The following is a 225,531-nucleotide window of genomic DNA, read 5'->3' as shown; positions in this document are numbered from 1 at the left end:
AAGAATTCATCCCGCTGCCCGAGAGCTAGAGCCGGGCGCCTACGGCCTAAACCCGACCGCGTCACCGCTACGCATTTACTTTCCGGGCCTGCGGACGTATCTGCCGAGGGTCAATAGATGTTAGTGCTGTTTGATGAACGCAAAACCTGAAACTCCCCTTCTCGACAAGGTTCGGCTCCCGTCCGAGCTGCGCGCGCTCGACGAGGCACAGTTGCCGCAGCTGGCCAGTGAGCTGCGGGCCGAGCTGATCGACGCTGTCTCGCAGACGGGCGGACATCTCGGCGCCGGTCTTGGCGTCGTCGAGCTCACGGTGGCGCTGCATTACGTCTTTGATACGCCCGACGACCGCATCATCTGGGACGTCGGCCACCAGGCTTATCCGCACAAGATCCTGACCGGCCGCCGCGACCGCATCCGCACGTTGCGGCAGGAGAACGGGCTTTCCGGTTTCACCAAGCGTGCCGAGAGCGAATACGATCCTTTTGGCGCGGCCCACTCGTCGACCTCGATTTCGGCCGGACTCGGCATGGCCGTGGCGCGCGATCTCAATGGCGGCCGAAACAACGTCATCGCCGTCATCGGCGATGGCGCCATGTCGGCTGGCATGGCGTATGAGGCGATGAACAACGCCGGTGCGCTGGACGCCCGGCTGATCGTCATCCTCAACGATAACGACATGTCGATCGCACCGCCGGCGGGCGCGATGAGCGCCTATCTGGCGCGTCTCGCCTCCGGTCGCACCTATGCCGGCGTGCGCGAACTCGGCAAGAAGCTGACCTCTTATCTCGGCCGCCGCGTCGACCGCGCGATTACCCGCGCCGTCGAGCATGCACGCGGCTTCGTCACCGGCGGAACGCTGTTCGAGGAGATGGGCTTCTTCCATATCGGCCCGATCGACGGCCACAATCTCGAGCACCTGATCCCGGTGCTGAAGAATGTCCGCGACAACGGAACCGGCCCCGTGCTGATCCACGTCGTGACCCAGAAGGGCAAGGGCTACGCCCCGGCGGAAGCTGCCGCGGACAAGTATCACGGCGTCAACAAATTCGACGTCATCACCGGCGCCCAGGCCAAGGCGCCGGCCAATGCGCCAAGCTACACCAAGGTGTTCGCCGAGAGCCTGGTCCAGGAGGCACGCGAGGACGACAGGATCGTCGCCGTCACCGCGGCCATGCCGTCGGGCACCGGCCTCGACCTGTTCGGCGAGGCATTCCCCTCGCGCACCTTCGACGTCGGCATCGCCGAGCAGCATGCGGTGACCTTTGCCGCCGGTCTTGCGACAGAAGGCATGCGGCCCTTCGTGGCGATCTACTCGACCTTCCTGCAACGCGCCTACGACCAGGTCGTGCACGACGTTGCCATCCAGAAGCTGCCGGTGCGCTTTCCGATCGATCGCGCCGGTTTCGTTGGCGCCGACGGCCCGACCCATTGCGGCGCCTTCGACACCGCCTATCTTGCGTCGCTGCCCGATTTCGTCGTCATGGCGGCGGCCGACGAGGCCGAGCTGCGCCACATGGTGCGCACTGCAGCCGAGTTTGACGAGGGCCCGATCTCGTTCCGCTATCCCCGCGGCAACGGTGTCGGCGTCGACATGCCCGAGCGCGGGCAGGTGCTGGAGATCGGCAAGGGCCGGATCGTCAGGGAAGGCACCAAGGTGGCGCTGCTGTCGTTCGGCACGCGTCTCAAGGATTGCCTGCTCGCCGCCGAGGAACTGGGCGCTGCCGGCCTGTCCACCACGGTTGCCGATGCGCGCTTTGCCAAGCCGCTCGACGAGGATCTGATCCGCCGGCTGGCGCGTTCGCACGAGGTGCTGGTTATGGTCGAGGAGGGCTCGGTCGGTGGCTTCTCCAGCCAGGTGCTCGATTTCCTCGCCCGCAACGGCCTGCTCGACAACGGTCTCAAGGTGCGTCCGCTGACGTTGCCGGACAGCTTCGTCGACCACGCTAACCCCGACAAGATGTATGTCGACGCTGGTCTCGATTCGGCTGGCATCGTGCGCGCCGTCTTTGCAGCGCTCGGCAAGTCTGCCCAAGCAGCGCGCGCCTGATCGGGGCGCGCTTGCCTTCCGGGCGCGCATTCGCCATTGAAAGCCATGGAAATCTCAAGGCAAGCTCGCGCATCGGCCCGGAAATCGAAATCGATTTTCGGAAAGCACGATGCGCAGATTCAAGCTGGAGCGCCTTTGCGCGTCCAATCGGACGCGGGGCGCTCCGGAGCCAGCCTGCGGCTCGACGAATTGCTCGTCAGTCGCGGTTTCTTTGCCAGCCGATCGCGTGCCCGCGACGCGGTGGCGCGCGGGGCTGTGACCGTCGATGGCCAGCCGGCGAAGAAGCCCGGCCAGTCTGTTGCGGGCGACGTTGCCATTAAGGTCGACGACCCGGCGCAGACCTATGTCTCGCGCGCAGCACTGAAGCTGATCGCCGGGCTCGATCATTTCGGCTTCGACCCGGCAGAGCGGCAGGCGCTCGACATCGGTGCCTCGACCGGCGGCTTCACGCAGGTGCTTTTGGAACGCGGTGCGACCCATGTCGTGGCGATCGACGTCGGCCACGGCCAGATGGATGGGAAGCTGAAGGGCGATCCGCGTGTGACCTGCCTGGAAGGGCTCAACGCCCGCAACCTGGCGCGCGATGATCTCGGCGGAAGTCTGCCGGACTTTCTGGTCTCGGACGTGAGTTTCATCTCGCTGCGGCTGGCGCTGCCCAACGCGCTTGCACTTGCAGTGCCAGGCGCCAACGGCGTTTTCCTGGTCAAGCCGCAGTTCGAGGCCGGGCGCGAGGCGATCGGTAAGGGCGGCCTGCTCAGGAATGCTGACGACGGGCCGAAGATTGCCGAGGAACTGCGCCTTTGGCTCGATACCATTCCGGGCTGGCGGGCGCTCGGCATCTGCCCGTCGCCGCTCGAAGGCGGTGACGGCAACCGCGAATACTTGCTCGCTGGAGTGAAAGATCGATGACTGCACGGTTCGAGATTGCGCGGCTGGGCGCGCATGGCGACGGCGTCGTCGATGCCAATGGCGGGCATATCTTCATCCCCTTCGCTCTGCCCGGCGAGACGGTGACCGCCGCGCGCGAGAAGGATCGCGCACAGTTGCTAGCCGTGATCGAGGCTTCGCCGCAACGGGTCGAACCTGCCTGCCGCCATTTCACCGAATGCGGCGGCTGCGCCATCCAGCATCTTGAAGATGGCGCCTATCGCGACTGGAAACGTAGCCTGGTGGTGCACGCGTTGAAGGCGAGGGGCATCGAAGCTTCGGTCGGCGATCTTGTCGCCTGCCCGCCGCACAGCCGCCGCCGTGCCGCTTTTACCGCCCGCAACACCGAGACCGGCATTCATCTCGGCTACAACAAGGCTTTTTCCCACACCCTCGTCGATATCGAGGAATGTCCGGTGCTCCTGCCTGGTATCGTCGAGGCGGCCGGTATCCTGCGTCATCTCGCCGGGATCATCGCCAACACGTCGAAGCCTTTCAGGTTCCTGGTCACCTCGACGGAGACCGGTTTCGACGTGGCGGCCAGCGATTGCGGCAAGCCGACCGAGGCGATCCGCCGTGCGGCCACCGATTTCGTCATCAAGTCGAAGATCGCAAGGCTTTCCATCGACGGCGAGATCATCGTTGAGCCGGTCAAGCCGATGCTGACGTTCGGCACCGCGACGGTGACGCCGCCGACCGGCGGTTTCGTCCAGGCGGTAGCCGATGCCGAACAGGCGATGGCGTCGCTCGTGATCGGCCATCTGCGCAAGGCCAAGAGGGTCGCCGATCTGTTCTCCGGCAGCGGCACGTTTTCTCTGCAGCTGGCGACAAATTCGGAAGTGCACGCGGTCGAGGGCGATGCGTCGGCGCTGGCCGCGCTCGACAGGGGCTTCCGTTTTGCCTCCGGCCTGAAGCGCGTCACGGTAGAGCGGCGTGACCTCGATCGGCGCCCGCTGACCTTCAAGGAACTGAATGCCTTCGACGGCATCGCCTTCGATCCGCCGCGCGCCGGCGCCGAGGATCAGTGCAAGCAGATCGCCCGTTCGGACGTGCCCTATGTGGCTGCGGTGTCGTGCAATCCGGCGACACTGGCGCGGGATCTACGCATCCTCATCGACGGCGGGTACGCGCTGAAGAGCGTGACGCCGATCGACCAGTTCCTCTGGTCCCACCACGTCGAGGCGGTGGCGCTGCTGGAGAAGCCCAAGAAGCGGCGGTGAAGGCGCTCGTGGCCGAGCGCCTCGCCATAGTCAGACGCGCGTGCCGCCGACGGTCATCTGGTTCATCCTGAGATGCGGCTGGCCGACGCCGACCGGCACGCCCTGTCCGGCCTTGCCGCACATGCCGATGCCGGTGTCGAGCTTCATGTCGTTGCCGACCATCGTCACCCGATGCATCGCATCGGGGCCGTTGCCGATCAGCATGGCGCCCTTGATCGGCTGGGTCACCTTGCCGTCCTCGATCATGTAAGCCTCGGTGCAGCCGAACACGAACTTGCCTGAGGTGATGTCGACCTGGCCGCCGCCGAAGGAAACGGCGTAGATGCCGTTCTTGACCGAGGCGATGATCTCTTCCGGCGTCTTGTCGCCAGACGTCATGTAGGTGTTGGTCATGCGCGGCATCGGCTGGTGCGCATAGGATTCGCGGCGGCCGTTGCCGGTGGCGTTCATGCCCATCAGCCGCGCGTTCTGGCGGTCCTGCATGTAGCCGACGAGCTTGCCGTCTTCGATCAGCACGTTGCGGCCGCTCGGTGTGCCTTCGTCGTCGACGGTGATCGAACCGCGGCGTTCGGAAATGGTGCCGTCGTCGACGACGGTGACGCCCTTGGCCGCGACCTGCTGGCCCAACAGGCCGGCGAAGGCAGAGGTCTTCTTGCGGTTGAAGTCGCCTTCGAGGCCGTGGCCGACGGCTTCATGCAGCATGACGCCCGGCCAGCCGGAGGACAGCACGATGTCGAAGGTGCCGGCAGGGGCGGGGATCGCCTCGAGATTGACCAGCGCCTGGCGCAATGCCTCGGTCGCCGCATTCTTCCAGCTCTCGTCGGTCAGGAACTCGTCGAAGCTCTTGCGCCCGCCCATGCCATAGGAGCCGCTCTCCTGGCGGTCGCCATCGCCGACCACCACGGCGACGTTCATGCGCACCAGCGGGCGGATGTCGCGCACGACCTGGCCGTCGCCGCGCAGTATCTCGACATGCTGCCACGACGAGGCGAGCGATGCCGTCACCTGGCGGACGCGCGGGTCCTTGTCGCGCAGCCAGGCGTCGATTTGCTGCAGCAGCTTGGCCTTGGCCTCGAAAGAGGGCGACGAGATCGGGTTCTCTTCGCCGTAAAGATGACGGTTGGTGCGGGCCGGCGCTGCAGCCAATGTACCGGAATAGCCGCCCTTGACGGCCGAGACCGCGTCGGAGGCGCGCAGCAGGGCGGCTTCGGACAACTCGCTGGAATGGGCATAGCCGCTGGCTTCGCCGGCGACCGCGCGCAGGCCGAAACCCTGGTCGGTGTTGAAGCTGGCCGTCTTCAGCCGGCCATTGTCGAACATCAGCGCCTCACCTTCGCGATATTCGAGGAACAATTCGCCGTCGTCGGCGCCTTCGATCGTCTCGGCGACGATCTTGCGCACGCGGTCTTCAGTGATGTCGAACTGGCTGACGAGGTTCATGGCAGGGATCCCGGAGAGGTTTGAACCTGATGTAGGGCGGCTTGGACGTCATCGCAATCGTTAGCCTGGTCGGAGAGGCGAGGGATGCCGTATTCGCTGCTTTTGAAATACAATCCAGAGGTGTATAAATTGATGAGAGCAACCAAAAGGAGTATTGTGGTCGCTGCACTCAATCAGATCGGGCAGAATTGGGGGAGCAGATGGAAGAGTATGTTTTTATTCCGGATCATCGGTCCAGTGGCGAACAGTTGGTGGCTACGCTTCAGGCGGTAGTGGCCATCGATACGGAGTTGGATTTTCTGGCTGCGCCGGCCGGAGGGGCGTGGGGCGCCCTGCCCGTGGCGGTCAGGCCCATGGCTGAAGAAGCAATGACCCGCGGCCTGGAGATTCTGGAGGTCGTTCCGCAAAGCGGGGTCGCGCTGGTCAGGACCTCGATTGCGGGGCCAGCCCCAGCGGCAGTGGGTGGAACATTCCATCCCGTCGTGAACTACACGATGGCCGTGGCTGATGTTCGTGTCGGTCGACTTCGCCTGACCGGAAGCCTCGGTCCGTCCGGCGCCGAATTCTTTAGCATCGCCCTGCAGTCAGCCGGTACCAACAAACCCATCGGCAATGCGATTGCGACATTGGGACTGAAGAACGGCAGCCAGCAACTCACGGCAGTATCGGACAGCGCCGGGATTGTGCGGTTCGGACTGCGGGCAAAAGCGGTGATGGACGCGATGCTTGCCATCGAGCCTGGCTTTGCTGGCCATTGGGGATATCTCCAGCGGAAGGCAGACCTCGTCTCAGGCAGTGTGATTATGCTCGATCCGATCGATCTGGCTGGCTCGGCCGACAGTCTGAGGCATCTTCTTCCACCGGGACCTGCGGGCAGCGGCAGAGGAGTGGTTGTTGGGGTCGTGGACAGCGGCGTCGGGCCGCACAACCATCTCACCAACGTGGAAGGGGATGACGATTCGTCGATCGGCCACGGCACTCATGTCGCGGGCATCATCGCCGGCAATGGCGGAAACGGGTACGCAGGCGTGGCGCCGGGCGCAAGTATTCGCAGCTACAGGGTGTTCGACGATCCAGCCACGGGTATCGCGAGGAACTTCGAGATTCACCGGGCGATCGAGCAGGCGGTCGACGACGGATGCCATATCATCAACCTCAGCCTGAAGGCCGAACGGGAAGCCAGTCCGAGCCACGATGACAGGGTGCTGTCGCAGGCAATAGAGGATGCCGCCGAGCAGGGCGTTCTCGTCGTCGCCGCGGCTGGAAACGACTTTCGGCGCTTTGTGGCGTTTCCGGCCCGGCATCGGGATGCCATTGCGGTTTCGGCACTTGGCTGGGAACCTGGCCTGCCTGCCAACGCATACGACCGCTGGACGGTATCAAGCGACCGCGGCGACCCCGATCGTGACGTCTTCTTCGCCACCTTTTCCAATGAGGGGCATGCGCCCACCAGAATAGATCTCATCGGTCCGGGGGCAGGCGTAGTATCCACCGTGCCGGGCGACCAATATGCGCCGATGAGCGGTACATCGATGGCATGTCCGGCAATGACGGGTGCGATTGCACGGATATTGTCAGCCAATCCTGCCGTCCTGACGATGCCGCCCACCAGGGCGCGTTATCAGGCCATGAGGCAACTGGCCTTCGCAAGCCTGCGCAAGCATGGCTTCGGTGCAATCCGCGAGGGTGGCGGCATGATCATCTGACGGCCGGCGTCCGCGGGTTGCGCTGCCGGAGCGGCGCCCTATATCCTCAGGCAACGACGCGAGATTGATCGTGGCGCTGGAGTGCTGACGCGTGGAAAAGCTGGTTTTGATCATTGGCAAGGTTGCGAGGGATGCGGCGCAGGTGGCGAGCGAGATCGACAGCCTGCCCGGCATCTCGGTGACGTCCCGGTCGCGGTCGATGATCGATGTGGAGGTCTCGGAACCTTCCGCAGCCGAGGCACTGCGCAGCTATGCAGGCCGGCACGGCTTCGAAGTCGAACCGATGTCCGAAGCCCAGCTCATAGAGCCGATCTCGCCGTTCAAGGCGCGTTGAGGCGCTGGATCTAGAGCGTCGTAACGCGCGAGATTACGGCAGCGCGGCGAAACCTTCACCGAAACCGTTGAGATCGACCGGAATGCCGATGCCTTCCTCGGGCGTCTGGAAGACGATGAAGGTGGCCGCCTTGCCGGTCTTCAGCGTGTCGAGCAGCGGCTTGTCGAGGATCACTTCGGCATAGCAGCCGTCCTGGAAGCAGCGCACGAAATAGGCGCGGCCGATATCCTTCTGGTCGACGTTGAGGCCAAGGCCGTTGGGCAGGAGCACGCCGAGCGGCGCGAGCACGCGCAGGATTTCGGCCTTGTTGTCGGCGGTGCGCAGGATGACCACCGAGAGCCCCATCTCGGGGCGGTCTTCGGCGATGACGTTCTGCATCATCACGCATTGTTCGTTGGTGGCGCCCGCAGGCGTGTCGCAGATGATCGACCACGCGCCATGGGTGGACTTGACCGTGCCGCTCTGCTGCGCGCCGGCCTGCATGGGAGCCAGGCAGACAGCGGCGACCAACACCTTGGCCAAGGTTTTCAAAAGCCCAGACTTCATGACGGCTCCATTGCGAATCACGACAATTTAGGTCGTGCCGGCAGCAAGTAAATAACAAGAGGGCGCCTTCGCCATCCCGCAATCTTAGGTTTTCCAGACATTCGAGTTCAATTTTGCTCGAATTGCGACGACTTTTGAGCGCATGCCAGCACCCTGCGGACGACTGCCCCGCCTCGATGCATTCATCAACTAGCGCCAAACGGGCCCAAGCGCCAGCCTTGCCGCCTGCGCGCAAAAATGCCGCATGAGTTCCGCCTCTGCTTCCTTGCGGTTACAAAGAGAGTATGGTTTGAACCTCCGAACGTCTCTGGGATTCCCGTCCCGGAGCGGCACGATGTCCTTGCGGCCAAGACCGCATGGAAATGGGAGATACTGAGGGTGATGAGAAAGATCCTTGCTAGCGCCGTCGCGGCGACTGCTTCCTTTGCCAGCGCCGCGGCCTATGCGGCGCAGCCGGTAGAATGGCAGACCACATTCCAGCCGGCCGCGACCGGCATCATGGAACAGATCACCTGGTTCGAGCGCTACACGCTGTGGTTCATCGTTCCGATCACGCTCTTCGTTCTGTTCCTGCTGGCCTATTGCATCTGGCGGTTCCGGGCGAGCGCCAATCCTGTGCCTTCGCGCACCAGCCACAACACGCTGATCGAGGTCGTCTGGACCGTCGGTCCGGTTGTGATCCTGCTGTTCCTGGCCATTCCGTCCTTCCAGCTTCTGACCGCGCAGTATTCGCCTGTCGAGGAGCCGAAGCTGACGATCAAGGCGACCGGCAACCAGTGGAACTGGGATTACGAATACCAGACGGAAGAGCCGCTTTCGTTCAATGCGGCGATGCTTTCGGAAAAGCCCGAAGAGCGTAAGGCTGCCGGCAAGGAAGACAGGGGTGCCTATCCGCGCCTTCTCGCCGTCGACAACGAAGTGGTCGTGCCTGTCGGTCAGGTCGTCCGCGTGCTGGTCACCGCATCGGACGTGATTCACGCCTTCGCCATGCCGGCCTTCGGTATCAAGGTCGACGCCGTTCCAGGCCGTATCAACGAGACCTGGTTCAAGGCTGACAAGGAAGGCCTGTATTATGGCCAGTGTTCCGAGCTTTGCGGCAAGGACCACGCCTACATGCCGATCGCAATCCGCGTCGTCAGCGACGCACAGTATACGACGTGGCTGGCTGCCGCGAGGACCGACTTGCCGGGTGCCAACAAGGCGCTGATGGCCGAGACGGACGGTGCGGCCAAGGTCGCGGCCGCCGGCAACTGAGCCGCGGCGAATTAGGGATCAGGGAACGGAGCGGAACATGGCAGGCGCTGCAGCTCACGACCATCACGACCACAAGCCGAAGGGCTGGGTCCGGTGGGTGTACTCGACCAACCACAAAGATATCGGAACGCTTTACCTGATCTTCGCGATCATGGCAGGCTGCGTCGGCGGCTTCCTGTCCGTCATGATGCGCTGGGAACTGGCCGAGCCAGGCATCCAGATTTTCCACGGCTTGGCCTCGATGGTCTACGGCGTCGAAGGCGATGCCGCGATCGACGCCGGCAAGAGCATGTTCAACGCGTTCACCACCGCGCATGGCCTGGTCATGATCTTCTTCATGGTCATGCCGGCGCTGATCGGCGGCTTTGCCAACTGGATGGTGCCGATCATGATCGGTGCGCCTGACATGGCGTTCCCGCGCATGAACAACATCTCGTTCTGGCTGCTTCCGCCTGCCTTCATCCTGCTCGTCATCTCGGCCTTCATGCCGAGCGCGCCGGGTGCGCATGGCGTGGGTGGCGGCTGGACGATCTACCCGCCGCTGTCGACCTCGGGCCAGCCCGGGCCTGCGATGGATCTCGCGATCTTGTCGCTGCACATCGCCGGCGCCTCGTCGATCCTCGGTGCGATCAACTTCATCACCACGATCTTCAACATGCGCGCTCCGGGCATGACGCTGCACAAGATGCCGCTGTTTGCCTGGTCGGTGCTGATCACCGCCTTCCTGCTGCTGCTGTCGCTGCCGGTTCTGGCTGGTGGCATCACCATGCTGCTGACCGATCGCAACTTCGGCACGGCCTTCTTCGCACCTGAAGGCGGCGGCGACCCGATCCTGTTCCAGCACCTGTTCTGGTTCTTCGGTCACCCCGAGGTGTACATCCTGATCCTGCCGGGCTTCGGCATCGTCAGCCACATCGTCTCGACCTTCTCGCGCAAGCCGATCTTCGGTTACCTGGGCATGGCCTACGCCATGGTCGCCATCGGTGCCGTTGGCTTCGTCGTGTGGGCCCACCACATGTACACCACCGGCATCTCGCTCGACACGCAGCGCTACTTCGTCTTCGCCACGATGGTCATCGCGGTTCCGACAGGCGTGAAGATCTTCTCGTGGGTTGCCACCATGTGGGGCGGCTCCATTTCGATGAAGCCGCCGATGCTGTGGGCGATCGGCTTCATCTTCCTGTTCACCGTCGGTGGCGTCACCGGCGTGCAACTGGCCAATGCCGGCCTCGATCGTTCGCTCCACGACACCTACTACGTCGTCGCGCACTTCCATTACGTGCTGTCGCTGGGTGCGGTGTTCGCGATCTTTGCGGCCTGGTACTACTGGTTCCCGAAGATGACCGGCTACATGTACTCGTCGGCCATCGCCAACACCCACTTCTGGGTGACGTTCGTCGGCGTGAACCTGGTCTTCTTCCCGCAGCACTTCCTCGGTCTCGCCGGCATGCCGCGCCGCTACATCGACTATCCCGATGCATATGCCGGCTGGAACATGGTGTCGTCATACGGCTCCTATATCTCCGCCGTCGGCGTGCTGATCTTCCTGTTCGGCGTCTTCGAAGCCTTCTCCAAGAAGCGCGTCGCCGGTGCCAGCCCATGGGGCGAGGGTGCGACCACGCTCGAATGGCAGCTGCCTTCGCCGCCGCCCTTCCACCAGTGGGAACAGCTGCCGAAGATCAAGTAAGGCACTGACTGAACCACGAAGCCGCCGGCCCGACCGGCGGTTTCGGCCAAACGGAACGACTGGACGTAAGTACGCATGGCCCTTGTCCACAACCGGTTTGAAGACCAGACCTTCCGCATGTCGGAGGCAACTGCGGGCGATTTCTTCGCCCTGCTGAAGCCCCGCGTCATGTCGCTGGTCGTCTTCACGGCCTTTGTCGGCATGGTTGCCGCGCCCGTCACCATCAACCCGTTCCTCGCCGTCGTGGCGATCCTTGCGATCGCCATCGGCGCCGGCGCCTCGGGCGCGCTCAACATGTGGTACGACGCCGATATCGACGCTGTCATGACACGCACCGTCAACCGGCCGGTTCCTTCCGGCAAGGTGACGCCGCACGAGGCGCTGACCTTCGGCCTGGTGCTGTCGGTCCTGTCGGTGATGACGCTGGGCGTCCTCGTCAACTGGCTGTCGGCGGCGCTGCTCGCCTTCACCATCTTCTTCTACGCCGTCGTCTACACGATGTGGCTCAAGCGCTGGACGCCGCAGAACATCGTTATCGGTGGCGCGGCCGGCGCGCTGCCACCGATGATCGGCTGGGCTGCCGTGACCGGCGCCATAAGCTTCGAGAGCGTCGTGCTCTTCCTCATCACCTTCCTGTGGACGCCGCCTCACTTCTGGGCGCTGGCCCTGTTCAAGTCGCAGGACTATGAGCGCGCCGGCATCCCGATGATGCCGAACGTCGCCGGCGAGGCCTCGACCCGCCGCCAGATCTTTGCCTACTCTTTGCTGCTCGCGCCAGTCGGCGTGGCGCCATGGCTGCTCGGCTACACCACAATCGGCTACGGCGTCGTTTCGCTGGCGCTCGGCATCGGCTTTGTCTGGTACGCCTGGAAGGTGCTGCGCATGTCCGACAGCGACCGGGTGATGAAGCCGGCCAAGGCGCTGTTCGGCTATTCGCTACTTTACCTGTTCGTGATCTTTGCGGCTTATCTGGCCGACAGCGTCATCGAGCGTGTGTTTGCGCTTGGAGGTGCATGATGTCGGATGACAATCTGGTAACGCTCACGGACAAGCAGAAGAAGGCGCGCCGCAGCCGCAACATCGCCATCGGCCTGGCACTGGCGGCACTCGTTATCATCTTCTATCTCGCGACGATCGCGAAGTTCGGCCCGGCAATCCTGGATCGGCCGCTATGAGCGAAAGCATGCCCACCGAAACGCAGCCCGTAGACCCGAAGAAGCAGCGCTCCAACCGGATGGTTGCGGGCATGTGCATCGCCTTTGTCGGCGGCATGGTCGGCATGGCCTATGCGGCGGTGCCGCTCTACGCCATGTTCTGCCAGATCACCGGTTACGGCGGCACGACGCAGCGCGTCGAGCAGTATTCCGACAAGATCCTGGACCGGACGATCACCGTCCGTTTCGACGCCAACACTTCAGGCGGGTTGCCTTGGGATTTCAAGCCGGTGGCGCGCGACGTCCAGATCAAGATCGGCGAGACGACGCAGATCCACTACGAGGCAAAGAACACCTTCGATGTGCCGACCCAGGGCCGCGCGACGTTCAATGTCACGCCCGATCTCGCCGGCGCATACTTCAACAAGGTCGAGTGCTTCTGCTTCACCGATACCACGCTGAAGCCGGGCGAGACGCTCGACATGCCGGTCGTCTTCTTTGTCGATCCGGAAATCGTCAATGTGCCTGAACTCAAGGACATCAAGACGATCACCTTGTCCTATACCTTTTTCCCGATTGAGGGGGAAAAGCCCGTAGCTGCCGCGCCCAAGGTCGACGGCGAAACGAAAATTATTAATTCCGACGGAAAAGCCGGGGGCTGATATGGCAGACGCGCACGCCAAACATCACGATTACCACATCATTGATCCAAGTCCGTGGCCGTTCCTCGGCTCGCTGGGCGCGCTCATCATGGCGTTCGGCGGTGTCGCCTGGATGCAGCACATGAAGGGCGCCGAGTTCCCGATCTTCGGCTTCAACGTCGCGAACGCCAATTACTGGATCTTCGCGATCGGCCTGCTGGTCGTGCTCTACACGATGTACGGCTGGTGGTCGGACACGATCAAGGAAGGCAACGAAGGCCATCACACGCGCGTCGTGTCGCTGCACCTGCGCTACGGCATGATCATGTTCATCGCCTCCGAGGTGATGTTCTTCGTCGCCTGGTTCTGGGCCTTCTTCGACGCCAGCCTGTTCCCGGGCGAGGCCACTCAGCAGGTCATGCGCGCAGAGTTTACCGGTGGCGTGTGGCCGCCCAAGGGGATCGAGATCCTCGATCCGTTCCACCTGCCGCTCTACAACACCATCATCCTGCTCCTGTCGGGTACGGCTGTGACCTGGGCACACCACGCCCTGCTGCACGGTGACCGCAAGGGCCTGGTCAACGGCCTTGCCATCACGGTTGCGCTCGGCATCCTGTTCTCGTTCGTCCAAGCCTACGAGTACATTCACGCTCCGTTCGCGTTCAAGGACTCGATCTACGGCGCGACCTTCTTCATGGCGACGGGCTTCCACGGCTTCCACGTCATCATCGGCACGATCTTCCTGCTGGTGTGCCTGTTCCGTGCGATGGGCGGTGCCTTCACGCCGAAGCAGCATTTCGGCTTCGAGGCTGCTGCCTGGTACTGGCACTTCGTCGACGTGGTATGGCTGTTCCTGTTCGCCTCGATCTACATCTGGGGTTCGGTAGGCGGCACCATCGCTCACTGATATCCTGATTTTTCGAACAAGGCGGTCGCGGCAACGCGGCCGCCTTCTCTTTTTGGGCGCTTTCTTGCGCCAAGCATCCGGCATGTTGATCAGCCGCTTCGCTTTTCCTTGGATCGTCTTGATCGCCTCGGTGACCTCGGCCCGCGCCGATGCCGTAGATCTGGTCCGGGTCGACAAGTCGGACCGCTTGATGGAACTGATGTCCGGCGAGAAGATCGTGCGCAGCTATGCGGTGGCGCTCGGTGCCAATCCGGTTGGCCACAAGCGCCAGGAGGGCGACGAACGCACGCCTGAAGGGCGCTACGTTCTTGACTGGCGCAATCCCGAAAGCGCCTTCACCAAGTCGATCCACATTTCCTATCCCAACGCCAACGACAAGGCTGCGGCAATGAGGGCAGGTGTCGATCCCGGCGGAATGATTATGATCCACGGCCAGTCCAAGGGTTTCGGCTGGTGGTCCTGGCTGATGCAGATGTTCGACTGGACGAATGGCTGTATCGCCGTTACCGACGAGGACATGGCGGAGATTTGGCAGATGGTCGAAAACGGCACTCCCATCGAGATAAATCCATGAGCGAAGACAAGGCGATCTGGCCGCCGGTCGAGCCGATAGCTGCCGGGCTCAAGGGGCGTTGTCCGCGCTGCGGCGAAGGCAAGCTGTTTTCCAGCTTCCTGACGGTCGGCAAGCAATGCGGCGTGTGCCGGCTAGACTATTCCTTTGCCGATGCGGGCGACGGGCCCGCAGTCTTCGTCATTCTGATCATTGGCTTCGTCGTTGTCGGCCTGGCGTTGTGGATGGAGGTTTCGCTGGCGCCGCCGCTGTGGCTCCACCTGCTGCTCTGGATACCGCTGACCCTCATACTCAGCCTCGGCTCGCTCCGCTTGATCAAGGGTGTGCTGATCACCTTGCAGTACAGCAACAAGGCCGCTGAAGGGCGCCTGGACAAAGACCAATGACCGAACAGAATACCTTGCCTGCCCCGGCGCGCCGCTCCGGGTATGTGTTGATGCTGGTACTTGGCACCATGTCGTTCGCGTTGCTGATCGCGCTTGGCAGCTGGCAGGTGCAGCGGCTGTACTGGAAAGAGGAACTGCTCGCCCAGATAACCGAACGGACGCAATCGCCGCCGCTGCCACTGGCGGAGATGGAAGTTAAGTACCGCGCTACAGGCGATGTCGACTACTGGCCGGTGACGCTTTCGGGAACGTTCGAGCATTCCGGCGAGCGGCATTTCCTTGCTACCTGGCAAGGCCAGTCGGGCTTTCATGTCTATGCCCCGCTCAAGCTGGACGATGGACGCTACGTCCTGGTGAACCGTGGCTTCGTTCCGTACGACTTCAAGGATGCGGCCAAGCGGCCGGTGGGTCAGGTTACTGGCCCCGTCAGCATTGCCGGCCTTGCGCGCAATCCGCTCGAGGGCAAGCCGGGTTCGCTGGTGCCCGACAACGACCTCAAGAAGAACGTCTTCTACTGGAAGGACCTCGGTGTCATGGCGAAAACGGCGGGGCTGCCAGCGGACGCGGTGGTGCTGCCCTTCTTCGTCGATGCCGACAAGACGGCCAACCCGGGTGGCTTGCCGGTGGGCGGCGTTACCATGGTCGAGATGCCGAACAATCATCTGCAATATGCGGTCACCTGGTACGGGCTGGCGGCGGCACTGCTGGGCGTCATGGGCTTCTGGTTGCTGCGGCGGCCGGAAGGCAAATGACCACCAGTGCATGACCCCGAAAATCGAAATCGATTTTCGGAAAGGATCATGCACAACTTCATAGTGCTACAGCGTCTCTTGCGCGTCCAAGGCGGCGCGCGGCGCTGTAGTCGCCCTTGACAGCATAGGGGCGCAGACATCATTTCGGCACTGAACAAAGAACCGGATCACATGCCCCAGACTTCCGCAAAACCGCCCCTGACCATCAGGCTTTGCCAGCCGCGCGGCTTTTGCGCAGGCGTCGACCGCGCCATCCAGATCGTCGTGCTGGCGCTCAAGAAATACGGGGCGCCTGTCTATGTGCGCCACGAGATCGTGCACAATCGCTACGTCGTCGAAGGGTTGCAGAACCTGGGTGCCGTCTTCATCGAAGAACTGAGCGAAATCCCCGACGACCACCACGATGCGCCTGTCGTGTTCTCAGCCCATGGCGTGCCGAAGTCGGTGCCGGCGGACGCGGTGGCGCGCAACCTGTTCTATCTCGATGCGACCTGCCCGCTGGTCTCCAAGGTGCACAAGCAGGCCATGCGCCACCAGCGCAAGGGACGTCACGTGCTGCTGATCGGTCATGCCGGGCACCCGGAGGTGATCGGTACCATGGGGCAACTGCACGAAGACGCCGTGACACTGATCGAGACCGAGGCAGACGTCCGGAACTTCACGCCAGCTGATCCAGCGGCACTCGGCTTTGTCACCCAGACGACGCTCTCGGTGGAAGACACCGCAGGTATCCTCAAGGCACTGCAGGAGAAGTTTCCGGAGATGCAGGCGCCTGCCGCCGAATCGATCTGCTATGCCACCACAAACCGCCAGGAAGCGGTGAAGGAAACGGCTCCCGGCGCCGACCTCTATCTCGTCGTCGGTGCGCCGAACTCGTCCAATTCGCGCCGCCTCGTCGAAGTTGCCGAGCGGGCAGGGGCCAGGATGTCGCTGCTGGTTCAGCGCGCGTCGGAGATCCCGTGGAACGACATCGGCGGCATCGCTACGCTGGGCCTCTCGGCGGGCGCTTCGGCGCCGGAGATCATCGTCGACGAAATCATCAATGCGTTCCGCGAACGCTTCGAGGTGAACGTGGAACTCGCCGTCACGGCGACCGAGACGGAGGACTTTCCTGTGATGCGGGTATTGCGCGACGTCGAGCTGACGCCGGCCGACATGGCCTTCGTCAACGGAAACGCCTGATGGCTGTCTATACCGATGTCGGCGAGGGTGAGCTCGAGGCGTTCCTACGCAACTATCCGGTTGGCGAACTGCTGTCCTACAAGGGCATCGCCGAGGGTACCGAAAACACCAACTTCCTGCTGCATACGACGACAGGTTCGTACATCCTGACGCTCTATGAAAAGCGGGTCGAGAAGTCCGACCTGCCGTTTTTCCTCGGCCTGATGCAGCATCTCGCCCACAAGGGCCTGTCCTGCCCGCTGCCCGTTGATGGCAAGGACGGCAATGTCATCGGCACGCTCGCCGGCCGGCCGGCCGTCATCATCACTTTCCTCGAAGGCATGTGGCTGCGCCGACCTCAGGTCGTGCATTGCCGCGAGGTCGGCAGGGCGTTGGCCGAACTGCACATCGCCGGCCAGGACTTTGCCATGACGCGGCCGAACGCGCTCGCCATCGACGGCTGGCGCAAGCTCTGGGACGCAGCACATCCGCGCGCCGACGAGGTTGAGCCCGGCCTTGCCAGGGAGGTCGATGCGGACTTTGCCGAGCTCGAGAAGAACTGGCCGAAAGATCTGCCCTCCGGCGTCATCCACGCCGATTTGTTCCCCGACAACGTCTTCTTCCTTGGCGACAGGCTGTCGGGCCTGATCGATTTCTATTTTGCCTGCAACGACCTCTACGCCTACGACCTCGCCACCTGCCTCAATGCCTGGTGCTTCGAGAAGGACTTTTCCTTCAACCTGACCAAGGGCACGGCACTTCTCGACGGTTACCAGAGCGTCCGGCCGTTGAGCGAAGCCGAGAAGGCGGCACTGCCCATCCTGGCGCGTGGCTCGGCCCTGCGCTTCATGCTGACGAGGCTGTACGACTGGCTGACGGTGCCGGATGGCGGGTTGGTCATGAAGCGCGACCCTTCGGAATACATACGCCGCATGCGTTTCCACAGGACGATCAAGTCTGCGCAGGAATACGGACTGAAATGAAGCAAGTTGAAATTTTCACCGATGGCGCCTGCTCGGGCAATCCGGGTCCGGGCGGTTGGGGCGCGATCATGCGCTACAAGGCCAAGGTCAAGGAGCTGTCGGGCGGCGAGGCCGAGACCACCAACAACCGCATGGAACTGCTGGCTGCCATCTCCGCCTTGAACTCTCTCAAGGAGCCGTGCGAGATCGACCTGCACACGGACAGCAAATACGTCATGGACGGGATCTCGAAGTGGATCCACGGCTGGAAGAAGAACGGCTGGAAGACCGCCGACAAGAAGCCGGTGAAGAACGGCGAGCTGTGGCAGGCGCTGGACGAGGCCAACAGGCGCCACAAGGTGACCTGGCACTGGGTCAAGGGCCATGCCGGCCATCCCGAGAACGAACGCGCCGACGAACTGGCGCGCGAGGGCATGGCGCCGTTCAAGAACGGCCGCAAGGCATAGGCCTGGGCTGCTGCCAGGCCTGAGTGGGGCGCGCCGCCTGAAGGCAGCGCGCCATTTTCATTTCAGAGCTGTTCGAGAATGCGGGCCGCGCCGGAATCGATCGCCTGACCGGCCGTGCCTTCGACGTTGAGCTGGGCGACCTTGCCGTCCTCGACAACCATCGAGAATCGCTTCGAGCGCAGGCCCATGCCGGCGGCCGACAGGTCGAGGTCGAGGCCGGTCGCGCGGGCGAAATCGCCGCTGCCGTCGGCGAGGAACAGGACCTTGCCTTCACCGCCGCTGAATCGCGCCCAGGCGCCCATGACGTGCACGTCGTTGACCGAGACCACCGCGATGGTGTCGACTCCGCGCGCGACGATGGCGTCATGGTTCTCGACATAGCCGGGCAGGTGGTTGTTGCTGCAGGTGGGCGTGAAGGCGCCCGGTACTGCAAACAGCACGACCTTCTTGCCCGCGAAGATTTCTTCAGTGGTAAGGTTCTTGGCGCCGTCGGCGGTCATCGTCTTGAAGGTTGCGCTGGGCAGCTTGTCGCCAATCGAAATGGTCATGTTGGTCCTCGTGGCAGTGGATTGAAATCGGGTGGCCGCAGCGATCCACTAGCGCAGATGCATCGGTAATCCAATGGCTGGCGGTTTGGCGGAGGGATCAGGGGTAGGGCAGAAAGCCTTCGACTGCGCCGGCCGAACTGATCAGGGTGTAGGGAATGCCCTTGCCGGCAGGCTTTGCCGTGGGCCGTTCGAGCACTTTGAGCAAGAAGCTGATCTTGCCGGCCGCCTCGTGGCGCTGAGGCGTACCGAACTGATAGCCATCCACGCCGGCGACGAAAATATCGATACCTTCGGGATCTCCGGGTGCGGCTGCCGTAATCGACATCGTCTCGCCCTCTGCTGGCGCCAGCGTGGCGCCGAAGTCCGGCTCGGCGGCTGAGGGAAGGGCGCCGAGCGCTGCCGCTACCAGCGCCGCATCATTCGCATTGCCGGGATCGGCGGCGGGGTCGACTTCCAGCCGCGCCTGCACCGGCACGCAGATGGTTTCGCAGATGCCGAGGAACACGTCGGCCACGATTGCCGCAGGCTCGCCCGGGGCAGGAACCGCGAAGCCGACGGGCAGACGGACGGGGAAGTCGTATCCTGCCCACTTGGCGTAGCCGTCGTCGTGGCGCTGGGGGGCGGGATACGAGATTTCGGCCGCCGAGACATTGCGGCTGGCCGAAAGGTCGATCTGCGGCGGCACGCCGGAATTGCCGGGATCGCGCCAATAGGTTTTCCAGCCGGGCTTGAGCTCGATGTCGAGCACGCCCTGGAGCTTGCCAGAGGCATCGGGCTGGCCGGTGGTCACCAGGCGGAAGCGGCCGCCGTCGGTTTCGAACCAGGCAGACGATGACGCGTGCGCGGATCCAGCGGCCAAAATGGCGGTGCCGAGGCAGAGGGCGATTGGGAGCGTGAATTTCATGGCGGTGATTTGATAGTCTCCGGCTGAGAGCGCAACATGCCTTTACGTCACGTCGCCATCATTTTTGCGTGACGCCATGGGCCAAAGGTGAACCGCAGTCCCCTTGAGCTATCTTTCAAGACGGCGGGAAACGCGTTACCTTTGGCTATGGACCTCTTACGCCAGAAAAAGGGCGCCTCGCAGCGCGGTTTTCTCGACGACCAGTTCCTCATCGCCATGCCGGGGATGAAGGACGACAGGTTTTCGCGCGCCGTCATCTACATTTGCGCCCATAGCGACGAAGGTGCCATGGGCCTGATCATCAACCAGGTCCAGCCGCTGCTCTTTCCCGATCTGCTGGTGCAACTCGGCATCCTCGACGAGCAGGAAGCGATTCGGCTGCCGATGAAGGCCAAGGACTTCATCGTACGCAATGGCGGGCCGGTCGACCGCAGCCGCGGCTTCGTGCTGCACACAGACGACTACAAGGTCGAATCTTCGCTGCCGGTCTCGGACGAGATTTGCCTGACCGCAACCGTCGACATCCTGCGCGCGATTTCGGCCGGTCGTGGGCCGCGCCATGCCCTGATGGCGCTGGGCTATTCAGGCTGGGGTGCCGGCCAGCTCGAAAGCGAGATCGCCGAGAACGGCTGGCTGACCTGCCCGGCGACGTCGGAATTGTTGTTCGACGCCGACATTGACCGCAAATACGACCGCATCCTCGCTACGCTGGGCATCGACCTTGCGCGATTGAGCACAGCCGCCGGTCACGCCTGAGCGAGCGGGTACTGTTCCTTCAGCATCTTGAGAGCCTGGTCGCCGGGGATCGGCGCGCCGAACATGAAGCTCTGCACGTACTCACAGCCCATCTGGCGCAGTTCGAGGGCGTCGCTCTCGTCCGAGATGCCTTCGGCGACCACCGACAGCCCCAGTTCGTGAGCCATGTTGACCATCGACTTGATCAGCACCGCGCGCTTGGGCGAGGTGTCGTCGACGAAGCTCTTGTCGATCTTGATGGTGTCGAAGGGGAAGCGGGTCAGGTAGGACAGCGACGAATAGCCGGTGCCGAAATCGTCGAGCGACAGGCCGATGCCAAGCTGCTTCAGCTTGGTCAGCACATGGTTGGTCTGCTCGGGATTGTCCATGACCAGCGATTCGGTGAGCTCTAGGCGGAAGCAACGCGGCTTGAGATTGGCCCGGGCGATGACCGAACGGACGTCGCTGACGAGGTCTCGGCGGATCAGCTGGCGGCTCGACAGGTTGACCGACACTGACAGTGGGGCGTCGTTGATCTGCTTTTGCCATTCGGCCAGGTCGTCGGCCGCGCGTTGCATGGCAAACAGGCCAAGCTGAACGATCAGGCCGCAGCTTTCGGCAACGGGAATGAAGTCGCCCGGCGGGATCATGCCGCGGCGCGGGTGATCCCATCTGAGCAACGCTTCGAAGCCGGCGACAGTGCCATCCTCAAGCCGCACGATCGGCTGGTAGGCAAGCGTGAACTCCTTGCGCTCGATGGCGCGTCTGAGATCCGACTCAAGCTGCAGGCGGTCGGTGCCCACGGTGCGGAAGGCCGGGCGGAACGGTTCGATGCGGTCGCCGCCGAAACGCTTGGCCTGGTGCATGGCAAGCTCGGCGTCCTTGACCATGTCTTCGGCCGAGGCCTGGGCTGTGGTCCAGGTGATCAGGCCGACAGATGCGGTGAGCACGATCTCGCGCTTGGCGAAGGTGATCGGTGCCTTGATCGCCTGCTTGATGGCGTCGGCCACTGCCGCGATGCGGGTGGGATCCTGCTCCGACAGAAGCATCAGGGCGAACTGGTCGCCGGCAAAGCGCGACAGCGAGTCTTTCGGCTTGAGCAGGCGGTGCAGGCGCCGCGCGATGGTCAACAGAATCGTGTCGCCGGCGGAAATGCCGAGTCCGTCGTTGACCAGCTTGAAGCGGTCGATGTCGATGACGAACACCGACGGCCGCACTTTCTCCTCCGTGCGGGCAATCGAGATGATCGCCTCCAGCCGATTCATGTACAGTTCGCGATTGGGCAGGCCGGTCAGATTGTCGTGCACGGCGTCGTGCAAGAGGCGTTCTTCCGACTTCTTCTGCTCGGTGACGTCGACCATCGTGCCGACGCAGCGGATCACTTCGCCGTCGGAGCCGATCACCGGCCGCGCCCTGAGCGAGAACCAGTGATAGTGGCCATCGGCTCCGCGCAGGCGGAAACTCTGCGACACCCGGCCACGGCGATGCTCCAGCACGACGTCGAGCGTCGTGCGGAACGTGTCGCGGTCGTCGGAATGCAGCACGGGCAGCCAGTTGCGTGCGGCTCCGCCAAGGCTATTGGGCGCAAGACCCAGCTGGATCGAAACGTCGGGACGGGTGACGACGCGGTCGCGCAGTACATCCCAGTCCCAGACGATGTCGCCGGAGCCGGAAATCGCCAGTGCCTGCCGCTCCATGTCGCTGAACAGGCCCTGATGGGCCCCGCCGCCTGCGAAGGCATGCTGCATGACGGTGAAGCCGATGAGCAGGATGATGAGGATCAGCCCGCCGCCGAGGGCAGGCTGGACGATGTCGTTGTCGAGCACGCCGGTGATCGCCATCCACGAACCGCTCAGCCAGATCAGCACCATCGCCCAACTGGGAACCAGCATGATCGCGCGGTCATAGCCGCGTATGCTGAGATAGACGATAAGCCCAAGGCCGGTGAGGGCGGTCGCGGCAAACGAAATACGCGCAATGCCGGCGGCAACGGCCGGATCGATGATGGCGACGCCGGCGATCAGCAGCAGGCCGATGATCCAGACGAAGGCGCCATAGCTGAAATGGCCGTGCCATCGGTTGAGGTTGAGATAGGCAAACAGGAAGACGACGAACGTTCCTGCCAGCGCCACCTCAGTCCCGGCCCGCCATATCTGCTCGTTGCCGGGCGAGACCTCGATGACCTTGTTGAGGAAGCCGAAGTCGACGCAGATATAGGCGAGCACCGCCCATGCCAGCGCTGCTGTCGCTGGGAACATCGAGGTTCCCTTGACCACGAACAGGATGGTCAGGAAGAGCGCCAAAAGGCCGGCGATGCCAATGACGATGCCGCGGAACAGCGTGTAGGAATTGACCGTGTCCTTGTAGGCTTCCGGCTCCCACAGATAGACCTGCGGCAGCTTGGGGGAGGCCAGTTCGGCGATGAAGGTCACCACCGAGTTCGGGTTGAGGGTTACCAGGAACACGTCGGCGTCGGGGCTGGCCTGGCGATCGAGGGCGAAACCCTCGCTCGGCGTGATGGCGGCGATGCGGCTTGAGCCGAGGTCGGGCCAGAACAGGCCTGAGCCGACCAGCCGGAAATGCGGCGCAACGATCAGGCGGTCAATCACCTGGTCGGTGGTGTTGGCGAGCGCGAACACCGCCCAGTCGCCGGACGAGCGCTTGTCGTTGGCCTCGACCTCGATGCGGCGAACGATGCCGTCGAGGCCCGGCGCTGTCGAAACCTGGAAGTTCTCGCCCTGATTCCGGTAGATTTCGACGGCGCCCGAGAGGTTGAGCGCGACGTCGTCACGGGAGATCTTGATCGGTTCCACGGCGAGTGCCGGCGACACCGCGCAGACACTGGCGATCATGGAAACGATGAGCGCAAACAGGGGCGCCAGCAGGAAATGCTTCGACAAGTTCAGGCCTTCATGGTGACAGCTTGCGGGTCGTCCGCGATCAGTGCGTAAAGATAGTGGTCGTGCCATTCGCCGTTGATCCTGAGGTAGGATCGCAAAAGTCCTTCGCGCCGGAATCCGGCTTTTTCAAGCACGCGGACAGAGCGCGCATTGTCGGGGATACAGGCAGCCTCGATCCGGTGCAACCGAAGCGTATCGAAAGCATGGCGCACCACCAGCCTGACGGCATCGACCATGAAGCCCTGGCCGGCGTAACGTTCGCCGATCCAGTAGCCGATATGTCCGGTCTGGGCGACGCCGTAGCGAATGTTGCCGAGCGTGATGCCGCCGACAAGCTTGCCGCTCGAATTCTCGTAGATGAAGAAGGCGACCGCCGTACCCTGGATGAACTCGTCCTTGTAGCGCGAGAGGCGGATGCGCCAGGCAGAGCGATCCAGCTCGTCGGGTGCCCAGCGCGGCTCCCAGGGCTCCAGGAACGAACGGCTTTCAGCCCGGAGTGCCACCCACTCGTGGTAGTCGCGCCAGTTCGGCAGCCGCAGGCTGACGCGTTCGCCCTTCAGTGCCGGGGTGTCGCGGCGAAAGAGCGAGAACGAAAACATGCGTGTGTAGTCTGGTCAGACGGCGAGCTTGCGCGCGGTCGACTGTGCGCCCGGCAGCGCGTCGAGGATCGATTCGTAAGGCGCCAGGGTGCCGACCGGGCCAACCGCCGTGATCGTCGGTCGGGTAGAGAACAGGCGTGCCGACAAATCGGTCAGGCGCTCGACAGTCAGGGCCGACAGCCGCTCCATCAGCTCTTCCTTGGCGATCGGGCGGCCGAACAGCAGGAGCTGGCGGGCAATCTGCGAAGCACGGCTGGAGCAGCTCTCGGCCGACATGATCAGGCCGGCGCGATACTGGGCGCGGGCGCGATCGAGTTCTTCCAGCAGGATGCTGTCGCCGGCCTTCTGCAATTCGCCGATGATGACGGGCAGCAGTTCGGCGATGTCGCTCTGCCCCGTCGCGGCGTGGACGCCGAAGATGCCGGTGTCGGAAAAGCCCCAGTGGAAGGCATAGACCGAGTAGCAAAGACCGCGCTTTTCGCGCACTTCCTGGAACAGGCGCGACGACATGCCGCCGCCGAGGATCATCGACAGGACCTGCGAGGCGTAGAAGTCGCGGACGTGATAGGCGCGGCCTTCGAAACCGAGCACGATCTGCGCGTCCATCAGGTCGCGATCTTCGCGGAAATCGCCGCCGACATATTGCGCATACTGCGGAATGGCGCTTTCGGCCTTGGAGCGGAAATTGCCGAGCCGCTTTTCGACATGGCGGACGAAATCGTCATGCTTGACGTCGCCGGCAGCCACCACGACCATGCGCTCGGCGCCGTACTGGCGATTCATGAAATCGTGAAGCTGAGCCGAGGTGAAGGACTGTACCGTCTCGGGCGTGCCGAGGATCGAACGGCCGATCGTCTGGTGGCGAAACGCGGTTTCGGTGAAGCGGTCGAAGACGATGTCGTCGGGCGTGTCGTGCGCAGCGCCGATTTCCTGCAGGATGACGTGCTGCTCGCGCTCGAGCTCGTTGGGATCGAATTCGGAATCTTGGAGGATGTCGGACAGGATGTCGACCGCCAGCGGCACGTCGTCGGCCAGGACGCGGGCGTAGAAGGACGTCGTCTCGACCGATGTGGCGGCGTTGATTTCGCCGCCGACATTTTCGATCTGCGAGGCGATCTCGAAGGCGGTGCGGTTTTTGGTGCCCTTGAACGCCATGTGTTCGAGCAGGTGAGCCATGCCGTGCTCGTCGTCGCGCTCGTTGCGCGCACCCGACTTGACCCATGTGCCGAGAGCTACGGTCTCTACGCTTGGAAGTGTTTCAGTGGCCACTGTCAGGCCGTTCGACAGACGGCTTACCTCAACACCCATATTAAGCGTACTCCCTAACCCGCCGCTCGTGTGCGGCGGCTAATGTAATCTTCCACCATTTTTATCTCTGATGGAAGTACCGTGAACTTTTCCTTACGTTCCATCAGCCCCGACAGCCATTTTGGCAGGGCGGGCTCGATGCCGCATGCAGCATTCACCGCAGCCGGGAATTTTGCCGGGTGAGCGGTGGCAAGCACCACCATCGGCACGTCGCTCTCGGGGAGCCCTGCGGCCACGTGGACAGCGGTCGCAGTGTGCGGATCGAGCAGGTAGCCGCTACCTTCGAGCGTCGAGCGGATGGTCGCAGCCGTCTCGTCCATGCTGGCCCGACCTGCGCCGAATTCGCTGCGGATGCCGGCCAGGGCCTTTGCCTCGATGGTGAAGGCGCCGGACTGCTTGAGGCTGGCCATATAGCGCCGGACCACGGCCGGGTCGCGGTCTGAGGCCTCGAACAGCAGCCGTTCGAAGTTCGACGAGACCTGGATGTCCATCGACGGCGAGGTCGTGGCAACCACGCCGGTCTGGCGGTATTCGCCGCTCTTCAGCGTGCGGGCCAGGATGTCGTTGTCGTTGGTCGCGATGACCAGCTGGTCGATCGGCAGGCCCATGCGCTTGGCTGCGTAACCGGCGAAGATATCGCCGAAATTGCCGGTCGGCACGGTGAAGGACACCGGCCGGTCAGGCGCGCCGAGCGAGATGGCGGATGAGAAATAGTAGACGATCTGGGCCATGATCCGCGCCCAGTTGATCGAGTTCACGCCCGACAGCTGCACCCGGTCGCGGAAGCCGTGGTCGTTGAACATGTCCTTCACCAGGCCCTGGCAGTCGTCGAAGTTTCCTTCGATCGACAGGGCATGCACATTGGCTGCATCAGACGTTGTCATCTGGCGCTGCTGCACCGGCGAGACGCGGTCGTGCGGGAACAGGATGAAGATGTCCGTACGCTCGCGTCCGGCAAAGGCGTCGATTGCAGCACCGCCGGTATCGCCCGAGGTTGCGCCGACGATGGTCGCGCGCTGGCCGCGTTCGGCAAGCACGTGGTCCATCAGCCGCGCCAGCAACTGCATGGCGACGTCCTTGAAGGCGAGCGTCGGGCCGTGGAACAGCTCGAGCACGAAGCTGTTGGCGCCGGTCTGGACAAGCGGGCACACGGCGTCGTGCCGGAAGGTGGCATAGGCCTCGCGTACCAGACGCTCGAAGACGTCCTGCTTGATCTCGCCGCCAAGAAATGGCGTCAGGATACGGATCGCCAAGTCGGCGTAGCCGAGGCCGCGCATGGCGCGGATTTCGGCGGCGCTGAAGGTCGGCCATTGCGCCGGGAGATAGAGGCCGCCGTCGCGGGCCAGTCCGGCCAGAACTGCATCGGAAAATCCGAGCGTGGGCGCTTCCCCACGGGTACTCACATAGTGCATATCTATCCGTTCCAACGCGCAGCGACCTGCCGGTGATCGGCGGGGCGGGGAAAACTGCGCTCCATCAGTCGCATTTTTGCCGCGCGGTTGATATAGAACGACTGCTTTGCGAGAGGGAAGTGCAGTTCATGGTGTTTCGTTTGATCGACGGCCGTTTTCTGACGGCTTTGGCGACCGCAGGCTTTATGCTCGCCGTCACGGGCTGCCAATCAGGCGGCAGCGGCGGCTTTTTTAGCCCTCCCGCGCCGAAAGACCCCAAGGTGATTGCGGCCGAAGAGGGCAAGATCCTGGCCAGCGAGTTGCTTGCCTACTGCCCGAATGTCACGCTGCGCGACGGCACGGCCTTCTTCAACAGCTATGCCAAGGGCGGCCAGGACGATCCGGCCAAGCTGGTCCACCAGTCGGCGATCACCGACGTCACCCGCAGTTGCACGCGCGCCGACGGCCAGATGATGATCAAGGTCGGCGTTGCCGGCAAGGTCGTGGTCGGTCCGGCCGGCGGTGCCGGCACGGTCAACATGCCGATCCGCATCGCGGTGATCCGCGGCGAAGACGTGCTCTATTCGCAGCTGCACAAGAACGCGGTGCAGGTTTCCGACCCGTCGACGGCGACGCAGTTCGTCTTCACCGACGCCAATGTCGTGATCCCGGTTCCGACCGCGCGCGACATCCAGATCTATGCCGGTTTCGACGAGGGCCCGGCCAAGAAGAAGGCCCAGTAGGCAGGTTCTTCCTGCATGCATTCAAGCGCCGGCGTCTCGCCGGCGCTTTTGCGTTCAGGCGTGTTCGGACCACATGCTAAGTGCCTGGAGCACGCCGCCGAGGTCGGCCCAGCGGCGAATCACCGTCTCGGCGCCTGCCTCGGTCAGCATGTCGGCATGGCCGGGATAGCTGTGCGCCCCGCCGGTGAAGCCGATGACGCGCATGCCGGCCGAAACTGCGCCTGAAATGCCGTGCACCGAATCCTCGATCACGAAGGTCTTGGCCGGATCGGCGCCATAAGTGCTTGCGGCGTGCAGGAAGACGTCCGGCGAAGGTTTGGGCTTCTTGCTCGGCGTTTCCAGCGCCGAGAAGATGCGGCCCTTGAACAGCGGCAGGATGCGCGTGCGCTCGAGCATCATTTCGATGCGCTCGGTTGTCGAGTTGGAGCAGATGCAGCGCGGTGCGATCACCGCAGCGACCGCCTCGTGCACGCCGTCGATGGCGCGCACATCTGTCTTCAGCTTGCGGTCGACCAGTTCCTCGGCCTGGGTGATGAGCGAGGCCTGGAAGGGGATGGCCGCCTTCTCCTCGATCTTCAGCATGATGTCCTTGAAGGTCAACCCGGCATAGGCCTCGGCGATCTCCTCGGCGCTGATTTCGAAGCCGGCTGCGGTCAGCAGTTCGGCCTCGATGCGGGCGGCGATGATTTCGGAATCGACGAGTACGCCGTCGCAATCGAATATCACTAGTTCTGGCTGGGTCATGACGGTCCGGGAAACTGGGGCGGCGCCGGGGCGCAGGCCGAAAAGCTCAAGGCGCGGCGATTACACCATTCCGCCCCGATCCGCAAATTGCGAGGGCCGCTTCACCAATTGTTTACGCTGATCGGTAACCATAACGGTGAGTAAACAGTAACGCGTCATCCCGGGTATCAGAATGTCAGCAGTGCGTCCTCTCGACCAGCTTTCCCGCACTCCCAAGCAGTCGGAATGGCTCGATACCATCATCAAGGGCGATTGCGTCGCGGCGCTCGACAAGCTGCCGGCCAACTCCGTCGACATCATCTTTGCCGACCCGCCCTACAACCTACAGCTCGACGGCGACCTGCATCGCCCCGACCAGTCGAAGGTCGACGCGGTCGACGATCACTGGGACCAATTCGAGAGCTTCGCTGCCTATGATGCCTTCACCCGCGCCTGGCTGCTTGCCGCGCGCCGAGTGCTCAAGCCGAACGGCACCATCTGGGTCATCGGCTCCTATCACAACATCTTCCGCGTCGGCGCGACGATGCAGGATCTCGGCTTCTGGATCCTCAACGATGTCGTCTGGCGCAAGACCAACCCGATGCCGAATTTCCGCGGCCGCCGTTTCCAGAACGCCCATGAGACGATGATCTGGGCCTCGCGCGACCAGAAGGGCAAGAACTACACCTTCAACTACGATGCGCTGAAGGCGTCGAACGACGACGTCCAGATGCGCTCGGACTGGCTGTTCCCGATCTGCACCGGCGGCGAGCGCTTGAAGGACGAGGACGGCAACAAGCTGCATCCGACGCAGAAGCCGGAAGCGCTGCTGGCCCGCATCATGATGGCCTCAACCAAGCCGGGTGACGTGGTCCTCGACCCGTTCTTCGGCTCGGGCACGACGGGTGCCGTTGCCAAGCGTCTCGGCCGCCATTTTGTCGGCATCGAACGCGAACAGGCCTACATCGACGCCGCCAATGAGCGCATCGCATCGGTGCGTCCGCTCGATGGCCCGGCACTCACGGTATTGACCGGCAAGCGCGCCGAACCGCGGGTCGCCTTCGGCAGCCTGCTCGACATGGGCCTGCTGGCACCAGGGGCGACACTGTATGATGCGAAGAAGCGCTGGGCTGCAAAGGTCCGCGCCGACGGCACGCTGGCGATCGGCGACACCGCCGGTTCGATCCACCGCGTTGGCGCCTCGGTCCAGGGGCTCGACGCCTGCAATGGCTGGACCTTCTGGCACTACGAGCGTGCCGGCGGCCTGACCCAGATCGACGAACTGCGCCGCATCGTCCGCGTCGGCATGGAAAAGGCAGGCGCCTGAAGGATCAGCCGTCCCGCCGGACTGTCCGGCGCGACGGCACAGGCTTCATCGATAACCCGTTCTGGACCTTCAGAGCCCGTTTCGAGCCTGCGATAGAGATCGAATTCCGGCAGCCAATCTAGCCAGTCCGGATTCGTCGATCGGCCGGTTTCCAGTCACCGTCCGATCCCGAGACGCTCGAGGTCCGCCTCGAGCGTTTTCGCATTTGTGAACAGCACCGCCTGCCAGCCGGCCTCGATGGCGGCGTTCACGTTCTTCTGGCTGTCGTCGATGAACAGCGCAGCCTTCGGGTCGAGACCGAAGGAGGCGACGTGGAGGTCGTAGATGCGGCGGTCAGGCTTGATCAGTCCGACATCGCCGGAAACGGTGACGCCGCGCGGCCGTTCGAGGAACGGGAAGCGTCCGCGCGCCTCGCGGAACGTGTCGGACGCCCAGTTGGTCAGCATGGTGACGTCATGGCCGGCATCGACCAGCCCCTCCATCAGGGCGACGGAGTCGTCATAGGCATGCGGCACCATTTCGTGCCAATGCTGGCGGAAGGCGCGGATTTTGCTTTCGTGCTCGGGGAATTCGGCGACCAGCAGCGCCTCGGCTTCCTGCCAGGTGCGGCCGCGATCCTGCTCGATGTTCCATTCGCTGGTGCAGACGGTGTCGAAAAACCAGCGCCGTTCGACCGGATCGGGAATGATGCGGCTGAACGGGATATCCGGGTCGTAATGGATCAGCACCTTGCCGATGTCGTAGACGATGTGGCGGATTTCGCTCATGATTTCGCTAACGTCCTCGTTTCGTTGCGCCCGGTATGGCAGCTTCGATGACTTTTTTCATGACGCTTGGCAAGGCTTCGCCGGCGAGGTCAGCGGGGAGCGACCAGAAGTGGCCGTCAGGCGCCTTGTCTATCGTGACGTCGGCGCGAAACACGTCCAGATCGAGCGCGAAATGGGTGAAAACGTGGGTGATCGTACCCGCGCGCGCCCAATTCGCGGCAAAGGGCGCGCTGTCGGGTCCGGTCGCGCCATCGACGCGGGAGGTCCAGTCGGTCGTCGGCACTTCCGTCATGCCGCCGAGCAGGCCCTTGCCGGGCCGCTTGCGCAACAGCACCGCGCCATCGCCCCTGACCGCCACGAACGCTGCGCCGCGCCGTTGCGGTCGTTCCGCCTTGGCCGGCTTGACGGGATAGAATTCGGGATCGCCTGAGACGACCGCGCTGCAATCGCCGCGTAGCGGGCACAGCATGCAGCGCGGGCGCCGCGGCGTGCAGATCGTGGCGCCGAGATCCATCATCGCCTGGGCGAAATCACCGGGTCTGGCCGCGGCAAGCATGCGCTCGACATGCGCGCGGATTTCGACCTTGGCCTGGGGCAGGGGCGTTGCGATGGAAAACAGCCGCGTGACGACGCGCTCGACATTGCCGTCGACGACGGCGGCTGGCTGGTTGAAAGCGATAGAAGCGATCGCTGCCGCCGTATAGGGGCCGATGCCGGGCAAGTCGCGCAGGCCGTCTTCGCTGTCCGGAAACAGCCCGCCCGGCAGGCACGCCACCGTTTCTGCGCAGGCCTTGAGGTTCCTGGCGCGAGAGTAGTAGCCGAGCCCGGCCCAGGCCTTCATCACGTCCTCGGCCTCGGCGCTCGCGAGAGACTGGACGGTGGGCCACTTCTCGAGGAAGGCGCGGAAATAGGGCTTCACCGCCTCGACGGTGGTCTGCTGCAGCATGATCTCCGACAGCCAGACGCGGTACGGATCCGGGCGGATGCCTCGCTTCAGGTCGGCGGGGGGCGTGCGCCAGGGCAACTCGCGATGGTGGACGTCGTACCATTCGAGCAGCAGGTCAGCGATCCTGCCGTCCACTTCGGTCATGTGCTTGCGGCTATCGGTGCGGAATGCCATTGATGGTCTGGACTGCCTTCGGCGTTGCGTGTCGACAGGGGTATTCTGGAGAACGACATGGCAGGGAAAAGGTGGACGGGCAATCCCGTCCCGGTCAGCGATCTGGCAAGCGCCATCCTCGATCCCGTCCTGCGCAAGCGCACCGGCATCTCGGTCGGGCTTGTCCAGTCATGGGAAGAGATCGTTGGGCCGCGCCTTGCCCATAACACCCGGCCCGAAAAGATCCAGTGGCCCCGGCGCATGCACGAGGACGATCCGTTCGAGCCGGCGGTGCTGATCGTTGCCTGCTCGGGGCCGGCAGCGCTCCATCTCCAGCATGAGACCGGCGAGATTATCGGCCGGGTCAATTCCTATCTCGGCTTCAACGCCATCGGCCGCATCCGCATCGTCCAGAAACCGGTGTCGGGGGCGGCAACCAGGCCGCGGCCGCGCCTGCGCAAGCTCACCGACGCTGAACAGGGCAAGGTGGCGGGCGCGGTGCGCTTCATCGAGGACGAGGGCCTGAAGGCAGCGCTGGAGAAGCTTGGCACCAACATATTGGGCAGTCGCAAGTAGAATTGGCCGACTTTCTCGCGCATTCGTGATCGGAAGTGCGGCAAATCGCGATTGGTTTGGGGACAGCCATGCCTTAATTCGCGCCAACTCTCGCTTTCACGTAACCGCACATTGCAAAATCCAACCATCGTCAGGTGATTCGTATGCTTCGTTCGATTTCTCGCAGGACCGCACTTACCGGGCTCGCAGCCGTTTCGGCAGCGGCGCTGCTTTCAGCTTGTAGCGATTCCGGCGAGCAGGCCAACGCGGCAACGCCCAAGCCTGCCGAACCGGCAACGCCGGCGACCCCGGCTGCTCCGGCCACCCCGGTCCAGGCGGTGAAGGCGCCCGAAGCGCAGGGCACGGTCGACATGGCCAAGCTGCTCGAGGCCGGCAGCCTGCCCGACATGGTTCTGGGCAAAGCGGACGCCCCGGTTACCATCGTTGAATACGCCTCCATGACCTGCCCGCATTGCGCGCGCTTCCACGAAGACACGCTGCCGACGATCAAGACCAAGTACATCGACACGGGCAAGGTGCGCCTGATCTACCGCGAGTTCCCCTTCGACCCGCTGGCCGAGGCAGGCTTCATGCTTGCGCGCTGCTCGAAGGATAACTACTTCCCGATGGTCGACGTGCTGTTCAAGCAGCAGTCGAACTGGGCGGCATCGCGGACCCCGAAGGACGCGCTGCTGCAGATTTCCAAGCTCGCCGGCTTTTCACAGGAGTCGTTCGAGGCCTGCTTGACTGACCAGAAGCTTCTGGACGATATCAGGGCGGTGCGCGCCCGTGGTGAGAAGGATTTCAAGGTCGACTCCACGCCGACCTTCTTCATCAACGGGAATGTCTACAAAGGGGCGATGTCCATTGAGGAAATGTCGGCGGTTATCGACGGCATGCTCTGACAGGTTCGTAGCGCCGAAGCCACGCAGCTTCGGCGCACCCTTGCGTGCGGATTGGCGCGAATGAAGTTTTCGCGCCTCCGCCTTCTCGGTTTCAAGTCCTTCGTCGAGCCGGGCGAGTTCGTCATCGAACGCGGCCTCACCGGTATCGTCGGGCCGAATGGCTGCGGCAAATCCAATCTGGTCGAAGCGTTGCGCTGGGTGATGGGCGAAAGCTCGTACAAGAATATGCGCGCTTCCGGCATGGACGACGTCATCTTCTCTGGCTCCGGCACCAGGCCGGCACGCAACACCGCAGAAGTGACGCTGTTCCTCGACAACAGCGATCGTACCGCACCGCCTTCCTTCAATGACGCCGACGAGTTGCAGGTGTCGCGCCGTATCGAGCGCGAGGCAGGTTCCGTCTATCGCATCAACGGCAAGGAAGCGCGCGCCAAGGACGTGCAGCTTCTGTTCGCCGACCAGTCGACCGGTGCCCGTTCGCCGTCGATGGTGGGGCAGGGGCGCATCGGCGAACTGATCCAGGCAAAGCCGCAGGCGCGCCGCGCATTGCTGGAAGAAGCGGCGGGCATTTCCGGCTTGCATACGCGCCGGCACGAGGCTGAACTGCGCCTGCGCGCCGCCGAGCAGAACCTCGAACGCCTCGACGATGTCGTCGGCGAACTTGAGAGCCAGATCGAGAGCCTGAAGCGCCAGGCGCGCCAGGCTTCGCGCTTCAAGAACCTGTCCGCTGACATCCGCAAGGCGGAAGCCACGTTGCTGCATCTGCGCTGGACGCTGGCCAAGACGCAGGAAGGCGAAGCGCAGTCGGCATTGGCGACGGCGACGGCACTGGTCGGCGACCGGGCGGCTGCCCAGATGGCGGCGGCGAGGGACCAGGCGGTCGGCGCGCACAAATTGCCTGAGATGCGCGATGCCGCTGCGGCGGCGGCCGCGACCTTCCAACGGCTCTCCATTGCCCGTTCGCAGCTCGAGGAAGAGGCCGGGCGCATCAATTCGCGCCAGAGCGAACTCGACCGGCGGCTGCAGCAGCTCGACGCCGACATTGCCCGCGAACAGCGGATGATCGGCGACAATGCGGCGATCCTGTCGCGCCTCGACGCCGAGGAGAAGTCGCTCAACGACGAGAATGCCGGTGCGACCGATCGGGAAACCAGCACCCGCGCGGCCTTCGAAGAGGCGAGGGCGACGCTGGCGCTGACCGAGGCCGAACTGGGCCGGGTGACTGCCGAGCGCGCCGATGCCGCTGCCGGGCGCACCCAGGCCGAGCGCGCCATGCGCGATGCTGCCGAACGCCGCGACCGTTTCGCCCGCCAGCTTGCCGAACTCGACCGCGAGGCGAGCGAGATTGCCGCCCGCATCTCGGCGCTCGCCGATCCGGCGGAAAAGCAGATGCTTGCGGAAGCAGCACAGGAAGCTCTCGAGGAGGCAGAATACGCCGCCACCGAGGCCGAACGTGCCGTCACCGAGGCGCGGCAGGCGGAAGCTTCGTCGCGTTCGCCGCTGCAGGAGGTGAAGGCCGAACTGGCGCGCATCGAGACTGAGGCACGCACGCTGGCCAAGATCATCAACGCTGCCTCGGGCGATCTTTTCCCGGCGGTGCTGGAGCAGATCGGCGTCGAACGCGGGTTCGAGACGGCGCTGGGCGCCGCCCTTGGCGACGATCTCGAAGCAGCGCTCGACCGTGCTGCACCCGTGCATTGGGGCGATGCCGAACCGGCGCCGGGCGATCCGAAGCTGCCCGATGGCGTGCGCAGCCTTGCCGAAGTTGTCCGCGCGCCGCGCCAACTGGCGCGACGCCTCGCACAGGTCGGCGTGGTCGATGCCGCCGAGGGCGCAAAGCTGCAGCGGCTGCTGATGCCCGGCCAGCGCCTGGTGAGCCGCGAAGGCGCGCTGTGGCGTTGGGATGGACTGACCGCCAGCGCGGATGCCCCGACTGCGGCAGCACAACGGCTTGCCCAGAAGAACCGGCTTGCCGAACTCGATGCCGAGGCCGTCGAGGCAACGCTTGCCGTGCGCAAGGCCGAAGAAGCGCTGGCACGTGCCGAAAACGCGGTACGTGAAAGCACCGAAGCCGAGCGTCAGGCCCGGCAGGCCTGGCGCGAAGCCCAGCACCAGGTGGGGGCGGCCCGCGATGCGCTGGCCCAGGCCGAAAAGGCTGCGGGCGAATTGACCAGCCGTCGTGCTGCGCTCGACGAGGCGCGGGCGCGGGTCGCCGATGCGCATGAAGAGGCGCAGGAGACCTATATCGAGGCGGAGGACCTGCTCGGCTCGGCACCTGACCTCGCCGACCTGCAGATGCGCCTCGAACAGCTTTCAGGCGCGGTTGCGCGCGATCGCTCTGCGGTGGCCGACGCACGCGCCGTGCATGACGGTCTCAGCCGCGAGGCCGAGGCCAGGGCGCGCCGGCTTGCGGCGATCGCCGCCGAGCGCCAGAGCTGGGTGCTGCGTGCCGAAAGCGCTGCCGAGCAGATCGAGGCGCTCGCCGAGCGGCGCGAGGAAGCGGCTGCGGAGCGCGAAACGCTGGCAGAAGCGCCAGACGAACTCGACGCGCGCCGTAGGGCGCTGATGTCGGAACTCAGCCGTGCCGAGGTCTTGCGCAAGGAAGTCTCGGATCGCCTCCAGGAGGCCGAGACCAGGCAGGCTGTTCTCGACAAGGCGGCGACCGCCGCGATCCAGGGCCTTGCCGAGGCCCGGGAGGCCCGCGCGCGCGCCGAGGAGCGCCTGACCGCAGCCGACGAACGCCGCCGCGAGGTCGAGGCGCGCATCCAGGAAGTGCTTGCGACATCGCCCCACCTGGTTCTTCGCCATACGGGTCTCGAAGTCGACAGCCCGATGCCGGATCCGGTTGAAGTCGAGCGCACGCTGGAGCGCCTCAAGATCGAGCGTGAGCGGCTCGGTGCGGTCAACCTGCGCGCCGAGGAAGAGCAAAAGGAGCTGTCCGAACGGCTCGAGGCGATCGTCTCCGAGCGCGAGGACATCATCGAGGCCATCCGCAAGCTGCGCCAGGGTATCCAGGGGCTGAACCGGGAAGGGCGCGAGCGCTTGCTGGCCGCTTTCGACCTCGTCAACGGCCACTTCAAGCGCCTGTTCACCCACCTGTTCGGCGGCGGCACGGCGGAGCTTCAGCTCATCGAGTCCGAGGATCCACTCGAAGCCGGCCTGGAGATCCTTGCCCGCCCGCCCGGCAAGAAGCCGCAGACGATGACGCTGTTGTCCGGCGGCGAGCAGGCGCTGACCGCGATGGCCCTGATCTTCGCTGTGTTCCTGACCAATCCGGCGCCGATCTGCGTCCTCGACGAGGTCGACGCGCCGCTCGACGACCACAATGTCGAGCGTTTCTGCAACCTGATGGACGAGATGGCGGCGTCGACCGAGACACGTTTCGTGGTCATCACCCACAACCCGATCACCATGGCGCGGATGAACCGGCTGTTTGGCGTCACCATGGCCGAGCAGGGCATCAGCCAGCTGGTCTCGGTCGACCTGCAAGCTGCCGAGTCCTTGCGCGAAGCGAGCTGATCAGCGGTTCGCGGCCTTCCGCACGCAAGGTCCCACCCCAGCAAGTGAGGATTGCTTCGGCATCGGTGGCGCGCGTCTATTGCGCCGCGGCCTGATCGAGCAAATACGCAATCGCCACGTTGCGTTCATCCTCGTGGAGTATGTCCATGTCGAAGAGCTTCATGCTGCGCAGCCCTTCGATGACGAGGAAGGCCACGATCAGCTTGGCCGTGTCGGGATTTTCGGCCTTGAGCCGGTCGAGCAGATGGCGTTTGAAGTCCCTGACCGGATTGAGGAAATCGGGGTCTTCGGCAAGCGCGGCGAGGACACCGGCTGCAGATGGCTGCTTTTGGCTGCACTCCTGGGCGGACAGCTCGATGTAGGCTGCGAGGCTATTGGCCTCGTCGCCGGTCGATTTGGCGGAGAGGGCGTCTTCGAAGGTCTTGAGATAATCCTGGACCAGCGCCTGCATCAGCTTGGCCTTGGTCGGGAAGTTGTATAGGAGCCCGCCTTTCGACACCCCGGCGCGCTGGGCCACGGCATCGAGCGACAGGTTGCCCGGCCCGACAATGTCCGCGAGTTCGGCGGCTGCTGCGAGAATTTTGTCGCGAGAGCTAGGTCTGTGGCCCGACATGGGTGATGTCTCCGTGAAACTTCACATTATCGCCGATTGACAATACCGTCCAGACGGTACAGTAAGCGCTCCACACTTGGGTTTTTGTATAAACAGGTTCAATGTGCATCGCGGCCCGCCCGGATGCCGATTCCTTACCGATTGGGGATCTCCTTTGATCAAGCGTCTCATCATCGCTCTCGTTCTGCTCGTTCTCGTCTGCGGCGGCATCGTTGGATTCAACGTCTTCCGCGATAACGCGATCCAGCAATTCTTCGCCAACATGCCGGTTGCGTCGGTGACCGTGGCCACTGCCAAGGTCGAGCCCGCTCCATGGACGCCGGGCATTGAAACCATCGGAACGGTCAACGCCTCCCAGGGCGTCGATCTGACCGTCGAACAGGCCGGCATCATCAAGGATATCAAGTTCTCGGCCAACCAGCACGTCAATCAGGGCGACGTGCTGATCCAGCTCGACGACACTGTGCAGCAGGCGGACCTGGCGGCAGCCAAGACCCAGGCGGCGCTCGACCAGCAGTCGCTCGACCGCGCCATCCAGCTGCAGCGTCGCGGCGTCGGCTCCGAAGTCGCCCTCGATGCTGCGAGGGCAGCGGCCTCGACATCGGCATCGCAGGTGCAGAAGCTGCAGGCAGTGGTCGACCAGAAGCAGCTGCGCGCGCCGTTTTCCGGCACCATCGGCATTCCGAAGGTGGATGACGGCCAGTATCTGGCGCCCGGCACGATCGTCGCCACGCTCCAGGATCTCGAAACGATGCGCGCCGATTTCTCCGTTCCCGAGCAGCAGCTTGGCCTGTTGAAGATCGGCCAGCCGGTTGGCTTCGGCATCGCCGCCGACGACATGCCGTTCAAGGGCACGGTGGTTGGCATCGATCCCAAGGTCGATCCTCAGAGCCGCCTGGTCTCTGTCCGCGCCAAGATCACCAATCCGGAAGGCAATCTGAGCCCCGGCCAGTTCGTGCGCGTTCGCGTCGAGCTGCCCGAGGAGGACGGCGTGCTGGCGGTGCCGCAGACGGCGCTGACCACCAGCCTCTATGGCGACTATGTCTATGTCGTTCGCCCGGCTGAGGCCAAGGCTGCGGCCGCAGGCGCTGCGGCTCCCGCCGCTGCAGCTGCCGCACCCGCCCAGCCAGCGGCGGCTGAGCCGGCTCTTGCCGTCAAGCAGGTGTTCGTCAAGGTTGGTCGTCGCTCCGAAGGCCGCGTCGAGATCATCGAAGGCGTTTCGGCGGGCGACGAACTGGTCATTGCCGGGCAGAACAGGCTGACCAATGGCACGCCGGTAAAGATCGACAACACCGTTTCGCCCACCACTTCGGCCAACGCGCAGGCAACCGCGAAATGAGTTTTTCCGACATCTTCATTCGCCGCCCCGTCCTGTCGACGGTGGTTGCCCTCATGATCCTGCTCCTGGGTTTCCAGGGGCTTTTCAACCTTTCGGTCCGGCAATATCCGGAGGTCGAGGAGACGGTGATCACCATCACCACCGTCTATCCCGGCGCCAGTGCCGACCTCATCCAGGGCTTCATCACCGCGCCGATCTCGGCTGCTGTGGCGACCACCGAAAACATCGACTACGTGACGTCGCAGAGCCGTCCGTCGACCAGCATCGTGACGGTGCAGATGGAGCTTGGCTCCAATCCGGATACGGCGCTGACGGAGGTCATGTCCAAGGTCCAGCAGGTGCGCGGCCAGTTGCCGAGCGACGCCAAGGATCCGACCATCGTCAAGGGCACGGGCATGCAGTTCGCCATCATGTATCTGGCGATGCAGAACCCGAACATGAGCTCGGAAGAGCTGACCGAATACATCGAGCGCGTCATCCGTCCGCGCATGTCGACCATCGAGGGCGTCGCCGAAGTCCAAGTCCTGGGCGCTGCAAACTATTCGATGCGCGTCTGGGTAGATCCGGTGAAGCTCGCCGCGCGCGGGCTGACCGCCGCCGAAGTGTTGCAAGCCATCAACGCCTCCAACTTCCTGTCGGCGCCGGGCAAGACCAAGAACGAATACGTCGCCTACTCGATCACCATGAAGTCGACGCTGCAGACACCCGAGTCGTTTGCAGAACTGCCGCTCAAGTCGGCGAACGGCAATGTCGTCCGGCTGCGCGATGTCGCGCATGTCGAGCTCGCTGCCGAAAGCACCGACACGGTCGTCAATTTCAACGGCGAGCCGGGCACCTTCATCGGTATCTTCCCGACGCCTTCGGCCAACCCGCTGAACACCGCAGCAGCCGTCATCGACGAACTGCCGGCCATCAGCGCCAGCCTGCCCGAAGGCATGACCATCACCATGGTCTATGATTCGACCGAGACCATCAGCGCCTCGATCGAAGAGGTCTTCAAGACCATTGCCGAAGCCGTCGCCATCGTCATCGTCGTCATCCTGCTGTTCCTCGGCTCGTTCCGTTCGGTGCTGATGCCGGTGGTGACCATCCCGCTGTCGCTGATCGGGGTCTGCTTCATCCTTCTGATGATGGGCTATTCGATCAACCTTCTGTCGCTCCTGGCCATGGTGCTGGCGATCGGACTGGTCGTCGACGATGCCATCGTGGTGGTCGAGAATATCCATCGCCACATGGAAGAGGGCATGACGCCGATGCAGGCGGCGTTCAAGGGCATGCGCGAGATCTTCGCGCCGGTGGTCGCCATGACCATCACGCTCGCCGCCGTCTTTGCCCCGCTCGCCTTCACGGGCGGTCTCACCGGTTCGCTGTTCCGCGAATTCGCGCTGACGCTCGCAGGTGCAGTCGTCATCTCCGGCTTCATCGCGGTGACCATCACCCCGATGATGTCGGCGCGCCTGCTGAAGGCCGGCAACCACAGCCGCTTCGCGCAGTTCGTCGACCGCACCTTCGAACGCGTCGCCAACCGCTACGAGCGGCTGGTCGCCGGCTCGCTCAAGTATCGGCCGGTGACGCTGCTGATCGTCATCGCACTGGTTTCGGTGACGGGCTTCATGTTCTTCAAGACGTCGAGCGAACTGGCGCCTGAAGAGGATTCAGGCGCGCTGTTCTCGCTGATCACCGCACCTCGCTATGCGACGACGGAGTACACCAGCCTCTACGCCGACCAGATCCGCGACCTGACCAAGGACCTGCCGGAGCTCAAGGCCAACTTCTCCATCGTTGGCATGGGCGGCGAGACCAATTCGGGCTTCTCGGTCTGGGCGTTCAAGGACTGGGCCGACCGCGACCGGTCGCAGGCCGAGCTGCAGGCTGATATCCAGGGTCGGCTGTCAAAGGTCAGCGGCGTGCAGGCGCTGGTCTTCGCACCGCCGTCGCTGCCGGGCGCCGGCGGCGGGCTGCCAATCTCGATGGTCATCCAGTCGACCGGCGATCCGAGCCAGGTCTACGAGGTGGCCGAGCAGATCAAGGAAAAGGCGCAGGCCTCGGGACGCTTCATCGTCGTGCAGAACTCGCTGTCCTTCGACGCACCGCAGGTTACCGTGACCATCGACCGCGATCGTGCCGCAGCGCTCAACCTGTCCGTCAGCGATGTCGGCTCGACGCTGAGCCTTCTCGTCGGCGGCGGCGCCATCGCCGAGTTCGACCGCGATTCCAACAGCTACGACATCATCATGCAGGTGCCGGAGGAGTACCGGAACAATCCCGAGAAGCTCGGCGAATTCTTCGTCCGCAGCGTCAACGGCCAGATGGTGCCGCTGTCGGCCGTCGTGACGATCAAGACCAACTCGTCGCCGGCCTCGATCGAGCAGTTCAACCAGCTCAATTCGGCGACGATCTCGGCACTGCCGGTGCCCGGTGTGACCACCGGCGACGGCCTGAAGACGATCGAGGACATCGCGCGGCCGTTGCTGCCGGGCGGCTTCTTTGTCGACTACTCCGGCCAGTCGCGCCTGGAAAGCGAGCAGGGCAGCACGATCCTGATTGCCTTCGCACTTGCCATCGTGGTGATCTATCTGGTGCTGGCGGCACAGTTCGAAAGCTTCCGCGACCCGTTCATCATCATGATGTCGGTGCCACTTTCGATCTTCGGCGCCATCGTGCCGCTCAATCTCGGGCTCGGTTCGCTCAACATCTACACTCAGGTCGGCCTGATCACGCTGATAGGCCTGATCACCAAGCACGGTATTCTGCTGGTCGAATTCGCCAACCAGCAACGCGAGGAGCATGGCCTGTCGCGCAGCGAGGCGATCATCGCCTCGGCCAAGGTTCGCCTGCGGCCGATCCTGATGACCACGGCTGCGATGGCGCTCGGCGTCGTACCTCTGATCACCGCCTCGGGTGCGGGTGCCGCTGCGCGCTACTCGATGGGCCTGGTGATCTTCTCGGGTGTGATCGTCGGCACGGTGTTCACGCTGTTCGTGGTGCCGATGTTCTACACCTTCATCTCGCGCAAGGACCTGGCCGCTCATGCCGAGGTGCCTGACGCCAAGCAGATGGCCGAACCGGCTCATCACTGAGGTGATGGATAAGAAATGAGAAAGGCCCCGGAGCGATCCGGGGCCTTTTCTTATTGGCCATCGCGATACACGGCGCGGACCAGGTCAACGCGCTCGCCATGCGGGTTCTGCTGTGGGGTGCCGCGCGGGCGGAGGCAAACGGTTACGACACGAAACTGGCGGAAGGCGGTGCGGGCGGTGTCACGGAGGTTGTCTTCACCAGGCTTCGGATCATCTGTCTCGACGGCGGGTCATGACAGACAAACAGCGGATGGGCAGTTGGGCCAATTCGTCGACACCATGTTGGATTGTCGCGTCGAAGAACAGGCTATCCCCGGGCGTCATCCGATAGGTGTCAGCCCCGTGACGATATACGATTTCGCCTTGCAGCAGGTATAGGAAGACCGTTCCCTGATGGCCGGCTGCCGGAAAGACGTCTGTCTGGCAGGTGAGGGAGATCAGCTGGGGCTCGACGACAAGTCCATCGGCGTTGCGGTCTGTATGGCCGAGGGGCTCGCATTGCTGTCTGGCTGCGCTGCTGTTCGGAGCAACCTCGCTACCGGCTTTGACGAAGACGGCAGTACGTTCGGATTCGAAGCGGCTCACCAGCCAGGTAATGGGCACAGCCAAGCCGCGAGATATCGCCTGCAGCGTTGTAAGGGAAGGCGAAATGTCCCCGTTCTCGATCTTTGAGAGCATTCCAACCGACAGTTTCGTGGCTGCGGCCAGGTCGGTCACCTTCATGCCGTGCCTGGTTCGAAAGGCGCGGACCTCCCGACCGATTGCGCTATGCAACAGTGGTTCCCTGGCTCGCTTCACTTTGGGATCTGGATCGATGGTTGGGGTTGCGTGAAGCGGGTGATCCGTCATGTGAGCGGATCACCCGATCCCGAGATCAATATCCTCCGCGCCGTGCCGGCATCACCAATGCCTTGGTCAGAGCGTAGTGAAGGATCGCTGCCACGAGACAGGCAGGTACAGACGCACTGATCCAGACGAATGGACCATGCGCGGCAAGCGACTGGGGATCGAACAACGCGTAGTAGACGATGCCCCCACCTGCCAGGGCCAGGAACGAAGCCGGATTGATGCCGCGCCAGAAGGCGTAGTCGGAATCGGCACCGTCGTTGAAGACGTCGCACTGCTTGATCCGGCCTCTGCGCAGGACCAGGTAGTCCATCGCCGTCACGCCGGAGAGCGGTGCAAATCCGAGTGCGGTCCAGGCGAGGAACTTGAAGAAGTTGTCGTAGATCTGGCCCGGGAAGAAGGCGATGACGATCACCGGAACAAACAATGCGCCGGTCAGCAGGCCCCAGGGCAGGGCTTCGAAGTAGCGTCCGCCTGCCTGCCGCATCGCCAGGCACATGCCGTAGAAGATGCTGACGATGGCGGTGATGTTTGCCAGTCCGACGAACAGCAGCGCGGTCACGCCGACAAAGGCTCCCCCCAGCGGGATCATCCAGGCCGTCGGGTCATGCGATCCCAGGCTCAGGGCGGCAAACAAGCCGACTAGTTCACCGAGAACGGCGGCCGCGAAGATACCGATGAGATTGGGCCACAGCGCGGCGCGCGGCGTGCGGGTGAAGCGCGAAATGTTGCCCAGTACCGGCCACCATCCGAAGCCGGCGGCAAGATTGAACTCGACGGCGATCATGAAATTGAGCCGGCGGTCGTCGAACGGCGCGAGCGGAGCTGCGTTTGCGATGTCGCTCCAGCTCTTGTGGCTGAAGATGAGGAACAGAATGCCGAAGCAGAGGATGAGCTTGCCCGGCCCGACGAAGCGGTTGAGCCATTTGACGGCAGTTGGCCCTTTCCAGAGCAGAAGCCATGAGATGGTGATTGCCAGGATGGCAAGGAACGTCACGCCGAGATCGTTTTCGCCGATTTGCGTGCCGCCGACCTGGTTCATGACGCCGCTGATCGCGCGCCCGAACATGATCGACAGGATTGCCGACCAGCCGACGCCGTAGATGGCAAGGAAAAATCCGACCAAGATCAGGATGCCGACAGGTCCGAAGACGCTGCGCATCAGCGTGAATTGCTCGATGCCGAACTTCCCGGTCGAGATGCAGACGCTGACGGCCATGATCGAAACGCCGATGACGTTGCCGATGATGATGGCGTAGATGCCGTCGCGGGCTCCGACGACAAGGGCCGTGCTGCCGCCGAGCAGGAACGCCCATGTGGCGATGGCAAGGCCGATATTGATCCAGGAATGATCTAGGAAGCCGAGTTCCCGCTCTTCCTTGAGCACGGGGAGCGTGCCGAAGGCAGCACTCGCGCCGGTGAATTTTGGTGCGGCGGCCATCAGTTGCCTCCGCTCCACATGGCGAGCGCGACAATCAAGATGGCTGCCGTCGTGGCGAACCAGATTCCGAGATCCCGGCCCGATATATCCGCACGCGCTGGATCCCCGTAACTCGGATCCGCAACGATGTTCAGTCGCCGGTTTAGTTCCCGACGCATTTCATTGTCTGGATTTTCTGAAGCGATAGTCATTTCATCCTCCTCCAAAGATTAAATGAACACCTATCCGGGCGTTGATTGTCCTCCAAAGTCCCGGTTCGGCATCGTCTTGTTGTCCTGGCAGTCCGGAATCGCCGCGGCACCCATGCGAGCGAGGGCGCGCCCGATCGATCTGTTCGTTTGAGGCTGGGTGGCGTGCAAGCGGGGTTCTCCTGTCTGATCGACCCCCAAGGTTCCGTCGGATGCGCGGCGCGCCTCTCACCGTGTTTGAGGCCGCCACCCATCACGCTGTTACGTTGCGGCAGTTTGATTGTTGTGTCAAACAATTTTCCTGACAGGCATGTAAAAACATTAGGGAATTTGCATGTATATGAGCAAAAACAATGTGCCGTCGACCACACTCAGGCGAGCCGACGAAATACAGGAATCAAAATCAACAATGCAATTAAATTAGATATTTCAGTGCGTTAATCGTTGTCGGCAGGTGCTTGTGTTTCTCCCGATGAGGTTGCTGATGACCGCGTATGGCACGAACCATTTTCTCGCGAAGTCGCCAAGGGAGTTCAAAATGCGTGTTGACAGCGGTGTCAAAGCTACGTAGCGTCAAGCTCGAAAGTGCAGTCGAGTACCCAGTGCCCTCGACATCTGAAGCGGCAGCCTGGCCGTACTTCAGGTGCTGAACCGACGCAGTCGCGTCGCGCTTCTCCGGCAATGCTCAAAGTCAGGAAGTCATCGATGGAATCCGCCGCTCTCATTCACCTTGAAGATCGCGTGAAATCGGTCAAACGGGCCAAAAATCGCCTCTACCGCAATCCTGGGGTTCGGGCGGAGTCGTTGTTGGAAGCGGCGCTCGAATGCTTTGCCGAAGAAGATTTTGAGAGTGTAACAATTCCGCTTATTGCCAAGAAGCTTGGCGTCGCTCATTCGCTTATCTATTATTACTTCAAGAACAAAGACTCGCTCTACCAGTCCTCCGTGCTTCACGCGCTTGATCGACTGATGACCAACTATGGCGAGGTGGTCGCGCGGCATGAGAGCCCGGCCGCGTTGCTGAGCGCCTATCTGGACCTCAATGTCGAGATGTCGGAGACGCTGCGCAGCCTCGTGCGCATCATGTTCGTCAATGCCGGAGGCGCCAAGGACGCAGGCCCCAAGTTCATCGATAGCTTCGTCGAGGACTTCTACGAGTCCGAAAAGAGGGTTCTCGCCGATTGCATCCGCAAGGGCGTCGAGGTGGGCATGTTTGCCTGCCCGGACCCCGATGAGATGGCGGCATTCATCTCGCGCAACATCGACGGCATCTACTTCGGCAGTTTCATGCCGCATGGCGCGCCGATCCCCGCAGCGATGCGGTACCTCAAGGAGGTGGTCTGGGGACTGCTGCACTATGCCGGCGATCCTTCAGCCAAAAGCCCTTCCACAACCAAGAGCGGGAGATAGCCATGTGCCAGGTATGCGGCTGCGGGCCTGAGAACATTCGTATTGATGGCAAGAGCGGTGGGGATGGCCACGAGCACCTGCATGCCCATCACCATCATGGCGATCATCATCATCACCATGATGGGCACCATCACCACGACCACGATGACGGACATCATCACCGCGGCGCCCACGGTCACGTTCATGGCGACGACGGCATGCATGAGCACCAGCATTCCGTTGCTGGTGGCGCCGGCGGTGATCTGCATTTCGGCAAGGATGCCGCCAAGACCCATGTTCCGGGCATGAGCCAGAAGCGGCTGGTGCAGATCGAGCAGGAGATCCTGGCCAAGAACGGCATGTTTGCCGACGGCGTCCGCGACGAACTGTGCGGGCATGGCGTGCTTGCGCTCAACCTGATCGCCAGCCCCGGGGCGGGCAAGACCACTTTGCTGGTCGAGACCTTGCAGCGGTTGAAGGGCACCTTCCCGACCTGGGTGATCGAGGGCGATCAGGAGACGACCAACGATGCCGATCGCATTCGTGCGACGGACACCCAGGCGGTGCAGATCAATACCGGCAAGGGCTGCCACTTGGACGCAGACATGATCAAGCGTGCGCTTGAATCGCTCTCGCTGCAGCAGGGCGGCGTCCTGTTCATCGAAAACGTCGGCAACCTTGCCTGCCCGGCCGGCTTCGACCTTGGCGAAGCCCACAAGGTGGTCATTCTGTCTGTCACCGAAGGCGACGACAAGCCGGTCAAATATCCCGAGGCGTTCGCCGCGGCCGACCTTCTGGTCATCTCGAAGTCGGACCTGGCACCCTACTGCGATTTCGACATCGAGGCCTGCGTTGCCCGTGCCCGCGAAGTCAACCCGGCGATCGAAAGCATCGTCGTGTCGGCGCGCGATGGCACCGGGATGACGGCATGGCTGGAGTGGATCGTCCGGGCCCGCCAGCAGCAGCTGCAGGACCTCGCGCGAGACCTGCAGGCGCGGGTGGAGTCCATCCGCAACACGCTCCACGCCTGAGGTGGCGCCATGCACGAACTCACCATCGCCTCAAGCCTGATCGACCTTGCCAGCGATCACGCCGCGCGCAACGGCCGCGCCCGGGTCACCGGAATGCATGTGCGTCTCGGCGTCATGTGCGGCATCGCCCGCTCGCTGTATTTCTGCTTCGGCCCGGCAACGCGCGGCACGCTCTGCGAAGGCGCCAAGCTGCACATCGAGGAAGTGCCGCTGACCATATTCTGCGAGCACTGCGCCGAGGCGCGTTCGCCGCTCTCTCTTTCCAATCTTCGCTGCACGGACTGCGGGAGGCCTTCGCGCAAGGTGCTGTCCGGACGCGAGATGGAACTGACCCACATCGAGCTTGAGGAAGAAGCTCCACATCCGGCGTTGGCCCCGGTTGGGCAAACACTTCAGTAGTTATCTGTTGGGAGGAACAGCATGCTTGATCGAAAAGCAGACATAGCCAAGTGGCAATTCACGCCACATCAACATCGTGGCCCCGCCGAGCAGTTCGGCGAGAATGACCACATCTACTCTCCGAAGCTGCATAACGGCTCGTTCAAATCCAGGGGGCTCGCCACCTTCATGGGCGCGCCCTATTGCCCGCCGGACCGTCACAAGATTCGCGAAATGGGTGCAAAGATCTGCTTCCTGGCCGTTCCATGGGACCAGGGCCAGATCGTGCGCGCCGGCGCCTCGCAAGGCGCTTCGGGGCTGCGCGAGGCGACGACGCAGTATTTTCCCTACATGTTCGAATACGACGTCGACCTGTTGAGCTTTTTCCGTGTCGTCGACTGCGGCGACGTGCCGACGGTGCCGGGCAACAACATCAAGTCGCAGGAATACACCACCGACTACGTCACCGAGTGCCTCGAAGGCGGCGCCAAGGTGATCCTGTTCGGCGGCGATCACTCCCTGCCGATCCCCGGCGCCAAGGCGCTGTCGAAATTTACCGGCAGCGGCAAGATGGGCTACCTGCATGTCGACAGCCACCTCGACGCCGGACCCGACTGGGCCGGCAACCTGATCACCAACTGCTCGGGCACGCCGCGCGCGCTTGACCTGCCCAACTGCAACGCCAGGAACATGGCGCATATGGGCTCGCGCAACGGCCTCAATCCCAAGGACTGGTGGGATTTCTACGTCGACAACGAGATCCGTGTCGTCACCATGCCCGAGATGATCGAGCGCGGACTGGAAGTGTGCGCCAACGAGATCTTCGAACGGGTGAAGAAGGACGCAGATACGCTCTACTTCACCTGGGATACGGACTCGATCGACATGAGCTGCATGCCCGGCTCTACCTCGCCGGAATGCTATGGCCTCAAGGGGCGGGAAGCGATCCAGTTCGCGCGCATCGCCGGCCGCCACGGCTGCGACATCCTCGATGTGGTCGAGCTCTGCCCGTACTTCGACTCCAGCCAGATCAGCGCCAAGATGACGGTCAACATGATCTACCACTATCTCGGCTCGCGTGCCCAGACCCTGCGCCAGCAGGGCAAGCAACCGTAAGAATTCTCAGGGAGGAGATTAAGTCATGAACCCAGCAAAATCCTACGCCCACCTGTTCTCGCCGCTTGGCGGCGACGCCGGAGACAACTACCGCGCGCCAGGCCTGATCACGTTCCTGCGGTCTGCCCACGTGCCGCTGAATGCCGAAGCGCTTAGGGCCTGCGGTGCCAAATACGCCTTTGTCGGCGTGCCTTTCGACGAAGGCAATGTCGGCAAGCCCGGATCGGAAGACGGCCCGCGCGAGTTCCGCCTCGTTTCGCAGGAGTATTTCTCCTACTGGTTCGAATACAATGTCGACCTGCATGGCAAGGCTGTCGATTGCGGCGACGTCTCGATGCCGAAGGTCAGCCCCGAGGTGGCTCATGAGCGCATCTATCGTGCGGTCCGCGAAGTCCTGAAGTCTGGCCTCACGCCGATCATCTGCGGCGGTGACCGCTCGATTTCGATTGCGGCGGCACGCGCTCTTTCCGATCATATCGGTGCCTCCAAGAAGATGGGCTACATGCATTTCAGCGCCCAGCTCGATATGGCCGACAGCTGGGCCGGCGAGCGCAATCTCGCCCCGTGCGCCATGGCGCGCATCACCGAACTGCCCAATCTCGACATCAGAAATGTCGCGCATCTGGGCGCCCGCAACGCCATGAACCCCAAGGACCATGTCGACCTGTCGAAGGAGCGGGGTCTGCACTACGACTCGATGTTCGACCTGTTCGACGGCGGCATCTACCCGCTGGTCGAGCGCTCGATCGAGCGGGTCTGGGGCGATACCGACGCGCAGTATCTCAGCTTCAATTTCAACGTCATGGATTCGTCGGCTGCACCCGGCGTCACCTCGACGGAGCCAGGCGGCATCGAGTCGCGTGAGATGATGCGCATCGCCGACATGATCGCAAAGCGCGGCAGTGTCAGCGTCATCGATCTCACCGAGCTATGCCCGATCTTCGACATCAGCGGCACGGCGGCCCGCCTGGCGGCGTGCGTCATCATGCGCCTGATGGCGTCATTGGCGGCGCAAAATGGCGACGTCATCGATGCCAGCCTGCGCCGCACCGATCTGGTCGCCGCAGAGTAAAAGACAACCATTTGGACAAGGCCGGCTGCGGCCGGCCACAGGAGTTGATGGTGAACACGACAACGAACACAACAAAGGTCACGCGGTTGGCTGCAGCGGTTGCCGTTGCATATGCCGCGTCGACGATGCCGAGCTACGCGCATTTTCTACCCGAGGCCGGTGGTCTCGGCGCTGGGTTATCTCACCCGCTCTCCGGGCTTGATCACATCCTGGCCATGGCCGGGGTCGGCATCTGGGCCGGTCAGAATGCAGACAATGAGCCGGTGTTTCGCTGGCTACCGCTCGGCTTCGTCATCGGAATGATCGCCGGCGCGGTCTTTGGCATGACCGGACTGTCGCTTCCCTTTGTCGAACTGGGTATTGCCGGCTCGGTGGTGTTGCTGGGCGCGATCGTGGCGCTGGGCAGCCGCGTGCCGTTCGGCGCGGCCTTTGCGATGACGGTTGCCTTCGGCGGGCTGCACGGTTTCGCCCACGGCCAGGAATTGCCGATTGCCAGCAATGCCTTCCTCTATGGGCTGGGGTTTGTCGCTTCGACAGTTGTGCTGCATGCGCTGGGCTTCTCGCTTGCCAGCTTCGTCGCCCGCTTGTCCTGGCGCAACGCGCTCAAGGTGGGCGGTGGCGGCATCGCCGCCGCAGGCGTTGTGCTGGCAGCCGGCCTGGCCGGCTGATCGGGTCGAACCAGGCGATTGGCGGAGTCGGCGCCCAGCCGCCTCCGCCCGGCCTGAGCGTTGGAGGGCGCTCAGGCCCATCTCTTCGGCCACACGGCTGAAACCTCCGTATCCTGATCTGTCGCATTCTCTGCGAAGCGACGAACGAATGAGCTCCCTGGCGCGCGAAGCGACGCCGGCACGAAACCTGTTTGCCAAAATGACCGGAGGAACAAGATGACTTTGAGCTGGCGCTTTACCGCCCTCGGCGACCGCCATCGCGCACTGGGCTCCAATCTCGAGGATTGGAGCGGCATGGGAACTGCCTGGACCTACGACGCCGATCCGTTTGACCAGCACGTCGCGATCCGCACCAAGGCCGGGCTGATGGACGTCTCGGGATTGCGGAAGATGCACCTGATCGGGCCGCACGCGATTGCGATCCTCGAGTACATCACGACGCGCAGCGTGGCCAAGATCCAGCCGGGCCGTTCGGTCTATGCCGCGATCCTCAACGAGCGCGGCCACCTGACCGATGATTGCGTGCTCTATCGCAATGGACCCAATTCCTGGATGCTGGTCAGCGGAACCGGCACCGCGCATGAAGAGATCATCAAGCAGGCGGCCGGGCGCAATTGTGCCGTGCTGTTCGACGACGATCTTCACGATCTATCGCTGCAGGGGCCGGTGGCGGTCGATTTCCTGGCCAAGCATGTGCCCGGAATCCGCGACCTCAATTATTTCCACCACATCCACACGACACTGTTCGGCGCCCCGGTGACGATCTCGCGAACGGGCTACACCGGCGAGCGCGGCTACGAGATCTTCGTGCGCGGCCAGGATGCGCGGCTGGTCTGGGACACGATCCTTTCCGAAGGCAAGGATATGGGCATCATCCCATGCTGCTTCAGCACGCTCGACCTGCTGCGCGTCGAGAGCTACCTGCTGTTTTATCCCTACGACAATTCGCAGATGTACCCGATCCCGGGCCAGCCCGTCGGTGACAGCCTGTGGGAACTCGGCCTCGACTTCACGGTATCGCCTGGCAAGACCGGCTTCCGGGGTGCGGAAGAGCATTATCGCCAGAAGGGCAACGAGCGCTTCAAGATCTTCGGCATGCTGATTGAAGGCGACAAGATGGCCGATCTCGGCGACGAGGTCTGGGCCGACGGCAAGAAGGTCGGCGTCATCACCTGCCCGTCCTATTCGAAGCTGACCAGGCGATCGATGGCGATCGCCCGTCTCGATGTGCCTTATGCCAGGCAAGGCGTCAAGCTGGAAGTCCGCGGCAAGTCGCTGCGGGCCAACGCAGTTGCCCACACGCTGACCTTTGACGATCCGGAAAAGAAAAAGCGGACCGCAAAGGGGTAATATCCGAAGTAGCGGGGGATCGATCAGCCTGATGCCGGCAACGCTGGCAATCTCGGGCGGGTCTCCCCTGCGGACGGAGTGACGGTCCTGATACGTAATGCTGTTCAGGCGCGTTGCCTTTCTTCGGCCGGCAGGATATTTCTATGGCACCGGAAACAGTGGCGTTTCCCAAATCTCCCCAAGCAGAATCTGTCCGGCTCACGCTGATGACCGGAGTACTTTGTTTCGACCTGCTCAATAGGTGGCATAGATCGCATGGCAAATGTCGACTGGCGTATTGGCGTCTTGTTTTCCAGCAGCGGGGTCACTGCTGCGGCCGAGATGGCGGAAGCGAACGCGACACGCCTGGCAACAGAAGAGATCAACGCAGCAGGCGGCGTTCGGGGGCGACTGATCAAGCCTGTTTTTTATGACCCGGAATGTTCTGCCAAGAAGTACCAGGAACTCGCCGTTCGCCTTCTCGCCGAGGATGGCATCAAGATCATTTTCGGATGCTATATGTCATCGGCAAGAAAAGCCGTCCTTCCGGAAATAGAATCCTACCGGGGAATGCTGTTCTACCCAACTTTCTACGAGGGGTTCGAGTACTCGACACGCTGTTTCTATACGGGTTCGTCGTCGAACCAGAATGCGGTCCAGCTCGCGCGGTATCTGATAGAGAATTACGGCAAGCGCTTCCTCCTGGTCGGCTCGAATTATGTGTTCCCCTACGAGTACAATCGTGTCGTCATGGATCTTGTGACGAGAGCCAACGGGACCATTCTCGATGAGATCTACGTCCCTGTCGAAGCCAACCGCAAGGATTTCGACCGGGTCATCAAGCAGATCAAGAAGCTGAAGCCGGACATCGTGGTGTCGACGGTCGTCGGCACCGGCGCGGTTATGCTCTACGAGGCCTACAAGGACGCCGGCTTCGACGCCGAAACCATGCCGATCGCCAGCCTGACGACAACCGAAGCTGAAGTTGCCGAGATGGCGCCCGAGGTTGCAGCCGGGCATCTGACTTCGGCGTCGTTCTTCGAAACTCTGGACACGCCACAGGCGCAGCGGTTTGTTTCCGCCTACAAGAAACGTTTTGGCCCCAATGCTCCTGTCACGGCAGGTGCCGAGGCCGCCTATTTCCAGGTACATCTCTACGCCAAGGCTCTGGAACTGGCCGGCACGGATGAGCCGGAGGCTTTGGCCAAACACTTGGCCGGGCTGGAATTCGATGCACCGCAAGGCCGCATACGGATTGACCCCGACAATCATCATACGGAACTCTGGTCGCGGATTGGGCGGGTCAATTCGGAAGGCAAGTTCGACGTCATCTGGCAATCCGAAACGAGAGTCAGGCCGGATCCTTACTTTGTCACCGCGTCATTTGATGATTGGATGAACAAGCCACATCAACTGAAACGCAAAGCATAGCGGATCGTTTTCGGTGCCAACCAGGATACTCCAGGACCTGAAAGGCTTGCGCGTTCAAGTCATCCATCCGCCAGATCCGGAGGGATTGGCGTTGGTCGAGCACCTACGGCGTATTGGCTGCAGCTGTGAAACAACGTGGCCGCTGCCGGATGCGATAAGCCCGACCGCGGTGGTGGTCCTGGTCTCGATCGAGCAGGAGAACCGGGAAAAGATCCTGCGCCTGTTTCGCCCGGTGCAGCCGTCCGACCCCGCCCTTGTGGCGGTGGTCACTTACGAAGACCCAAGTACACTTCAGGTGGTCCTGGAGTGCGGTGCGCTGGCAGTCATCGAGCGGCCGATCCGCCCATTTGGTTTGCTGACCAATCTGACGATCGCGCGCGCTCTCTGGCTCGAACGGCAGAATGCGGGCAAGCGAATCCGCAAGCTCGAGCGAAAGCTGGCCGGAAACAACCGGATCCTGCGGGCCAAGAGTATTTTGATGGAAACACAAGGGCTTACCGAGCATGACGCCTACGAAAACATTCGTCGGCAGGCGATGGCAAAGCGCGTTCCGATGGACGATCTGGCGAGCGCGATCATCAATGCACATGAGCTATTGACCTTCAAAGAGATGCGTGACTAGAATGAAAAATAATTGACGCCGGGTGAAGCCTGAGCGTCGATACGGTGCGAGACAAGGTCGTCAGCACCGACAGGCTGTGTAGCCCGCAAAACTCCTAACGGAGTTGGCGGGTTTTTTTGTTTTCGGCTGTTCCCGACAGGGCTGTTGGCAGCCGTTGGTCCAGATTGCAGCGATTACCGACGCTCATTGGCTAGCGCGTGCGAACGCGTGCGCGGGATTGCTTTGGCCAAATTTAGGCTGTCCAAAAAGGGGAGGGCATCTGCGTTTTGATCGTAACGTCAAATAATAAAAACGAAGAAGCTAAGTACACTCCTCCAAAGTTTGAGTGAAATTGTTAAATGTATTTTTGCAGAAAAAGGAGAGCGAAAAAGGATACTGAATAAAAGTTTATGGTCACATCGTTCTAGTACACGTTCTGCACGGCCGCGAATGGGGCGGCTTCCTAAAAATAAATCGCACATAGAGGCGAACAGGAGGAACAATGAAGAACCAAGATCGACGTACGTTTCTTAAAGCATCGGGTCTTGCGGCTGTCGGACTGGCAGCTCCGGCAATCCTGCGACTCGGGGGCAAAGCCTGGGCGGCAAATGAGATTCCTGTCGGCATCATGTATTCGCTGACGGGCACCACGGCGATCGTCGAGAAATCGATGAACCAGTGCGCCCAGATGGCGATTGCCGAAATCAACGCCAGGGGTGGCGTTCTTGGCCGCCAGCTGCGTGCAATCATCGAAGACCCTGCATCCGAGCCGCGCATATACAGCGAAAAGGCGCGCAAGCTCACGATCGAGGACCAGGTTCCGGTGATCTTCGGCTGTTACACCACAGCCAGCCGCAAGGCTGTCCTGCCGGTGGTGGAGCGGCGCAAGGGACTGCTGGTCTGGCCGACCTGGTACGAGGGCGAGGAGTGTTCCAAAAACGTGCTCTACGCCGGCTCGGCAGTGCCCAACCAGCAGCTGGAAAATTCCCTGCCGTGGCTGAAAAAGAGCCTCGGCAAGAACAAGGTCTTCATCGTCGGCTCCGACTATGCCTTTCCCCGCGGGATGGCAAAGACCTCGAAGACGATCTGCGAAAGGATCGGCATGGAGGTTGTCGGCGACGAGTACCTCCCGCTCGGGCATACCGAATGGGCGTCGATGGTATCAAAGATCGGCTCGAGCGGCGCAGACGTCATCTTCTCCAACGTCGTGGGCGACTCCATCGTTGCCTTCTACCGGGAACTGCGCAACCAGGGCTACGATTTCGACAAGCTCCCCTTGTGTTCTTCGACGACAACCGAAGTCGAGATCAAGGCGATGGGTCCTGAATACGCGCTGGGAAGCTACGTTTCGCTACCCTATTTCCAGACCGTCGACACGCCGCAGAACAAGGTTTTCGTCGAGGCATTCAAGGCCTATGCCGGAGCTGACGCTGTGACCCACGCGGCGATGGAGGCGGTGTATATCGGCGTCAACATGTGGGCAATGGCAGCAGAAAAAGCCGGCGATCTCGCGCCGGAGGCCATTGTTGCCAGTGTTGGCGGCCTGTCCTTCGACGCGCCGCAGGGCAAGGTCACGGTCGATCCCGACAACCTGCACAGCTACCTGACGCCGCGCATCGGCAAGACCCGTGCCGACGGCCTGCTCGACGTTGTCGATCAGTACGCCGAGCCGCTTGTGCCGCTGCCTTACTCGAGCGTCGGCGAGACGGCAGAGAAGCGGGTCTGCGCGACAAGCGGGGCGACGCTCTAGTCCCCGATCAGCCAGCTTTGCCGGCGCGGATGCTCGCGCCGGCACGATCCCTCGACAGACGCGGATGAAAGCGGCATGGAAACATTTGTCATTGGCTTGAGTATCGCATCGATACTTTTCATGGTCGCCCTTGGCCTGGCGATTATCTACGGCACCATGAACGTCATCAATCTGGCCCATGGCGAGATGGTGATGATCGGGGCCTACACCACGGTCCTGGCGACCAAGCACCTTGGCTTCAACATCTATCTCTGCCTGCCGCTGGCGTTTCTGGTGACGGCGACCTTTGGGCTGATCATCGAGCGAACTGTCGTTCGCAGGCTCTACGGGCGGCTGCTCGATACCTTGCTGGCGACATGGGGCATCGCGCTCATACTGCAGCAGCTCATCCGCATTCACTTTGGGCTCGGGCTCTTCGGCATCGAGATCGACGGCCTCGGCTCGGACCTTCAGAACGTCCCGGTTCCCGCGGAACTGCAGCAGGCCATACGTGTTTTCGGCGCTAACATACCGGTCTATCGGGCCTTCGTGTTCGTGGCCGCCCTGGCACTGGGCGCCATCAGTTGGTTGCTGATCTTCAAGACGCGTTTCGGCAGCCAGCTTCGAGCCGTTTCGGTTGCCAGGAATACAGCGGCCGCCTGCGGTATCAACGACAAGCGCGTCAATATGCTGGCGTTCGCCTATGGGTCCGGACTTGCGGGCATTGCGGGCGTGCTGGTGTCGGGTTTCAAGACCGTGTCACCCGACATGGGAACGCCTTATGTCGTCGATGCCTTTCTCGTCGTCGTCGCCGGCGGCGTTGGCCATCTGCTCGGCACCATGGCCTCGGCAGGCATTCTCGGCGAAGTCCAGAGCTTCGTCGCCACCTGGGCAAACGACGTCTACGGGCGAACGGTCCTGTTCACTGTCGTGATCCTTATTCTCCTCTTCAAGCCTCAGGGCCTCTTCGTCACCAAGAGCCGCTGAGCTTGGCTGCAACATGGACGAGCGCATGACATACCGCACCGCTTCCATAGTCGCATACGTAGTGTTCTTCGCCGTTGTGCTTGCGCTTCCGCTCGTGCTCAACAGCTTCTGGACCAACCGCGTCGCGATCTACCTTGTCTATTCGATCTGCGCGATCGGCATCAGCATGTCGTGGGGTTATGCCGGCATCCTGAGCCTCGGCCAGGGACTTTTTTTCGGCATGGGCTCTTACATGCTGGCGATGTCGCTGACCCTGGCCGTGCCGGAAAACAATCCGGTACCGCAACTCATGCTTCTCAACATGGAGCCGGATGCTGTCCGAGATCTGTGTTGCGTCACCACCGGTTCGTTCCTGTGGATCCCATTTCGATCCATCACGGTCGGCATGATTGCTGGGATCGTCGTGCCGTGCATTTTGGCTGCCGCGATCGGCTATGTTATGTTCAAGCGACGGACGACCGGCGTCTACGTCAGCATCATCACGCTGGCCTTCGCCTTGATCGGGCAGTTGCTGATCATCAACAACCAGCCGCTCACCGGCGGCTTCAACGGCCTCGCCAACCTTGCGCTGCTGAACATTGGCGGCTTTGAATTCGACCCTTATGGCCCCAGTGCCTACTACACCGTCGCGCTCACGCTCCTCGCGGTGATCCTCCTGGCACGCTACATGCTGTCAGGGCGGATAGGTCAGATACTCAAGGCCATTCGCGAGGACGAAGCGCGCGCCCGCTACCTCGGCTACGACGTCGAGAACTACAAGCTCTTCATCTTCTGCGTTTCGGCCGGTGTCGCCGGCCTGGCGGGAATGCTGTTCACCCTGACTTCCGAGTTCGCCACGCCGTCGCTGATGGCGACGTCATTGAGCATCTCGATGGTGATCTGGGCTGCGACAGGTGGCCGCGCATCGCTGCTCGGCGCCTGTATCGGGGCTCTGATCGTCAATTTCGTCGGCTCCCTGGCCAGCGAAAGCGCGACCTTCCAGCCGGTCTGGCCGATCATTTTGGGTCTGCTTTTTGTCTTCGTCGTCCTGTTCATGCCGAACGGGATTGCCGGGATATTCAAGGCCTTGGTCGAACGCTCCGGCAAGGCCGAGCGCTTCGCCGAGGCCGAACTGTCCGCAAGGGAGGCATGATCGATGAATGCCCTTCACAGGCCATCTCAATCTGCGGCACTGGCATCGGCTGCGCCCATTCTGCGGACGCAGAATCTGACGGTGAGGTTCGACGAATTTCCGGCGGTACGAGACGTCGATCTGTCGATCGCCGACGGCGAGCTCAGGGTGATCATCGGCGCCAACGGTGCAGGCAAGTCGACCTTGCTGGACCTCCTTTGCGGCAAGACGCTGCCGTCCGAGGGCGAGATCTGGCTGCATGACCGCAACATTACAGGCATCGGCGAGGCAGCCATTGCAAGGAGCGGCGTTGGTCGCAAATTCCAGACGCCAACGGTTTTCAAGGACATGACCGTGCTGGAAAACCTGCAGGTTGCCAGCAACCGCCGCGTCCGCGTCTTCCAGAACCTGTTCGATCGGGTGAAATCAGGTCCAAGCGACAAGGAGATCGCCGTCGCAGAAAGGACCGGCTTGCTCGGTTCGATGAAGCGCAAGGCATCGGAACTGTCGCACGGCCAACTGCAATGGCTCGAACTGGCAATGGTCCTGAGCCAGGACCCCAAGATCATCCTCCTCGACGAGCCCGCCGCAGGGATGACCTCGGCCGAAACCGACAAGACGGCCGAGTTGCTGCTCGACCTTGCAGGCCAACACACGGTGCTGGTCATCGAACACGACATGGCATTCGTCCGCCGCATCTGCCGGACCATTACCGTGATGCACCAGGGATCAGTGCTTGCCGAGGGAACCGCGGAGGAGATCGAACGCAACCCCGCAGTGATCGAGGCGTATCTTGGATCGGCGACGCTCAGCCATGCTTAAATTCAAAGACCTCAACGTGTTCTACGGAACCAGCCACATCATCCACGATCTCAACCTTGAAATCCGCAAGGGCGAGGTCTTCTGCATCATGGGGCGCAACGGCGTAGGCAAGACGACCCTGTTGCGCAGCCTGCTCGGCATCACCGTGCAGACCAAGGGCGCGATCGAGTTCGAAGGCACCGAGATCAGCCGGGACCTTACCTATGAACGTGCGCGGCGCGGCATCGGTTATGTGCCCCAGGGGCGTGAAATCGTGCCAGGGCTCAGCGTGCTCGACAATATCCTGCTTGGCTGCAACGCGCGGACGGATCGCCAGATGTCGGTCCCTCCGTTGGTCTGGACCCTGTTTCCCTTCTTGAAAGATCATCTGAACCGACGTGGCACCAATCTTTCCGGCGGCCAGCAGCAGCAACTGGCGATTGCACGGGCACTCGCTACGGATCCAAGCATTCTTGTCCTCGATGAACCGACTGAGGGCATCCAGCCGAACATCGTCGAGCACATCGAAAAAGCGATTATTTCGCTCAACCGGGATCATGGGCTGACCATCATCCTCGTCGAGCAGAAGATACGCTTTGCGCGCACTGCTGCGCATCGATTTGCCATCCTCGAAAAGGGACAAGTCGCTGCAGCTGGCGAAACCGCCGACCTCAGCAACGAGCTGATCCACAAGCATATGAGCCTTTAGAGCCGCCGTGGCTTTTTTGGCAGTCGGGATATCCGATGACACCGACGAATGGTCTAGAGCAGAGAGGATTTTGAGATGCTGCGAGTTGAAAGTGTTCTAGGCAGCCGAAGCGATCCGGCCTTGCACGAGGCCATCCACCATCTCGAACATCACCATGCGGTCGAGTTCGTGACGGTCGCGGCCGGCGATCTCGACCGGCGGCGGCTGATGGCGCGGACGGACAAGGGCGAAGAGGTGGCGATCACCCTGCCGCGCGACCAGAAGCTGCACGACGGTGCTGTCCTAGTGCTCGACGACCATCGCGCGGTGATCGTCAGGGCCGGCGAGCAGCGCTGGCTGAGGATCACGCCGCACTCGGCCAGCGATGCGCTGGAACTCGGCTATCACGCCGGCAATCTCCACTGGCGGGTGCGTTTCGACGGCGAGGATCTTCTGGTGGCGCAGGATGGGCCGGCCTCGGCCTATGCCGCGCGCATCGAAGCCCTGGTCTCGGGCGGTCGGGTCAAGCTGACGGAGGAGGCCGAATGAGCCTTTCGGCAACAAATCTGCTCGTCGCCCTGCAGCATGCCGACGGGCAATTCCCGTCAGGCGGCTTTGCTTTTTCGCAAGGGCTGGAGGCATCGTCATCGCTGGCCGACCGGTTGGGTGCATTCGATTTCGCCGATTTCGTAGACATCCAGATCCGCCACCGCTGGGCGGACGCGGACCGTGTCGCGCTGGTGCGGGCGTTTCGGCTTGCCGGCGATCTCGACGCACTTGCCGAACTGGACAGCGAGGTCGAGGCCTCGACCTTCGTCGAGGGGCTGCGGTTGGGCTCGCGCCGCAACGGCACGGCCCTCCTGACTACCCACGGGCGTCTGGGAACCAAGGGAGCAACTGCCTATCGCGGAATGGTCCGCAATGGCAGCGCCTGCGGCCACCTCGCCGTCGTCCAGGGCCTTGTGTGGCAGGCGCTCGGCCTCGACGAGGCGACTGCCGTTGCGATCGGCGGCTACCAGATGGTCGCCTCGTTGGCGACGGCTGCGGTGCGGCTCGGCCTGATCGGGGCCATCGACGCCCAGGCTTCGATGGCCCGGGCGCTGCCCGCGATCGAAGCCGCGGGCAGCAGGCCGGTCGCCGATGGCGAGGCGTTGCGTTCGTTCACGCCGCTTTGCGAGATCGCGGTCGCCATGCACGGCGTGTCCGGCCAGCGCCTGTTTTCGAATTGATGAGGAGCGCACGCCATGTTGCTGACCCCGACCGAACTTGAACGCCTGACCATCTACACGGCGGCCGAACTTGCGCGCAAACGACGGGCAAAGGGGTTGTTGCTCAACTATCCCGAAGCGGTCGCGCTCATTTCCGACGAGATCCTCGAAGGCGCCAGGGAAGGGCGCTCGGTCGCCGAGATGATGTCGATCGGCTCCGCTATCCTGACCCAGGCTGACGTCATGCCCGGCGTGGCGGCGATGCTGCCGATGCTGCAGATCGAGGCGACGTTCCGCGACGGCACCAAGCTGGTCACCGTGCATGAGCCGCTGCGACCGGCCGCCGGTGCTGTTGCCGACGACCTCGAGCCAGGCGCCATCATCACCGAAGAGGGCGAGATCGAGCTGAACGCCGGGCGCCGCAAGCTCACTCTGAAGGTGGTCAACACTGGCGACCGTCCGGTGCAGATCGGCAGCCATTACCATTTCTTCGAGGTCAACAAGGCGCTCGACTTCGACCGCGCAGCCGCCTTCGGCATGCGCCTGGACATTGCCGCCGGCACGGCGGTGCGTTTCGAGCCCGGACAGGAGAAGGACGTGCCGCTCACCACTTTCGGCGGGCAGCAACAGCTCTCCGGCCTCAACGGGCTGTCGAACGGCTCGGCCGACGATGCGGCGGTGAAGGCCGCTGCCCTTGATAACGCCCGCGCCCGCGGCTTCCGCGGCGCCTGAGGGGAGGAACGATCATGGCAACCCTGTCACGCCGCGATTATGCGGCAATGTATGGCCCGACCACCGGCGACGGCTTCCGTCTCGGCGACACCTCGCTCGTCGCTGTCGTCGAAAAGGACTATGCCGTCTATGGCGACGAATGCCTGCATGGCGGCGGCAAGACCTTGCGTGACGGAGCCGGCCTTGCCGCCGGCGTCACCAGTGCCGAGGGCGCGCTCGACTTCCTGTTGTGCAACGTCACCGTGATCGATGCCGTGGTCGGCATCGTCAAGGGCGATCTCGGCATCCGGGACGGCAAGATCGTCGGCATCGGCAAGGCCGGCAATCCGGCAATCATGGACGGTGTCGACCCGCGACTGATCGTGTCGGCGGCAACCACGGTGCGCGACTGCGAAGGCCTGATCGCCACCGCCGGCGCGCTCGACGTGCACGTGCATTTCGACAGCGCGCAATTGTGCGATCATGCCATTGCCTCGGGCATCACCACCATGCTCGGCGGTTCGCTCGGGCCGATCACCGTCGGCATCGATTGCGGCGGACCGTTCAATGTCGGCAAGATGCTGCAGGCGGCGGAAGAGTGGCCGATCAATTTTGGCTTCCTCGGCCGCGGCAATTCGCACAAGCCGGCCTCTCTGGTCGAGCAGATCGAGACCGGTTGCCTTGGCCTCAAGCTCCATGAGGACTGGGGCACCATGCCAGCGTCGATCGACACCTGCCTGACGGTGGCCGACCAGCTCGATTTCCCGGTCCAGATCCACACCGATACGCTGAACGAATCCGGCTTCCTCGAAGATACGCTCGCCGCCATCAACGGCCGCACCATCCACATGTACCACACCGAAGGTGCCGGCGGTGGCCACGCGCCGGACATCATCAGTGTCGCCGGCGTGCCGTGGTGCCTGCCGTCCTCGACCAACCCGACCAACCCCTACACCGTCAACACCTTCGACGAACACCTCGACATGACGATGGTGTGCCATCACCTCAACCCGGCGATCCCCGAGGATGTCGCCTTTGCCGAAAGCCGCATCCGCGCCCAGACCATCGCTGCCGAGGATATCCTGCACGATATCGGCGCGATCTCGATGCTCGGCTCCGACAGCCAGGGCATGGGCCGCATCAACGAGGTGATCTGCCGCACTTGGCAACTTGCCGACAAGATGAAGAAGCAGCGTGGCCGCCTGCCTGAGGAGGCGACGCGCTTTGGCGACAACGAACGCATCAAGCGCTACGTCGCCAAATACACCATCAATGCAGCCCGCACCTTCGGCATCGCCGAGCATGTCGGTTCGCTCGAAGACGGCAAGATGGCCGACATCGTGATCTGGCGGCCTGCCTTCTTCGGCATCAAGCCGGAACTGGTGATCAAGGGCGGTTTCATCGCCTGGGGTGCCATGGGCGACAGCGCCGCGTCGCTGATGACCTGCGAGCCGCTGTTGCTGCGCCCGCAATGGGGCGCCTTCGGACGCGCCAAGCAGGCGCTCTCGGCCTGCTTCGTCAATCCGCTTGCCATCGACCGGGGCCTTGCCGCGACGCTCGACCTGAAGAAGGCGCTGCTGCCGTCGCGCGGCAATCGCGGCCTCACGAAGAAGGACATGCTGCGCAACGATGCCTGTCCCAACATTCGCGTCGATCCGCAGACCTTCGATGTCTTTGTCGACGGCGAACTCGCCACCTGCGAGCCGGCGCATGAGCTGCCGCTGACCCAACGCTACATGCTGAGGTAATATCATGGACGCCAGGACTTCTTCCGCTACATCGTCAGCCTCGCGCGTGGGGGCTGCCCGCATCGGCATCGGCGGGCCCGTCGGTTCCGGCAAGACGGCACTGATCGAACGGCTGATCCCGGCCTTTGCCGCGCGCGGCGTGTCGCTGGCGATCGTCACCAACGATCTGGTGACGGCCGAGGATGCCGAACGCATCCGCCGCTCGGGCCTGATCGACCCGGCTCGCGTCGCAGCCGTCGAGGCGGGCGCCTGCCCGCACACCGTCATCCGCGAGGATCCGACGCTCAACATCGCCGCCGCCGACGATCTGGAAGTGCTGTTTCCCGATGTCGAGCTGATCCTCATCGAGAGCGGCGGCGACAATCTCGCCTCTACCTTCTCGCTCGATCTTGTCGACTGGTGGATGTTCGTCATCGACGTTGCCGGCGGCGACGACATTCCGCGCAAGAAGGGTCCCGGCGTCCTCAAATGCGACCTGCTGGTGGTCAACAAGACCGATCTCGCCCCCTATGTCGGCGTCGATCTCGAGGCGATGGCAGCGCAAGCCGCAACCGCGCGGGCTGGCCGGCCGATGGCGCTCACCAATTGCCGCAGCAATAACGGGATCGACGCGATCGCCGACCGCATCGTTTCGGACGTGTTGTTCAGATGACGAGCCATTGGCCCCAACCGCCTGCTACCTACGCTCTGGTACAGCCGCGCCAGGCCGAGGCACGCTGTGGCCGTTTCGAGCTCGCCTTCTCCCGCCACGGCGCGCGCACCCATCTGGGCCGCCAGTTCGTTTGCTACCCGTTCCACATGACACGGCCGTTCGCGCTCGATAGAGCCATTCCCTCGCTGCTGACGGTCTATCAGCAGTCTTCCTCGGGCGGGCTTTATCGTGACGACAGGCTGACGAGCCGCTACGAGCTCGGTGCCGGTGCGGCAGCCCATATCACCACCCAGGCGGCAACTGTCGTTCATGACTGCCATGGCCAGCCGGCGCACCAAGTGACCGAGATTGTCCTGGAAGAGAATGCATTCCTGGCCGTGACGCCCGATCCGCTGGTGCTGTTTCCCGGTGCATCCAGTTCAAGCACACTCCGGGCCCGGCTCGCGCCCGGCGCCGTGCTGTTATTGTCCGATGCCTTTACCTGCCACGATCCGGAGGGGCGCTTGCGTTCCTTCGACCGGCTTGGCTCCGATGTCTCGATCCGCGACGCGGCAGGCCGGCTGCTCGTGCGCGACAATCTCGAAGTGAGCGGCGCAGATATCGCAGGGCCGGCTTCGCCCATCGGCGGCTGGAAGGTCGTGTCCAACTTCATGCTGTTGGGCGATCCCACCCGGCTTCCGGCAGCCGAAGCACTTGTCGCGCTGAACGATATGGCCTCGGCGATCGTAGGGGTGAGCGCACTTGCCAATGGGGCGGGCTTTGGCCTGCGCTGCCTGGCGGCCGATGCGATCGCTGCCCGCAGCATCGGCGAAAGCCTTTTCGAGCTCGCCGTGGCCGCGGCCTTCGGTATCCAGCCAGTGCCACGACGCAAATGACAACCGCACTCACATCGCAACCGTGAAGGAAAGCCGATCATGAACACCAAGTCTCTCGCCAGGTCCGCCGCGCTGGCCGCCTTCGCCCTGGCGCCAAGCCTCGCCAACGCTCATACAGGTGTCGGTCATGTCGATGGTTTCGCCCACGGCTTTGCTCATCCGCTGGGCGGGCTCGACCACGTCCTTGCCATGGTCATGGTCGGCCTGTTCGCGTCCCAACTTGGCGGCCGGGCCCGCTGGCTGGTGCCGGCGAGCTTCGTTGCGGTGATGGTGCTGGGTGGGGTGCTTGGCCTTGCCGGCATCGCCGTGCCCTTCGTCGAGCTCGGCATCGGCCTGTCCATCGTCGTTCTCGGCGGCGTTGTCGCCTTCAACCTGCGGGCCGGAGTAGCTGCCGCCATGGCGCTGGTCGGTTTCTTTGCGGTCTTCCACGGTTATGCCCACGGCGCCGAGATGCCGGAGAGCGCCAGCGGCCTGGTCTATGGCCTGGGCTTTGTGCTGGCGACCGCAACGCTGCATGCGGCGGGCCTCGGCTTCGGCTTGCTGCTCGACGGCAAGGGCGGGGCGAGGGGCGCGCTGCTTGTCCGTTCGCTCGGCGCAGTGGCGGCTGTCGCCGGTGTCGGCGTGGTGACCGGTCTCGTCTGAGAAGCCATCTGCCGCTGCGCGAGCGCAGCACAACGCGTATGCCCGACAGGAGGTGCCAGGATGAGTATTTCAGTCCCCCTACATCAGGCCCGCCCTGTCGGGTTCCCCCGGGTCGGAGCTGGTGCCGGCAGGAAAGCCGTATCGCTGCCGCTGCAGCAGGACCCGCACGCCGTTCGCGCACCTGGGGAGAACGAACTGCAGGCGGCGATCGGCCGGGAGGTGCGGGCCTGCCGCAAACGCCACGGCATGACCGCCACCGAGCTCGCCAGCGCCGCAAGCATCTCGGTCGGCATGATGTCGAAGATCGAAAACGGCGTCATCTCGGCGTCGCTGACCACGCTGCAGGCCCTGTCCCAGGCACTCGGCGTGCCGATGACCGCGCTGCTCAGGAGCTTCGAGGAAGAGCGCAGCGCCGTGTTCGTCAAGGCGGGGGCAGGCGTCGGGGTCGAGCGGCGCGGCACGCGGGCGGGCCATCAATACAACCTCCTCGGCTATATCGGGTCCGGCTCCAGCGCAGTGTCGGTCGAGCCCTACCTCATCACCCTGGCCAGCGACACCGACACCTTCCCGCTGTTCCAGCACCCGGGAATGGAGTTCCTCTACCTGCTCGAAGGCGAGATCACCTACCGGCACGGCGCGAACCTCTACCATATGGCTCCCGGCGACAGCCTTTTCTTCGAAGCCGACACCCCGCACGGCCCCGAACAGCTGACCCGGTTGCCGATCCGCTTCCTGTCGATCATTTCTTATCCGCAGGGCGGAGAGGATTGATCAGGGTCTTGGTTGGCGAATACGAAAGCTTGTCAACCGAACTGCAGGCGCCTACCCGCGCTCTGGTAAGGCCCGTCATTCAGCGGCATTGCCTGCGAGGACCACCATCGTAAGGCTGGTAGGAGTTGTCTTCGGATCGATATGAACGATACCTGCTGAAGCAGGACTCTGCATGATCGGCGCTGACGTAATCAGCCTTCTCGTTTACGTAGGCCAGTTCGACTCGCCCTGCCGATGGCCGGTATGTGGTTTCCTCGTAACCGTACCCGTCCGTTGAATCGTTGCCCGCACCGGAATATGGCGAGACGCATTCGCGCCGCCCGCCACTATAGGCAGTGTAGCTGTTGTCGTCGGCGCGATAAGAACGGTATCGCTCCGAACACCACTCCAAATGGGCTGCAATCGTCTCGGCCTGTAGACCGTCCTGAGATTGGTTGCTGGCCTCGATCGAGGGGGACGCTCCTTCCATATTCGCGACGTCGGCCACAACGCTGGTCGCGTCGACCTGGGTTGGGGCTTTGGCGGGCAATTGTTGCAAGGCAGACCGGGCTGCCAGGCGATCAAATGCTTGCGCTGCTGGATTCACCTTCACAGGGTGGTCGGTCCAAACGCCGTGTGTGTCCGTGGTCAGGGCGAGTTGTCGTTCCGGCTCGGCCGTGAAGAACGCAGTGGCAGCAATCAGCCCACTCAAGAACATGACCAGCGCCAAACCAAGGCCGCTCACGGCTATCAGCAGGGGTCTCATATCGCGCTCCTGTGGATCTCTCCTGGCACAAATGCGCGACGTCCATGGTGGTTCCGTCGGAATAGATTCGCCGCCAAGACGGAAGGAGGCGGCACCGGTCGCAGTGGAGGGCGGGCAACGGCCCGACCGGGAGCATCTCAACTGGGTCGGGTGCGACGGGGGCGACGTCCTCGGCCCTTTCCGGAGCCGGTCCAGCGACGTCGGAGCTAGTTGTCGATCGAGCCTGCATATCGCGTGGCGCGACCGTTGATTTCGGCGCCTTCAGCAGTGCTGGGCCGCCTCTCAAATAATATCGGCTCCCCGGTGCACTGCGCGATATCCAAGACACAACTCAAGATGTCCTCGAACGCCACGTTCTCGTGCGGGTTCCGGTTTTGGATCTCCTCCGCGATCGCAACGACATTGATAGGTCTCGCGGATCTGGCGGCTGCGACGGCCGCCGATATCTTGTTTCTCAGGTCCTGGGACAGTGCGCGCATCTGGGTGTCTCCTTGATACCGCATCATCGCTCCAGAATGAGGTTTTGGCAAACAAAATCTTCAAATTAAATAACAAAATCATATAGTTAGTCAAATAATGCAAGTGCTTGGAGAGGCCATAGTTAGGCTTGGCCGCCGAATGAAAATGCGACAGCGGTTTAGACCATGACAGTCTTGACTAGGTTTGGGATAAGCTACATATTTTAGCCACTTACTCATTCAGCACATTTATGCCGAAAAAGGTGGTGTCGATGCCTGAGCTTGAGAGAGGCGAACGCCTGCAGATAATGCTCAATGCCGATGAACTGGCGGCTGTCGAGGATTTCCGTTTCCAAAGCAGGATGCCGAGCCGGGCTTCCGCAGTGCGCGAGTTGTTGCGTCGAGGATTGGCAGCGGAAGGTTTCCTGGAAGCGGGCGTGGGGGCGAAGTCGCAAGATTTCGGCGTTCTCAATCCCGATGGAAGCGGCGATCCAGGTTCCGCCTGAAAACGCCCGTAGGTCCTGCCAGGAGGGTCCAACCCAGCGGCAGGGGCGCGCCAGATTGGCGGTGGCGGGTGAAACAGGAAGGCCAAGCTAGACCAACTGCGAGTTCGTGCAGCAGCTGCCGCATGACACGAGTATTCGGCGAAATCTCATGCGCCCAAGGTCAGTCGTCCTCGCCGAGAATACTTCCCGGAATCTCGTTTCCACTGCGACAGAGTCTGCCGGCGGGGCAGCCGCAGGCCTTTAAAGCGTCGCTAGCCGGGCATTCGATATGGTCATTCCGTAGGCTCGGCGTAGCGCCAGCTTCTCTTCCAGAACGGCGATGACAGTTGCGGCAAAATCCGCCTTGTACATTGCGGATAGCCTTGTCAGCCCTCCGGGCGTGAAGACATTGATCTCAAGGAGTTTGTCACCGACGATGTCGAGCCCGACGAGGAACATGCCGTCGCTCACCAGCTTCGGGCGCACAATCTCGGCGAGTGCCAGCATCTTGTCCGTTACCTTGACCTTGCGCGCGGTTCCGGCGGCATGGATGTTGGACCGAACGTCACCCTTGGCTGGCACCCGGCGAAAGGCGGCGTAACTACCATCCCGCTCAAGCGGCCGGCCGTTCAGCAGGAACAAGCGCACGTCACCCGCTTTGGCCTCGGGAATGTAGGCCTGCGCGATCAGATAGCCGTCACCGCTCGCCGCCTCGAAGATCTGGTTCAGGTTGGAATCGTCGGGGGTCGCGATATGGAAGACATTCTTGCCGCCCGATCCCTGGAGCGGCTTGACGATACAGCCCTTTGGCTGATTGTCGATGAAGGCGCGGATCTCGGCAATGCTGCGCGATATCAACGTCGCCGGCCTGACCACCTCGGGGAAGGCCTGGAGGTAGAGCTTGTTTTGTGCCTGGGCTAGCCCATCCGGATCGTTGACCACCATCACCCCGCGTTCCGCGGCAAGCCTCCCGAACATGATGCCCGCATTGGCGGCCCATGGTCGGTCGGTCGCGTCGAGCGACGGGTCGTTGCGCAGGAACAATATGTCGATGTCGCTTATCGAAAAGGTCTTTTTCTCATTCTTCGCGTCCTGCAAGGCAATGTGCAGCTTTTCGGCGGTCTTGTAGGGAGTGGCCGGCAGGACCACGCCATTGACAGCCAGGCTGTCATCCGGCCGTAGAATGAAGTCGCCTGGCTCTAGATAGACAACCGAATGTCCGCGCTGAACTGCTGTCAGCGCAAGCGTGGTCGTCGTGTAGCCGGCAGTTTCTTTCTCGACGGAATTGACGAAGAGGGCAATGCGCATCGGGGCTCCAGTCATGTTGCAATCATGTCGATCGGATCCATCCCGGCCATCGCCTTCTTGAGGCGCGGCTTTGCCACCTCGGATGACAGGAACGCAGGTTCGAGCCGCGGCGCCCGCAGCAGACCGCGCGCGCTCAACTCCTCGATGACGCCGAAATGGGCGGCGGAGATCTTGCCGATCCAGAACGGCGTCAGGCTGCCGCCGTTCCTCAGATGATCGAGCACCTGCATCACGCCGCGCAAATAGATGGCGTCTTTGGCAAAACCACCACCCCGGAAGACACGCAACACCACGTTAAAGGCGCTGCGGCGGTCGAGCCCGAGATCCTCGTGGAGCAACCGGAAGGTTTCTTCGAACGCCGTGCCACCGAGCATCGCCTGGCAAGCTAGAACCCTTGCCGCGATCAGCCTCAACCGTGCCGGTGTCATGCCGCCGACGAGATATTCCGCCAATACGGCCAGTCCCTCTTGCATGCCCTCATAACCGGCGAGGCCGCTGCGCAGGATGGCAAGCCCCTGCATGTCACCGTTGAAGTAGGTCAGCAGGTGAACGCCGATCTCGTGACTAAGCAGCGCCATCAGGCGCTCCGGTGCGAGCTTGGTATCGCGCGACACAAGCAGCCGGTTCCGAGAGACGAGGAGACCGGCTGGCAGATCCGCGCGGATTTCCACCGACGCTTCGAAGTCGGGATAGGCAGTGCGGTATCGGGAGATCATGTCTCGCGCTGCTGTGGCAACGGTGTCGGCGCCGAGGCATTTCTGCCTGATCGACGGCTTGGGGGCAGGCGCCTTTTCGAGAATGCGTCGCGCTCTTGCGGCCAAGTCCGGCTCGACGCTTCCGTAGAGTGCACGCCCGAGCTCAGCGAAGCGAGGGGTTTCGCGCGCCGCCAGCATCGACAGTTGGAGGTCGAGTTCCTGCTGTTTTTCGGAGAGCAGCCCGGCAAGAAGCGGATCTTCGAGATGATCGAGCGAGACCGAGTAGAGTTTCCGCTTCTCTGCGGTGACCTCGAACTCAAGTGGCCTGTACAGCAGCGTTGGCGCCCGCTTGAATCCACCTGCCTCGAATTCCAGCCAGGCCTGCTCGGCATTGATCGGTGTGACCGCGAGCAGGAAATCGAAAGCCGAAGCAACCTTGTCTATGTCCCGGTCGGCGCGGGCGACCGCGTCAATGAAGACACGCCGCCCCAGTGAACGATGTGTTATCGGCGGATCCAGCTTCGACGCCTTGAGGAAAGCGCTGACCGCCTGCAGCGCGGAATCGACCATGTTGGCCACCACAAGATCGCGCAAGGCGGGGTAGATACGCTTGTCGCCAGGCATCCGATAGATCGGCGCAAAGCGCACGGTCAGGCATGCAATGTCGCCGAGAACATCCGAAAGCCACGGTTCTTCGCATGCGACGGGATTGAGGTCGCCGACGCGTGGGGTCCGATATTTTGCCTCTCGTTCGGAGGCAGCCGCAGTGAAGCGCTTGAGTGCAGCCTTTTCCGCCACGGTGTCGCCGCTGGCCAGCGCAATTTCGAAAGGCGGCAGGAACGGTGCATCGTGGGTGAGGTATCGGTCTTCGGCCAACTCTCCCATGTCGATGACCAGGAACGCGCCGCAGCGGCCACGCATCCTTGTCGCCACCAGCCGGGCTACTTCGCCGGCAAGGCTTGAATCGCCTGTGACCAAGTAGGAGGCGTTGGCGGAGGCGGCATCAAATGCTGCGGTGTGATCGGGTCCTATGTAGACGCAGAGAAAGGGTAGCGGCCGGTCTATGTGCAAACGGCTGCCATCGGCGAAATCATGGCGTATGGGTTTTCCCGCATTCAGCAGCGCGTCCAGGTCAGCTTCGATGTGCGCTAGCACAGATGCCGGTTCGACGAGCTTAGGCTTCATCCCATGCCTCGCAGCACCGCCTCTAGGACCGGCACTGTCGACGCCAGCATGGCGCGCAACTGGTCGATCGCGGCCTGGTCGGGCTCACCGCTCCATTCGTCCATGAAAACCTTCTTGAACTCGACCGCGATGGCGCATCCGGTGTTGGGAAAGTTGGCATGGACGAAGCGCGTTTGTTCACCCTTGCCCTGGAAAGACACATTTTCACGCACGTCGATAGGCTTGCCATTGAAGGGGTGGCTGCGCAGGGTCTCGATGAAGGCGTCGACGACCGGCGCCCAGCGCTCCCGGTCCATGGAAAACGTGCCGATGTTGATATCGGGTGCCTCTCTTTGCGATGCGGCCATTGCCTCGGGACCATCGCGCCGGTGATTGTAGCTGTGGACGTCGACAAGCACGAACCTGCCGTAGCGCTTCTCTATTTCCCCGAGCACACGCTTCAACTCGCCGTAGTAGGCATCGTGAAAGGCGCGGGCCTCCGTCACGATCTCCTCGGACGGCTGCTCTCGCCAGACTCTCAGACCCCAGGATTGTTCCGGCGCCAGATAGACCGCAGCCTCACGCGCACGGTTCAAGTCGACTTGAAAGCGCGATCGATGAACGATGATCTGGGTTGGGAAATCAGCGATGAAGCGCTCGGTAAACGGATCTTCCTCTCGCCGCCGGTCGGCGTCGGCAAGACATATGAGCGGCTGGCAAGCCCGACCCAAATCATTGCCACTATGGATAGCTGTCCCGACAACGGGAGATTCTCCCGGCTTGATGGTCCAGCCTGTCGGCGATCCGTCCGAATCTGTCGTAAGCGTGTCCATGCGATCAAAATGCGCGGAGACGGTGGACGGTTCCGGTTCCTCGCGAGCCAAAAAATGTCAGGGCCGGACCTGGCCTCACCTGATGCGCTGTTTCCCATGTCCCAGCGGTCTTCCAGAGGCGTTTTCGAGTGTCGTTGCGGCAATGTGCGGCGGCCCGGCGCTCGGAGGGTCGCTCGAGGCTGTTTGCTGGCTGCGACCGCGCAGGGCATCGGCCAAACTGCCTGGCCAATTGAAGCTCAACTACTCAACGATTTTCCAGTAGGAGTCCTTGCGGAACACCTTGCCGTTGCGAAACGTGTAGAAGTCACAGCCTTGGACCTCTATTCCCGTTCCCTCGCGGGTGGTGCCGGTGAGGGTCCATTTTGAGATGCCGGTATCTGCCGTCGCATCTACGAAATGCTCCACGTTGCCGTAGTGGACATCAGGCAAGCCTTCGAAGCGTGTTGCCAGCGCGTTTCGCACAGTCGGCTTGCCCTCGAAGCGGGAGCCCCAACGCTTGCTTCCCCTCGGCATCTCCAGGATGCAGTCGTCGGAAAAGAACTCCATGATGCGGTCAAGATCGTGCGCATTGAAGGCCTCAGATAGCCCCGTCAGTGTCGACCGAATGTCCATCGCCCGTCTCCGTCCAGTGAGAAAAGCCCGAGGATTTGCTCGCGTGGGTTCTGTGCCCAGGCTTTGAGCCTGTGGGTGCTGTCGGGATGCTATCCTACAACTGTCAGGGCACAATGCGAACAGCATGCCTGCTTCGGCTTCGGGGATCCCGATGCGCGCCATGTTTGGCGGGTTGACCGCCATTGGGATTGTGCAGGCCGGAGGCGATTGCCGTGGGGTTCGCTATCAAACGTGCCTCGGCCCGGCGCCTCAGTTTCGTGCACCTTCTCGAACGGACGTCGGAGTAAGGATTCGCAAGTATCTGATCTGCGGTTGATTCAATGGCTTGTGGATAGGATGGCTGGGGCGCCAGGATTCGAACCTGGGAATGTCGGTACCAAAAACCGATGCCTTACCGCTTGGCGACGCCCCAACAGGCCGCAGGCTTGCAATTATCGAGCCGCAGGCGAGTCAATCGACCGCCGCCTTATATTCAGTGCGCGGCAAAAGCACAATCGCGCCTTTGCCGCTTTTCCTCTGCCAAAAGTGCCTGTTATTCGCCCCACACGGCGAGCTCGTTGCCTGCCGGATCGACGAAGTGGAAGCGCCGGCCGCCCGGGAACGAGAAGATCGGCTTGACGACCGTGCCGCCGGCGTCTTCGACCGCGGCCAGCGTTTGTTCCAGCGACTCGGAATAGAGGATCGGCAGCGGCTTGGCCGCCACTTCGGCCTGGAAACCCCCGTCGAGGCCTTCGGCAAAGGCCGAATAGCCCGGGCCGTAGTCGGTGAAGGTCCAGCCGAAGGCCGCGCTGTAGAAGGATTTGACATGGTCGAGCGTGCCGCCGACCGCTGCCATTTCGATGTAGTCGAGCTTGCCGGTTTTTCTCATTGTCGTCTCCAGAATATGTTCTTGATATGTTCTATACGAGGTGAATGGCTGCCGCAAGCTTCTGGCTACGCCGGTTCATTAATCGATTGTAGGACATCAGGTGGCGGAACTGCGCCTTGCCTTTCGCAGCGCAGCATCATATCGCTCGGCCCAGAAGCGGGCGGCGGCCACCGCCCTGTTCCACACTCAGTCGGCGAGGAGAAGGCATGACCAAGTGGGTTTACAGGTTTGGCGACGGTGCGGCGGAGGGGCGTTCGAGCGATCGCGACCTGCTCGGCGGCAAAGGGGCGAATCTCGCCGAGATGTGCAGTCTCGGCCTGCCGGTTCCGCCCGGCTTCACCATCACCACTGCCGCCTGCAATTGGTTTTATGCCAATGGCCGCAGCTATCCCGAGACACTGGAAGCAGATGTCCGCACGGCACTCGACCATGTCGGTGCGATCACCGGCCGTCGTTTCGGCGATCCCGAAAGCCTGCTGCTCGTCTCGGTGCGCTCGGGCGCCCGCGCCTCGATGCCGGGCATGATGGACACCGTGCTGAACCTTGGCCTCAACGACGTCACCGTCGAGGCGCTGGCTGTCGATGCCGGCGACGCGCGCTTTGCCTATGACAGCTACCGCCGCTTCATCACCATGTATTCCGACGTGGTGCTGGGCCTAGACCACGAGGTTTTCGAGGAGTTGCTCGAAGAAGAAAAGGCGCGTCTCGGCTACGAGCTCGACACCGAGTTCACAGCGGTCCAGTGGCAGGACGTCATCGTGCTCTACAAGGCCAAGGTCGAGGAAGAGCTAGGCCGCTCCTTCCCGCAGGATCCGCATGAGCAGCTATGGGGTGCCATCGGTGCGGTGTTCCAGAGCTGGATGAACCATCGCGCCATCACCTATCGCCGCCTGCACGACATCCCCGAGAGCTGGGGCACGGCAGTCAACGTCCAGGCCATGGTGTTCGGCAACATGGGCGACACCTCGGCGACGGGCGTTGCCTTCACGCGCAACCCCTCGACCGGCGAGAAGATGCTCTATGGCGAGTTCCTGGTGAACGCGCAGGGTGAGGACGTGGTGGCCGGCATCCGCACGCCGCAGAATATCACCGAAGCCGCGCGCATCGCCGCCGGCTCCGACAAGCCCTCGCTGCAGAAGCTGATGCCGGAAGCGTTCAACACTTTCGTGGCGATCTCCAATCGCCTCGAACAGCACTACCGCGACATGCAGGATCTCGAATTCACCATCGAGCGCGGCAAGCTGTGGATGCTGCAGACCCGTTCGGGCAAGCGCACCGCCAAGGCAGCGCTCAAGATCGCCGCCGAGATGGCTGGCGAGGGGCTGATCACCAAGGATGAGGCGATCTGCAGGATCGACCCGTCGTCGCTCGACCAGTTGCTGCACCCGACCATCGACCCCAAGGCGCAGCGCGAGGTCATCGCGGTCGGCTTGCCGGCGTCGCCTGGTGCCGCCACCGGCGAGATCGTGTTCTCGTCCGACGAGGCCGAGGAACTGAAGTCGGCCGGGCGCAAGGTCATCCTCGTGCGCATCGAGACCAGCCCCGAGGACATCCACGGCATGCATGCCTCCGAAGGCATCCTGACGACGCGCGGCGGCATGACCAGCCACGCGGCGGTGGTTGCCCGCGGCATGGGCAAACCTTGCGTCTCCGGTGCCGGTTCGCTGCGCGTCGACTATCGCGCCGGCACGCTGATGGCCATGGGCCACACCTTCCGCAAGGGCGACATCATCACCATCGACGGCTCCAGCGGCCAGGTGCTGAAGGGCTCGGTGCCGATGCTGCAGCCGGAACTTTCCGGCGACTTTGCCGCGATCATGGAATGGGCGGATGTTGCGCGCCGCATGAAGGTGCGCACCAATGCCGAGACGCCGGCGGATGCGCGCATGGCGCGCTCCTTCGGCGCAGAGGGCATCGGCCTTTGCCGCACCGAGCACATGTTCTTTGACGGCGACCGCATCGTTGCCATGCGCGAGATGATCCTCGCCGACACCGAAAAGGACAGGCGCACGGCCCTTGCCAAGCTGTTGCCGATGCAGCGCTCGGACTTCATCGAGCTGTTCGAGATCATGGCCGGCCTGCCGGTGACGATCCGTCTGCTCGATCCGCCGCTGCACGAGTTCCTGCCCAAGACCGAGGAAGAAATCGCCGAAGTCGCCGGAGCGATGAACGTCTCGGCCGACAAGCTGCGCCAGCGCACCGAGGCGCTGCACGAGTTCAACCCGATGCTCGGCCATCGCGGCTGCCGTCTCGCCGTTTCCTATCCCGAGATCGCCGAGATGCAGGCGCGCGCCATCTTCGAGGCGGCTGTCGAGGCCGGCAAGAAGACCGGCAGCCCTGTGGTTCCCGAGGTCATGGTGCCACTGGTCGGCCTGATGAAGGAACTCGACTACGTCAAGGCGCGCATCGATGCGGTTGCCAAGAGCGTCATGCAGGAAACTGGCGTCAACATCGATTATCTCGTCGGCACGATGATCGAGCTGCCGCGCGCCGCCATCCGCGCCCATGTCATTGCCGAGGCGGCCGAATTCTTCTCCTTCGGCACCAACGATCTGACGCAGACGACCTTCGGCATCTCGCGCGACGATGCGGCCTCGTTCCTCGAGACCTACCGCCAGAAGGGCATCATCGAGCAGGACCCGTTCGTTTCGCTGGACATCGAGGGCGTCGGCGAACTGGTGAAGATCGCAGCCGAGAAGGGCAGGGCGACCCGTCCCGATATCAAGCTCGGCATCTGCGGCGAGCATGGCGGCGACCCGGCGTCGATCCGGTTCTGCGAAAGCGTCGGGCTGGACTATGTATCGTGCTCGCCATTCCGCGTGCCGATCGCACGGCTGGCGGCAGCGCAGGCCGCGGTGAAGGCGAAAAGGTAAGAACTGCCAACTGATTGAATCAATTCGGCTATACCCAATCCGCAAATTGGGCATAGCCGGCTGGATCAGGTGATCTCGGCAGCTCGCTGTGCGATGCGGCCTCAGGCTGCGGCGCGGAATGCCTCGACCACGCCGACATAGGCTTCAGCGAGCTTTGCCAGCGGGCTAGTGCTGCGCGATGCCGACTCGACCTTCAGCCTGCCGCCACTGACGGGAAGCGAAAGCAGCAGGAACTGGCGGCGCGCACCGTCGCCGATCGAGGCGGCCGCGACATGCCTGTCTTCGCCGTCGTCGTCGATGCGCATCTTGAAGAGCAGGATACCGCCAACAGCCTCGAGGGCGTCGTCCACGAGCTGCGTGAATTCTTCCTCCGTCACGCTGGTGGCAGCGATTTCCAGGCCTTCGGCAGGTGTTGGTTCGATCGCCTCGTCGTCCGCGTTGCCGGGTTCGGGCGCGAGGTCTTCGGGCGACAGCGCGACAGTTTCAAGTTCAGTGGAACCCTCTGCCATCGGCTCCTGCACCTCGGTCGCTGTCGTCTCCGGCGATTGCTCGGCTTCGAATACCTCGGCTTCGAAGATCTCGGGTTCGATCATGCCGGGCGTTTCTTCCGCCGACAGTTCGAGAGGTTCCGTCGCTTCCATGGCTGGTTCGCCGACTTCCGGCTGGGAATCAGCTTCGACCTCTGCCTCTTCGACCGGGGCAACCGTCTCGCCGGCGGCCACTTGCACACTGGCATCCGGCTGTTCAGGCGCTACTGTCTGTTCAGATTGTGTGTCGGTCTGCGGCAGGACTTCGTCCTCCGCGCGCGGCTGCGTATCCATGTGATCCCTCACATTACTCTACCCACCACACCAGCCGGTAATAAAGGTTAACCGGGACCGTGGCCGCAATGTGGCCGCCGGCATTTTGCCGGCTCGGCTTGGCGGTGGTCAGGCTGGACAATCGCGCCATTGCGACCAGAATGGCCGCATACGATCTGGGAGGATCCGCATGCTTGGACTGATGCAGGAATGGCCGCTGCTGTGCCACAAGATCATTGACCATGCCGCACGGCAGCACCCGCACCGGGAGATCGTGTCGCGGTCGATCGAGGGGCCTATCGTCCGCACCAACTATGCCGAGCTGCGCACGCGGTCCCTGAAGGTTGCGCAACGGCTGGAGCGCGATGGCTACAAGACAGGCGACCGCATCGCTACGCTGGCGTGGAACTCCGCGCGGCACATGGAGGCGTGGTACGGCATCATGGGCATGGGCGCGGTCTACCACACGCTCAACCCGCGCCTTTTTCCCGAGCAACTGGTTTGGATCATGAACCATGCCCAGGACCAGGCGCTGTTCGTCGACCTGACCTTCGTGCCACTGGTCGAAAAGATCGCGTCACAGGTGCCTTCGCTCAAGCGCATCATCGTCCTGACCGACGCCGCCCACCTGCCGCAGACGACGTTGCCGAATGTCACGGCCTACGAGGAGTGGCTGGCAGAGGCCGATGGCGACTATGCCTGGAAGGCGCTCGACGAGCATGCGGCAGCCGGCATGTGCTATACCTCGGGCACGACCGGCGATCCCAAGGGCGTCGTCTACAGCCACCGTTCCAACGTGCTCCACGCCATGATCGCGGTGATGCCGGACGCGATGGGCATTTCGGTGCGCGACGTGGTCATGCCTGTGGTGCCGATGTTCCATGCCAATGCCTGGGGCCTTGCCCAGAGCACGCCGATGGTCGGCGCGAAATTCGTCATGCCCGGTGGCAAGATGGACGGCGCCTCGATCTACGAAATGCTCGACACCGAACGCGTGACTTTCACCGCTGCCGTGCCGACGGTGTGGCTGATGCTGCTGCAGCATCTCGAAGAGACCGGCAAGAAACTACCGCATCTCAACAAGGTGGTGATCGGCGGCTCGGCCTGCCCACGCACGGTCACCGAGAAGTTCGAGCGCAACTACGGCGTCGAGGTCATCCACGCCTGGGGCATGACCGAGATGTCGCCGCTGGGCACCTTGTGCACGATCAAGCCGGAATATGACGATCTTGAAGGCAACGACCGGCTGAACCTCCAGCAGAAGCAGGGCTATACGCCTTTCGGCGTCGAGATGAAGATCACCGACGACGACAACAATGAACTGCCCTGGGACGGCAAGACGTTCGGCAGGCTCAAGGTGCGCGGCCCGGCGGTCTCCGGCTCTTATTTCGGTGGCGCCAGCGCCGAGCAGTTCGATGCCGACGATTGGTTCGACACCGGCGACGTCGCCCATATCGACATCAACGGCTACATGCAGATCACCGATCGCTCCAAGGATGTGATCAAGTCCGGTGGCGAGTGGATTTCCTCGATCGAACTCGAAAATCTCGCCCTCGGGCATCCCGATGTCCAGGAAGCGGCGGTCATCGGGGTCAAGCATTCGCGCTGGGACGAGCGTCCGCTGATGGTTGTCGTGCGCAAGCCGGGCAGGGAGCCTGAGAAGGCCGACATATTGGCTTTCCTCAACGGCAAGGTCGCCAAATGGTGGATGCCGGACGATGTCGCTTTCGTCGACGAGATCCCGCACACGGCAACCGGCAAGATCCAGAAGATGGCGTTGCGCGAGAGGTTCAAGGACTATCGGCTGCCATCCGACACCGCCGGATGAGCAGGTTCATGTGCGGGACGGCGGCAAGCGTCGCCTTTCCGCTTCAACCGGGGCATGAAACCCTCTAGTTTGCACCAGCAGCAATTTTCGCCGTGGGGACGGCAATGCTGTGACATTGCAGGTGGGTACGGGGTTCCATGGTCGAGTTCCAGTCGAGATATCATGAGCAGCGCACCACGCGTTCGGCCGGGCTTTCGCGCGGCATGGCGTCCTTCGCCGCGGTGCTGCTGATCACCGCCGTGCTTGGCCATCGCCGCGGCCTGGTAGAAACCACGGCGTTCTTCTGGGTGCTTGGCATCGTCGCACTGCTTGCGGCCTTCGCGCTGCTGCTATCCGGCTTTGCCTTTTCGCGGCTGTGGAAGTTTGGCGATCGCGGCGGCCACGACCTGACCGCCGGCGCCTTGCTGGGGCTTGCAGTTCTCGCGCCGTTTGGCTTCGTCGCTTATCAGATCGCCACCTTGCCGATGTTGCGCGACATCTCGACAGATGCCGAGGTTCCGCCGGCGCTGACTGCGGCTGTGTCGTTGCGAACGCCTGTGATGAACAGTCTGGAATTGCCCTCAGCCGGTGAGCGCGCCTTGCAGGCCCAGGCCTATCCGCTGGTCGCAGGGCGGCGTTACGACCTGTCGCTCGACCGGGTCCTGGAGAGCGTCGCGGTCATCCTGGGTCGACAGGGCTGGGAGGTCGTCGTGCCGCCGCCGGCTACCGAGCAGGCCAGCGGCGAGGTCGATATCGAGGCCGTGGCGCGGACCTTCGTTCTGGCCCTGCCGTCGGACGTGGCGATTCGGCTGGTGGATGACGGCGATTCGACCTTCGTCGACATGCGCTCCGCCTCGCGCTACGGCCGTCACGATCTCGGTGACAATGCCGAGCGCATAACGGCGTTCCTGGCCGAGCTCGACCAGGAGATTGCCGCCCAGGCAGGCACGGCTACCACCGCAATCCCCGCAAACCCCACGCAGTAACCTATCTGGCCGGCGAATAGATGCTGTCGATTGCCGGGGCCTCGTTGCTGATGGCCTTGCCGCGCCCGACCAGATCTTCGAGATGGGCGAGGACCGATAGCCCCGCTGCGCCGTAGAGCCGGGGATCGGTGTCGCGATAGATCGCGCGCACGATGTCTGGAATCGAGCTGTCGCCCTTGTCGAGCCGTTCGAGGATGGCCCGCTCGCGCATCATGCGGTGGGTCTTGAGCCCGCGCACGAATTGCTGTGGCGACACCACCGGGCCGCCATGGCCGGGCAGGTAGGTGCGGTCGTCGCGCGCGATCAGCTTGTCGAGCGACGCCATGTAGTCGGACATTGCGCCATCTGGCGGGGCGACGATCGAGGTCGACCAGGCCATGACGTGGTCGGCCGAAAACAAGATGCCGGTGCCTTCGAGCGCAAAGGCGGCGTGATTTGCGGCGTGACCCGGCGTCAGCACCGTTCGCATGCGCCAGCCGTCGCCATCGACAAGCTGGCCGTCTGCCGTGACGAGATCGGGGACGAAGTCGGTATCGCTGCTGGCATCGAGCGGGGCGACTTCGCCGATCCGCAGCGGCCGCGCCGACCGGTGCGGCCCTTCGGCAACGGTGATTGCGCCAGTCAGGGCCTTGAGGCGCGCTGCGAGCGGCGAGTGGTCGCGATGCGTGTGGCTGACGAAGATATGGCTGACGGGCCGCCCGGCGATGGCATGGATCAACGCCTCCAGGTGGGCGTCGTCGGCCGGGCCGGGATCGAGGACTGCCAACGTGTCGTGGCCGATGATGTATGTGTTGGTGCCGTGGAAGGTGAAGGCGCCAGGATTGTTGGCGGTTATCCGTACGACGCCCTCGGCGATCGGGACTGGCTCGCCGTAGGCGGGGTCGAAGCGTGTATCGAGGTCGAGGGACATGGCCGGCCGATATCTGTGAGTTCGAGGAGCCAGTGGCAAATTCGTTTGCCGCTTAGCACGGAAGACAATATAGGGAAAACCACGACTGACGTGTCCAGGCACGCGCATTACAAGGGGATTTACATGTCCGTATCCAGCAGTTCCACCGCGCTTATCTCTGCGGCATTGCCCGAAAAGGGCGCGACGCGCTTGGCGACTCAGCTTCTTCTGGCCGTTGCCGGTTCGCTGCTGCTCATCGCCTCGGCGAAGACCAAGGTCATGCTCGGACCCGTCGACATGTCGCTGCAGACGCTCGCCGTCCTCGGCATAGCCGCAGCCTATGGCCTGCGTCTCGGCCTTGCAACGATCCTGCTCTACATGGCCCAGGGCGCCATGGGTTATCCGGTGTTCCAGAGCACGCCCGAGAAGGGCCTCGGCATTGCCTACATGCTCGGCTCGACCGGTGGCTATCTCGCCGGTTTCGTCGCCATGGTGGCGATCGTCGGCTGGGCCGTGGACCGCGGCTGGGGCCGCAGCATCGTCAAGATGCTCGGCGCCATGCTCGTCGCCGAAGTCGTGATGATGGCGATGGGCTTCTCGTGGCTGTCGCTGCTGATCGGCGCCGAGAAGTCGTGGCAGTTCGGCGTCGTGCCGTTCATCGTGCCGGACCTGATCAAGGTGGCGCTCGCTGCCGCAGCCGTTCCGGCGATCTGGGCGCTGCTTCCCAAGAAGGGCTGATCGGCCGACAACCGCATGCTGGTTTTAGCAACGCCCCGGCTCTAGAAAGGCCGGGGCGTTCTGCATTTGAAGAGCATTGGGATCATGACTGTTCTTGTTACGGGCACGGCCGGGTTCATCGGTTTCCACGTCGCCAGGCGGCTTCTGGCGGAGGGGTACGACGTTGTCGGCTTCGACAGCGTCACCGACTACTACGACACCTCGCTCAAGCGTTCGCGGCTGGAAATCCTGGCGGAAAGCAGCGATTTCCGCTTCATCCGGGCCGATCTCGCCGATGCGGCAGCGGTAAAATCGGCCTTCGAATGCCGCCCGGAGGTAGTCATCAACCTCGCCGCGCAGGCCGGGGTGCGCTATTCGCTCGACAACCCGCAAGCCTATGTCGATGCCAATGTCACCGGCTTTCTGAACATCCTGGAGAACTGCCGCGCAACGCAGCCGAAGCACCTGATCTACGCCTCGTCGAGTTCGGTCTACGGCGGCAACAAGAAGCAGCCCTATTCGCCGCGCGACGGCGTCGATCACCCGGTCAGCCTCTACGCGGCGACGAAGAAGGCCAACGAATTGATGGCGCATACCTACAGCCATCTGTTTGGCGTGCCGGCCACCGGCTTGCGCTTCTTTACCGTCTACGGTCCATGGGGGCGGCCCGACATGGCCTACTACAAGTTCACCCGCGCCATCTTCGCCGGCGAGCCCATCGACATCTACAACAATGGCGATATGTACCGCGACTTCACCTATGTCGACGACATCGTCGAAGGCGTCGTGCGCCTCATCGACCTGCCGCCTAAGGCCGATCCCGACTATGACATCGCCACCGGCGGCGCCTCTGGAAGTTGGGCGCCGCATCGCGTCATGAACATCGGCAACCGCCGCAAGGAGCATCTGATGGAGATGATCCGCATTCTCGAGCGTGCGACCGGTCGCGAGGCGGTGAAGAACTTCATGCCGCTGCAGCCGGGCGACGTGCTCAGCACGTGGGCCGATGTGAGCGACCTCGAGGCATTGATCGGCGAGCTTCCGCACACGCCGATCGAAGAGGGATTGGTTCGCTTCGTCGATTGGTACGGCAGGTACTACCGCGTCCAATAACCGAGGCATTCAGGCATACTGGCCTCCGGTCGCAGTACTGCCGGCCACACTTCCAGGAAGATAGCTTGCGCCGCCGCCAGCGGTATCGATGACCCCGTTGAGTGTCGCACTGTAGCGCTGGCCGGTCGCGCTGCCGCTGAATGTCATGCCGGCGCAGGCGATGTCGCCATGCCGGCAGGAGGCAAAGGCGGTCGAGAAAGCGGGCGTACCTACCAGCGTGACCGTCCGGCCTTCGGTGTTGATGAACCCGCCAGTCTGCGCCGACCAATGCATCGGCGATGCGCCTGAAATGGCGTAGTTGCCGGTAGCGGCCGCCGCGCCATTGTTCTGGCACAGGATGTGTGCCTGGGCGCAGGCGCCGAAACGGACGTTCTGGAACTGGAGCGTGCCGCCGTCGGCGTTGAGGCCGAAGCCGCTGGCTGTCGTCCGGATCTCCATGTCCTTGACCAAACAACCCGTGCCGGAAGGTGCGTTGATGGCGTTCGCATTGTTGGTCGAGACGATCACATTGGCCGGTGCTCCGCTGTTGCCGGCAATGACAAGCGCCGATGGGGCAGCCTGGCCGGTCATCGCCGGAACGACGATCGCGCCGCTGTAGGTGCCATCAGCGACCTGGATGGTGACCGTGAAACCTGCCATGTCGAGGCTCGCGGCGACATCGAGCGCCTTCTGAATGGTCAGGAAGGCTCCGCCGCTGGTGTCCCCCAGCCCGTTATTGGTATCCGAACCGTCCGTTCGGACGAAATAGCTCCGGTTGGCGGCGAGCGATTCGCGGATATGGCGCTTGGCCGTCGCCTGGTTCGGGTCGGTCAGGGTGAGGCCAGCCGGCAAAAGCACGCGCCCGTCTGAACGGCTGACCTTCAAAGCCTCCGTCCAGGCGCCGCCATCTGCTGAAACCTTGAGGTGCCAGTCGTCGTCGCCAGCAAGACCGAACTCGGCGCGGCCCGAATAGCCGGTCTGAAACAGCAGCGAGGCGTTGTCGCCTGCGGCGGCCTTGTTGATCTTGACCTGCTGGCCGGCGCCGAGATTGTCGAACAGCACCGCCTGGCTCTTTACAGACAGTCGGTTGGTGGTGTCGGCTGTCGTGTTGACGCCGACCATGGCCGCCGGGTTGATGCCGAGCGCGATGGTGTCGACCCAGCCGCTGCCGTCATGGGCAAGGATGCGCTGCTCGTCGGCGACCCAGGTGAGCCAACCCTTGACCGGGATGTGGAAGGCCCAGTCGCCGTCCTGCCAGGCGGCGACCTGGCCGACCTTGCCGACCCAGCCGCCCGTTGCAGCAGCGGCGACGATGTAGCGATCACCCTCGGCAGGTACAGCAGGGGGCGCCGCCAGATGCCGGTCGAGCACCGAGAGCTGCACGACGATATCGAGCGCCTGCAGCGCTTCGTTGTGGGTGACGTGCTTCTGTGCCTGCGACGGCATGATGAAGGGCATTTTCAGGTTGGTCGTCTGTTCCAAGGCGGGCTCCTGTCGTTGGCTCTTGCGCCATGATAGGGCCGGCCGGAAGGGGGTGGAAAAGCGGGCGCGTCTATCCACGTCTCGAGCCCCTTCAGGCATGCGGTGGAATTGCATTCCTGAAGATGTGACGCGTGGGGCAAATCTGACTTGGCAGGCCGCGAAATTTGGTCTTGCACTGCTTGAGGCGCCTCCTGCTTGCAGGGACAATGCGCGCATCAGGTCGTTTCGGCTCCAAAGCCGCGGCCAAGGAACGTTTTCCGAAGGCTTTTCAATGCTTGCCAGACTGACTCACCTGGACCGTCTCGAGGCGGAGGCGATCCACATCTTCCGTGAGGTCGCAGCCACTTTTTCCAAGCCGGTAATGCTCTATTCCGTTGGGAAGGATTCCTCGGTCCTGCTGCATCTGGCGATGAAAGCCTTCTACCCGGCCAAGCCGCCATTCCCGTTCCTCCATGTCGACACCACATGGAAGTTCCGCGAGATGATCGAGTTCCGCGACACCATGGCGCGCGAGCTCGGCTTCGATCTTCTGGTCCACGTCAACCCGGACGGCGTCCGCGACAACATCAATCCGTTCGACCATGGCTCGAACACCCATACGCATGTGATGAAGACGGTCGGCCTGCGCCAGGCGCTCGACAAATACGGCTTCGATGCGGCCTTCGGTGGTGCTCGTCGCGACGAGGAGAAGTCGCGCGCCAAGGAGCGCATCTTCTCGTTCCGCAACGCCCAGCATGCCTGGGACCCGAAGAACCAGCGCCCGGAGATGTGGAAGATCTTCAACACCCGCGTGGCCGCAGGTGAATCGATCCGCGTCTTCCCGCTGTCCAATTGGACCGAGCTCGATATCTGGCAGTACATCCTGCAGGAAGACATCCCGATCGTGCCGCTCTATTTCGCCAAGCATCGCCCGGTGGTCGAGCGCGACGGCATGCTGATCCTGCGCGACGACGATCGCATGAAGCTCCATCCGGGCGAGGTGGTGGAGAACCGGCTGGTGCGCTTCCGCACGCTGGGCTGCTACCCGCTCACCGGTGCCATCGAATCCGATGCCGACAGCCTCGAAGGCATCGTCAGCGAAATGCTGACCGCTCGCACCTCCGAGCGGCAGGGACGCCTCATCGACCGCGACGAAGCCGGCTCGATGGAAAAGAAGAAGCGCGAAGGGTATTTCTGAGCATGCGCCACGCACTGGCAAACAAGGTCGAGGCTGCAGAAAGCGTCCGCGAATATCTCGCCGGCCAGGAGCAGAAGTCGCTCCTGCGCTTCCTGACCTGCGGGTCGGTCGATGACGGCAAGTCGACGCTGATCGGCCGCCTGTTGTCCGATACCAAGCAGATCTTCGAGGATCAGCTTGCCGCGCTGGAGCGCGATTCCCGCAAGCATGGCACCACGGGCGAGGACGTCGACTTCGCGCTGCTGGTCGACGGGCTGGAAGCCGAGCGCGAGCAAGGCATCACCATCGACGTCGCCTACCGCTTTTTCGCCACGCCGAAGCGCAAGTTCATCGTCGCCGACACCCCCGGTCATGAGCAATACACGCGCAACATGGCGACCGGTGCCTCGACGGCTGACCTCGCCATCGTGCTGGTCGACGCGCGCCAGGGCGTGCTGCGCCAGACGCGGCGGCATTCGATCATCGCTTCGCTGCTCGGCATCAGGAACATCGTCGTCGCGGTCAACAAGATCGACCTTGTCGGCTTCGACCAGAAGGTGTTTGACCGCATCACCGCTGAATACGCCGCCTTCGCCGAGAGCCTGGGCTTCAAGTCTGTCGTGCCGATCCCCATGTCGGCGCGCTTTGGGGACAACGTGACCCGGCGTTCGGAAAAGATGGGCTGGTATTCGGGCCCGACCCTGATCGAGCACCTCGAATCCGCGGTCGTCGAGGAAGAGGCGGTCGAGCGCCCGTTCCGCTTTCCGGTGCAATATGTGAACCGGCCCAATCTCGATTTCCGCGGCTTCGCCGGCACCATCGCCTCAGGCTCGATCTCGCAGGGCGACGAGATCGTCGTCGCCAAATCGGGTAAGCCGTCCACGGTCAAGCGTATCGTCGCCCAGGGCGGAGACCTGCGCACGGCGGTCGCCGGCCAGGCGATCACCATCGTGCTCGAAGACGAGGTCGAGGTTTCCCGCGGTAACCTGCTGGTGGCGCCTGCGGCACGGCCGCATGTCGCCGACCAGTTCGCTGCCAATGTCGTCTGGTTCGACGAACAGGCGCTGCTGCCAGGGCGTTCTTACATCCTGCGCACCGAGACCGACCAGGCCAGCGCCACCGTCACCGACCTCAAGTATCGGATCAACGTCAATGACTTCGCCCATGAGGCGGCGAAGTCGCTGGAGATGAACGAGGTCGGCGTCTGCAACATATCGGCCCAGTCGCCTGTTGCCTTCGACAGCTTCGCCGACAACCGCACCACCGGCGCCTTCATCCTGATCGACCGGATCAGCAACGCCACCGTCGGCGCCGGCATGATCCTGCATCCGCTGCGCCGGTCGGAGAACATCCACTGGCAGTCGCTCGACGTGACCCGTCACGCCCGTGCCGACCTCAAGAACCAGCGCCCGGCGGTATTGTGGTTCACCGGCCTGTCGGGCTCCGGCAAGTCGACGGTTGCCAACCTGCTGGAAAAGAAGCTGCACGCCACCGGGCGCCATACCTACGTGCTGGACGGCGACAACGTTCGCCACGGGCTCAACCGCGATCTCGGCTTCACCGATGAGGACCGCGTCGAGAACATCCGCCGCGTCGCCGAGGTTGCCAAGTTGATGGCCGACGCCGGTCTGATCGTCATCGTCTCGTTCATCTCGCCCTTCCGTGCCGAGCGCCGCATGGCGCGCGAACTGATGGGGCAGGGCGAGTTCGTCGAGGTGTTTGTCGACACGCCGTTCGAGGAATGCGCCAAGCGCGACCCGAAGGGTCTCTATGCGCGGGCTCTTGCCGGTGCGATCAAGAATTTCACCGGTGTCGATTCGCCCTATGAAACGCCGGAGAATCCTGAGATTCATCTCCAGACCCTCGGCAAGACCCCTGAAGAGATGGTCGAGGCGGTCGAGGCCTGGCTGAATGAGCGAGACATTGCAGAACACCAATACGACGACGGCGGCGGCATCTGACGAGGCCATCCTCGAAGTGATCGAGCGCCTGGCCCTGGATGCCGGGCGGGCGGTCATGGAGGTTTTTCATTCGGAAATCAAAGTGACGGACAAGGCAGATGCCTCGCCCGTCACCCAGGCCGATCGTGCCGCGGAACGCGTGATCCTCGAGGGCTTGCGCGCAGCGTTTCCCGATGTGCCGTGCGTTGCCGAGGAAGAGGTCGCCGAGGGCATCGTTCCGCCCGAGCTCGGCCAGGTTTTCTTCCTGGTCGATCCGCTCGACGGCACCAAGGAATTCGTCAGGCGCCATACCGATTTCACCGTCAACATCGCGCTGATCAGGGGCGGCGCACCGGAAATCGGCGTGGTCTATGCGCCGTGCACGGGGCGCTTCTTCTCAGGCCGGCCGGGCAAGGCGGTAGCCTTCGAGGCCCGAGACGGCCTTGCCGTCTCGGAACGCCGTCGCGTTCATGTGCGCGAGGGCCGCCAGCCGCTGACCATCGTTGCCAGCCGTTCTCACCGGACGCCCGAAACCGATGCCTTCATCAAGAAGGTCGCGGCAGCCGAGATCGTGTCTGTCGGTTCGTCGTTGAAGTTTTGTTTGGTGGCTGCCGGCGAGGCGGACATCTATCCGCGCTTCGGCCGGACGATGGAATGGGATACCGCGGCAGGCGATGCCGTGCTGCGCGCGGCCGGCGGGATCACCCACACCCTGGACGGCGCGCCGCTCGTTTATGGCAAGCGCAACCAGGCCGACGACGAGGATTTCGCCAACCCGCACTTCGTCTCGACAGGCCGGATCCTCGACCCGGCCTTCATGTTCTGATCGGAAGTGGCGTCTTACTCGGCCGCGATCTTGGCCGAGTTCGAGCCGACATAATTGCGGATCGTGGTGATGATCCGGTCCTGGTCGGCTTCGCTGAGATAGGGATGCATTGGCAGGCACAGGATGGTGCCTGGGACTGCGTCGGAGACCGGCAGGCCGCCCGGCACACGCGGGTAGTGGCTATAGGCCACCTGCACATGCAGCGGCTTCACGTAGTAGATGACCGACGGGATGCCCTGCGCCTGCAGATGCGCCTTCAGCCCGTCACGGTCGGCGGTCTCGATGGCATACTGCGCCCAAGCGGAGCGGCCAGCGGTTGGCGCGCGTGAGGCTTTCACCACATCGCCGAGGCCGTCAGCGTAGCGCTTGGCGATGGTGGCGCGGGCCTGCATCTCGTCTTCGAGGATCGCCAGCTTCTCGATCAGGATCGCCGCCTGCAGTGTGTCGAGGCGCGAGTTCAGGCCGACATGGATGTTGTCGTACTGGGTCTCGCCCTTGCCGTGGAAGGCGAAGGAGCGCAGCCGCGCGGCGAATTCGTCGTCGTTGGTGAACATCGCGCCACCGTCGCCGTAGCAGCCGAGCGGCTTGGCCGGATAGAAGCTGGTGGCGGCGACATGACCGTAGGCGCCGCACATCTTGCCGTCCTGCGAGCCGCCGATCGACTGGGCGGCGTCCTCGATGACGAGGAGATTTTCGCGCTTGGCGATGGCGTCGATCGCCGCATAGTCGGCGGCGATGCCGAACAGGTCGACGGGGATGATCGCCCTGGGCTTGAGGCGGCCTTCCGCCTTGACCATGGCGATCGCCGCTTCGAGGCTCTCGATCGAGATGTTGTAGGTGTCGGGTTCGATGTCGACGAAGACCGGCTCGGCCTTGGCAAGCGCCACGACCTCGGCGGTCGCGGCAAAGGTGAAGCTCGGCACGAACACCGCATCGCCCGGGCCAATGCCGGAGGCCAGCAGCGGCAACAGAAGCGCGTCGGTACCGTTGGCGCAGGCGATGACGTGCTTGACGCCGACATACTTGGCGAGCTGGTTCTCGAATTCGGTGACTTCAGGCCCAAGAATGTAGCGGCCCTCGTCGACGACCTTGTCGATAGCCGCCTTCAGACGGTCGCGGATTCGTTCGCGCTGCGCGCCGAGATCGATGAACTGCATGATGGCCCCAAAACCCAATCGTTTTCTTCGGGCCGCTGATAGCAGAGTTGATGAGTCCGAAAAAGCCGAGCCCCCTGCGGCATCCATGGCGCGGCTGCGGTTCTTGTTACTTTCGGTTGCAGCAATTTCGCGCTCAAATTGGCGGAAAACATGGGATTTCCCGCGCTGCCCGTTGAGCCGGCTTGGCGATGCGAAACATAAAGTGATCGGCGAAATCGCCGGAAAACGCCTGTTTCAGGCCAGTTCGCGCCGCCACGGCGGGTTTGCGCCAGCTCTCGACACGGTCACGGCCGCAGCCCGCGCACCGAGCGAAAGTGCTGCTTCGATGGCTGATTCCGAAAGCTCGGCGACAGCGCTCTTGGTCAGGGCATCCTGCGCGTGCAGGGCAGCAAGCACGCCGGCGTTGAAGGTGTCTCCGGCGCCGACCGTATCGACCACGGTTACCTTTTCGGGTGTCACCGAGACGGTGTGCCGGGCGCTGTAGGCGGTGGCGCCCTTGCTGCCCTTGGTGACGATCACCAGCTTGGGTCCCTTGCGCAGCCAGTCAGCCGCGATCTCTTCATGGCTGCCGGTCTCGCCGAACCAGGCCAGGTCTTCGTCGGAAAGCTTGACGATATCGGCCATGGCGAGCATCCGCTGCATCCGTTGGAGGTGCGCCTGCTTGTCCTGGATGAAGCCCGGCCGGATGTTCGGGTCGAGCATCGTCACCCGGTGCCCGTGCTCGCGCTTCATCAGCGCTTCATAGGCCGAACCGCAGGGTTCCGGGATCAGGCTGATCGCCCCGAACAGCAGGGCGTCGATGTCGTCGCCCAGCGCGGGCAGGTCGGCCTCGGTCAGCATCCGCCCGGCGGTGTTTTCGTCATAAAAGGTGTAGGTGGCATGGCCGTTGTCGAGCCGGACGAAGGCCAGCGTCGTCGGGCGGCCAGACAGATTGGCATAGCGCGAGCCGACGTCGCTTGCGGCAAGCACCTCGCGGATCTGCTGGCCGAACAGATCGGACGACAGGCCGGAGAAGAATTCGGTGGGCACGCCGAGGCGGCCGAGCGCTATCGCCGAGTTGAAGATCGCGCCGCCGGCATAGGGAGCGAAGGATGGTTCGCCGGCCGAACTCTGCCGGGGCAGCATGTCGATGAGCGCTTCGCCGCAGCACAGGATCATGGCTTGCCGGTTCCCTTTGGATAGATGACGCCCTTGCGCACGATAACGTTGGCGTAGAGCCTTGGTTCGCTGGTGGCAATGATGGTGTGGGCCGCCTTGACGCGGCTGTAGAAGGCGTCGCCGGCGAGCGGCACGACAGTGAAGCCGGGCGCTCGACCGGCGCAGACCGCTTCGATCTCGTCATGCACCTGGTCGGACAGTTCAGGGTCGCCCTTGACCGAAGAGCGGAAAATCGCCTGCGGCACGAAATCGTCGACGGGCAGCACCTGGAGTACGGCGTCGAGCACCGGGATCAGGTCAAGCCCATCGGCGCGGATGACGCGGCGGCCATGCTCGAGCGCGGGGTAATTGCCGTCGACGATGGCGATCTCGTCGCCGTGGCCCATGGCGCGCAGCGTGAACAGCAGATCCGGACCGAGCAGGGAAGGAATGCCGATGAGCACGATCAGACCCCTCGCGACGGTGCCGTCGAACCGATGAGGAAGCGCTCCGACAGCGGCAGGCTGGCACCACCCATGGCACGTGCGTGGATGCCCACTGTGCCTTCGCGCACGCTTGGGATACGCAAGCCCTCGACGTCGATCTTGCCGATGGCCGACTGTACGGCCTGCACCATGCGGGCGCGGATGGCAGGTGGCATCCAGCCGTCGATGACGGCGCTTTCGAAGTCGATGACCGATGCCGATGCGACGATGGCGTAGGCCAGCGCGTCCGACGCGGTCGCTATCCAGCTGTCGAGTTCAGGGCCCAGATCGCTCCATTCCTCGGGCGAGGTCCAGAGATATGACGCCTCGATCCCTTTCGCGTTCAGCGACTTCTCGAGTACCGCGATCGAGGCGACGTCGATGAGCTGCGTCGGCCTGCCGCCCGGGCCGGGCACCGGCATCGAGCCAAGCGCACCGGCATTGCCGGTCGGGCCGCTGTAGAGCCTGCCGTTCAGCACGACGCCGCCGCCGGCAAAGGCGCCGATGTAGAAATAGACGAAGTCGCGCAACGTGCCGATGTCGCCGAACACCAGTTCGGCGCCGCAGGCCGAGGTGGCATCGTTCTGCACGTAGACCGGGAAGGAAAACAAAGCCTGCAGATCGGCGCGTATGTCGCGGTTGCGCCATTCGTCCATGATCTCGCGCGGCGCGCCCGCCGTATCGACCCAGTTCCAGAGTTCGAACGGCATGGCGACGCCGAGCCCGGCGATGCGCTTGTCCTGCTCTCGTGTCAGGCTGGCGCGCATCTCGGCAATGCCCGACTTGACGAAGTCGATCGTGTCGCGCGGGGTCGGGTAGCCATACGAGTTCTGCAGCATTGCGCGCGAGTTGCCGAGGAAGTCGATGAGCACGAGCTCGGCGCTGCGCCGGCCGATCTTGAGGCCGATGAAGAAGGCGCCCTCGGGATTGAGCGCCATCGGGATCGAGGGCTGGCCGATCTTGCCGCGGACAGGCTCCTGGCGCAGCAAAAGCCCTTCGACCTCCAACTCGCGCATGATCACCGAGACAGTCTGTGCCGACAGGCCGGTCATGCGCGCAATGTCGGACTTGGCCAGCGCACCGCTCTGCCGCACCAGCGACAGCACCAGCCGTTCGTTGTGATCGCGCATGCCGCTCTGGTTGGTGCCACGCAGTTGCTGGCTTTCAGCTGCTTCCGGCGAACCGTACCTCGAACTTCCGGCCTCCACCGGCTTCCTCCCGTAATTTGCGCGGTTTTCTCTCAAGATCCGCAATTTTCTTTTGGGACAGAATGCGGGTCGACTGCAATCCTGTCAATAATAAATAAGAGTGATTTAATTATTGACAGCCGGTCCTGATTGGTGTTTCGTCAGGGCCGGATACTCGACTGGGAAGAGTGCACGAGTATCCGGGGCGATGCCCGCTGATCGGGCTCGCATGGTTTGGTTTTGGGAGGAGTTCCTGATGAAATTTTCAGTTCTGAAGACGACTGTCTTTGGTGCGGCCGTTGCCGCGCTCGCAAGCATTGCTGCACCTGCATCGGCTGCCGAAGTCGGCGCATGCCTGATCACGAAGACCGACACCAATCCCTTCTTCGTCAAGATGAAGGAGGGTGCAACCGCCAAGGCGACAGAACTCGGCATGACGCTGAAGAGCTATGCCGGCAAGATCGACGGCGACAGCGAAAGCCAGGTCGCGGCGATCGAGACCTGCATCGCCGATGGTGCCAAGGGCATCCTGATCACTGCATCCGACACCAAGGGCATCGTGCCCACGATCAAGAAGGCGCGCGACGCCGGCATTCTGGTCATCGCGCTCGACACGCCGCTTGAGCCGGCTGACTCTGCGGACGCCACCTTCGCCACCGATAACCTGCTCGCCGGCAAGCTGATCGGCCAGTGGGCTGCAGCGACTCTCGGCGACAAGGCCAAGGATGCCAAGGTTGCCTTCCTCGACTTGACGCCGTCGCAGCCGACCGTCGACGTCTTGCGCGACCAGGGCTTCATGATGGGCTTCGGCATCGACGTGAAGGACGCCAACAAGATCGGCGACGAGGACGATGCCCGCATCGTCGGTCACGACGTCACCAACGGCAACGAAGAGGGTGGCCGCAAGGCGATGGAGAACTTGCTCCAGAAGGATCCCGGCATCACCGTCGTGCACACGATCAACGAGCCCGCCGCCGCCGGTGCCTATGAGGCGCTCAAAGCCGTCGGTATGGAAAAGAACGTGCTGATCGTCTCGGTCGATGGCGGCTGCCCGGGTGTCAAGAACGTCCAGGATGGTGTCATCGGCGCGACTTCGCAGCAATATCCGCTGATGATGGCAGCCCTTGGCATGGAAGCGATCAAGAAATTCGCCGACAGCGGCGAGAAGCCCAAGCCGACCGAAGGCAAGGATTTCTTCGACACCGGCGTTTCGCTGGTGACCGACAAGCCGGCAACCGGTGTGGAATCCATCGACGTCAAGACCGGCCTGGAGAAGTGCTGGGGTTGATCTGACCGCCTGACGGCGTGACACTCTCTTGCAGACGAAGGGCGGCCCCTTGGTCGCCCTTCCCGCAAGGGGGATAAAAATCCCTCATGGGAGGAAATCGACATGACCGACGCTTCGGCAGATGCCAGGCGGCCGCAGGAATTCGAGAAGGTTCTCTCGGCCAGCGACACGTCAGTGGCCAGCTTCGACACGCATGCACGTTCGCCGATCGAGAAGATCCAGCATTTCCTGCATTCCAATCCGGCCGCGGTACCGCTGATCGTGCTGGTTGCCTCAATCGCGCTTTTCGGCGTGATCATCGGCGGCAAGTTCTTCTCGGCCTTCTCGATGACGCTGATCCTGCAGCAGGTGGCGATCACCGGCATCATCGGCGCCGCCCAGACCCTGGTCATCCTGACCGCCGGCATCGACCTGTCCGTCGGCGCCATCATGGTGCTGTCGTCGGTAGTGATGGGGCAATTCACCTTCCGCTACGGCCTGCCGCCGTCGCTCGCGGTCCTGTGCGGGTTCGCCGTCGGCGCTTTCTGTGGCTGGATCAATGGTGTGCTCGTCTCCTACATGAAGCTGCCGCCGTTCATCGTCACGCTCGGCACGTGGCAGATCGTGCTGGCAACGAACTTCCTCTACTCGGCCAACGAGACGATCCGTGCCCAGGATATCGAGACGCAGGCACCGATCCTCCAGTTCTTCGGCGCCAATTTCCGCCTCGGGAATGCCGTGTTTACCTACGGCGTCGTCGCCATGGTGCTGCTTGTGGCGGTACTCTGGTACATCCTGAACCACACCGCCTGGGGCCGGCATGTCTATGCCATCGGCGATGATCCCGAGGCGGCCCAGCTTTCCGGCGTGCGCGTCAACAGGGTTCTCATCTCTGTCTATGTCATCTCCGGCCTGATCTGTGCTCTCGGTGGGTGGATGCTCATCGGCCGCATCGGTTCGGTTTCTCCGACAGCAGGCCAGTTCGCCAATATCGAATCCATCACCGCGGTGGTGATCGGCGGCATCTCGCTGTTCGGCGGGCGTGGCTCGATCCTCGGCATGCTGTTCGGCGCGCTGATCGTCGGCGTGTTCCAGCTCGGCCTTCGGCTCATCGGCACCGACCCGCAGTGGACCTACCTGCTGATCGGCACGCTCATCATCATCGCGGTCGCAATCGACCAGTGGATCAGAAAGGTTGCAGGCTGATGGCTACCGAACCTCTTCTCACCGCACGCGGCCTAGTCAAGCGATATGGCCGCGTCACCGCCCTCGATCAGGCCGATTTCGACCTCTATCCCGGCGAAATCCTGGCTGTGATCGGCGACAACGGCGCCGGCAAATCGTCGCTCATCAAGGCGATCTCGGGAGCCATCACCCCTGACGAAGGCGAAATCCGCCTCGAAGGCAAGGTGGTGAACTTCAAGGCGCCGATGGAGGCCCGCGACGCTGGCATCGAGACGGTCTACCAGAACCTCGCTCTGTCGCCGGCGCTGTCGATCGCCGACAACATGTTCCTCGGCCGCGAAATCCGGAAGCCCGGCATCATGGGCAACTGGTTCCGTATGCTCGACCGAGGCGCGATGGAAAAGCGGGCCCGCGAAAAGCTGACCGAACTTGGCCTGATGACCATCCAGAACATCAGCCAGGCTGTCGAAACACTTTCCGGCGGCCAGCGCCAGGGCGTGGCGGTGGCACGAGCCGCGGCTTTTGGCTCGAAGGTCGTCATCATGGACGAGCCGACAGCCGCCTTGGGCGTCAAGGAATCGCGCCGCGTGCTCGAACTGATCCTCGACGTGAAGCGCCGTGGCCTGCCGATCGTGCTCATTTCGCACAATATGCCGCATGTCTTCGAAGTCGCCGACCGGATCCATATCCACCGCCTCGGCCGCAGGCTGACGGTCATCGACCCGAAGGAGTACACCATGTCGGATGCGGTGGCGTTCATGACCGGAGCCAAGGCACCTCCGGAGGCTGCAATCGCTGCCTGACCGGCCGGCCACAACCTTAGGTCTCCGCGTCGCGAGATATTGACGCGGAGATTTAAATCGATTGAGATCGCATTCGGGATGGCTAAAATGAATGCGGGAGGACAGGTGTCGGCAAGGGAGGCAAGTGAACGGTGGCCGAACAGGATGCGAGAGGCGACATGACCCGCGCAGTGACCCCGAATATCCCCCAGCCGCCGCTTGGCGACACCAGTCCCGAGGCATTGGCTGCCGAAATCCTGAGCGCGCTGAAATATCGGCTCGGCAAGGACGCCACCGTTGCCACCGACTATGACTGGCTGACTGCGTCGATCAAGGTCGTGCGCGACCGCATCGTCGACGAGTGGATTTCCTCGACCAAGGAAGCCTACGACCAGAGCGCCAAGCGGGTCTATTACCTCTCGCTGGAGTTCCTGATCGGCCGCCTGATGCGCGACGCCTTCTCCAATCTCGGCCTGATGGATGCGATGCGCCAGGCACTCGCCTCGCTCGGCGTCGAGTTCGACGTGATTGCCAAGCTGGAGCCCGATGCAGCGCTCGGCAATGGCGGCCTTGGCCGTCTCGCCGCATGCTTCATGGAGAGCATGGCGACAGTCGACATTCCCGCGCACGGTTACGGCATTCGCTACGCCAACGGCATGTTCCGCCAGGAAATCCATGACGGCTGGCAGGTCGAGCTTCCCGAAACCTGGCTCGAACATGGCAATCCCTGGGAATTCGAGCGTCGCGAGCGTGCCTTCGAGGTTGGCTTCGGCGGATCGGTCGAATCGATCACCGCGGCGGATGGCCGGCTCGAACGCCACGTCTGGAAGCCCACCGACCGCGTCCTGGCCGTTGCCTATGATACCCCCGTGGTCGGCTGGCGCGGCACTCGCGTCAACACGCTGCGGCTCTGGTCGGGCATGCCGCTCGACCCAATCCTGCTCGACAAATTCAACGCCGGCGACCACATCGGCGCGCTCGCCGAGAGCAACAAGGCTGACGCGCTGTCGCGCGTGCTCTATCCCGCAGATTCCCATAAGGCCGGCCAGGAGCTTCGGCTGCGTCAGGAGTACTTCTTCTCGACTGCCTCGCTGCAGGACATCCTGCAGCGCCACATCAGCAAGTATGGCGATCTGCCGTCATTGCCCGACAAGGCGGCGATCCACCTCAACGACACCCATCCCGCTGTCGCCGTCCCTGAACTGATGCGCCTGCTGATGGACGTGCATGGCATGGACTTCGACACGTCCTGGGGCATCACCAAGCGGACCTTTGCCTACACCAACCACACGCTGTTGCCCGAGGCGCTGGAAAGCTGGCCGGTGCCGCTGTTCGAGCGGCTCCTGCCGCGCCACATGCAGATCGTCTACGCGATCAATGCCGAGGTGTTGCTGGAGGCCCGGGCGACAGGCCGCTTCAGCGGCGAGCAGATCAGCCGCATCTCGCTGATCCAGGAGAACGGCGAGCGCCGCGTCCGCATGGGCAACCTGGCTTTTGTCGGCTCCCACAGCGTCAACGGCGTGTCGGCTCTGCATACCGAATTGATGAAGGAAACGGTGTTCGCCGACCTGCACAGCCTCTATCCCGACCGCATCAACAACAAGACCAACGGCATCACGCCGCGCCGCTGGCTGATCCAGTGCAATCCCGGCCTGACCGGCCTGGCGCGCGAGGCGATCGGCGACCGCTTCCTCGACGATATCGAGGCGATCCGCGAACTCGACGGCTTTGCCGAGGACGCGGCGTTCCGTGAGAAGTTTGCCCGCGTCAAACGCGTCAACAAGGAGCGGCTGTCCAACCTCGTCGGCGAACGGCTCGGCATCAGGGTCGATCCGTCGGCGCTATTCGACATCCAGATCAAGCGCATCCACGAATACAAGCGCCAGCTGCTCAACATCATCGAGGCGGTGGCGTTGTACGACCAGATCCGCTCGCATCCGGAACGCGAATGGATGCCGCGGGTCAAGTTCTTCGGCGGCAAGGCGGCGCCGAGCTACCACAACGCCAAGCTGATCATCAAACTGGCCAACGATGTCGCCAGGGTGATCAACAGCGACCCATCGGTGCGCGGGCTGCTCAAGGTCGTTTTTGTACCCAACTACAATGTCAGTGCCGCCGAAATCCTGATGCCGGCCGCCGACCTGTCGGAGCAGATCTCGACGGCGGGCATGGAAGCCTCGGGCACCGGCAACATGAAATTCGCGCTCAACGGCGCACTCACCATCGGCACGCTCGACGGCGCCAATGTCGAGCTCAAGGAGCATGTCGGCGACGACAATATCTTCATTTTCGGCCTGACCACCGAGGAGGTCGCCCAGCGCCGCAGCAGCGGCTACGAGCCGGGTTCTGTGATCGACGGTTCGCCTGAGCTCAAGCAGGCGGTTGCCGCCATCTCTTCCGGCGTATTCTCGCCTGACGATCCGGCCCGCTACCGCGAATTGATGGACGGGCTCTATCAGCACGACTGGTTCATGGTCGCAGCCGATTTCGACTCCTATGCCGCGGCGCAACGGCAGGTCGATGCGGTGTGGCGCGACAGCCCGGGCTGGTACGCACGCGCCATTCGCAACGTGGCGCGTGTCGGCTGGTTCTCTTCAGACCGCACCATCCGCCAATATGCCAAAGAAATCTGGAACGTACCGGCCTGATGTGATTGCATGAACTGACCTCGCCGAAGAAACCCTGGGAGGGGACACCGAAACATGCTGAAGCCCGGCGCGGCCGCCGAAACGAAACCGGAGCTCGACAGAGCCACGGATGGCGATATCGAGGCGATCGTGAACGGCACCCATGGCGACCCGTTCGCGGTTCTCGGGCTCCAGCAGTCGGGCAAAGGCTTCCTGGCGCGATGTTTCGTCCCGCATGCCGAGACGGTGACCGCCCACACGCTCGAGGGCAAAGCGTGCGGTCAGCTCTTGCGGCGCAACGATACCGGCTTCTTCGAAGGCAAGCTGACCATCCGCAAGCGGCAGCCGATCAGGCTGCACGCAAGCAATGCCGGCGGCGAGTGGTGGCTTACCGACCCCTACAGTTTCGGCCCGGTGCTCGGGCCGATGGACGACTACTTCATATCGGAGGGTTCGCATCTCAGGCTGTTCGACAAGCTCGGCGCGCATCTGATTTCGCATGAAGGCGTCGATGGTGTGCATTTTGCGGTTTGGGCGCCTAATGCGCATCGCGTCTCTGTGGTCGGCGATTTCAATGACTGGGACGGTCGCAGGCATCCGATGCGCCTGCGCCAGGACACCGGCATCTGGGAAATCTTCATCCCCGACATCGGTCCAGGCCACCCCTACAAGTTCGAGCTGATCGGAGCTCGCGGCGTCAGGTTGCCGCTCAAGGCCGATCCTTACGCCATCCGCTCGGAATTAAGACCCGCCACCGCGTCGGTCACCGACCGTCCGCAGGCGCATGAATGGGCCGACGAGAAGCACCGCGCCCATTGGAAAGCAGCCGACCATCGGCGCGAGCCGATCAGCATCTATGAGGTGCATGCCGGCTCGTGGCAGCTTCGCGACGATGGCACCTTTCTGTCGTGGGACGAGATGGCCGACCGGCTTATCCCTTACACGGCGGAGATGGGCTTCACCCATATCGAGTTCCTGCCGATCTCCGAGCATCCCTACGATCCGTCCTGGGGTTATCAGACGACAGGGCTTTACGCGCCTTCGGCCCGCTTCGGTGACCCGGATGGCTTTGCCCGCTTCGTCGACGGCGCCCACCGCGCTGGCATCGGAGTCATTCTCGACTGGGTGCCGGCGCATTTTCCGGTGGACGAGCATGGGCTTGCTCATTTCGACGGCACCGCACTCTACGAGCATGCCGACCCGCGCCAGGGTTTCCATCCCGACTGGAACACCGCGATCTACAATTTCGGCCGGCGCGAGGTCGTCTCGTTCCTCGTCAACAACGCCCTGTTCTGGGCCGAGAAGTACCATGTCGACGGCCTGCGCGTGGATGCGGTGGCCTCGATGCTGTACCTCGACTACTCGCGCAAGGAAGGCGAGTGGATCCCCAACGAATTCGGCGGCCGCGAGAACCTGGAATCGGTGCGTTTCCTGCAGAAGATGAATGTCGCCGTCTATGGCGCCCATCCCGGCGTGATGACCATTGCCGAGGAATCGACCTCATGGCCCAAGGTGTCGCAGCCGGTGCACGAAGGCGGGCTCGGCTTCGGCTTCAAGTGGAACATGGGCTTCATGCACGACACCCTGGAGTACCTCTCCAAGGAGCCGGTCCACCGCAAGCATCATCACAACGAAATCACCTTCGGCCTGCTCTACGCCTTCAGCGAGAATTTCGTGCTGCCCCTGTCACACGATGAGGTGGTGCACGGCAAAGGCACGCTGCTCAGCAAGATGGCGGGCGACGACTGGCAGAAGTTTGCGACCCTGCGCGCTTACTACGCCTTCATGTGGGGCTACCCCGGCAAGAAGCTTCTGTTCATGGGCCAGGAGTTCGCCCAGCGTGCGGAGTGGAGCGAAGCCAGGGCGCTCGACTGGAACCTGCTCGACTTCGCCCCACATCGCGGCGTCAAGCAGCTGGTGCGCGATCTCAACTACCTCTATCGCTCGCGCCCGGCGCTGCATGCGCGCGATTGCGAGCCGGAAGGTTTCGAATGGCTGATCGCCGACGATGCCGCCAACTCGGTCTTCGCCTGGTTGCGCAAGGCGCCGGGCGGCGCGCCGATCGCCGTCATTTCGAGCTTCACCCCGGTTCTGCGCGACAACTACCGCGTGCCGCTGCCGCTGGCGGGCAAGTGGCGGGAGATTTTCAACTCCGACGCGCTGGAATATGGCGGGTCGGGCAAGGGTAACAGCGGCATGGTTGCGGCCAGGCAGGTGGACGGAGGAGGGGCAGCCGCGACGCTGCTTCTGCCGCCACTGGCGACGATCATGCTTGAGTTTGTGGCGGACTGAGCAGGGAGGATGGCATGGAACTGAAGAGAAACCAGCCGCTGGCGCGCGATGCCATGGCCTATGTGCTTGCCGGCGGCCGGGGCAGCCGCCTGAAGGAGCTGACCGACCGGCGCGCCAAGCCCGCCGTCTATTTCGGCGGCAAGACGCGTATCATCGACTTTGCGCTGTCCAATGCCTTGAACTCAGGCATCCGTCGTCTCGGGGTCGCCACCCAGTACAAGGCGCATTCGCTGATCCGCCACCTGCAGCGGGGCTGGAACTTCCTCAGGCCGGAGCGAAACGAGAGTTTCGACATCCTGCCGGCAAGCCAGCGCGTGTCGGAAACGCAGTGGTACGAAGGCACCGCCGACGCGGTCTACCAGAACATCGACATCATCGAGGCCTATGGCCCCGAATACATGGTCATCCTTGCCGGCGACCACATCTACAAGATGGATTACGAACTGATGCTGCGCCAGCACGTCGACGCGGGCGCCGACGTCACCGTTGGCTGCCTCGAGGTGCCGCGCATGGAAGCGGTGGGCTTCGGCGTGATGCATGTCGACAAGAAGGACAACATCATCTCCTTCATCGAAAAGCCCGCCGACCCGCCCGGCATTCCCGACAAGCCCGACTACGCGCTGGCCTCGATGGGCATCTATGTCTTCAAGACCAAGTTCCTGATGGAGCAGTTGCGCCGCGACGCCAATGAGCCGGAATCGAGCCGCGACTTCGGCAAGGACATCATTCCCTACATCGTCCAGCACGGCAAAGCGGTGGCGCATCGCTTCGCCAAGTCCTGCGTACGCTCGAGCACCGAGGCCGAGGCCTATTGGCGCGATGTCGGAACGGTCGATGCCTATTGGGAAGCCAACATCGACCTGACCGACATCACGCCCGAGCTCGACCTCTACGACCGCGACTGGCCGATCTGGACCTATTCCGAGCTGACGCCGCCTGCGAAGTTCGTCCATGACGAGGATGGCCGGCGGGGCTCGGCGGTATCATCGCTGGTGTCGGGCGATTGCATCGTCTCGGGTGCTTCGCTCAAGCGCAGCCTGATCTTCACCGGCGCACGGATCAATTCTTACTCCACGCTCGAGGATGTGGTGATGCTGCCGGCCTGCCATGTCGGTCGCAACGCCAGCCTCAAGCGCGTTGTCATCGATCACGGCGTACACATCCCCGAAGGGCTGGTCGTCGGCGAAGACCCGGTGCTGGACGCCAAGCGCTTCCGCGTCTCGGAGAAGGGTATCTGCCTGATCACCCAGGACATGATTAACAGGCTGGAGCTGTAACTGGTGCAGGTGCTTTCGGTCACGCCCGAGATTTTTCCGCTGATCAAGACCGGCGGGCTGGCCGACGTCACCGGCGCGCTTCCGGAGGCGCTTGCCGGGCTCGGCGTCGGCACGCGCAGCCTGGTGCCGGGTTATCCCGTCGTGATGAGCGCGCTGAAGAAGAAAAAGGCGGTTCATCTATACACCGCCCTGCAAGGCGGCAAGGCAGCACTCCATGCGGCCGAGATCGGCGGGCTGGATATGCTGGTGCTCGACGCGCCGCACCTGTTCGACCGGCCGGGTGGCCCTTATGGCGACGCCACCGGGGCCGACTGGCAGGACAATTGGCGGCGCTTCGCGGCACTTGGCCGTGTCGGCGCCGACATCGCCGCCGGCGTGGTCAAGGACTACAAGCCCGATATCGTCCACGCCCATGACTGGCAATCGGCGATGACGCTGGCCTACATGCGCTACGGCGAGGCGGCAAAGGTGCCGTCGGTGATGACGGTGCACAACCTGGCCTTCCAGGGCCAATTCGGGGCCAGCATCTTCGCGGGCCTTGGTCTGCCGCAGCAGGCGATGGCGCTGGACGGGATCGAATATTACGGCGGTGTCGGCTTCCTCAAGGCCGGCCTGCAGGCGGCCTGGGCGATCACCACTGTCAGCCCGACCTACGCCCAGGAAATCCGCACACCGGCATTCGGCATGGGGCTCGACGGGCTGATCAACCTGCGCGCAGCCGAACTCCACGGCATCGTCAACGGTATTGACGACGATATCTGGAACCCTGAGACGGACAAGCATCTGGCCGCGACGTACACGGCGAAGAGCCTGAAGGGGCGCAAGGCCAACAAGCGCGCCATCGAAGAGCGCATGACGCTCGACCGCGACGATGGGCCGATCTACTGCGTGGTCAGCCGCCTGACCTGGCAGAAAGGCATCGATATTCTGGCGTCGATCATCGACCCGGTGGTGGCCTCCGGTGCCCGGCTGGCGATCCTGGGTTCGGGCGACGCCGGGTTGGAAGGCGCGCTTTTGGCTGCCGCCGCGCGCCATCGTGGCCGGGTGGGCGTCGTCATCGGCTACGACGAGGGACTTTCCCATCAGTTGCAGGGCGGTGCCGACGGCATCCTGATCCCGTCGCGCTTCGAGCCTTGCGGCCTGACCCAGCTCTATGGCCTGCGCTATGGCTGCGTGCCGATCGTAGCGCGAACCGGCGGCCTGGCGGACACCGTCATCGACGCCAACGAGGCCGCGGTCGCGGCCGGTGTTGCCACCGGTTTTCAGTTCGCGCCGGAGAATGCGGGCGATTTCCACCATGCCATCCTCAGGGCCAACGCGCTTTACGCCGACCCGGCTGCCTGGGCGTCGTTGCAGAGGCAAGGCATGAAGGCGGATGTGTCCTGGGATCGAAGCGCCCAGAAATATGCCGCACTTTACCGCATGCTTCTCTCAAAAAGGGATGCCTGAATGATTCGCACCGTCTCCACCACGCCCTATGGCGACCAGAAACCCGGCACATCAGGCCTGCGCAAGAAGGTACCTGTCTTCCAGCAGCAGAATTATGCCGAGAACTTCATCCAGTCGGTGTTCGATGCGCTCGAAGGTTTTGCCGGCAAGACGCTGGTCGTCGGCGGCGACGGCCGCTTCTACAATCGCGAGGTGATCCAGAAGGTCATTGCCATGGCGGTGGCCAACGGTTTCGGCCGCGTCGTTGTCGGCCAAGGTGGCATCCTGTCGACGCCCGCCGCCTCCAACCTGATCCGCAAGCGCAAGGCCTTCGGTGGGCTTATCTTGTCGGCCAGCCACAATCCCGGCGGCCCGCACGAGGATTTCGGCATCAAGTACAATGCCGAAAACGGCGGCCCGGCGCCGGAGAAGCTGACCGATGCGATCTATGCCCGCAGCAAGGTCATCACCAGTTACAAGATTGCCGATGTTGGCCAGGTCGATCTCGACCACACGGGCACCTTCGAAGTGGGTGGCATCAAGGTCGAAATCGTCGATCCGGTGGCGGACTACGCGGCGTTGATGGAGACGCTGTTCGACTTCGATGCGTTGCGTGCGCTGTTCAAGTCGGGCTTCCGGATGCGTTTCGATGCCATGCACGCCGTGACCGGCCCTTATGCCAAGGAAATCCTGGAGCGCCGGCTGGGTGCTGCCGAGGGTACGGCGCGCAACTTCGTGCCGCTGGAGGATTTTGGCGGTCACCATCCGGACCCCAACCTGGTCCACGCCAAGGAACTCTATGACGAGATGATGGGCCCGAACGCGCCTGATTTCGGCGCGGCGTCCGACGGCGACGGCGACCGCAATCTGATCATCGGCCGCGGCATCTTCGTCACGCCATCGGATTCGCTGGCGATGCTGGCGGCCAATGCCCATCTCGCGCCGGGCTACAAGGCAGGCCTCAAGGGCATTGCCCGCTCGATGCCGACCAGCGGTGCCGCCGACCGGGTTGCTGAAAAGCTTGGCATCGGCATGTACGAGACGCCGACCGGCTGGAAGTTCTTCGGCAACCTGCTTGACGCCGGCATGGCGACGATCTGCGGTGAGGAAAGCGCCGGCACCGGCTCCGATCATGTTCGCGAAAAGGACGGGCTGTGGGCTGTGCTGCTCTGGCTCAACATCCTTGCCGTACGTGGCGAGAGCGCCAAGGAAATCGCTGCCAAGCATTGGGTTACATACGGTCGCAACTATTACTCGCGCCACGACTATGAGGAGGTCGAGACTGATCGCGCCAACGCGTTGGTCGACGCCTTGCGCGCAAAGCTCGGCTCGCTGCCGGGCACGAGTGTTCGTGGCATGAAAATCGCCAGTGCCGACGATTTTGCCTACAACGACCCAGTCGACGGCTCGGTGAGCAAGAACCAGGGCATCCGCATCCTGTTCGAAGGCGGCTCGCGCGTCGTCTTCCGGCTGTCCGGCACGGGCACCTCGGGTGCCACGCTGCGTGTCTACATCGAGCGTTATGAGCCCGATCCGGCACGACATGGCCTGGACACGCAGGCAGCCCTTGCCGACCTGATCAAGGCTGCCGAGGACATCGCCGGCATCCGCAGCCACACCGGTCGTGACAAGCCGAGCGTCATCACCTGATGCCAATGGACGCAGCGGCTGAATATCGGCCGCGGTTTGGCGCGACCGTATCCGAAGGCGGCATCCGTTTTGCCGTCTGGTCCGGTGCTGCCGAGCGCATCTGGGTGTCGGTCTTCGATGCGGCCGGCAAGGCCGAGACCGACAGGCTGGAACTCCAGCGCGAGGGCGAGGGCGTTTTCGCGCTGTCGGTTGCCGGCCTGCGCGAGGGAACCCGCTACGGCTTCCGCGCCGACGGGCCATATGTGCCTGATGAGGGTCTTTGGTTCGATCCCGACAAGCTGCTGGTTGACCCCTACGCCGTTCGAATTGACAGAGCCTATCGTTATGACGGACGGCTGGCGGCGAGAAGGGGGCAGGGCGGCGACACCGCCGATCTGATGCCGAAGGCTGTGGCGGTCAGGCTGCCAACAGCGCCGACTGCAGCACCAACCTTCACGCGGGGCGGGCTCATCTACGAGGTGCCGGTGCGCGCCTTTTCGATGGCGCATCCGTCCATCCCGACGAAGCTTCGCGGCACGATCCGCGCCTTGGCCGAGCCGGCTGTCATCGAGCATCTCCTGAGGCTGGGCGTGTCGGCCGTCGAACTCATGCCGGTGACCGCGACGATGGACGAGCGCCACCTGCCGGCGCTGGGGCTCAGCAATTCCTGGGGCTACAATCCCGTCAGCTTCATGGCGCTCGATCCGCGCCTGGCGCCCAATGGGATAGACGACTTGCGTGAGACAACGGCCGCACTCCACGAGGCCGGCATAGGCGTCATCCTCGACCTCGTTTTCAACCATACGGCCGAAAGCGATGAACTCGGACCGACGCTGTCGCTGCGCGGTCTCGACAATCGCGCCTACTATCGCGGGGCCACAGATGACCCCGGCCGCTTTGCCAATGACACCGGCACCGGCAACACGCTCGCCTGCGACCATTCGGTGGCGCAGCAGCTCATTCTCGACAGTCTCAGGCATTTTGTCGTTCATGCCGGCGTCGACGGTTTCCGTTTCGATCTCGCGCCGGTGCTGGGACGGGTCGATGGCGAGTTCCGGGCGGATGCACCGCTGCTCCAGGGCATGCGCCAGGATCCGATCATTGGCGACCGTGTTCTCATCGCCGAGCCATGGGACATCGGCCACAATGGCTATCGCCTCGGCGGTTTTCCGCCCGAATTCCAGGAGTGGAACGATCGCTACCGCGACGACGTCAGGCGCTTCTGGCGCGGCGACCGCGGCATGGTCGGCGCCCTGGCGACCAGGCTTGCGGGTTCGTCCGACATATTCGGCGGAGGAGCGCAAACGCGGACGGTGAATTTCGTCGCCGCCCACGACGGCATGACGCTGGCGGACATCGTGCGCTACGAACGCAAGCATAACGAGGCCAATGGTGAACACAATCACGACGGCCACAACGAGAATTTTTCCTGGAACAACGGTGTCGAGGGTGAAAGCAGCGACCCCGAGATCGCCGCCGAGCGCGGCCGGGACGTGCGCGCCATGCTGGCCGTGCTGTTCGCCTCGCGCGGCGCCATCATGCTGACTGCAGGCGACGAGTTCGGCCGCAGCCAGCATGGCAACAACAATGCTTACGCGCAGGACAACGAACTGACGTGGCTGGACTGGGTCGACCGGGACGTCGCGCTTGAGGATTTCGTAGCCAACCTTTCGAGGCTCCGGCGCGAGATACCCGCGCTGGCCGAACTGGATTTCCTGGCCGGCACACCCAGGCATGGCTCGGCCGTATCTGACGTGGAATGGCTGACGGAAGCGGGCCGGCCGATGAGCGACGCCACCTGGCACGAGCCCGACCGGCATCGCCTGACCATGCTGCTTGGAAACGGAACCGCCTTTGGCGGACAGCTCGCCGTCATGATCAATGGGGCGCGGCGCGACGCCACCTTCAAGCTTCCAACTCGTCCCGGCTTCCAATGGCAGCCGGTTGCAGGCGGGACAGGGCCGCTCGAGAACCGCACCGCGGTGCCGGCGCGCACCGTGCTTTTTGCCATCGAACATCCCGGCGAGTGACAGCCAAGGAGAACTGCAATGGTGCCGAAAGAGGGAACGATGCCCCCTGCTGACTGGTGGCGCGGCTGCGTCATCTATCAGGTTTACCCTCGCTCTTTTCAGGACACGACGGGTGACGGCAGCGGCGACCTTGCAGGCATTACGCGTCGCCTGGCGCACATTGCCTCGCTCGGTGTCGACGCAGTCTGGCTTTCGCCGTTCTTCAAGTCGCCGATGGCGGACATGGGCTACGACGTTTCGGACTACTGCGATGTCGACCCCATGTTCGGCACGCTGGCGGATTTCGACGCGCTGATTGCCGAAGCCCATCGCCTCGGGCTGAAGATCATCATCGACCAGGTGCTGTCGCACTCTTCGGACCAGCATCCGTGGTTCGTGGAGAGCCGCGCCAGCCGCGACAACCCCAAGGCCGACTGGTACGTCTGGGCTCCGCCCAAGCCCGACGGAGGCGCCCCCAACAACTGGATATCGATCTTCGGCGGCCCTGGCTGGGAGTGGGATTCGACCCGCAGGCAATATTACCAGCACAACTTCCTGGCCTCGCAGCCCGACCTCAATTTCCACAATCCCGACGTGCAGGATGCCTTGCTGGAGACTGTGCGCTTCTGGCTCGACCGGGGCGTTGATGGCTTCCGGCTAGATACGGTCAATTTCTACGTCCACGACAGGTGGCTGCGCGACAACCCGCCCTTGCCGAAGAGCATTGCCGGCGAGAACGAGGAAACCAACCCTTACGAATTCCAGGACCATTTGTTCGACAAGACGCGGCCGGAAAACCTCGAATTTCTCAAGCGCTTCCGGGCGTTGCTCGACGAATATGACGGGCGAAGCTCGGTCGGCGAGGTCGGAGACGGAGAGCGCTCGCTGCAGACGGTAGCCGCCTACACCTCTGGCGGCGACAAGCTCGACATGTGCTACACCTTCGACCTGCTGGGGCCTAAATTCTCGGCTGCGCATGTCCTGAAGTGCATTGCCGATTTCGAGGCAGCGGTCACCGACGGCTGGATTTGCTGGGCTTTCTCCAATCATGACGTAGCCCGCCATGTCACGCGCTGGACCCGGCCCGGCGGCGATCCGGAGGCGGTCGCGAAGTTCTCGGTCGCCTTGCTTGCCTGCCTGCGCGGCTCGATCTGCATCTATCAGGGCGAGGAGCTTGGCCTGACGGAGGCGGAACTTGCCTTCGAAGACCTGCGCGATCCCTACGGTATCCGATTCTGGCCCGGCCAGAAGGGCCGGGACGGCTGCCGCACGCCGATGGTTTGGGAGGCCCAGTCGGAGCAGGGGGGCTTTTCCGACGGCAAGCCGTGGCTGCCGATTCCGGCTGGTCATCGCGCCCATGCCGTTGACCGGCAGCAACGAGACGAGGGGTCGGTTCTGGCCCGCTACCGCGCCGTGCTCGCCGCCCGCAGGGCGCTTCCGGCACTTATCCACGGCTCGATCTCATTGCTGGAAGCCGACGGCGACGTGCTCTCTTTCGTGCGCGAGGCAGACGGCGAGCGGCTGCTTTGCGTCTTCAACTTTGCCGAGGATTCCGCCGTTTGGCCGGTTCCCGCGCGGCTCACCGGGTTGCTTCCGCTCGATTTTCCCGGAGGCTCGGACGAACTCGAAGGAGGCAGGATCGCGCTTCCTCCGCTCGGTTACTTTATCGGACGCTTGGTTTGAAGGCGCTCAAGTTGACTTTAGGTGAGCACGAGTCGTGTTGAAATAAAAATTCGCCGTGGATAGTGTCAGCCACCGCTGGCGGTAGGGAGCTGCCGGCTCGCTCAACGAAACCGGAAAAATCCGGCATTCGGGCGCTAACTAGGCGAGGCCTGTTTTACGAGGAACAGGCCACTTGGGAGAAACAATCATGCTGAAGAACATGCTGAAAGCGACCGTGTTCGCCACGACGCTTGCCTTGGCCACCGGCGCGGTCTCCATGCCGGCCTTTGCCGAGGTCGTCTTCAATCGCGGCAATTCGGCCGATCCGGAATCGCTTGATCCGCACAAGACCTCGACTGTCTATGAAGCGCACATCCTGCGCGACTTGTTCTTTGGCCTGGTGATGCAGGACCAGGGTGCCAATCTGATTCCTGGTGCGGCCGAGAGCTGGACCGTTTCGGACGATGGCAAAGTTTATACCTTCAAGCTGCGCCAGGGCGCGACCTGGTCGGATGGCAGCCCGGTAACGGCTGAAGACTTCGTCTACTCGTTCCGTCGTCTCGAAGATCCGGCGACCGGCGCCGAATACGCCTCGATGCTGTACCCGATCGTGAATGCCGAAGAGGTCAACACCGGCAAGGCAAAGCTCGAGGACATGGGCGTGAAGGCTGTCGATGCTTCGACGCTTGAAGTGACGCTGAAGGCCCCGACGCCTTATTTCCTTGAAATGCTCACCCACCAGGCGGCTTACCCGGTCAACAAGGCGGCGATCGAGAAGCTTGGCGCCGACTGGATCAAGCCGGGTAACCTGGTTTCCAACGGTGCGTTCACGCTTGCCGAATTCGTCCCTAACGACCACATCAAGCTGCTCAAGAACCCGAAGTTCTATGACGCTGCGAACGTCAAGGTCGACGTCGTCAACTACATCCCGACCGAAGACCGCTCGACCGCCATCAAGCGTTTCGAGGCTGGCGAACTGGACAGCAACGACGACATCCCGACCGAACAGATGGCCGATCTGAAGACCAAGTTCGGCGATCAGTTGCGCGTCGGTGCCCAGCTCGGCACCTACTATTACGCGATGAAGTGGGACAAGGAGCCGTGGACGAACCTGCAGCTTCGCAAGGCGATTTCGATGGCGATCGACCGCGACTTCATCGCCGAGAAGGTCTGGCAGAATTCGATGCTGCCGAGCTACACGATGGTGCCTCCGGGCATCGAGGGCTACACGCCCATCGCAGCCGACTATGCCGACAAGACCCAGATCGACCGCGAAGACGAGGCCGCCAAGATCCTGAAGGAACTTGGTTATGGTCCCGACAAGCCGCTGAAGATGGAAATCCGCTACAACACGTCGGAAAACCACAAGAATACGGCCGTCGCAATCCAGGAGCAGCTCAAGCCGCTCGGCGTTGAAGTGTCGCTGGTCAACACCGACACCAAGACCCACTACGGGTTCCTTGAGCAGAAGGGCGACTACGATACGGCCCGCGTCGGCTGGATTGCCGACTACAAGGATCCGGAGACCTTCCTCGGTGTCGCGCGCAAGGCGAGCGGCAACAACTATTCAGTCTACAACAATCCGAAGTTCGAGGAAGCCATGGACAAGGCTGCTGCCGCAGGCGGCAAGCCGGAAGAGCGCATGAAGGACATGCAGGAAGCCGAGCGCATTGTCCTTGAGGATACGGGCTTCATTCCGATCCTCTACTACAGCTACAAGAACCTGGTTTCGTCCAAGCTCAAGGGCTTTGATGAAAACGTCATGGACGTTCACCCGACCCGCTTCATCAGCAAAGTCGAGTAACTCTGATTGTGTCGCCGCTCCCACCCGGGAGCGGCGACCCTAGCTGGATATGTTTCTGGCTGGCGTAACGGAGTACGGCGCCCATGTTTGTATATGTGATACGGCGGCTTCTGACCGCCATTCCCACCCTTTTTGTCATTGTGACAATGGCATTCTTCCTGATCCGCATCGCACCCGGCGGGCCGTTCAATCAGGAAAGAGGACTGAGCCCGGAGATCAAGGCCAACCTCGAAGCGCAGTTCGGCCTGGGCGACCCACTCTGGCTCCAGTACGTCAACTACCTCAAGAACCTGCTGCATGGCAATTTCGGGCCGAGCTACAATCTTCCCGATTTCACCGTCACTGAACTGTTCGCCAAGGGTCTGCCGATCTCGATCCAGCTCGGTTTCTCGGCTCTGGCGCTCGCGTTGTTTGTCGGTGGCATCCTTGGGATCGTAGCCGCGCTCAACCAGAACAAGCTCGGCGATTATTCGGTCATCGCGCTTGCCACTGCCGGCAGCACGATCCCTACCTTCGTCATCGCGCCCGTGATCCAGCTCCTGTTCGGTCTCACCTGGAAGCTGCTGCCGATCGGCGGCTGGGGTGATGGTGCGCTGATCAACAAGATCGGCCCAATCCTGACCTTGTCATTGCCGCAGATCGCCATCGTCGCGCGCCTGATGCGCGGCTCCATGATCGAGTCGCTGCGGTCCAACCACATCCGAACTGCGCGTGCGCTAGGCCTGTCCGACTGGTCGGTGGTGGTTAAGCATGCGCTCAGGGGCGCGGTGCTGCCTATCGTATCCTATGCCGGCCCGGCGGCTGCGGCACTGCTCACCGGCTCGATCATCGTCGAGACCATCTTCGCCATTCCCGGCGTTGGCCGCTATTTCGTCGATGCGGCGCTCAACCGCGACTATACGCTGGTGATGGGAACGGTCGTGGTGATCGCGCTGTTCACGATCGCATTCAACCTGATCGTCGACATCCTCTACGCCTTCTTCGATCCGAGGGTGCGTTATGACTGATACAGCCATCGCTGCCCCTGTCGTCGGGCGCTCGCTCTGGGCAGATGCCTGGGCACGCCTCAAGGCCAACAAGGCTGCCATGTTCAGCCTTTTCTACCTCATCGCCATGAGCGTCGTCTGTATTGTCGGACCGTATTTCGTGCCGCATCAATACACCACGATCTATGCCGACTATGTCAGGACCCCGCCCAGCCTTTCGTCATATCCAAAGCCGGAGATGATCGAGACCGCCATGAACGACGCCGTCCGGCGCATGCGGGTCGACGTCAAGGAATGGCGCCAGGAAGGCGAACGCGTCTTCATCACCGTGACCTCGGCCAAGCCGCTCGACGAGCGCAACATCCGCTACCTCGACCGCTCGGATACGTTCGACAATGCCAAGCTCGATAGCACATCCGCTGACGGCCTGACGGCGGTCATGAGCGCCTCGATCAAGCAGCAATACTTCCTCTTCGGCACCGACAATACCGGCCGTGACCTGCTGTCGCGAACGCTGATGGCCGGCCGCATCTCGCTGGCGATCGGTCTTCTGGCCGGAGTTGTCGCCGTGGTCATAGGTGTCGTCTATGGCGCAACCGCCGGCTTTATGGGCGGCAAGACCGACGAGGTGATGATGCGCATCGTCGACGTTCTTTATTCGCTGCCGTTCATCTTCTTCGTCATCATGCTGGTCGTCTTCTTCGGACGAAACTTCGTGCTGATGTTCCTGGCTGTGGGAGCGGTGCTATGGCTCGACATGGCGCGCATCGTGCGTGGCCAGGCCTTGTCGATCCGAAGACAGGAATACGTCCAGGCAGCGGAAGCGCTCGGCGTCAGGTCGCGCGGTATCGTGCTGCGGCACGTCATTCCCAACCTGCTCGGGCCGGTGGTCATCTACATGACCCTGCTGGTGCCCCAAGTCATCATCCTGGAGAGCTTCCTGTCGTTCCTGGGGCTCGGCGTGCAGGAGCCGATGACGAGCTGGGGCGTGCTCATTTCAGCCGGCGCAAAGAACATCGGCACCGCCAATTGGCTGCTTTTGTTCCCCGCATTCTTCCTTGTCTCGACGCTTTTCGCGCTGAATTTCATCGGCGACGGACTTCGCGACGCTCTCGATCCGAAGGACAGGTGAGATGGCTGGCGAAACGATCCTTTCGGTCAATGACCTGCGCGTCCGCTTCCGCACGCTCGATGGTGCTGTGGAAGCGGTGAAGGGCATCAACCTTCACATCGACGCCGGCGAGACGGTGGCGGTGGTCGGCGAGTCCGGCTCCGGCAAGAGCCAGACGATGATGGCGGCGATGAGCCTTCTCGCGTCCAACGGCGAAGCCACCGGTGTGGTGGACTATCGCGGCAAGAACCTGTTGACGCTCGGAAAATCGGAACTCAATAAGGTCCGGGGCGTCAAGATCAGCATGATCTTCCAGGAGCCGATGACCTCGCTAGACCCGCTCTACACGATCGGCAACCAGCTGATGGAGCCGATTCGGCGGCATCGCGGGCTCGACGCCAAGGCGGCGCGCGTCGAAGCGCTTAGGCTGCTCGAATTGGTCAAGATTCCCGACCCCGAGCGCCGCCTGAAGTCTTATCCGCACGAAATGTCGGGCGGCCAGCGCCAGCGCGTGATGATCGCCATGGCATTGGCCAATGATCCGGACATCCTGATTGCCGACGAGCCGACGACGGCTCTCGACGTGACGATCCAGGCGCAGATCCTGATGCTGCTTGCCGAGTTGCAGCGCAAGCTCGGCATGGCGATCGTCTTTATCACCCACGATCTTGGAATCGTCAGGCGCTTTGCCGACCGGGTCTATGTGATGCGTTCGGGCGAGGTGGTGGAGGAAGGCAAGGCAGACGAGTTGTTTGCCAATCCGCAGCACGATTACACCAAGATGCTGCTCGCGGCCGAACCGACCGGACGCAAGGCTGCACCGCCGGACAATGCGCCGATCCTGCTCGAGGGCCGAAACGTCGAGGTCGAGTTCAAGATCGGTGGCGGGTTTCTAGCCGGTCCGCCGATGTTGCTCAAGGCGGTCGACCACATATCGGTAATGCTTAAGCGAAATCAGACCATCGGCATCGTCGGCGAGTCCGGCTCGGGTAAATCCACGCTTGGTCGGGCGCTGCTCAGGCTGCTGCCGAGCGAAGGCTCGATCCGCTTCGGCGGCCAGGACCTGTCGAAGGCCGACAAGTCGACAATGCGCCCGTTGCGGCGCGAGTTGCAATTGGTCTTCCAGGACCCGTTCGGTTCGCTCTCTCCGCGGATGACGGTCGGTCAGATCATCACGGAGGGCCTTCTTGTCCACGAGCCGTCCCTTTCAGGCAAGCAACGCGACGCCCGCGCCGTCGAAGCCTTGCTCGAAGTCGGCCTCGACCCGGCTGCCCGCAACCGCTATCCGCACGAATTCTCCGGCGGCCAGCGCCAGCGCATTGCCATCGCCCGGGCGATGATCCTCAAGCCCAAGGTCGTGGTGCTCGACGAGCCGACCTCGGCGCTCGACCGATCAGTGCAGAAGCAGATCGTCGAGCTGCTGCGCAAGCTGCAGGCCGACCACGACCTGTCCTACCTGTTCATCAGCCACGACCTCGCCGTGGTGCGGGCGATGTCCGACTACATCATCGTGATGAAACAGGGAAAGATCGTCGAGGAGGGGCCGACGGAGGAGATCTTCGGCGATCCGCGCGAGGCATATACGAAGACACTGATGGCCGCGGCGATCGACGAGACCAAGTTCCGCCAATCGGCCTGAACAAAAAGCGCCTGCCGCCTGCGGGGCTGTCCCCGCAGGCTCTTTGTCCTTTGGCTAAAGAACCAGAACCGACCGGCCGCAGGACACGCCGTGGACGCGGATATCGGCCTCGCCCACCTTGACGCCCAACAGCGCAAGGACGTTGAAAACCAGGCCGTCGACGGGGGCCGTGACGCCCGACAACAGGTTGGCGACGGCTGTCTTGACCGCGGCATCGGAGGGCAGAAGTATGCCGATCCCCAGGCCCAACAGCCTCACATCGACGCTGAGGTTCAGGTTCTTGATCAGCGAACTGGTCAGTGACTGAGTGAGATTGCTTGAAGACACCGACTTGATGGTGCGGTCGTCGATGTCGTTCTTGTTGAAGGTGAGTGTCTTTGGCGTGGTGTTGCCGATGTCGACATTCGCGCTGCCGCTGACCTCGACCTTGATCAGCCCGACTGCGTTGACGTTCACGAGCTCCGCCGGGTGGACGGTTGGTTCTTTTGTAAAGACACGGAGATCGGCCGGATTGATCTGGCCGAGCCAGACTTCGGCGATGCCGGGTTTGGCTGCCACGGTGACGACCGCGCTGGCCGGCTTTCCGGTCGGACAGGATACACCCTTGAGCTGGCCCTCGGCGTAGGCGAGCTCGACATAGACGGGCAGCTTGATCGAGGCGCCGAGGACGCCGCCAAGCAATCCGCCGGCGCCGCCGACCGTGGCTTCGATCTGCAGGCGCGTCTGGGCGGTCCGGACGATCTTGCCCGCTTCGCCGATCGCAAACCAGGTGCCGCCTTGCGGTGGCTCGCCGATTGCCAGATCCAGTTTGACCGCCAGCAGGCCGGGAACGCCGACGCCGAGATTGGCCGCCACCTGGTTCTTGCCGTTGGCGATTGCCGCGGCGGCACCGATCAGTTCCATCAGGCCGACATTGGCATCGAACGCCGAGGCGCCGTGACCCAGGGCCAGCTTGCCGACCTGGCCGAGGTCGATGTAGTGCGACAGCGGCACCTTCAGCGATCCGGGCAGCTTGGCGCCGAGCAGCTTGGCAAGTGCCACGTCGGCATCCTTGTCCTTGGTCGTGGTCGCCAGCGCTGACACGATCTGGCCGACGGTCGCTTCGGCTTTCAGCACGTCATTGTAGGTGCCGGCGCTCACCTTGAGTTCGGTTGCCAGGGCATCGATGAACTGCAATGCGTTCACATCCGTGGCCAGCAGGGCGTTGTAGTCCATCGCCGCCAGCGACAGGTTGGTTCCCAAAAGTCCGCCCAACAGCGGATTGAGCAGGGCGCTTTGCTGCGTATTGACGCTGACAAGGCGGGAGCCGATGGAAAAGGCCGCTTCCGCGGGAGCGCTGGCGACCGCGGTGGTGACGATGTTGCGTTGGCCGGTGACCAGATTGGCAAAGAAGGTGGTGCCATCCTTGCGGTAGGTTACGCGCACCGCATTGTGGGGCGTCGCATCGACGACGAATCGTTTGCCTGCCTCGACCATCGCGTCCGGCGTGTATCGGCCCTTCTCGACCCGGACTTCCTTGTAGCCGACCCCTGTCGGCTGGATGTCGAAAGTGCCGGCCAGGGAAACGCCGCCCTGGCGGTTGTTGGCGAAAACCTTGAGCACCGCTGCGTCGGCCTTGGCTATGTTGGCCGCGGCATAGATGGCGGCCAGATCGGTGATCGACTGCGCTTCGCGGCGCTCGACATAGAGTGAGCCTTCGTCGACAGCAAACGCGGCCGCCGCGATGCCGATCGGCAGGCTCAGGGCGAACATCGTGGCAAAGTTGCCTTTGGTCGAACGTCGGAAGCTGCCAAGCTTCTGCATGATGTTCGTGCGCATTCAGATGCCCCCCACCCGAATTGTCGAAGAACGAGAGATGGTCTTTTCCGGTAGCGGCAGCATCGGCAGCAAGTTCCAGATCGGAAGGTGGCCTGCGTCGTAGCGCAACGAGACGACGAACTGCTCGCTGTCCTTGTCGCTGTCCTTGACCTCGACGACGAGCTTTTTCCTGTCGATGAACACGTAACCGTCCGCGTTGAGATCGATGTACCGTTGCGCAAGCGTCTTGCGCTCGTTCTCGTCAAGACCCGCAATTGCGGTGCGGGCTGCGTCGGCTGCCATCTGCTGGACGGAATGCAGTGCGCCGAAATAGATGCCGTAGGCGATCATCCCGAATACCAAGAGGATGAAGACCGGGGCGACGATTGCAAATTCAATTGCCGAAGTGCCGGATTGGTCTTGTATGATGGTCTGTCGATCAGGTGGCCGGGTGCGCGCCAGGATCTTGTCCTGCCTGCTCTTCAAGCCGATCAACTCGGTGAAGGGCTTGGAGCCTTCTGCTCCCAGCTTGCGGCGCTGGCGAGAGGGACTCGGCTTCATGCGTCTTTGAGAAGCTTGAATCTCACGAGAATATTGTTTGTATGCAAAGTAATTATGATATTCCATATGCCACCTGTTTGGCGATAGCCAAGATCTTTTCTTCTCACGCTGTGGAGAAGATCAAGATCAGCAGCAGAATGGCCGTAGAAGATTATCGATTTGCTAATGTGATGATCCAGGATGGATGATACTCAAGAATGAATATATCCATGGCTAAGAATTCATATCAAATCTTCTGCAATCTATGCGTGAATTTAGTTGCGATATCAGGTTGTGCGATGAGGTGGGAAGTTGACACGCCAGCTTGATCAAGCAAAGGATGGCCCGTGACAACAGTATCTGTATCGATGCAGGCGAGGCAAAGTGGCTTACTTGTGGCGAGCGGCCCGCAGCAGCAACGGGAGGGCGTCCGGTTGTAGAGCGCATGAGCCAGCGCCGGAGCGCCGCCAAAGCCTAATGGATTGAGATGTCGGGATTTTTCTGGTCGGAGTGGCAGGATTTGAACCTGCGACCCCATCGTCCCGAACGATGTGCGCTACCAGGCTGCGCTACACTCCGTGACCAGTCGGCGGGCTTATAGCCGCCGCTTCTGCTTCCTGCAAGCGCCAAAGGATTGGCTGGCGTAATTTTTCGCAAGCGAGTTATCTTATTGAGCTTTTTTGGCTTTGTTCCTGTGCTGCAGGTGAGGACAGTGCTCCAATCTTGCGATAAACCGTTCGGAAAACAATCGGTTCGTAAATCTTTGCGAATGCCCGGAGTGACGTTGTGAACATCAAGCCAGTCGGCCACGTGGCGCCCAATACGTTCGAATTCGAGACGCGCGCGCTGGTAAAGCCGACGGGTTTCCGCGAATACGACGCGCGCTGGTGGTTCGGGCATCCAAGTTCGCCCAAGGAGCCAGAGCTCAACCTGATCGGCGTGCAGGCGCTCGGCATGGGTATCGGCACGTTGATTCGTCGCCTGGGCGCCGGTCCCGATATCGTCACCGGCCACGACTTCCGCTCCTATTCGATGGCCATCAAGCTGGCGCTGGTTTCCGGGATGATGGCAGCGGGCGCACGGGTCAAGGACATCGGGCTGGCGCTTTCGCCCATGGCTTATTTCGCCCAGTTCGCGCTCGACACTCCTTCCGTCGCGATGGTGACCGCCTCCCACAACGAAAACGGCTGGACGGGCGTGAAGATGGGCGCGCAGCGGCCGCTGACCTTCGGGCCAGACGAAATGACGGCGCTCAAGGAAATCGTGCTCAACGGCGAGTTCGAGCTGGTCGGTGGCGGCTCCTACGAATTCGTCTCGGATTTCCGCAGGACCTATCTCGACGATCTCGTCGCCGGAAAACGGATCACCCGCAAGCTCCGGGTCGTTGCCGCCTGCGGCAATGGCACTGCGGGCGCATTCGCACCCGAAGCACTGGAACGGATCGGCTGCGAGGTCATCCCGCTCGACGTTGAACTGGATCATTCTTTCCCGCGCTACAATCCCAACCCCGAAGACATGCAGATGCTGCATGCCATCCGCGACAAAGTTCTGGAGACCGGCGCCGACGTCGGACTAGGCTTCGACGGGGACGGCGACCGTTGCGGCGTCGTCGACAACGAAGGCAGCGAGATCTTCGCCGACAAGGTCGGCGTGATGCTCGCGCGCGATATCTCGGCGCTGTATCCGAATTCCACCTTCGTCGTCGATGTGAAGTCGACCGGCCTGTTCAACACCGACAAGGTGCTGGCTGCCAATGGCGCCAGGACGGACTACTGGAAGACCGGCCATTCCTATCTCAAGCGCCGGGTTGCCGAGTTGGGCGCTATCGCCGGCTTCGAGAAATCAGGCCATTTCTTCTTCAATCCGCCGATCGGCCGTGGCTATGACGACGGCATCGTCACCGCAATTGCCGTGTGCCAGATGCTCGACCGCAACCCCGGCAAGTCGATGGCCGATCTCTACCGGGCGCTGCCGCTGACCTATGGCACGCCGACCATGTCGCCGCATTGCGATGACGAGCTGAAATACGGCGTCGTCGACAAGGTCGTCGCCGATTTCGAGGCGATGCAGCGTAATGGCGAAATTTTCGCGGGCCAGAAGATCATCGACCTGATCACCGTCAACGGCGTGCGCGTGGTGGCCGAGGATGGCACCTGGGGGCTGGTTCGCGCTTCCTCCAACAAGCCGGAATTGGTCGTGGTGGTGGAAAGCCCGGTATCGTCCGAAAGGCGGCGTGAGATGTTTGAGGGCGTCGACGCCGTTTTACGGCGCAATCCGTCTGTCGGCGCCTACAACCAGACATTCTGAGGAGTGGGCATGGCTGAGAGAATCGTCAGTTTTGTCATGAGCGGCGGCGTCGGCTCCAGGCTCTGGCCGCTGTCGCGCGAGGACAACCCCAAGCAGTTCCACGACCTGTCGGGCGACGGCTCGATGCTGGTCAAGACGCTGAAGCGGCTCGCCGCGCGCGATGTGGGCGAAACGCCGATCTATCTGATCGCGTCCGAGCGCCATGCCGCGCGCGTGCGTGCCGACCTTGCCGCAATCGACCTTTCCGGCGGCGGGGCGATCTTCGAGCCGACCGGACGCAACACGGCAGCCGCCGTGGCAATCGCAACACTGCAGACGCTCAAGGACTACGGCGACGGCATCGTATTGGTCGTTCCGTCGGACCACGAGATTTCGACGCAACGCCAGTTCTGGGACACCGTCGAGCACGGCGTGCCGGCTGCATCGGCCGGCCGCATGGTCGTTTTCGGCATTCGCCCGACTGCGCCAGAGACGGGCTATGGCTATATCGAGGCCGGCGTGGAAGCCGGTGGCATTTCCGACGTCACCCGCTTCGTCGAGAAGCCGGACCTCAAGACCGCCGAGGCCTATCTCGCAGCCGGCAACTTCTTCTGGAATGCCGGTATTTTCCTGTTCAAGGCGAGCGCCATGCGCGATGCCTTCCTCAAGCACCAGCCCGAAATCTGGCAGAAGGCAGAGGCGGCGTTCAAGTCAGCTACGATCGACCTATCAGGCGTCTACATGCCGCTGGATCTGTATCAGGACATACCGTCCAACTCGATCGACTACGCCATCATGGAGCGCGTCAGCGGCATCGCCATGGTGCCTGCGAGCTTCCGCTGGAACGATCTCGGCTCATGGCAATCGCTGCTCGATGTCAGCCCCTCCGACAAGGACGGCAACGTCATCGTCGGCGACGTCGTCGCCATCGACTGCGAGAATTCCTACCTGCGCGGCGAGGGGCGGCTGCTCTCAGCCATCGGCCTCAAGGGCGTAGCCATCGTCTCCACATCGGACGCGACCTTCGTGGCGCCGGTCAGCCACAGCCAGAACGTCAAGAAGATCGTCGAGCAGCTTGAAAAGAGCGGGCGTCTGGAGACGAAATTCACGCCCGCCCATGGCCGCGTGCAGGTGAATGGCGCCTGGCGCCGACGGGTTCAGCACTGGCTGATGGAAGAGACGCTGCCGCTATGGTCTACAGCGGGGTTGGATGAGCAGTTCGGCGGTTTTCACGAGGCCCTGGGCTTCGACGCAAGGCCGCTGGCGAAACCGAAGCGCATGCGCACCATGGCGCGCCAGGTCTATGCCTTTGCAGTCGCCAAGCAGCGTGGCTGGGACGGCAGGGCCGATGCGCTGATCGACCATGGCATACGCTTCATGGCCGACAAGGGCCGCACCGACCGCGGCGGCTGGGTGCGTGCGCTCAACCCCGATGGCAGTGTCGTCGATCCGGTCGAGGATGCCTACGACCACGCCTGCGTGCTGCTGGCGCTGGCGCACGCCCATCGCTCCGGCAACGCCGAAGCGCTGAGCCTGGCTACTGAAACATTCGCCTTCCTCGACAAGCACCTCGAGGACGAGCGCATGACGGGCTTCATGGAAAGCCCTGATGGCGAGGGGGTGCGGCGCTCAAACCCGCACATGCATCTGCTGGAAGCGTTCCTCGCCTGGCATGCGGTGACCGGCGATCGGGCCTATCTGCGCAGGGCGGCCCGAATCATCGACCTGTTCCGCAGTCACTTCTTCGAGGTGGACAGCTGGACGCTGGGCGAGTTCTTTGACCGCGACTGGCATCCGACGCCTGGCGAGAAGGGGCAGTGGACCGAGCCCGGCCACCATTTCGAGTGGGCCTCGCTGCTGGTCGACTTTGCCGACAAGAGCGGCCAGAAGGACCTGGTTGCCTTCGGGCGCAAGCTTTACGCCTCGGCGGTCGCTAACGGGCTCAACCGCGCCACCGGATTGGCCTATGGCGCGGTCTCCCGCCAGGGCCTGCCCCTGGACCGCGTCTCGCGCAGCTGGCCGCAGACCGAAGCCATCAAGGCTGCGGTGGCGCTCGACGGCACGGGCGGTCCTGACCTCAAGCCGGAGATCGAGGCGCGCGTCGGCCGCCTATTTCGCTGGCATATAGACCCCGCGCCGCAAGGCTTGTGGATCGACCAGATCGACGAGCACGGCCGTTCGCTGGCCAAGGAGGTGCCGGCGAGCATCTTCTACCACCTGGTGACGGCGCTGACGCAATATCTCGACAAGACCGAGGACGTCGCACACTAACGTCTTCCAAAACAAAAAAGCCGGCCAATTGGCCGGCTTTTGCTTTCCAGGCGATGCCGTTCAGTAGGGGCTCGCGACGTCGCCGGTCTCGACATAGACCGACTTGAGCTGGGAATAGTGCTGGAGCGCGGCGAGCGAATTCTCGCGTCCGATGCCCGATTGCCTCGCGCCGCCAAAGGGGATTTCGACCGGCGTCAAATTGTAGGCGTTGATCCAGCAGGTGCCGGCCTTGAGTTCGCCGACGACGCGATGGCCGCGGGTTATGTCCTTGGTGAACACGCCGGCGGCCAGGCCGAACTCGGTGTCGTTGGCGCGTGCGATTGCCTCTTCCTCGCTGTCGAAGGACAGCACGCTCATGACCGGGCCGAAGATTTCCTCGCGGGCGATGCGCATGTTATCGGTGACGCCGCTGAACACGGTCGGCTCGACGAAGAAGCCGCCCTCGAAACCCTGGAGTGAAGGCGTGCCGCCGCCGCAGCGCAGTTCGGCACCCTCGCTTTTGCCGATGGCGATGTAGTCCAAAACCTTGTCGTGCTGGGCCTTGCTGACCAGCGGGCCCATCTGGGTTTCGGGATCGAGCGGATCGCCGATACGGATCGCCTTGGTGCGCTCGACCAGGCGTTCGACGAAACGGTCGTGCAGGCCTTTCTGGACAAAGACGCGGGTGCCGTTGGAGCAGACCTGGCCGGTCGAATAGAAATTGCCGAGCATGGCGCCGCCGATGGCGTTTTCGAGGTCGGCGTCGTCGAAGACGATGATCGGCGACTTGCCGCCGAGTTCCATCGTGGCGTGCTTCATGTGCGAGCCGGCGAGCGCCAGCACCTTCTTGCCGGTGGGCACCGAGCCGGTGAGCGAAATCTTGTCAACGACAGGATGCGCGGCGAGGGCAGCGCCGACGTCGCCATAGCCCTGGACCACGTTGAACAGCCCGTCGGGCAGGCCGGCCTCGGTGTAGATTTCGGCCAGCGCAAGAGCGGAAAGGGGCGTGTTCTCGGAGGGCTTGAACACCATGGCGTTGCCCATGGCCAGCGCAGGCGCCGACTTCCATCCGGCGATCTGGATGGGGTAGTTCCAGGCGCCGATGCCGACGCAGACGCCGAGCGCTTCGCGCTTGGTGTAGGCGAAGGGGCCGCCGAGATCGACATAGTCGCCGTTGAAGGCGGCGATCGCGCCGGCGAAGAATTCGAGGCAGTCGGCGGCGGATGCCGCGTCGGCGACAAGCGTCTCCTGGATCGCCTTGCCGGTGTCGAGGGTCTCCATCCGCGACAGTTCCTCGTTGCGGGCGCGCAGGATGTCAGAGGCGCGGCGCAGGATGCGGCCGCGCTCGACCGGCTTCAGCCGCGCCCACGCCGGCTGCGCCTCGCGTGCGGCCTCGACGGCCAGCTCGACGACGTTGGCTGTGGCCGAGTGCAGCGAGGCGACCGCTTCGCCGGTGGCCGGATAGATGACCGGGATTGGTGCCCCACGCTCGTCGTCGATGTAGCGGCCGTTGACATAATGCGAGGCTTTGGGCTGGGCGCGCATGCGATTGCTCCAGTTGTATTTTCAGTGTCTGGCGTGTTGGCCGGATGATGCTCTATCTGTCCGAGACCTGCCAGCGCGGATTGATCCACGGCTCCTGGTTCGACGGCGCAAGCGGCGTACGGCCTAGGATGTGGTCGGCGGCCTTCTCGCCCGTCATGATCGACGGGCCGTTGAGGTTGCCGTTGGTCACGCGCGGGAAGATCGAGGAGTCGGCGACGCGCAGGCCCTCGACGCCGATCACCCGGCATTCGGGGTCGACCACGCTCGTGGGGTCGTCGGCGCGGCCCATGCGGCAGGTGCCGCAGGGGTGGTAGGCGCTTTCCGAATGCTCGCGGATGAAGGCGTCGAGCTCGTCGTCGGTCTGAACCTGGCTGCCCGGCGAAATCTCATTGCCGCGGAACGGATCGAAGGCCGATTGCGCGAAAATCTCGCGAGTGAGGCGGATGCAGTGCCGGAAGTCCTCCCAGTCATCGGGATGCGACATGTAGTTGAAGCGGATCTCCGGCTTGGCCCACGGGTCGCTCGAGCGCAGGGTGATCGCGCCGCGCGACTTCGAGCGCATCGGCCCGACATGCGCCTGGAAGCCATGAGACTTGGCAGCTGCCTTGCCGTCGTAGCGTACGGCTGCCGGAAGGAAGTGGAACTGGATGTCGGGATAGTCGACACCGGCTTTCGAGCGCACGAAGGCCGCCGCCTCGAAATGGTTGGTGGCGCCAAGCCCGGTCTTGAACAGCAGCCATTCTGCCCCGATCAGCGCCTTGGAAAACGGGTTGAAGACCGAATGCAGGGTGATTGGCTGGGTCGCTTCCTGCTGGATGTAGAGCTCCATGTGGTCCTGAAGATTCTGGCCGACGCCACGCCGGTCGGCCACGACGGATATGCCGTGTTGCTTCAGGTGCTCGGCGGGGCCGATGCCCGACAGCATCAGCAGTTTCGGCGAATTGATCGAGGACGCAGCGACGATCACCTCGCGTCGTGCCTTGACGACCTGGACCTTCCTGCGCGCTTCGATCTCGACGCCGACGGCGCGTTGATTCTCGATCACCACGCGCCGGGCGAAGCCATTGACGACACGGACATTTCCGCGTTTCAGCGCCGGACGCAGATAGGCGTTGGCGACCGACCAGCGGCGCCCGCCATGGATGGTCTGCTCCATGGCGCCAAAACCTTCCTGCTTGGAGCCGTTGTAGTCCTCGGTCAGCTCGAAGCCGGCCTGCTGGCCTGCTTCGACGAAGGCCTGGTAGAGCGGGTTCCTGCGCGGGCCACGCTGCACGTTGAGCGGCCCCGAAGTGCCGCGCCAGCCGTCCTCGCCGCCGTTCGAATGCTCCATGCGCTTGAAGTAGGGCAGCACGTCGGCATAGCCCCAGCCGGACGCACCCTGTTCGGCCCAGTGGTCGAAGTCGCGGGCGTGGCCGCGAACGTAGACCATGCCGTTGATCGAAGACGAGCCGCCGAGCACCTTGCCGCGCGGGGTCGCCAGCGTGCGTCCGCCGAGATGCGGCTCAGGTTCGCTGGAATAGCCCCAGTCGTAGCGGCTCATGTTGAGCGGGATCGACAGCGCGGACGGCATCTGGATAAGGGGCCCGAAGTCGGTGCCGCCATACTCGATGACGATAACCGAGTGCTTGCCGTCCTCCGACAGGCGATAGGCCATGGCCGAGCCGGCGGAGCCGGACCCGACGATTACGAAATCTGCTTCAAGCATTGTTCATATGGACCATGAAATCGGCGAGCGAGACGTTGCCGCCGGTTGCGACGACGAGCACCGTCTTGCCGGCCACGTCGACCTTTCCTCCCAGAAGTGCCGCCAGCGACGAGGCGCCCGAGGGCTCGAGCACGAGCTTCAGGCGCTCGAACGCTACCTTCATCGCACTGCGGACGGCTGCGTCCTCGACAGTCAGTCCGCGCACATTGGTCGTCGTGACCGCAGCATAAGGTGCTTCGCCCGGTTTGCGTGCCATCAGGCCGTCGCAGATCGATTTCGGACCCAGGGGCATGGTTTCGATCGCGCCATGGGCGAGCGACGAGCCCATGCCCTTCCGGTTCCACCGCGAACACCTGTGTCGATGGCGACAGGTAGTGGAAGGCGAGCGAGACTCCGCCAATGAGTCCACCGCCGCCGACCGGGCAGAGCACGATGTCGGCCGCAACACCTTTCGCCGCCAGTTGGTCGAGCGCTTCGAGCCCGGCACCGGCCTGGCCGGCGACGATTTCGGGGTCGTCGAAGGGATGGAGCAAGGCGAGGCCCTCGGTGTCCGAGATTTCGCGCGCCTTGGCGGCGGCGACTTCTTCGCGGGCGCGGTCGCCATGGTCGGTCAGCACCACGCGGGCGCCGTAACCCTTGGTCGCCTCGCGCTTGGCTGCAGGCACATCGATCGGCATGACGATGGTGACGGGAATGCCGAGCGCCTGGCCGGCGGCGGCAAGGCCCTGGGCGAAGTTGCCGGACGAATAGGCAACCACGCCGCGCCGCGCCTCGTCAGCTGTGAGCTGCTTGAGCCGCCAGTAGGCGCCGCGCGCCTTGAACGAGCCTGCCCATTGCAGCGACTCCGCCTTGACGAAGACGCGCGCCGCGCCGGTCTCGCGGGCCAGCGCAGCGGATTCGAGCAGGGGCGTCAGCTGCGTCGCACGCGATGTTTCGGCATAGGCCTGGCGGAGCCTGTCCAGGGTGGGAACTGTTGTCGTCATCATTCGCCTCTCGGGAAACGCTTGCTCTCTTCGAGCACGTTCAGGTCCATGTGGTTGCGCATGTAGCGCTCGGATGCTTTCTGCAGCGGCTGGAAATCCCACGGATAGTAGGCGCCGTTGCGCAGCGCGGGATAGATCACCCAGCGGCGCGCCTGGCTTTCCCGCACGGCCGCATCGAAGGTTGCCATGTCCCAGCGTGCCCGGACATTCGTCATGAAGCGGGCCACAAGTTCGGCGTGGGCGGGGTCTGCGGCGAGGTTGTCGAGCTCCTGCGGATCCGATTCCAGATCAAACAGTTGCGGCGGGTCGATCTCGCAATGGACGAACTTGAAACGGCCGTCGCGGATGGCGACCAGCGGGCAATAGGAACCCTCGGCGGCATATTCCATGAGCACGGGGGCGGTTCGCTGTTCGCCGCGCATCAGCGGCAGAAGCGACTGTCCGTCGGTCCAGGGCATGATGGCCGAAAGGTCGATGCCGGCGAGGTCGCACAGCGTCGGCAGCACATCGAGATTGGAGGTCGGCGCCTCGATCAGTCCGGCGGGCAGGCCCATGCCTGATATCATCAGCGGCACGCGCGCCGAGCCCTCGTAGAAGCACATCTTGAACCACAGGCCGCGCTCGCCGAGCATGTCGCCGTGGTCGGAGCAGAACAGGATGACCGTGTCATCGAGCATGCGCGTGCGCTCGAGCACCGACAGCAATTCGCCGACCTTGTCGTCGATGTAGGAGATGTTGGCGAAGTAGCCGCGGCGCGAGCGGCGTACCTGCTCGGGCGTGATGTCGAAACTGGCGTAGTCGCTGGCGAGATAGAGGCGCTGCGAATGCGGGTCCTGTTGCTCGGTCGGGATGAAGCCGACCTCGGGATCGAGGGCAGGGCTATCCTCGTAGAGGTCCCAATATTGGCGCCGCGCGACATAGGGGTCGTGCGGGTGAGTGAACGAGACGGTGAGGCACCACGGGCGACGCTCGGCCTGATCAGAGGTTCGGGCGAAGTCGTACAGTTTCTGGGCGGCGAGGAAGGCGACCTCGTCGTCATACTCCATCTGGTTGGTGATCTCGGCCGTGCCGGCGCCGGTGACCGAGCCGAGATTGTGATACCACCAGTCGATGCGCTCACCCGGCTTGCGGTAGTCCGGCGTCCAGCCGAAATCGGCGGGATAGATGTCGGTCGTCAGGCGCTCCTCGAAGCCGTGCAACTGGTCCGGGCCGACGAAATGCATCTTGCCCGAGAGCACGGTGTGGTAGCCGGCGGCACGCAGGTGGTGGGCGAAGGTGGGGATGGAGGAAGTGAATTCGGCAGCGTTGTCGTAGACCCCGGTGCGGGATGGCAACTGTCCACTCATGAAGGCGGCACGGCCGGGCGCGCAGAGCGGCGAGGCGGTGTAGTTGTTCCTGAACCGTGTCGACCGCGCCGCCAGCGCCTTGAGATGCGGGGCGTGCAGGAAGTCGGCGGGGCCGTCGGGGAAGAACGTTCCGGCCAGCTGGTCGACCATGACGATGAGGATGTTTGGCTTGCTGGTCATCGTGCGCGGGCCGCCTGCGACAGCTTGGTTTCCAGATAGTCCTCGACCAGCGCGATCGCCGAAGCGGCATTGGGGATGCCGTCGCGCAGGGCCCGGCGAATGTAGAGCCCGTCGATCATCGCTGCTGTCGCCTCGGCGACGTGCTCGGCGTCCGCGCGGGGCAGCAGGCGCGCAAGGCCGCTCATCAGGTTCGAATGAAGGCGATGGGCGTAGATCCGCAGCAGGCGGCGCAGACCCGGCGACTTCTGCGCCTCGACGTAGAAGGCAAGCCAGGCGGCGATGGTTGCGGCGCGGAACTGCTTGTCGGAGAAATTGACCGAGATGACGGCCGACACGCGTGCACGCGGGGTCTCGGCAACGCGCAGTGCCGCGGTGGTGTCGGTCAGCAACTCGGACAGGAGATGCCGCATGGTGGCGGCGAGCAGGTCTTCCTTGGCGCCGAAATAGTGGTGGGCGAGGGCGGAAGACACGCCGGCGCGGCCCGCGATCTCCGACATGGTCACATCAAGGCTGCCGCGCTCGCCGATCGCCGAGATCGTCGCGTCGATCAGCGCCCTGCGGCGCAGCGGCTCCATTCCGACCTTGGGCATACAAGCTCCTCCAACGGCCAAGCTATTTTTTATTGACGCATCAATCAATAAAAAACACGGCGCATTTCGTCTCGAATGCGCCATTGAAAGCTGATGAAAACTGTTCATATTTGAACGGAATTGAAGGGCGTTGGAATCGCCCGGCAAATGGCGCAACATAGAACTGGCGATGGAGACGAAGATGACCGCATGCATCGTGGGCTGGGCGCATTCGCGCTTCGGCAAGCTGGAAGGCGAGACGCTGGAAAGCCTGATTACGCAGGTTGCCACCGAGGCGCTGGCGCATGCCGGCATCGGGCCTGACGACGTCGACGAGATCGTGCTTGGCCACTTCAACGCCGGCTTTTCCGCCCAGGATTTCACCGCGAGCCTTGTGCTGCAGGCCGACGACCGCCTGCGCTTCAAGCCGGCGACGCGCGTCGAGAATGCCTGCGCCACGGGTTCGGCAGCGGTGCGCCAGGGCATCCGCGCGGTGAACGCCGGCCAGCGCATCGTGCTTGTGGTCGGCGCCGAGCAGATGACCACAACGCCTGGACCCGAGATCGGCAAGAACCTGCTGCGCGCTTCCTATCTACCCGAAGACGGCGACACCCCGGCCGGTTTTGCCGGTGTGTTCGGCAAGATCGCCCAGGCCTACTTCCAGCGTTATGGCGACCAGTCGGACGCGCTGGCGATGATCGCCGCCAAGAACCACAAGAACGGCGTCGACAATCCTTATGCCCAGTTGCGCAAGGATTTCGGCTTCGACTTCTGCCGTCAGGAGAGCGAGAAGAACCCGTTTGTCGCTGGACCGTTGAAGCGTACCGACTGTTCGCTGGTTTCGGACGGGGCTGCAGCCCTGGTGCTGACGGACAGCACGACTGCGCTGAAGATGCGCCGGGCGATCGCCTTCCGTGCCAACGAGCATGTGCAGGACTTCCTGCCGATGTCGAAGCGCGACATCCTGCAGTTCGAAGGCTGCGAGGTGGCGTGGAACAAGGCGCTGAAGTCGGCCGGCATTTCGCTCGACGACCTCTCCTTCGTCGAGACGCATGACTGCTTCACCATCGCCGAGCTGATCGAATACGAGGCCATGGGCCTGGCACCGCGCGGCGAGGGCGCCCGCATCGCCATGGAAGGCATCACCGCCAAGGACGGCCGCCTGCCGGTCAATCCCTCCGGCGGTCTCAAGTCGAAGGGCCATCCGATCGGCGCAACCGGTGTCTCGATGCATGTGTTGACCGCTATGCAGCTTGCGGGCGAGGCTGGCGGCATCCAGGTCAAGGACGCCAAGCTCGGCGGTATCTTCAACATGGGCGGTGCCGCGGTCGCCAACTACGTGTCGATCCTGGACCGCATCAGATGAGGCATTCCGCCGTTGTTATCGGCGGTGCGTCGGGCGTCGGCCTTGCAGTGGCTGAACGCCTGATATCGGACGGATGGCCGGTGGCGGTGATCGATGACGACGGCGGCGCGCTCGAGGCGGCCGAGGACCAGATCGACAACGACGAGGTCGTGTTCATCGAATGCGACCCGACCGACGAGGATGACATCGCCGAGGCGTTCGACCAGGTTGTGGACCGGCTTGGTCTTGTCGGCGGGCTTGTCTCGATGGCGAGTTTCGCCCGCAGTGCCGCCATCGAGGACACCAGCGCCGAGATGTTGCGGGAAGCGCTCGACATCAATCTCGTTGCCCCCTTCATCGCGGCGCGGGCAGCGCTGGAGCGGATGGGCGCCTCGCTGTCCATCGTCAGCATCGGGACCGTGGCGGGCCTTCGGGCCCATCATGGGCAATTGGCCGTCGCCGCGTCGCAGGCCGGGCTCAAGCTCATGTCGGAAGTGCTGGCGCTGGAGTATGCTGGCCGGGGCGTGCGCGTGAATGCCATAGCCGCCGGGCCTGCGGACGTGGATGCTGCAAGCAATGGCGGCATCGCACCCCATCATGTGCCGCAAGGCCGTGGTGCTGAGCCGGATGAAATTGCCGCCGCCGCTGCTTTCCTGCTTTCGCCGGAAGCCAGCTACATCAATGGCCACACGCTCGCGGTGGATGGCGGATTTCTCGCCGGTGGGTTATCGGGGAACAGATCATGACGCTTGGCTGACCGCTGGCGGAAATGACCCAACCTCGATCTCGCAAGCGCATGAAGGCACGCACACAATGACAAATCCGGTCCTGGTCGAGGTGTTGCGCGGCGACCTCGTTGAAAGCGTACATCGCGGCGCGGTCGTCGTTGTCGATGCCGATGGCACGCAGAAGCTTGCCTTGGGCGACGCCACGCAGCCAGTGTTTCCACGCTCGGCGGTCAAGGCCATCCAGGCGCTGCCCTTCGTCGAGAGTGGTGCTGCCGATGCCTACGGCTTTGGCGATCGCGAACTGGCACTTGCCTGTGCGTCGCATTCGGGCGAGCCGGCTCATGCCGAACTGGCCAATGCGATGCTGGCCAAGGCGGGTCTCGGGCCGGATGCGCTGGAGTGCGGCGCGCATTGGCCTTCGAACCATGCGGCGACGATTGCACTAGCGCGCAGCGGGGCGTCGCCGAGCGCGTTGCACAACAATTGTTCGGGCAAGCACTCGGCTTTCGTCTGTACCTGCCGTCACCTCGGCATGGCCCATCTCGGCTATGTCAGACCCGAGCATCGCTTCCAGCAGATGATCCGCGAGACGATGGAAGCCGTCACTGGTGCGCCCCATAACGAAACGAACCGCGGAACCGACGGCTGCTCCATCCCGACCTTTGCCGTGCCGTTGCATAATCTCGCACTCGGTTTTGCGCGCATGGTCACTGGCAATGGCCTCGGCACGGAAAGAGCCAAGGCCGCGCGGCGGCTGATGTCGGCATGCATGGCGGAACCTTTCCAGGTCGCTGGAACCGACAGGGCTGATACGGAGTTGATGCAAGCTGCACCAGGACGGATCTTCGTCAAGGTCGGCGCCGAAGGCGTTTTTTGCGCGGCCTTGCCGGAACTTGGGCTCGGCATTGCGCTTAAATGCGACGACGGCGCGGGCAGGGCTGCCGAGGTTATGATCGCGGCGGTCCTCGGAAAGCTTTTGGCTGGAGACGAGGCTTTGCCCGGGACACTGGACAAGGCGGCGAGGCCGGTGCTGAAGAACTGGAACGGGATCGAAGTTGCATCGCTTCGACCTTCTTCCGCGTTCGCCTGAAAGCATAAGTAGTCGGTCAGTTTGGCTGGCTTGTTATCGGAGCTATGAACACCTAGGTTTATTTCATGAGCAGAGCTTTCACCCGCGAAGACGACAGCGAAAACGTCATTGCCGATATCGGCGAGCGACCGGTCAGTTCGTCCCGCAACCTCGTGACCGAACAAGGGCTGGCCCATATCGAGGCCCAACTCGCGAGCCTGCGCGAGGATCTGGCAAAGGCGGAAGCCGATGCCGACCGGGAGCGGATCGCGACGGTGTCGCGCGACCTGCGCTATTGGCAATCCCGCCGGGAAACGGCCGAGGTGTCGGTTCCCGAGCCTGACAGTACGGTTGTCCGCTTCGGGATGAAGGTTGTCGTCGAAGATGACAATGGCAAACGCAACGTCTGGGAAATCGTCGGTGAAGACGAAGCCGATGCAGCCAAGGGCCGCATCTCGCATTCCTCGCCTATGGCTATAGCGCTGTTCGGCAAATCCGTTGGCGATGTCGCTTCGGTCAACGGGCATGACTGGGAAATCGTCGAGTTCGCCAGCTAGGCTTCGATTGGAACCGCGTGGTCGCGTAAGAACGCGGCCGCACCTGTCTCGTCGATCTCGCCGGCGGCGACCATCAATACGAATTGAATGATGTCTTCTTGCGCTGCTTCGACGCTCAATCCGTTGAAATATAGAAACAAATCCGCTGCTGCAAAGGCAGTTCGTTTGTTGCCGTCGACGAATGGGTGGTTCTTGGCGATGCCAAACAAATAAGCGGCTGCTAGGTCACAGAGGTTTGGCTCGCCATACGCTTGCTTCTGAAGCGGCCGTGCAAGGGCCGATTCCAGCATATCCTCGGATCGTACGCCTTGAGCGCCTCCGTGCAGCTTCAGTTGCTCGGCGTGTAGCGCCTCGACGAACTGACGCGAATGGAACTCAATCATTTGGCGAGGGCGCGATACGCGACCTCATATTTCTTCATCCGCTCGCGCGCGATCTTCATCTTGCGTTCGAACTCTTCCGGATCATCCTCAGCCGGCCGAAGCCGCAACTCGTTGCCATCCTCGGTGAGGACGAGCGTGTCACCCGCGCGCAGATTATGCCGCTCGAGCACTTCCTTCGGCAGGATCACACCTTCCGAGTTTCCGATCTTGCGAACAGTCACGTTCATGGCTGCGTCTCCATGTTATAACTTATGTATAACATGCGCGCCGATGCGATCCAAGCCATTGTCGCACCGTAGCGCCGCCACTATACCTGTGGTCTGACTGCTGATGCGGTCGTGAAAGAGCATTGCCGGAGAGACAGCCCATGGCGCAGGACGACAGCATTTTCATTGGTGCCAGCCGCAAGCCCGACGACAGTTATCAGCGGCCCGAAGATCTGTTGCTGAAGTACGGCAATCGCCATGGCCTGGTTACCGGTGCCACAGGTACCGGCAAGACGGTAACACTGCAGATTCTCGCCGAAGGCTTTTCGAACGCCGGTGTTCCGGTGTTCTGCGCCGACATCAAGGGCGACCTGTCGGGCATCGCCATGATGGGCGAGGCCAAGGATTTTCTCACGGCCCGTGCCGAGGCGATCAAGCTCGACCCGTATGACTTCCAGGAATTCCCCGTCATCTTCTGGGATCTGTTCGGAGAACAGGGGCATCCGATCCGCGCGACCATATCGGAGATGGGACCGCTGCTGCTGTCGCGGCTGATGAACCTCAGCGAAGCGCAAGAGGGTGTGCTCAACATCGCCTTCCGCATTGCCGACGAAGAAGGGATGCTGCTCCTCGATATGAAGGACTTGCAGTCATTGCTCGCCAACGTCGCCGAGCGGGCCGACGAGATCGGCGCGCGCTATGGCAATGTCACCAAACCGTCGGTCGGCGCCATCCAGCGCTCGCTTCTGGTCCTGGAGCAGCAGGGCGGCAACAACTTTTTCGGCGAACCCGCACTGAAGATTGCCGATATCATGCGCACGACGCGCGATGGTCGCGGCGCGATCAACGTGCTGGCCGCCGACAAGCTGATGATGAACCCGCGGCTCTACGCGACGTTCCTGCTCTGGCTGCTGTCGGAGCTGTTCGAGGTGCTGCCGGAAGTCGGCGACCCGGACAAGCCCAAGCTGGTCTTCTTCTTCGACGAGGCGCATCTTCTGTTCGACGAGGCGCCGAAGATCGTCGTCGACCGGGTCGAGCAGGTCGTGCGCCTGATCCGCTCCAAGGGCGTCGGTGTCTATTTTGTCACCCAGAACCCGCTCGACGTGCCCGAAACCGTTCTGGCGCAGCTCGGCAACCGCGTGCAGCATGCGCTGCGCGCTTACACGCCGCGGGAGCAGAAGGCGGTGAAGACGGCGGCCGACACTTTCCGCCCCAACCCTGACTTCGATTGTGCCAAGGCTATCACCCAGCTCGGAACCGGCGAGGCGCTGGTCTCGACGCTCGAAGCCAAGGGCGTTCCGTCGATGGTGCAGCGGACGCTGATACGCCCGCCGGCCTCGCGGCTTGGCCCGATCACGCCGCAGGAACGCCAGAAGCTGATCAAAGAGAGCCCGGTAGCGGGTCAGTACGATCAGACCGTTGACCGTGAATCGGCGTTCGAAATGCTGCAGAAGAAGGCGCTCGACGCGCAGAAGGCGCAAGAACAGGCCCAGCAGGCGAATACCGGTGGCGGTGGTGGTGGTTGGACCATTCCGGGCTTTGGCAATGACACGCCGCCGGCTTCGGGCGGCCGCAACACGGGCAGTGCGCCGAGGCCGCGGACCTCAAACCGACAGACGGTGACCGAAGCGGCACTGAAGTCGGTCGTGCGCTCTGTTGGTTCGTCTGTCGGCCGTGCGCTGGTGCGCGGAATTCTCGGAAGCCTGAAGAAGGGCTTCTGACCCGAGAAGCCAATAGCAAAACGGCGCGTCGATAACGCGCCGTTTTTCGTAGGTGACTGGGCCCAAGGTCAGGCAGTGCCGAGGCCGCTGGTGACCAGGATCGGCGTCTTGCCGGGCACGCGATCGTAGAGATCGATGATGTCCTGGTTCATCAGGCGCACGCAGCCCGACGACACCGACTTGCCGATCGTCCACCATTCCGGCGAACCGTGGACGCGATAGAGCGTGTCCTCGTTGTTCTGGAAGATATAGAGCGCGCGCGCGCCGAGCGGGTTGTTGAGGCCCGGGGCCATGCCGCCATTCCTGACGCTGTACTTTTCGAGGTCGGGCTGGCGGCCGATCATTTCGTCCGGCGGCGTCCACTTGGGCCACTTGCGCTTCCACTGGATGACAGCGCGGCCCTGCCAGGCAAAGCCGGCACGACCGAGGCCGACGCCATAGCGCATCGCTTCGCCGTTTTCGCGAACGAGGTAGAGGAAGTGCGTCGAGGTGTCGACGACCACGGTGCCGGGGCGCTCGCCAGTGGGGTCGCGGACGATCTGGCGCAGGAACTGCGGCTTCACTTTCTTGAGCGGGATGCCGGGGATTTCATAGCCCTCGTCGGCGACCGGGGCATACATGCTGGCATAGTCGCCACCGAAAGCGGGATCGACGCTCATGGGCGGTGCAACCGGAGGCGCATCGACGATCTGACCGCCTCCGCCAACCGTGGAGCAGGCAGAAAGCGCTGCCGACGCGGCGCCCGCTGCCGCCAGGTTCAAAAAGCCGCGACGGCTGAGCGGACGTGATTCTGTAAATGTGGACATGACTGCGATCTAGAGTTCCAGTTCGAAAGAAATGGTGAATTTAGAGGAAACCAACTGCGTCGCCCCTTAACGCTCGCGGAGATAGGCGGGTCAAATTCCGACCTTAGGGTGGACAAAGCATGGCGAAGGTGTGACAGGCCAATCACTGTTGCGTTATGGCAACAATATTGACCTATGGTAAGCTAACCAATTGTAACTAAACCTTCCAGAGAAGGTAGGATCAGCGATGGAGGCAGGTCGCGATACTCGTCCGGCTGGTTGCTGCGGTTGATCCAGACGGTGCGGCAGCCGAACTTTGCCGCCCCTGCAATGTCCCAGCGATTGGACGACTGGAACGACATTGCTTCCGGGTAAAGACGCCAACTGCTGGCGACGAGATCATAGACCGACTGGTCCGTCTTGAATCGGCGGACGCTGTCGACCGAGAACACCTCGTCGAGGATCAGGTCCAGCCCGGCCGAGCGCACGGCCGCTTCCAGCATGTCTGGCGAACCGTTGGAGAGAATGGCCAGCCGTGCGCCGTTTTCCTTCAGGTTGCGCAGCACTGCCGGAACCTCGGGATAGCAATCGAGGCGCCAATAAGCGTCGAGCAGCTTGCTGCGCATCGCGGGATCGACCGACGGCACCTTGCGGAATGCAAAGTCGAGCGCCTGCTCGGTGAGCTGCCAGAAATCGGCATAGGCGCCCATGAGCGTCCGCACCCAGGAATACTCGAGCTGCTTGGCCCGCCAAATCTCGGAAAGCAGCTGGCCCTCGGGTCCGATGTCGGCCGAATGGCGGCGAACCGCCGCATGGACGTCGAACAGCGTGCCATAGGCATCGAATATGTAGGCTGCGTGGCGCATGCCTTCGGTTGTCCAACGGCTTGGTTCCGAGCGCAAGCGCAACTATCGGCTGGCTCCAACATTTCGGCTTGCTGCCGATTGACGGGGCGCGCCAAAGCCTCTTCCATACCAGCGATCAATAAGATGGATGGGAAAACACCATGACGCTCGCGGCGGCTGCACAATCCACGACCTGGAGCTTTGTCGATGGTGACTGGCACGAGGGCAACGTTGCGATCATTGGCCCGCGAAGCCATGCCATGTGGCTCGGCTCCACCGTCTTCGATGGCGGCCGTTGGTTCGAAGGCGTGGCTCCCGACCTCGAAGCGCATTCGCGCCGGGTCAATTCGTCGGCCATCGCATTGGGCCTGAAGCCGACCATGAGCCCGGAACAGATCGTCGGGCTGACTTGGGACGGGCTCAAGAAATTCGACGGCAAGACTGCCGTCTACATCCGGCCGATGTATTGGGCCGAGCACGGTGGCTACATGGGCGTGCCGGCCGACCCTGCGTCGACGCGGTTCTGCCTGTGCCTGTACGAATCGCCGATGCTTCCGCCGACCGGCTTTTCGATTTGCTTATCGCCGTTTCGCCGGCCAACTCTCGAAACCATGCCGACCAATGCCAAGGCAGGCTGCCTCTATCCAAACAACGGCAGGGCAATCCTCGACGCCAAGATGCGCGGTTTCGACAATGCCCTGGTACTCGACATGCTAGGCAACGTCGCCGAAACCGCCTCGTCCAACATCTTCCTGGTCAAGAACGGGCAGGTGTTCACCCCGGCGCCCAACGGAACTTTCCTTTCCGGGATCACCCGCAGCCGCACGATTTCGCTTCTTGCCGGCAGCGGTGTCTCTGTCGTCGAGAAGACGCTTTCGGTGCGCGAGTTCCTCGAAGCCGATGAAATCTTCTCCACCGGCAATCACTCCAAGGTTGTTCCGGTCACGCGCATCGAGGAGCGAATTCTCCAGCCCGGACCGGTAGCAAAAAAATCGCGCGAGCTATATTGGGAGTGGGCGCACTCGACCGACAAGGCCTGAGTGTAGCGAAGAAAAACAGCGCCTCTCATCTGTTGTCACACGATGATGACGACCTATCTGTAGACGGCATAGTCATGCCGCGAAATTGCCAGCAAGGGAGTATGATCCATGGCTTTTGAATTGCCCGAATTGCCCTACGACTACGAGGCGCTACAGCCCTTCATGTCGAAGGAGACGCTTGAGTATCATCACGACAAGCACCACAAGGCCTATGTCGACAACGGCAACAAGCTGGCTGCCGAAGCAGGCATGGACAAGCTGTCGCTGGAAGAGGTGGTGAAGCAGTCGTTTGGCAAGAATGCCGGCCTGTTCAACAACGCCGCCCAGCATTACAACCACGTCCACTTCTGGAAGTGGATGAAGAAGGGCGGCGGCGGCAACAAGCTGCCCGGCGCGCTGCAGAAGGCGGTAGATGCCGACCTCGGCGGCTACGACAAATTCAAGGCTGATTTCATTGCCGCCGGCACGACGCAGTTCGGTTCGGGCTGGGCGTGGCTTTCGGTCAAGGATGGCAAGCTCGCCATCTCCAAGACCCCGAACGGCGAGAACCCGCTGGTTCACGGCGCGACCCCGATCCTCGGCGTCGACGTCTGGGAGCACTCCTACTACATCGACTACCGCAACGCCCGCCCGAAATATCTCGAGGCGTTCGTCGACAGCCTGATCAACTGGGACTACGTGCTCGAGCGTTACGAAAACGCCTGAGCCTGGTTCACCCACGAAAAGCCCCGGCAAGTCCGGGGCTTTTTTTGTCGAGAGAACGCAAATTTATTCCACCGACTCACGTAAGCGTGAGGAGAATCTTGGGACGAATTGGGCCAGTTTCGCCGTTCACCCTAGGCAGCTTTTGCAACCGAAAGAGGACCTGATGAGAAAATTTGTGCTCGCCGTCGCAGCGCTGGCGCTCGCATCCACTGCAGCATTCGCCGATGTGATTACCGACCGTCAGGCGGTGATGAAGGAGAACGCAAGGCAAGTCGGCACGCTCGTCAAAATGGTGAAGGGCGAATCCGCTTTCGACGCCGCCGCCGTTCTGGCGGCCTTGACGGCGCTCAACGACAATGTCCAGAAAATCGATGTCGCGGCGTCGTTCCCGGTAGGAAGCGACAAGGGCGACACCACTGCATCCCCCAAGATCTGGGAGGATCCGGCTGGATTCCAGGCCGAGGTCGACAAATTCAAGGCAGTGACGGCCTCGGCAGTTGGCGCCCCGGCCCAGGACCTGGACGCCTTGAAGGCACAGGTCGGCACCATCGGCCAGACCTGCGGCACCTGCCATGAGGCGTTTCGCGTCAAGAAGGGCTGATCCCTTCGCATGGGTGCTTTCAAGAAGTTTGCAGTGGCGGCTCTGGCGCTTGGCGGTGCCGGAGCCGCGACTTTGTGGTGGCTGGCGCTTCCCGAAAGACTGGGGCCCGATGCCGTGGCTGCCCTGGGAGCCGGCGACGCGGCCCGCGGTCAACGCATCTTCGATACCGGCGGCTGTGCCTCCTGCCACGCCAAACCGAAATCGGAGGGCGATGCACGTCTTCAACTCGCCGGCGGTCTCGAGCTGAAGACGGCGTACGGTACCTTCGTGGCGCCGAACATTTCCACCGACCCGAACGACGGCATTGGCGGATGGTCGCTTGAGGACTTCGCCAATGCCATGCTCAAGGGTGTGTCGCGCGACGGACAGCACCTCTATCCGGCGTTCCCCTATGCCTCCTATGCCCGCATGAAGCCGGCTGAGGTCGCAGATATCTACGCCTTCATGAAGACGCTGCCGCCTGTTGCGGGCAGGGCGCCGAGCCATACGCTCGCCTTTCCGTTCAATGTCCGATCCGGCATCGGGCTCTGGAAGCTGTTCTACCTGAGCGACCAGCCCGTGATCGCCTTCGCCGACGGCACGCCTGAGAAAGTCCTGCGCGGTCGTGACCTCGTGGAAGGCGCAGGGCATTGTGGCGAATGCCACACGCCGCGCGGCTTTGACGGCGGGACCAGGAAGGGCCAATGGCTGGCGGGTGCTGCGGCGGCCGAAGGACAGGGCATCGTGCCCAACATAACGCCGCAAGGGACTGGGATCAGCGGCTGGTCGGAGAGCGACATCGCCAGCTATCTCGAAACGGGTTTTACCCCTGAGTTCGATTCGGTCGGTGGCACCATGGTCGAGGTGCAGAAGAACATGGCGAGGCTAAGCGCCGAAGACCGCGAGGCAATCGCTGCCTATCTCAAGGCGATCCCGCCGCATCCCAACGGTTATCCCGCGCCACAGCCGAAGCCTGCCGGTTGACGCAACCGGCGGCCCCAAGCCGCCGGTCTGCCGTTTCCAATGTCAGGCGAGCCCAACGACCTTCAGTGCGAAAGCGTAGTTGAAGGCGATCTCCTCCAGCCGCGAGAAGCGGCCAGAGGCACCGGCATGGCCCGAATCCATGTTGATCTTGAACAGCACAGGACTGCTGCCCGACTTGCGTTCGCGCAGGCGCGCGGCCCATTTGGCCGGCTCCCAATAGGTGACGCGCGGATCGGTCAGGCCGGCCACCGCCAGGATCGGCGGATAGTCGAGTGCGGCGACATTGTCGTAGGGCGAATAGGCGGCGATGGTCTTGTAGTCGTCGTCCGAGGCGATCGGGTTGCCCCATTCCGGCCATTCGGGCGGCGTCAGCGGCAAGGTGTCGTCGAGCATAGTGGTCAGCACGTCGACGAAGGGCACTTCGGCGATGATGCCGGCAAAGGCATCCGGCGCCATGTTGGCTATGGCGCCCATCAGCATGCCGCCGGCAGAACCGCCCTGGGCGACGATGCGGTCATGCGCCGTGTAGCGCTCGGCGACGAGGTGGTGGGCACAGGCGATGAAGTCGGTGAAGGTGTTGGTTTTCGCCGCGCGCTTGCCGTCGTCATACCAGGCGTAGCCCTTGTCCTTGCCGCCACGGATATGGGCGATGGCATAGACGAAGCCGCGATCGACCAGCGACAGGCAGTTGGTGTTGAACGAGGCCGGAATGGTCATGCCGTAGGAGCCGTAGCCATAGAGCAGGCACGGTGCCGTGCCGTCCAGCGGCGTGTCGCGATGGTGGATCAGCGAGATCGGCACCAGTTCGCCATCGGGGGCCGGCGCCATCAGCCGCCGAGTGACGTAGTCATCGGCATTGTGGCCCGAGGGGACTTCCTGGGTCTTGAGCAGGACGCGTCCGCGCGTCCGCATGTTGTAGTCGAACAACTGCGTCGGGGTGGTCATCGACGAATAGGAAAACCGCATGGTGTCGGTATCGTATTCATAGGAGCCCGACAGGCCGAGCGAGAACGCTTCTTCCGGGAAAGAAATGACGTGCTCCGAGCCGGTGGCGCGTTCGTGCACCACGATCCGCGGAAGGCCTTCCTTGCGTTCCAGGCGAACCATGAAGTCCCTGAAGCCGATGACCGACAGGATCAGCCGGCCGGGTTCGTGGGCGACAAGTTCCTTCCAGTTGGTGCGCGCCGGATCCGCCGCTGGCGCGGTCATGATCTTGAAGTCCTTGGCGCCGTCGGCATTGGTCAGCACGAAGAAGATGTCGCCGCCTTCCTCGAGATCATATTGCAGGCCGGTTTCGCGCGCTGCAACGAGTGCCGGCGAGGCGAGGGGATTGCTGGCGGGAAGCAGCCGGTATTCCGACGTTTCATGATCGCTGATCGAGATCATGATCCAGTCATTGCTGCGGGTGCCGCCGACGTTCATGAAGAAGCCGGGATCGGTCTCCTCGTAGACCAGGCGGTCTGTCGAGGCGTCGCTGCCGAGCGCGTGGTAGAAGACCTTCGACGGCCGGTGGTTGGAGTCGAGGCGGGTGTAGAAGAAGCCGGCATTGGCGGCATCCCACTCGCCCGAGCCGCCCGTATCGGCGACGATGTCGGCGAGTTCGGCGCCGGTTGCCAGGTCGCGGACACGCAGGGTGTAGAATTCCGATCCCTTGTCGTCGAACCCCCAGATCAGGCGGCTATGATCGGAGGAGTGGTCGATCCCGCCGAGGCGGAAATAGGCGTGACCTTCGGCTTCCTTGTCGCCGTCGAGGATGATCTCCTCCGTGCCGCCTGCGCTCGGGAGGCGGAAATAGCGCGGCTGCTCGCCACCCTTCTTGTAGGATGAGCCATAGGCGAACGGGCCGTCCTTCATCGGAACCGAGGAATCGTCTTCCTTGATGCGTCCCTTCATCTCTTCGAACAGCTCCTTGCGCAGGTCCGCCGTGCCGGCCATCAATTCGGCCTGGTAGCTGTTTTCCGCTTCGAGATGTGTGCGGATTGCCGGATCGAGCAGGCTCGGATCGCGGAAGACCTCCTGCCAGTTGTCGGCGCGCAGCCAGGCATATTCGTCGATGCGGGTGATGCCGTGCCGGGTGTCGGAAACGGGGCGGCGCTCGGTCGACGGCGGGGCGATGTCGGCGAAAATGGCAGGTCGGGTCATCATGTCTCGCATGCGGTGAATCTTGAATGGCGAATGAACACGCCGATCAGGGCGGGTTCAAGGGCTGAGTTGCATTGTTCGTCAACGTTCCAATTGACCGGTTCGCCGGAGGAGAGAGATGAACACGTTCTTGAAGACCGCCGCAGCCCTGACCGTCGCCTCGACAGCGGCAATATTCGCCGGCAACGCCCACGCGGCTGCTTTTGCCGCCTGGCAGGTGACCGACGTTCCGTTTGGCGACACGTTGAACATCCGGAAGTATCCGTCCAATGGTTCGCAGAAGCAGGCAGCCTATCCCAATGGCACTGTCCTGCAGATGACCGGAAAATGCACTGGCGGAGTCGATCTCTTCGACATTTCGCATTTGCCGGAATGGAAGCAGGCACAGCGTGTGCGTTATCGCTGGTGCCAGGTCTGGCACGATCCCGCCCAGAACGGGCAATTCGCCACGGGTTGGGTCTATGGCAAGTACATCGCACCGTATTGATCAGGCAAAACTGTTGCTTGCGTTGCCTTGAGCACTCGGGCGGGCACCGGTTATTGACAAGATAGGTTCAGGTTTGGCCCTGCATGGCTGGTAACGACTGGGGCAGCGGCGCCTTCCTCGTTGGCTTTCTTGCGACTGTTGCGTTCCCGCATTTTTTGACCAGCGGCGGTGTCCATCTCAAGCAAGAGGCCGAAGAAAAACCGGTCATGATCAGCAGCGTTGGCGATTATCTTGCCGGCGGCCCGGTCATGGTTGGTGCGTTGCTTGCGATGGCCGTCTTTCCAGCGGCTGTTGCGCCTCCCCGATTTCCACACGGTCTCGAAGGCCGGAACGGTTGGTTCCTGTCCTGAGTTGCTTCGTCGCGCGGTGCATATCGGCGAACTCTCCACGGCATTGCCGGCGCGGGCTGGAGTGGTGTTCTTCATGCTGATGGCGCCGATTTCGGCCGATTTGCTTGCCAAGGCGGCTTATTCAGCCGGATATCGCTTGTGGCAGGGGTCTCTCAGCGACGATTTGGCTGAAACTGTGGCGAGGGATAAGAAGAACCGCATTGTTGCCACCTAATGCCGACAATGACCCCGGAGAGAACATTCAGCGTTGTGTAACTTGATCTCGTGCGATGACATTGCCCTGTCAAAAAGGCTCATTTGTTAGAGAAGTGATGAATGCATTGTTCTTGGAGTTGCAAAGAATAGTGAATTGACTTGTTATGGCTACAGGCTCATTAAAGTGATGGAACGCGACTCGTAATGGCAAATTGCGATACAAGATCGCGCCGCACCCCGGTCGCAATATCGGGCAAAAAAACAACCAGTCACATTGGGGCCTGAAGCATATGGATACTTCCGAAACGCCTGCAGCAAATAGCGAAACGCTGATCGAACTGACCGCCGACGTGGTGGCCGCTTATGTCAGCAACAATCCGGTCCCGGTAGGAGAACTTCCGGGGCTGATCGCGGACGTTCACGCAGCCCTTGGCCGCGTCGGTAACGTCGCCGACACACCACCCGCCGACAAGCAGAAGCCGGCCGTCAACCCGAAGCGTTCGGTGCATGACGACTACATCATCTGCCTGGAAGACGGCAAGAAGTTCAAATCGCTCAAGCGTCACCTGATGACCCACTACAACATGACGCCCGATCAGTACCGCGAGAAGTGGGGCCTTGACGCCAGCTATCCGATGGTGGCGCCCAACTATGCGGCAGCTCGCTCGCAACTGGCCAAGAAGATGGGCCTGGGCCGCAAGCGCAAGGTGGGTAAATAATACTCCCTTCGACAGACGTTTAGCGAGCGGCGCCTTCGGGCGCCGTATTGCTTTTGTGCCGGCGCCGGCGCGGCCTGAGCGACAGTCGCCCAGGCTGGTCGGGGAAGACGCCTTTCAGCCGATCGCGCACTTGCTTGAGCGCGATGTGCCGGTTGAGATCGTAGCTCCAGTGGCGGTTGACACCCCGGAGCCGTTCGCGCTCGATCGCCCGTTCGAGCCGTTTGAGCAAGGCGACGGTCGATGTCGGCTCCCCAGAAAGCGCATTCGAAAGCTCGATCCCGCAGCAGAGCTGCAGTGCTGCCCGCTGCCGGGCGTCAGTCAATTCGGACAGCTTGTTCTGCCTGAAGGCTGCAATTTCATTCGAAAAATCCCGCATCGCGATCCTGCCTGATGTGACTGTGATCGTGCGATGATGCTGCCATCTTGCAGGGTGGGGAGAAACTGCGCCAAGAATTCACTGGAGCGGAATAAATAGAACAATGATTACAGCGTGTTGAAGTTTCTTCCGCTGCCTCATCGTTCTTTTTTGTTCACACCCTGTGACGTGCCCGGTATAAGAACTTATTCCTATCCACAAAGGGGGAAGAGTTCGGTGGGATCCACGTCGGCAACATTGGTCAAACGGCAGAAGGAGGCGCGCGAGGCCGCCGCCAGGGACGAGCGTTCCGTTCTTGAACTTGTCGCCGACCGGCGTCGTGACCAGGTGGTGGAGCGTTGCGATGCGATGATCGACCTCATGGCGGCGTTGTTCGGCGTGCCAAGCAGGGAGATTCGTCGAATTGGCCGGACTGGCAACGACATCAGCCGCCTCCGCCAGATTGCCATGTATGTTGCCCATGTCGTGTTTCGTCTCAGCATGCGCGAGGTCGGCCGTGGCTTTGGGCGCGACCGGACCACAGTGCTTTATGCCTGCCATACCGTGGAGGACCTGCGCGACGATGCGGAGTTTGACCGGATCGTGGCGCTGGCGGAGCGGGTGGCGATCGCTGCGTTTCGCGACAGGCTGGAGGGTTGACATGAGCACCCCTGACGAAAAGGCACAGAAGCGCGTGCTCACGCTGCTGGCCAAGGGGGCCGCAGAATGCGAGCCGGCCGCAACGGCCGGCAAGATGCTGCTTGAGAACGACAGGAGCGACAGGATCGCCGTCGGTGCCGAGGTGCTTGCGGCATTGTCCCGGCAAGGGCTTGTCGTTTGCGTTGGCCGGGCGATGCGGCTTACGCCGGAAGGGCAAGCGGCCGCACGGCGAGAGGAGGGCCCAGTCGATCCTTTCCAGAGCCAGCACCGCGAACTGGACACGGCGACGGTCGATACCGCGGCCGGGCAACATGCCGCTCTGATCAACCTTTCGGAGTCGCCACTCGGCCAACTCGCCCGACGCAAGACCAAGGCCGGCAAGCCGTTCCTGAACAACAGCGAGTTCGTCGCTGGCGAACGGCTGCGTGCCGACTACACGCGCGGCCAGATCATGCCGCGCATGGGCGCCAACTGGGTGGCGAGCGTCTCTTCCGGCAAGCGCAGTGCCGGCGGCGGCCTGGCGGAACTGACGGATGCGGCGCTCGCCGCGCGGCAGCGGGTCGACAGGGCGATCGATGCGGTCGGGCCGGAGCTATCCGGCGTCCTGATTGACGTCTGCTGCTTCCTGAAGGGGCTGGAACTTGTCGAAGCCGAGCGCGGCTGGCCGGTGCGGTCGGCCAAGGTCATGCTCAAGTCGGCACTTGGCGTGCTGGCCAGACATTACAATCCTCGCGCCGGTTCCGTTGCCGGTCGCAAGGTCCTGCATTGGGGGACCGAGGATTATCGCCCGCGAATGGGCTGAACGGAACTCAGGCGACCTGGTGGAGGGCAGCCTCGGCGTCGCGCTTGATGCGCTTGACCATCGAGCGCAAGCCATTGGCGCGTTGCGGCGACAGGTGCTCGTTGAGGCCGAGTGCCTTCAATGTGGCTTCCGCGTCGGTCGCCATGATCTCGCTGGCGCGATGACCTGAAAACAGGGCAAGCATGATGGCGACGAGCCCGCGCACGATATGCGCGTCCGAGTAGCCTTCGAAGCGGATGGCGGGGTCGGCACCGTCGCCCTTGTGGGTCACAAGCCAGACCTGGCTGACGCAGCCCTGCACCTTGTTGGTGTCGGTCTGTGCGCTCTCGGGGAAAGGCGGAAGTGCTTCACCCAACTCGATGACATAGCGATAGCGATCCTCCCACTCGTCAAGGAAGGAGAAGTCGTCGCGGATGGTGTCGATCGAGGTGGTCATGGTGCCTTCGATATAGTGCCGGCACTGCTGCCCGTCACGAAAAAAGAAATGCACCGCAGATGCCAGAGGCGGGCGTATCGCGGTGGGGCCTGGCGTAGGCCCTGAAGTCGGAGTCAGTTTGCCGGGGCCGGGGCCGGGGTCGGGGTTGGGACGGCCATGGCCGGTTCGTCATCCGTCGCAGGGACGCTGCCGGTCCGGGTTGCAGTGTCGGGCTGTCCGAACTGCTGGTCGAGCGCCTCATAGGCGATGCGGGCGCTCTCGCGTGCCCTGACACCGATGGTCTGCATCGCAGCCTTGCCTGTTTCGCAAACCTCGGGCTTGCGTTCGCAGATGCCGGCGATGTCGCCAACCGCCTCGCGCGCGGCGAAAATTGCCTGTAGCGGGCTCACGCTGTTCTCACCATCGGGGCCCGTGCCGAGCGGCAGCAGGAGAAGGACGAGCGAGAACCAGAAAGCGGTTCTGAAGAGAAAGCCCATGGAAGCCTCGTGTGGTCTGTCGGCGCCGGATCTATGCGGCCCCGCATCTTGCTGAGCCGACAATGGCATGAACGAGCAAAGGAGCGCTTGCTGCAAAAGGTGGCATTTCGCGAAGGCTTTTCACCAAAGTTTAACGGACTGGCCCGGCTTGCGTGACTGTGCGCCTGAGTAATCTCTCACGAGACTCGTAAGCAATTGATTTAAATTGCGAAACTTCGAGATTGCGCGTTTTGCGCAGATTCGGGTTCGCGAAGTCGGCAAATAACCCTCCATTTACCATGGCGAGAACTGTTCTCGAATGTCGACGCCGTGATCCCGATATTCGCCATGCGCCAGGGTTTCGGTCGCCTGGCTTTATTCCTTCATTAAAGGCTCGGTGCGAGTTTGGAGACCAACCAGAGAAGAGCCGCAAAGCGAGCCACGGAAGAGTGCGTAGCGTTGAGTTTTGTCATGACCAGATACGGTGAGTTTTCCGGCGCGGTCGCCGGCGGCTGTGACCGGCTGGTCCATCCGTCCATCGATGGCTCCGAACGTTTGCGCCAGCGGCGTCTCGTTGGCCTGTTGTTGGCGGCACCTTTCCTTGTTGCCGGTGCCGGCGTGGTCCTGGTGTCGGCCAATCTTGGCGCGGCCCCGACCTTTGCCGTCATCTTCGCCGCCTTCAGCCTGAGCTGGCTGGCGGCTTTGTTGGTTGCCGCGACCGGCACGGCCGCGTCGATCGGCGTCGCGTCGCTTGGCGTCGGTGCCGTAACCGCTGGCGCCATCATTGCTGCCGCGGGCGGCCTGACATCGCCGGCGGCGCTGCTTGCAGCCGCGCTTCCGCTCGAAGCGCTGTGGGTTTGGCGGACGCGGAAAGCGGCTTTGTTCGGCGGGCTCGCTGCCGTTGCTGCGCTGCTGCTGCAAGGTTTGCTTGGCGCCGTGCCATTTGCCGAAAGTGCGACGGCATCCGCATGGCATTGGTTGCTGCCAGTCGCCTGGTTGGCGACCTTCGTCGCTCGCGCTGTACAATTCGCCGGCCATGGCGCCGAACAGGCTGCCGCGCCGGCTGCGCCGCTGGAGCAGGTCCTCCGGGCTGTCGTCCTGCGCGTCGCGCAAAATGGCGACGTGGTTGATGTCTCCGAGCAGGCGCGGACGTTGTTGCGGCTGCAGCCGGAGTTGCTCCTCGGTACTGCCCTGTTCGACCGCATCCATGTGGCAGACCGTGTTGGCTATCTCTGTGCGCTGGCAGACATGCGCGATGGAGCCGAAACGCGTCAGGTGGAGCTTCTTCTGCGTTTGCCCAGGCAGTCCGAGAGCGATGCGGGCGACAATTTCCGGCCGTTCGCACTCGAGTTCATCAAGGCCGGTGTCGAGTTTATTGCGATTGTCCGCAATAACGACACTGTCGCCGAGTTGCGGAACGAACTGGCCAAAGCCACCGACGCCGTGAAGAGCGCGGAACTTGCCAAGAGCAATTTCCTCGCAGCCGTGAGCCACGAACTCAGGACGCCGCTCAACGCGATCATCGGTTTTTCCGACATGCTGCTGCACGAGATGTTCGGCAAGTTCCAGGAGCCGCGCCAGAAGGAATATGTCGGTATCGTCCGCGAGTCCGGCCAGCACCTGCTCGAGGTGGTGAACTCGATTCTCGACGTCACCAAGATCGAGTCGGGTTGCTATGCGATCAACCCGGAGCCTTTCAGGTTCCGCGAGGCGGTCGACATGTGCGCTTCGATGATGGCGCTGCAGATCGAGGCCAAGGCGCTTGACCTGGCTGTCGAAGTGGCTGCCGGCACGGGCGAGGTCAAGGCTGACCGGCGTGCGGTGCAGCAGATGCTGATCAACCTCGTGTCGAATGCGGCAAAATTCACCCCCGATGGCGGTCGCGTCGAGATCGGCGCCAAGCGTCTCGGTTCGCGGCTGCATTTCTGGGTGTCGGACACCGGCATCGGCATCGCCCAGGAAGACCTGTCGCGGCTGGGTACGCCGTTCACGCAGATCCAGAACGACTACACCCGTCGCTTCGAAGGCACCGGCCTTGGGTTGTCGCTGGTCAAGGGACTGGTTGCATTGCACGACGGCGCGATGTCGATCGAGAGCGCGCCGGGCGAGGGGACCACGGTTACCATCAGCCTGCCGATAGAAGGGCCAGCCCTCCGCCCTGAGCCGACGAAGGGCGAAGTGATGCGGTTGCCGGCAGACAGGATCAGGGAGATGCGCAATGGCCCGCTCCGCAAGGCAAGCTAAGCGGGTCGTCGAGGACCGCAGCCCGCTGCAAGAAGGGGCCGTGGCGCTCGGCGGGATGATTGCACGCAATCCGGTGCTGGTCGGCGGTTCGACGGCGTTTCTGGTGGCGCTGTTCTACGTCTCGGCGAATGCGCTGTGGTACCAGCCATATGCGCACAAGGGTGCGTTCTTCTCGACCCGGGAGGTGGTCGAGTTTCCCGACATGAACGAGGATGCGCCGGAGACCACGATCAAGATCGAGCGACCGGAGGCACAGGTCGTGCGCCCCAAGGGCGATCCTCAGATCGAACAAATACAGAGCATCCTGAAGGACCTCGCATTTTATGATGGCACGGTCGACGGGCTGAATGGGCCGGCCACGCGCAGTGCCATCCAGGCGTATCAGAAGAAGGTAGGCCTGACGGCCACGGGCGACATCGACGGCGCGCTGCTCGAGCAACTGGGCGCTGCTGAAACCACGGCCGGAATTGCGCCGACACCGACACCGCGAGCGCAAGCGACACCGGTGTCGAGGCCGCGAACGGGCGGGGCCACCACGGCACCCGTGCGCACGGAGCCCGCAGTCGATGCCGATCCGAGTGCGCGCATCATGAAGATCCAGGCTGGGCTGAAGGCCTTCGGCAATGACGGAATCGACGTTGACGGCGTTCCAGGCGCCAGGACCACGGCGGCAATCCGCGAATTCCAGGCTTTGTTCGGCTTGCCTGAAACGGGCGAGCCCGACCCGGCAGTTTACGTCAAGATGCGTGAGATCGGCCTGACCAACTGAGCCGATAGGCCTGTGCGCTTTCCGAGCGAGCCGCTATAGAGGCCGGATCGAAATTGCGTTCGGGCCTGGCAAATGCGCTTAACCACTGACTTCTGGGTGTCGGCCCTGTTGCGCCGGATTTTCGGCGAGGGCGGCTTTGGCGCGATCCTCAGCCGGGGCGCACTTGAAGCCGGCGCTGTCTTCATCCTGACCCGCGATCGTTTCGGCCGCACCAGCCTCTACGGCCCGGCGCCGCAGACGAGCTACGACATGGCAAGACCCGATGAGCGCCAGTTCAGCCTGCTGGAAAGCGACGATGACGGGACGGCGATCGAAAAGCGGCTCGAGCGCGAGCGGCGCTTCGACCGCGATATCTGGGTGGTCGAGATCGAGCCGGGCCAGACCGAAATCAAGGATCTGGTGTCTCTTACGACGCCCTGAGCTGATCACCCTTTGAGCCGGCTGCCCCTGGCTTAGGCTGTAGCCTGTCCGCGTTGCCGCGGATGCTTGCGCCGACCGCCGCTGCCTTCCAGTCGCGCACGCGGTCGAGCGCTACGTCGCGATGCAACAGCCGGTAGCGCTCAAGGAACAGCCTGATGGCTTCGGCATGGGCGAACTGGCCAGGGAATGTCGTCGCGGTGAGAAGGAATGCCTGCTCTTCAGGCAGGTCTAGCGCCTTGAGCGCGTCAATGAGCGAAGAGTAGCCAGACTTCTCGGTGATCGAACGGGCCGTCTGGAAGTCGATCTCCAGCGCGTCGGCGAGAGCGGTCTGGAAGAATGTGCCGTTGCCGGTAAGGGCGGTCGACTTGAGCCGTTCGTAGGCCGGCGCACGCGTTTGTCCTTCGGTCGATGTCGACTGGTGCGCCGTATTGGGTGTCATCATCGAGCGCAGACGGCGGCGGACGTTTTCGGCAAGTTCGCCCGGGGCGGGAATGTTCGGCGTGTCCTGCACCGCGTCGATTGTCGTTGCGGCTGTCGCTGTGGCGACTGGCACTTCGACCTGTTCCGTCGTTTCGGGGTACACCAGGCGTGGGCGCTCGAGCACCCGGATCAGGTCGGCGATCGTCTGGTTGAGGCCGGGGCGGCGGGCAATCGCGCGCGCATGCGGCAGGCCATGGCGTCCGATCAGCGCGATGAGCGCGACATCCGACAAGACAGGCGAACGGATCAGCAGCGGCGCGGCAATATCGACGCTTTCGTCGCTCAGACGGCGAACGAGGCCGGGCGGCGCATATTCGGTTTCGGAAAGCGCGGCAGAGACATACCGGCGCGCCTCCACCGAAACCTTTTCGAATAGGGGAAGGGTAAGGTCTTCAAGTTGCGCGATTTCGCGGCGCGATGGACGGGGCAGCGCACAGAAGGCGGAAACCGCTGCCCGGAAGAGCCGCTCGGGCTTTCCGGTTTCGCGACCGATGGCAATTTGCCTGAAGTCCGATGCTGACACGAACGGATACGCCTGACACAACCTTGCACTGCCCTGGGATGAGGCGGACGTCGCTGCATCCATCCTCCCGAAGGTGAACATAAACTTAGCGAAGATTTGTTAGCGGACTGTTAACTTTGGCGTTAAGGAAGTCATTCATTAACAAAGACTTATACGCGGATCATCACGCAAAGGCCGAATTGCCCGTTTTCAGCCGGCGACCTGTGACGTGGCAATGCTGCTGCGTTCACAGACCGCTCACGCCGCATTGGTATGAATGCAGCGTCGAAAGCGGAGCCGCAGCGCCTAAATTGAATCAAATCCGTGACGGTAACCGACTGTTAACTCTCTACTGGCGTTATCGAGATGGAGGCGTTGCGTGCTTACTCCGGTTGAACCGAGAGGGAATCGCGAACCATGGGCAGCATAGTGTCATTCATGCCGCGTCGTGCGACCGTCCACCGGGCCCCACGTACAGCGGAAGCGTCGGCATCCATCATCATCTTTCCGGGCGTGCGTTACGAGCGCACCGGCGGCACGACTTCGTCGCCCGACAATCGCGTCGAAGGCGACAATCGCCGCAAGGATCCGTTGCCGCGACATTGACGGTGGCGACTGCCAAGCTCAGGCGACGTAGTTCATGCGCTGCTACGGCGTATGATTACTGGATTTCGCAGCTGATGCCGTCGAGGAAACGCGACACGATCGGCTTCCAGCTGTCGTCGGGAACAAAGGCACGAACGACGACGATGCCTTCGTCGATCGGCGTTTCCACGAAGATCGATTTTTCGAATTCAGACGGCAATTCCTTGCGCAGATCGATCATCTGCGCCGGTGTGAGCACGACGAAATCGAGATTGCCGTCGGTCGCGGTGCGGTCATTGAAGCTGTAGATGTTCTGGCCGCTGCGATCGTAGACCGAGGCCGACCAGTAGGGGACCTTGCCGGCATTGTCGATGCGGACGACGCCTTCGCCGAGATCGAAGCGGCAGGCGGCTTCGTAGAATGACGGGTCGAGCGACTTCACCACCGGTGCGCCGCCAATCTCGTGGTCGAGGCGGACAACCTTGTTGGGCCCGGCCACCATGGCCAAGCGTGACCATGCATCCCGCTCGGAAAAGCTGGGTACCAGCAGCAGGATGGCGATGTGGGCGATGCCGGCGCCGACCAGCCCGATGGCCAGGGCATGAAACAGCCTACGCATTGCACTGGACCCTGACGATGCGAGGCATTTCGATGCCGGACAGGCCAGTGCTGCTGGCGACGGGCGTGTCGTAGAGGGTCAACACCAGGTTCATTTCGCCGGCTCCCGATACCGGCAGCCAGTTTCCGGGCTCAGGCCGCGCGCCGACAGCAATCTCGATGGAATTGTCGGGCTGGCGCAGGATTTCGAAGGAATGCATCGACGGATCGCGGCGCATGCCCGACTTGAGTGTCATCTGCGCCTTGTCGGTCGCATAGAAAGTCCAGAACCGGGCAACCGGCAGCGATCCCTCGACGCGATAGCTGCATTCGCTTCTCAGGGTCACGCCGCTGGAGTCTCGGTCGGCTACGAAACTGAGGCCTTCGGCGCGGCCGAGCGCAAGCATGCCGTCGCGTGCGACGCGGGCCTTCGAATAGGGATCGGCTTCGGGCGTTCCAATATCGGGAAACGCCGTCCATGGGCCGACTGCGACAGCGCCGATGCCTTCCTGCGAATCGAGAACCATCGCCACGCTGGCGGCACCGCCGCCAACCGCAACCGCGAGGGCGATAACTATCAGAAGCGATTGTTTCAGCATGAGCCGCCGCAGGATGGAGTTGGCGGAGGAATATCCCGCCATGCGACCGGAAGGCAAGCCGGGAAGGGCTGCAACCGGTACGGGAATGATCGCTGGCCCCTCAATTTGGGAACAATCACAGCGCTGACAGCGTCTCGGGTTCGGTCGGCGGGGTGATGGCGGGCGCTTTCTGGAAGACATCCGCGATCGCGCGCAATGCCCGCGTCGTCGTGCTCGACAGGACCGGAGGTCGGTCGGCCGTGTCGGCTGCCGGCGGCTGGGTTCCACTCTTTGCGGCTTCTTCGGCCTTGGCGATGGTCGCCGGATCGACGAAGGGGTTCTTGATGCCTGGGATGGGCCTTAGGTCGATGTTCTGGTGGGCATAGGCCATGAAACGCTGCCACACCATCGCCGGCAGCGAACCGCCGGTCATGTTGTTGGTGGGCGAGAAGTCGTCGTTTCCGAGCCAGACGGCGGCCGTATAGTTGCCGGTGTAACCGACATACCAGGCGTCGCGATAAGACTGGGTGGTTCCGGTCTTGCCGGCCGAGCGGATGTTGGGAAGTGCTGCCCGGCGGGCCGTACCGACTTCGGGAATCTGCACCATGATCGAGTTCATCGACGCAACCGCCTGCTCGGACAGCACCCGGTGGGGCGGTGGCGCGTCCTTGCTGTAGTCGTAGATGAGCTGGCCGGAATGGGTGACAAGCTGGGTGATGCCGTGGCGGGTGCCGACGATGCCGTCCTGGGCAAGCACGCTGTAGCCGGTGGCCTGGTCCATGACCGTCAGGCCCGATGTGCCGAGCACCATGGTCTTGTGCGAGCTGACGGGAGACTCGACGCCCATCGCCTCGGTCATCGCCTTGATCGGCGGTATCGACAGGTGATCCTTGGCAAGGCGCACGGGCACGGTGTTGATTGATTTGACCAGTGCGGTCGTCAGCGACATGCGGCCGGAATAGCCGCGTGTGTAGTTTTTGGGCGACCAGGCACCCCAGCTGATCGGGCCGTCCGAGATGACCGATTCAGGCGTAAAGCCGTTTTCCATGGCGGTCGCGTAGACATACGGCTTGAATGACGAGCCGGTCTGGCGCTGTGCCCTGGTGGCGCGGTTGAACTGGCTGGCGCCGTAGTCGCGGCCACCGACGATGGCGCGCACCGCACCGTTGGTTTCGATCACGACAACGGCGCCTTCGGTGACGCGGTATTCCTTGCCGAACTGACGCAGGTGGAACTCGACCGATTCCTCCGCCGCCTTTTGGATGTTCATGTCGATCGTGGTGCGCGCGACGAGCGAATGGATGCCCGATTTGGCTGCGATCTTCTTGACCTCGTCGAAGGCCCAGTCGAGGAAATAATCGGGGCTCTTGCGGTCGCCGCGATCGACGATGTCGGCGGGATGGAGACGCGCCGACAGAACCTGCCCCTCGGTCATGAACCCTGCCTGCACGAGGTTGCTGAGAACGACGTTGGCGCGGGCGCGGGCGGCCGGAAGGTTGATGTGCGGGGCGTATTTGGTCGGGGCCTTGAACAGGCCGGCGAGCATCGCCGCTTCTGCGAGGTTGAGGTCCTTGACCTGCTTGCCGAAGTAGAAATCGGCCGCGGCCGCAATGCCGAACGTGCCGCCGCCCATGTAGGCGCGGTCGAGGTAGAGCTGGAGAATATCCTTCTTCGACAGGTTCGATTCGAGCCAGAGCGACAGGAAGGCTTCCTTGACCTTGCGCTCGACGGTGCGCTCGTTGGTGAGGAACAGGTTCTTGGCGAGCTGCTGGGTCAGGCTAGATCCGCCCTGGACGACGGAGTTGGCGCGGACGTTTTCCGACATGGCGCGGATCAGGCCGAGGAAATCGATGCCGTAGTGATCGAAGAAGCGCCGGTCTTCGGTCGCCAGGACGGCCTTGATGACGTGGTCGGGCATTTCGTCGACCGGGACCGAGTCGCGCTGGATGATGCCGCGCTGGCCGATTTCATTGCCATAGCGGTCGAGGAAGGTGACGGCGAAGTCGTCCTGGTTGCGCCAGTTGCCGGTTGTTTCCTGGAAGGCCGGCATGGCGAGCGCGAGCATCACCACCGAGCCGGCGGCGGCCATGGTGACCCCTTCGCTCAGGACCTCGATGACACCGCGGCGCCAGCCCTTGACGCGGAAGCGGCGGAAGAAAATGGTGGCGCTTTCCCAGAACTGCTGCGTGCGGAAACGCAGTTCGTAAAGCGAAGAGTCGAGCCAAGCATCAAGAGCGAGCAGGCCTGCTGCCAGGCGGCCTCGTTTCTTGCGTGGTTCTACGGGATTTTCCATTCGAGACGGGTCCGGCACGTGACTGCAGCTTATACCTAAATACGGGTGCTGGCGAATTCAGGGCACGCGTCCCTCGGCCCACGGCTGACTTGTCCCCGATTTTCGACGCCGCGACAAGAGGGGGGCGGCAAGCAGCCTGCGGAACAGGAAAATGCACCTCGATAGGAATATATTCTTGACACCGTGACGGTGCTTTGATAGTGTCCGGCTATCGTCAAAGAAGTGCAGCCAAAACGGGCAGCACGGCCAGGCGGTTTTCCCAATCGTGATGCTGGAGGTTTCGTTGGTCGCGAGAGCTGACGAGCGATGGCGGGCGCTGCGTGCGCTCCATGAGGGCGCGACGCCGGACATCGAGCTGTTGTCCGTGGCAAGCGGCTATGCCGTGGCCAAGATAGAAAGACGTGCCGCGCGAGATGGCTGGATTGCCGCCGACGACTTCGCCGACCGGTTGGCCCGGTTGGCAGATTCGCTGATCGCGCAGGCAGAAGCCTTGCAGCCGGAAAACGAAGGCGGTTTCGACAAGGCGCAGGTCGACATGGTCGGCTCGATCATCAGGACGGTCGAGAAGATCAACGAATTGATGCGGGGAGGCGAGGCAGCGAAAGTGAGCCAGACGGAGCGAGATGCAGAAATGGCAGATGTGCTCGCAAGGATCGACCAACGCATCGTCGAACTTGCCAGAGACTATGCAAGAGTGCTTTGCGCAAACGAATCTGAACTGGCGCCAAGGTAGGCTGATCGCAAGAGAGTGGTATCGGTCGGCGCGAATCCAGCAATATCTGCTCGAAGCCGAGCCGGCGACGTGGCTGGTGGTGGGCGGGCGTGGCGCCGGCAAGACCCGGGTGGGGGCCGAGTGGGTCAATTCCATGGTGCGTGGGTTCTCGCCTTTCGCATCCAGGCGGCATTCGCCGATAGCCTTGGTCGGAGAGACCCTTGCCGACGTGCGAGAGGTGATGATCGAAGGACCGTCTGGCATCGCAACGATTTCGCGTCATGACAGGCCGCGTTTCGAGCCGAGCCGCAAGAGGCTGGTCTGGGACAGCGGCGCCGTGGCACAGATTTTCTCCTCGGAGGACCCCGACAGCCTGCGTGGGCCGCAGTTTCAAGCTGCCTGGTGCGATGAACTGGCGAAGTGGAAGCATGCCGAAGCGTGTTTCGACATGCTGCAGTTCGGGCTCAGGCTTGGCGACAAGCCGCGCCAGATCATCACCACGACACCACGGCCCGTACCGCTGCTGAAGCGCCTGTTGGCCGACCCGGCCGTGCTGGTGACGCGGATGCGCTCGGATGAAAACAGCGCCAACCTGGCGCCAGGCTTCCTGAGCACGATCCGCAGCCGCTACGGCGGCAGTGTGCTCGGCCGGCAGGAGCTTGACGGCGAGCTGATCGAGGACCGCGCAGATGCATTGTGGTCGCGCGATATGCTCGAAGCGGCGTTGGTCGCGGCAGCAGCCGACTTGCGTCGTATCGTTGTGGCGGTCGATCCGCCGGCGAGTTCGCGCAAGACATCGGACGCCTGCGGCATTGTTGCGGTCGGACTGGATGGCGCGGGCAGGGCGGTGGTACTCGCCGACGCGACGGTCCAGGCGGCAAAGCCGCAGGACTGGGCAGGCACGGCCGTAAGGCTGTTTCACCGCCTGGAGGCTGACTGCATCATCGCAGAGACCAACCAGGGCGGCGAGATGGTGACGGCGGTGATCCGAACGGTCGATCCGGCGGTGCCGGTAAAGGCGGTGCGTGCCAAGCGGTCTAAATGGTTGCGCGCCGAGCCGATCGCGGCACTCTACCCGCAACGCAAGGTTTTGCATGCTGGACGATTTCCGGCGCTTGAAGACGAAATGTGCGACTTCGGCCCGAATGGGCTGTCCAATGGTCGCTCTCCCGACCGCGTCGATGCGCTGGTCTGGGCGATCGGCGAGTTGATGCCGGACTGGTCGACCGAACCACGAATCCGCGATTTTCTCTGAACAGGAAACGATATGGCTGTGAATTGGCCCAGGTTCTGGCGGACCGGGAGGGGTAGCGCCGTGCCCGAACGCAAGAGCGGCGGACCGACTGGCTTCGTCGCTCTCCACGCCCAGGGCGAGGCGCGCTGGACACGGCGCGACTATGCAGGGCTGGCGCGCGAAGGTTTCATGCGCAATCCGATCGTGCATCGCTCGGTGCGCCTGATCTCGGAGACGGCGTCGGCAATACCCTGGCTGCTCTATGAAGGCGCAACCGAACTGGGCGGGCATGCCTTGCTCGAACTGTGCGAGCGGCCGAACGAGCGGCAGGCCGGTGGCAGCTTCATGGAAGCGCTGTATGGCCACTTGCTGCTTTCGGGCAATGCCTATGTCGAGCTGGCGGCGGCAGGCGGCGGTGCGCGCGAACTGCACCTGCTACGGCCCGACCGGGTTGCGGTGGCGAGTGACGCCAATGGGTGGCCGATAGCACTCGACTATCGCGAAGGTGGTGCGCGCCGGCGCATATCCCTTGGCTTGTCGGAGCAGGGCGGGGCGGCACACCTGACGCTGTTTCATCCGCTCGACGATCATTACGGCTTCCCGCCGCTCGAAGCGGCGCTGATCGCCCTCGACACGCACAATGCGGCGGGGCGCTGGAACAAGGCGTTGCTCGACAATTCGGCGCGTCCATCTGGAGCGCTGGTTTATGCGCCCAAGGACGGCGGCAACCTGAGTGACGAACAGTTCGACCGGCTGAAGGCCGAGCTGGAAGAAGGCTATTCGGGAGCGACCCGCGCCGGCCGGCCGCTGCTGCTCGAGGGCGGGCTCGACTGGAAGGCGATGGGCCTGACGCCGAAGGACATGGATTTCATCGAGGCAAAGCATTCGGCGAGCCGCGACATCGCGCTCGCCTTCGGGGTGCCGCCGATGCTGCTCGGCATTCCCGGTGACAACACATACGCGAACTACCAGGAGGCCAATCGCGCCTTCTATCGCCTGACCGTGCTGCCGCTGTTGGCGCGGACGGCCAAGGAACTTTCCGCCTGGCTGGCGCCGGCTTTCGGTGGCGGCCTCCGGCTCTGGTACGACGCCGACCAGGTCGAGGGGCTCGCTGGCGAGCGTGATGCCCTGTGGACCCGGGTCGAAGCGGCCGATTTCCTCAGCGACGACGAAAAGCGCGAGGCCGTGGGTTATCCGCCGCGCGGCTGAACATTCTTCAATCTGGGACCTGAAACGATGACCGACATGTCCAATCCCGGCTGGCTGTGGCTGGCCAAGGGCGGGGGCGCGATTGCCGGCTCGGCGATCTCGCTCGCCTACATCCTGCCGCACGGGAGGCGCGAGGCCGCCGTGCGCTTTGCCGTGGGGGTGGTCTGCGGCCTGGTGTTCGGTGGCACGGTCGGCCTGAAGATCGCCGCCGAGCTCGGCATCGAAGAACTGATCAGCCCGACCGAGATGACGATGATGGGGGCCGCGGCGGCAAGCCTGTGCGCCTGGTGGGCGCTCGGCTTCGTCATGCGTGCCTTTGAAGGCAACCGCGTCAGCCGATGGATCGACGACAGGCGGAAGAGGAATGGCGCTGATGATGCATGAGGCAGCGATGCGGCAAGGCGAACGGAAGTTCGTCGACCTGGTGCTCGACGAAGTCGCCATCGACGGCACTTTCTCGGGCTATGCCAGCCTGTTCGGGCGGGTTGATCTCGGCAAGGACGTGGTCGAGCGCGGAGCCTTCGCCAAGTCGCTTCGGACACGCGGTGCGGCGGGCATCCGCATGCTGTTTCAGCATGATCCCAACCAGCCGATCGGCACCTGGACGGAGCTGAAGGAGGACAGTCGCGGCCTGTTCGTTCGCGGCCGGCTGGCCAAGGACGTGGCGCGGGCCCGCGACGTGCACAATCTGCTGCGCGGGGGCGCGCTCGACGGCCTGTCGATCGGTTTTCGCGCCGTGAAGGCGAGGAAGGAACCAGCGAGCGGTGTCCGCCATATCCTCGAGGCGGATCTCTGGGAGATCTCGATCGTCACCTTTCCGATGCTGCCCGAAGCGCGCATCGACACGGTCAAGGGCCGCGGACGGCTGCCCACCACCCGACAATTCGAAGGCTGGCTCACGCGGGATGCGGGGCTGACCAGGAGCGACGCCCGGGCGGTCATCGCCGAGGGCTTCGCCAGCCTCGTGCGCAAGCGGGACGCCGCATGGGGATCAGAGAGCGGCCTCGCAGAACGCATTCGCCAGGCCACGCGCATGATCAAGCAAAAAGGAAGCAGCGTATGAATGAGACCCACGCGTCGCGCGCCCCCGAAATCAAGGCGGCAGCAGGCGACAACCTCGACCTGAAGGATGCCTTCGGCGAGTTCATGACCACCTTCGAGACCTTCAAGGACAGCAATGACGAACGCCTGGCGCAGCTGGAAGGCAAGCTCGGCGCCGACGTGGTGACCTCCGACAAGGTCGACCGCATCTCGCGCGCACTCGACGAGCAGAAACGCACGCTCGACAGCCTGTCGCTGAAGCGCTTGCGTCCGACCCTTGGGCGCGACGGCCGGTCGATGCCGAGCGAGCACAAGGATGCGTTCGACGCCTATATGCGCAACGGCGACGACCGGCAGTTGCGGGCCCTCGACACCAAGGCGATGTCCTATGGCTCCGGCCAGGACGGCGGCTATCTCGTGCCGAACGAGACCGAAACCGAGATCGGGCGCCGGCTGTCGACATTGTCGCCGCTCCGCTCGATAGCCTCTGTAAGGCAGGTTTCGGCCGCTGTGCTGAAAAAGCCGTTCACCACCACGGGACCGGCCGTGGGCTGGGTGGCCGAGACGGCTACACGGCCGCAGACGGCGACGCCTGTCCTGGCCGAGCTGCAGTTCCCGACGATGGAGCTCTACGCCATGCCGGCGGCGACGGCCTCGCTGCTTGAAGACAGTGTCGTCGATCTCGACCAGTGGATCGCGTCCGAGGTGGAGACGGCCTTCGCCGAGCAGGAAGGCACGGCCTTCGTCAATGGCAACGGCGTCAACAAGCCCAAGGGCTTCCTCGACTACAACAAGGTGGCCGAGGCGAGTTGGGCCTGGGGCGATATCGGCTATTTGGTGACCGGTGTATCAGGCGCGCTGCCGGCATCGAGCCCCTCGGATATCCTGATCGATACCGTCTATACGCTGAAGGCCGGCTATCGCCAGAATGCCAACTGGGTGATGAACCGCAAGACCCAGGCGTCGATTCGCAAGCTGAAGGATGCCGACGGCAACTATCTCTGGCAGCCGCCTTCGGCCCCTGGCCAGCGCGCCATGCTGATGGGCTTCCCGCTTGTCGAGGCCGAGGACATGCCGGATGCGGCCGCTAACGCGACGCCGATCGCCTTCGGCGATTTCGGGCGCGGCTATCTGGTCGTCGACCGGACCGGTGTGCGCGTGCTGCGCGATCCCTATTCCGCCAAGCCCTACGTGCTGTTCTACACGACCAAGCGCGTCGGCGGCGGTGTCCAGGACTTCAGCGCGATCAAGCTGCTCAAATACGGCACCGCGTAAGCCGGTTCGAACGAGATATTGCTCCCGTTTGCCGCTCAGTGCCGTTGCGGCCCCGGTTCCTCCCCGCTGGGGCCGCTCCCTTTCCATGCCAGACACAGGTGATGAATGACCCTGATCAGAACCGGCACGCCGGCGGTCGAGCCCGTGACGCTGGTCGACGCCAAGGCGCATCTGCGCATGTCGCATACCAGCGAGGACGCGCTGATCAGTGGCCTGATCCGCGCCGCGCGAGAGGATGTCGAGCGTACGACGGGCACCGCGCTGATCGACCAGACCTGGCGCCTGGTGTTCGACCGCTGGCCGGCCGACAATTTCGTGATGCTGATGCGGCACCCGGTGCGGCAGGTGATTTCGGTGACGACCTTCGGCAGCGAGGGCGAGGCCTCGATTATCAATCCCGGCGACTACCAGCTGGACACGCTGTCGCGGCCGGCGCGCATCCACTTCGAGCGTGCGCCGCAGCGGCTGCGCGTGATGAACGGTGTCGAAATCGACTTTCGCGCCGGCTTCGGCGAGGCGGGGACCGACGTGCCTGACCTGCTCAAGCGGGCGATGCTTCTGCTCGTCGCGCATTGGTACGAGTTCCGCGCCAGCTTCGGCCCCGACGATCAGCCTGCGTCCTATCCCGGCGGCTATGACCGGCTGCTTTCCGGCTATCGAGCCCGGAGGCTCTGATGCGCGCGAGCTTCATCGACCCCGGCGCGCTGCGCAGCGAATTCGCACTCGAACAATGCGTGACGACCCCGGACAGCTTCGGTGGCCATACCGAAAACTGGGTCGAGCTGGCAACGTTGTTTGCGCGGGTCGAGCCGGTTTCGACGCACAGCTCGTTCGGCGCCGACCAATCGCTGGAGACGGCGACGCATCGTGTGTCCATGAGGTGGCGGGCAGGATTGAAAAGCGGCATGCGTCTGCGCCGGGGCCAGCGCGTACTGGACATCATTACCGTGCACGACCCCGACGAAACGCAGCGTTACCTCGTTTGCCGCACAAGGGAGCAAGGTGCATGAACGTGACGATGAAGCTGACGCTGGATGGGCTGAAGCGCGCGCTGCGCTGGAAGGCGCATGAACTGGCGGAGAGCGCCGAACAGGGCTACCGTGACGTCGTGCCCGCCGAAAAGTCGGCCGACGTGCCGTCTTCGCGGGCGGGGGCGAGAAGCAAGAGGGAGCGAAGCGATGACCGCCCCGGCCGCTGAGTTGCAGAAGGCGGTATTTGCGGCGCTCCGCGGCAATGCCGCGCTGGTGGCACTCCTGGGCGGCCCGAAGATCCATGACCCGGCGCCCGCCAATGTCGACTTTCCCTACCTGACTTTCGGGCGGACGAGCGTCTACGACTGGAGCACGGATACCGAAAGCGGCACCGAACAGCTGTTTTCGGTCCATGTCTGGTCGAAATCGCAGGGCAAGCGCGAGGCGCTCGAAATCATGGAAGCGGTGCGTGGTCTGCTCGATGATGCGACGCTCAACTTGGGCACGCAGCATCTGGTCAGCATGCGGCTCGAATTCTCCGAAACACGCTTCGACGACCGGCTATCCGTGCAGCATGGTCTGTTGCGCTTTCGCGCTGTGACCGAGCCGGTGGCTGCCTGACGGGCGGCTTGGCCGCCAGCATCTTTCTCAAGACATTTCAGGAGACCAACGAATGGTCGCACAGAAGGGTAAGGACCTTCTGCTCAAGATCGACACCAACGGTCTTGGCAGCTTTGTCACGGTTGCAGGGCTGCGCTCCAAGCGCATCGCCTTCAACAGCGAGACGGTCGACATCACCGATGCGGAGTCGGCCGGGCGCTGGCGCGAACTCCTGGCCGGGAGCGGCGTGCAGCGAGCGGCGGTGAGCGGATCCGGCATCTTCAAGGACCAGCAGTCCGACGCCAGGATCCGCACATGCTTCTTTGGCGGCGAGATTGTCAGGTGGCAACTGGCCGTGCCTGATTTCGGCGTCGTCGACGGGCCGTTCCAGATCACCGCGCTGGAATACACCGGCAACCACGACGGCGAGGTGACGTTCGAGGTGGCGCTGGAGTCCGCCGGCGTCGTCGGCTTCACGGTGGCGCCATGACGGCGAACAGGCGGCGCGGCGAGATTGCCGCCGAACTGGACGGCAAGAACCACCGGCTGTGCTTGACATTGGGCGCCTTGGCCGAGCTCGAGGCGAGCTATGCCGCCGATGACTTGGCCGCGCTGGTGCAACGCTTTTCGTCCGGCCGACTGTCGGCAACCGACATGATCCGCATCATCGGCGCTGGCTTGCGGGGTGCCGGACATGAGCTTTCCGACGACGAGGTGGGCGGCATGCGTGCCGAAGGCGGCGTCGCAGGCTTTGCCGCGATCGTGGCGGACCTTCTGACCACGACCTTCGGCGCTGCGCCCAAGGCAGAGGATGGCCGAAACCCTTAGGTGCCGCAGCGGGTACCGGCGCTGAATTTCCCTGGGACAGCGTGATGGCCACGGGATTCGGCCTGCTGCGGCTATCGCCGAAGGACTTCTGGGCGATGACGCCACGCGAACTGGAGCGAGCGATGAGCATGCTGCCGCCAGGTACCGGCGGTGCGCCGACAAAGGCGCAGCTCGACGCGCTGATGACGATGTTCCCCGACAAGGACAAAAAGCATGGCAGAGGAAGTGACAGTGGCGATCCGCGCAGATACGGCGCCGTTCCAGACTGCGCTGCAGTCGCTGGAGCGGCTGTCGGACAGTTTCGGCGCGCAACTGACCGGCGCCTTGAAGAGTGCAGTGGTAAGTGGACGCGAACTGGACGACATCCTGCGGCGCATCGGCCTGAACCTCGCCGGCATGGCGTTGGAGCAAGGACTGGCGCCGCTGCAGTCGCTGGCGGGCTCGCTATTTTCGAAGCTGCTTGGTGGCTTGTCCGGCATCTTGCCGTTCGCCAAGGGTGGGGTGACGGGCAGCATCGTGCCGTTCGCCTCCGGCGGGGTGGTGTCGTCGCCAACCTATTTTCCGGCCGGCAGGAACATCGGACTGATGGGCGAAGCTGGTGCCGAGGCGATCCTGCCGCTGCGCCGTGGGGCTGACGGCAGCCTGGGCGTCGCGGCGCCCGGCGGCGGTGGCGCCGTCAATGTCGTCTTCAATGTCACGGCGCAGGACGCCGCATCGTTCCGCAAATCAGAAGCGCAGATCACCGGCATGCTGGCGCGGGCTGTTTCGCGCGGCGCGCGAACGTTCTGAGGGAGAGATCGTGACGGAGCTCAGCAGTTTCCATGACGAGGTTTTTCCGCTCGCCGTGTCCTTTGGCGCGACGGGCGGGCCGGAGCGGCGCAACGAGATCGTTTCGCTGACCTCGGGGCGGGAGAAGCGCAACCTGCGCTTTTCGCAGTCGCGCCACCACTATGACGCCGGCACCGGCGTGAAGTCGCTCGACGATCTGCACGACGTGCTGTCGTTTTTCGAGGCGCGGCGCGGATCGCTGCATGCCTTCCGTTTCCGCGATCCCTTCGACATGAAGTCGTGCCGGCCGGGGGACCTGCCCACCATGCTCGACCAGCCGCTTGGTTCGGGGGATGGAACCAGGACACGCTTTGCCCTGGTGAAGGCCTATGGCTCCGGCGTCGATGCGTACAAACGCCTGATTGCCAAGCCGGTCCTGGCCAGCCTCCGCGTCGCTGTCGCAGGCGTCGAACGAGTTTCGCCGGCGTTCTCGTTCGATGGCGCTACCGGCGATGTTGTATTTTCGTCCGGATCGATCCCGGGCACCGGCGCGCTGGTCACGGCGGGTTTTGAATTCCATGTGCCCGTCCGCTTCGATACCGAGCGTTTGTCGCTGAGCCTGACGGCCTTCAAGGCGGGGCAGATTCCATCGATCCCTCTGGTGGAGGTGCGCCTGTGACCATGCCCGTGGAACTGGCCGATCACCTCGGCCGAGCTGTGACCAGCGTATGCCATTGCTGGCGGCTGACCAGGAAAGATGGCGTTGTCAGCGGCTACACCGACCACGATCGTCCGCTCGAATTCGATGGCACGACCTTCGAGCCGGAATCCGGGTTGAGCGCCAGCGAAGCACGCAGTTCACTCGGCCTGGCCGTCGACACCGTCGATGTCGAAGGGGCGCTGAGTTCGGATCGAATCCGCAGCGAGGACATTGCGGCGGGGCTCTATGACAGCGCGACCGTCGAGACTTTCCTGGTCAACTGGATGGCGCCGGGGCAATTCGCATTGTTGCGGATGGCGACCGTAGGCAGGATTACCCGCAGCGACCAGCGCTTCGTCGCCGAACTGGAGAGCGCCACGCATGCGCTCGATCAGGTGCGTGGGCGCTACGTCAGCCGCTCATGCGACGCTGAGCTCGGCGACCAGCGCTGCGGTGTGGCGCTGAGCCCGCCACAGTTTTCCGGCAGCGGGACGGTTTTGGCGGTTGCCGAACCCGACATGCTGACTGTTTCGGGATTGAGCGGTTTTGCGCCGGGATGGTTTGGGCATGGCACGCTGACCTGGACTACCGGGGCAAGAGCCGGCCGAAGCGAAAGGATCGACGACCATCGTCGGGATGGTTTGGGCGTGACGCTCATCTTGGGGTCGCATTCCGGCTCCCCAGCAGCGGCAGGAGATGCGTTCTCGGTTCGCGCCGGCTGCGACAAGACGTTCGCGACCTGCAAGGCGAAGTTCTCCAATGCGCTTAGCTTTCGCGGGTTTCCGCATCTGCCTGGCAATGACGCCGGCTACGCCTACGTCACGGAGGGCGGCAAATTCGATGGCGGGCCGATCGTGTCATGAGCGGAAATGCTGGCAGGGACCGGATAGCAGCATCTGTCGTTTCGGTGGCATTGGAATGGGTCGGTACGCCCTACAGGCACCAGGGCAGCCGCAAGGGCGTCGCCTGCGATTGCCTCGGCCTGGTTCTCGGCGTGTGGCGTGAAGTCTACAGGCGCGAACTGGAACCGCCGGGACCCTATGCGCCCGACTGGGCCGAAGCCACCGAACAGGAGCGCTTGCTCGAAGGGCTGCGCCGGCATTTCGAGGAGAAGCCGATCTCGGTGATGGCTGCCGGCGATCTCATCGTGTTTCGCTGGCGGCCGCATCTTCCGGCCAAGCACGCGGCAATCCTGGTCGAGCCGGACAGCTTCGTGCATGCCTATCAGGATCATGGCGTGACGCTGACGCGGCTGGTGCCGCAGTGGCGCCGCCGCATCGCGGCAGCCTTTGCCTTTCCAGATCTGACATAGCCGATAACGGAGACCGCCGATGGCGACCATTCTATTGCAGGCAGCCGGGGCGTTTCTCGGCGGCATGCTCGGGCCTATCGGCACCGCCATCGGCACGGCTGCAGGCGCGCTGGCTGGTTATGTCGTCGACCGCGCACTGATCGACGGCACAAGGCGTATCGAAGGTCCACCGCTCGCGGGAGCGCGGCCGTTCACGGCAGAAGAGGGCGCCTCCCTGCCGCGCATCTACGGCTCGGCGCGTGTCGGCGGTACGCTGATCTGGGCGACGCGTTTCAAAGAGACACGTTCGACGCGACGCCAGGGCAAGATGGGGCCGAAGGTCACCGAATATGCCTATTACGGCAATGCCGCCTTTGCCCTGTGCGAAGGCGAGATCGCCGGGGTTCGCCGGGTCTGGGCTGATGGCCGCGAGATCGATCGCAACACGATCGAATTGCGCATTCACCTCGGCACCGAAGGCCAGGCCGTCGATCCGCTGATTGCAGCCAAGCAGGGTGCGGGCAACGCTCCTGCCTATCGCGGCGTGGCCTACGCCGTGGTCGAGAACCTGGACATTGGCGAATACGGCAACCGCATTCCCCAGATGCAGTTCGAGGTGATCCGGCCGATAGGCGAATTGCGCAGTCATGTCCGCGCGATCTCGCTGATACCGGGAGCCACCGAATATGGTCTGTCGACGAGCCTGGTCCGGCGCCAGAGGCGGCCCGGCGACACGGAGGCGGTCAATCGGCATGTGCTGTATGCCGGCACCGACATCGCCGCCTCGCTCGATGAACTGCAGATGCTTTGCCCGAACCTGGAGAACGTGGCGCTCGTCGTTGCCTGGTTCGGCACCGACCTGCGTGCGGGTCATTGCCGGATAAGGCCCGGCGTCACCCAGCCGTCCACCTCCGGCCTGTCGGCAGCTTGGCAGGTTTCGGGCATCGGCCGGCCGGAAGCCATGGTGGTTTCGACCCACGCCGGAGGCCCGGCCTATGGCGGGACGCCTTCCGACAAGAGCGTCAGAGAGGCGATCGCCGAGATCAAGGCCCGCGGCCTGAAGGTGACGCTCTATCCGTTCGTGATGATGGACATTGCCGAGGGCAACAGCTTGCCTGATCCCTATGGCCATTCCAGCCAGCCGAGTTATCCATGGCGCGGGCGCATCACCTGCGCGCCGGCGCCGCTGCTTCCCGGCACCGTGGATCGCACCGCGGCGGCGCGGAGCCAGATCGATGCGTTCTCCGGGGCCGCGCTGCGGACCCAGTTCGCGGCTGCCGGCGACACGATCAGTTTCGGGGGCAATCCAGGCGACTGGGGCTACCGGCGCTTCATTTTGCATTATGCGCACCTCGCAGCCGCGGCCGGTGGGGTCGATGCATTCCTGATCGGTACGGAATTGCGCGGTCTGACGACATTGCGCGACGGCGCCAATGCTTTTCCGTTTGTCGAGAAGCTATGCACCCTGGCGTCTGACGCTCGCGCGGTGCTGGGTTCGGCATGTCGCATCACCTATGGCGCCGACTGGAGCGAATATTACGGCCACCAGCCCGGTGACGGCAGCGGCGACGTCTACTTTCATCTCGACCAGCTTTGGGCGCATCCGGCAATCGATGCGATCGGCATCGACAACTACATGCCCCTGTCGGATTGGCGCGACGGCGATTATGCCGGCGGAAACCTGGATGGATTTGCCTCGCCCTACGATCCGGCGGCGCTGGGCTCGATGATCGCCGGTGGCGAGGGGTTCGACTGGTATTATCCCAATTTCGAGGCGAGACAATCGCGATCGAGAACGCCGATCAGCGACGGCGCCCACGGCAAGCCGTGGGTATTTCGCTACAAGGACCTGGTCGGCTGGTGGAGCAATCAACACCATAACCGGCCCGGCGGTGTGGAAGCGGCGACGCCGACGGCGTGGGTACCGCGGAGCAAGCCGATCTGGTTCACCGAGCTCGGATGCCCGGCGATCGACAAGGGGCCGAACCAGCCAAACATGTTTCCGGACGTCAAATCGGCCGAGGATGGAACGCCCTATTTTTCGAACGGCGGACGGTCGGACATTGCGCAGCGCCGCCTGCTAGAGGCCCATGCCGCGCATTGGGATCCGGCGTCAGCCGGCTTCAACGGGGCGCACAATCCGCTGTCGCCGGTATATGGCGGCCGCATGGTCGATGTGGCGCGCAGCTACGTTTGGGCGTGGGACGCGCGTCCCTATCCGGTCTTCCCACTGCAGTCGCGAGTCTGGTCCGATGGCGCCGGCTGGCATCGCGGCCATTGGCTGAACGGCCGTTTTGGCAGCCCAACGGTTGCCGATCTCATCAACGCCATCCTGCGCGATCATGGACTGCCGCCGGCCAATGTGGATGGCGTCGAGGGAACGGTCACCGGCTATGTGATCGCCGACCCGGCGTCGGCGCGGGGCGCGCTCGAACCGCTGGTCGACTTGTTTGGTCTTTCCGCGAGCCAGCAACCGGGCGGACTGGCATTCAAGCGGACGACAGCCTCGAACATCGCCGCAATCGAACTGACCGACCTCGCGTTTGACGGCGAGAACGCCGTGGCCGAGACCGCACGCAGCCCCGATCACGATCTGCCGGCGGAGGCGATCCTCAGTTTCCGCGACCCGGTTGCCGACTATCAATCGGCTTCGGTCAGGAGCACGAGATTTGCCGCTGAGGGCAGTCGCCAGCACGGCCTGTCATTTCCTGGCGTGCTGGAAGCCGGGCAGGCGCGGATGCTTGCCGACGACTGGATGCGGCGGACCTGGCAAGAGCGCGAACGTGTCAGCTTCGCCCTGGCCGAGCCACGGGCGGATATCGTGCCCGGCACGATCATCAAGCTTCCTGCCTCCGGCAGCACGTCTGAATTCCTCGTGACCGAGATCGAACAGGGGCTGGTTCGCAAGGTTGCCGCACGGCAGATGGCGCGATCGGTGCCGATGCCATGGCGTTCATCGAATCCTGGCGTTGCAGCCACCGCCCCGGTTGTTGCGGGACAGCCCCACGCCGTATTTCTCGATCTTCCGATGATGGATGGCAGCACGGCAAATCCGCACCTGCAATTTCGCGTCGCGGTGACGCAAACGCCCTGGAGGAGCCAGGCGCTGTTCGTTTCACCGGAGGAGACTGGCTTTGCGTTGCGCGGGTCGGTCGGTCGCCGTGCCGACATGGGCGTGCTCACGGCGATGCTGGCGCCTGGAAAGGAAGGCAGGATCGATCGCGCGGCAGCTCTGACCGTTGAGCTTTACGGAGGCGAGCTGGCGAGTGTCAGCCGGCTGCAGCTTCTCAACGGCGCGAACCTCGTCGCGGTGCGGTCTGCCGGGGGCGCCTGGGAAGCGCTGCAATTCGAAAGTGCCGAGCAAATTGCACCGGAGATTTGGCGATTGCGTGGGCTGCTGCGCGGGCAGTTCGGGACTGGCGATGCCGCTGCCGCCGGCGCTGCGGTTGGCGCAGACCTGGTCGTCCTCGACGAAGGGGTGGTGCCTGCCGGTTTGTTGGCCGGCGAGGCCGGTTTGCAGCTCAATTGGCGCGTCGGTCCGCTGGGCGCAGATTTCTCCAGCGCCAGCTTTTCCGCATCAAGCGAAACAGGCGGCAAGCGCGCGCTGATGCCATTTTCTCCCGTTCACCTCAGGGGAAGGCGGGCGGGAGGCGGCGATCTTTCGCTGTGGTGGATCAGGCGTGGACGTATCGACGCCGACAGTTGGGAAGCCAGCGACATTCCGCTCGGGGAGGAGCGGGAGGAATATCGCGTCGAGGTATCGGCCACAGGCGGTGGCGTGCTCCGCTCGGCCACCGTCTCGACGCCGGCCTGGATCTACGCTGCGGCGGACATCGTTGCCGATTTCGGCGTCCCGCCGCCGGCGGTCGACATCACGGTGCGGCAGTTGAGCGTCGCCACAGGCCCGGGCCTTCCTGTCACAAGACGGTTTTCGCTCGCCTGAGACGGGCGGGTCATTCTGCTGAAAGGATCGAACATGTTGAACCTGAAACCGTGGTATCTCTCGCGAACGATCTGGGCCTCGGTGGTGACCATGCTGGTAGGCGGGGCCGGGCTTGCCGGGTTGCCGCTCGACGGCATCGATAACTCCGCGTTGACCGATACCATCCTGCAGGCGATCACTGCTCTTTCGGGGCTGGTTGCGATCTTCGGCAGGTTGGCGGCCAAGCAACGCATCGGCAAAGGCTAGCAGACTTGCAATGGCGTCGATTGCATGAATTCATCGTTCATTCCACGTTCAGCACTGGCGTATTAGAAACCTCGACATGAAAACGCTTCGCTCCATATTCCGGCCAACGATTGCAGCGCTCAGCGCGGCCGGCCTTTTCGCCGTCTCGGCGAACGCCGCGCCCTTGCGCACGTTGGAAGGCGGCGAGATCCTGATGGCGGCCGCAGATTGCTATTCGATCGGCCAGCAGGTGGCCGACCAGCATGGCGGCACCTTGGCGCGGGCTTCCGAATCCAATCAGGGCGGGCAGTCGGTCTGCGTGATCGTCGTGCTGGTGCCTGCAAAGGATGGCCAGCGTCCGCGCCGCGTCGAGGTCGTTGTGCCGGCCAACTAGTCCGGATTTCCCGCACGCCCGGAATCGCCTATATCTTCTGCCATCGTTCCACTGGTCGCAAAATCGCATGCGCATACTCGTCGTTGAAGATGACAAGGACCTGAACCGCCAGATCTCCGAGGCGCTGACCGACGCCGGCTATGTCGTCGACAAGGCCTTTGACGGCGAGGAGGGGCATTTTCTTGGCGACACCGAACCCTACGACGCGATCGTGCTGGACATCGGCCTGCCGCAGATGGACGGCATCAGCGTCGTCGAACGCTGGCGCCGCGAAGGGCGCAAGATGCCGGTGCTGATGCTGACGGCGCGTGACCGCTGGAGCGACAAGGTCGCCGGCATCGACGCCGGAGCTGACGATTACGTCACAAAGCCGTTCCACATCGAGGAAGTTCTGGCGCGGGTGAGGGCGTTGATACGTCGCGCAGCCGGTCACGCCTCCTCGGAACTGTCGTGCGGCCCGGTCAGGCTCGACACCAAGGCGTCCAAGGCCGACGTCAACGGCGTGCCGCTGAAGCTGACCTCGCACGAGTTTCGCTTGCTCGCCTATCTCATGCACCATATGGGCGAGGTGGTTTCCCGCACCGAACTGGTCGAGCACCTCTACGACCAGGACTTCGACAGGGATTCCAACACGATCGAGGTGTTCGTCGGTCGCCTCCGCAAGAAGATGGGCATCGATATGATCGAAACCGTCCGCGGCATGGGCTACCGCATGCGCGAGCCGGAGGCGTAAGGCGGAACAGCTTCGCAAACGACTGGGTCGCTGGAAGCGCTACGTGCTGGGCCTCGGCCCGCGTTCGCTGGCATTCCGCGTCATCGCTTTTTCGACGGTGTGGGCGATCCTGGCGTTTGCGCTGATCTTCACGGTCATCAGCTCGCTCTACCGGCAGACCAGCGAGCGCGGTTTCGACAGCCTGCTGTCGGCGCATCTCTTCAATCTCATCGGCTCCGTCGGCGTGTCCGACAGCGGCACGCTCACCGGAGGCCCCGATCTCGGCGACCTCAGGTTCTCGGAACCGGAATCGGGCTGGTACTGGTCTGTCGAGCCGGTCTCCAAGGGACTTGTCGGGCAACTGCGCTCGTCGTCGATGACCGAACCGGTGGCGTCGCCGAGCGTCGATGACGTCCCGTTCAATGCCGAGTTTCAACGCCACTACCGGGTCGATGGCATCGTCGGCGAGGAACTGGAGGTCTTCGAGACCGAGTTCGTGCTGGATTCGCAAAACCGCATCGCGCGCTTTCGCGTGATGGGCAACCGCACGGAACTCGAGGACGAGATCAGAGGCTTCGAGTGGCGTCTCTTCACCTATCTGTCGCTGTTCGGCTTCGGCATGATCGCGATCAACGCGATAGCGATCCTGCTCGGACTGCAGCCGTTGACGCGGGTGCGCAACGCGCTGGCCATGGTCCGCGAGGGCACGGCGCAACGCCTGACCGGACGTTTCCCGGCCGAAATCCAGCCGCTCGCCAACGAGACCAATGCGCTGATCGAAAACAACCGCCGCATCGTCGAGCGATCGCGAACCCAGGTCGGCAACCTGGCGCATTCTCTGAAAACACCGCTTGCGGTGATGCTCAACGAGGGGCGTGCGCTTGGCGGTGCCAAGGGACAACTCATCGCCGACCATGCGACGGCGATGCAAAAGCAGATCGACCATTATCTCCAGCGGGCACGGGTCGCCGCGCAACGCGAGAGTGTCGTCTACCGAACTCCCGTCGCACCGCTGTTGCAGCGCATGGTTCGGGTGATGGAAAAGCTGACCCGTGGCACCAGGATCACCTTGACCTTGCCGGAAACTGAAGTGGTCTTCGCCGGAGAACGGGAGGATCTCGAGGAGGTTGTCGGCAATTTGCTCGAAAACGCGATGAAATGGGCGCACAGTGCCGTCAAGGTTTCGGTGGAGCCGGTAGCAGCTGTCGGCGAAGAACCGCCGCGCTTTTTGCTCCAGATCGAGGACGACGGCCCGGGAATTCCTGAGGACAAGGCGCGCGAAGCGATGCAGCGCGGCAAGCGTCTCGACGAGACAAAACCGGGCACCGGCCTCGGTCTCGCTATCGTCGCAGATCTGGTCAAGGAGTATGGCGGGGCGCTTCGATTGGAGCGATCGGCGATGGGCGGATTGAAGGCCGTCGTCGAGTTACGCGGCGTGCAATAGAAATGGCTGGCCGAATCGGCCCCATTTCGGCCAAAGATGCAATCTAACGCGGCGCCAAGCCCTTGTAAGCGGAAGCAAATTCGGAACCGGTGATGAGCATGAGACTTCGGGTGGCACTGGTTGCGGGACTGCTTGCCGGCTCCGGATGCACGACCTCCGGTTTGAGCAGCGGCGGCGGAATCGTGCCGGCGCTCGGCGGCGGCGATAGCGGGGCTTCCAACGGCAAGGTTGCAGCGCGCATCATCAACGCGATGGATGGCGGCTTGATCGGTGGTTCGATCGGCAATGGCCTGAGCGATGGTGACCGGCGCAAGGCGCTCGAGGCCGAGTACCGCGCACTGGAATACGGCCAGGGCGGACAGGGCGTTGCCTGGAAAGGCGGGTCCCGTTCCGGCGAAGTCGTCGCCGCGCAGCCGTATCGGGTCGGATCGCAGGACTGCCGCCAGTATTCGCAGACCGTGTTCACGACAGGCACGCCGCTGGTTGCTCGCGGTACGGCCTGCCGCAACGCGGATGGCAGCTGGACGCCTCTGACCTGAATTGTCACGCGTTGTTGCTTTGGCAACGGCGCCCGCCGTCAATAAGCCGCAGGACGGAGATGTTGGCAGCATGGAGGCTGCTAGCTATTTAGGTGCCATGCTGTTCTGGGTCATAGCCGCTGTATTGACACTTGGTGCGAGCCTTGCGGTTCTGTTGCCCTTGGCGCGACAGGCCGAAGGCGAAGCCGACACCAGCCACGACCTTGAAGTCTATCGCGATCAACTGACCGAACTCGACAAGGATGCCGCGCGCGGGCTGATCGCGCCCTCCGAAGCCGAGCAGGCACGCGCCGAGATTGCGCGCCGTATTATCAAACTCGATGCGGAAAGCGGGTCGAAGGCGAAAAGCGCATCGCCGCTTGCGCCGCGGCTGGTCGGCGTTGTCGCCGTGCTGGCGATTCCTGTGCTGACCTGGAGCATCTACACGGCGATCGGCTCACCGGATGTGCCGTCGCAGCCCTTGAAGGCACGTCTCGAGCAGAAGCCGGCCGACAGTTCGGTCGACGAACTGATTGCCCGTGCCGAGGCGCATCTGATCGCCAACCCATCGGATGGCCGAGGATGGGACGTTCTGGCACCGATTTACCAGCGCATGGGCCGGGCCGACGACGCCGTCACCGCCTATCGCAATGCGATCCGCCTCGAAGGCTCCACCGCCGCACGTCAGTCGGGTCTTGGCGAGGCAATCGCCGGCGTTTCGGGCGGCATCGTCACTTCTGAGGCCAGCGTTGCCTTCGAAGCCGCACTCAAGCTCGAGCCTGCCAATCCAAAGGCCCGCTATTTCCTGGGCCTGGCTCTGGCCCAAGAGGGCAAGGTTGCCGAGGCGGCCATCGCCTGGCGTCAGCTGGCCGAGAGCTTGCCGGCGGATTCGCCATGGCGTTCAGTAGCCGAACAGGCCGTTGCCCAGGCAGAAGCGCCTGGCGCCCCGGCTAACCAAGCGGCGGGTGCTCCCGGGCCGAACCAGAGCGACATCGATGCTGCAGCCTCCATGTCGTCGGGCGATCGCACGGCGATGATCGAAGGCATGGTTGCGACCTTGGACGAGAAGCTGCGCCAGAACCCGCGCGATCCGGAAGGCTGGCTGCGGCTCGTGCGTTCCTATCAGGTGCTCGGCAAGACCGAACTGGCCCAGGAAGCGCTGGGGCGTGCCTACGAAGCGCTTGGCCGCGACAGCGAGGATGGCCGCAAGCTCACCGAACTGGCCGGCTCGCTTGGCCTGAAGGTCACGGAGTAGCCCATGACGCGCAAACAGAAACGCCTGTCGGTCATCGCTGGTGCGCTGGCCTTTCTCGGCGCGGCGACCGCGCTTACCTTTTATGCGCTCGGCCAGAAGGCATCCTATTTCTACATGCCCGCCGACCTGCAGGCGGCGACCCTCGAGCCAGGCCAGCGCATTCGTCTCGGCGGTCTCGTCGAGAATGGCACCATCGTTCGCGGCCAGGGCACCGAAGTTGCGTTCGGGGTCACCGATTCCGAAGAAACGGTCAAAGTGCGCTACACTGGCCTTCTGCCCGATCTGTTTCGGGAAGGGCAGGGCGTGATAACCGAGGGTAGCTTTGGATCGGACGGCGTGTTTGTGGCCGATAGCGTGCTGGCCAAGCACGATGAGAATTACATGCCCAAGGAAGTCGCCGACAGCCTGAAGGAAAAGGGCGTCTGGCAGGAAAGCGCGCAATGAACGGCGGACGGTGCTGACATGGTCGAGATGGGTCACTTCGCGCTTGTCCTGGCGCTCGTCTTGTCGCTGGTGCAGTCGCTGGTGCCGCTCTACGGAGCCTACAAGGGCGACGCGAAGCTGATGGCGGTCGGCGGTCCGGTGACCGTCACCGGCTTCGCCATGATTGCGCTTTCCTTTGCGGTCCTGACGCTGGCCTATGTCCAGTCCGACTTTTCGCTCGTCAATGTCTGGGAAAACTCGCATTCGCTCAAGCCGATGATCTACAAGTTCACCGGCACATGGGGCAATCACGAAGGCTCGATGTTGCTTTGGGTGATGATCCTCAGCTTCTTCGGTGCGTTGGTTGCGGCCTTCGGCAGCAATCTTCCGGCCACGCTTCGGGCAAATGTGCTCGCCGTCCAGGGCTGGATCGGCACGGCTTTCCTGCTCTTCATCCTGATCACGTCGAATCCTTTCACCCGACTGATCCCGGCGCCGATCGAAGGCAAGGATCTCAATCCGATCCTCCAGGACATCGGCCTCGCCGTGCATCCGCCGCTGCTTTATCTTGGCTATGTCGGCTTTTCGGTCTGTTTTTCCTTCGCCGTGGCAGCCCTGATCGAGGGGCGCATCGACGCTGCGTGGGCGCGCTGGGTACGCCCATGGACGCTGGCCGCCTGGGTGTTCCTCACCGGTGGCATCGCCATGGGCTCCTACTGGGCTTATTACGAGCTCGGCTGGGGTGGCTTCTGGTTCTGGGATCCGGTCGAGAACGCCTCTTTCATGCCCTGGCTCGCCGGCACCGCGCTGTTGCATTCGGCCATCGTCATGGAAAAGCGCTCGGCGCTGAAGATCTGGACGCTGCTGCTTGCCATCCTGACGTTCTCGCTGTCGTTGCTCGGCACCTTCCTGGTACGCTCGGGCGTGCTGACGTCGGTGCATGCCTTTGCCAGCGATCCGAGCCGAGGCGTGTTCATCCTCGGCATCCTCACCGTGTTCATCGGCGGTTCGCTTGCGCTGTTTGCGCTGCGCGCGTCCTCGCTGACGGCCGGCGGTATCTTCCATCCCATCTCGCGCGAAGGCGCGCTGGTGCTCAACAACCTGTTTCTCACCACGGCCACTGCCACCGTGCTGATCGGCACGCTCTATCCGTTGGTGGTCGAGGCGCTGTTCGGCGAGAAGATTTCGGTCGGCGAGCCGTTCTTCAACCTCACTTTTGGCCCGCTGATGATGCCGCTCCTGGTGCTCGTGCCGTTCGGGCCGCTGCTCGCCTGGAAGCGCGGTGACGTTGCTGCGGTGGCGCAACGGCTGATGTTCGCATTCGGCGCAGCTCTTCTGGTCGTCCTCGTCACCTTCCTGTTCATCGACGGCGCTTCGGTGTTCGCCGCCCTTGGGGCAGGGCTTGCCACCTGGCTGGTGCTCGGAGCCCTGACTGACCTCGCGCTGAAGGCCGGCATCGGCAATGTCGCGCCTAAGGTCGCGCTGCGCCGCTTCCTCGGCCTGCCGCGATCGGTGTTCGGTACGGCGCTCGCCCACCTCGGCCTTGGATTGACCCTGCTCGGCATCGTCGGGGTCCTGTCGTTCGAGAAGGAGGCGATCCTCGTCATGAAGCCCGGGCAGGTGCTAGAGATCGCCAGTCACCGCCTCCGCTTCGAGGGCTTGCAGCCTGTGCGCGGACCCAATTTTACCGAAGACCAGGGGCGTTTCTCACTGCTTGGCCCTGCCGGACAGCCGGTTGCCGAGATCGTCTCGGCCAAGCGCTTCTATCCTGTACGCCAGATGCCGACGACGGAGGCCGGCATCAAGACGTTGTGGCTCAGCCAGCTCTACATCTCGCTAGGCGATGAAGCCAACGACGGAGCGGTGGTCGTGCGTGTCTGGTGGAAGCCGCTGGTGACCTTGATCTGGGGCGGCACGCTGGTGATGATGGCGGGCGGCTTCGTGTCGCTGATGGACCGTCGGCTGCGCGTCGGTGCGCCGGCGAAGCGCAAGTCCGCCGACAAGAAACCCAGCCCGGTCGCGACATGAAGACGAAACTGCCGGCCATTGCAGGCTTCCTCGCCGCCTTCCTTTTCGCGGGGACGGCGCTTGCGGTGAAACCCAGCGAGATGCTTGCCGATCCGAAGCTGGAGGCGCGCGCGCGCCTGCTGTCGGAGGAGTTGCGCTGCATGGTCTGCCAGAACCAGTCCATCGACGAATCCGATGCCGAACTGGCCGCCGACCTGCGCGTGCTTTTGCGTGAGAGGCTGGTCGCCGGCGACAGCGACGAACAGGTGATGGACTACATCGTCTCGCGCTACGGCGAGTTCGTCCTGCTGAAGCCGCAGTTCAACCTGCGTAACGCCTTGCTGTGGGGCACGCCGCTCCTGCTGCTGCTCGGCGGCGGCGCTTTCGTTTTCTTGTCGGCGCGCTCGCGCCGCCGGCAGGAACCGGCCGCCTTGAGCAAGGACGAGCAGGAAGCGCTCGACGCGATCCTGCGCAAGGACGTCTGACACGACAAACATTACGAAAGTTTCATGCTTCGGAAATGGTGCCGTAATGTGAGCCTCTCTATCTCTTGAGCCATCGGATGCGAATCCAAGGCATCCCGTTCAAGAGGATCAGAGACTATGAGCAACGCTCCCACCTCCCTTTCGCGTTCGCGCAAGCGTTTCATGGCCGCCGCCGCTTCCATTGCCCTCGCTGGCGCGATCGGTATTGGTGCAGTTGCAGGCGGAACGGCACCGGTTTTCGCCGAAGCCGTGCGTGTCGAGGCACCTCAGGCGCCAGGCTTCGCCGACGTCGTTTCGCAGGTTTCCCCCGCTGTCGTCAGCGTCCAGGTCAAGGCCAAGATTGCACCGGCATCAGACCGTGGCGACTCGCCCTTCTCAGACCAGCAGGGGTTCGACAACCTCCCCGACAACCATCCGCTGAAGCGCTTCTTCCGCCAGTTTGGCGAAGATGGCACCCAGAACCGCGCTCCGCGCTCGAACCGTGGTGACCGTGGCCAGATGAAGCCGCGTCCGGTTGCCCAGGGGTCGGGCTTCTTCATCTCCGAGGACGGCTATCTCGTCACCAACAACCACGTGGTCGAAGATGGCAGCGCCTATACGGTGGTCACCGACGACGGCAAGGAATACGACGCCAAGCTGATCGGCACCGACCCGCGCACTGATCTGGCCGTGCTCAAGGTCGAAGCCGACGCCAAGTTCACCTATGTCGGCTTTGCCGATGACGCGAAGGTGCGGGTCGGCGACTGGGTCGTGGCTGTCGGCAATCCCTTCGGCCTCGGCGGCACCGTCACTGCCGGTATCGTCTCGGCCCGCGGCCGTGACATCGGCGCTGGTCCTTACGACGACTTCCTGCAGATCGACGCTGCGGTCAACCGCGGCAATTCGGGCGGTCCCGCCTTCAACCTCAATGGCGAAGTCGTCGGCATCAACACTGCCATCTTCTCGCCTTCTGGCGGCAATGTCGGCATCGCCTTCGCCATTCCTGCCTCGACCGCCAAGCAGGTGGTGCAGGACCTGATGAAGAGCGGCAGTGTCCAGCGCGGCTGGCTCGGCGTGGAAATCCAGCCGGTCACGTCGGACATCGCGGAGTCCCTCGGCTTGAAGAGCGAGAAGGGTGCCCTTGTTGCAAGCGCCCAGGACACCGGCCCGGCCAAGAAGGCGGGCATCGTTGCCGGCGACATCATCACCGGCGTCGACGGCCAGGATGTTGCCTCGCCCAAGGAACTGTCGCGCCTGATCGCCGGCATCACGCCCGGAAAGTCGGTCGACATCACGGTCTGGCGCAATGGCAAGGCCGAAACGGTCAAGGTCGGCCTCGGCGAGATTCCGGGTGGCGACAAGCAGGCCTCTGCCGATCAGTCGGCTGAACCCGGCGAACCGACCTCGCTGGCAGACCTCGGCCTGACCGTCACGCCATCCGAGGACGGCAAGGGTCTCGTGGTCACCGATGTCGATCCGTCCAGCGATGCCGCCGATCGCGGCATCCAGGCAGGCGACGTCATCACCTCGGTCAACTCGGTCGAGGTCAAGGGTCCGGCGGACGTCTCGGCTGCCATCGAGCAGGCGGCGAAAGCCGGCCGCAAGGCAGTGCTCTTCCAGATCAGCCGTGAAGACACCAACCGCTTCGTCGCCTTGCCTGTCGGCCAGGGCTGAACGGTCTCTCCCGTCGGGCGGTTTCATCACCCCCGAGCCGCCCCGATGGGAGCTGACGGTGCCGGATAGTTTGTTAGTCTTCGTTCCGGCCCCGGCGGCAGCGGACTTCCCATCGCCCGCTGCCGCTTTCGCATGCAAGAGGAGTACGACATGGCGCCTCTGATCTCAGGCAAAATCGTTTATAACGGCGGCATGAAGATTCTCGTCATCGAAGATGACCGCGAGGCAGCGGATTATCTGCAGAAAGCTTTCGCCGAGGCCGGACATACTGCCCATGTGGCGGGTGACGGCGATTCCGGTTTCGCGCTTGCGGACGCTGGCGAATACGACGTCATGGTCGTCGACCGCATGCTGCCCCGCCGCGACGGCCTGTCGGTGATCGCCGGTCTGCGTTCGCGCGGCAATACCACCCCCGTCCTGATCCTGTCGGCTCTCGGCGAGGTCGATGACCGGGTGACCGGCCTGCGCGCCGGCGGCGACGACTACCTGACCAAGCCCTACGCCTTCTCCGAACTGCTCGCCCGCGTCGAAGTGCTGAACCGTCGTGCCCCGGCGCGCGAATCCGAGACGGTCTACCGGGTCGGCGATCTCGAACTCGACCGGCTCTCCCATTCGGTGCGGCGCTCGTCGCAGGAAATCACCCTGCAGCCGCGCGAATACCGCCTGCTCGAATACCTGATGCGCCACGCCGGCCAGGTGGTGACGCGCACGATGCTGCTCGAAAACGTCTGGGACTATCATTTCGATCCGCAGACCAACGTCATCGACGTCCATGTCTCGCGGCTGCGCGGCAAGATCGAAAAGGGCTTCGACAAGCCGATCCTGCACACTATTCGCGGCGCCGGCTACATGCTCAAGGCCGGCTGATGGCGCTCAGGCTGCCGGCCATCATGAAAACCACGGCGGCGCGCCTTTCGGCGCTCTATTTGTTGCTGTTTGCCCTGTGCGCGGTGCTCCTGGTCTTCTACATGACGTCGCTGTCGGCGCGCATGCTGTTGGCCCAGTCGCAGGAAACCATCAACGAGGAAGTCCAGGGCCTCGGCCGCGCCTACCAGCGCGGCGGCATCCCGGTTCTTGTGCGCGTGGTCGAGCAACGCTCGCGCCAGCCGGGCGCAAACCTCTATCTGCTGGCCGATCCCAACGGTCGCATCCTTTCGGGCAATGTCCAGAGCATCCAGCCCGGTGTCCTGCAGCGCGAGGGCTGGACCGCTCTGCCGTTCTCCTACGAGCGCTATGGCGAGGCCTCCGGCCGACGTTCCCAGGGCGCCGCCGAGCAGGGTGAAGTGGAAGCCGCCACCGAAGTCGGGCACAACGCCATTGCCGTGGTGCTGCGGCTGCCCAACCAGATGATCCTGATGGTCGGCCGCGACCTCGGCGAGCCCGAGCGTTTCCGCGACGTCATCCAGCGCTCGCTGATGCTGGCGCTCGGCATGATGGGGTTTGGTGGCCTGCTGATCTGGTATTTCGTCGGCCGCCGCGCGCTGAAGCACATCGACGGCGTTTCCGAGGCCAGCCGGCGCATCATGGGGGGCGACCTGAGCGGCCGCCTGCCTGTCACCGGTGCTGGCGACGAGTTCGACCGCCTGTCCGAGAACCTCAACGCCATGCTGGCCCGCATCGCCCATCTCAACGACGGGCTCAAGCAGGTCTCCGACAACATCGCCCACGATCTCAAGACGCCGCTGACGCGCCTGCGCAACCGCGCCGAAGCTGCATTGTCGGGCAAGAAGACCGGCGCCGACTATCGCGAGGCGCTGGAAGGCACCATCGCCGAATCCGACCAGCTTATCCGCACCTTCAACGCCATCCTGATGATTTCGCGGCTCGAGGCGGGCTACTCCGCCGAAACCGTGGCCAAGGTCGACTTGGCTGCGGTCGTTCGGGACGTCGTGGAACTTTACGAGCCTGTCGCCGAAGAACTGGGTGTCGGCCTCGAAGCAACGATCGACGGCGACTTTGTCGTCAGCGGCAATCGTGAACTGATCGCCCAGGCGCTTTCGAACATCGTCGACAACGCCATCAAGTATTCCGCAGGGGCAGTCGAAAAACCTCATGTCGATGTCACCTTGCGACGCGAGGGCGACGAAATCCGGGTCCAGGTCGCCGACAACGGCGAAGGCATCCCCGACGAAGGCGACCGCAAGCGCGCCACCGAGCGCTTCGTAAGGCTGGAAAAGAGCCGGTCGCAGCCGGGTTCCGGCCTTGGCCTCAGTCTCGCCAAGGCCGTGATGAAGTTTCACAATGGCCGGCTTGATCTCCTGCCCGGCAATCCCGGATTATCGGTCCTGATGGGTTTCCCCGGACCGAAGGACGAATAGATGAAAACTGCTGCCAGACAGAAAGCGACCGAATGGCGGCTGGAGCCCAAGATAGAGATCGCACCGCTCGATCCCGAACGTGCCTGGCGGGAACTGTCCGAACTCGCCGTCTTGGCCAAGGAGGAGGGCCTTGATCGGCTCGCCTCGTTCCTGAAAGCCAAGGGCCCGGCCCAAGGGTTGCTTGCCGCAGTCTTCGACCTTTCGGAGTTCATGCGCCACAGTGCCAGGCGTCAGCTCGAAATGCTCGACCGGTTGTTTGACCGGTCGATCGAGCAGCGGCTTCAGGAAATCGGCGAAGCGATCGCGGCATCCCCCAGTGAGGAGGGGGTGACGGAGGCTATGCTGATGATGCGGCTGCGCCGGCTGAAGGCGGAGGCGCATTTCCTCATCGCGCTGGCCGACCTCTCCGGCGAAGCAACCGCCTCTGCCAGCGTTCACAGGCTGAGCGAGCTGGCCGACCTTTGCACCAGTGCGGCGGTGAACTTCCTGCTCCGGGATGCGCATGACCAGGGCAAGCTCAAGCTGTCCGATCCCGACAACCCGACTGTCGGTTCCGGCTGGATCCTGCTCGGCATGGGCAAGCTCGGCGCCCACGAATTGAACTTCTCCTCCGACATCGATCTCGTCGTGTTCTTCGATCCCGAGGCACCGGCGATCATCGACCCGCTCGAAGCGACCGAGCTGTTCGCGCGCCTGACCCGGCGCCTGGTCCGCATCATGCAGGACCGTACGGAGCACGGTTATGTCTTCCGCACCGACCTGCGCCTGCGTCCCGATCCCGGATCGACGCCGCTGGCGATCTCGGTCCATGCAGCACTCCACTATTACGAAAGCCGCGGCCAGAACTGGGAGCGCGCGGCGATGATCAAGGCGCGCCCGGTGGCGGGCGATATTGCTGCCGGCGAAGCCTTCCTCAAAGAGCTGCAGCCCTATGTCTGGCGCAAATACATGGACTATGCGGCCATCGCCGACGTCCACTCGATCAAGCGCCAGATCCACGCCCACAAGGGCCACGGCGAGGTCGCCGTCAAAGGCCACAACGTCAAGCTTGGCCGCGGCGGCATCCGCGAGATCGAGTTCTTCGTCCAGACCCAGCAACTGATCGCCGGCGGCCGCTTTCCCGAGCTGCGTGGCCGCGCCACCGTGCCGATGCTCGACCAGCTCGCCGTGCGCGGCTGGATCACCATGGAAGCCCGCGACGCGCTCGAACGGCAGTACTGGTTCCTGCGCCGCGTCGAGCACGCCATCCAGATGGTCGCCGACGAACAGACCCATACCCTGCCCGAGGACGACGAGGGGCTGGAGCGCATTGCCCACATGCTCGGCTTCGCCGATGCAGTAGCCTTCTCCCAGACCTTCCGCGCCTCGCTGCAGGAGGTCGAGCGGCATTATGCGGCGCTGTTCGAAGCCGCGCCCGAGCTTTCAGCCGGCATCGGCAACCTCGTCTTCACCGGCGATGTCGACGACCCCGACACGCTGCACACACTGCGCCAGCTCGGCTTCCAGCGGCCGTCGGACATCTGCCGTGTCATCCGCAGCTGGCATTTCGGCCGCTATCGCGCCACCCAGTCGGCCGAAGCCCGCGAGCGCTTGACTGAGCTCACCCCGGCGCTGCTCGAAGCCTTCGGCAAGACGCGCCGGGCCGACGAGGCACTGATGCGCTTCGACGAGTTCCTCGCAGGACTGCCGGCAGGCATCCAGCTGTTTTCGCTGCTCCAGTCCAATCCGGCGCTGCTCAAGCTGCTCGCCACCATCATGGGTGCCGCCCCCCGGCTTGCCGCCATCATCACGCGCCGGCCGCACGTCTTCGACGGCCTGCTCGATCCCGCATTGCTGTCCGAACTGCCCAACCGCGCCTATCTCGCGACCCGTCTCTCGGCATTCCTCGAAAGCACCCGGCTCTACGAGGACGTGCTCGACCGCCTGCGCATCTTCGCCGCGGAACAGAAGTTCCTGATTGGCGTCCGTTTGCTGGCCGGTGCGATCGATCCGGCACGTGCCGGCAAGGCCTTCTCCGATCTCGCCGACCTGACCGTGGGTGCTGCCCTTGAAGCCGTCGAGGCCGAGTTCGCCCGCCGCCATGGCAAGGTGGCAGGCGCCCGGGTGGCGATCTTGGGCATGGGCAAGCTCGGCAGCCGCGAACTGACCGCCGGTTCCGACGTCGACCTGATCCTGCTCTACGACCACCTTGAGAGCGCCGAGGAATCCGACGGCGACAAGCCGCTTGCCCCCTCGCACTACTATGCCCGCATGACCCAGCGCCTCATCGCGGCGGTATCCGCCCCGACCGCGGAAGGTGTGCTCTACGAGCTGGATCTCCGGCTGCGCCCTTCGGGCAACAAGGGGCCGGTCGCGACCCACATCTCGTCCTTCCGCAAATACCAGCGCGAGGAAGCCTGGACCTGGGAACACATGGCGCTGACGCGCGCGCGGCCCATCGCCGGGAACGCCTCGTTGTGCGCCGAGGTCGAAGCCGAGGTGGCCTCCATCATCGCCTTGCCGCGCGATACCGCCAAGGTTGCCGCCGAGGCGCGCGACATGCGTCAGATGATCGAGGACGAAAAGCCGCCGCACGACCTCTGGGACATCAAGCTTGTGTCCGGCGGGCTGATCGACCTCGAATTCATCGCCCAGGTGGCGGTGCTGACCGGCAGGATCGAAGGAGAGGGCCATGCCACCGGCACGGCCGACACGCTTCACCGGCTCGCGCCCGGCTTTGCCGATGCGCAGGTGCGGCAGGACCTGGTCCAAGCCTATGGGCTCTATTCGGCCATCACACAGATGACGAGGCTGTGCCTCACCGGTGCGTTCGAGCGGAACGATGTTCCGCCGGGGCTGTCGGACCTGCTGCTTGCGGCAACCGACCTTCCCGATTTCGGCGTGCTGGAGGCACATCTCAAGGAGACGTCGCAAACGGTCAGGACACACTTCGACCGTTTGCTTCGTGCGAAGCGCAAGTGAGGGCGGTGGGACGCCACGCTTGGGCTTCGATCAGCATCGGGGGTGTCGATGCAACAGGAGAAACCCCATGAGCAAGTCAACGAAGATCGCCATCGCCTTTCTCGCCCTCGCGGGCACGGCCGGCACCTCCGCCTTCGCCGCCGCACAGCCCTCGCGCGGCCAGGGCATGAAGCCGCAGATGCGCTTCGAGCGGGCCGATGCCGACAAGAGCGGTGACGTCACCTTCGAGGAGTTCACGGCGGCGATGAACGAGCGGCTGGTCGACGCCGACGGCAATGCGGACGGCAAGATCACCGTCGCCGAGGTGGCCGACCAGATCCAGCGCATGCGCGCCGAGCGCATGGCCGAACGTCTCATCAAGCGGTTCGATGCCAATGGCGACGGCGAACTGACCAAGGCGGAGATCGAATCGCGCCAGAAGAAGATGTTTGCGCTGATGGATCGCAACGACGACGGCAAGATCGTCAAGGACGAGATGCCGACCCGCAACGGGCATGGCAAGCGTCACCAGCAGTAACGCCGGCTTGCCGCCCCGGGGGGCTTTGACCTCCGGGGTGGCCTCAGGCTGCCTTGGCCAGCCGCTCGATCCGGCGCACCGGTATGCGCACCGAAACGATCGTTCCGACGCCTTCGGTGGACCTGATTTTCAGCGCGCCGCCATGCAGCTCGGCTAGCGAGCGCGAAATGGCGAGGCCGAGGCCTGAACCTTCGTGGTTCTTCGAGAACTGGTTCTGCACCTGCTCGAACGGACGGCCGAGCTTGCCCAGCGCGTGCTTGGGAATGCCGCAGCCATTGTCTTCGATGCTCAGTGTCAGCGCGCCCGAGGCGTTGCGTGCCCGCACCGTGATGCGGCCGCCCTGGCCGGTGAACTTCACCGCGTTCGACAGAAGGTTGATGACGATCTGCTTGATCGCGCGGCGGTCGGCGAACAGCGTCATCTGCTCGGCGATCTGTGTCTCGACGGTGATCGATTTCTGCGCCGCCTGCAGCGAGACGACCCTGACCGTCTCGCGGATCAGCGGGCAGAGGTCGATCTCTTCGCGATCCATCGAGAACTGGCCGGCCTCGATCTTCGACATGTCGAGGATGTCGTTGATGACGCCCAGGAGATACTTGCCGCTGGAGTTGATGTCGCGGGCATATTCCTCGTAGCGCGGCGAGCCGAGCGGTCCGAACAGCCGTCCCTCCATCAGCTCCGAAAAACCGATCACCGCGTTGAGCGGCGTACGAAGCTCATGCGACATGTTGGCGAGGAATTCCGACTTGGCGCGATTGGCCGCCTCGGCGCGCTCGGTTTCCTTCATGTACTTGCGGTTGAGCTCGACCAGTTCGCCCGAGCGTTCCTCTTCGGAGCGTCGCGCCAGGCTGAGATCGTGGATCGTCGCCATCAGCCGGCGCTCGCTCTCCATCAGCTTGTCTTGGTGCTGCTTGATCTGGGTGATGTCGGAACCGACAGAAACAAGGCCGCCGTCGCGGGTGGTCAGTTCGTTGACCTGCAGCCAGCGCCCGTCCGCCAACTGGCGTTCATAGGACGCGCCGGCACGCGGGCCGTTGGCGCTGGCCAGCCGCCGCTCGGACACGAATGCGACCATGCGCTCTTCGAGATCTTGGCGGGCCGTACCCGGCAGCACGTCGCGGTCGCTCAGGCCGTTGTCGTGCTGGTATTTCGAATTGCACATCACCAGCCTGTCGCTGGCGTCCCAAAGCACGAAGGATTCGGTGATGTTCTCGATCGCCGCCCGCAGCCGCTGGTCCGCGGCCTCCGAGCGCAGCGCCAGATGCCGCTGCTCGGTAATGTCGACGGCAATGCCGGTCATCTGGATCTCGGGCGCTTCGGGGTCGACGACCTGGGCGCGGGCGCGCATCCACACCCAGCGCCCATCGGCATGGCGCATGCGGAAGACTCGGTCGATATGGTCGACTTCGCGGGCCACCACCTGGTTGGCCAGTTCGAACAGGTCGCCGTCTTCGGGGTGGATGATGCGCGCCACTTCGCCGAACGACAGCATCGCCTCGCAGGCCTCGTAGCCGAGCAACTGGTACATCGAGCCCGACCAGTACATCTTGCCTCGAACCATGTCCCAATCCCACAGCCCGCATTTGCCGCGGACAAGGGCGAGATCGATGCGCTCATGCGCTTCGAGATAGATGCCGTCGGCGGCCTGGGCGCGCGCCGCCTGGCTGAAATAGGCATAGAGGATGATGATCAGGATGCCGGCCGTCATCACGAACAGCGCGACGTTGAGCGACACCGTCTTGCGCCAGTCGGCGAACACGGCCTCCTTCGGCACCATGGCCGCCGCTGCCGCCCGCTTGTCGTCGGCGAGGCTGACCGCAGCCAGCCAGTCCTGGCCGCCGATGCGGATGTCCATCACGCCGGCGCGGTCGCCGAACATGAACAGCGGCTGCCCGCCCGAGATGATGGCGTCGAGTGACTGGCCCTGCCAGCCGGTCGACTGCGGGCTGACCGCGACGACGCGGAAATTCCCGTCGGTCAGCGCAATCACATGGCTGCGGCTCAGCGTGCCTTGCTGGCTCGTGCGCTCGAGCAGGTCATGGCTGGCGGCGGCGAAGGGCACGTCGGTCGTGGCGCCTGCCATCAGCGAGTTGACCAGCTCACCGGCCGAAAGCGCCAGGATAGCCTTGGCGTTGCGTTCGACATCGTCGCGCAGGGCCATCATCGACAGGAAGCGCGCACCGGCAACGACGATCAGGAAGATGACGATCAGTGTCGGAATGGAGCGGCGAAGCAGCGGCTCGGCGGCAAGGAGCCGGCGGTACGCGGGCTCCGCGATAAGACGTGCATTGCCCGACAGGCCAGCGCCACGCGCCTGCCTGCGACGGCCAAAAGCAGTCTCATCGGGCGCGCCCCACGCGTCCGCCTTTGCCATAAATGGCTCCCCAAATCCCGTTTCCTGGTAGATGATCCGGCATACACCGAACTTCCGAATCGTCACTAAAGAATCAAAGCTGATTCGCCTTGTCCAGTGGGGCGGGGGAAAAAGATTAAAATTCGGCTAAAAGTCAGCGGAATGAGCGGCGCAGCAAAACGGCGGCCCCTGTTTCGGGAGCCGCCGCGTTCTGGAACATTGCCCTGGGAAGCGAATTCAGGTCAGATCGGCCTCGCCTGAATTTCTCGGCGCTTGTCAGGCCAACGTGCGTTCGATGATGTCGCGCAGATCGGCCGACAGCCCTTCCTTGGCTTGCATCGAGAGCAGGGCCGCACGCGCCTTTGCCTGGCGCTTGGGTTCGAGCGAACGCCATGACCTGAGCGCGGTGGCGAGGCGTGCGGCGACCTGCGGATTGCGCTTTTCCACCGTCAGTACGGATTCCGCGAAGAACGTGTAGCCGGCACCGTCGGCGCGGTGGAAACCGGTCTGGTTGGCGCTGGCAAAGCCGCCGATCAGCGAGCGCACCCGGTTGGGGTTGGCAATCGAGAAGGCCGGGTGCTCTGTGAGTGCCTTGACGGCATCGACTGCGCCGGCGCCGGGGGCTGTCGCCTGGATCATGAACCACTTGTCCATGACCAGTGGATCGCCGCGATAGCGCTTGTCGAATTCGGCCAGCGCCTCCTTCGCTTCCTCCGTGCCGGCATGGCGATGTGCCAGCACGGCAAGGGCGGCCGCACGGTCGGTCATGTTGGTTGCCGAGGCGAAATGCGCTGCCGCGCGCGCGGCGCCGCCCGGCAGGATGGCGAGATAGTCGAGCAGCGTGTTGCGCAGCGCCCGCCGGCCAGCACTTGCGGCGTCCGGCGAGAACGGACCCGACATGCGCAAATTGTCGTAAAGCTGCGAAAAGACTCCGCTGTTGCCTTCCGCCATCTTGCGCGCCAGCGCCTCGCGTCCGGTGAAGATGGCATCGGGGTCGATGTTCTTGCCGATATCGCGGGCAATGTCGGCTTCGCCCGGCATGGCCAGCGCCAGTGCCCGGAACGCATGTTCGAGCGAGCCGTCGCCGGCGATGCGTCCGGCCAATGCCGCCAGGTCGGCGCTCAACTCGGGCCGCTTGCCGCCGAGGATGTCCTTGAAGGCACCGATGGTGGCGTCGGTCAGAAGCGTGTTGAATGCCTGCCAGCGCGAGAACGCATCGCTGTCGTGCGAGGCGAGGAAGATCTGGTCCTCCGGGCGCTGCTCGACGGTCAGCGTGATCGGTGCCGAAAAGCCGCGGTTGACCGACAGCACCGGCCGTTCGCTCACTCCGGAGAAGGTCACTACATGCTTGCGCTTGCGGACGTGGATGACGCCGTTTTCGACGGTCGCACCCTCGGCGCTGCCATAGGCCATGTCCTTGCCGTCGGCGCCGACGAGGCCGAAGGCGAGCGGGATGTGCATCAGCCGCTTGCGGCTTTCCGCAGGCGTCGGCGGCACCGATTGCTCGATCTCGATGGTGAATTCTGCCGTGGCTGGGCTATGCGATGCCGTCACGCTGAGGTTCGGCGTACCCGCCTGATGGTACCAGAGCGCGAACTGCGACAGGTCGCGGCCCGACACGTCCTCGAACACCTTGAGGAAGTCCTCGATGGTCGCGGCATCCCCGTCATGGCGCTCGAAATAAAGGTCCATGCCTTTGCGGAAGGTCTCCGCGCCCAGCACCGTGCGGATCATCCGCACCACTTCCGAACCCTTCTCGTAGACGGTTGCCGTGTAGAAGTTGTTGATCTCGCGATAGCGCCTGGGGCGAACCGGATGCGCCAGCGGCCCTTGGTCCTCGGGGAACTGGTGGGCGCGCAGCGTGCGCACCTCGGCGATACGCTTGACCGGCCGCGAGCGCTGGTCGGCGGAAAACTCGTGGTCGCGGAAGACGGTCAGCCCTTCCTTGAGGCAGAGCTGGAACCAGTCGCGGCAAGTGATTCTGTTGCCTGTCCAATTGTGGAAATATTCATGCGCGATGATCGCCTCGATATTGGCGAAGTCGGCGTCCGTCGCGGTCTCCTCGTCGGCAAGCACGTACTTGTCGTTGAAGATGTTGAGACCCTTGTTCTCCATCGCGCCCATGTTGAAATCGGACACGGCGACGATGTTGAAGACGTCGAGATCGTATTCGCAGCCGAACACCTCTTCGTCCCATTTCATCGATCGGCGCAGCGAATCCATGGCGTAGCCGGCCTGGTTCTCCTTGCCGTGCTCGACATAGATGCCGAGCTCGACCTCTCGGCCCGAAGCCGTGACGAAGCGGTCCTTGATGCAGCCGAGGTCGCCGGCGACCAGCGCGAACAGGTAGGACGGCTTGGGGAAGGGGTCGTGCCAGACCGCATAGTGCCAGCCGTTGGCGAGATCGCCAAGCTCGACCGGATTGCCGTTGGCCAGCAGTAGCGGCGCCTCGGCGCGCTCGGCCTCGACGCGCACGGTGTAGACCGACAGGATGTCGGGCCGATCGAGGAAATAGGTGATGCGGCGGAAGCCCTCCGCCTCGCACTGGGTGCAATAGACCTTGCTGGAGCGATAGAGGCCCATCAGCGCCTCGTTGCGCGATGGTGCAAGCTCGGTCTCGATCAGCAAGGTGAAATGCCCTGAGGCCGGTGGGGTGTAGATGACCAGCCGCTCGGGCGTGGCGTCGAAATTGGCGGCATCGACCGTCTCGCCGTCGATTTCGATCCGGCGCAATGTCAGCCCGTCGCCGTCGAGTTCCAGTTGCACCGGCTTGTCGACGCCAGCGCGCCGCTCGATCGTCAGCCTTGCCACCACCCTTGTGTTGTCTGCGCCGAGGCGGAAGTCGAGTTCGGTCCTGGGGATCAGGTAGTCGCTCGGCCGGTAATCCTCGAGACGAAACACCTGTCCGGTATCAGTGCGCATGTGGTGGGCCTTCCTGTCGACGTCCGAACGCTGGCTGCATGCTGGTAGAACAAATATGCGGCCGCTGCTCTTTACACGAAACGCCCCCTCGGCAAAACTGTTCGGGACCGCACATTTGCTGCGCTCCTCCACCAATCCTCACGGGGCAGATATGACTATCGTCACGCCGAAATTCGGGATGGGCGCATCCGTTTTGCGCCTCGAGGACGCGGCATTCATCACCGGCACGGGTCGCTACACCGACGACATTGCCCCGGAATCGCAACTCCACGGCTATGTCCTGCGTTCGCCGGTCGCCAAAGGCAGCTTCAAGATCGGCTCGGTCGAAGACGCACGCGCCGCACCCGGGGTTCGCCTGGTGCTGACCGGCGCCGATGTCGTCCATCTCGGCGAACTCAAGTCGATGGTCATGCAGAAGCAACCCGACGGCAGCCGTGCGCCGACCCGCGACATCCCGATCCTGTGCGGCGACCGGGTCAACTATGTCGGCGATGCCATAGCCTTCGTTGTCGCCGACACCAGGGCGTTGGCGCAGGATGCCGCCGAACTGATCGAGGTCGATTATGACGGCGAAGACGCTGCGGCCAATACAGCGACCGCGCTGGACGACGAGACGCCGCTGGTCTGGCCCGAACTCGGCTCAAACCGCGCCTTCACCTACCATCTCGGCGACAAGGACAAGACCGACAAGGCTTTCGCCAGCGCCGACCATGTCACCCGCATAGAGTTCATCAACAACCGCCTGATCTGCAACTACATGGAGCCGCGCTCGGCCATCGGCGAGTGGCGCACCGACGAGGACCGTTTCGTGCTGACCACCGGTTCGCAGGGCGTGCATTCGATGCGCAACGTCCTGACCGGGCAGGTCTTCGGCATAGCCGCCGACAAGCTTCGCGTCATAACCCCCGACGTCGGCGGCGGCTTCGGCACCAAGGCTTTCGTCTATCGCGAACACGCGCTGGTGCTTGAGGCCGCCAAGCGGCTCGGCCAGCCGGTCAAATGGGCGAGCGACCGCACCGAGCATTTCCTCACCGACGCGCAGGGGCGCGACAACGTCGTCGCCGCCGAAATGGCGATGGACGGCAACGGCCGCTTTCTTGGCCTGCGCGTCGAACTGCTCTCCAATGTCGGTGCCTATGTCTCGCAATACGGTCCTGTTATCGCCCATATCGGCGCCAGCATGTCGACCGGCGTCTACGACATCGAGGCGCTCGATGTGGCGATTACGGGCGTTTACACCAACACCTGCCCGGTCGATGCCTATCGCGGAGCAGGGCGCCCGGAGGCCGCACTCCTGGTCGAAAAGCTTGCCGATGCCTGCGCTCACGAACTTGGCCTGACGGTCGACGAGATCCGCCGCCGCAACTTCATCCGCCCGGAACAGTTCCCCTACCGGACCCAGACAGGCCGGCTCTACGACGTCGGCGAATTCGAAGCGCACATGGAGCTTTCCATGCAGCGCGCCGGCTGGGAAGGCTTCCCCGAGCGGCTCGCCGAGGCGAAGCAGCGGGGGAAAATCCGCGGCATCGGCATGGCGACCTACATCGAAGCCTGCGCTTTCGCCGGGTCCGAACCCGCGCGCGTCGAGCTCAATGCCGACGGCACGGTCTCGGTCTTCATCGGCACCCAGTCCAACGGCCAGGGCCACGCCACCGCCTACGCCCAGTTCGTGTCGGAAAAGCTCAATCTCGAGGTCGCCAGGATCAGCGTCCACCAAGGCGATACCGACCAGCTGCCCAGCGGTGGCGGCACCGGCGGTTCCCGTTCGATCCCGCTCGGCGGCGTCTCGGCCTCCCGCGCTGGCGAGGCATTGGCGGAGAAGCTCAGGAAGCTCGCCGCCGATGAACTCGAGGCCGCGGCCGCCGACATCGAACTGGAAAACGGCGAGGCACGCATCGTCGGCACCGACCGCGCTATCGGTTTCGCGGCGCTTCATGCCGCGGCGAAAAACCCGGACGATCTCAAGGCGATGGGCGAGTTTGTTCAGCACGAGGCCACTTATCCCAACGGCACCCATATCTGCGAGGTCGAGATCGATCCCGAGACTGGCGCCACCGAGGTCGTGGCCTACACCATCGTCGACGACTTCGGCATGACGGTAAACCCGCTGCTGCTGGCAGGCCAGGTCCACGGCGGCGTCGTCCAGGGCATCGGCCAGGCCCTGTCGGAAGAGGCGGTCTACGGCGAGGACGGCCAGCTTCTGACGGCGAGCTTCATGGACTACACCATGCCGCGCGCCGACTCCGTGCCGTCCTTTCATTTCGAGACGCGCAACGTGCCCTCGACCACCAATGCCATGGGCATGAAGGGCGCCGGCGAGGCCGGCACCATTGGCGCGACGCCGGCCGCACTCAATGCCGTCACCGATGCGCTCCACCGGGCCTACGGCATAGGCCATGTTGAAATGCCGGCGACGCCCGCGCGCGTATGGGCAGCGATAGAGGCGGCCAGGGTGAAGTGAAGCATCAAGTGGTTCATCAGGCTTTGTCGCCGCTTACAGGTATCGCGCTCAAGGTCATTTCGGTGGCAATCTTCGTCGGCATGTCGACCAGCATCAAGCTGGCCGGCCAGGTGCCCGCCGGCCAGATCGTCTTCTTCCGGTCCTTCTTCGCCATTTTTCCGATCCTGGTCTTTCTCGCCTGGCAAGGCGAGTTGCGCACGGCGGTCGTGACCACGCGGCCGTTCGGGCACATCATGCGCGGGCTGGCCGGGGTCACGGCGATGGGTTTCAGCTTCTTCGCGCTGACGCAACTGCCGCTGCCGGAGGCGATCACGCTGAACTATGCCCAGCCGCTGCTGGTCGTCGTCTTCAGCGCCATCATCCTCGGCGAAAACGTTCGCGCCTATCGCTGGACTGCGGTCGCGATCGGTCTTGTCGGCGTGCTGATCGTGTCATGGCCCAATCTGACGCTGTTTACCTCGCCCGAAGGCGTGAGCGACAAGGCGGCGATGGGCGCGGTGGCCGCCATTGTCGGCGCGGCACTTTCGGCCATCGCCATGCTGCTTGTCCGCAACCTGGTCCATACCGAACGCACCGCGACGATCGTGCTGTGGTTTTCGTTGACCGCCAGCATCATGGCCCTGTTCAGCATCCCGTTCGGCTGGCAGTCGCTGACCTGGGAACAGACGGCGCTGCTCGTCACCAGCGGCTTCTGCGGCGGCATCGCGCAACTGTTCATGACCGAGGCCTACCGCCACGCCGAGGCGTCGACGGTCGCGCCGTTCGAATACACGTCGCTGCTGCTCGGCATCGTCGTCGGCTATCTCGTCTTCGGCGATCTGCCGACGCTGTACACGCTGGTCGGTGGTGTCATCGTCGTCGGCGCCGGCATCTTCATCATCTGGCGCGAGCGGCGTCTCGGCATCGAGCGCCAGGCGGCCAAGAAGGCTGCCCCGCCGCAATAGCTCATTGCTTGGCCAGTGCCCTGAGATGGGCCGCCGTCTCCTCGTCGGCGGGGAAGAAGGATTCGATCGCCAGTTCCGACAACGTCACGTCGAGCGGCGTGCCGAATACGGTGATCGTGCTGATGAAGGACAGCACCGTATCTCCCATGCGAAGCCTTAGCGGATGGGCGATCGCCTGCGGATCGGCCTGAATCGGGCGGCCCGTGCGCGGCCCGTCGGGATAGCCCAGCAGCTCCCGCTCCAGCGCTTCCAGCACCGGATCGCCGGCGGTGTCGTTCTGGTGCTTGAGACGCTCGATCAGGTGCGAGCGCCATTCGTGCAGGTTGACGATGCGCGGCGCCACGCCTCTCGGATGCAGGCTGAGCCTCAGCACGTTGACTGGCGGCTCGAGCAGCGAGGCGTCCTCCACGCCTGCGAGCATCGGGGCAAGCGCCGCATTGCCCTCGATCAGGTTCCAGTGCCGGTCGACGGCGATTGCAGGGTAGGGCTCGTGGCCTTTGAGCACCATGCGCACCGCGTCCATGGCCGGCGCCAGCGACGGGTGGTCGAGTGGTCTTTCGCCGAAGGTCGGCGCGTATCCGGCGGCCAGCAGCAGCTGGTTGCGCTGGCGCAGCGGGATCGACAGCCGTTCGGCCAGGTGAAGAACCATGTCGCGCGACGGAGCCGACCGCCCGCTTTCCATGAAGCTCAGGTGCCGCTGCGAGATTTCGGCTTCCATGGCGAGATCGAGTTGGCTCATGCGCCTTCTGGTACGCCATTCGCGGATCAGGCCGCCTACGGGGTTTTGTGTCGTTGCCATCCACTCAACCTAAGCGGCATGGGTACTTATTGCTATTACCTCCGGCGTAATCGCCTTGGCCCAGTTCCGGTGGGATGTTCGGCATCAGGAAGGCGGTCGCAGACAGCCTCCGCCACAACCGAGCCAGGAGCTTTAGCCATGTCGATTACCGTCACCCCTTTCCTCCGCAACGTCCTCTTCGCCGACGCCCTGGTCAGCGGCGCCGCTGGCATCCTGATGATGCTTGGCGCCCCGTTGCTGTCGCCGCTCCTTGGCCTGCCGCAGGATTTGCTGTTCTGGGCCGGCCTGGCGCTGGTGCCGTTTGTCGCCATGTTGGTGGTTCTTGCGCGGCGAACCGCCGTTTCGAGGCTGCTGATGATCGACATCGTCGCCATCAATGGCCTTTGGCTGGTCGGCAGTCTTGCCCTGTTGCTCTCTGGCACAGTGCAGCCGACGATGCTCGGCACAGCCTTTGTCGTCGTCCAGGCGCTGGCGGTCGCGGTGTTTGCTGAACTGCAGTTCATCGGCATCCGCCGCGCAGCTGCCACCGCCTCCTTTTAGAGGCTGCCCAGTTCCCGCAGCTTCGCTTTGACCTCGAGGAAGTCCCGCCACGCAAGTTTCTTGTGGGCGGGATTTCTGAGCAGATAGTCCGGATGCAGCGTCGGCATGACGGGAATGACCGTGCCATCCGGTGTCGTGTGGTTTTTCCAGGTGCCGCGAACGCGCAGGATGACGTCAGGCGAACCAGTCAAGACCTTTGCCGGCGGCCCGTCCAGCGTCACCAGAACCTTGGGTTTGACGAGCGCTATCTGGCGTTCGATGAACGGCCGGCAGATCTCGGTCTCATGTGGCGTCGGCGCACGGTTGCCGGGCGGACGCCACGGAATCACATTGGCGACATAGGCCGATGTCCGGTCGAGGCCGATTGCCGCCAGGATGCGGTCGAGCAACTGCCCAGAACGTCCGACGAAGGGCAGGCCCTCGAAATCCTCGTCGCGGCCGGGCGCTTCGCCGACCAGCATCAGGTCCGCATCCGGGTTGCCGTCGGCAAACACCATGCTCTTGGCCGTGGCCTTGAGATTGCAGCCTTCGAAGCCTTCCATGATCTGCCTGAGCTCGTCGAGCGTCGCTGCCTTTGCGGCGATCTCGCGCGCGGCGGCTGCCTGGGCTTCGTCGGGCACCGCTGCGGATACGGCCGGGCGCGGCGGCGGTGCACTCCTGTCGGCTCTTGCCGGCTCGGAGCGAACCGCGCCCTGCGGGCTTTGTTGGGCAGACCCTTGGACAGCCACTGCCTGGCGCTGCGCGTTTTCGGCAAATCTGTCGACAGGGTCGTCCAGTAGTGCGTCGTCGACGCCTGCCGACGCATAGAAGGCGAGCAGATCGCGCAGATCCGGACGTTCATTTCCCGAAAGTGAGGCCATGCCCCAGTTTCGGCGTTACGCCGGCGATTTGCAAGTTCATGACGACGGGATGCGCGGGTCCTGCACCAGATAAAAGCGCCAGCGCGGCGTGTAGTCGGTCACCAGGAAGCTGAAACCGACCATGGCGCGAGGGTCGACCTTGCCATCTGTATAGCGCAGGCGGTCGTAGGGCTCGAAGTCGCGGCTGTACTGGGCAAAGCTGTCCGATGAAATGTTGGCGTTGTCGGTCCGCCTCTGGTCGAAGGACAGCCCGTCGCCGAAAACGCTGGCATGTCCTTGTAATTCCTGCAGCTCGAACTCGAACTCCACCCAGGCTTGGCCGCTGTTGTTCAGCGCTTCGACGCGCACGAACATGATGCCGCTGGCGTAAAATCCCGAACTGTCGAAGGGTCTGATCGGCCGGGTCGTCCTGATCGTCAGCGTCACCGGTGTCGCCGACTGCAGTTCTTCCTTGATGACGAAGGGATCTTCGCGCGTTCCGGTGCCCGAAACCGAGGTGATGCGAAAGCCGCCCAACTCGTCGGAGAACGAATAGGCGCCGGCATTCCACACCTTCTGGTCCGCTTCGGTCTCTTGAGAGCGACTTTCATCGCTCAGCCATGTCGCAATAAGAAGGGCGGCCCCAGCCAGGATGTGGCGTCTAGGGTGACGGCGCTTCGGTCCGGTCCTGCAAGGCACGTATGGGCGCATGAAGAATCAATGGGCGAATAGGCTGTTGAACACACCTGAAAACAGACAGTACGGGGCGGCGAATGCTGCCGAAAGGTGAAATCTTTTGACCTTTACGTTAACGTAAGATAATTCATCGTCGGGAGGAACGTCATTTCCTAAAGGCCGATGTGCGGCCGGTTCGATTTGACGTTTGCCAACGATGCGCTATGCAGCGCTTAGCTACAGATCGCCCTTGGGGACAGGGCCAGCCAATGCGGAGGGATTGATGAGCGATATCGAACGCGAGAGCATGGAATTCGACGTTGTCATCGTCGGCGCCGGGCCGGCGGGCCTGGCGGCGGCGATCCGGCTCAAGCAGGTCAATCCCGAGCTTTCGGTGGTGGTGCTGGAGAAGGGCGGCGAGGTCGGTGCGCATATCCTGTCGGGCGCGGTTGTCGATCCGATCGGCATCAACCGCCTGTTGCCCGACTGGCGTGACGATGCCGACCATCCGTTCAAGACGCTCGTCACCGACGACCATTTCCTGATCCTCGGCCCGGCCGGCTCGGTCAAGCTGCCGAACATGCTGATGCCGCCGCTGATGAGCAATCATGGCAATTACATCGTCTCGCTCGGCAATGTCTGCCGCTGGCTGGCCACCAAGGCCGAGGCGCTCGGCGTCGAGATCTATCCCGGCTTCGCCGCAGCCGGCCTGCTCTACAACGATGAGGGTGCCGTCACCGGCGTCGTCACCGGCGACATGGGTGTCGAGCGCGATGGCAGCCATGGCGCTGGCTTTGCGCCGGGCATGGCGCTGATGGGCAAATATGTGCTGATCGGCGAGGGTGCCCGCGGTTCGCTCGCCAAGCAGCTGATCGCTAGATACGACCTCGGCGCCGGCAAGGAGCCGCAGAAGTTCGGCATCGGCCTCAAGGAACTGTGGCAGGTCGCGCCGGAAAAGCACAAGCCGGGCCTGGTCCAGCACTCCTTCGGCTGGCCGCTCGACTTCAAGACCGGCGGCGGCTCGTTCCTCTACCACCTCGAAGACAACATGGTGGCGGTCGGTTTCGTCGTCCACCTCAACTACAAGAACCCCTATCTCGCACCGTTCGAGGAGTTCCAGCGCTTCAAGACCCATCCGGCGATCCGCGGCACCTTCGAGGGCGGCAAGCGCCTGTCCTACGGCGCGCGCGCCATCACCGAGGGCGGCTACCAGTCGGTGCCGAAGCTCTCTTTCCCCGGCGGCGTCCTGATGGGCTGCTCGGCCGGCCTGGTCAACGTGCCGCGCATCAAGGGCTCGCACAACGCGGTGCTGTCGGGCATGCTCGCCGCCGAGCACGTCGCCGAGGCGATTGCCGCCGGCCGCGCCAATGACGAGCTCGCTGCTTACGAGGCGACCTGGCGTTCGACCGACATCGGCAAGGACCTGAAGAAGGTCCGCAACGTCAAGCCGTTGTGGTCGCGTTTCGGCACCATCCTCGGCGTCGGCCTCGGCGGCCTCGACATGTGGCTCAACACGCTGTTCGGCGTCTCGCCCTTCGGCACGCTCAAGCACGGCAAGTCCGATGCCCAGTCGCTCGAGCCGGCATCGAAGCACGCCAAGATCGACTATCCCAAGCCCGACGGCGTCTTGACCTTCGACCGGCTGTCCTCGGTGTTTTTGTCCAACACCAACCACGAGGAGAACCAGCCGGTCCACCTCCAGGTCAAGGACATGGAGCTGCAGAAGCGTTCGGAATATGAGGTCTTCGCCGGGCCTTCGAGCCGCTACTGCCCGGCCGGCGTCTACGAATGGGTCGATGCCGACGGCAACTCCATCGCCGGCGAGCCGGGACATGCCGATGCCAGGTTCGTCATCAACGCGCAGAACTGCGTCCACTGCAAGACCTGCGACATCAAGGACCCCAACCAGAACATCAACTGGGTGCCGCCCCAGGGCGGCGAGGGACCGGTCTACCCGAACATGTGATTTCTGCATTTGCAGCACATCCAGTGACAAAAGAACGGCCCGGAAGTCCTCGCGACTTCCGGGCCGTTTTCGTTGTGGCGAATGGCTTCAGCTGCCGCGTGGCGCCGGGGGCGTTTCGAGTACCACCGTCTGCGTCTCGTCCTCGGGTTGGGTGGCGCTGTCGCGGAACGAGAATTCCACCAGCAGCGGCCGGTGATCCGAACCGGCAGCCTCGCCCATGGTCACCGAGTGCACGGTGACATCGCCCTTGGCCATGACGTGGTCGATGGTAAGGCCGGCAAAGCGCATGAAGTCGGGCAGCATGAAGGTCAGCCAGGTGCGGCCGGCCGCCGGCATCAGCGTCAGGTCGCCGGCCTTGGCGACGCGTCCGACGGCAGCACTCCATGGCGTGGCGTTGAAATCGCCGCCCAGGATCGCATTGTCGCCGAGCGTGGCGAGATCGCCGCTCAGTTCGCCGATCTGGGGCGATTGCTCGAACGGCCACGGCCAGCCGAGGTGAAGGGCGGCCACGTCGCTTGTCCGGCCGCCGAAATCGACCTTGGCGATGGCCAGCGCCCCACCGCCGAAGCATTGCGGCTCGCTGCCTTCGGCAAACGGCCTTCGCGATAGGATCGCCACGCCGAAGATGCGGTTGGGGTAGGGGCACAGGATGCGGTGGGGGTAGCGCGCAAACAGTGGCTCAAGGCTCTTGGTCCACTTTGCCGACACTTCCTGCAAGGTGATGACGTCGGGCTGGGTCCGGCCGACCAGCGACAACACCTTGCCCGGCTCCGTGCTGTTGAAGCGCAGGTTCATCTGCAGCATCTTGTAGACCGGGCGGTCGGTGGCGCGCGGCTGGATTGCGGCATGCACCGGCCCGAGGCCGGGCAGCGGCAGCGCGCTCGACGTGGTGGACAGTGCCGCGGCGCCAAAGGCCAGCGCCGCAACCGCTTGCCAGCGCAGCGAGCTAAACAGCAGCGGCAGTGCCGTGAGCATCATCAGCACCGCCAGATGCACTCTGAAATGCGCGAACGAATCGAGTGCTGGGTGCCAGGCGCCGAAGAACCCGGCGACCAGCGGCACCGAAAGCAGCATCATCGCCGCAAAGCAGGCGATCTTGCCGAATTTGTAAAAAGCCATGGTCGTCATGTCCGCTTCATGTCGCGACAAATGCGGCCCATTGATGATCGATTATGTGCCTCCTGTATCTGGCCGCAAGCCTGCTTTGACAAGCCCCGCCGAGCGCTGCCCCGGTTGAAATCCTGAACGAACCGTGAGACCGATGGGCCGAGTTCACCTGCGCTCGCGGTCAGGTATCGCCCGACGCTGCATCTGCCTTGCGGAGAATGGAATGAAAACAGCCGCCCATCACTGGCTGCGGGCTTGTGCGGTCCTGGTTCTGGCGACGACGGTTGACGCCCGCGCCAACGGCCAGATCGTCGAGCAGGTCAAGACCTATGCCATATCGGGAACCACCGCGCCCGAACTCTATGCCTCGATCGGCGAGCGCGGCCCCAAGGCCAGCGTCGGCCGCGCCATCGCCCACACAAATTTCAAGCTGACCTGGCAGCGCAAGTACGAGCCGCAGGGCGATGCCTGCACCCTGGTCGCGGCCAAGCCCAGGCTGATTATCACCTACACCTTGCCCAAGCCAGCCGGCCGTCTGCCGGCAGCGCTCCAGCAGCGCTGGGACGTGTTCTACGAAGGCGTCAGGCGCCACGAGCTGGTGCATGGCGAGATGATCAAGCAGATGGTGGCGACCATCGAAAAGACCACCATTGGCCTGTCGGTGCCGGGCGATCCCGGCTGCAAGAAGATCAGGCAGGAGATCACCAGGCCGCTGTCGGAAGCCTCGCTTGCCCAGCGGCAGCAAAGCAGCGACTTCGATCGCGTCGAGCTAGGCGATGGCGGCAACGTCCATCGCCTGATCCTGACCTTCGTCAACGGGCAGTAACCCGCGCGCCGAGGCGTTCGCGCCCGAGAGCTTCGGGCGCGACGCGGCCCGCTACTGGAAAGCCGTCTCGGCAAAGCTGCGCAGCTTGCGCGAATGCAGCCGCTCGTTGGGCATTTCGGCCAGCTTTTCCAGGGCGCGGATGCCGATGGTCAGGTGCTGCGCTACCTGCCGCTTGTAGAACTCCGTCGCCATGCCCGGCAGCTTGAGCTCGCCATGCAGCGGCTTGTCGGAGACGCACAAAAGCGTGCCGTAGGGCACCCGGAAGCGGAAGCCATTGGCGGCGATAGTTGCTGATTCCATGTCGAGCGCAATCGCACGCGACTGCGACAGCCGCTGCACCGGTCCGCGCTGGTCGCGCAGTTCCCAGTTGCGGTTGTCGATGGTCGCCACCGTGCCGGTGCGCATGATGCGCTTGAGGTCGTAGCCGGAAAGCCCCGTCACCTCGGCGACCGCCTCTTGCAGCGCCACCTGCACTTCGGCCAGCGGCGGGATCGGTACCCACACAGGCAGGTCGTCGTCGAGCACGTGGTCCTCGCGGACATAGGCGTGCGCCAGCACATAGTCGCCGAGCGCTTGTGTGTTGCGCAAGCCGGCGCAGTGGCCGAGCATCAGCCAGGCATGCGGCCTCAGCACCGCGATATGGTCGGTGATGGTCTTGGCGTTGGAGGGGCCGACGCCGATATTGACCATGGTGATGCCGGCATGGCCCGGCTTCTTTAGATGGTAGGCCGGCATCTGCGGCAGCCTTGCCGCCGGCGTGCCTTCGGACGGTGTCGTGGCACCGGCCTTGGTCACCATGCCGCCCGGCTCGACGAACTCGGTGTAGCCGCCGCCGCCCTTGGCCATCAGGTCACGGGCCAGTACGACGAACTCGTCGATGTAGAACTGGTAGTTGGTGAACAGCACGAAATTCTGGAAGTGCTGCGGCGTCGTCGCCGTGTAGTGGGACAGGCGGTGCAGCGAATAGTCGATGCGCTGGGCAGTGAAAACGGCCAATGGGCGCGCTTCGCCCGGCATGATCTCGAACGTGCCGTTGGCGATGTGGTCGTCGGTGCCGTCGAGATCCGGCACGTCGAACAGGTCGCGGATCGGGCGCTGGATGCGGTCGGCGGCAGCGCCGTCGACATGGGTGCCCTCGAGGAAGGCGAAATGCAACGGGATCGGCGTCGACGATTCCGACACGGTCACCGGTCCGCCATGGTTGCGCATGATCAGCTTCAGCTGCTCGGTCAGATAGCTCTGGAACAGGTCGGGCCGGGTGATCGTCGTCGAGAAATGACCTGGCGTCGGCATATGGCCGTAGGCCTGGCGGGAATCGACCTGCGAATACGACGTCGTGGTGACTCCGACCTCGGGGTAGAAGGCGCGGAAGCGCACATTGGTGTCGGCACCCGCGGCAAGCGAGGCGAAGGCCTCGCGCAGGAAGGCGGTGTTGCGTTCGTAGAGCTGCTGCAGGGCAGCCACCGCCTTGGCGGCATCGCTGAAGCTCTGCTTGGGAAACGGCAGCGGCGAGGAGATGGATTCGATGGGTTCAGGATAGATTCGCTTTTCCATGACCCATTATAGAGACCAATCATGACAGTTGGGAGGGGGCCGATGGCGGGTCCCGCCAAATCCACGCTCAGCTGCGCTGCAGGCTGACCAGCAGCACGAAGCCGACGCCACCCTTGCGTGCCGCGGGCGCCTCGATCGTCGAACCGTTGTCGGCGCGCAGTTGCGGCACGGCCAGCACCGGGGCGGCGAGAACCATCAGGATCAGCGCGGCCCGCGGCAGGAGCCGGAGCGTCTTTCTGATCTGGGTTGCGGTGCGGGTCATTGGCTTTTCTTTCGTCTCGGACAGTTGGTTCGGTTACTTGCTGTGCGGCGCTTCGCAGGTCAGTCCTTCTTCGAAGACACAAGGCACGACATTGCCGATATCCCATGAGCGGGCGGGGCGGCTGGTCTCGGCGACGATGGTGGCAAACATGATGCCGAACATGGCGCTGAGCAGACAAACGATAGTGAACCGGCGAGCGAGCATTGGTGTCTTCCCCTTCAATGCGAGGGAATATGCGCCGTCGCGACTGAACGGGTTCTGAGACCTCCGTTCATCTTCGGTTCAAATTTATTGACGGTGCTTAAGACGTTCGCAGGGTTGTGTTTGAGGAGCCCACGCATATCTGCAGTCTATCGACCATCAACGGAGACTGCGGAATGACCACCCAGACGCTGCCGATCGAGCTCTATTATTGGCCCACGCCCAACGGCTGGAAGATCTCGATCATGCTGGAGGAACTCGGCGTTCCCTACACGGTCAAGTACATCAACATCGGCAAGGGCGAGCAGTTCGAGCCGTCATTCCTCAAGATCGCGCCCAACAACCGCATGCCGGCGATCGTCGACCCTGAAGGCCCGGGCGCCGACGGCAAGTGGGGCCATGAGCCGATCTCGATCTTCGAGTCGGGTGCGATCCTGCAATATCTCGGCCGTAAGTTCGGCAAGCTGTACCCTGCCGACGAGCGCGGCCGCGCCGAGGTCGATCAATGGCTGTTCTGGCAGGTCGGCGGTCTCGGCCCGATGGCCGGCCAGGCGCATCATTTCCGCCAATATGCGCCGGAGAAGATCGCCTATGGCATCGAGCGCTATACCAACGAGGTCAACCGCCTCTATGGGGTGATGAACAAGCGCCTCGCCGATCGCGAATTCCTCGCCGGCGACTATTCGATCGCCGACATTGCCTCGCTCGGCTGGGTCAAGCCCTACAAGAACCAGGGTCAGGACCTCGACGACTTTCCCCACCTCAAGCGCTGGTTCGAAACACTGATAGCCCGGCCGGCGGTCGTGCGCGGCATCGCGGTCGGCGAGGATCATCGCCGCAATCTCGCCGACGACAAGGAAGCCCAGAAGGTGCTGTTCGGGCAGCGGGCGAGGGCCTGAAGAGAGCGAGTAGCGAGTAGTGAGTAGCGAATAGGGGGAGGCAGCGCCTCAGTTGCCCCAGCTTCCCTACTCCCTACTCCCTACTCCCTACTCCCTACTCGCTATTCCCCATTCGCTCCTACAGCTTCGACCAGTTCTGCGTCTTGCAGATCAGGCCACCGAGCACGCAGCCCTTCATCTTGAGGTTCGAGCCGGCGAGGCTGGCCTTGCCAGTGTAGGTCTTGTCGTTGGCCGGATCGGTGATCTTGCCCGAATAGGCGCTGTCACCATCGGCGTTGAAGGTGCCGATCTTCTTGCCGGCATGCTTGCCGTCTTTCAGCGTGATGCAGAAGCTGCCGCCGCAGGACGCGATCGCGGCAGTCGAGCCCGCCTCGGTCTTCCAGCTGCCTTCGATCGGATCGGCATGGGCCGCACCGGCCAGCATCATCGTGGCCGCCACGGCCACGCTCATCTTGCGAAACATTGAAGTCCTCCCGGTTGGTATCTTGCTCAGGCATCTCCCCCGCCTGACGTTTACGCAAACGTAAGAGTAATGCAGCTCTGGCGAAAACGAAAGCTGTGCCGCAGGGGAAGCCGGAAGCATTTTTGAGCCCTGAAAACACCGGCATAGCGCTCTGAAATTCACCGATGGCGACGGATGAAAGCTGCGCGTGGTTATCAAAGACTTTCGCGTCCGGGCGCAAATTTTCATCGCATTTTCTCCAAATCCCAGCCGGCGCAACGGTTCCTATCCTTAATGAATTCCGAGGTTTACCCTTTGTTTTAGGTTTGTTTTCCTGGAATTAAGCACGCCATTTAACGCCGGATTCAAGGCTCGGCGGCATCCTCGGAAGCATCGAAAGAGCAGCTCGGGGGACACCAGCGGGCCCGCTCTCGGGAGACAGACAGGGGATAAGAAAATGGCACGTTTCGAAATCTTTGATGCTGGCTTCGGCGCGATGGGTTCCACCGCTCAGGCCGACATTCTTCTGGAATTGGGCATGATGTATGCGACCGGCCGCGATTGCGAGGTCGACGTCGTTACCGCCCACAAATGGTTCAATATCGCCGCGATCAAGGGCTCTGCCCGCGCTGCCGAGTTGCGCTCGGAATTGTCCGGCTCGATGTCCAAGCTCGACATCGTCAAGGCGCTGCGGGAAGCCCGCGAATGGATGACCACGCACTGAATACTGCTTCCGGGGGGAAGATCGAGGTCGCCAGTATGGCGGCTTCCAATAACAACGCGACGGCCTGAAGGACGGGCGAGGCGCGATCAGAATAACAGGGCAGGCGGACTGCGACGGGGCCACAGACGCTCCGCGACGTTCTCCACGAAAAAGGCCGCGACCGATCGAAACAAGATCGGCGCGGCCTTTTTGTTTTTCCAGGCGATTACCCGATTGCCGGCATCATTGCCGGCAGTGCCGCTTGCAGGCACAATGTTCCGATGCCCATGCGCCAAGACAAGGCACAACTTGGGTGAGAGGTTTCCGGCGCATTTGAAGTATGGCGCGCGGCATCGCCGGCGCGCCCAGGGAGAGGGAAAAATGCATTTCAAACGTTCAGTTGGCGCATTGCTCGCGCTGTCGCTCAGTGCCGGCGTGGCATTTGCCGAAGACATCACTGTCGCCGTCGTCGGGCCGATGACTGGCCAGCTCGCCAACATCGGCGACCAGTTCCGCCAGGGCGCCGAGGCTGCCGTCAAGGCGATCAACGAAAAAGGCGGCGTCCTGGGCCGCCAGCTCAAGCTTTCGGTCGAGGACGATGTCTGCGATCCCAAGCAGGCGGTTTCCGTTGCCAACCGCATCGTTGCCAACGGCATCAAGTTCATCGACGGCCATGCCTGCTCCGGCTCGAGCATTCCGGCGTCGGCCGTTTATGCCGAGAGCGGCGCGCTGATGATGTCGCCGGCGTCTTCGAACCCGATCATGACCGACGATGCGGCTGCCAAGGGCTGGTCGACGATCATGCGTCTCTATACCCGCGACGACGCGCAGGGCGCGTTCATCGGGCCGTGGATCGCCGAGAAGTACAAGGGCAAGAACGTTGTCGTGCTGCACGACAAGAGCGCCTACGGCCAGGGCGTGGCCGATGCCGTCAGGAAGACGATGAATGCCGGCGGTCTTACCGAGCTCCTGTACGAAGGCATCAATGCCGGCGAGAAGGACTATTCGGCGCTCGTCACCAAGCTCAAGGAACTCAAGGCCGATGTCGTCTATTTCGGCGGCTACCACCCCGAAGCCGGCCTCATTCTGCGCCAGTCGGCCGAGCAGAACTTCAAGTATCAGCTGATCATGCCGGACTCGATCGCCTCGCCTGAATTCTGGCAGATCGCCGGCCCGGCCGGCGAAGGCACGATGTTCGTCTTCCCGTCCGACCCCCAGGCCAAGCCTGAAGCCAAGGAAGCGGTCGAGAAGATCAAGGCCGGCGGTTTCGTGCCGGAAGGCTTTACCTTGTTCTCCTACGCCACCATCCAGGCCTTCGCGCAGGGCATCGAGCGCGCCGGCACCGACGATCCGATGAAGGTCGCCGAGGCGCTCAAGGACGGCAAGCCGATCAGCACCGTCGTCGGCGACGTCGTCTTCGACGAGAAGGGCGATCTGAAGAACGCCAGCTACGACATCAACCAGTGGCATGACGGCAAGTACGCGCCGATCAAGCAGTAAGCTTTCCTGGAAATGTTGAATTGTTGCAATGGCCGGGCTTGTCCCGGCCATTGTCGTTTTCGCGGGCTTGGCGCAAGATGGCGCATTCGCACTCGGACGTAAAACGCGCGCCGTTTTGGCTGCGAGTTCGCTTCGTGCGTCGATTTCAGGAGGAACCGAGCCATGAGCCTTCGTATCAACGACACCGCCCCGGATTTCAAAGCCGACACCACGGAAGGCCCGATCAGCTTTCACGACTGGATCGGCGACGGCTATGCCGTGCTGTTTTCGCACCCCAAGGATTTCACGCCGGTCTGCACGACCGAACTCGGCTACATGGCCGGGTTGAAGTCCGATTTTGCCAGCCGCAACGCCAAGATGATCGGCATTTCGGTCGATCCGGTCGAAAACCATCACAAATGGAAAGCCGATATCGAGCAGCTGTCGGGCAACAAGGTCGACTACCCGATGATCGGCGATCCGACGCTTGCCGTAGCCAAGCTCTATGACATGCTGCCTGCCGGTGCGGGCGACAGCTCGGAAGGCCGGACCCCGGCAGACAACGCCACGGTGCGCTCGGTGTTCGTCATCGGCCCGGACAAGAAGGTCAAGCTCACACTGACCTATCCGATGTCGACCGGCCGCAACTTCGACGAGATCCTGCGTGCCCTGGATTCAATCCAGCTGACGGCCAAGTACCAGGTCGCTACGCCCGTGCAGTGGAAGCAAGGCGACGACGTCATCGTCACCGCTGCCGTGTCCGACGAGGACGCAATCAAGCGCTTCGGCTCGTTCGAGCGCGTGCTGCCCTATCTCCGGAAGACCAAGCAGCCGACCACGCACTGATCCGCAACGGACTACTACAAGAAGCCGCGCCCCTGGCGCGGCTTCTTGTTTACTGCGTCAGCTCATGCCGACATAGCGGCCGGGACGGTGGTTGATGGCAATAATCAGATTGAGTACCGCAGCACCCGCCACTGACAGCGCCACCTTCGACCAGTCGAGATAGAACAGCGATATGAACAGGATGGTCAGGTCGACCGCGAGCTGGAAATAGCCGGCGCGGATGCCGTGATTGTCCTGCAGGTAGAGCGCCAGGATGTTGAAGCCGCCGAGCCCGGCGCGGTGGCGAAACAGCACCAGAAGCCCCATCCCCATCAGTCCGCCGCCGGCGACCGCCGCATAGAGCGGATCGACATGCGCGATGCCGATCCACTCCGGCGTCAGCCGCGACAAGACTGAAATCAGCGCCACGGCTGCAAATGTGCGTAGCGCGAACGGCCAGCCCATGCGCTTCACCGCGAGATAGTAGAAGGGCAGGTTGATGACGAAGAACACCGCGCCGAAGCCGTAGCCGGTCACATACTGGATGAGCAGCGCCAGCCCGGCCGAACTGCCAGTGATCAGCCCGGCATGGGTGTAGAGCACCAGCCCCAGCGCCACCAGCGTCGTGCCGGTCAGCAGCGCCAGCACGTCCTCGTACAGCCCATGCGGGATGGCTTCGCTGTTGGTCTCGGTCACGGTGTCGCCTGTCGTTGATTGCTGCATCGCAGCCCTAAGACGTCAGCCCGAAAATCGAAACCCATTTCCCGGCTGGAGTTGCGCTTTCGCAAACGGCAGCACTATTCCTCGAAGCGCACCAGCACCGTTCCGTCGGTCACCTGCGCGCCTTCCATGGCGATCTCCTGGATCACCCCGTCATGGGTGGCGGCAATGGTGTGTTCCATCTTCATCGCCTCGAGCACCAGCAGCGGCTGGCCCTTGGTGACCTTGTCGCCCTTGGCCGCACGTACCAGCTTGACCAGCCCCGGCATCGGCGCGCGCATGCTCGAAGTGCCTTCGCCGATCTCGGCTGCGCGCGCAAACGGGTCGCTGATAGCGAAGTCGAAGGAACGCCCGTTTTCGAACACCGTGACGTGGCCGGGCCAACTGGCGACCGTCGCCCCACTTGTGCCGCTAGCGTCGGCCGAAAGCACGAAGCTTTCGCTGCCGTCCGGACGGACATCGAAGCGCCCGTCACTCCGCGCCATGATGTGGGCGACGATCGCCGCGCCGCCAAACGACAGGCTCGCCCGTCGCGCCAGCGGGTTGAAATGTGCGTAGCCGGCGATGCTGGACCACGGATCTGCAGAGGCTTCCGCATTGCCGGCACCGGTCGCAGCGAGGGCTGCCAGCGCCACTGCACGGCTGCTGGGGGCCGCACTCGCCGTCAGTTCCTCCTGCTTGCGGCCGATCAGCCCAGTGTCGACATCGCCCGAGGCGAAGTCGGTATCGCGGGCCAAGGCTGCCAGGAACGCCGCGTTGGTGGTCGAACCCGCCACTTCGGTCCGCGATACGGCATCGGCCAACGCTTCGAGAGCAGTCGCGCGGTCGGCACCATGCGTCACCACCTTGGCGATCATCGGGTCGTAGAACGGCGAGATGGCATCGCCCTGGCGCACGCCGGTCTCGATGCGGATTTCGGTGCCTGCGGCGGTCTCGGTCGGGAACCTGAGATGATGCAGCGTGCCGATCGCCGGCAGGAAGCCCTTGGCCGGGTCTTCGGCATAGAGCCTGGCTTCGAAGGCGTGGCCATCGAGCCCGATACCGTCTTGCCCGACAGGGAGTTCCTCGCCCGCGGCCACGCGCAACTGCCATTCGACCAGGTCGACGCCCGTTACCATTTCCGTCACCGGATGCTCGACCTGCAGCCGCGTGTTCATCTCCATGAACCAGAACCGATCGGGCTTCAGCCCGTCCGAGGCGTCGATGATGAACTCGATCGTGCCCGCACCCGAATATCCGATCGCCTTGGCCGCCTTCACCGCGGCATCGGTCATCGCCGCGCGCAGTTCAGCCGTCATGCCCGGGGCAGGGGCTTCCTCGATCACCTTCTGGTGCCGGCGCTGTGCCGAGCAGTCGCGCTCGAACAGATGCACGGCGTTGCCATGGTTGTCGCCGAACACCTGCACTTCGATATGGCGCGGCTTGTCGACATATTTCTCGACCAGCACCCGGTCGTCGCCGAAGGCAGCCTTGGCCTCGCGCCGGGCGCCCGACAGGGCGTCGGAGAAGTCGTCGGGATGGTCGACCCGGCGCATGCCCTTGCCGCCGCCGCCGGCGCGCGCCTTGATCAGCACGGGATAGCCGATCTCGCGCGCCTTGCTGGCGAGGATGACGATCTCCTGCGCCTCGCCGTGATAGCCTGGAACCACCGGCACGCCTGCCTTTTCCATCAGCCGTTTGGCCGCATCCTTGAGGCCCATGGCGCGGATCGCCTCTGCCGACGGCCCGATGAACACGAGCCCGGCCTGCGTCACCTGGTCGACGAAGTCAGGGTTTTCCGACAGAAAGCCATAACCGGGATGGATCGCCTCGGCACCCGTCGCCTTGGCTGCCGCGATGATGAGGTCGCCGCGCAGGTAGCTCTCGGCCACAGGCGAGCCGCCGATATGCACGGCCTCGTCGGCCATCGCGACATGCAGCGCGCGCGCATCGGCGTCCGAATAGACCGCGACCGTCTTCACGCCCATCTTGCGGGCGGTGCGGATGACGCGGCAGGCGATTTCACCGCGATTGGCAATGAGGATTTTCGAAAACATGGCTTGATCCCCATCACATCCTGAACACGCCGAACTTGGTGTCGGCGATAGGCGCGTTGAGCGCCGCCGACAGGCTGAGCGCCAGCACCTCGCGCGTCTTCGCCGGGTCGATGATGCCGTCGTCCCAAAGTCGAGCGGAGGAATAGAGCGGGTGTCCCTCGCGCTCGTATTTTTCGAGGATCGGCGCGCGGAACTCGGCCTCTTCCTCCTTCGACCAGCTGCCGCCCTTGCGCTCGATGCCCTCGCGCTTGACCATGGCGAGCACGGTCGCCGCCTGTTCGCCGCCCATCACCGAGATGCGCGCGTTGGGCCACATCCACAGGAAGCGCGGTGAGTAGGCCCGCCCGCACATGCCGTAATTGCCGGCGCCGAACGAGCCGCCGATGATGATGGTCACCTTCGGCACCTGTGCGGTTGCCACCGCGGTCACCAGCTTGGCGCCGTCCTTGGCGATGCCGCCGGCCTCGTATTTGGCCCCCACCATGAAACCGGTGATGTTCTGCAGGAACACCAGCGGGATCTTGCGTTGGCAGCACAGCTCGATGAAATGCGCGCCCTTCAGCGCGCTTTCGGAAAACAGCACGCCATTGTTGGCGATGATGCCCACCGGCATGCCGTGGATATGGGCAAAGCCGGTCACCAGCGTGGTGCCGTAGTTCTGCTTGAACTCGTCGAACTCGGAGCCGTCGACGGTGCGCGCGATCACCTCGCGCACGTCATAGGGCTGGCGCAGGTCGGCGGGGATGACGCCATAGACTTCTTCCGGAGCATGAACAGGCGGAATCGCCTTCTTCAAGACGAGCCCGATGTCCTTCTTCCGATTCAGGTTTTTGACGATGCGCCTGACGATCGCCAGCGCATGTTCGTCGTCCACGGCGTAGTGGTCGGCGACGCCCGAGACGCGCGTGTGCAGGTCGGCACCGCCCAGTTCCTCGGCGCTCACGTCTTCGCCCGTCGCTGCCTTCACCAGCGGCGGTCCGGCCAGGAAGATCGTCGCCTGATTGCGCACCATGATCGTTTCGTCCGACATCGCCGGTACATAGGCACCGCCCGCCGTGCACGAACCCATCACACAGGCGATCTGCGGAATGCCCGCTGCCGACATGTTGGCCTGGTTGAAGAAGATGCGGCCGAAGTGGTCGCGGTCGGGAAACACCTCGTCCTGGTTGGGCAGGTTCGCCCCGCCGGAATCGACAAGGTAGATGCAGGGCAGATTGTTCTGCAGCGCGATCTCCTGCGCCCGCAGGTGCTTCTTCACGGTCAGGGGATAGTAGGTGCCGCCCTTCACCGTGGCGTCGTTGACCACCACCATGACTTCGGTGCCTTCGACCCGGCCGATGCCGGCAATCAGCCCGGCCGAGGCGATGTCGCCGCCATAAAGTCCCCAGGCGGCGAACTGGCCGACCTCGAGAAAGGGCGAGCCGGCGTCGAGCAACTGCGCCAGCCTCTCCCGGGGCAGAAGCTTGCCGCGCGAGGCGTGCCGCTTGCGCGCGTCTTCCGAGCCGCCGCGCTCCACCGTTGCAGCCTTGTCGCTGATATCGGCCACCAGCGTTCGCAGGCGCGCGGCATTGGCCTTGAAGCTTTCGGAGGAGGGGGAGAGCTGGGAGTGGAGCGTCGGCATTTTTCCTCTTGGAGTGATACCCATGCGGTGCTGCGCCCAAGGCGCGAAGCAGTCATGGTGGGGTGGCGAATCTAACGCACTAGCCTCGTAATTTCGGCGAAGTCCAGCATCGTCTGCGCTCTAGCGTATGACCTCTATTCTGCAGCCGACGTCGAGGTCGGCCCATTTCCGGTCGGCGGTGACAGCTGTTCGTTCAGTCAGTATCGCCAGCGCCAGGCAGGCGCGGTCGCCCAGCGACAGGCCCTTGTGGCGCGTCGTTGAACGAAGGTGCCCGGCGACCAGCGCAAGGTGATGGTCGAACGACACTACCTCAAGATGCATGTTCTCATACTGCTGCCGCACGGCAACTTCGTCGTAGCCCTTGTCGATCAGCTTCGAGATGACCTCCGTGGTGTTGACCGCACAAATCACGCTCTTGTCGACGAGCGCGTGCACCCGGTCGGCTCCAGGCTCTTGCAGCATGGCAGCCAAGACCGCCGAAGCGTCGAGCACGATCACTCTTCACCCCACATCGCGCGGCGCTCGGCCAGAAACTCGTCAACAACGCTCTCGCCCGGCTTCTTGTACTTGGCCATTTCCTCTTGGACCCGAGTGAGGGCCATCTGGTGTGAGATCAGCTTCAGTTCTCCGCCCTCGACATGGGCTACAAGATCGTCGCCGGGTTTGATGCCCATTTCCTCGCGCATGGCAGCGGGGATAACGACCCGGCCGCCGTCGCCCACGCGCAGGCGCTCGAACTTTGGCGGCTTGCGCAGCAATTCGTCCCTGATACTGGAGCTGTGTGGCTTCTGCGGCTCCTCGGCGAAGCCCTTCGGTGTATCTGGCTCAGTCATGGCATGAACCTCGATCTGTGGCAGAAAGCGAGATTGTGCCATGAATGGCCATTTGCGGCAAATTGCAGCCGGAGGTGTTGCGAAACCTCTGATTGTTTTGGCTTGATAACGTTGCGGAATGCGTGTATCTGCCCGCTCCCGATAGGGCGAGCTGCTGGCTCGTCCGCGGGTTCCGCAACCTGTCCTCTTGGAGACGACCGATGAGACGCATCGATATGCGCCTGGCATTCCGTCTCCCTTCGGCAAAAGGCTGAGGCCGCCGAAGGGCGGCTCTTTCACACCTTGAATTCACCGAAGTTGCAGGGGAGCGCGCCGCCGTTGAGGCCGCGCGGTTGTCATCATGTATGTGCGTTTCGTCACGCCACTCATCCACCCGAACAGCCGGGTGGAGGCCGGCTTCTTCCAGGCCTCCTGGTATCTCTACCGGAACGGCTGCCCGGACTGGATCCTGGCCGAGTTGCGCGAGCAGTTCGACTGGTTCAATGCGCATTTGCCGGTGCCCGACAGGATCGGCCGCCACTTCAAGCGGCGTAACTCGATCTGGGGCATCTGCTGGTTCAATCCGGGTGCCGCCGAGGCCATCAGCCGTGCGCGTTACTGCGCCTGGCTGATCGGCGAAGGCGGTCTGCCGGTTCGGAGCATCAAGACTGCCGGCCAGCGCGAGGTCATCTGGCGCGACGCCCATCAGATCGTGTCGAAGCCGACCGACGATCTGCCAAGGGCTTTCCAGTGACCAGGCGGGAGGCGTCATCAGCCTTCCGCCATGATCTCGCGACCGATCAGCCAGCGCCTGATTTCGCTCGTGCCGGCGCCGATCTCGTAGAGCTTGGCGTCGCGCAGCAGCCGGCCGGTGGGATAGTCGTTGATGTAGCCGTTGCCGCCGAGAAGTTGCAGCGCGTCGAGCGCCATCTGGGTCGCCTTCTCCGCCGCAAACAGCACGCAGCCGGCGGCGTCCTTGCGCGTTGTCTGGCCCCGGTCGCAGGCGGCGGCCACGGCGTAGACATAGGCGCGCGCGGCATTCATCGTCGAATACATGTCAGCGAGCTTGCCCTGCACCAGCTGGAATTCGCCGATCGGCTGGCCGAACTGCTTGCGGTCATGGACATAAGGCACGGCGACGTCCATGCACGCCGCCATGATGCCGATCGGCCCGCCGGCCAGCACCACGCGCTCATAGTCGAGGCCCGACATCAGCACTTCGACACCGCGGCCTTCCTCGTGCAGCACGTTTTCAAACGGCACCTCGACATTGTCGAACACCAGTTCGCCGGTGTTCGAGCCGCGCATGCCGAGCTTGTCGAGCTTCTGCGCCACCGAAAAACCCTTCGTCGTCTTTTCGATGATGAAGGCGGTGATGCCTCGCGATTTCCGGTCAGGATCGGTCTTGGCATAGACCACCAGCGTATCGGCATCGGGGCCGTTGGTGATCCACATCTTGGAGCCGTTGAGCACGTAGCGGTCGTTGCGCTTCTCGGCCCGCAGCCGCAGTGAGACGACGTCGGAGCCCGAGCCGCTTTCCGACATGGCAAGAGCACCGACATTTTCGCCCGAGCACAGCTTGGGCAGGTATTTCGCCTTCTGCTCCGGCGTGCCCCAGCGCTTGATCTGGTTCACGCACAGGTTCGAATGCGCGCCATAGGACAGCCCTACTGAAGCCGAGGCGCGGGAAATCTCCTCCACCGCCACGACATGGGCGACATAGCCCATTTCGGAGCCGCCATATTCGCCTTCGGCAGTGATGCCGAGCAGGCCCAGCGCGCCGAGTTCCTGCCACAGATGGGCGGGGAACTCGTTCGAGCGGTCGATGTCGGCGGCAATCGGCGCAATGCGCTCCTGGGCGAAGCGCCGCACCATCTCGCGCAGACTGTCGATGTCCTCACCGAGCCCGAAGTTCAGCGTCTTGTCGTACATGCCGGTCCTCCGTATTGGTCTTGGCGCCCGTCAGGCGCATCGTCATGGCGAGATAGGTCGCCGTCACTTCATCGACCGACAGCCTCTCATCCGGACGAAACCAGACGATGACACCCGTGATCATCTGGATGATCGCCATCGCCGTCAGCCCGGTGTCGTCGACTTCCAGCAAGCCGGCGTCCGCGCCGTCGCGCAGGATGGTCCTGAGCTCCTTCTCATAGGTGGTGCGGAGCTTGAGGATGTTGGTCAGATTATCGCGCGAAAGGCTGCGCAATTCCATGTTCGAGACATGGGTGGCGTGCCGGCGTTCGACGTGGAATCGAATGTGGTTGGCGACAAAGCTGGTCAGCCTCGCCACTGGATCGTCATTGGCCGGGCGCGCCGCGTCCCAGGTGGCGGCCAGCTCTTCCATGTGCTCGCGCATCAGCGTGTGGAGCAGGTCTTCCTTGGTCGGGAAATAGCGATAGAGCGCAGCCGCCTGGACACCGACTTCAGCCGCCATCTGGCGCATCGTCACGGCTTCATAGCCGTGGCGCGCGATCAGCTGCACGGCAGCGTCGCGTATTGCCGCTTCCGTCCTGCCGCCGTCCGAACCCGCCGTTCGTGCCATGTCAGCCATTCCTCCCGAATGGCCAATTAATAAAACGGACGTTTAATTAATTCAAGTGGCGGGGGGCGTGGTCTTGGCAGTCGAGATAAATCGACGTCAGTCGCTGCGGAAGGCGCGGCTTGCCTGGTCGCTCAAGGGCTTGAACAGATAGGAAAGCACCGTGCGGTCGGTGGTCTTGAGAAACACCTCTGCCGGCATGCCGGGCTTGAGGTCCGGCTTGCCGGCCTGTTCCAGGCTCGTGGGCGACAGCGTGATGCGCACGGCATAGTAGGAGAGTCCGGCCTTCGGATCTTCGATCATGTCGGGCGAAACCCGGTCGACTGTGCCTTCCACTTCCGGCGTCGTCTGCTGGTTGAAGGCCGAGAGCCTGAGCGTCGCCGGCTGGCCAATGCGAACCTGGTCGATATCCTGAGGCTGGACGCGGGCCTCGACCACCAGCGCATCCGCCGTCGGCACGATCTGCATGATCGCTTCGCCAGGGGTGACAACGCCGCCGACCGTATGGATGGCGAGTTGGTGGACCCGGCCGGCTTGCGGCGCGCGGATGTCGATCTGCTTCAGCGACTGCATGGCGGCGACCTGCCGTTCCCTCAGCTCTCCGGCCTTGCCGTCGATCTCGCGCAGGTCGCCCGCCACCTGGCTGCGCATGTCCTGGTCGATCTGGATGATGGCGAGTTCGGTCTCGCTGATCCGGCCGCGCGTCTGCGCCGCAGCTGCTGTCAGCTGCCCGTCCTCGCCGTCAAGCTGCGCTTGTGCCCGCTGGCGATCCGCCAGCCGGGAAATGGGCACCAGCTTCTTCTTCCACAGCTCCTGCATGCCCCCGAGTTCGACCTTGATCAGGGCGATCTCCTGCTGCTTGCTCTTCTGCTGGGCTTCGATGCCGGAGATTTCCTGCCGGAACTGGGCAATGCGTTCGCGCAGCTGCGATACCTGCCCATCCCGCGCCTCTCGCCTCAGGGCAAAGAGCTTGTTTTCGCCCTCGATCAGCTGGGCGATCTCTGGATCGGACGCGCGTGCCGTCAATTCCTCGGGATAGACGACCGCGTCGGCACCGTCGCGCTCGGCCGTCAGGCGCGCCCGTCGGGCAATCAGTTCGTCCAGGCCATTGTCGACGATGGCGAGATTGGCCTTGGCGACGGTGTCGTCCAGCCTGACCAGTACCTCGCCTGCCGCAACGACGCTGCCATTGTGCACGTTCAGCGCGCCGACCACGCCGCCCTGCGGGTGCTGGACCGCCTTGACGTTCGAATCGACCACCAGATGGCCAGCAGCCACGACCGCACCCGACAGGCTGCTTGTCGCGGACCACAGGCCGAGTCCGCCCACCAGAGCCAGCGCGGCAAAGCCGCCCAGCCGCACGTTTCGTCTGATGGCATGGCGCAGCCGCAGCTGTTGCGGCGATGCGCCATCGATCGGCTTGGCGCCGTTGTCGAGCAGCGCAAGCGCCCGTGTCCGTACGGACACGACGAGGTCCCGCGCTGTCTTCAGCCGGTCTGCTGCAGAATGGTTTGCTATCAGTGTCATCGTCAGCCCGCCGTTCCCACCGCATGCAGCGGCACCGGCACCGGTTGCAGCGCCTGTCGTGCGATGTCGCTCTTCAGGCCGAACGCCTGCTGCTTGCCGCCGCCGAGGACCAGCAGGTGGTCCAATGCCGCGAGCGCGCTCGGCCGGTGCGCCACCACGATGACGATGCCGCCGCGCGCCTTGATGCGCTCGATGGCTTGCGTCAGGGCCTGGTCGCCGGCTGCGTCGAGGTTGGAATTGGGCTCGTCGAGCACGACAAGGAACGGATCGCGATAGAGCGCGCGCGCCAGGGCCACGCGCTGGCGCTGGCCGGCGGAAAGGGCAGCACCGCTCTCGCCGATCTCGGTCCGGTAGCCCTCGGGCAGGCGCAGGATCATGTCGTGCACGCCAGCTGCCTTTGCCGCCGCGATGATCGTTTCGGAGGCCGCTTCGTCCTCGAAGCGCGAGATGTTCTGGCCTACGGTTCCAGCGAACAGTTCGACATCCTGTGGCAGGTAGCCGACATGGCGTCCAAGCGATTGCGTCGGCCATTGTTCCAGGGCGGCGCCATCGAGCCGGACCTTGCCGCGCATCAGCGGCCACACCCCGACCAGCGCCCGCGCCAGCGACGACTTTCCCGAGCCGCTGGGACCGATGACGCCCATGCCGCACCCGGCCTGGAGCGAGAATTCGACGTCCTGCACCACCAGACGCCGGTCGCCCGGCGCCACGACGCTTATACCTTCCACGGCCAGCTCGGCGGTCGGTGCTGGAAGCTCCATGCCGTTCTCGGCGGCGGGCATGGCAGCGAACAGGCCGTCGAGGCGGTGCCAGCTCTGGCGCGCGTTGAGGAAGCTTTTCCAGTGCGCGATGGCGAGTTCGATCGGTGCCAGTGCACGCGAGGTCAGGATCGAGCTGGCGATGATGATGCCCGGCGTCGCCTGCTGGTAGATGACGAGATAGGCGCCAAGCGCCAGCACCATCGACTGCAGCATCATGCGCAGGATGCGCGATACCGCGCCAAATCCGCTCGTCAGGTCGCTGGCGCGTTCCTGGGCCTCGCGAAAATCGCCATTCGCCTGGCCCCAGCGTGTCGCCAGCCGGTCGCTCATGCCCATCGCCACGAGTACCTCGGCGTTGCGGGCGCTTGATTGCGCGATGGCGCTTCGCCTTGTGCTGAAGCCCGACATCGCCTTGGTCGGTCCGCGTACCAGGCGGTCGGTCAGAACCGTCAGCGCCACAAGCAGCAACGCACCGATCAGCGCTGCGACGCCGATCCAGGGGTGGAAGAGAAAACAGATGCCGACATAAAGCGGCATCCACGGCAGGTCGAACAGGGCTGCCGGTCCGGCGCCGGAGAGAAAGCCGCTGACCTGGTCGAGGTCGCGCAGCGCCTGCAGGCCTTCGCCGCGGTCGCGTGTGCGCAGCGGCAACCGAACGATGCAGTTGAAGACGCGGCCGCTGATGATTTCGTCGATGCCCGCGCCGATCCGCGTCAGCACGCGTGCCCGGACCGCTTCAAGCACGCCCTGGAAGGCGTAGAGCACCGCAACCAGGATGATCAGCGCCACAAGCGTAGGCACGCTGCGGCTCGGCAGAACGCGGTCGTAGACCTGCAGCATGAACAGCGAGCCGGACAGCATCAGGATGTTGATCAGGCCGCTGAAGCCGGCAACGGCGACGAACGTGCCCCGGAAGGAGCCGAGCGCATCGCGCAACTCGGAGCGGCGGTTCGGGTCATTCGCAAGCGGGTTGGTCAGGACTTATCCCCCATGGCAGCCGGTCGGCGGCAATGCGGCGGGCCTCGCCGAAGCGAAGCCCGCCTTCTTGGTGTCGCAAGAAAAATCAGGCGACGAGGTCGGCGTTCTGGTGGCCCGAATGTGCGGCCATCTGTGCCAGGATCTTGGCGACCGCCGCCTGGGCAGCGTCGCCGGCATCGGCAACGGCGTGACCATCCGCAGGCAGGTGAGCCTGCAACGCTGCGATCACATGATCGACGGCCTGCTGCACGTGGCCGCCGTCGGCGATGTCGTTGACCTGGTCGGCATTGACGTGCGCGGCCACCTTCGAGCTGAAGTTGAAGTGGTCGCCGTCGAACGCCACCGACTTCTTGGCCGTGGCGTCGGCGGAGCCGGCAACTTCACGCGCACCGCGCGTTCCCTGATCCTGGCCGGAATGGTCCATCTTCTTGAAGAAGTCGGCGAGCCAGTTGTTGGCGGGGTTGCCTCCGGTGCTGTTGCCACCGGTGCTGCCCGTGTCGGTGTTGTCGGCAACGTCGACCGGCTTCGTCGGCGCGGCCGTGCCTGCATCCTCGGCAGAATCCGTGGCCGCCAGCGTGCCCGACTTCATCACCGGGTCGATCAGGTCCTTCTTGACATTCTTGGTGCCGATCGTCGCGGTCTGGGTCGACGTTGCGATGTTGGCGCCCGAGAAGGTCACCGTGTAGGTGCCGGGCTTCAGCACCAGGTCATAGCCGCCTGCTGCCGAGGTCGTGGTCTTGAAGGTCTGGCCGGCGGAATTCTTCGCCGTTACCGTGACCGCACCAAGCCCTTCACCGGGATCGTAGAAGCGGTCGCCGTCCTTGTCGTCGAAGGCAACACCCGTCAGGAACAGGTCCGAGCCGGTCTTGGCGAAATCTTCGGTCACGAAGGCGCTCGAACGGCCCTTGTAGTCGCCGACTTCGTAGCCGAGGCCGACTTCACGGAAGTTCGGGTTGAGGATGTTCGCCCGGTGCCCGGAGGAATTCATCAGGTTGGTGTGGAGCAGCTTCACTTCGTCGGTGTAGCCGGTCGGCGCGCGGGTCGTGGCCCAGGCGATGTTCTCGCCGGTCGCCCAGGAGCCGCTGAGCGTGTAGCCGGCCGCCTTCATGCGCGTCGTCGGCGACGTGCCGCCGGAACCGGTGTGTGAAAAGACGTCTGCCGAAAGCATCCATCTGTCGTGATTTTCGGCGGCTTCGCTAAGGTCGTTGTCGAATGCCAGAGGCTGGGCGCCTGTCTTGGCGCGCTCCGCGTTGATGAGCTCGAGCAAATACTGCTCGTTGGCGCTGTGCTGAGGCATAGGGTCTCCCCGGTTGGTTCTTGATTGCTGTTGGACCCCCAATGTCCCCGTCCGCCCGAAAACTGGCCTAGGTAGGAACTGTGTTAATGATGCGGCGCTGAAATGAATAAATTAGGATATGCGCATATATCTTCGCGCAGACGTACGCTGCGGCAAGCGTAGCGCCTATCGACAGTTGAAATCGTCTGTTTCGATCAGGCGCCGTGGGCGGCAGCAATTGCCTTCGGCAGCTCTTCGGCGAAGATGTCGAGCTCGTGGTCGAGGCCGACGCTCACCCGGATGCAGCGGTCGAGTACCGGTGCCATCGGCTTGCGGATGAAGACGTCGCGCGCCAGCATGTTGCGCATCACGGCAAGCGCAAAGTCGGCATCGCCGCCGCAGTCGATGGTGACGAAATTTGTCGCCGAGGGCAGGGGCTTCAACCCATTGTTCCTGGCGATTGCCGCGATGCGCTCGCGTCCGGCCGCCACCTTGGCGACCACCTCGGCCAGGTAGACCTGGTCGGCAAGCGCTTCTTCGCCGGCGATCTGCGCCATCCGGCTGACGCCGTAGTGGTTGCGGACCTTCTCGAAACTGGCGATCACATCAGTGTCGCCGAAGGCATAGCCGCAGCGGATGCCGGCAAGCCCATAGGCCTTGGAAAAGGTGCGCATGCGCACGACATTGGGCCGCGAAATGTCGACAGGCGGCAGCGCCGAGGGGGGCGCGGTCTCGCCATAGGCCTCGTCCAGTATCAGTGTCGTCGTCTCGGGCAGCGCCTCGATGAAGCGCAGGATGTCGCCCGCTTCCCACCAGCTACCCATCGGATTGTCGGGGTTGGAGAGATAGACGACCGGTGCGTTCTCGCGCCGCACGGCGGCGAGCAGGCCCTCGAGATCTTCCTTGTCGTCGCGGAACGGCACCGGCACCAGGCGGGCGCCGACGCTGGCGACGTGGAAATTGAAGGTCGGATAGGCGCCGAGCGAGGTCACCACGGGCGTGCCTTCCGTCGCATACATGCGAACGACGAGGTTCAGCAGGCCGTCGATGCCTTCGCCGACTACCACATTCTCGATGCCGATGCCGAGATGGCGTGCCAGCGCGACCTTGAGGTCGTGATTGTCGGGATCGCAATATTTCCACATCTCCGCCGCGGCCTCGGCCATGCGCGCGATGACGCGCGGGGAGGGGCCGAAGCCGCTCTCGTTCGCACCGATCCGGGCGCGGAACGGCTTGCCGCGCTCGCGCTCCTGGGCTTCCGGGCCGACAAAAGGCACGGTCGCGGGGAGGGCATGGATGACGGGCGTGAGCGACGGGCGATTGGGCATGAGGCAACTCTTGAAGATCAAACGGAACATCGGCGCCTGCGCCGACGATAGAACCCTGCCTATACGACACAAAAGCTGCAAGGTGCAGCGCTTTGTTGAGGCTGGCTCGACGCTCCCGCGCTCCCGTCGGATTCAGGGCGAGTTAAGGAGAAAACCGCGCCCCGGGAGGCGCGATTGTTGGCTGTGGGGCCGGCGGCCGCTCCGAATCCGTCGTCAGTGCCGCTCCAGCACCACCACGCAGCGGTCGAGATCGTTCGTCGCCAGATGCGCATAGCGCATCGTCATCGACAAGGTCTGGTGGCCGAGCCACATCTGCACGCGGCGGATGTCGATGCCGCCCTGCACCAGGCGCGAGGCGCAGGTGTGGCGCAGGATGTGTGGCACCACCTGGTCGTCGGCACCCAGGCCCACTTCCGCCTTGGCCTCGTTCCAGATCGCCCGGTACTGCGGCTGCGTCAGCATCGCGAACGGTCCCTTTGGCCGCGGACCACGATCGGCCGGCCATTTGGTCGTTTCCCGGGCGCGGGCGGTCAGCGGGATGGTGCGGCTGCGTCCCGATTTGGTGATCCAGAAGCTGACGCGTGTGTCCTGGATGTCGTTCCAGATCAGGCCTAGCGCCTCGCCGAGCCGGCAGCCCGAATCGACCAGGAACACGGAAAGCCGATAGGCGTCCTCGCTCTTGGCCTTGATCGCGGCGAAAAGCCTGTCCTCTTCCTCGAGCTCGAGAAAGCGGATTCGTCCCGCCCGTTCCTTTTGGCGTCGGAACTCCGGCAGGCTGTGGATGTCACCCATCTTGTAGGCCTTGCGCAGTAGCTTGCTCAGTGCGGCCATCTTTCGATTGATGGTCGCGTTGCTGTTACCGCGTTGGCGCAGGGAGCCTATCAGTCCGTCGAGCGCCTCCTGGGAGAATGCACTGAAGCGTTCGCCTAGAAGAATCTCGTCGATCTCGCCGATGAAGGAGCTGACGTTGTATTTGTGCTTTCCGTCATCCCATAAAATATCTTTGTATTGAGAAAAAAGCTCTAAAACCCTGAATGACTTTACTTCTTTGATGGTGCTGAAATTGTATGTGACTTTGCAATTAGTCATCAGGGCGGCTGAATGATGGCCGCTCATAATATCGTTCCGTGAAGTTGACTTCTTCATAATGAGTGTCGGCAACCGTCCCGTGACTGGAGGCAATGGGTACTCCAGTGGATGGCGGCCTACAAGATGACGGCGGCGAACGACAACCCTACGGGAACATCACGATTTCGTTCCCCCTGTCGTGAACCGTGCTTTACAGCGTCTGTCTCCTCCTTCGTGCAGTCAGGTTCCCAGCACTTTCCGCTGGTAGAAAAACGGCCCGGGATTCTTTCGAAGCCCGGGCCGTCTTAATCGTTACGACGTCAGTCGATTAGAACGAGGCGTCGAGACGGAGGAAGCCGTTGAACGAGCCGTCTTCGAAGCTGTCGCCGTCGTCGTAGTTGAGGGCGAGCTTGGCGTTCAGGTTCTCGACGATCGTGTAGTCGATGACCGCACCAACCGTCCAGTCGTCGTTGCCAACGTCAACGGTCTCGCCGGTGATGAAGTTACCGAAGTGCGAGTCAGCAAAGTACTGGCCGCCGAAGCCGAGGCGCAGCTTCTCGTTGACCTGGTACTTCAGGTAACCACCAACCGACCATTCGTAGCCGGCGTAGAAGTCGGCCAGACCGAACCAGGTGGCGCCCGACTCGTAAGCTGCGAGCAGCTCGACGGTCAGAGCATCGGTCGCCTTGACGCGAGCGATACCCTTGAGGGCGAATTCCGAGAAACGATCGTCATAGCCGGCGAACAGGTCGACCGAACCCCAGCCCTGCGACACCGAAACCTTGCCGGTGATGAGCGGGATGTAGTCGAAGTTGTTGTCTTCCTCTTCCAGGCCGAGCGACACTGCGATGCCGTTGCCGGCGTCGAAGGTGTAACGGATCTGGTTGATGAAGTCGCCGCCGCCGGCGTCGAACTCGCCACCCAGGTCGCCGTCGAACAGGGTGTCGTTACGGCCGACCATCAGGCCGCCCAGCTCGAAGAAGGCATAACGGATCTTCGAGGTCGTAGCGTCGGTGTATTCGCGGAAGCCGTCAACGTCAGCATCGCCGAATTCGCCGCCGTTGTTGGCGTATTCGAGTTCGATGAAGCGGCGGAACGTGCCGTATTCGGTTTCCGAACGGGCGTCGAGGTTCACGCGAGCCTTGGTGGTCTTGATCCAGCCGTCATCGCCGGTCGTCTCGGCCCAGCCGATCTCGTAACGAACGAGGCCGCCGACCTTGAGGCAGGTCTCGGTGCCGGGGATGTAGTAGAAGCCCGCGCCGTAAACGTCGCAGATGCGGACGTATTCCATGGGTTCCGGCTCAGCGACAACGACAGCGTCGGCCGCACGAGCGCCGGAGACTGCGAGCAGAGCCGCAGCGGAGCCGAGAAGAAGGCTCTTAATGTTCATTTTCTGACCTCCAGTCAAAAGTTTCAAAAGAGGGTCTGGGTATTTTTTGCTGAAGGACAGCGTTCCCTGCCCCATCCCCGTTTGAAAAAGATGCGCACCGCGCTCCCTCTTCGACCCCGACATTACCCATGAGCCGCCGCGGTTCAACAACCAACGCAACCGGCAAGGGCGTCCCGGCGCTCTATCGGGAAGCGATGTTGCACAAATGACACGATTTGATGCCCCCCATAAAGAACTCATTAAGAAATGGCGGCGTTCGGGCGGCGATTTTCTGCCGATGGAGCTGCCCCCGGAAGTTCCCTGGTCTCGAATCGTGGGTGAACTCGTGGCTTTCCGGAGCGCGCCGGCGCCGACGATTCGCGCGCCACGTGGCCGGACTGCGCTTTTTCCGGTCGATTGATGCAAAGGCTTATTGATTGTGCCGCACCTTTTCTTTATCCAGCGGCGCAACGGAGAGGTGGCCGAGTGGTCGAAGGCGCTCCCCTGCTAAGGGAGTAGAGGTCAAAAGCTTCTCGTGGGTTCGAATCCCATCCTCTCCGCCAGCCTCAGGCTGCCATATTTCCAGATCTTCAAAATCATCAGCAATTTCAGTCACTTGCGGCAAGGTCCACGGACGCAACGGTCGTTTCCGCCCGGATTTGGCGTCCGTTTTTCGGCTTCCGGTCGCGATTCTGACTGGAGGTCAGAAAATGAACATTAAGAGCCTTCTTCTCGGCTCCGCTGCGGCTCTGCTCGCAGTCTCCGGCGCTCGTGCGGCCGACGCTGTCGTCGTCGCTGAGCCGGAACCCATGGAATACGTCCGCATCTGCGACGTTTACGGCGCGGGCTTCTACTACATCCCCGGCACCGAAACCTGCCTGAAGATCGGCGGCCTCGTTCGTTACCAGATTGACTGGAGCAGCAGCGACGACTTTGTCGATCTCGATGAAGGTTGGTCAAAGACGGCTCTCGCTCGCCTGAACTTCGATGCCCGTTCGGAAACTGAATACGGCACGTTCCGCCGCTTCATCGAAATCGAAGGGCGTCTCGACTCGGGAGACGGCGCTAGCGCCTTCACGCTCCGTCATGCTTATTTCGAGCTGGGTGGTCTGCTCGTCGGCTTTACCGACACGCTCTATGACGGTGACCTCGCTGGCGAATTTGACTCGGGTGGTGGCTCGCGTATCCACCAGATTCGCTACACCTTCGACGCTGGCAACGGCATCGCAGTTAGCGCCGGCTTGGAAGAGGCCGACAATAACGAAGACTACACGCCGAACCTCGCCGGCAAGGTCTCGATCTCGCAGGGCTGGGGCGGAGCCGATCTGTTTGCTGCCTACGATGCAACCGCAGAAGAGTTCGCTCTCAAGGGTATCGCCAATTTCAAGGCGACTGATGCACTGACGCTGTCGGTCATCGCCACCTACGAATCGGGCGAAAGCGTCTACAGTGTCAACACGCCGATCAGCGAAAGCTATGACGGCTTCACGTGGTCGCTGGGCGGTTATGCCAAGTACCAGGTCAACGAGAAGCTGGCGATTGGTGCTGGTGGCCAGTACTTCGCAGATGAAGCCAACGGCACCGATCATGATGCCTGGGCTGCTGGTGCAGTTGTCGACTACGCCGTCGTTGAGAACCTGAATGCAAAGCTCGCCGTCAACTACGAGGACGGCGACCATGGCAGTGCATGGGGCGGCTTCCTGCGTCTCGATGCTTCGTTCTAATCGGCTCTACAGCTGATCTGGGAGAAACCCGGCGGGCAACCGCCGGGTTTTTCTTGTTGTAAGCTGAGCCTGGTCTGCAAGGTGCACCCGGCGGGTATCCTCAGTCGGTATCGCGCGATAACGCCTGCGCTGGCGGTCTAGGTCAGCCCTTTCTGAGAACTGCGGCTCAGCAACCCGGCGATTCTGTCCGGCAGTTCTCCCGTCTCCAGCAATGGCGCGTGCCCTTGGCCGCCAACCGTGACTGCCTCAAGGCGCGGGTGCCTCCGCCCCATTTCCGCAAGCGTTTCCACCGATAGCAGCCGCGAATTCTCCCCGCGGATCACCAGCATTGGCACTGATGACAGCGCCTCGAACTGCGGCCACAGGTCGGGCAGCGGTTGGGTCAGGTCCATGGCCAGTACCGTATTGATCAGGGCCGGGTCGTAGTCGGCAACGGGCCTGCCGTCTTCCTGGCGATAGATGGCATGCACGAATCGCTGCCAATCGGCCTCGGTCAGCGCCGGAAAGGCCGCGCCGTGAATGGTCTTTTGCAGTTCGACGGCAGCGGCGAAGTCGGTTGGGCGAGGGGCGTTCTCAAGATACGACCGGATATACGCCAGCCCGGCCGGGTCGATCACCGGGCCGATGTCGTTGAGTACCGCCGCCTTGATCAGGCCAGGGCGCACCGCGCCCAGCACGTGCATGATCAGCCCGCCGCGCGACGTGCCGATGAAGGCAGCCTCGTCGATGCCCAACTCGTCGAGGCCATTGACGATGTCGGCCGTTTCCACACCGACATTATAGTTCTGCCAGGCCGGATCGTAGACCGACAAGCCGCGGCCGCGATAGTCGAAGCATATGATTCGGCGGGGATTTTCGAGATCGCCGGCCAGTTGAAGCGCGAGATCGTGAAAGTCCCTGCAATTGCGGGTGAGGCCCGGCAGGCAGATGACCGGCAACTGGCCCCGATTGTCGTTGCCATAGATGCGGGCATGGAGCGTCAGTCCGTCCTGCGCCGCATAGAAGAAGTCTGAAAAGCCTTCGCCGCCGGCCATCGTGCCGCTCTCCCCGCCTTGGCACGCCCACGGGCTGCCCGCGACTTAGCTACTAGGGCCGTTGCAGCAGGTCAAATGCTGGGGGGATTACCGGCCTTTCACCAGGTCGCCCTCGATGTCGTAGCTGCCCGACAGCCGCATCTTGTAGACTTGGTAGTTCTCCATGACGCGCTGGACGTAGCTGCGGGTTTCCGAGAACGGGATGCGCTCGATCCAGTCTACGACCGTGTCGATGTCCTTGCCGCGCGGGTCGCCATAGCGCGCGATCCACTGGTCGGCGCGGCGCGGGCCGGCGTTGTAGCCGGCGAAGGTCAGCACGTAGGAGCCGTTGAAACGGCCGAGCTGCTGGCCGAGGAAATTCGCGCCCAGGGTGGCGTTGTAGCCGGCGTCGGACGTGAGGCGGTCCTGCGAGTAGGCCATGCCGGCCTTCTTCGCCAGATCCTTCGCCGTGCCAGGCATCAGCTGCAGCAGCCCGCGCGCGCCGGCGCGGGAGACCGCCGAAACCTTGAACTCGCTTTCCTGCCGCGCAATGGCATAGGCCAGCGCCTTGCCGGAGCCGGAGATGTTCGCAGTCACCGGGATGACGCCGACCGGGTGCGACAAGGCGCCGACGTCGAGGCCGCGCTGGGCGGCAATCTTGCCGACGCGCAGGGCGAGATAGTGATTGTCCTGCTTCTCCGCCATGACCGCGAGCAGCGCCAGTTCGCCCGGGCTGTTCATCTGCGCGGCGAGATCGCGGTAGAGCATCTCGGCATAAGCCGGGTATCCCGCCCCCTCGAGCCGCGTGATCGCGCTGACGGCCTCGCGCTGGGCAAAGGTCTGGCGGTCGGCGGCGGTCGGCGCGGGGTAGGCGACGTTGAGCGCCTTGCGGCCGATCCGCTCGGCAGCGAGTTGCCCGTAGAAGGTCGTGCCGTAGGTGGCGGCGCGCGCGAAATGGTCCTTGGCATTGCCGGGGCCGCCGGCTTCTGCTGCCCGGCCGAGCCAGTAATAGGCGCGCGACAGCGAGATCGGGCTGCCGGCGATCTTGGCGATGCGCTCGAAATGACCCGCAGCCAGCTTGGCGTCGTTGAGGCCGCGCAGCGCATACCAGCCGGCGTGGAACTCGGCGTCGACCGCGTTGGTCGGGCTTTCGGCGGCGTGCGCTGCAGCGATCCGGTAGGCGGTCTTGATGTCGCCGGCATCGAGCAATTCGCGCGACAGCACGCGGCGTTCGATCCACCAGGCGTCGGGATCGACCAGGCTGGCCCCGTCCTTCGGCGCCTTGAGCATGACGGCGGCAGCGTCGGTGAACTTCTCCTGCTTGCGCAGGTAGCGCGACTTGGCAAAGAAATAGCCGGCCGAGCGCTGGCTTGCCGGCACGGCTTCGAGCAGCGCAGCAGCCTTCTTGTCGCCCTTGATGACAGCAGTCCAGGCGTCAACAAGCTGTTTTGCGCCTGCGAGGTCGGCGACACGCGCCGCCGAATTGGCCCGGTCGGCATAGAGCATCTTCTCCATGCGGATGCGGTGGTCTGCGGGCGGGATCAAGGCCGCGAATTCGGCGAGAATCGCGACTTCCTGTTTTGCCTCGAGCTTTTCGCTGCGCCAGAACGGGCCGATGGTTGCGCGCGCCGCCTTGGTGTCGCCGAGCGCCATCTGGGCGCGGGCGAGCAGCAAGGCACCTTCGATGGTCTGCGGCTCGCTGCCGGCGAAGGCCGAAACGACGACATTGGGCCCGGGGTTTTCGCGCGCCATGGCGCGTTCGCTGTTGCGGCGAAGCGTGGCGAGGCCCGGCCAGTTGGGCAGCGCCTGGGCGGCAGCCGCGATGTCGGCGCTCGGAACCTTGTCGCCGCCATTGATAGCGATTGCCCACATCAGGATGTGTCGGTCGAGCGCGGTCTCGGGCAAGCTGTCGCGCACGGCCCGCGCCTGCGTGAAATCGCCGCTCGACAGCGCATCGAGCCCGCTCTTGAGCTGGTCGATCGTGCCGAAGGCCGCGAGGACCGCGTCCGCCTTGCCGATCGAGGCGAACGGGATGGCCGACGTTGCCTGCGGGTCGAGGCTGGAACTCCCGGCGGGCAAGGGCGCCAGGGCAAGAAGAGCGCTCAAAAGCGCGACATGGTGCGGCCTAGCTGCCGGAATGATCTTGGTCATTCCCTATCCTTGCGGGGGGTATGGTCGGGAGCGGTTCGTTCGAGACTAGGTTTATCTGGTGAAGAGCAGGTTAATGAAAGGTTATCGCGGTCGTTCGATTCGAACTCATATAAGTGTCGGTCACACTTGCCGCAAATTGGTGTCGAGACTATGGTGCGCGGCCCCGCTTTCGGCTAGAAAGCCGGCGACATCAAACAGACCGTGAAACCGTAGGGTTCCTGGAGTTGGACGACATGCTGAGAGGCTCATTCACCGCGCTCGTGACACCATTCGACAAGAATGGCCGTCTCGACGAGAAAGCCTTTCGCGAATTCGTCGAATGGCAGATCGCCGAAGGCACCAACGGCCTTGTTCCGGTCGGCACCACCGGCGAGTCGCCGACGCTGAGCCATGACGAGCATCGCCAGGTGGTGAAGATCTGCGTCGAGGTCGCGCGTGGCCGCGTGCCGGTCATCGCCGGCGCCGGCTCGAACAACACCGAAGAGGCAGTCGGCCTGGTGAAGTTTGCCGAAAGCGTCGGTGCAGACGCCGCACTGGTTGTCACGCCCTACTACAACAAGCCCACCCAGCGCGGGCTCTATGCGCATTTCGCCGCCTGTGCCGAGGCGACGACGCTCCCGATCATCATCTACAACATCCCGCCGCGCTCGGTCATCGACATGACGCCCGAGACGATGGGGCGGCTCGCGCACGACTTCAAGAACATCAAGGGCGTCAAGGACGCGACCGGCAAGGTCGAGCGCGTCTCCGAGCAGCGCATCACCTGCGGCAAGGATTTCATCCAGATGTCGGGCGAGGATGCCTCGGCGCTCGGCTTCAACGCCCATGGCGGCGTCGGCGCTATTTCGGTGACCTCGAATGTCGCGCCGCGTCTTTGCGCCGAGTTCCAGCAGGCGAGCCTTGGCAACGACAAGGACAAGGCGCTCGAGTTGCAGGACCGCCTGATGCCGCTGCACAAGGCGATCTTCATCGAGCCCGGCGCATCGGGTGCAAAATATGCCCTGTCGCGCCTCGGCAAGATCGAGAACGTGCTGCGTTCGCCGCTGATGACGGTCGAGGCGTCCACCGCCGAGAAGATCGACGCCGCGATGAAGCACGCCGGCCTCATCAACTGAGCCCGCAAGGGTTGCGGAACAGCTTGTCCGCAGCCATGTAGGGCTCTTTGGATCGTGCGTTCCCCGAGGCTCCGCGCCTCAGAATGAGGCAAGCCGTCCCGCTCCGTCCGCCAGTTCGCGTCTTTGGCGCCTGGTCTGGGCTGTTGCGGCAACTTCCTCGCCCTGAAAGTGCAAACCCTGGCTGGTCGAGGGGGAGCCCCGAAGGACGCACCAAACAGATTGCGATGCCATGAGCCAGGGCAAGAAGTCCGACCCCAACAACAAGATCGCCGCGGAAAACCGCAAGGCGCGCTTTAATTACGAGGTGCTCGACACGCTCGAGGCCGGCATGGTCTTGACCGGCACCGAGATCAAGTCGCTGCGTCTGGGGCAAGCCAACATCCAGGATTCCTACGCCTCGTTCGAGGGCGGCGAACTCTGGCTGATCAATTCCTATGTGCCGGAATACCTCCAGGCCAACCGCTTCAACCACGAGACCAGGCGCCGCCGCAAACTGCTCGTCAACAAGCGCGAGATGGCCAAGCTCGCCCAGAGCATCGAGCGCGAGGGCATGACGCTGGTGCCGCTCAAGATCTATTTCAACGACCGCGGCATGGCCAAGATGCTGCTTGCCGTCGCCCGCGGCAAGAAGCTGCACGACAAGCGCGAGACCGAAAAGCAGCGCGACTGGAACCGCGAGAAGGGGCGTTTGCTCAAGGAGCGGGGGTAGCGGCGGGTCCCTCCCTTCTCCCCTAGTGGGAGAATGTGCCCGAAGGGGCGGATGAGGGGTTCTGGATAGAGCGCGGCGATTCAGGTTCTGCCTCCGAGGCTCCTTCTCCATCCTCTCATTCCTTCCAACACCCCTCATCCGACCTCGCTTCGCTCGGCCACCACCCGGCCCTCCGCTATGGCTCCGGGCGTTCGTCGTTGGAAAAGCCAAATCGTTGGCTTTTCCTGGCCTTCGGCCACCACTCCTCACCCCACA

Annotated in this window: 207 protein-coding genes, 3 tRNA genes and 3 pseudogenes (1 of these 213 only partly in view); 138 read left to right on the top strand and 75 right to left on the bottom strand. The window is 63.3% G+C overall.

What is annotated here, in order from left to right; translation table 11 throughout:
* The 4 genes from GGQ99_RS18420 to GGQ99_RS18405 form a co-directional block, all read left to right on the top strand.
* Positions 1–29: the end of a pirin family protein gene (locus GGQ99_RS18420; protein ID WP_108608957.1), read on the top strand. It extends 892 nt beyond the left edge of the window; only the last 29 of its 921 coding nucleotides appear in the window; its start codon lies off the left edge, out of view; the stop codon is at positions 27–29.
* Positions 30–133: 104 nt separating this feature from the next.
* Positions 134–2,047, top strand: a complete 1,914-nt coding sequence (dxs, locus tag GGQ99_RS18415) for a 1-deoxy-D-xylulose-5-phosphate synthase (protein WP_108608956.1) — start codon at positions 134–136, stop codon at positions 2,045–2,047.
* Between the two features lie 135 nt (positions 2,048–2,182).
* Positions 2,183–2,956, top strand: coding sequence for a TlyA family RNA methyltransferase (locus tag GGQ99_RS18410; RefSeq protein WP_246389649.1), 774 nt, complete (start codon positions 2,183–2,185; stop codon positions 2,954–2,956).
* Entirely contained in the window at positions 2,953–4,194 is a 1,242-nt protein-coding gene (locus tag GGQ99_RS18405; RefSeq protein ID WP_183263642.1) for a class I SAM-dependent RNA methyltransferase, read from the top strand. The genes GGQ99_RS18410 and GGQ99_RS18405 overlap by 4 nt, the downstream gene beginning before the upstream one ends.
* 30 nt (positions 4,195–4,224) lie before the next feature.
* Here GGQ99_RS18405 and tldD read toward each other — a convergent pair whose 3' ends face one another.
* Complete coding sequence (gene tldD, locus GGQ99_RS18400) at positions 4,225–5,634, bottom strand: metalloprotease TldD (RefSeq protein WP_183263641.1); 1,410 nt, start codon at positions 5,632–5,634, stop codon at positions 4,225–4,227.
* A 200-nt stretch (positions 5,635–5,834) separates the two neighbouring features.
* On the opposite strand from tldD, the gene GGQ99_RS18395 reads away from it, so the two are divergent.
* Both GGQ99_RS18395 and GGQ99_RS18390 read left to right on the top strand, forming a co-directional pair.
* The gene (locus GGQ99_RS18395; protein ID WP_183263640.1) at positions 5,835–7,340 is read left to right on the top strand and encodes a S8 family peptidase; all 1,506 of its coding nucleotides are present in this window, start codon (positions 5,835–5,837) and stop codon (positions 7,338–7,340) included.
* Between the two features lie 91 nt (positions 7,341–7,431).
* Complete coding sequence (locus tag GGQ99_RS18390; RefSeq protein ID WP_183263639.1) at positions 7,432–7,674, top strand: hypothetical protein; 243 nt, start codon at positions 7,432–7,434, stop codon at positions 7,672–7,674.
* Between the two features lie 33 nt (positions 7,675–7,707).
* Here the strand turns inward: GGQ99_RS18390 and GGQ99_RS18385 are convergent, their stop codons facing one another.
* Positions 7,708–8,220 carry an invasion associated locus B family protein gene (locus GGQ99_RS18385; RefSeq protein WP_055978304.1) on the bottom strand — a complete coding sequence of 171 codons (513 nt, stop codon included), beginning with the start codon at positions 8,218–8,220 and terminating at the stop codon, positions 7,708–7,710.
* Between the two features lie 381 nt (positions 8,221–8,601).
* On the opposite strand from GGQ99_RS18385, the gene coxB reads away from it, so the two are divergent.
* The 12 genes from coxB (at position 8,602) to rnhA (ending at position 18,162) form a co-directional block, all read left to right on the top strand.
* Positions 8,602–9,474: a cytochrome c oxidase subunit II gene (coxB, locus tag GGQ99_RS18380; RefSeq protein WP_108608950.1), complete on the top strand. Its 873-nt coding sequence runs from the start codon at positions 8,602–8,604 to the stop codon at positions 9,472–9,474.
* A gap of 37 nt (positions 9,475–9,511) precedes the next feature.
* Positions 9,512–11,161: a cytochrome c oxidase subunit I gene (gene ctaD / locus GGQ99_RS18375; protein ID WP_108608949.1), complete on the top strand. Its 1,650-nt coding sequence runs from the start codon at positions 9,512–9,514 to the stop codon at positions 11,159–11,161.
* Positions 11,162–11,236: 75 nt separating this feature from the next.
* Positions 11,237–12,178, top strand: a complete 942-nt coding sequence (locus GGQ99_RS18370; RefSeq protein WP_183263638.1) for a heme o synthase — start codon at positions 11,237–11,239, stop codon at positions 12,176–12,178.
* A complete protein-coding gene (locus GGQ99_RS18365; RefSeq protein ID WP_183263637.1) occupies positions 12,178–12,336 on the top strand; it encodes a hypothetical protein in 159 nt (52 codons plus the stop codon). The genes GGQ99_RS18370 and GGQ99_RS18365 overlap by 1 nt, the downstream gene beginning before the upstream one ends.
* An 8-nt stretch (positions 12,337–12,344) precedes the next feature.
* Positions 12,345–12,977 carry a cytochrome c oxidase assembly protein gene (locus GGQ99_RS18360; RefSeq protein WP_183263636.1) on the top strand — a complete coding sequence of 211 codons (633 nt, stop codon included), beginning with the start codon at positions 12,345–12,347 and terminating at the stop codon, positions 12,975–12,977.
* A 1-nt stretch (position 12,978) separates the two neighbouring features.
* On the top strand, positions 12,979–13,863 hold the full coding sequence (locus GGQ99_RS18355; protein ID WP_108608947.1) for a cytochrome c oxidase subunit 3: 885 nt from the start codon (positions 12,979–12,981) through the stop codon (positions 13,861–13,863).
* A gap of 82 nt (positions 13,864–13,945) precedes the next feature.
* Positions 13,946–14,437, top strand: a complete 492-nt coding sequence (locus tag GGQ99_RS18350; protein ID WP_183263635.1) for a L,D-transpeptidase family protein — start codon at positions 13,946–13,948, stop codon at positions 14,435–14,437.
* Positions 14,434–14,820, top strand: a complete 387-nt coding sequence (locus tag GGQ99_RS18345) for a DUF983 domain-containing protein (protein ID WP_183263634.1) — start codon at positions 14,434–14,436, stop codon at positions 14,818–14,820. Before GGQ99_RS18350 ends, GGQ99_RS18345 begins: the two co-directional genes overlap by 4 nt.
* Before the next feature lie 50 nt (positions 14,821–14,870).
* Entirely contained in the window at positions 14,871–15,572 is a 702-nt protein-coding gene (locus GGQ99_RS18340) for an SURF1 family protein (RefSeq protein ID WP_406873961.1), read from the top strand.
* Positions 15,573–15,743: 171 nt separating this feature from the next.
* Entirely contained in the window at positions 15,744–16,754 is a 1,011-nt protein-coding gene (gene ispH, locus GGQ99_RS18335) for a 4-hydroxy-3-methylbut-2-enyl diphosphate reductase (RefSeq protein ID WP_183263633.1), read from the top strand.
* Positions 16,754–17,716: a homoserine kinase gene (locus tag GGQ99_RS18330; protein WP_108608943.1), complete on the top strand. Its 963-nt coding sequence runs from the start codon at positions 16,754–16,756 to the stop codon at positions 17,714–17,716. The genes ispH and GGQ99_RS18330 overlap by 1 nt, the downstream gene beginning before the upstream one ends.
* A complete protein-coding gene (rnhA, locus tag GGQ99_RS18325) occupies positions 17,713–18,162 on the top strand; it encodes a ribonuclease HI (RefSeq protein WP_108608942.1) in 450 nt (149 codons plus the stop codon). The genes GGQ99_RS18330 and rnhA overlap by 4 nt, the downstream gene beginning before the upstream one ends.
* 62 nt (positions 18,163–18,224) lie before the next feature.
* Here rnhA and GGQ99_RS18320 read toward each other — a convergent pair whose 3' ends face one another.
* Together GGQ99_RS18320 and GGQ99_RS18315 are read right to left on the bottom strand one after the other, a co-directional pair.
* On the bottom strand, positions 18,225–18,710 hold the full coding sequence (locus GGQ99_RS18320; protein WP_108608941.1) for a peroxiredoxin: 486 nt from the start codon (positions 18,708–18,710) through the stop codon (positions 18,225–18,227).
* A gap of 97 nt (positions 18,711–18,807) precedes the next feature.
* Complete coding sequence (locus GGQ99_RS18315) at positions 18,808–19,614, bottom strand: protein-disulfide reductase DsbD domain-containing protein (RefSeq protein WP_183263632.1); 807 nt, start codon at positions 19,612–19,614, stop codon at positions 18,808–18,810.
* A gap of 147 nt (positions 19,615–19,761) precedes the next feature.
* Between GGQ99_RS18315 and GGQ99_RS18310 the strand changes: the two genes are divergently transcribed.
* A complete protein-coding gene (locus tag GGQ99_RS18310; protein WP_183263763.1) occupies positions 19,762–20,370 on the top strand; it encodes a YqgE/AlgH family protein in 609 nt (202 codons plus the stop codon).
* On the opposite strand, the gene GGQ99_RS18305 is transcribed toward GGQ99_RS18310, so the two are convergent.
* The 4 genes from GGQ99_RS18305 to thrC are packed head-to-tail and all read right to left on the bottom strand — an operon-like array spanning position 20,361 to position 26,568.
* A complete protein-coding gene (locus GGQ99_RS18305) occupies positions 20,361–23,201 on the bottom strand; it encodes an EAL domain-containing protein (RefSeq protein ID WP_108610006.1) in 2,841 nt (946 codons plus the stop codon). The genes GGQ99_RS18310 and GGQ99_RS18305 overlap by 10 nt on opposite strands.
* Positions 23,202–23,251: 50 nt before the next feature.
* Positions 23,252–23,848, bottom strand: coding sequence for a GNAT family N-acetyltransferase (locus tag GGQ99_RS18300; protein ID WP_183263631.1), 597 nt, complete (start codon positions 23,846–23,848; stop codon positions 23,252–23,254).
* A gap of 15 nt (positions 23,849–23,863) precedes the next feature.
* Positions 23,864–25,156: a M16 family metallopeptidase gene (locus GGQ99_RS18295; protein ID WP_183263630.1), complete on the bottom strand. Its 1,293-nt coding sequence runs from the start codon at positions 25,154–25,156 to the stop codon at positions 23,864–23,866.
* Between the two features lie 14 nt (positions 25,157–25,170).
* The gene (thrC, locus tag GGQ99_RS18290) at positions 25,171–26,568 is read right to left on the bottom strand and encodes a threonine synthase (RefSeq protein ID WP_183263629.1); all 1,398 of its coding nucleotides are present in this window, start codon (positions 26,566–26,568) and stop codon (positions 25,171–25,173) included.
* A gap of 128 nt (positions 26,569–26,696) precedes the next feature.
* On the opposite strand from thrC, the gene GGQ99_RS18285 reads away from it, so the two are divergent.
* Positions 26,697–27,290: a hypothetical protein gene (locus GGQ99_RS18285; RefSeq protein ID WP_183263628.1), complete on the top strand. Its 594-nt coding sequence runs from the start codon at positions 26,697–26,699 to the stop codon at positions 27,288–27,290.
* Positions 27,291–27,344: 54 nt separating this feature from the next.
* Here GGQ99_RS18285 and GGQ99_RS18280 read toward each other — a convergent pair whose 3' ends face one another.
* Complete coding sequence (locus GGQ99_RS18280; protein ID WP_183263627.1) at positions 27,345–28,034, bottom strand: HAD family hydrolase; 690 nt, start codon at positions 28,032–28,034, stop codon at positions 27,345–27,347.
* Positions 28,035–28,206: 172 nt separating this feature from the next.
* Here GGQ99_RS18280 and GGQ99_RS18275 point away from each other — a divergent pair, with 172 nt between their 5' ends.
* The gene (locus GGQ99_RS18275; RefSeq protein WP_183263626.1) at positions 28,207–29,340 is read left to right on the top strand and encodes a site-specific DNA-methyltransferase; all 1,134 of its coding nucleotides are present in this window, start codon (positions 28,207–28,209) and stop codon (positions 29,338–29,340) included.
* 155 nt (positions 29,341–29,495) lie between these two features.
* Here GGQ99_RS18275 and GGQ99_RS18270 read toward each other — a convergent pair whose 3' ends face one another.
* Positions 29,496–30,107: an HAD family hydrolase gene (locus GGQ99_RS18270; protein ID WP_183263625.1), complete on the bottom strand. Its 612-nt coding sequence runs from the start codon at positions 30,105–30,107 to the stop codon at positions 29,496–29,498.
* A 7-nt stretch (positions 30,108–30,114) separates the two neighbouring features.
* Entirely contained in the window at positions 30,115–31,227 is a 1,113-nt protein-coding gene (gene mutY, locus GGQ99_RS18265; RefSeq protein WP_183263624.1) for an A/G-specific adenine glycosylase, read from the bottom strand.
* Positions 31,228–31,284: 57 nt separating this feature from the next.
* On the opposite strand from mutY, the gene GGQ99_RS18260 reads away from it, so the two are divergent.
* The 3 genes from GGQ99_RS18260 (at position 31,285) to smc (ending at position 36,185) form a co-directional block, all read left to right on the top strand.
* On the top strand, positions 31,285–31,782 hold the full coding sequence (locus GGQ99_RS18260) for a DUF721 domain-containing protein (RefSeq protein WP_183263623.1): 498 nt from the start codon (positions 31,285–31,287) through the stop codon (positions 31,780–31,782).
* Between the two features lie 143 nt (positions 31,783–31,925).
* Positions 31,926–32,666, top strand: coding sequence for a DsbA family protein (locus GGQ99_RS18255; RefSeq protein ID WP_183263622.1), 741 nt, complete (start codon positions 31,926–31,928; stop codon positions 32,664–32,666).
* A gap of 60 nt (positions 32,667–32,726) precedes the next feature.
* Complete coding sequence (gene smc / locus GGQ99_RS18250; protein ID WP_183263621.1) at positions 32,727–36,185, top strand: chromosome segregation protein SMC; 3,459 nt, start codon at positions 32,727–32,729, stop codon at positions 36,183–36,185.
* Between the two features lie 76 nt (positions 36,186–36,261).
* Here the strand turns inward: smc and GGQ99_RS18245 are convergent, their stop codons facing one another.
* Complete coding sequence (locus tag GGQ99_RS18245; RefSeq protein ID WP_108608928.1) at positions 36,262–36,798, bottom strand: TetR/AcrR family transcriptional regulator; 537 nt, start codon at positions 36,796–36,798, stop codon at positions 36,262–36,264.
* Positions 36,799–36,952: 154 nt separating this feature from the next.
* On the opposite strand from GGQ99_RS18245, the gene GGQ99_RS18240 reads away from it, so the two are divergent.
* Together GGQ99_RS18240 and GGQ99_RS18235 are read left to right on the top strand one after the other, a co-directional pair.
* Positions 36,953–38,137 (top strand): efflux RND transporter periplasmic adaptor subunit, encoded by a 1,185-nt coding sequence (locus GGQ99_RS18240; protein ID WP_183263620.1) that lies wholly within the window; start codon positions 36,953–36,955, stop codon positions 38,135–38,137.
* On the top strand, positions 38,134–41,217 hold the full coding sequence (locus GGQ99_RS18235; protein WP_183263619.1) for an efflux RND transporter permease subunit: 3,084 nt from the start codon (positions 38,134–38,136) through the stop codon (positions 41,215–41,217). Before GGQ99_RS18240 ends, GGQ99_RS18235 begins: the two co-directional genes overlap by 4 nt.
* Before the next feature lie 210 nt (positions 41,218–41,427).
* On the opposite strand, the gene GGQ99_RS18230 is transcribed toward GGQ99_RS18235, so the two are convergent.
* From GGQ99_RS18230 to GGQ99_RS18220, 3 genes are read right to left on the bottom strand one after another with little or no spacing between them, the layout of a single operon-like run.
* Complete coding sequence (locus tag GGQ99_RS18230; RefSeq protein WP_183263618.1) at positions 41,428–42,066, bottom strand: helix-turn-helix domain-containing protein; 639 nt, start codon at positions 42,064–42,066, stop codon at positions 41,428–41,430.
* A 25-nt stretch (positions 42,067–42,091) separates the two neighbouring features.
* Positions 42,092–43,504, bottom strand: a complete 1,413-nt coding sequence (locus tag GGQ99_RS18225) for a purine-cytosine permease family protein (protein WP_183263617.1) — start codon at positions 43,502–43,504, stop codon at positions 42,092–42,094.
* Positions 43,504–43,695 carry a hypothetical protein gene (locus GGQ99_RS18220; protein ID WP_108679465.1) on the bottom strand — a complete coding sequence of 64 codons (192 nt, stop codon included), beginning with the start codon at positions 43,693–43,695 and terminating at the stop codon, positions 43,504–43,506. The genes GGQ99_RS18225 and GGQ99_RS18220 overlap by 1 nt, the downstream gene beginning before the upstream one ends.
* Positions 43,696–44,397: 702 nt before the next feature.
* Here GGQ99_RS18220 and GGQ99_RS18215 point away from each other — a divergent pair.
* From GGQ99_RS18215 to GGQ99_RS18110, 22 genes are all read left to right on the top strand, one after another.
* On the top strand, positions 44,398–45,102 hold the full coding sequence (locus GGQ99_RS18215; protein WP_159097879.1) for a TetR/AcrR family transcriptional regulator: 705 nt from the start codon (positions 44,398–44,400) through the stop codon (positions 45,100–45,102).
* 2 nt (positions 45,103–45,104) lie between these two features.
* Complete coding sequence (gene hypB / locus GGQ99_RS18210; protein ID WP_183263616.1) at positions 45,105–46,112, top strand: hydrogenase nickel incorporation protein HypB; 1,008 nt, start codon at positions 45,105–45,107, stop codon at positions 46,110–46,112.
* A gap of 9 nt (positions 46,113–46,121) precedes the next feature.
* Positions 46,122–46,511, top strand: coding sequence for a hydrogenase maturation nickel metallochaperone HypA/HybF (locus GGQ99_RS18205; protein ID WP_183263615.1), 390 nt, complete (start codon positions 46,122–46,124; stop codon positions 46,509–46,511).
* A 21-nt stretch (positions 46,512–46,532) separates the two neighbouring features.
* A complete protein-coding gene (locus GGQ99_RS18200) occupies positions 46,533–47,606 on the top strand; it encodes an agmatinase family protein (RefSeq protein ID WP_108608919.1) in 1,074 nt (357 codons plus the stop codon).
* Between the two features lie 25 nt (positions 47,607–47,631).
* Positions 47,632–48,678, top strand: a complete 1,047-nt coding sequence (locus GGQ99_RS18195; RefSeq protein WP_183263614.1) for an arginase family protein — start codon at positions 47,632–47,634, stop codon at positions 48,676–48,678.
* A gap of 11 nt (positions 48,679–48,689) precedes the next feature.
* The gene (locus GGQ99_RS18190) at positions 48,690–49,346 is read left to right on the top strand and encodes a HupE/UreJ family protein (protein ID WP_183263613.1); all 657 of its coding nucleotides are present in this window, start codon (positions 48,690–48,692) and stop codon (positions 49,344–49,346) included.
* 216 nt (positions 49,347–49,562) lie between these two features.
* Positions 49,563–50,696, top strand: a complete 1,134-nt coding sequence (locus GGQ99_RS18185; protein WP_108608916.1) for an aminomethyl transferase family protein — start codon at positions 49,563–49,565, stop codon at positions 50,694–50,696.
* A 255-nt stretch (positions 50,697–50,951) separates the two neighbouring features.
* Positions 50,952–52,106: a transporter substrate-binding domain-containing protein gene (locus GGQ99_RS18180; RefSeq protein WP_108608915.1), complete on the top strand. Its 1,155-nt coding sequence runs from the start codon at positions 50,952–50,954 to the stop codon at positions 52,104–52,106.
* A gap of 13 nt (positions 52,107–52,119) precedes the next feature.
* Entirely contained in the window at positions 52,120–52,728 is a 609-nt protein-coding gene (locus tag GGQ99_RS18175; protein WP_108608914.1) for an ANTAR domain-containing response regulator, read from the top strand.
* Between the two features lie 481 nt (positions 52,729–53,209).
* Positions 53,210–54,457 carry a transporter substrate-binding domain-containing protein gene (locus GGQ99_RS18170; protein WP_108608913.1) on the top strand — a complete coding sequence of 416 codons (1,248 nt, stop codon included), beginning with the start codon at positions 53,210–53,212 and terminating at the stop codon, positions 54,455–54,457.
* A 75-nt stretch (positions 54,458–54,532) separates the two neighbouring features.
* Entirely contained in the window at positions 54,533–55,423 is an 891-nt protein-coding gene (gene urtB, locus GGQ99_RS18165) for an urea ABC transporter permease subunit UrtB (protein WP_108608912.1), read from the top strand.
* A gap of 25 nt (positions 55,424–55,448) precedes the next feature.
* On the top strand, positions 55,449–56,555 hold the full coding sequence (urtC, locus tag GGQ99_RS18160; RefSeq protein WP_108610004.1) for an urea ABC transporter permease subunit UrtC: 1,107 nt from the start codon (positions 55,449–55,451) through the stop codon (positions 56,553–56,555).
* A 3-nt stretch (positions 56,556–56,558) separates the two neighbouring features.
* Positions 56,559–57,356, top strand: coding sequence for an urea ABC transporter ATP-binding protein UrtD (gene urtD, locus GGQ99_RS18155; RefSeq protein WP_183263612.1), 798 nt, complete (start codon positions 56,559–56,561; stop codon positions 57,354–57,356).
* The gene (gene urtE / locus GGQ99_RS18150) at positions 57,349–58,044 is read left to right on the top strand and encodes an urea ABC transporter ATP-binding subunit UrtE (RefSeq protein WP_183263611.1); all 696 of its coding nucleotides are present in this window, start codon (positions 57,349–57,351) and stop codon (positions 58,042–58,044) included. The genes urtD and urtE overlap by 8 nt, the downstream gene beginning before the upstream one ends.
* Before the next feature lie 75 nt (positions 58,045–58,119).
* Positions 58,120–58,572: an urease accessory protein UreE gene (gene ureE, locus GGQ99_RS18145; RefSeq protein ID WP_108608909.1), complete on the top strand. Its 453-nt coding sequence runs from the start codon at positions 58,120–58,122 to the stop codon at positions 58,570–58,572.
* Positions 58,569–59,252, top strand: coding sequence for an urease accessory protein UreF (locus GGQ99_RS18140; RefSeq protein WP_183263610.1), 684 nt, complete (start codon positions 58,569–58,571; stop codon positions 59,250–59,252). The genes ureE and GGQ99_RS18140 overlap by 4 nt, the downstream gene beginning before the upstream one ends.
* Positions 59,253–59,267: 15 nt before the next feature.
* Positions 59,268–59,963 carry an urease subunit beta gene (locus GGQ99_RS18135; protein ID WP_108608907.1) on the top strand — a complete coding sequence of 232 codons (696 nt, stop codon included), beginning with the start codon at positions 59,268–59,270 and terminating at the stop codon, positions 59,961–59,963.
* Between the two features lie 14 nt (positions 59,964–59,977).
* Positions 59,978–61,690 carry an urease subunit alpha gene (gene ureC, locus GGQ99_RS18130; protein WP_108608906.1) on the top strand — a complete coding sequence of 571 codons (1,713 nt, stop codon included), beginning with the start codon at positions 59,978–59,980 and terminating at the stop codon, positions 61,688–61,690.
* Between the two features lie 4 nt (positions 61,691–61,694).
* Positions 61,695–62,342 carry an urease accessory protein UreG gene (gene ureG, locus GGQ99_RS18125; protein ID WP_108608905.1) on the top strand — a complete coding sequence of 216 codons (648 nt, stop codon included), beginning with the start codon at positions 61,695–61,697 and terminating at the stop codon, positions 62,340–62,342.
* Positions 62,339–63,217 carry an urease accessory protein UreD gene (locus GGQ99_RS18120; protein ID WP_183263609.1) on the top strand — a complete coding sequence of 293 codons (879 nt, stop codon included), beginning with the start codon at positions 62,339–62,341 and terminating at the stop codon, positions 63,215–63,217. Before ureG ends, GGQ99_RS18120 begins: the two co-directional genes overlap by 4 nt.
* 39 nt (positions 63,218–63,256) lie before the next feature.
* The gene (locus GGQ99_RS18115) at positions 63,257–63,859 is read left to right on the top strand and encodes a HupE/UreJ family protein (RefSeq protein WP_183263608.1); all 603 of its coding nucleotides are present in this window, start codon (positions 63,257–63,259) and stop codon (positions 63,857–63,859) included.
* Positions 63,860–63,919: 60 nt separating this feature from the next.
* On the top strand, positions 63,920–64,630 hold the full coding sequence (locus GGQ99_RS18110; RefSeq protein ID WP_183263607.1) for a helix-turn-helix domain-containing protein: 711 nt from the start codon (positions 63,920–63,922) through the stop codon (positions 64,628–64,630).
* Between the two features lie 79 nt (positions 64,631–64,709).
* Here GGQ99_RS18110 and GGQ99_RS18105 read toward each other — a convergent pair whose 3' ends face one another.
* Together GGQ99_RS18105 and GGQ99_RS18100 are read right to left on the bottom strand one after the other, a co-directional pair.
* A complete protein-coding gene (locus GGQ99_RS18105) occupies positions 64,710–65,375 on the bottom strand; it encodes a BA14K family protein (RefSeq protein ID WP_183263762.1) in 666 nt (221 codons plus the stop codon).
* A 206-nt stretch (positions 65,376–65,581) separates the two neighbouring features.
* Positions 65,582–65,854 carry a hypothetical protein gene (locus GGQ99_RS18100; RefSeq protein ID WP_183263606.1) on the bottom strand — a complete coding sequence of 91 codons (273 nt, stop codon included), beginning with the start codon at positions 65,852–65,854 and terminating at the stop codon, positions 65,582–65,584.
* Positions 65,855–66,105: 251 nt separating this feature from the next.
* Between GGQ99_RS18100 and GGQ99_RS18095 the strand changes: the two genes are divergently transcribed.
* Positions 66,106–66,339, top strand: coding sequence for a hypothetical protein (locus tag GGQ99_RS18095; RefSeq protein WP_183263605.1), 234 nt, complete (start codon positions 66,106–66,108; stop codon positions 66,337–66,339).
* 240 nt (positions 66,340–66,579) lie between these two features.
* Here the strand turns inward: GGQ99_RS18095 and GGQ99_RS18090 are convergent, their stop codons facing one another.
* From GGQ99_RS18090 to GGQ99_RS18065, 6 genes are all read right to left on the bottom strand, one after another.
* A complete protein-coding gene (locus GGQ99_RS18090) occupies positions 66,580–67,626 on the bottom strand; it encodes a glutathione synthetase (RefSeq protein ID WP_108608899.1) in 1,047 nt (348 codons plus the stop codon).
* Between the two features lie 11 nt (positions 67,627–67,637).
* The gene (locus GGQ99_RS18085; RefSeq protein ID WP_183263604.1) at positions 67,638–69,506 is read right to left on the bottom strand and encodes a flavohemoglobin expression-modulating QEGLA motif protein; all 1,869 of its coding nucleotides are present in this window, start codon (positions 69,504–69,506) and stop codon (positions 67,638–67,640) included.
* Entirely contained in the window at positions 69,503–70,318 is an 816-nt protein-coding gene (locus GGQ99_RS18080; protein WP_183263603.1) for an N-formylglutamate amidohydrolase, read from the bottom strand. The genes GGQ99_RS18085 and GGQ99_RS18080 overlap by 4 nt, the downstream gene beginning before the upstream one ends.
* 240 nt (positions 70,319–70,558) lie before the next feature.
* Positions 70,559–70,930, bottom strand: coding sequence for a nuclear transport factor 2 family protein (locus tag GGQ99_RS18075; RefSeq protein WP_183263602.1), 372 nt, complete (start codon positions 70,928–70,930; stop codon positions 70,559–70,561).
* A 337-nt stretch (positions 70,931–71,267) separates the two neighbouring features.
* A tRNA-Gln gene (locus GGQ99_RS18070) sits at positions 71,268–71,342 on the bottom strand.
* Between the two features lie 120 nt (positions 71,343–71,462).
* A complete protein-coding gene (locus tag GGQ99_RS18065; RefSeq protein WP_183263601.1) occupies positions 71,463–71,798 on the bottom strand; it encodes a VOC family protein in 336 nt (111 codons plus the stop codon).
* 206 nt (positions 71,799–72,004) lie between these two features.
* Between GGQ99_RS18065 and ppdK the strand changes: the two genes are divergently transcribed.
* Positions 72,005–74,671, top strand: a complete 2,667-nt coding sequence (ppdK, locus tag GGQ99_RS18060) for a pyruvate, phosphate dikinase (protein WP_183263600.1) — start codon at positions 72,005–72,007, stop codon at positions 74,669–74,671.
* A 101-nt stretch (positions 74,672–74,772) separates the two neighbouring features.
* On the opposite strand, the gene GGQ99_RS26165 is transcribed toward ppdK, so the two are convergent.
* A complete protein-coding gene (locus GGQ99_RS26165) occupies positions 74,773–75,492 on the bottom strand; it encodes a hypothetical protein (RefSeq protein ID WP_246389644.1) in 720 nt (239 codons plus the stop codon).
* Positions 75,493–75,661: 169 nt separating this feature from the next.
* Here GGQ99_RS26165 and GGQ99_RS18050 point away from each other — a divergent pair, with 169 nt between their 5' ends.
* The gene (locus GGQ99_RS18050; protein WP_183263599.1) at positions 75,662–77,299 is read left to right on the top strand and encodes a fatty-acid--CoA ligase; all 1,638 of its coding nucleotides are present in this window, start codon (positions 75,662–75,664) and stop codon (positions 77,297–77,299) included.
* Positions 77,300–77,436: 137 nt separating this feature from the next.
* On the top strand, positions 77,437–78,264 hold the full coding sequence (locus tag GGQ99_RS18045) for a DUF1499 domain-containing protein (protein WP_246389643.1): 828 nt from the start codon (positions 77,437–77,439) through the stop codon (positions 78,262–78,264).
* A 1-nt stretch (position 78,265) separates the two neighbouring features.
* On the opposite strand, the gene GGQ99_RS18040 is transcribed toward GGQ99_RS18045, so the two are convergent.
* Positions 78,266–79,174, bottom strand: coding sequence for an MBL fold metallo-hydrolase (locus GGQ99_RS18040; protein ID WP_183263598.1), 909 nt, complete (start codon positions 79,172–79,174; stop codon positions 78,266–78,268).
* A 123-nt stretch (positions 79,175–79,297) separates the two neighbouring features.
* Between GGQ99_RS18040 and GGQ99_RS18035 the strand changes: the two genes are divergently transcribed.
* Positions 79,298–79,891, top strand: a complete 594-nt coding sequence (locus GGQ99_RS18035; protein WP_183263597.1) for a biotin transporter BioY — start codon at positions 79,298–79,300, stop codon at positions 79,889–79,891.
* Positions 79,892–79,975: 84 nt separating this feature from the next.
* On the top strand, positions 79,976–80,983 hold the full coding sequence (locus tag GGQ99_RS18030; RefSeq protein WP_183263596.1) for an NAD-dependent epimerase: 1,008 nt from the start codon (positions 79,976–79,978) through the stop codon (positions 80,981–80,983).
* Between the two features lie 9 nt (positions 80,984–80,992).
* On the opposite strand, the gene GGQ99_RS18025 is transcribed toward GGQ99_RS18030, so the two are convergent.
* Entirely contained in the window at positions 80,993–82,444 is a 1,452-nt protein-coding gene (locus GGQ99_RS18025; protein ID WP_183263595.1) for a DUF2793 domain-containing protein, read from the bottom strand.
* A 271-nt stretch (positions 82,445–82,715) separates the two neighbouring features.
* Between GGQ99_RS18025 and cysD the strand changes: the two genes are divergently transcribed.
* Genes cysD through cysQ form a run of 3 tightly spaced genes read left to right on the top strand, consistent with a single transcriptional unit; the run spans position 82,716 to position 86,366 of the window.
* Positions 82,716–83,621: a sulfate adenylyltransferase subunit CysD gene (gene cysD, locus GGQ99_RS18020; RefSeq protein ID WP_108608888.1), complete on the top strand. Its 906-nt coding sequence runs from the start codon at positions 82,716–82,718 to the stop codon at positions 83,619–83,621.
* 2 nt (positions 83,622–83,623) lie between these two features.
* Positions 83,624–85,561 carry a sulfate adenylyltransferase subunit CysN gene (cysN, locus tag GGQ99_RS18015; RefSeq protein ID WP_183263594.1) on the top strand — a complete coding sequence of 646 codons (1,938 nt, stop codon included), beginning with the start codon at positions 83,624–83,626 and terminating at the stop codon, positions 85,559–85,561.
* On the top strand, positions 85,512–86,366 hold the full coding sequence (cysQ, locus tag GGQ99_RS18010) for a 3'(2'),5'-bisphosphate nucleotidase CysQ (RefSeq protein WP_183263593.1): 855 nt from the start codon (positions 85,512–85,514) through the stop codon (positions 86,364–86,366). Before cysN ends, cysQ begins: the two co-directional genes overlap by 50 nt.
* 14 nt (positions 86,367–86,380) lie before the next feature.
* Here cysQ and GGQ99_RS18005 read toward each other — a convergent pair whose 3' ends face one another.
* The 4 genes from GGQ99_RS18005 to GGQ99_RS17990 all read right to left on the bottom strand — a co-directional run bounded on the left by GGQ99_RS18005 (position 86,381) and on the right by GGQ99_RS17990 (position 90,353).
* The gene (locus GGQ99_RS18005) at positions 86,381–87,523 is read right to left on the bottom strand and encodes a DegT/DnrJ/EryC1/StrS family aminotransferase (protein ID WP_183263592.1); all 1,143 of its coding nucleotides are present in this window, start codon (positions 87,521–87,523) and stop codon (positions 86,381–86,383) included.
* Between the two features lie 234 nt (positions 87,524–87,757).
* Positions 87,758–88,681, bottom strand: coding sequence for a carbohydrate kinase family protein (locus GGQ99_RS18000; protein ID WP_183263591.1), 924 nt, complete (start codon positions 88,679–88,681; stop codon positions 87,758–87,760).
* Positions 88,678–89,124 (bottom strand): RbsD/FucU domain-containing protein, encoded by a 447-nt coding sequence (locus tag GGQ99_RS17995; RefSeq protein WP_183263590.1) that lies wholly within the window; start codon positions 89,122–89,124, stop codon positions 88,678–88,680. Before GGQ99_RS17995 ends, GGQ99_RS18000 begins: the two co-directional genes overlap by 4 nt.
* Before the next feature lie 2 nt (positions 89,125–89,126).
* Complete coding sequence (locus tag GGQ99_RS17990) at positions 89,127–90,353, bottom strand: ROK family protein (protein WP_183263589.1); 1,227 nt, start codon at positions 90,351–90,353, stop codon at positions 89,127–89,129.
* 235 nt (positions 90,354–90,588) lie between these two features.
* Here GGQ99_RS17990 and GGQ99_RS17985 point away from each other — a divergent pair, with 235 nt between their 5' ends.
* The 14 genes from GGQ99_RS17985 (at position 90,589) to GGQ99_RS17920 (ending at position 112,030) form a co-directional block, all read left to right on the top strand.
* The gene (locus GGQ99_RS17985) at positions 90,589–91,620 is read left to right on the top strand and encodes a sugar ABC transporter substrate-binding protein (protein WP_183263588.1); all 1,032 of its coding nucleotides are present in this window, start codon (positions 90,589–90,591) and stop codon (positions 91,618–91,620) included.
* Between the two features lie 102 nt (positions 91,621–91,722).
* Positions 91,723–92,805 carry an ABC transporter permease gene (locus tag GGQ99_RS17980; RefSeq protein WP_183263587.1) on the top strand — a complete coding sequence of 361 codons (1,083 nt, stop codon included), beginning with the start codon at positions 91,723–91,725 and terminating at the stop codon, positions 92,803–92,805.
* A complete protein-coding gene (locus GGQ99_RS17975) occupies positions 92,805–93,587 on the top strand; it encodes an ATP-binding cassette domain-containing protein (RefSeq protein ID WP_108608881.1) in 783 nt (260 codons plus the stop codon). Before GGQ99_RS17980 ends, GGQ99_RS17975 begins: the two co-directional genes overlap by 1 nt.
* A 158-nt stretch (positions 93,588–93,745) precedes the next feature.
* Positions 93,746–96,214: a glycogen/starch/alpha-glucan phosphorylase gene (locus GGQ99_RS17970; protein ID WP_183263586.1), complete on the top strand. Its 2,469-nt coding sequence runs from the start codon at positions 93,746–93,748 to the stop codon at positions 96,212–96,214.
* A 54-nt stretch (positions 96,215–96,268) separates the two neighbouring features.
* Positions 96,269–98,485 carry a 1,4-alpha-glucan branching protein GlgB gene (gene glgB, locus GGQ99_RS17965; protein WP_183263585.1) on the top strand — a complete coding sequence of 739 codons (2,217 nt, stop codon included), beginning with the start codon at positions 96,269–96,271 and terminating at the stop codon, positions 98,483–98,485.
* Between the two features lie 14 nt (positions 98,486–98,499).
* Positions 98,500–99,762 carry a glucose-1-phosphate adenylyltransferase gene (gene glgC / locus GGQ99_RS17960; protein WP_108608878.1) on the top strand — a complete coding sequence of 421 codons (1,263 nt, stop codon included), beginning with the start codon at positions 98,500–98,502 and terminating at the stop codon, positions 99,760–99,762.
* Between the two features lie 3 nt (positions 99,763–99,765).
* Complete coding sequence (gene glgA, locus GGQ99_RS17955) at positions 99,766–101,211, top strand: glycogen synthase GlgA (RefSeq protein ID WP_183263584.1); 1,446 nt, start codon at positions 99,766–99,768, stop codon at positions 101,209–101,211.
* Positions 101,212–102,840: an alpha-D-glucose phosphate-specific phosphoglucomutase gene (locus tag GGQ99_RS17950; protein WP_183263583.1), complete on the top strand. Its 1,629-nt coding sequence runs from the start codon at positions 101,212–101,214 to the stop codon at positions 102,838–102,840.
* 5 nt (positions 102,841–102,845) lie between these two features.
* The gene (gene glgX / locus GGQ99_RS17945; RefSeq protein ID WP_183263582.1) at positions 102,846–104,849 is read left to right on the top strand and encodes a glycogen debranching protein GlgX; all 2,004 of its coding nucleotides are present in this window, start codon (positions 102,846–102,848) and stop codon (positions 104,847–104,849) included.
* 39 nt (positions 104,850–104,888) lie between these two features.
* On the top strand, positions 104,889–106,511 hold the full coding sequence (gene bglA / locus GGQ99_RS17940; RefSeq protein ID WP_183263581.1) for a beta-galactosidase BglA: 1,623 nt from the start codon (positions 104,889–104,891) through the stop codon (positions 106,509–106,511).
* 187 nt (positions 106,512–106,698) lie between these two features.
* A complete protein-coding gene (locus GGQ99_RS17935; protein ID WP_183263580.1) occupies positions 106,699–108,294 on the top strand; it encodes a peptide ABC transporter substrate-binding protein in 1,596 nt (531 codons plus the stop codon).
* Positions 108,295–108,377: 83 nt separating this feature from the next.
* Positions 108,378–109,301, top strand: a complete 924-nt coding sequence (locus GGQ99_RS17930) for an ABC transporter permease subunit (RefSeq protein WP_183263579.1) — start codon at positions 108,378–108,380, stop codon at positions 109,299–109,301.
* Entirely contained in the window at positions 109,294–110,412 is a 1,119-nt protein-coding gene (locus GGQ99_RS17925) for an ABC transporter permease (protein WP_183263578.1), read from the top strand. Before GGQ99_RS17930 ends, GGQ99_RS17925 begins: the two co-directional genes overlap by 8 nt.
* 1 nt (position 110,413) lies before the next feature.
* A complete protein-coding gene (locus GGQ99_RS17920; protein WP_183263577.1) occupies positions 110,414–112,030 on the top strand; it encodes an ABC transporter ATP-binding protein in 1,617 nt (538 codons plus the stop codon).
* A 54-nt stretch (positions 112,031–112,084) separates the two neighbouring features.
* Here the strand turns inward: GGQ99_RS17920 and GGQ99_RS17915 are convergent, their stop codons facing one another.
* The 3 genes from GGQ99_RS17915 to GGQ99_RS17905 form a co-directional block, all read right to left on the bottom strand.
* Positions 112,085–113,848: a TadG family pilus assembly protein gene (locus GGQ99_RS17915; RefSeq protein ID WP_246389642.1), complete on the bottom strand. Its 1,764-nt coding sequence runs from the start codon at positions 113,846–113,848 to the stop codon at positions 112,085–112,087.
* A complete protein-coding gene (locus GGQ99_RS17910) occupies positions 113,849–114,454 on the bottom strand; it encodes a TadE/TadG family type IV pilus assembly protein (RefSeq protein WP_343061755.1) in 606 nt (201 codons plus the stop codon).
* A gap of 415 nt (positions 114,455–114,869) precedes the next feature.
* Positions 114,870–114,946, bottom strand: a tRNA-Pro gene (locus GGQ99_RS17905).
* Positions 114,947–115,153: 207 nt separating this feature from the next.
* Here GGQ99_RS17905 and GGQ99_RS17900 point away from each other — a divergent pair.
* Complete coding sequence (locus GGQ99_RS17900; RefSeq protein ID WP_183263576.1) at positions 115,154–116,674, top strand: phosphohexomutase domain-containing protein; 1,521 nt, start codon at positions 115,154–115,156, stop codon at positions 116,672–116,674.
* A 9-nt stretch (positions 116,675–116,683) separates the two neighbouring features.
* A complete protein-coding gene (locus GGQ99_RS17895; RefSeq protein ID WP_183263575.1) occupies positions 116,684–118,924 on the top strand; it encodes a mannose-1-phosphate guanylyltransferase/mannose-6-phosphate isomerase in 2,241 nt (746 codons plus the stop codon).
* Positions 118,925–118,984: 60 nt separating this feature from the next.
* Here the strand turns inward: GGQ99_RS17895 and betB are convergent, their stop codons facing one another.
* From betB to betI, 5 genes and pseudogenes are all read right to left on the bottom strand, one after another.
* Complete coding sequence (gene betB, locus GGQ99_RS17890; protein ID WP_108608856.1) at positions 118,985–120,448, bottom strand: betaine-aldehyde dehydrogenase; 1,464 nt, start codon at positions 120,446–120,448, stop codon at positions 118,985–118,987.
* A gap of 52 nt (positions 120,449–120,500) precedes the next feature.
* Positions 120,501–122,153 carry a choline dehydrogenase gene (gene betA, locus GGQ99_RS17885; RefSeq protein WP_183263574.1) on the bottom strand — a complete coding sequence of 551 codons (1,653 nt, stop codon included), beginning with the start codon at positions 122,151–122,153 and terminating at the stop codon, positions 120,501–120,503.
* Positions 122,146–123,139, bottom strand: a pseudogene (locus GGQ99_RS17880) (threonine/serine dehydratase family protein). The gene betA and the pseudogene GGQ99_RS17880 overlap by 8 nt, the downstream one beginning before the upstream one ends.
* Entirely contained in the window at positions 123,136–124,662 is a 1,527-nt protein-coding gene (gene betC / locus GGQ99_RS17875) for a choline-sulfatase (protein ID WP_183263573.1), read from the bottom strand. The pseudogene GGQ99_RS17880 and the gene betC overlap by 4 nt, the downstream one beginning before the upstream one ends.
* Complete coding sequence (gene betI, locus GGQ99_RS17870; protein WP_108608852.1) at positions 124,659–125,252, bottom strand: transcriptional regulator BetI; 594 nt, start codon at positions 125,250–125,252, stop codon at positions 124,659–124,661. The genes betC and betI overlap by 4 nt, the downstream gene beginning before the upstream one ends.
* Positions 125,253–125,433: 181 nt before the next feature.
* Between betI and GGQ99_RS17865 the strand changes: the two genes are divergently transcribed.
* From GGQ99_RS17865 to GGQ99_RS17850, 4 genes are all read left to right on the top strand, one after another.
* Positions 125,434–126,597 (top strand): acetyl-CoA acetyltransferase, encoded by a 1,164-nt coding sequence (locus tag GGQ99_RS17865; protein WP_183263572.1) that lies wholly within the window; start codon positions 125,434–125,436, stop codon positions 126,595–126,597.
* Complete coding sequence (locus GGQ99_RS17860; protein WP_183263571.1) at positions 126,594–127,322, top strand: SDR family NAD(P)-dependent oxidoreductase; 729 nt, start codon at positions 126,594–126,596, stop codon at positions 127,320–127,322. The genes GGQ99_RS17865 and GGQ99_RS17860 overlap by 4 nt, the downstream gene beginning before the upstream one ends.
* 67 nt (positions 127,323–127,389) lie before the next feature.
* Positions 127,390–128,394 carry an asparaginase gene (locus GGQ99_RS17855; RefSeq protein WP_183263570.1) on the top strand — a complete coding sequence of 335 codons (1,005 nt, stop codon included), beginning with the start codon at positions 127,390–127,392 and terminating at the stop codon, positions 128,392–128,394.
* Between the two features lie 65 nt (positions 128,395–128,459).
* Entirely contained in the window at positions 128,460–128,930 is a 471-nt protein-coding gene (locus GGQ99_RS17850; protein WP_183263569.1) for a GreA/GreB family elongation factor, read from the top strand.
* Here the strand turns inward: GGQ99_RS17850 and GGQ99_RS17845 are convergent.
* Positions 128,927–129,313: a type II toxin-antitoxin system death-on-curing family toxin gene (locus GGQ99_RS17845; RefSeq protein WP_183263568.1), complete on the bottom strand. Its 387-nt coding sequence runs from the start codon at positions 129,311–129,313 to the stop codon at positions 128,927–128,929. The genes GGQ99_RS17850 and GGQ99_RS17845 overlap by 4 nt on opposite strands.
* On the bottom strand, positions 129,310–129,540 hold the full coding sequence (locus GGQ99_RS17840) for an AbrB/MazE/SpoVT family DNA-binding domain-containing protein (protein WP_108608848.1): 231 nt from the start codon (positions 129,538–129,540) through the stop codon (positions 129,310–129,312). The genes GGQ99_RS17845 and GGQ99_RS17840 overlap by 4 nt, the downstream gene beginning before the upstream one ends.
* A gap of 140 nt (positions 129,541–129,680) precedes the next feature.
* On the opposite strand from GGQ99_RS17840, the gene GGQ99_RS17835 reads away from it, so the two are divergent.
* Positions 129,681–131,240 (top strand): helicase HerA-like C-terminal domain-containing protein, encoded by a 1,560-nt coding sequence (locus GGQ99_RS17835; RefSeq protein WP_183263567.1) that lies wholly within the window; start codon positions 129,681–129,683, stop codon positions 131,238–131,240.
* Between the two features lie 68 nt (positions 131,241–131,308).
* Here the strand turns inward: GGQ99_RS17835 and GGQ99_RS17830 are convergent, their stop codons facing one another.
* Together GGQ99_RS17830 and GGQ99_RS17825 are read right to left on the bottom strand one after the other, a co-directional pair.
* Positions 131,309–132,046 carry a L,D-transpeptidase gene (locus tag GGQ99_RS17830; protein ID WP_108608846.1) on the bottom strand — a complete coding sequence of 246 codons (738 nt, stop codon included), beginning with the start codon at positions 132,044–132,046 and terminating at the stop codon, positions 131,309–131,311.
* Between the two features lie 182 nt (positions 132,047–132,228).
* Complete coding sequence (locus tag GGQ99_RS17825; RefSeq protein WP_183263566.1) at positions 132,229–132,891, bottom strand: haloacid dehalogenase type II; 663 nt, start codon at positions 132,889–132,891, stop codon at positions 132,229–132,231.
* A 140-nt stretch (positions 132,892–133,031) separates the two neighbouring features.
* Between GGQ99_RS17825 and GGQ99_RS17820 the strand changes: the two genes are divergently transcribed.
* From GGQ99_RS17820 to GGQ99_RS17805, 4 genes are all read left to right on the top strand, one after another.
* On the top strand, positions 133,032–133,910 hold the full coding sequence (locus GGQ99_RS17820; RefSeq protein WP_183263565.1) for a branched-chain amino acid aminotransferase: 879 nt from the start codon (positions 133,032–133,034) through the stop codon (positions 133,908–133,910).
* A gap of 108 nt (positions 133,911–134,018) precedes the next feature.
* A complete protein-coding gene (locus tag GGQ99_RS17815; RefSeq protein WP_183263564.1) occupies positions 134,019–134,615 on the top strand; it encodes a superoxide dismutase in 597 nt (198 codons plus the stop codon).
* A gap of 163 nt (positions 134,616–134,778) precedes the next feature.
* Positions 134,779–135,216, top strand: a complete 438-nt coding sequence (locus tag GGQ99_RS17810) for a c-type cytochrome (RefSeq protein WP_183263563.1) — start codon at positions 134,779–134,781, stop codon at positions 135,214–135,216.
* Positions 135,217–135,225: 9 nt separating this feature from the next.
* A complete protein-coding gene (locus GGQ99_RS17805) occupies positions 135,226–136,179 on the top strand; it encodes a cytochrome c (RefSeq protein WP_183263562.1) in 954 nt (317 codons plus the stop codon).
* Positions 136,180–136,221: 42 nt separating this feature from the next.
* On the opposite strand, the gene GGQ99_RS17800 is transcribed toward GGQ99_RS17805, so the two are convergent.
* Positions 136,222–138,321, bottom strand: coding sequence for a S9 family peptidase (locus tag GGQ99_RS17800; RefSeq protein WP_183263757.1), 2,100 nt, complete (start codon positions 138,319–138,321; stop codon positions 136,222–136,224).
* A gap of 118 nt (positions 138,322–138,439) precedes the next feature.
* On the opposite strand from GGQ99_RS17800, the gene GGQ99_RS17795 reads away from it, so the two are divergent.
* From GGQ99_RS17795 to GGQ99_RS17785, 4 genes and pseudogenes are all read left to right on the top strand, one after another.
* Entirely contained in the window at positions 138,440–138,808 is a 369-nt protein-coding gene (locus tag GGQ99_RS17795) for an SH3 domain-containing protein (RefSeq protein WP_183263561.1), read from the top strand.
* A gap of 255 nt (positions 138,809–139,063) precedes the next feature.
* Positions 139,064–139,219 (top strand): annotated as a pseudogene (locus GGQ99_RS26155) (hypothetical protein); the annotation flags it as partial.
* A 12-nt stretch (positions 139,220–139,231) separates the two neighbouring features.
* Positions 139,232–139,372: a hypothetical protein gene (locus tag GGQ99_RS26150; protein WP_246389669.1), complete on the top strand. Its 141-nt coding sequence runs from the start codon at positions 139,232–139,234 to the stop codon at positions 139,370–139,372.
* Positions 139,373–139,643: 271 nt separating this feature from the next.
* Entirely contained in the window at positions 139,644–140,072 is a 429-nt protein-coding gene (locus GGQ99_RS17785; RefSeq protein WP_108608840.1) for a Ros/MucR family transcriptional regulator, read from the top strand.
* A 19-nt stretch (positions 140,073–140,091) separates the two neighbouring features.
* Here the strand turns inward: GGQ99_RS17785 and GGQ99_RS17780 are convergent, their stop codons facing one another.
* The gene (locus GGQ99_RS17780) at positions 140,092–140,448 is read right to left on the bottom strand and encodes a cytoplasmic protein (protein ID WP_183263560.1); all 357 of its coding nucleotides are present in this window, start codon (positions 140,446–140,448) and stop codon (positions 140,092–140,094) included.
* A 216-nt stretch (positions 140,449–140,664) separates the two neighbouring features.
* Between GGQ99_RS17780 and GGQ99_RS17775 the strand changes: the two genes are divergently transcribed.
* Positions 140,665–141,087: a helix-turn-helix domain-containing protein gene (locus GGQ99_RS17775; protein ID WP_245439465.1), complete on the top strand. Its 423-nt coding sequence runs from the start codon at positions 140,665–140,667 to the stop codon at positions 141,085–141,087.
* A gap of 1 nt (position 141,088) precedes the next feature.
* Complete coding sequence (locus tag GGQ99_RS17770) at positions 141,089–141,889, top strand: DUF6456 domain-containing protein (RefSeq protein ID WP_183263559.1); 801 nt, start codon at positions 141,089–141,091, stop codon at positions 141,887–141,889.
* Between the two features lie 7 nt (positions 141,890–141,896).
* Here GGQ99_RS17770 and GGQ99_RS17765 read toward each other — a convergent pair whose 3' ends face one another.
* A complete protein-coding gene (locus tag GGQ99_RS17765) occupies positions 141,897–142,325 on the bottom strand; it encodes a SufE family protein (protein WP_108608838.1) in 429 nt (142 codons plus the stop codon).
* Positions 142,326–142,438: 113 nt separating this feature from the next.
* Complete coding sequence (locus GGQ99_RS17760) at positions 142,439–142,801, bottom strand: DUF5330 domain-containing protein (protein ID WP_183263558.1); 363 nt, start codon at positions 142,799–142,801, stop codon at positions 142,439–142,441.
* Between the two features lie 450 nt (positions 142,802–143,251).
* Between GGQ99_RS17760 and GGQ99_RS17755 the strand changes: the two genes are divergently transcribed.
* The 3 genes from GGQ99_RS17755 to GGQ99_RS17745 all read left to right on the top strand — a co-directional run bounded on the left by GGQ99_RS17755 (position 143,252) and on the right by GGQ99_RS17745 (position 146,213).
* Entirely contained in the window at positions 143,252–145,024 is a 1,773-nt protein-coding gene (locus GGQ99_RS17755) for a sensor histidine kinase (protein WP_183263557.1), read from the top strand.
* Positions 144,999–145,793 (top strand): peptidoglycan-binding domain-containing protein, encoded by a 795-nt coding sequence (locus GGQ99_RS17750; protein ID WP_183263556.1) that lies wholly within the window; start codon positions 144,999–145,001, stop codon positions 145,791–145,793. The genes GGQ99_RS17755 and GGQ99_RS17750 overlap by 26 nt, the downstream gene beginning before the upstream one ends.
* A 72-nt stretch (positions 145,794–145,865) precedes the next feature.
* Positions 145,866–146,213, top strand: coding sequence for a DUF1491 family protein (locus GGQ99_RS17745; RefSeq protein ID WP_183263555.1), 348 nt, complete (start codon positions 145,866–145,868; stop codon positions 146,211–146,213).
* Here GGQ99_RS17745 and GGQ99_RS17740 read toward each other — a convergent pair.
* Positions 146,200–147,216: a DUF2336 domain-containing protein gene (locus tag GGQ99_RS17740; RefSeq protein ID WP_108609989.1), complete on the bottom strand. Its 1,017-nt coding sequence runs from the start codon at positions 147,214–147,216 to the stop codon at positions 146,200–146,202. The genes GGQ99_RS17745 and GGQ99_RS17740 overlap by 14 nt on opposite strands.
* Before the next feature lie 417 nt (positions 147,217–147,633).
* On the opposite strand from GGQ99_RS17740, the gene GGQ99_RS17735 reads away from it, so the two are divergent.
* Positions 147,634–147,801 (top strand): hypothetical protein, encoded by a 168-nt coding sequence (locus tag GGQ99_RS17735; RefSeq protein ID WP_183263554.1) that lies wholly within the window; start codon positions 147,634–147,636, stop codon positions 147,799–147,801.
* 55 nt (positions 147,802–147,856) lie between these two features.
* On the opposite strand, the gene GGQ99_RS17730 is transcribed toward GGQ99_RS17735, so the two are convergent.
* The 3 genes from GGQ99_RS17730 to GGQ99_RS17720 all read right to left on the bottom strand — a co-directional run bounded on the left by GGQ99_RS17730 (position 147,857) and on the right by GGQ99_RS17720 (position 151,248).
* Positions 147,857–148,399, bottom strand: a complete 543-nt coding sequence (locus tag GGQ99_RS17730) for a DUF1254 domain-containing protein (protein WP_108608833.1) — start codon at positions 148,397–148,399, stop codon at positions 147,857–147,859.
* Positions 148,392–148,976 carry a DUF1214 domain-containing protein gene (locus GGQ99_RS17725; protein WP_183263553.1) on the bottom strand — a complete coding sequence of 195 codons (585 nt, stop codon included), beginning with the start codon at positions 148,974–148,976 and terminating at the stop codon, positions 148,392–148,394. Before GGQ99_RS17725 ends, GGQ99_RS17730 begins: the two co-directional genes overlap by 8 nt.
* 115 nt (positions 148,977–149,091) lie before the next feature.
* Positions 149,092–151,248, bottom strand: coding sequence for a transglycosylase domain-containing protein (locus GGQ99_RS17720; protein ID WP_108608832.1), 2,157 nt, complete (start codon positions 151,246–151,248; stop codon positions 149,092–149,094).
* Positions 151,249–151,531: 283 nt separating this feature from the next.
* Between GGQ99_RS17720 and GGQ99_RS17715 the strand changes: the two genes are divergently transcribed.
* The 32 genes and pseudogenes from GGQ99_RS17715 (at position 151,532) to GGQ99_RS17560 (ending at position 180,732) form a co-directional block, all read left to right on the top strand.
* Entirely contained in the window at positions 151,532–151,981 is a 450-nt protein-coding gene (locus GGQ99_RS17715) for a hypothetical protein (RefSeq protein WP_183263552.1), read from the top strand.
* Positions 151,935–153,215 carry a DNA-packaging protein gene (locus GGQ99_RS17710; protein WP_183263551.1) on the top strand — a complete coding sequence of 427 codons (1,281 nt, stop codon included), beginning with the start codon at positions 151,935–151,937 and terminating at the stop codon, positions 153,213–153,215. The genes GGQ99_RS17715 and GGQ99_RS17710 overlap by 47 nt, the downstream gene beginning before the upstream one ends.
* Positions 153,216–153,227: 12 nt before the next feature.
* Positions 153,228–154,403 carry a phage portal protein gene (locus GGQ99_RS17705; RefSeq protein WP_183263550.1) on the top strand — a complete coding sequence of 392 codons (1,176 nt, stop codon included), beginning with the start codon at positions 153,228–153,230 and terminating at the stop codon, positions 154,401–154,403.
* A 27-nt stretch (positions 154,404–154,430) separates the two neighbouring features.
* The gene (locus GGQ99_RS17700) at positions 154,431–154,787 is read left to right on the top strand and encodes a DUF6107 family protein (protein ID WP_183263549.1); all 357 of its coding nucleotides are present in this window, start codon (positions 154,431–154,433) and stop codon (positions 154,785–154,787) included.
* Positions 154,777–155,466 (top strand): HK97 family phage prohead protease, encoded by a 690-nt coding sequence (locus GGQ99_RS17695; protein ID WP_425486833.1) that lies wholly within the window; start codon positions 154,777–154,779, stop codon positions 155,464–155,466. The genes GGQ99_RS17700 and GGQ99_RS17695 overlap by 11 nt, the downstream gene beginning before the upstream one ends.
* Positions 155,463–156,719 carry a phage major capsid protein gene (locus GGQ99_RS17690; RefSeq protein WP_183263548.1) on the top strand — a complete coding sequence of 419 codons (1,257 nt, stop codon included), beginning with the start codon at positions 155,463–155,465 and terminating at the stop codon, positions 156,717–156,719. Before GGQ99_RS17695 ends, GGQ99_RS17690 begins: the two co-directional genes overlap by 4 nt.
* Before the next feature lie 105 nt (positions 156,720–156,824).
* Positions 156,825–157,394 (top strand): head-tail connector protein, encoded by a 570-nt coding sequence (locus GGQ99_RS17685; protein WP_183263547.1) that lies wholly within the window; start codon positions 156,825–156,827, stop codon positions 157,392–157,394.
* Complete coding sequence (locus tag GGQ99_RS17680) at positions 157,394–157,729, top strand: phage head closure protein (protein WP_183263546.1); 336 nt, start codon at positions 157,394–157,396, stop codon at positions 157,727–157,729. Before GGQ99_RS17685 ends, GGQ99_RS17680 begins: the two co-directional genes overlap by 1 nt.
* A complete protein-coding gene (locus GGQ99_RS17675; protein ID WP_183263545.1) occupies positions 157,726–157,917 on the top strand; it encodes a hypothetical protein in 192 nt (63 codons plus the stop codon). The genes GGQ99_RS17680 and GGQ99_RS17675 overlap by 4 nt, the downstream gene beginning before the upstream one ends.
* A complete protein-coding gene (locus GGQ99_RS17670; RefSeq protein WP_183263544.1) occupies positions 157,898–158,311 on the top strand; it encodes a DUF3168 domain-containing protein in 414 nt (137 codons plus the stop codon). The genes GGQ99_RS17675 and GGQ99_RS17670 overlap by 20 nt, the downstream gene beginning before the upstream one ends.
* Positions 158,312–158,363: 52 nt before the next feature.
* Complete coding sequence (locus GGQ99_RS17665; RefSeq protein ID WP_183263543.1) at positions 158,364–158,780, top strand: phage major tail protein, TP901-1 family; 417 nt, start codon at positions 158,364–158,366, stop codon at positions 158,778–158,780.
* Positions 158,777–159,118: a gene transfer agent family protein gene (locus GGQ99_RS17660; RefSeq protein WP_183263542.1), complete on the top strand. Its 342-nt coding sequence runs from the start codon at positions 158,777–158,779 to the stop codon at positions 159,116–159,118. Before GGQ99_RS17665 ends, GGQ99_RS17660 begins: the two co-directional genes overlap by 4 nt.
* A 38-nt stretch (positions 159,119–159,156) precedes the next feature.
* A pseudogene (locus tag GGQ99_RS17655) lies at positions 159,157–159,309 on the top strand (phage tail assembly chaperone); the annotation flags it as partial.
* Between the two features lie 22 nt (positions 159,310–159,331).
* Entirely contained in the window at positions 159,332–159,907 is a 576-nt protein-coding gene (locus GGQ99_RS17650) for a phage tail tape measure protein (RefSeq protein ID WP_183263541.1), read from the top strand.
* A gap of 10 nt (positions 159,908–159,917) precedes the next feature.
* Positions 159,918–160,565 carry a phage distal tail protein, Rcc01695 family gene (locus GGQ99_RS17645; RefSeq protein WP_343061752.1) on the top strand — a complete coding sequence of 216 codons (648 nt, stop codon included), beginning with the start codon at positions 159,918–159,920 and terminating at the stop codon, positions 160,563–160,565.
* A gap of 2 nt (positions 160,566–160,567) precedes the next feature.
* Positions 160,568–161,449 carry a DUF2163 domain-containing protein gene (locus tag GGQ99_RS17640; RefSeq protein ID WP_183263754.1) on the top strand — a complete coding sequence of 294 codons (882 nt, stop codon included), beginning with the start codon at positions 160,568–160,570 and terminating at the stop codon, positions 161,447–161,449.
* On the top strand, positions 161,446–161,898 hold the full coding sequence (locus GGQ99_RS17635) for an NlpC/P60 family protein (RefSeq protein WP_183263540.1): 453 nt from the start codon (positions 161,446–161,448) through the stop codon (positions 161,896–161,898). The genes GGQ99_RS17640 and GGQ99_RS17635 overlap by 4 nt, the downstream gene beginning before the upstream one ends.
* Before the next feature lie 19 nt (positions 161,899–161,917).
* Entirely contained in the window at positions 161,918–165,820 is a 3,903-nt protein-coding gene (locus tag GGQ99_RS17630; protein ID WP_183263539.1) for a baseplate multidomain protein megatron, read from the top strand.
* Positions 165,821–165,853: 33 nt separating this feature from the next.
* Positions 165,854–166,066, top strand: coding sequence for a hypothetical protein (locus tag GGQ99_RS17625; RefSeq protein ID WP_055978469.1), 213 nt, complete (start codon positions 165,854–165,856; stop codon positions 166,064–166,066).
* Positions 166,067–166,142: 76 nt separating this feature from the next.
* On the top strand, positions 166,143–166,439 hold the full coding sequence (locus GGQ99_RS17620; RefSeq protein ID WP_183263538.1) for a hypothetical protein: 297 nt from the start codon (positions 166,143–166,145) through the stop codon (positions 166,437–166,439).
* 67 nt (positions 166,440–166,506) lie between these two features.
* The gene (locus tag GGQ99_RS17615; RefSeq protein ID WP_055978403.1) at positions 166,507–167,172 is read left to right on the top strand and encodes a response regulator transcription factor; all 666 of its coding nucleotides are present in this window, start codon (positions 166,507–166,509) and stop codon (positions 167,170–167,172) included.
* A gap of 46 nt (positions 167,173–167,218) precedes the next feature.
* Entirely contained in the window at positions 167,219–168,595 is a 1,377-nt protein-coding gene (locus GGQ99_RS17610; protein ID WP_245439941.1) for an ATP-binding protein, read from the top strand.
* A 92-nt stretch (positions 168,596–168,687) separates the two neighbouring features.
* Positions 168,688–169,134: a hypothetical protein gene (locus tag GGQ99_RS17605; protein WP_245439463.1), complete on the top strand. Its 447-nt coding sequence runs from the start codon at positions 168,688–168,690 to the stop codon at positions 169,132–169,134.
* A 97-nt stretch (positions 169,135–169,231) separates the two neighbouring features.
* Complete coding sequence (gene ccmI, locus GGQ99_RS17600) at positions 169,232–170,368, top strand: c-type cytochrome biogenesis protein CcmI (RefSeq protein WP_108608826.1); 1,137 nt, start codon at positions 169,232–169,234, stop codon at positions 170,366–170,368.
* Positions 170,369–170,371: 3 nt separating this feature from the next.
* Positions 170,372–170,812 (top strand): cytochrome c maturation protein CcmE, encoded by a 441-nt coding sequence (gene ccmE, locus GGQ99_RS17595; RefSeq protein WP_183263537.1) that lies wholly within the window; start codon positions 170,372–170,374, stop codon positions 170,810–170,812.
* 18 nt (positions 170,813–170,830) lie between these two features.
* Positions 170,831–172,819, top strand: coding sequence for a heme lyase CcmF/NrfE family subunit (locus GGQ99_RS17590; protein ID WP_183263536.1), 1,989 nt, complete (start codon positions 170,831–170,833; stop codon positions 172,817–172,819).
* The gene (locus GGQ99_RS17585; protein ID WP_183263535.1) at positions 172,816–173,283 is read left to right on the top strand and encodes a cytochrome c-type biogenesis protein; all 468 of its coding nucleotides are present in this window, start codon (positions 172,816–172,818) and stop codon (positions 173,281–173,283) included. The genes GGQ99_RS17590 and GGQ99_RS17585 overlap by 4 nt, the downstream gene beginning before the upstream one ends.
* 117 nt (positions 173,284–173,400) lie before the next feature.
* Complete coding sequence (locus tag GGQ99_RS17580; protein WP_183263534.1) at positions 173,401–174,936, top strand: Do family serine endopeptidase; 1,536 nt, start codon at positions 173,401–173,403, stop codon at positions 174,934–174,936.
* Between the two features lie 192 nt (positions 174,937–175,128).
* Positions 175,129–175,803, top strand: coding sequence for a response regulator transcription factor (locus GGQ99_RS17575; protein ID WP_108609987.1), 675 nt, complete (start codon positions 175,129–175,131; stop codon positions 175,801–175,803).
* Positions 175,803–177,254: a sensor histidine kinase gene (locus GGQ99_RS17570; protein WP_183263533.1), complete on the top strand. Its 1,452-nt coding sequence runs from the start codon at positions 175,803–175,805 to the stop codon at positions 177,252–177,254. Before GGQ99_RS17575 ends, GGQ99_RS17570 begins: the two co-directional genes overlap by 1 nt.
* On the top strand, positions 177,255–180,215 hold the full coding sequence (locus GGQ99_RS17565) for a bifunctional [glutamine synthetase] adenylyltransferase/[glutamine synthetase]-adenylyl-L-tyrosine phosphorylase (RefSeq protein WP_183263532.1): 2,961 nt from the start codon (positions 177,255–177,257) through the stop codon (positions 180,213–180,215). It begins immediately after the preceding gene.
* Between the two features lie 67 nt (positions 180,216–180,282).
* Complete coding sequence (locus GGQ99_RS17560; RefSeq protein WP_183263531.1) at positions 180,283–180,732, top strand: EF-hand domain-containing protein; 450 nt, start codon at positions 180,283–180,285, stop codon at positions 180,730–180,732.
* Positions 180,733–180,775: 43 nt separating this feature from the next.
* Here GGQ99_RS17560 and GGQ99_RS17555 read toward each other — a convergent pair whose 3' ends face one another.
* The gene (locus GGQ99_RS17555) at positions 180,776–183,106 is read right to left on the bottom strand and encodes a PAS domain-containing sensor histidine kinase (RefSeq protein ID WP_183263530.1); all 2,331 of its coding nucleotides are present in this window, start codon (positions 183,104–183,106) and stop codon (positions 180,776–180,778) included.
* 255 nt (positions 183,107–183,361) lie between these two features.
* A complete protein-coding gene (gene pepN, locus GGQ99_RS17550; RefSeq protein ID WP_183263529.1) occupies positions 183,362–186,007 on the bottom strand; it encodes an aminopeptidase N in 2,646 nt (881 codons plus the stop codon).
* Positions 186,008–186,158: 151 nt separating this feature from the next.
* Between pepN and GGQ99_RS17545 the strand changes: the two genes are divergently transcribed.
* The gene (locus GGQ99_RS17545) at positions 186,159–188,468 is read left to right on the top strand and encodes a xanthine dehydrogenase family protein molybdopterin-binding subunit (RefSeq protein WP_183263528.1); all 2,310 of its coding nucleotides are present in this window, start codon (positions 186,159–186,161) and stop codon (positions 188,466–188,468) included.
* Positions 188,435–189,412, top strand: a complete 978-nt coding sequence (locus tag GGQ99_RS17540) for a DMT family transporter (RefSeq protein WP_246389639.1) — start codon at positions 188,435–188,437, stop codon at positions 189,410–189,412. The genes GGQ99_RS17545 and GGQ99_RS17540 overlap by 34 nt, the downstream gene beginning before the upstream one ends.
* A gap of 1 nt (position 189,413) precedes the next feature.
* Here the strand turns inward: GGQ99_RS17540 and GGQ99_RS17535 are convergent, their stop codons facing one another.
* Positions 189,414–190,211 carry a helix-turn-helix domain-containing protein gene (locus GGQ99_RS17535; RefSeq protein ID WP_183263526.1) on the bottom strand — a complete coding sequence of 266 codons (798 nt, stop codon included), beginning with the start codon at positions 190,209–190,211 and terminating at the stop codon, positions 189,414–189,416.
* Positions 190,212–190,349: 138 nt separating this feature from the next.
* Here GGQ99_RS17535 and GGQ99_RS17530 point away from each other — a divergent pair, with 138 nt between their 5' ends.
* Positions 190,350–190,751, top strand: coding sequence for a hypothetical protein (locus GGQ99_RS17530; RefSeq protein ID WP_183263525.1), 402 nt, complete (start codon positions 190,350–190,352; stop codon positions 190,749–190,751).
* On the opposite strand, the gene GGQ99_RS17525 is transcribed toward GGQ99_RS17530, so the two are convergent.
* Together GGQ99_RS17525 and GGQ99_RS17520 are read right to left on the bottom strand one after the other, a co-directional pair.
* The gene (locus GGQ99_RS17525; RefSeq protein ID WP_183263524.1) at positions 190,748–191,611 is read right to left on the bottom strand and encodes a uracil-DNA glycosylase; all 864 of its coding nucleotides are present in this window, start codon (positions 191,609–191,611) and stop codon (positions 190,748–190,750) included. The two genes, GGQ99_RS17530 and GGQ99_RS17525, sit on opposite strands and share 4 nt — an antisense overlap.
* Before the next feature lie 36 nt (positions 191,612–191,647).
* A complete protein-coding gene (locus GGQ99_RS17520) occupies positions 191,648–192,301 on the bottom strand; it encodes a carbohydrate-binding protein (protein ID WP_246389638.1) in 654 nt (217 codons plus the stop codon).
* Positions 192,302–192,548: 247 nt separating this feature from the next.
* On the opposite strand from GGQ99_RS17520, the gene GGQ99_RS17515 reads away from it, so the two are divergent.
* On the top strand, positions 192,549–194,231 hold the full coding sequence (locus GGQ99_RS17515) for an electron transfer flavoprotein-ubiquinone oxidoreductase (RefSeq protein WP_183263523.1): 1,683 nt from the start codon (positions 192,549–192,551) through the stop codon (positions 194,229–194,231).
* 87 nt (positions 194,232–194,318) lie between these two features.
* Here GGQ99_RS17515 and GGQ99_RS17510 read toward each other — a convergent pair whose 3' ends face one another.
* Complete coding sequence (locus tag GGQ99_RS17510; RefSeq protein ID WP_425486832.1) at positions 194,319–195,359, bottom strand: endonuclease/exonuclease/phosphatase family protein; 1,041 nt, start codon at positions 195,357–195,359, stop codon at positions 194,319–194,321.
* A gap of 202 nt (positions 195,360–195,561) precedes the next feature.
* Between GGQ99_RS17510 and GGQ99_RS17505 the strand changes: the two genes are divergently transcribed.
* On the top strand, positions 195,562–196,164 hold the full coding sequence (locus GGQ99_RS17505; RefSeq protein WP_183263522.1) for a DUF922 domain-containing Zn-dependent protease: 603 nt from the start codon (positions 195,562–195,564) through the stop codon (positions 196,162–196,164).
* A 51-nt stretch (positions 196,165–196,215) separates the two neighbouring features.
* On the opposite strand, the gene GGQ99_RS17500 is transcribed toward GGQ99_RS17505, so the two are convergent.
* From GGQ99_RS17500 to GGQ99_RS17490, 3 genes are all read right to left on the bottom strand, one after another.
* Complete coding sequence (locus GGQ99_RS17500; RefSeq protein WP_108608809.1) at positions 196,216–197,718, bottom strand: AMP nucleosidase; 1,503 nt, start codon at positions 197,716–197,718, stop codon at positions 196,216–196,218.
* Positions 197,719–197,785: 67 nt separating this feature from the next.
* Positions 197,786–197,980, bottom strand: a complete 195-nt coding sequence (locus GGQ99_RS17495) for a hypothetical protein (RefSeq protein ID WP_055978476.1) — start codon at positions 197,978–197,980, stop codon at positions 197,786–197,788.
* Positions 197,981–198,013: 33 nt separating this feature from the next.
* On the bottom strand, positions 198,014–198,184 hold the full coding sequence (locus tag GGQ99_RS17490; RefSeq protein WP_183263521.1) for a hypothetical protein: 171 nt from the start codon (positions 198,182–198,184) through the stop codon (positions 198,014–198,016).
* 173 nt (positions 198,185–198,357) lie between these two features.
* On the opposite strand from GGQ99_RS17490, the gene GGQ99_RS17485 reads away from it, so the two are divergent.
* Positions 198,358–199,080, top strand: coding sequence for a glutathione S-transferase family protein (locus tag GGQ99_RS17485; protein WP_183263520.1), 723 nt, complete (start codon positions 198,358–198,360; stop codon positions 199,078–199,080).
* A gap of 118 nt (positions 199,081–199,198) precedes the next feature.
* On the opposite strand, the gene GGQ99_RS17480 is transcribed toward GGQ99_RS17485, so the two are convergent.
* The gene (locus GGQ99_RS17480; RefSeq protein WP_108608806.1) at positions 199,199–199,543 is read right to left on the bottom strand and encodes a DUF2147 domain-containing protein; all 345 of its coding nucleotides are present in this window, start codon (positions 199,541–199,543) and stop codon (positions 199,199–199,201) included.
* A 436-nt stretch (positions 199,544–199,979) separates the two neighbouring features.
* Here GGQ99_RS17480 and GGQ99_RS17475 point away from each other — a divergent pair, with 436 nt between their 5' ends.
* From GGQ99_RS17475 to GGQ99_RS17465, 3 genes are all read left to right on the top strand, one after another.
* Positions 199,980–200,246, top strand: a complete 267-nt coding sequence (locus tag GGQ99_RS17475; RefSeq protein ID WP_108608805.1) for an SEL1-like repeat protein — start codon at positions 199,980–199,982, stop codon at positions 200,244–200,246.
* Positions 200,247–200,606: 360 nt separating this feature from the next.
* Positions 200,607–201,725, top strand: a complete 1,119-nt coding sequence (locus GGQ99_RS17470) for an ABC transporter substrate-binding protein (protein WP_108608804.1) — start codon at positions 200,607–200,609, stop codon at positions 201,723–201,725.
* 162 nt (positions 201,726–201,887) lie between these two features.
* Complete coding sequence (locus GGQ99_RS17465; RefSeq protein WP_108608803.1) at positions 201,888–202,550, top strand: peroxiredoxin; 663 nt, start codon at positions 201,888–201,890, stop codon at positions 202,548–202,550.
* Positions 202,551–202,607: 57 nt separating this feature from the next.
* Here GGQ99_RS17465 and GGQ99_RS17460 read toward each other — a convergent pair whose 3' ends face one another.
* The 5 genes from GGQ99_RS17460 to GGQ99_RS17440 all read right to left on the bottom strand — a co-directional run bounded on the left by GGQ99_RS17460 (position 202,608) and on the right by GGQ99_RS17440 (position 207,781).
* Positions 202,608–203,252 (bottom strand): YitT family protein, encoded by a 645-nt coding sequence (locus GGQ99_RS17460; RefSeq protein WP_183263519.1) that lies wholly within the window; start codon positions 203,250–203,252, stop codon positions 202,608–202,610.
* 74 nt (positions 203,253–203,326) lie between these two features.
* Positions 203,327–205,285, bottom strand: a complete 1,959-nt coding sequence (locus GGQ99_RS17455) for an acetyl-CoA carboxylase biotin carboxylase subunit (protein ID WP_183263518.1) — start codon at positions 205,283–205,285, stop codon at positions 203,327–203,329.
* Positions 205,286–205,298: 13 nt separating this feature from the next.
* Entirely contained in the window at positions 205,299–206,906 is a 1,608-nt protein-coding gene (locus GGQ99_RS17450) for a carboxyl transferase domain-containing protein (RefSeq protein WP_108608800.1), read from the bottom strand.
* Between the two features lie 120 nt (positions 206,907–207,026).
* Positions 207,027–207,404, bottom strand: coding sequence for a PIN domain-containing protein (locus GGQ99_RS17445; protein ID WP_210307937.1), 378 nt, complete (start codon positions 207,402–207,404; stop codon positions 207,027–207,029).
* Complete coding sequence (locus GGQ99_RS17440) at positions 207,401–207,781, bottom strand: AbrB/MazE/SpoVT family DNA-binding domain-containing protein (RefSeq protein ID WP_246389636.1); 381 nt, start codon at positions 207,779–207,781, stop codon at positions 207,401–207,403. The genes GGQ99_RS17445 and GGQ99_RS17440 overlap by 4 nt, the downstream gene beginning before the upstream one ends.
* Positions 207,782–208,079: 298 nt before the next feature.
* On the opposite strand from GGQ99_RS17440, the gene GGQ99_RS17435 reads away from it, so the two are divergent.
* A complete protein-coding gene (locus GGQ99_RS17435) occupies positions 208,080–208,472 on the top strand; it encodes a hypothetical protein (protein WP_108608799.1) in 393 nt (130 codons plus the stop codon).
* A gap of 17 nt (positions 208,473–208,489) precedes the next feature.
* On the opposite strand, the gene GGQ99_RS17430 is transcribed toward GGQ99_RS17435, so the two are convergent.
* The 8 genes from GGQ99_RS17430 to GGQ99_RS17395 form a co-directional block, all read right to left on the bottom strand.
* Positions 208,490–209,650, bottom strand: a complete 1,161-nt coding sequence (locus GGQ99_RS17430) for an isovaleryl-CoA dehydrogenase (protein WP_108608798.1) — start codon at positions 209,648–209,650, stop codon at positions 208,490–208,492.
* Complete coding sequence (locus GGQ99_RS17425; protein WP_108609982.1) at positions 209,616–210,260, bottom strand: TetR/AcrR family transcriptional regulator; 645 nt, start codon at positions 210,258–210,260, stop codon at positions 209,616–209,618. The genes GGQ99_RS17430 and GGQ99_RS17425 overlap by 35 nt, the downstream gene beginning before the upstream one ends.
* Positions 210,261–210,356: 96 nt before the next feature.
* A complete protein-coding gene (locus tag GGQ99_RS17420; RefSeq protein ID WP_183263517.1) occupies positions 210,357–211,784 on the bottom strand; it encodes an HlyD family type I secretion periplasmic adaptor subunit in 1,428 nt (475 codons plus the stop codon).
* A 2-nt stretch (positions 211,785–211,786) separates the two neighbouring features.
* Positions 211,787–213,481, bottom strand: coding sequence for a type I secretion system permease/ATPase (locus tag GGQ99_RS17415; RefSeq protein WP_281380068.1), 1,695 nt, complete (start codon positions 213,479–213,481; stop codon positions 211,787–211,789).
* Between the two features lie 127 nt (positions 213,482–213,608).
* Positions 213,609–214,820, bottom strand: coding sequence for a CAP domain-containing protein (locus GGQ99_RS17410; protein ID WP_183263516.1), 1,212 nt, complete (start codon positions 214,818–214,820; stop codon positions 213,609–213,611).
* Between the two features lie 194 nt (positions 214,821–215,014).
* A complete protein-coding gene (locus GGQ99_RS17405) occupies positions 215,015–216,127 on the bottom strand; it encodes a pyridoxal phosphate-dependent aminotransferase (RefSeq protein ID WP_183263515.1) in 1,113 nt (370 codons plus the stop codon).
* A gap of 213 nt (positions 216,128–216,340) precedes the next feature.
* On the bottom strand, positions 216,341–217,216 hold the full coding sequence (locus GGQ99_RS17400; RefSeq protein ID WP_245439939.1) for a tyrosine-type recombinase/integrase: 876 nt from the start codon (positions 217,214–217,216) through the stop codon (positions 216,341–216,343).
* 307 nt (positions 217,217–217,523) lie between these two features.
* The gene (locus GGQ99_RS17395) at positions 217,524–218,585 is read right to left on the bottom strand and encodes a porin (RefSeq protein WP_183263514.1); all 1,062 of its coding nucleotides are present in this window, start codon (positions 218,583–218,585) and stop codon (positions 217,524–217,526) included.
* A gap of 451 nt (positions 218,586–219,036) precedes the next feature.
* On the opposite strand from GGQ99_RS17395, the gene GGQ99_RS17390 reads away from it, so the two are divergent.
* Both GGQ99_RS17390 and GGQ99_RS17385 read left to right on the top strand, forming a co-directional pair.
* A tRNA-Ser gene (locus GGQ99_RS17390) sits at positions 219,037–219,127 on the top strand.
* Between the two features lie 147 nt (positions 219,128–219,274).
* Positions 219,275–220,288, top strand: a complete 1,014-nt coding sequence (locus tag GGQ99_RS17385; protein ID WP_108608789.1) for a porin — start codon at positions 219,275–219,277, stop codon at positions 220,286–220,288.
* 137 nt (positions 220,289–220,425) lie between these two features.
* Here GGQ99_RS17385 and GGQ99_RS17380 read toward each other — a convergent pair whose 3' ends face one another.
* Together GGQ99_RS17380 and GGQ99_RS17375 are read right to left on the bottom strand one after the other, a co-directional pair.
* Positions 220,426–221,322 carry an alpha/beta fold hydrolase gene (locus GGQ99_RS17380; RefSeq protein ID WP_183263513.1) on the bottom strand — a complete coding sequence of 299 codons (897 nt, stop codon included), beginning with the start codon at positions 221,320–221,322 and terminating at the stop codon, positions 220,426–220,428.
* An 87-nt stretch (positions 221,323–221,409) separates the two neighbouring features.
* Entirely contained in the window at positions 221,410–223,452 is a 2,043-nt protein-coding gene (locus GGQ99_RS17375) for a lytic transglycosylase domain-containing protein (RefSeq protein ID WP_183263512.1), read from the bottom strand.
* A gap of 233 nt (positions 223,453–223,685) precedes the next feature.
* Here GGQ99_RS17375 and dapA point away from each other — a divergent pair, with 233 nt between their 5' ends.
* Complete coding sequence (dapA, locus tag GGQ99_RS17370; RefSeq protein WP_183263511.1) at positions 223,686–224,567, top strand: 4-hydroxy-tetrahydrodipicolinate synthase; 882 nt, start codon at positions 223,686–223,688, stop codon at positions 224,565–224,567.
* 229 nt (positions 224,568–224,796) lie between these two features.
* Positions 224,797–225,276 carry an SsrA-binding protein SmpB gene (smpB, locus tag GGQ99_RS17365; protein ID WP_108608786.1) on the top strand — a complete coding sequence of 160 codons (480 nt, stop codon included), beginning with the start codon at positions 224,797–224,799 and terminating at the stop codon, positions 225,274–225,276.
* Positions 225,277–225,531: the final 255 nt, after the last annotated feature.

This window comes from Aminobacter niigataensis, assembly GCF_014200015.1.
In the GTDB taxonomy this organism is placed as follows: domain Bacteria; phylum Pseudomonadota; class Alphaproteobacteria; order Rhizobiales; family Rhizobiaceae; genus Aminobacter; species Aminobacter niigataensis.
This window is presented reverse-complemented; position numbering and strand designations above follow the sequence as displayed.

Bases quoted from the DNA above. Each gene is read 5' to 3' on its own strand.
- GGQ99_RS17575 (WP_108609987.1), top strand. From the start codon at position 175,129: ATGAAGATTCTCGTCATCGAAGATGACCGCGAGGCAGCGGATTATCTG.
- GGQ99_RS17730 (WP_108608833.1), bottom strand. From the start codon at position 148,399: ATGCGTAGGCTGTTTCATGCCCTGGCCATCGGGCTGGTCGGCGCCGGC.
- GGQ99_RS18205 (WP_183263615.1), top strand. From the start codon at position 46,122: ATGCACGAACTCACCATCGCCTCAAGCCTGATCGACCTTGCCAGCGAT.
- GGQ99_RS17640 (WP_183263754.1), top strand. From the start codon at position 160,568: ATGCCCGTGGAACTGGCCGATCACCTCGGCCGAGCTGTGACCAGCGTA.
- hypB (WP_183263616.1), top strand. From the start codon at position 45,105: ATGTGCCAGGTATGCGGCTGCGGGCCTGAGAACATTCGTATTGATGGC.
- GGQ99_RS17980 (WP_183263587.1), top strand. From the start codon at position 91,723: ATGACCGACGCTTCGGCAGATGCCAGGCGGCCGCAGGAATTCGAGAAG.
- thrC (WP_183263629.1), bottom strand. From the start codon at position 26,568: ATGCACTATGTGAGTACCCGTGGGGAAGCGCCCACGCTCGGATTTTCC.
- GGQ99_RS17520 (WP_246389638.1), bottom strand. From the start codon at position 192,301: ATGCGCCCATACGTGCCTTGCAGGACCGGACCGAAGCGCCGTCACCCT.
- GGQ99_RS18085 (WP_183263604.1), bottom strand. From the start codon at position 69,506: ATGAAGCCTAAGCTCGTCGAACCGGCATCTGTGCTAGCGCACATCGAA.
- GGQ99_RS17420 (WP_183263517.1), bottom strand. From the start codon at position 211,784: ATGACACTGATAGCAAACCATTCTGCAGCAGACCGGCTGAAGACAGCG.
- GGQ99_RS17820 (WP_183263565.1), top strand. From the start codon at position 133,032: ATGACGCTCGCGGCGGCTGCACAATCCACGACCTGGAGCTTTGTCGAT.
- GGQ99_RS17795 (WP_183263561.1), top strand. From the start codon at position 138,440: ATGAACACGTTCTTGAAGACCGCCGCAGCCCTGACCGTCGCCTCGACA.
- GGQ99_RS17545 (WP_183263528.1), top strand. From the start codon at position 186,159: ATGACTATCGTCACGCCGAAATTCGGGATGGGCGCATCCGTTTTGCGC.
- cysQ (WP_183263593.1), top strand. From the start codon at position 85,512: ATGAGCGAGACATTGCAGAACACCAATACGACGACGGCGGCGGCATCT.
- ureE (WP_108608909.1), top strand. From the start codon at position 58,120: ATGCTGCGAGTTGAAAGTGTTCTAGGCAGCCGAAGCGATCCGGCCTTG.
- GGQ99_RS18235 (WP_183263619.1), top strand. From the start codon at position 38,134: ATGAGTTTTTCCGACATCTTCATTCGCCGCCCCGTCCTGTCGACGGTG.
- cysD (WP_108608888.1), top strand. From the start codon at position 82,716: ATGCTTGCCAGACTGACTCACCTGGACCGTCTCGAGGCGGAGGCGATC.
- GGQ99_RS17620 (WP_183263538.1), top strand. From the start codon at position 166,143: ATGAAAACGCTTCGCTCCATATTCCGGCCAACGATTGCAGCGCTCAGC.
- GGQ99_RS17935 (WP_183263580.1), top strand. From the start codon at position 106,699: ATGCTGAAGAACATGCTGAAAGCGACCGTGTTCGCCACGACGCTTGCC.
- GGQ99_RS17675 (WP_183263545.1), top strand. From the start codon at position 157,726: ATGAACGTGACGATGAAGCTGACGCTGGATGGGCTGAAGCGCGCGCTG.
- urtB (WP_108608912.1), top strand. From the start codon at position 54,533: ATGGAAACATTTGTCATTGGCTTGAGTATCGCATCGATACTTTTCATG.
- GGQ99_RS18140 (WP_183263610.1), top strand. From the start codon at position 58,569: ATGAGCCTTTCGGCAACAAATCTGCTCGTCGCCCTGCAGCATGCCGAC.
- smc (WP_183263621.1), top strand. From the start codon at position 32,727: ATGAAGTTTTCGCGCCTCCGCCTTCTCGGTTTCAAGTCCTTCGTCGAG.
- GGQ99_RS17840 (WP_108608848.1), bottom strand. From the start codon at position 129,540: ATGAACGTGACTGTTCGCAAGATCGGAAACTCGGAAGGTGTGATCCTG.
- GGQ99_RS18170 (WP_108608913.1), top strand. From the start codon at position 53,210: ATGAAGAACCAAGATCGACGTACGTTTCTTAAAGCATCGGGTCTTGCG.
- GGQ99_RS17500 (WP_108608809.1), bottom strand. From the start codon at position 197,718: ATGGAAAAGCGAATCTATCCTGAACCCATCGAATCCATCTCCTCGCCG.
- GGQ99_RS17400 (WP_245439939.1), bottom strand. From the start codon at position 217,216: ATGACTAATTGCAAAGTCACATACAATTTCAGCACCATCAAAGAAGTA.
- GGQ99_RS17780 (WP_183263560.1), bottom strand. From the start codon at position 140,448: ATGCGGGATTTTTCGAATGAAATTGCAGCCTTCAGGCAGAACAAGCTG.
- GGQ99_RS17680 (WP_183263546.1), top strand. From the start codon at position 157,394: ATGCGCGCGAGCTTCATCGACCCCGGCGCGCTGCGCAGCGAATTCGCA.
- GGQ99_RS17690 (WP_183263548.1), top strand. From the start codon at position 155,463: ATGAATGAGACCCACGCGTCGCGCGCCCCCGAAATCAAGGCGGCAGCA.
- GGQ99_RS17555 (WP_183263530.1), bottom strand. From the start codon at position 183,106: ATGGCAAAGGCGGACGCGTGGGGCGCGCCCGATGAGACTGCTTTTGGC.
- GGQ99_RS17850 (WP_183263569.1), top strand. From the start codon at position 128,460: ATGAGCAGAGCTTTCACCCGCGAAGACGACAGCGAAAACGTCATTGCC.
- GGQ99_RS17535 (WP_183263526.1), bottom strand. From the start codon at position 190,211: ATGGCAACGACACAAAACCCCGTAGGCGGCCTGATCCGCGAATGGCGT.
- glgX (WP_183263582.1), top strand. From the start codon at position 102,846: ATGGACGCAGCGGCTGAATATCGGCCGCGGTTTGGCGCGACCGTATCC.
- GGQ99_RS18135 (WP_108608907.1), top strand. From the start codon at position 59,268: ATGTTGCTGACCCCGACCGAACTTGAACGCCTGACCATCTACACGGCG.
- GGQ99_RS17800 (WP_183263757.1), bottom strand. From the start codon at position 138,321: ATGACCCGACCTGCCATTTTCGCCGACATCGCCCCGCCGTCGACCGAG.
- dxs (WP_108608956.1), top strand. From the start codon at position 134: ATGAACGCAAAACCTGAAACTCCCCTTCTCGACAAGGTTCGGCTCCCG.
- GGQ99_RS18365 (WP_183263637.1), top strand. From the start codon at position 12,178: ATGTCGGATGACAATCTGGTAACGCTCACGGACAAGCAGAAGAAGGCG.
- GGQ99_RS17815 (WP_183263564.1), top strand. From the start codon at position 134,019: ATGGCTTTTGAATTGCCCGAATTGCCCTACGACTACGAGGCGCTACAG.
- GGQ99_RS17455 (WP_183263518.1), bottom strand. From the start codon at position 205,285: ATGTTTTCGAAAATCCTCATTGCCAATCGCGGTGAAATCGCCTGCCGC.
- GGQ99_RS18095 (WP_183263605.1), top strand. From the start codon at position 66,106: ATGCCTGAGCTTGAGAGAGGCGAACGCCTGCAGATAATGCTCAATGCC.
- GGQ99_RS18180 (WP_108608915.1), top strand. From the start codon at position 50,952: ATGGCAAATGTCGACTGGCGTATTGGCGTCTTGTTTTCCAGCAGCGGG.
- GGQ99_RS17485 (WP_183263520.1), top strand. From the start codon at position 198,358: ATGACCACCCAGACGCTGCCGATCGAGCTCTATTATTGGCCCACGCCC.
- GGQ99_RS18245 (WP_108608928.1), bottom strand. From the start codon at position 36,798: ATGTCGGGCCACAGACCTAGCTCTCGCGACAAAATTCTCGCAGCAGCC.
- bglA (WP_183263581.1), top strand. From the start codon at position 104,889: ATGCCCCCTGCTGACTGGTGGCGCGGCTGCGTCATCTATCAGGTTTAC.
- cysN (WP_183263594.1), top strand. From the start codon at position 83,624: ATGCGCCACGCACTGGCAAACAAGGTCGAGGCTGCAGAAAGCGTCCGC.
- GGQ99_RS17750 (WP_183263556.1), top strand. From the start codon at position 144,999: ATGGCCCGCTCCGCAAGGCAAGCTAAGCGGGTCGTCGAGGACCGCAGC.
- GGQ99_RS18030 (WP_183263596.1), top strand. From the start codon at position 79,976: ATGACTGTTCTTGTTACGGGCACGGCCGGGTTCATCGGTTTCCACGTC.
- GGQ99_RS18355 (WP_108608947.1), top strand. From the start codon at position 12,979: ATGGCAGACGCGCACGCCAAACATCACGATTACCACATCATTGATCCA.
- GGQ99_RS17855 (WP_183263570.1), top strand. From the start codon at position 127,390: ATGACAAATCCGGTCCTGGTCGAGGTGTTGCGCGGCGACCTCGTTGAA.
- GGQ99_RS17670 (WP_183263544.1), top strand. From the start codon at position 157,898: ATGACCGCCCCGGCCGCTGAGTTGCAGAAGGCGGTATTTGCGGCGCTC.
- GGQ99_RS17615 (WP_055978403.1), top strand. From the start codon at position 166,507: ATGCGCATACTCGTCGTTGAAGATGACAAGGACCTGAACCGCCAGATC.
- GGQ99_RS17530 (WP_183263525.1), top strand. From the start codon at position 190,350: ATGTCGATTACCGTCACCCCTTTCCTCCGCAACGTCCTCTTCGCCGAC.
- GGQ99_RS17665 (WP_183263543.1), top strand. From the start codon at position 158,364: ATGGTCGCACAGAAGGGTAAGGACCTTCTGCTCAAGATCGACACCAAC.
- GGQ99_RS17505 (WP_183263522.1), top strand. From the start codon at position 195,562: ATGAAAACAGCCGCCCATCACTGGCTGCGGGCTTGTGCGGTCCTGGTT.
- GGQ99_RS17830 (WP_108608846.1), bottom strand. From the start codon at position 132,046: ATGTCCACATTTACAGAATCACGTCCGCTCAGCCGTCGCGGCTTTTTG.
- smpB (WP_108608786.1), top strand. From the start codon at position 224,797: ATGAGCCAGGGCAAGAAGTCCGACCCCAACAACAAGATCGCCGCGGAA.
- GGQ99_RS17460 (WP_183263519.1), bottom strand. From the start codon at position 203,252: ATGCAGCAATCAACGACAGGCGACACCGTGACCGAGACCAACAGCGAA.
- GGQ99_RS17950 (WP_183263583.1), top strand. From the start codon at position 101,212: ATGATTCGCACCGTCTCCACCACGCCCTATGGCGACCAGAAACCCGGC.
- GGQ99_RS17860 (WP_183263571.1), top strand. From the start codon at position 126,594: ATGAGGCATTCCGCCGTTGTTATCGGCGGTGCGTCGGGCGTCGGCCTT.
- GGQ99_RS17410 (WP_183263516.1), bottom strand. From the start codon at position 214,820: ATGCCTCAGCACAGCGCCAACGAGCAGTATTTGCTCGAGCTCATCAAC.
- GGQ99_RS17465 (WP_108608803.1), top strand. From the start codon at position 201,888: ATGAGCCTTCGTATCAACGACACCGCCCCGGATTTCAAAGCCGACACC.
- GGQ99_RS18080 (WP_183263603.1), bottom strand. From the start codon at position 70,318: ATGGACACGCTTACGACAGATTCGGACGGATCGCCGACAGGCTGGACC.
- ispH (WP_183263633.1), top strand. From the start codon at position 15,744: ATGCCCCAGACTTCCGCAAAACCGCCCCTGACCATCAGGCTTTGCCAG.
- GGQ99_RS18195 (WP_183263614.1), top strand. From the start codon at position 47,632: ATGAACCCAGCAAAATCCTACGCCCACCTGTTCTCGCCGCTTGGCGGC.
- ccmI (WP_108608826.1), top strand. From the start codon at position 169,232: ATGCTGTTCTGGGTCATAGCCGCTGTATTGACACTTGGTGCGAGCCTT.
- GGQ99_RS18350 (WP_183263635.1), top strand. From the start codon at position 13,946: ATGTTGATCAGCCGCTTCGCTTTTCCTTGGATCGTCTTGATCGCCTCG.
- GGQ99_RS17835 (WP_183263567.1), top strand. From the start codon at position 129,681: ATGGCGCAGGACGACAGCATTTTCATTGGTGCCAGCCGCAAGCCCGAC.
- ccmE (WP_183263537.1), top strand. From the start codon at position 170,372: ATGACGCGCAAACAGAAACGCCTGTCGGTCATCGCTGGTGCGCTGGCC.
- betC (WP_183263573.1), bottom strand. From the start codon at position 124,662: ATGACCAGCAAGCCAAACATCCTCATCGTCATGGTCGACCAGCTGGCC.
- GGQ99_RS17525 (WP_183263524.1), bottom strand. From the start codon at position 191,611: ATGGCCTCACTTTCGGGAAATGAACGTCCGGATCTGCGCGATCTGCTC.
- ppdK (WP_183263600.1), top strand. From the start codon at position 72,005: ATGACCAAGTGGGTTTACAGGTTTGGCGACGGTGCGGCGGAGGGGCGT.
- GGQ99_RS17925 (WP_183263578.1), top strand. From the start codon at position 109,294: ATGACTGATACAGCCATCGCTGCCCCTGTCGTCGGGCGCTCGCTCTGG.
- betB (WP_108608856.1), bottom strand. From the start codon at position 120,448: ATGCGCGCCCAGCCCAAAGCCTCGCATTATGTCAACGGCCGCTACATC.
- GGQ99_RS18320 (WP_108608941.1), bottom strand. From the start codon at position 18,710: ATGACCATTTCGATTGGCGACAAGCTGCCCAGCGCAACCTTCAAGACG.
- GGQ99_RS17970 (WP_183263586.1), top strand. From the start codon at position 93,746: ATGACCCGCGCAGTGACCCCGAATATCCCCCAGCCGCCGCTTGGCGAC.
- GGQ99_RS18100 (WP_183263606.1), bottom strand. From the start codon at position 65,854: ATGCGCGCACTGTCCCAGGACCTGAGAAACAAGATATCGGCGGCCGTC.
- coxB (WP_108608950.1), top strand. From the start codon at position 8,602: ATGAGAAAGATCCTTGCTAGCGCCGTCGCGGCGACTGCTTCCTTTGCC.
- tldD (WP_183263641.1), bottom strand. From the start codon at position 5,634: ATGAACCTCGTCAGCCAGTTCGACATCACTGAAGACCGCGTGCGCAAG.
- GGQ99_RS18005 (WP_183263592.1), bottom strand. From the start codon at position 87,523: ATGCAGTTCATCGATCTCGGCGCGCAGCGCGAACGAATCCGCGACCGT.
- mutY (WP_183263624.1), bottom strand. From the start codon at position 31,227: ATGGCATTCCGCACCGATAGCCGCAAGCACATGACCGAAGTGGACGGC.
- GGQ99_RS17495 (WP_055978476.1), bottom strand. From the start codon at position 197,980: ATGACCCGCACCGCAACCCAGATCAGAAAGACGCTCCGGCTCCTGCCG.
- GGQ99_RS26165 (WP_246389644.1), bottom strand. From the start codon at position 75,492: ATGGATACGCAGCCGCGCGCGGAGGACGAAGTCCTGCCGCAGACCGAC.
- GGQ99_RS17705 (WP_183263550.1), top strand. From the start codon at position 153,228: ATGGCTGTGAATTGGCCCAGGTTCTGGCGGACCGGGAGGGGTAGCGCC.
- ctaD (WP_108608949.1), top strand. From the start codon at position 9,512: ATGGCAGGCGCTGCAGCTCACGACCATCACGACCACAAGCCGAAGGGC.
- GGQ99_RS18330 (WP_108608943.1), top strand. From the start codon at position 16,754: ATGGCTGTCTATACCGATGTCGGCGAGGGTGAGCTCGAGGCGTTCCTA.
- GGQ99_RS17735 (WP_183263554.1), top strand. From the start codon at position 147,634: ATGCCGCGTCGTGCGACCGTCCACCGGGCCCCACGTACAGCGGAAGCG.
- GGQ99_RS18050 (WP_183263599.1), top strand. From the start codon at position 75,662: ATGCTTGGACTGATGCAGGAATGGCCGCTGCTGTGCCACAAGATCATT.
- GGQ99_RS17635 (WP_183263540.1), top strand. From the start codon at position 161,446: ATGAGCGGAAATGCTGGCAGGGACCGGATAGCAGCATCTGTCGTTTCG.
- GGQ99_RS17605 (WP_245439463.1), top strand. From the start codon at position 168,688: ATGAGCATGAGACTTCGGGTGGCACTGGTTGCGGGACTGCTTGCCGGC.
- GGQ99_RS18405 (WP_183263642.1), top strand. From the start codon at position 2,953: ATGACTGCACGGTTCGAGATTGCGCGGCTGGGCGCGCATGGCGACGGC.
- GGQ99_RS18220 (WP_108679465.1), bottom strand. From the start codon at position 43,695: ATGACTATCGCTTCAGAAAATCCAGACAATGAAATGCGTCGGGAACTA.
- GGQ99_RS17590 (WP_183263536.1), top strand. From the start codon at position 170,831: ATGGTCGAGATGGGTCACTTCGCGCTTGTCCTGGCGCTCGTCTTGTCG.
- GGQ99_RS17540 (WP_246389639.1), top strand. From the start codon at position 188,435: ATGGGCAGCGATAGAGGCGGCCAGGGTGAAGTGAAGCATCAAGTGGTT.
- GGQ99_RS17625 (WP_055978469.1), top strand. From the start codon at position 165,854: ATGTTGAACCTGAAACCGTGGTATCTCTCGCGAACGATCTGGGCCTCG.
- GGQ99_RS18285 (WP_183263628.1), top strand. From the start codon at position 26,697: ATGGTGTTTCGTTTGATCGACGGCCGTTTTCTGACGGCTTTGGCGACC.
- GGQ99_RS17565 (WP_183263532.1), top strand. From the start codon at position 177,255: ATGAAAACTGCTGCCAGACAGAAAGCGACCGAATGGCGGCTGGAGCCC.
- GGQ99_RS18105 (WP_183263762.1), bottom strand. From the start codon at position 65,375: ATGAGACCCCTGCTGATAGCCGTGAGCGGCCTTGGTTTGGCGCTGGTC.
- urtC (WP_108610004.1), top strand. From the start codon at position 55,449: ATGACATACCGCACCGCTTCCATAGTCGCATACGTAGTGTTCTTCGCC.
- ureG (WP_108608905.1), top strand. From the start codon at position 61,695: ATGGACGCCAGGACTTCTTCCGCTACATCGTCAGCCTCGCGCGTGGGG.
- GGQ99_RS17695 (WP_425486833.1), top strand. From the start codon at position 154,777: ATGATGCATGAGGCAGCGATGCGGCAAGGCGAACGGAAGTTCGTCGAC.
- GGQ99_RS17920 (WP_183263577.1), top strand. From the start codon at position 110,414: ATGGCTGGCGAAACGATCCTTTCGGTCAATGACCTGCGCGTCCGCTTC.
- GGQ99_RS17430 (WP_108608798.1), bottom strand. From the start codon at position 209,650: ATGTACGACAAGACGCTGAACTTCGGGCTCGGTGAGGACATCGACAGT.
- GGQ99_RS17810 (WP_183263563.1), top strand. From the start codon at position 134,779: ATGAGAAAATTTGTGCTCGCCGTCGCAGCGCTGGCGCTCGCATCCACT.
- GGQ99_RS17395 (WP_183263514.1), bottom strand. From the start codon at position 218,585: ATGAACATTAAGAGCCTTCTTCTCGGCTCCGCTGCGGCTCTGCTCGCA.
- GGQ99_RS18035 (WP_183263597.1), top strand. From the start codon at position 79,298: ATGTCCGTATCCAGCAGTTCCACCGCGCTTATCTCTGCGGCATTGCCC.
- GGQ99_RS18200 (WP_108608919.1), top strand. From the start codon at position 46,533: ATGCTTGATCGAAAAGCAGACATAGCCAAGTGGCAATTCACGCCACAT.
- GGQ99_RS18215 (WP_159097879.1), top strand. From the start codon at position 44,398: ATGGAATCCGCCGCTCTCATTCACCTTGAAGATCGCGTGAAATCGGTC.
- GGQ99_RS17585 (WP_183263535.1), top strand. From the start codon at position 172,816: ATGAAGACGAAACTGCCGGCCATTGCAGGCTTCCTCGCCGCCTTCCTT.
- GGQ99_RS18045 (WP_246389643.1), top strand. From the start codon at position 77,437: ATGGTCGAGTTCCAGTCGAGATATCATGAGCAGCGCACCACGCGTTCG.
- GGQ99_RS18110 (WP_183263607.1), top strand. From the start codon at position 63,920: ATGAGTATTTCAGTCCCCCTACATCAGGCCCGCCCTGTCGGGTTCCCC.
- GGQ99_RS17910 (WP_343061755.1), bottom strand. From the start codon at position 114,454: ATGGAATATCATAATTACTTTGCATACAAACAATATTCTCGTGAGATT.
- GGQ99_RS17825 (WP_183263566.1), bottom strand. From the start codon at position 132,891: ATGCGCCACGCAGCCTACATATTCGATGCCTATGGCACGCTGTTCGAC.
- GGQ99_RS18300 (WP_183263631.1), bottom strand. From the start codon at position 23,848: ATGTTTTCGTTCTCGCTCTTTCGCCGCGACACCCCGGCACTGAAGGGC.
- urtE (WP_183263611.1), top strand. From the start codon at position 57,349: ATGCTTAAATTCAAAGACCTCAACGTGTTCTACGGAACCAGCCACATC.
- betI (WP_108608852.1), bottom strand. From the start codon at position 125,252: ATGCCCAAGGTCGGAATGGAGCCGCTGCGCCGCAGGGCGCTGATCGAC.
- GGQ99_RS18315 (WP_183263632.1), bottom strand. From the start codon at position 19,614: ATGAAATTCACGCTCCCAATCGCCCTCTGCCTCGGCACCGCCATTTTG.
- GGQ99_RS17725 (WP_183263553.1), bottom strand. From the start codon at position 148,976: ATGCTGAAACAATCGCTTCTGATAGTTATCGCCCTCGCGGTTGCGGTT.
- urtD (WP_183263612.1), top strand. From the start codon at position 56,559: ATGAATGCCCTTCACAGGCCATCTCAATCTGCGGCACTGGCATCGGCT.
- GGQ99_RS17720 (WP_108608832.1), bottom strand. From the start codon at position 151,248: ATGGAAAATCCCGTAGAACCACGCAAGAAACGAGGCCGCCTGGCAGCA.
- GGQ99_RS17745 (WP_183263555.1), top strand. From the start codon at position 145,866: ATGCGCTTAACCACTGACTTCTGGGTGTCGGCCCTGTTGCGCCGGATT.
- GGQ99_RS17405 (WP_183263515.1), bottom strand. From the start codon at position 216,127: ATGCCCAATCGCCCGTCGCTCACGCCCGTCATCCATGCCCTCCCCGCG.
- GGQ99_RS18255 (WP_183263622.1), top strand. From the start codon at position 31,926: ATGCTTCGTTCGATTTCTCGCAGGACCGCACTTACCGGGCTCGCAGCC.
- GGQ99_RS17490 (WP_183263521.1), bottom strand. From the start codon at position 198,184: ATGCTCGCTCGCCGGTTCACTATCGTTTGTCTGCTCAGCGCCATGTTC.
- GGQ99_RS18115 (WP_183263608.1), top strand. From the start codon at position 63,257: ATGAACACCAAGTCTCTCGCCAGGTCCGCCGCGCTGGCCGCCTTCGCC.
- GGQ99_RS18090 (WP_108608899.1), bottom strand. From the start codon at position 67,626: ATGCGCATTGCCCTCTTCGTCAATTCCGTCGAGAAAGAAACTGCCGGC.
- GGQ99_RS18120 (WP_183263609.1), top strand. From the start codon at position 62,339: ATGACGAGCCATTGGCCCCAACCGCCTGCTACCTACGCTCTGGTACAG.
- GGQ99_RS17915 (WP_246389642.1), bottom strand. From the start codon at position 113,848: ATGCGCACGAACATCATGCAGAAGCTTGGCAGCTTCCGACGTTCGACC.
- GGQ99_RS17755 (WP_183263557.1), top strand. From the start codon at position 143,252: ATGACCAGATACGGTGAGTTTTCCGGCGCGGTCGCCGGCGGCTGTGAC.
- GGQ99_RS17470 (WP_108608804.1), top strand. From the start codon at position 200,607: ATGCATTTCAAACGTTCAGTTGGCGCATTGCTCGCGCTGTCGCTCAGT.
- rnhA (WP_108608942.1), top strand. From the start codon at position 17,713: ATGAAGCAAGTTGAAATTTTCACCGATGGCGCCTGCTCGGGCAATCCG.
- GGQ99_RS18395 (WP_183263640.1), top strand. From the start codon at position 5,835: ATGGAAGAGTATGTTTTTATTCCGGATCATCGGTCCAGTGGCGAACAG.
- dapA (WP_183263511.1), top strand. From the start codon at position 223,686: ATGCTGAGAGGCTCATTCACCGCGCTCGTGACACCATTCGACAAGAAT.
- GGQ99_RS18345 (WP_183263634.1), top strand. From the start codon at position 14,434: ATGAGCGAAGACAAGGCGATCTGGCCGCCGGTCGAGCCGATAGCTGCC.
- GGQ99_RS17765 (WP_108608838.1), bottom strand. From the start codon at position 142,325: ATGACCACCTCGATCGACACCATCCGCGACGACTTCTCCTTCCTTGAC.
- GGQ99_RS17930 (WP_183263579.1), top strand. From the start codon at position 108,378: ATGTTTGTATATGTGATACGGCGGCTTCTGACCGCCATTCCCACCCTT.
- GGQ99_RS17760 (WP_183263558.1), bottom strand. From the start codon at position 142,801: ATGGGCTTTCTCTTCAGAACCGCTTTCTGGTTCTCGCTCGTCCTTCTC.
- GGQ99_RS18260 (WP_183263623.1), top strand. From the start codon at position 31,285: ATGGCAGGGAAAAGGTGGACGGGCAATCCCGTCCCGGTCAGCGATCTG.
- GGQ99_RS17475 (WP_108608805.1), top strand. From the start codon at position 199,980: ATGGCACGTTTCGAAATCTTTGATGCTGGCTTCGGCGCGATGGGTTCC.
- GGQ99_RS18040 (WP_183263598.1), bottom strand. From the start codon at position 79,174: ATGTCCCTCGACCTCGATACACGCTTCGACCCCGCCTACGGCGAGCCA.
- GGQ99_RS18230 (WP_183263618.1), bottom strand. From the start codon at position 42,066: ATGACGGATCACCCGCTTCACGCAACCCCAACCATCGATCCAGATCCC.
- GGQ99_RS17895 (WP_183263575.1), top strand. From the start codon at position 116,684: ATGGCTGAGAGAATCGTCAGTTTTGTCATGAGCGGCGGCGTCGGCTCC.
- GGQ99_RS18310 (WP_183263763.1), top strand. From the start codon at position 19,762: ATGGACCTCTTACGCCAGAAAAAGGGCGCCTCGCAGCGCGGTTTTCTC.
- GGQ99_RS17685 (WP_183263547.1), top strand. From the start codon at position 156,825: ATGACCCTGATCAGAACCGGCACGCCGGCGGTCGAGCCCGTGACGCTG.
- GGQ99_RS17515 (WP_183263523.1), top strand. From the start codon at position 192,549: ATGAGCGATATCGAACGCGAGAGCATGGAATTCGACGTTGTCATCGTC.
- GGQ99_RS17845 (WP_183263568.1), bottom strand. From the start codon at position 129,313: ATGATTGAGTTCCATTCGCGTCAGTTCGTCGAGGCGCTACACGCCGAG.
- GGQ99_RS17650 (WP_183263541.1), top strand. From the start codon at position 159,332: ATGGCAGAGGAAGTGACAGTGGCGATCCGCGCAGATACGGCGCCGTTC.
- glgC (WP_108608878.1), top strand. From the start codon at position 98,500: ATGGAACTGAAGAGAAACCAGCCGCTGGCGCGCGATGCCATGGCCTAT.
- GGQ99_RS18000 (WP_183263591.1), bottom strand. From the start codon at position 88,681: ATGATCCTGTGCTGCGGCGAAGCGCTCATCGACATGCTGCCCCGGCAG.
- GGQ99_RS17700 (WP_183263549.1), top strand. From the start codon at position 154,431: ATGACCGACATGTCCAATCCCGGCTGGCTGTGGCTGGCCAAGGGCGGG.
- GGQ99_RS18305 (WP_108610006.1), bottom strand. From the start codon at position 23,201: ATGATCGCCAGTGTCTGCGCGGTGTCGCCGGCACTCGCCGTGGAACCG.
- ureC (WP_108608906.1), top strand. From the start codon at position 59,978: ATGGCAACCCTGTCACGCCGCGATTATGCGGCAATGTATGGCCCGACC.
- GGQ99_RS17805 (WP_183263562.1), top strand. From the start codon at position 135,226: ATGGGTGCTTTCAAGAAGTTTGCAGTGGCGGCTCTGGCGCTTGGCGGT.
- GGQ99_RS17385 (WP_108608789.1), top strand. From the start codon at position 219,275: ATGAACATTAAGAGCCTTCTTCTCGGCTCCGCTGCGGCTCTGCTCGCA.
- GGQ99_RS17480 (WP_108608806.1), bottom strand. From the start codon at position 199,543: ATGTTTCGCAAGATGAGCGTGGCCGTGGCGGCCACGATGATGCTGGCC.
- GGQ99_RS17660 (WP_183263542.1), top strand. From the start codon at position 158,777: ATGACGGCGAACAGGCGGCGCGGCGAGATTGCCGCCGAACTGGACGGC.
- GGQ99_RS17560 (WP_183263531.1), top strand. From the start codon at position 180,283: ATGAGCAAGTCAACGAAGATCGCCATCGCCTTTCTCGCCCTCGCGGGC.
- GGQ99_RS17440 (WP_246389636.1), bottom strand. From the start codon at position 207,781: ATGGCACAATCTCGCTTTCTGCCACAGATCGAGGTTCATGCCATGACT.
- GGQ99_RS18385 (WP_055978304.1), bottom strand. From the start codon at position 8,220: ATGAAGTCTGGGCTTTTGAAAACCTTGGCCAAGGTGTTGGTCGCCGCT.
- GGQ99_RS17380 (WP_183263513.1), bottom strand. From the start codon at position 221,322: ATGGCCGGCGGCGAAGGCTTTTCAGACTTCTTCTATGCGGCGCAGGAC.
- GGQ99_RS18340 (WP_406873961.1), top strand. From the start codon at position 14,871: ATGCTGGTACTTGGCACCATGTCGTTCGCGTTGCTGATCGCGCTTGGC.
- GGQ99_RS18370 (WP_183263638.1), top strand. From the start codon at position 11,237: ATGGCCCTTGTCCACAACCGGTTTGAAGACCAGACCTTCCGCATGTCG.
- GGQ99_RS17985 (WP_183263588.1), top strand. From the start codon at position 90,589: ATGAAATTTTCAGTTCTGAAGACGACTGTCTTTGGTGCGGCCGTTGCC.
- GGQ99_RS18075 (WP_183263602.1), bottom strand. From the start codon at position 70,930: ATGGACATTCGGTCGACACTGACGGGGCTATCTGAGGCCTTCAATGCG.
- GGQ99_RS26150 (WP_246389669.1), top strand. From the start codon at position 139,232: ATGCTGATGGCGCCGATTTCGGCCGATTTGCTTGCCAAGGCGGCTTAT.
- GGQ99_RS17435 (WP_108608799.1), top strand. From the start codon at position 208,080: ATGTATGTGCGTTTCGTCACGCCACTCATCCACCCGAACAGCCGGGTG.
- GGQ99_RS17510 (WP_425486832.1), bottom strand. From the start codon at position 195,359: ATGACGACCATGGCTTTTTACAAATTCGGCAAGATCGCCTGCTTTGCG.
- GGQ99_RS17865 (WP_183263572.1), top strand. From the start codon at position 125,434: ATGACCGCATGCATCGTGGGCTGGGCGCATTCGCGCTTCGGCAAGCTG.
- GGQ99_RS17580 (WP_183263534.1), top strand. From the start codon at position 173,401: ATGAGCAACGCTCCCACCTCCCTTTCGCGTTCGCGCAAGCGTTTCATG.
- GGQ99_RS18280 (WP_183263627.1), bottom strand. From the start codon at position 28,034: ATGACCCAGCCAGAACTAGTGATATTCGATTGCGACGGCGTACTCGTC.
- GGQ99_RS18225 (WP_183263617.1), bottom strand. From the start codon at position 43,504: ATGGCCGCCGCACCAAAATTCACCGGCGCGAGTGCTGCCTTCGGCACG.
- GGQ99_RS17785 (WP_108608840.1), top strand. From the start codon at position 139,644: ATGGATACTTCCGAAACGCCTGCAGCAAATAGCGAAACGCTGATCGAA.
- betA (WP_183263574.1), bottom strand. From the start codon at position 122,153: ATGCTTGAAGCAGATTTCGTAATCGTCGGGTCCGGCTCCGCCGGCTCG.
- GGQ99_RS18275 (WP_183263626.1), top strand. From the start codon at position 28,207: ATGTCAGCAGTGCGTCCTCTCGACCAGCTTTCCCGCACTCCCAAGCAG.
- GGQ99_RS18065 (WP_183263601.1), bottom strand. From the start codon at position 71,798: ATGAGAAAAACCGGCAAGCTCGACTACATCGAAATGGCAGCGGTCGGC.
- GGQ99_RS18185 (WP_108608916.1), top strand. From the start codon at position 49,563: ATGACTTTGAGCTGGCGCTTTACCGCCCTCGGCGACCGCCATCGCGCA.
- GGQ99_RS17425 (WP_108609982.1), bottom strand. From the start codon at position 210,260: ATGGCACGAACGGCGGGTTCGGACGGCGGCAGGACGGAAGCGGCAATA.
- GGQ99_RS17770 (WP_183263559.1), top strand. From the start codon at position 141,089: ATGAGCACCCCTGACGAAAAGGCACAGAAGCGCGTGCTCACGCTGCTG.
- pepN (WP_183263529.1), bottom strand. From the start codon at position 186,007: ATGCGCACTGATACCGGACAGGTGTTTCGTCTCGAGGATTACCGGCCG.
- GGQ99_RS18295 (WP_183263630.1), bottom strand. From the start codon at position 25,156: ATGGGTGTTGAGGTAAGCCGTCTGTCGAACGGCCTGACAGTGGCCACT.
- GGQ99_RS18360 (WP_183263636.1), top strand. From the start codon at position 12,345: ATGCCCACCGAAACGCAGCCCGTAGACCCGAAGAAGCAGCGCTCCAAC.
- GGQ99_RS18270 (WP_183263625.1), bottom strand. From the start codon at position 30,107: ATGAGCGAAATCCGCCACATCGTCTACGACATCGGCAAGGTGCTGATC.
- GGQ99_RS17975 (WP_108608881.1), top strand. From the start codon at position 92,805: ATGGCTACCGAACCTCTTCTCACCGCACGCGGCCTAGTCAAGCGATAT.
- glgB (WP_183263585.1), top strand. From the start codon at position 96,269: ATGCTGAAGCCCGGCGCGGCCGCCGAAACGAAACCGGAGCTCGACAGA.
- GGQ99_RS17570 (WP_183263533.1), top strand. From the start codon at position 175,803: ATGGCGCTCAGGCTGCCGGCCATCATGAAAACCACGGCGGCGCGCCTT.
- GGQ99_RS17450 (WP_108608800.1), bottom strand. From the start codon at position 206,906: ATGCCGACGCTCCACTCCCAGCTCTCCCCCTCCTCCGAAAGCTTCAAG.
- GGQ99_RS17630 (WP_183263539.1), top strand. From the start codon at position 161,918: ATGGCGACCATTCTATTGCAGGCAGCCGGGGCGTTTCTCGGCGGCATG.
- GGQ99_RS17375 (WP_183263512.1), bottom strand. From the start codon at position 223,452: ATGACCAAGATCATTCCGGCAGCTAGGCCGCACCATGTCGCGCTTTTG.
- GGQ99_RS17710 (WP_183263551.1), top strand. From the start codon at position 151,935: ATGCAAGAGTGCTTTGCGCAAACGAATCTGAACTGGCGCCAAGGTAGG.